The 222,548-nt window shown below is 70.7% G+C and carries 215 protein-coding genes, 1 tRNA gene and 2 riboswitches (2 of these 218 only partly in view); of the genes, 132 read left to right on the plus strand and 84 right to left on the minus strand.

The genetic code is table 11. The features are described from left to right. A protein-coding gene (locus ASG73_RS02430) for a UvrD-helicase domain-containing protein (protein WP_055990214.1) crosses the window boundary here: on the minus strand, positions 1-121 show its 5' end (the start). It extends 3,365 nt beyond the left edge of the window; 121 of the gene's 3,486 nt are visible here — the first part of the coding sequence; it begins with the start codon at positions 119-121; its stop codon lies off the left edge, out of view. Positions 122-195: 74 nt separating this feature from the next. Continuing rightward, positions 196-3,681, minus strand: coding sequence for an exodeoxyribonuclease V subunit gamma (recC, locus tag ASG73_RS02435; RefSeq protein WP_082566993.1), 3,486 nt, complete (start codon positions 3,679-3,681; stop codon positions 196-198). A 95-nt stretch (positions 3,682-3,776) separates the two neighbouring features. Here recC and ASG73_RS02440 point away from each other — a divergent pair, with 95 nt between their 5' ends. The 5 genes from ASG73_RS02440 (at position 3,777) to ASG73_RS02460 (ending at position 6,533) form a co-directional block, all read left to right on the plus strand. After that, positions 3,777-4,025, plus strand: a complete 249-nt coding sequence (locus ASG73_RS02440) for a type II toxin-antitoxin system Phd/YefM family antitoxin (RefSeq protein ID WP_055990222.1) — start codon at positions 3,777-3,779, stop codon at positions 4,023-4,025. Continuing rightward, positions 4,022-4,411 carry a type II toxin-antitoxin system VapC family toxin gene (locus ASG73_RS02445; RefSeq protein WP_055990224.1) on the plus strand — a complete coding sequence of 130 codons (390 nt, stop codon included), beginning with the start codon at positions 4,022-4,024 and terminating at the stop codon, positions 4,409-4,411. The genes ASG73_RS02440 and ASG73_RS02445 overlap by 4 nt, the downstream gene beginning before the upstream one ends. A gap of 1 nt (position 4,412) precedes the next feature. Beyond that, a complete protein-coding gene (locus ASG73_RS02450; protein WP_055990227.1) occupies positions 4,413-4,967 on the plus strand; it encodes a GNAT family N-acetyltransferase in 555 nt (184 codons plus the stop codon). Between the two features lie 86 nt (positions 4,968-5,053). Beyond that, positions 5,054-5,635 (plus strand): hypothetical protein, encoded by a 582-nt coding sequence (locus tag ASG73_RS02455; protein WP_055990230.1) that lies wholly within the window; start codon positions 5,054-5,056, stop codon positions 5,633-5,635. A gap of 196 nt (positions 5,636-5,831) precedes the next feature. Beyond that, positions 5,832-6,533, plus strand: a complete 702-nt coding sequence (locus ASG73_RS02460; RefSeq protein ID WP_055990233.1) for a transporter substrate-binding domain-containing protein — start codon at positions 5,832-5,834, stop codon at positions 6,531-6,533. Between the two features lie 39 nt (positions 6,534-6,572). Here ASG73_RS02460 and ASG73_RS02465 read toward each other — a convergent pair whose 3' ends face one another. From ASG73_RS02465 to ASG73_RS02475, 3 genes are read right to left on the minus strand one after another with little or no spacing between them, the layout of a single operon-like run. Next, positions 6,573-7,547, minus strand: a complete 975-nt coding sequence (locus ASG73_RS02465) for a threonine ammonia-lyase (protein ID WP_055990236.1) — start codon at positions 7,545-7,547, stop codon at positions 6,573-6,575. A 40-nt stretch (positions 7,548-7,587) separates the two neighbouring features. After that, a complete protein-coding gene (locus ASG73_RS02470; RefSeq protein ID WP_055990239.1) occupies positions 7,588-8,226 on the minus strand; it encodes a DUF305 domain-containing protein in 639 nt (212 codons plus the stop codon). After that, entirely contained in the window at positions 8,223-8,858 is a 636-nt protein-coding gene (locus ASG73_RS02475) for a DUF3105 domain-containing protein (RefSeq protein ID WP_055990242.1), read from the minus strand. The genes ASG73_RS02470 and ASG73_RS02475 overlap by 4 nt, the downstream gene beginning before the upstream one ends. A 93-nt stretch (positions 8,859-8,951) precedes the next feature. Between ASG73_RS02475 and ASG73_RS02480 the strand changes: the two genes are divergently transcribed. From ASG73_RS02480 to ASG73_RS02490, 3 genes are read left to right on the plus strand one after another with little or no spacing between them, the layout of a single operon-like run. Next, positions 8,952-9,887, plus strand: coding sequence for an alpha/beta hydrolase (locus ASG73_RS02480; protein ID WP_055990245.1), 936 nt, complete (start codon positions 8,952-8,954; stop codon positions 9,885-9,887). A 5-nt stretch (positions 9,888-9,892) separates the two neighbouring features. Continuing rightward, positions 9,893-10,225 (plus strand): hypothetical protein, encoded by a 333-nt coding sequence (locus ASG73_RS02485; RefSeq protein ID WP_055990248.1) that lies wholly within the window; start codon positions 9,893-9,895, stop codon positions 10,223-10,225. Then, positions 10,225-10,866 (plus strand): DUF998 domain-containing protein, encoded by a 642-nt coding sequence (locus ASG73_RS02490; RefSeq protein WP_055990251.1) that lies wholly within the window; start codon positions 10,225-10,227, stop codon positions 10,864-10,866. Before ASG73_RS02485 ends, ASG73_RS02490 begins: the two co-directional genes overlap by 1 nt. On the opposite strand, the gene ASG73_RS02495 is transcribed toward ASG73_RS02490, so the two are convergent. Continuing rightward, positions 10,863-11,795 carry a LysR family transcriptional regulator gene (locus ASG73_RS02495; protein ID WP_055990254.1) on the minus strand — a complete coding sequence of 311 codons (933 nt, stop codon included), beginning with the start codon at positions 11,793-11,795 and terminating at the stop codon, positions 10,863-10,865. The genes ASG73_RS02490 and ASG73_RS02495 overlap by 4 nt on opposite strands. Before the next feature lie 131 nt (positions 11,796-11,926). On the opposite strand from ASG73_RS02495, the gene ASG73_RS02500 reads away from it, so the two are divergent. After that, positions 11,927-13,129 (plus strand): Glu/Leu/Phe/Val dehydrogenase dimerization domain-containing protein, encoded by a 1,203-nt coding sequence (locus ASG73_RS02500; RefSeq protein ID WP_055990257.1) that lies wholly within the window; start codon positions 11,927-11,929, stop codon positions 13,127-13,129. A gap of 100 nt (positions 13,130-13,229) precedes the next feature. Here the strand turns inward: ASG73_RS02500 and ASG73_RS02505 are convergent, their stop codons facing one another. From ASG73_RS02505 to ASG73_RS02515, 3 genes are read right to left on the minus strand one after another with little or no spacing between them, the layout of a single operon-like run. Further along, complete coding sequence (locus ASG73_RS02505) at positions 13,230-13,946, minus strand: GntR family transcriptional regulator (protein ID WP_055990260.1); 717 nt, start codon at positions 13,944-13,946, stop codon at positions 13,230-13,232. Further along, complete coding sequence (locus ASG73_RS02510; RefSeq protein WP_055990262.1) at positions 13,933-14,673, minus strand: maleate cis-trans isomerase family protein; 741 nt, start codon at positions 14,671-14,673, stop codon at positions 13,933-13,935. The genes ASG73_RS02505 and ASG73_RS02510 overlap by 14 nt, the downstream gene beginning before the upstream one ends. After that, positions 14,670-15,416: a maleate cis-trans isomerase family protein gene (locus ASG73_RS02515; RefSeq protein ID WP_055990265.1), complete on the minus strand. Its 747-nt coding sequence runs from the start codon at positions 15,414-15,416 to the stop codon at positions 14,670-14,672. The genes ASG73_RS02510 and ASG73_RS02515 overlap by 4 nt, the downstream gene beginning before the upstream one ends. A 70-nt stretch (positions 15,417-15,486) precedes the next feature. Between ASG73_RS02515 and ASG73_RS02520 the strand changes: the two genes are divergently transcribed. Together ASG73_RS02520 and ASG73_RS02525 are read left to right on the plus strand one after the other, a co-directional pair. Next, positions 15,487-16,476 carry a D-2-hydroxyacid dehydrogenase gene (locus tag ASG73_RS02520; RefSeq protein ID WP_055990268.1) on the plus strand — a complete coding sequence of 330 codons (990 nt, stop codon included), beginning with the start codon at positions 15,487-15,489 and terminating at the stop codon, positions 16,474-16,476. Then, positions 16,473-17,843, plus strand: coding sequence for an amidase (locus ASG73_RS02525; RefSeq protein ID WP_055990271.1), 1,371 nt, complete (start codon positions 16,473-16,475; stop codon positions 17,841-17,843). Before ASG73_RS02520 ends, ASG73_RS02525 begins: the two co-directional genes overlap by 4 nt. A gap of 97 nt (positions 17,844-17,940) precedes the next feature. Here the strand turns inward: ASG73_RS02525 and ASG73_RS02530 are convergent, their stop codons facing one another. Continuing rightward, positions 17,941-20,199, minus strand: a complete 2,259-nt coding sequence (locus ASG73_RS02530) for an ATP-binding protein (protein ID WP_055990274.1) — start codon at positions 20,197-20,199, stop codon at positions 17,941-17,943. A 225-nt stretch (positions 20,200-20,424) separates the two neighbouring features. Here ASG73_RS02530 and ASG73_RS17395 point away from each other — a divergent pair, with 225 nt between their 5' ends. Both ASG73_RS17395 and ASG73_RS18090 read left to right on the plus strand, forming a co-directional pair. After that, positions 20,425-23,019 carry a flavin-containing monooxygenase gene (locus ASG73_RS17395; protein WP_082566934.1) on the plus strand — a complete coding sequence of 865 codons (2,595 nt, stop codon included), beginning with the start codon at positions 20,425-20,427 and terminating at the stop codon, positions 23,017-23,019. Between the two features lie 541 nt (positions 23,020-23,560). Then, positions 23,561-23,926 carry an alpha/beta hydrolase gene (locus tag ASG73_RS18090; RefSeq protein WP_200946649.1) on the plus strand — a complete coding sequence of 122 codons (366 nt, stop codon included), beginning with the start codon at positions 23,561-23,563 and terminating at the stop codon, positions 23,924-23,926. 7 nt (positions 23,927-23,933) lie between these two features. On the opposite strand, the gene ASG73_RS02545 is transcribed toward ASG73_RS18090, so the two are convergent. Together ASG73_RS02545 and ASG73_RS02550 are read right to left on the minus strand one after the other, a co-directional pair. Beyond that, positions 23,934-24,428: a DUF3830 family protein gene (locus ASG73_RS02545; protein ID WP_055991368.1), complete on the minus strand. Its 495-nt coding sequence runs from the start codon at positions 24,426-24,428 to the stop codon at positions 23,934-23,936. An 89-nt stretch (positions 24,429-24,517) separates the two neighbouring features. Continuing rightward, positions 24,518-25,759, minus strand: a complete 1,242-nt coding sequence (locus ASG73_RS02550) for an aspartate aminotransferase family protein (protein ID WP_055990280.1) — start codon at positions 25,757-25,759, stop codon at positions 24,518-24,520. An 84-nt stretch (positions 25,760-25,843) separates the two neighbouring features. Between ASG73_RS02550 and ASG73_RS02555 the strand changes: the two genes are divergently transcribed. Beyond that, entirely contained in the window at positions 25,844-27,325 is a 1,482-nt protein-coding gene (locus ASG73_RS02555; protein WP_055990282.1) for an NAD-dependent succinate-semialdehyde dehydrogenase, read from the plus strand. A 30-nt stretch (positions 27,326-27,355) separates the two neighbouring features. On the opposite strand, the gene ASG73_RS02560 is transcribed toward ASG73_RS02555, so the two are convergent. Both ASG73_RS02560 and ASG73_RS02565 read right to left on the minus strand, forming a co-directional pair. Further along, positions 27,356-27,802: a VOC family protein gene (locus tag ASG73_RS02560; RefSeq protein ID WP_055990285.1), complete on the minus strand. Its 447-nt coding sequence runs from the start codon at positions 27,800-27,802 to the stop codon at positions 27,356-27,358. Positions 27,803-27,811: 9 nt separating this feature from the next. Beyond that, positions 27,812-28,234 (minus strand): helix-turn-helix transcriptional regulator, encoded by a 423-nt coding sequence (locus ASG73_RS02565; RefSeq protein ID WP_055990288.1) that lies wholly within the window; start codon positions 28,232-28,234, stop codon positions 27,812-27,814. Positions 28,235-28,303: 69 nt separating this feature from the next. Here ASG73_RS02565 and ASG73_RS02570 point away from each other — a divergent pair, with 69 nt between their 5' ends. Then, a complete protein-coding gene (locus ASG73_RS02570; protein WP_055990291.1) occupies positions 28,304-28,639 on the plus strand; it encodes a DUF952 domain-containing protein in 336 nt (111 codons plus the stop codon). Between the two features lie 123 nt (positions 28,640-28,762). On the opposite strand, the gene ybaK is transcribed toward ASG73_RS02570, so the two are convergent. After that, on the minus strand, positions 28,763-29,269 hold the full coding sequence (gene ybaK / locus ASG73_RS02575; protein WP_055990294.1) for a Cys-tRNA(Pro) deacylase: 507 nt from the start codon (positions 29,267-29,269) through the stop codon (positions 28,763-28,765). A gap of 80 nt (positions 29,270-29,349) precedes the next feature. On the opposite strand from ybaK, the gene ppk2 reads away from it, so the two are divergent. The 3 genes from ppk2 (at position 29,350) to ASG73_RS02590 (ending at position 31,680) form a co-directional block, all read left to right on the plus strand. Further along, positions 29,350-30,243, plus strand: a complete 894-nt coding sequence (ppk2, locus tag ASG73_RS02580; RefSeq protein WP_055990298.1) for a polyphosphate kinase 2 — start codon at positions 29,350-29,352, stop codon at positions 30,241-30,243. 93 nt (positions 30,244-30,336) lie between these two features. Beyond that, positions 30,337-31,029, plus strand: coding sequence for a membrane protein YczE (gene yczE / locus ASG73_RS02585; protein WP_055990301.1), 693 nt, complete (start codon positions 30,337-30,339; stop codon positions 31,027-31,029). Between the two features lie 38 nt (positions 31,030-31,067). After that, a riboswitch (SAM riboswitch) is annotated at positions 31,068-31,182 on the plus strand. Between the two features lie 33 nt (positions 31,183-31,215). Continuing rightward, positions 31,216-31,680 carry an OsmC family protein gene (locus ASG73_RS02590; protein ID WP_055990304.1) on the plus strand — a complete coding sequence of 155 codons (465 nt, stop codon included), beginning with the start codon at positions 31,216-31,218 and terminating at the stop codon, positions 31,678-31,680. Positions 31,681-31,734: 54 nt separating this feature from the next. Here ASG73_RS02590 and selB read toward each other — a convergent pair whose 3' ends face one another. The 3 genes from selB to ASG73_RS02605 form a co-directional block, all read right to left on the minus strand. After that, positions 31,735-33,585, minus strand: coding sequence for a selenocysteine-specific translation elongation factor (selB, locus tag ASG73_RS02595; RefSeq protein ID WP_055990307.1), 1,851 nt, complete (start codon positions 33,583-33,585; stop codon positions 31,735-31,737). Beyond that, entirely contained in the window at positions 33,582-34,922 is a 1,341-nt protein-coding gene (selA, locus tag ASG73_RS02600; RefSeq protein ID WP_055990310.1) for an L-seryl-tRNA(Sec) selenium transferase, read from the minus strand. The genes selB and selA overlap by 4 nt, the downstream gene beginning before the upstream one ends. 32 nt (positions 34,923-34,954) lie before the next feature. Beyond that, positions 34,955-35,050 (minus strand) — tRNA-Sec (locus tag ASG73_RS02605). Positions 35,051-35,107: 57 nt separating this feature from the next. Between ASG73_RS02605 and selD the strand changes: the two genes are divergently transcribed. Next, on the plus strand, positions 35,108-36,109 hold the full coding sequence (gene selD / locus ASG73_RS02610; RefSeq protein ID WP_055991371.1) for a selenide, water dikinase SelD: 1,002 nt from the start codon (positions 35,108-35,110) through the stop codon (positions 36,107-36,109). Next, positions 36,106-36,498, plus strand: a complete 393-nt coding sequence (locus ASG73_RS02615) for a rhodanese-like domain-containing protein (RefSeq protein WP_055990313.1) — start codon at positions 36,106-36,108, stop codon at positions 36,496-36,498. The genes selD and ASG73_RS02615 overlap by 4 nt, the downstream gene beginning before the upstream one ends. Before the next feature lie 102 nt (positions 36,499-36,600). On the opposite strand, the gene ASG73_RS02620 is transcribed toward ASG73_RS02615, so the two are convergent. Genes ASG73_RS02620 through fdh form a run of 4 tightly spaced genes read right to left on the minus strand, consistent with a single transcriptional unit; the run spans position 36,601 to position 43,520 of the window. Continuing rightward, positions 36,601-37,890: an L-lactate MFS transporter gene (locus ASG73_RS02620; protein WP_055990316.1), complete on the minus strand. Its 1,290-nt coding sequence runs from the start codon at positions 37,888-37,890 to the stop codon at positions 36,601-36,603. A 37-nt stretch (positions 37,891-37,927) separates the two neighbouring features. Next, on the minus strand, positions 37,928-39,055 hold the full coding sequence (gene nrfD / locus ASG73_RS02625; protein WP_055990319.1) for an NrfD/PsrC family molybdoenzyme membrane anchor subunit: 1,128 nt from the start codon (positions 39,053-39,055) through the stop codon (positions 37,928-37,930). Next, positions 39,052-40,164: a 4Fe-4S dicluster domain-containing protein gene (locus ASG73_RS02630; RefSeq protein ID WP_055990322.1), complete on the minus strand. Its 1,113-nt coding sequence runs from the start codon at positions 40,162-40,164 to the stop codon at positions 39,052-39,054. The genes nrfD and ASG73_RS02630 overlap by 4 nt, the downstream gene beginning before the upstream one ends. Continuing rightward, on the minus strand, positions 40,164-43,520 hold the full coding sequence (fdh, locus tag ASG73_RS02635; RefSeq protein WP_156466105.1) for a formate dehydrogenase: 3,357 nt from the start codon (positions 43,518-43,520) through the stop codon (positions 40,164-40,166). Before fdh ends, ASG73_RS02630 begins: the two co-directional genes overlap by 1 nt. A gap of 217 nt (positions 43,521-43,737) precedes the next feature. Between fdh and ASG73_RS02645 the strand changes: the two genes are divergently transcribed. After that, positions 43,738-44,820, plus strand: a complete 1,083-nt coding sequence (locus ASG73_RS02645; RefSeq protein ID WP_055990335.1) for a Fic family protein — start codon at positions 43,738-43,740, stop codon at positions 44,818-44,820. Between the two features lie 31 nt (positions 44,821-44,851). Here ASG73_RS02645 and ASG73_RS02650 read toward each other — a convergent pair whose 3' ends face one another. Further along, a complete protein-coding gene (locus ASG73_RS02650) occupies positions 44,852-46,384 on the minus strand; it encodes an SDR family NAD(P)-dependent oxidoreductase (RefSeq protein WP_055990337.1) in 1,533 nt (510 codons plus the stop codon). A 20-nt stretch (positions 46,385-46,404) separates the two neighbouring features. Next, positions 46,405-47,181: an HpcH/HpaI aldolase family protein gene (locus tag ASG73_RS02655; RefSeq protein WP_055990339.1), complete on the minus strand. Its 777-nt coding sequence runs from the start codon at positions 47,179-47,181 to the stop codon at positions 46,405-46,407. Positions 47,182-47,245: 64 nt separating this feature from the next. On the opposite strand from ASG73_RS02655, the gene ASG73_RS02660 reads away from it, so the two are divergent. Further along, positions 47,246-47,917 (plus strand): HAD-IA family hydrolase, encoded by a 672-nt coding sequence (locus ASG73_RS02660; RefSeq protein WP_055990342.1) that lies wholly within the window; start codon positions 47,246-47,248, stop codon positions 47,915-47,917. Between the two features lie 21 nt (positions 47,918-47,938). Here ASG73_RS02660 and ASG73_RS02665 read toward each other — a convergent pair whose 3' ends face one another. From ASG73_RS02665 to ASG73_RS02675, 3 genes are all read right to left on the minus strand, one after another. After that, positions 47,939-48,469 carry a ferritin gene (locus ASG73_RS02665; protein ID WP_055990345.1) on the minus strand — a complete coding sequence of 177 codons (531 nt, stop codon included), beginning with the start codon at positions 48,467-48,469 and terminating at the stop codon, positions 47,939-47,941. A gap of 71 nt (positions 48,470-48,540) precedes the next feature. Beyond that, on the minus strand, positions 48,541-48,723 hold the full coding sequence (locus tag ASG73_RS02670; protein WP_055990348.1) for a hypothetical protein: 183 nt from the start codon (positions 48,721-48,723) through the stop codon (positions 48,541-48,543). A 49-nt stretch (positions 48,724-48,772) separates the two neighbouring features. After that, entirely contained in the window at positions 48,773-49,564 is a 792-nt protein-coding gene (locus tag ASG73_RS02675) for a PIG-L deacetylase family protein (protein WP_055990351.1), read from the minus strand. A 69-nt stretch (positions 49,565-49,633) separates the two neighbouring features. On the opposite strand from ASG73_RS02675, the gene ASG73_RS02680 reads away from it, so the two are divergent. From ASG73_RS02680 to ASG73_RS02705, 6 genes are all read left to right on the plus strand, one after another. After that, a complete protein-coding gene (locus ASG73_RS02680) occupies positions 49,634-50,467 on the plus strand; it encodes a maleylpyruvate isomerase family mycothiol-dependent enzyme (protein ID WP_055990354.1) in 834 nt (277 codons plus the stop codon). Positions 50,468-50,601: 134 nt separating this feature from the next. Beyond that, positions 50,602-51,576: a siderophore ABC transporter substrate-binding protein gene (locus ASG73_RS02685; protein ID WP_055990357.1), complete on the plus strand. Its 975-nt coding sequence runs from the start codon at positions 50,602-50,604 to the stop codon at positions 51,574-51,576. Continuing rightward, positions 51,573-52,556: an ABC transporter permease gene (locus ASG73_RS02690; protein WP_055990360.1), complete on the plus strand. Its 984-nt coding sequence runs from the start codon at positions 51,573-51,575 to the stop codon at positions 52,554-52,556. Before ASG73_RS02685 ends, ASG73_RS02690 begins: the two co-directional genes overlap by 4 nt. A 19-nt stretch (positions 52,557-52,575) precedes the next feature. Further along, entirely contained in the window at positions 52,576-53,616 is a 1,041-nt protein-coding gene (locus ASG73_RS02695; protein WP_235499335.1) for an iron chelate uptake ABC transporter family permease subunit, read from the plus strand. Continuing rightward, positions 53,613-54,368, plus strand: coding sequence for an iron ABC transporter ATP-binding protein (locus tag ASG73_RS02700; protein ID WP_055990363.1), 756 nt, complete (start codon positions 53,613-53,615; stop codon positions 54,366-54,368). Before ASG73_RS02695 ends, ASG73_RS02700 begins: the two co-directional genes overlap by 4 nt. A 46-nt stretch (positions 54,369-54,414) precedes the next feature. Further along, positions 54,415-55,845 (plus strand): hypothetical protein, encoded by a 1,431-nt coding sequence (locus ASG73_RS02705; RefSeq protein ID WP_055990365.1) that lies wholly within the window; start codon positions 54,415-54,417, stop codon positions 55,843-55,845. Positions 55,846-55,893: 48 nt separating this feature from the next. On the opposite strand, the gene ASG73_RS02710 is transcribed toward ASG73_RS02705, so the two are convergent. Beyond that, a complete protein-coding gene (locus ASG73_RS02710) occupies positions 55,894-57,060 on the minus strand; it encodes a sterol desaturase family protein (RefSeq protein WP_055990368.1) in 1,167 nt (388 codons plus the stop codon). Positions 57,061-57,153: 93 nt separating this feature from the next. Here ASG73_RS02710 and ASG73_RS02715 point away from each other — a divergent pair, with 93 nt between their 5' ends. Further along, positions 57,154-57,753: a TetR/AcrR family transcriptional regulator gene (locus ASG73_RS02715; protein ID WP_200946651.1), complete on the plus strand. Its 600-nt coding sequence runs from the start codon at positions 57,154-57,156 to the stop codon at positions 57,751-57,753. 28 nt (positions 57,754-57,781) lie between these two features. On the opposite strand, the gene ASG73_RS02720 is transcribed toward ASG73_RS02715, so the two are convergent. Beyond that, positions 57,782-58,657 carry an oxygenase MpaB family protein gene (locus ASG73_RS02720; RefSeq protein WP_235499336.1) on the minus strand — a complete coding sequence of 292 codons (876 nt, stop codon included), beginning with the start codon at positions 58,655-58,657 and terminating at the stop codon, positions 57,782-57,784. A 71-nt stretch (positions 58,658-58,728) separates the two neighbouring features. Between ASG73_RS02720 and ASG73_RS02725 the strand changes: the two genes are divergently transcribed. The 4 genes from ASG73_RS02725 to ASG73_RS02740 are packed head-to-tail and all read left to right on the plus strand — an operon-like array spanning position 58,729 to position 61,449. Next, the gene (locus ASG73_RS02725; protein ID WP_055990374.1) at positions 58,729-59,127 is read left to right on the plus strand and encodes an SRPBCC family protein; all 399 of its coding nucleotides are present in this window, start codon (positions 58,729-58,731) and stop codon (positions 59,125-59,127) included. 20 nt (positions 59,128-59,147) lie between these two features. After that, the gene (locus tag ASG73_RS02730) at positions 59,148-59,723 is read left to right on the plus strand and encodes a TIGR00730 family Rossman fold protein (protein ID WP_200946652.1); all 576 of its coding nucleotides are present in this window, start codon (positions 59,148-59,150) and stop codon (positions 59,721-59,723) included. Positions 59,724-59,746: 23 nt separating this feature from the next. Further along, the gene (gene fumC, locus ASG73_RS02735) at positions 59,747-61,150 is read left to right on the plus strand and encodes a class II fumarate hydratase (protein ID WP_055990377.1); all 1,404 of its coding nucleotides are present in this window, start codon (positions 59,747-59,749) and stop codon (positions 61,148-61,150) included. A gap of 2 nt (positions 61,151-61,152) precedes the next feature. Continuing rightward, the gene (locus tag ASG73_RS02740; protein WP_055990380.1) at positions 61,153-61,449 is read left to right on the plus strand and encodes a hypothetical protein; all 297 of its coding nucleotides are present in this window, start codon (positions 61,153-61,155) and stop codon (positions 61,447-61,449) included. A gap of 59 nt (positions 61,450-61,508) precedes the next feature. Here the strand turns inward: ASG73_RS02740 and ASG73_RS02745 are convergent, their stop codons facing one another. After that, complete coding sequence (locus ASG73_RS02745; protein WP_055990383.1) at positions 61,509-61,925, minus strand: tetratricopeptide repeat protein; 417 nt, start codon at positions 61,923-61,925, stop codon at positions 61,509-61,511. Between the two features lie 83 nt (positions 61,926-62,008). Then, positions 62,009-62,560: a nucleosidase gene (locus ASG73_RS02750; RefSeq protein WP_055991383.1), complete on the minus strand. Its 552-nt coding sequence runs from the start codon at positions 62,558-62,560 to the stop codon at positions 62,009-62,011. 34 nt (positions 62,561-62,594) lie between these two features. Here ASG73_RS02750 and ASG73_RS02755 point away from each other — a divergent pair, with 34 nt between their 5' ends. After that, positions 62,595-64,097, plus strand: coding sequence for an amidohydrolase (locus ASG73_RS02755; RefSeq protein WP_055990386.1), 1,503 nt, complete (start codon positions 62,595-62,597; stop codon positions 64,095-64,097). Positions 64,098-64,126: 29 nt separating this feature from the next. Here the strand turns inward: ASG73_RS02755 and ASG73_RS02760 are convergent, their stop codons facing one another. After that, the gene (locus tag ASG73_RS02760) at positions 64,127-65,371 is read right to left on the minus strand and encodes a hypothetical protein (RefSeq protein ID WP_055990389.1); all 1,245 of its coding nucleotides are present in this window, start codon (positions 65,369-65,371) and stop codon (positions 64,127-64,129) included. 136 nt (positions 65,372-65,507) lie between these two features. On the opposite strand from ASG73_RS02760, the gene ASG73_RS02765 reads away from it, so the two are divergent. Together ASG73_RS02765 and ASG73_RS02770 are read left to right on the plus strand one after the other, a co-directional pair. Next, on the plus strand, positions 65,508-67,382 hold the full coding sequence (locus ASG73_RS02765) for a DUF294 nucleotidyltransferase-like domain-containing protein (protein ID WP_055990391.1): 1,875 nt from the start codon (positions 65,508-65,510) through the stop codon (positions 67,380-67,382). Then, positions 67,382-68,083 (plus strand): exonuclease domain-containing protein, encoded by a 702-nt coding sequence (locus ASG73_RS02770; RefSeq protein ID WP_055990394.1) that lies wholly within the window; start codon positions 67,382-67,384, stop codon positions 68,081-68,083. The genes ASG73_RS02765 and ASG73_RS02770 overlap by 1 nt, the downstream gene beginning before the upstream one ends. Positions 68,084-68,176: 93 nt before the next feature. On the opposite strand, the gene ASG73_RS02775 is transcribed toward ASG73_RS02770, so the two are convergent. Beyond that, positions 68,177-69,343 (minus strand): S1 family peptidase, encoded by a 1,167-nt coding sequence (locus ASG73_RS02775; protein WP_055990397.1) that lies wholly within the window; start codon positions 69,341-69,343, stop codon positions 68,177-68,179. Between the two features lie 306 nt (positions 69,344-69,649). On the opposite strand from ASG73_RS02775, the gene ahpC reads away from it, so the two are divergent. The 4 genes from ahpC to ASG73_RS02795 all read left to right on the plus strand — a co-directional run bounded on the left by ahpC (position 69,650) and on the right by ASG73_RS02795 (position 73,450). After that, positions 69,650-70,216, plus strand: a complete 567-nt coding sequence (gene ahpC, locus ASG73_RS02780; protein WP_055990400.1) for an alkyl hydroperoxide reductase subunit C — start codon at positions 69,650-69,652, stop codon at positions 70,214-70,216. Between the two features lie 103 nt (positions 70,217-70,319). Next, a complete protein-coding gene (ahpF, locus tag ASG73_RS02785; RefSeq protein ID WP_055990403.1) occupies positions 70,320-71,999 on the plus strand; it encodes an alkyl hydroperoxide reductase subunit F in 1,680 nt (559 codons plus the stop codon). Positions 72,000-72,094: 95 nt separating this feature from the next. Beyond that, a complete protein-coding gene (locus ASG73_RS02790; protein WP_055990406.1) occupies positions 72,095-72,523 on the plus strand; it encodes a cupin domain-containing protein in 429 nt (142 codons plus the stop codon). Between the two features lie 117 nt (positions 72,524-72,640). Further along, positions 72,641-73,450, plus strand: coding sequence for an alpha/beta fold hydrolase (locus ASG73_RS02795; RefSeq protein ID WP_055990409.1), 810 nt, complete (start codon positions 72,641-72,643; stop codon positions 73,448-73,450). 51 nt (positions 73,451-73,501) lie between these two features. Here ASG73_RS02795 and ASG73_RS02800 read toward each other — a convergent pair whose 3' ends face one another. Genes ASG73_RS02800 through ASG73_RS02810 form a run of 3 tightly spaced genes read right to left on the minus strand, consistent with a single transcriptional unit; the run spans position 73,502 to position 76,884 of the window. Next, positions 73,502-76,096, minus strand: a complete 2,595-nt coding sequence (locus ASG73_RS02800) for a multicopper oxidase domain-containing protein (RefSeq protein WP_055990412.1) — start codon at positions 76,094-76,096, stop codon at positions 73,502-73,504. Positions 76,097-76,143: 47 nt separating this feature from the next. Further along, positions 76,144-76,623, minus strand: a complete 480-nt coding sequence (locus ASG73_RS02805) for a hemerythrin domain-containing protein (RefSeq protein WP_055990414.1) — start codon at positions 76,621-76,623, stop codon at positions 76,144-76,146. A 3-nt stretch (positions 76,624-76,626) separates the two neighbouring features. Next, positions 76,627-76,884, minus strand: a complete 258-nt coding sequence (locus tag ASG73_RS02810) for a DUF2249 domain-containing protein (protein ID WP_055990417.1) — start codon at positions 76,882-76,884, stop codon at positions 76,627-76,629. Between ASG73_RS02810 and ASG73_RS02815 the strand changes: the two genes are divergently transcribed. The 9 genes from ASG73_RS02815 to aztD all read left to right on the plus strand — a co-directional run bounded on the left by ASG73_RS02815 (position 76,883) and on the right by aztD (position 87,828). After that, positions 76,883-77,614, plus strand: a complete 732-nt coding sequence (locus tag ASG73_RS02815; RefSeq protein WP_162253956.1) for a helix-turn-helix transcriptional regulator — start codon at positions 76,883-76,885, stop codon at positions 77,612-77,614. The genes ASG73_RS02810 and ASG73_RS02815 overlap by 2 nt on opposite strands. A 10-nt stretch (positions 77,615-77,624) precedes the next feature. After that, positions 77,625-78,995, plus strand: coding sequence for a dihydrolipoyl dehydrogenase family protein (locus tag ASG73_RS02820; protein ID WP_055990423.1), 1,371 nt, complete (start codon positions 77,625-77,627; stop codon positions 78,993-78,995). 102 nt (positions 78,996-79,097) lie between these two features. Beyond that, the gene (locus ASG73_RS02825) at positions 79,098-80,702 is read left to right on the plus strand and encodes a flavin-containing monooxygenase (RefSeq protein ID WP_055990426.1); all 1,605 of its coding nucleotides are present in this window, start codon (positions 79,098-79,100) and stop codon (positions 80,700-80,702) included. Beyond that, positions 80,699-81,550 carry an SDR family NAD(P)-dependent oxidoreductase gene (locus ASG73_RS02830; protein ID WP_055990429.1) on the plus strand — a complete coding sequence of 284 codons (852 nt, stop codon included), beginning with the start codon at positions 80,699-80,701 and terminating at the stop codon, positions 81,548-81,550. Before ASG73_RS02825 ends, ASG73_RS02830 begins: the two co-directional genes overlap by 4 nt. 20 nt (positions 81,551-81,570) lie before the next feature. Continuing rightward, positions 81,571-82,572, plus strand: a complete 1,002-nt coding sequence (locus tag ASG73_RS02835) for an NAD(P)H-dependent flavin oxidoreductase (RefSeq protein ID WP_055990432.1) — start codon at positions 81,571-81,573, stop codon at positions 82,570-82,572. A 116-nt stretch (positions 82,573-82,688) separates the two neighbouring features. Next, on the plus strand, positions 82,689-83,519 hold the full coding sequence (locus ASG73_RS02840) for an aldo/keto reductase (protein WP_055990435.1): 831 nt from the start codon (positions 82,689-82,691) through the stop codon (positions 83,517-83,519). Next, on the plus strand, positions 83,519-84,871 hold the full coding sequence (locus ASG73_RS02845; RefSeq protein WP_055990438.1) for an aspartate aminotransferase family protein: 1,353 nt from the start codon (positions 83,519-83,521) through the stop codon (positions 84,869-84,871). Before ASG73_RS02840 ends, ASG73_RS02845 begins: the two co-directional genes overlap by 1 nt. Positions 84,872-84,882: 11 nt before the next feature. Next, on the plus strand, positions 84,883-86,484 hold the full coding sequence (locus ASG73_RS02850) for a class I adenylate-forming enzyme family protein (protein WP_235499337.1): 1,602 nt from the start codon (positions 84,883-84,885) through the stop codon (positions 86,482-86,484). A 66-nt stretch (positions 86,485-86,550) separates the two neighbouring features. After that, complete coding sequence (gene aztD / locus ASG73_RS02855) at positions 86,551-87,828, plus strand: zinc metallochaperone AztD (protein WP_235499338.1); 1,278 nt, start codon at positions 86,551-86,553, stop codon at positions 87,826-87,828. A gap of 31 nt (positions 87,829-87,859) precedes the next feature. On the opposite strand, the gene ASG73_RS02860 is transcribed toward aztD, so the two are convergent. After that, complete coding sequence (locus ASG73_RS02860; RefSeq protein ID WP_082566940.1) at positions 87,860-89,386, minus strand: cytochrome P450; 1,527 nt, start codon at positions 89,384-89,386, stop codon at positions 87,860-87,862. 114 nt (positions 89,387-89,500) lie between these two features. On the opposite strand from ASG73_RS02860, the gene ASG73_RS02865 reads away from it, so the two are divergent. After that, complete coding sequence (locus tag ASG73_RS02865) at positions 89,501-89,797, plus strand: hypothetical protein (RefSeq protein WP_055990441.1); 297 nt, start codon at positions 89,501-89,503, stop codon at positions 89,795-89,797. On the opposite strand, the gene ASG73_RS02870 is transcribed toward ASG73_RS02865, so the two are convergent. Beyond that, positions 89,790-91,196 carry an aminotransferase-like domain-containing protein gene (locus ASG73_RS02870; protein ID WP_055990444.1) on the minus strand — a complete coding sequence of 469 codons (1,407 nt, stop codon included), beginning with the start codon at positions 91,194-91,196 and terminating at the stop codon, positions 89,790-89,792. The genes ASG73_RS02865 and ASG73_RS02870 overlap by 8 nt on opposite strands. Here ASG73_RS02870 and ASG73_RS02875 point away from each other — a divergent pair. Next, positions 91,195-92,223 (plus strand): DMT family transporter, encoded by a 1,029-nt coding sequence (locus ASG73_RS02875; RefSeq protein WP_082566941.1) that lies wholly within the window; start codon positions 91,195-91,197, stop codon positions 92,221-92,223. The two genes, ASG73_RS02870 and ASG73_RS02875, sit on opposite strands and share 2 nt — an antisense overlap. Here ASG73_RS02875 and ASG73_RS02880 read toward each other — a convergent pair. Together ASG73_RS02880 and ASG73_RS02885 are read right to left on the minus strand one after the other, a co-directional pair. After that, positions 92,137-94,248: an NAD(+) synthase gene (locus tag ASG73_RS02880; protein ID WP_055990447.1), complete on the minus strand. Its 2,112-nt coding sequence runs from the start codon at positions 94,246-94,248 to the stop codon at positions 92,137-92,139. The two genes, ASG73_RS02875 and ASG73_RS02880, sit on opposite strands and share 87 nt — an antisense overlap. 219 nt (positions 94,249-94,467) lie before the next feature. Next, positions 94,468-94,938 carry a hypothetical protein gene (locus ASG73_RS02885; protein WP_055990450.1) on the minus strand — a complete coding sequence of 157 codons (471 nt, stop codon included), beginning with the start codon at positions 94,936-94,938 and terminating at the stop codon, positions 94,468-94,470. Between the two features lie 148 nt (positions 94,939-95,086). On the opposite strand from ASG73_RS02885, the gene ASG73_RS02890 reads away from it, so the two are divergent. The 4 genes from ASG73_RS02890 (at position 95,087) to ASG73_RS02905 (ending at position 98,601) form a co-directional block, all read left to right on the plus strand. Further along, a complete protein-coding gene (locus ASG73_RS02890) occupies positions 95,087-95,830 on the plus strand; it encodes an N-acetyltransferase (RefSeq protein ID WP_200946653.1) in 744 nt (247 codons plus the stop codon). A 95-nt stretch (positions 95,831-95,925) separates the two neighbouring features. Continuing rightward, entirely contained in the window at positions 95,926-97,599 is a 1,674-nt protein-coding gene (locus tag ASG73_RS02895) for an HNH endonuclease signature motif containing protein (protein WP_055990452.1), read from the plus strand. A gap of 32 nt (positions 97,600-97,631) precedes the next feature. After that, positions 97,632-98,048, plus strand: a complete 417-nt coding sequence (locus ASG73_RS02900) for a DUF1801 domain-containing protein (protein ID WP_055990454.1) — start codon at positions 97,632-97,634, stop codon at positions 98,046-98,048. Next, a complete protein-coding gene (locus ASG73_RS02905; protein ID WP_055990457.1) occupies positions 98,041-98,601 on the plus strand; it encodes a GNAT family N-acetyltransferase in 561 nt (186 codons plus the stop codon). Before ASG73_RS02900 ends, ASG73_RS02905 begins: the two co-directional genes overlap by 8 nt. Positions 98,602-98,621: 20 nt before the next feature. Here ASG73_RS02905 and ASG73_RS02910 read toward each other — a convergent pair whose 3' ends face one another. Both ASG73_RS02910 and ASG73_RS02915 read right to left on the minus strand, forming a co-directional pair. After that, on the minus strand, positions 98,622-99,890 hold the full coding sequence (locus tag ASG73_RS02910; protein WP_055990460.1) for a DUF2786 domain-containing protein: 1,269 nt from the start codon (positions 99,888-99,890) through the stop codon (positions 98,622-98,624). A 151-nt stretch (positions 99,891-100,041) separates the two neighbouring features. Then, positions 100,042-100,944, minus strand: coding sequence for a LysR family transcriptional regulator (locus ASG73_RS02915; RefSeq protein ID WP_055990463.1), 903 nt, complete (start codon positions 100,942-100,944; stop codon positions 100,042-100,044). Between the two features lie 105 nt (positions 100,945-101,049). Between ASG73_RS02915 and ASG73_RS02920 the strand changes: the two genes are divergently transcribed. Continuing rightward, positions 101,050-101,271 (plus strand): hypothetical protein, encoded by a 222-nt coding sequence (locus tag ASG73_RS02920; protein ID WP_162253957.1) that lies wholly within the window; start codon positions 101,050-101,052, stop codon positions 101,269-101,271. A 156-nt stretch (positions 101,272-101,427) separates the two neighbouring features. Here ASG73_RS02920 and ppdK read toward each other — a convergent pair whose 3' ends face one another. The 4 genes from ppdK to ASG73_RS02940 all read right to left on the minus strand — a co-directional run bounded on the left by ppdK (position 101,428) and on the right by ASG73_RS02940 (position 106,561). Further along, positions 101,428-104,145, minus strand: coding sequence for a pyruvate, phosphate dikinase (ppdK, locus tag ASG73_RS02925; protein WP_055990469.1), 2,718 nt, complete (start codon positions 104,143-104,145; stop codon positions 101,428-101,430). 122 nt (positions 104,146-104,267) lie between these two features. Next, a complete protein-coding gene (locus ASG73_RS02930; RefSeq protein ID WP_055990472.1) occupies positions 104,268-104,774 on the minus strand; it encodes an SRPBCC family protein in 507 nt (168 codons plus the stop codon). A 12-nt stretch (positions 104,775-104,786) separates the two neighbouring features. Beyond that, the gene (locus ASG73_RS02935) at positions 104,787-105,275 is read right to left on the minus strand and encodes a GNAT family N-acetyltransferase (RefSeq protein ID WP_055990475.1); all 489 of its coding nucleotides are present in this window, start codon (positions 105,273-105,275) and stop codon (positions 104,787-104,789) included. An 83-nt stretch (positions 105,276-105,358) separates the two neighbouring features. After that, a complete protein-coding gene (locus ASG73_RS02940; RefSeq protein ID WP_055990478.1) occupies positions 105,359-106,561 on the minus strand; it encodes an MFS transporter in 1,203 nt (400 codons plus the stop codon). Between the two features lie 146 nt (positions 106,562-106,707). Between ASG73_RS02940 and ASG73_RS02945 the strand changes: the two genes are divergently transcribed. From ASG73_RS02945 to ASG73_RS02960, 4 genes are all read left to right on the plus strand, one after another. Beyond that, a complete protein-coding gene (locus ASG73_RS02945) occupies positions 106,708-107,181 on the plus strand; it encodes an SRPBCC family protein (RefSeq protein WP_055990481.1) in 474 nt (157 codons plus the stop codon). Positions 107,182-107,449: 268 nt separating this feature from the next. Beyond that, positions 107,450-108,268: a hypothetical protein gene (locus ASG73_RS18095; protein WP_156466106.1), complete on the plus strand. Its 819-nt coding sequence runs from the start codon at positions 107,450-107,452 to the stop codon at positions 108,266-108,268. Positions 108,269-108,348: 80 nt separating this feature from the next. Beyond that, positions 108,349-109,158, plus strand: a complete 810-nt coding sequence (locus tag ASG73_RS02955; protein WP_055990489.1) for a crotonase/enoyl-CoA hydratase family protein — start codon at positions 108,349-108,351, stop codon at positions 109,156-109,158. After that, positions 109,155-110,252 (plus strand): GNAT family N-acetyltransferase, encoded by a 1,098-nt coding sequence (locus ASG73_RS02960; RefSeq protein ID WP_082566943.1) that lies wholly within the window; start codon positions 109,155-109,157, stop codon positions 110,250-110,252. Before ASG73_RS02955 ends, ASG73_RS02960 begins: the two co-directional genes overlap by 4 nt. A gap of 3 nt (positions 110,253-110,255) precedes the next feature. On the opposite strand, the gene ASG73_RS02965 is transcribed toward ASG73_RS02960, so the two are convergent. After that, positions 110,256-111,560 carry a saccharopine dehydrogenase family protein gene (locus tag ASG73_RS02965; protein ID WP_055990494.1) on the minus strand — a complete coding sequence of 435 codons (1,305 nt, stop codon included), beginning with the start codon at positions 111,558-111,560 and terminating at the stop codon, positions 110,256-110,258. 147 nt (positions 111,561-111,707) lie between these two features. Between ASG73_RS02965 and ASG73_RS02970 the strand changes: the two genes are divergently transcribed. From ASG73_RS02970 to ASG73_RS02985, 4 genes are all read left to right on the plus strand, one after another. Next, the gene (locus ASG73_RS02970) at positions 111,708-112,013 is read left to right on the plus strand and encodes a hypothetical protein (RefSeq protein WP_200946655.1); all 306 of its coding nucleotides are present in this window, start codon (positions 111,708-111,710) and stop codon (positions 112,011-112,013) included. Further along, a complete protein-coding gene (locus tag ASG73_RS02975) occupies positions 112,014-113,249 on the plus strand; it encodes a cupin domain-containing protein (protein WP_055990496.1) in 1,236 nt (411 codons plus the stop codon). It abuts the gene before it with no gap. Positions 113,250-113,259: 10 nt separating this feature from the next. Beyond that, complete coding sequence (locus ASG73_RS02980; RefSeq protein WP_055990498.1) at positions 113,260-114,162, plus strand: sucrase ferredoxin; 903 nt, start codon at positions 113,260-113,262, stop codon at positions 114,160-114,162. Between the two features lie 76 nt (positions 114,163-114,238). Then, on the plus strand, positions 114,239-115,696 hold the full coding sequence (locus tag ASG73_RS02985) for a glyceraldehyde-3-phosphate dehydrogenase (protein ID WP_055990500.1): 1,458 nt from the start codon (positions 114,239-114,241) through the stop codon (positions 115,694-115,696). 274 nt (positions 115,697-115,970) lie between these two features. On the opposite strand, the gene ASG73_RS02990 is transcribed toward ASG73_RS02985, so the two are convergent. Continuing rightward, positions 115,971-117,485, minus strand: a complete 1,515-nt coding sequence (locus ASG73_RS02990) for a metallophosphoesterase family protein (protein WP_055990503.1) — start codon at positions 117,483-117,485, stop codon at positions 115,971-115,973. A gap of 71 nt (positions 117,486-117,556) precedes the next feature. On the opposite strand from ASG73_RS02990, the gene ASG73_RS02995 reads away from it, so the two are divergent. Then, positions 117,557-119,221 carry an FAD-binding dehydrogenase gene (locus tag ASG73_RS02995; RefSeq protein ID WP_055990506.1) on the plus strand — a complete coding sequence of 555 codons (1,665 nt, stop codon included), beginning with the start codon at positions 117,557-117,559 and terminating at the stop codon, positions 119,219-119,221. 45 nt (positions 119,222-119,266) lie between these two features. Here ASG73_RS02995 and ASG73_RS03000 read toward each other — a convergent pair whose 3' ends face one another. Genes ASG73_RS03000 through ASG73_RS03010 form a run of 3 tightly spaced genes read right to left on the minus strand, consistent with a single transcriptional unit; the run spans position 119,267 to position 123,431 of the window. Beyond that, on the minus strand, positions 119,267-122,116 hold the full coding sequence (locus ASG73_RS03000) for an FtsX-like permease family protein (protein WP_082566944.1): 2,850 nt from the start codon (positions 122,114-122,116) through the stop codon (positions 119,267-119,269). Further along, a complete protein-coding gene (locus ASG73_RS03005) occupies positions 122,113-122,841 on the minus strand; it encodes an ABC transporter ATP-binding protein (RefSeq protein WP_055990512.1) in 729 nt (242 codons plus the stop codon). Before ASG73_RS03005 ends, ASG73_RS03000 begins: the two co-directional genes overlap by 4 nt. Next, entirely contained in the window at positions 122,838-123,431 is a 594-nt protein-coding gene (locus ASG73_RS03010) for a PadR family transcriptional regulator (RefSeq protein ID WP_055990515.1), read from the minus strand. The genes ASG73_RS03005 and ASG73_RS03010 overlap by 4 nt, the downstream gene beginning before the upstream one ends. Positions 123,432-123,558: 127 nt before the next feature. Between ASG73_RS03010 and ASG73_RS18255 the strand changes: the two genes are divergently transcribed. From ASG73_RS18255 to ASG73_RS03025, 3 genes are read left to right on the plus strand one after another with little or no spacing between them, the layout of a single operon-like run. After that, positions 123,559-126,585: an FtsX-like permease family protein gene (locus ASG73_RS18255; RefSeq protein WP_055990518.1), complete on the plus strand. Its 3,027-nt coding sequence runs from the start codon at positions 123,559-123,561 to the stop codon at positions 126,583-126,585. Further along, positions 126,582-127,418, plus strand: coding sequence for an ABC transporter ATP-binding protein (locus tag ASG73_RS03020; RefSeq protein WP_055990520.1), 837 nt, complete (start codon positions 126,582-126,584; stop codon positions 127,416-127,418). Before ASG73_RS18255 ends, ASG73_RS03020 begins: the two co-directional genes overlap by 4 nt. Beyond that, the gene (locus tag ASG73_RS03025; RefSeq protein WP_156466107.1) at positions 127,415-128,101 is read left to right on the plus strand and encodes an ABC transporter ATP-binding protein; all 687 of its coding nucleotides are present in this window, start codon (positions 127,415-127,417) and stop codon (positions 128,099-128,101) included. The genes ASG73_RS03020 and ASG73_RS03025 overlap by 4 nt, the downstream gene beginning before the upstream one ends. 75 nt (positions 128,102-128,176) lie before the next feature. On the opposite strand, the gene ASG73_RS03030 is transcribed toward ASG73_RS03025, so the two are convergent. Both ASG73_RS03030 and ASG73_RS03035 read right to left on the minus strand, forming a co-directional pair. Continuing rightward, the gene (locus tag ASG73_RS03030) at positions 128,177-129,154 is read right to left on the minus strand and encodes an NAD(P)H-quinone oxidoreductase (RefSeq protein WP_055990522.1); all 978 of its coding nucleotides are present in this window, start codon (positions 129,152-129,154) and stop codon (positions 128,177-128,179) included. Beyond that, positions 129,154-129,516: a DUF4235 domain-containing protein gene (locus ASG73_RS03035; protein WP_235499339.1), complete on the minus strand. Its 363-nt coding sequence runs from the start codon at positions 129,514-129,516 to the stop codon at positions 129,154-129,156. The genes ASG73_RS03030 and ASG73_RS03035 overlap by 1 nt, the downstream gene beginning before the upstream one ends. Positions 129,517-129,568: 52 nt before the next feature. Next, positions 129,569-129,671, plus strand: a riboswitch (TPP riboswitch). Positions 129,672-129,750: 79 nt separating this feature from the next. Between ASG73_RS03035 and ASG73_RS03040 the strand changes: the two genes are divergently transcribed. From ASG73_RS03040 to ASG73_RS03050, 3 genes are read left to right on the plus strand one after another with little or no spacing between them, the layout of a single operon-like run. Continuing rightward, a complete protein-coding gene (locus ASG73_RS03040; RefSeq protein ID WP_055990527.1) occupies positions 129,751-130,395 on the plus strand; it encodes an ECF transporter S component in 645 nt (214 codons plus the stop codon). A gap of 35 nt (positions 130,396-130,430) precedes the next feature. Beyond that, positions 130,431-132,683 (plus strand): ATP-binding cassette domain-containing protein, encoded by a 2,253-nt coding sequence (locus ASG73_RS03045; RefSeq protein WP_082566945.1) that lies wholly within the window; start codon positions 130,431-130,433, stop codon positions 132,681-132,683. Between the two features lie 16 nt (positions 132,684-132,699). Next, positions 132,700-133,194, plus strand: coding sequence for a flavodoxin family protein (locus ASG73_RS03050; protein WP_055990528.1), 495 nt, complete (start codon positions 132,700-132,702; stop codon positions 133,192-133,194). A gap of 78 nt (positions 133,195-133,272) precedes the next feature. On the opposite strand, the gene ASG73_RS03055 is transcribed toward ASG73_RS03050, so the two are convergent. From ASG73_RS03055 to ASG73_RS03065, 3 genes are read right to left on the minus strand one after another with little or no spacing between them, the layout of a single operon-like run. Beyond that, positions 133,273-133,752 carry a hypothetical protein gene (locus tag ASG73_RS03055; protein ID WP_055990531.1) on the minus strand — a complete coding sequence of 160 codons (480 nt, stop codon included), beginning with the start codon at positions 133,750-133,752 and terminating at the stop codon, positions 133,273-133,275. Positions 133,753-133,793: 41 nt separating this feature from the next. Further along, positions 133,794-134,576 carry a hypothetical protein gene (locus ASG73_RS03060; RefSeq protein WP_055990534.1) on the minus strand — a complete coding sequence of 261 codons (783 nt, stop codon included), beginning with the start codon at positions 134,574-134,576 and terminating at the stop codon, positions 133,794-133,796. A gap of 14 nt (positions 134,577-134,590) precedes the next feature. Continuing rightward, the gene (locus ASG73_RS03065) at positions 134,591-135,175 is read right to left on the minus strand and encodes a DinB family protein (protein ID WP_055990537.1); all 585 of its coding nucleotides are present in this window, start codon (positions 135,173-135,175) and stop codon (positions 134,591-134,593) included. A gap of 289 nt (positions 135,176-135,464) precedes the next feature. On the opposite strand from ASG73_RS03065, the gene ASG73_RS03070 reads away from it, so the two are divergent. The 5 genes from ASG73_RS03070 to ASG73_RS03090 all read left to right on the plus strand — a co-directional run bounded on the left by ASG73_RS03070 (position 135,465) and on the right by ASG73_RS03090 (position 139,190). After that, positions 135,465-136,169 carry a DUF1361 domain-containing protein gene (locus ASG73_RS03070; protein WP_055990540.1) on the plus strand — a complete coding sequence of 235 codons (705 nt, stop codon included), beginning with the start codon at positions 135,465-135,467 and terminating at the stop codon, positions 136,167-136,169. Positions 136,170-136,231: 62 nt separating this feature from the next. Further along, complete coding sequence (locus tag ASG73_RS03075) at positions 136,232-136,669, plus strand: universal stress protein (protein WP_055990543.1); 438 nt, start codon at positions 136,232-136,234, stop codon at positions 136,667-136,669. Between the two features lie 81 nt (positions 136,670-136,750). Next, on the plus strand, positions 136,751-137,956 hold the full coding sequence (locus ASG73_RS03080) for an MFS transporter (protein ID WP_082566946.1): 1,206 nt from the start codon (positions 136,751-136,753) through the stop codon (positions 137,954-137,956). A 29-nt stretch (positions 137,957-137,985) separates the two neighbouring features. Next, the gene (locus ASG73_RS03085) at positions 137,986-138,690 is read left to right on the plus strand and encodes a DsbA family oxidoreductase (protein ID WP_055990549.1); all 705 of its coding nucleotides are present in this window, start codon (positions 137,986-137,988) and stop codon (positions 138,688-138,690) included. Next, the gene (locus ASG73_RS03090) at positions 138,690-139,190 is read left to right on the plus strand and encodes a mycothiol transferase (RefSeq protein ID WP_055990552.1); all 501 of its coding nucleotides are present in this window, start codon (positions 138,690-138,692) and stop codon (positions 139,188-139,190) included. The genes ASG73_RS03085 and ASG73_RS03090 overlap by 1 nt, the downstream gene beginning before the upstream one ends. 37 nt (positions 139,191-139,227) lie before the next feature. Here ASG73_RS03090 and ASG73_RS03095 read toward each other — a convergent pair whose 3' ends face one another. Then, on the minus strand, positions 139,228-139,896 hold the full coding sequence (locus ASG73_RS03095) for an NUDIX hydrolase (RefSeq protein WP_055990555.1): 669 nt from the start codon (positions 139,894-139,896) through the stop codon (positions 139,228-139,230). A gap of 96 nt (positions 139,897-139,992) precedes the next feature. On the opposite strand from ASG73_RS03095, the gene ASG73_RS03100 reads away from it, so the two are divergent. Genes ASG73_RS03100 through ASG73_RS03115 form a run of 4 tightly spaced genes read left to right on the plus strand, consistent with a single transcriptional unit; the run spans position 139,993 to position 142,773 of the window. Continuing rightward, a complete protein-coding gene (locus ASG73_RS03100) occupies positions 139,993-141,015 on the plus strand; it encodes an SPFH domain-containing protein (protein ID WP_055990558.1) in 1,023 nt (340 codons plus the stop codon). Positions 141,016-141,018: 3 nt separating this feature from the next. After that, positions 141,019-141,945: a hypothetical protein gene (locus tag ASG73_RS03105; protein WP_055990561.1), complete on the plus strand. Its 927-nt coding sequence runs from the start codon at positions 141,019-141,021 to the stop codon at positions 141,943-141,945. After that, a complete protein-coding gene (locus tag ASG73_RS03110; protein WP_055990564.1) occupies positions 141,942-142,385 on the plus strand; it encodes a hypothetical protein in 444 nt (147 codons plus the stop codon). The genes ASG73_RS03105 and ASG73_RS03110 overlap by 4 nt, the downstream gene beginning before the upstream one ends. A 28-nt stretch (positions 142,386-142,413) precedes the next feature. Further along, a complete protein-coding gene (locus tag ASG73_RS03115; RefSeq protein WP_055990567.1) occupies positions 142,414-142,773 on the plus strand; it encodes a VOC family protein in 360 nt (119 codons plus the stop codon). 3 nt (positions 142,774-142,776) lie between these two features. On the opposite strand, the gene hrpB is transcribed toward ASG73_RS03115, so the two are convergent. The 5 genes from hrpB to ASG73_RS03140 are packed head-to-tail and all read right to left on the minus strand — an operon-like array spanning position 142,777 to position 148,579. Further along, positions 142,777-145,287: an ATP-dependent helicase HrpB gene (hrpB, locus tag ASG73_RS03120; RefSeq protein ID WP_055990570.1), complete on the minus strand. Its 2,511-nt coding sequence runs from the start codon at positions 145,285-145,287 to the stop codon at positions 142,777-142,779. Next, complete coding sequence (locus ASG73_RS03125) at positions 145,287-145,835, minus strand: GNAT family N-acetyltransferase (protein ID WP_082566947.1); 549 nt, start codon at positions 145,833-145,835, stop codon at positions 145,287-145,289. Before ASG73_RS03125 ends, hrpB begins: the two co-directional genes overlap by 1 nt. 35 nt (positions 145,836-145,870) lie before the next feature. Continuing rightward, positions 145,871-147,205, minus strand: a complete 1,335-nt coding sequence (locus ASG73_RS03130; RefSeq protein ID WP_055990573.1) for a threonine/serine ThrE exporter family protein — start codon at positions 147,203-147,205, stop codon at positions 145,871-145,873. 46 nt (positions 147,206-147,251) lie between these two features. Further along, the gene (locus ASG73_RS03135) at positions 147,252-147,800 is read right to left on the minus strand and encodes a DUF1697 domain-containing protein (protein ID WP_055990577.1); all 549 of its coding nucleotides are present in this window, start codon (positions 147,798-147,800) and stop codon (positions 147,252-147,254) included. Continuing rightward, complete coding sequence (locus ASG73_RS03140) at positions 147,797-148,579, minus strand: SDR family NAD(P)-dependent oxidoreductase (RefSeq protein WP_055991416.1); 783 nt, start codon at positions 148,577-148,579, stop codon at positions 147,797-147,799. Before ASG73_RS03140 ends, ASG73_RS03135 begins: the two co-directional genes overlap by 4 nt. A 76-nt stretch (positions 148,580-148,655) precedes the next feature. On the opposite strand from ASG73_RS03140, the gene ASG73_RS03145 reads away from it, so the two are divergent. The 4 genes from ASG73_RS03145 to ASG73_RS03160 are packed head-to-tail and all read left to right on the plus strand — an operon-like array spanning position 148,656 to position 150,716. After that, complete coding sequence (locus ASG73_RS03145; RefSeq protein ID WP_055990580.1) at positions 148,656-148,877, plus strand: hypothetical protein; 222 nt, start codon at positions 148,656-148,658, stop codon at positions 148,875-148,877. Beyond that, entirely contained in the window at positions 148,874-149,866 is a 993-nt protein-coding gene (locus ASG73_RS03150; RefSeq protein WP_055990582.1) for an iron-containing redox enzyme family protein, read from the plus strand. Before ASG73_RS03145 ends, ASG73_RS03150 begins: the two co-directional genes overlap by 4 nt. Continuing rightward, the gene (locus ASG73_RS03155) at positions 149,863-150,072 is read left to right on the plus strand and encodes a CDGSH iron-sulfur domain-containing protein (protein ID WP_055990585.1); all 210 of its coding nucleotides are present in this window, start codon (positions 149,863-149,865) and stop codon (positions 150,070-150,072) included. The genes ASG73_RS03150 and ASG73_RS03155 overlap by 4 nt, the downstream gene beginning before the upstream one ends. Beyond that, positions 150,072-150,716, plus strand: a complete 645-nt coding sequence (locus ASG73_RS03160; RefSeq protein ID WP_055990588.1) for an RsmD family RNA methyltransferase — start codon at positions 150,072-150,074, stop codon at positions 150,714-150,716. The genes ASG73_RS03155 and ASG73_RS03160 overlap by 1 nt, the downstream gene beginning before the upstream one ends. Here ASG73_RS03160 and ASG73_RS03165 read toward each other — a convergent pair. The 7 genes from ASG73_RS03165 to ASG73_RS03190 all read right to left on the minus strand — a co-directional run bounded on the left by ASG73_RS03165 (position 150,688) and on the right by ASG73_RS03190 (position 156,467). Beyond that, positions 150,688-151,218 (minus strand): GNAT family N-acetyltransferase, encoded by a 531-nt coding sequence (locus ASG73_RS03165; RefSeq protein WP_055990590.1) that lies wholly within the window; start codon positions 151,216-151,218, stop codon positions 150,688-150,690. The two genes, ASG73_RS03160 and ASG73_RS03165, sit on opposite strands and share 29 nt — an antisense overlap. 86 nt (positions 151,219-151,304) lie before the next feature. Next, positions 151,305-151,712: a potassium channel family protein gene (locus ASG73_RS03170; protein WP_055990593.1), complete on the minus strand. Its 408-nt coding sequence runs from the start codon at positions 151,710-151,712 to the stop codon at positions 151,305-151,307. Next, positions 151,705-153,054 (minus strand): TrkH family potassium uptake protein, encoded by a 1,350-nt coding sequence (locus ASG73_RS03175; protein ID WP_235499340.1) that lies wholly within the window; start codon positions 153,052-153,054, stop codon positions 151,705-151,707. The genes ASG73_RS03170 and ASG73_RS03175 overlap by 8 nt, the downstream gene beginning before the upstream one ends. A gap of 97 nt (positions 153,055-153,151) precedes the next feature. Beyond that, positions 153,152-153,742 (minus strand): mismatch-specific DNA-glycosylase, encoded by a 591-nt coding sequence (locus ASG73_RS03180; protein WP_055990599.1) that lies wholly within the window; start codon positions 153,740-153,742, stop codon positions 153,152-153,154. 39 nt (positions 153,743-153,781) lie between these two features. After that, positions 153,782-154,723 carry a cation diffusion facilitator family transporter gene (locus tag ASG73_RS03185; protein ID WP_055990602.1) on the minus strand — a complete coding sequence of 314 codons (942 nt, stop codon included), beginning with the start codon at positions 154,721-154,723 and terminating at the stop codon, positions 153,782-153,784. A 47-nt stretch (positions 154,724-154,770) separates the two neighbouring features. Continuing rightward, entirely contained in the window at positions 154,771-154,917 is a 147-nt protein-coding gene (locus tag ASG73_RS17755) for a heavy-metal-associated domain-containing protein (RefSeq protein ID WP_156466108.1), read from the minus strand. A gap of 14 nt (positions 154,918-154,931) precedes the next feature. After that, positions 154,932-156,467, minus strand: coding sequence for a glycerol-3-phosphate dehydrogenase/oxidase (locus ASG73_RS03190; protein WP_156466109.1), 1,536 nt, complete (start codon positions 156,465-156,467; stop codon positions 154,932-154,934). A gap of 79 nt (positions 156,468-156,546) precedes the next feature. On the opposite strand from ASG73_RS03190, the gene ASG73_RS03195 reads away from it, so the two are divergent. Both ASG73_RS03195 and ASG73_RS03200 read left to right on the plus strand, forming a co-directional pair. After that, positions 156,547-158,214, plus strand: coding sequence for an FAD-binding oxidoreductase (locus ASG73_RS03195; RefSeq protein WP_235499341.1), 1,668 nt, complete (start codon positions 156,547-156,549; stop codon positions 158,212-158,214). Then, a complete protein-coding gene (locus ASG73_RS03200; protein ID WP_055990607.1) occupies positions 158,211-159,086 on the plus strand; it encodes a diacylglycerol/lipid kinase family protein in 876 nt (291 codons plus the stop codon). Before ASG73_RS03195 ends, ASG73_RS03200 begins: the two co-directional genes overlap by 4 nt. 106 nt (positions 159,087-159,192) lie before the next feature. Here the strand turns inward: ASG73_RS03200 and ASG73_RS03205 are convergent, their stop codons facing one another. Both ASG73_RS03205 and ASG73_RS03210 read right to left on the minus strand, forming a co-directional pair. Continuing rightward, the gene (locus ASG73_RS03205) at positions 159,193-159,474 is read right to left on the minus strand and encodes a type II toxin-antitoxin system RelE family toxin (protein WP_055990609.1); all 282 of its coding nucleotides are present in this window, start codon (positions 159,472-159,474) and stop codon (positions 159,193-159,195) included. Beyond that, positions 159,471-159,737, minus strand: coding sequence for a type II toxin-antitoxin system Phd/YefM family antitoxin (locus ASG73_RS03210; protein WP_055990611.1), 267 nt, complete (start codon positions 159,735-159,737; stop codon positions 159,471-159,473). The genes ASG73_RS03205 and ASG73_RS03210 overlap by 4 nt, the downstream gene beginning before the upstream one ends. A gap of 250 nt (positions 159,738-159,987) precedes the next feature. Here ASG73_RS03210 and ASG73_RS03215 point away from each other — a divergent pair, with 250 nt between their 5' ends. The 7 genes from ASG73_RS03215 to ASG73_RS03245 all read left to right on the plus strand — a co-directional run bounded on the left by ASG73_RS03215 (position 159,988) and on the right by ASG73_RS03245 (position 165,927). After that, the gene (locus ASG73_RS03215) at positions 159,988-160,695 is read left to right on the plus strand and encodes a spermidine synthase (RefSeq protein ID WP_055991421.1); all 708 of its coding nucleotides are present in this window, start codon (positions 159,988-159,990) and stop codon (positions 160,693-160,695) included. A 425-nt stretch (positions 160,696-161,120) separates the two neighbouring features. Beyond that, positions 161,121-163,013 carry a molecular chaperone DnaK gene (gene dnaK, locus ASG73_RS03220; protein WP_055990614.1) on the plus strand — a complete coding sequence of 631 codons (1,893 nt, stop codon included), beginning with the start codon at positions 161,121-161,123 and terminating at the stop codon, positions 163,011-163,013. Then, complete coding sequence (locus ASG73_RS03225; protein WP_055990617.1) at positions 163,010-163,675, plus strand: nucleotide exchange factor GrpE; 666 nt, start codon at positions 163,010-163,012, stop codon at positions 163,673-163,675. Before dnaK ends, ASG73_RS03225 begins: the two co-directional genes overlap by 4 nt. Before the next feature lie 27 nt (positions 163,676-163,702). Beyond that, positions 163,703-164,728: a DnaJ C-terminal domain-containing protein gene (locus ASG73_RS03230; protein WP_055990620.1), complete on the plus strand. Its 1,026-nt coding sequence runs from the start codon at positions 163,703-163,705 to the stop codon at positions 164,726-164,728. Positions 164,729-164,775: 47 nt separating this feature from the next. Next, positions 164,776-165,231: a heat shock protein transcriptional repressor HspR gene (locus tag ASG73_RS03235; protein ID WP_055990623.1), complete on the plus strand. Its 456-nt coding sequence runs from the start codon at positions 164,776-164,778 to the stop codon at positions 165,229-165,231. Positions 165,232-165,298: 67 nt separating this feature from the next. Further along, the gene (locus ASG73_RS03240; protein WP_055990625.1) at positions 165,299-165,727 is read left to right on the plus strand and encodes a hypothetical protein; all 429 of its coding nucleotides are present in this window, start codon (positions 165,299-165,301) and stop codon (positions 165,725-165,727) included. Continuing rightward, positions 165,727-165,927, plus strand: coding sequence for a helix-turn-helix transcriptional regulator (locus ASG73_RS03245; protein WP_055990629.1), 201 nt, complete (start codon positions 165,727-165,729; stop codon positions 165,925-165,927). Before ASG73_RS03240 ends, ASG73_RS03245 begins: the two co-directional genes overlap by 1 nt. Positions 165,928-166,095: 168 nt before the next feature. Here the strand turns inward: ASG73_RS03245 and ASG73_RS03250 are convergent, their stop codons facing one another. Then, positions 166,096-166,935, minus strand: a complete 840-nt coding sequence (locus ASG73_RS03250; RefSeq protein WP_055991424.1) for an SGNH/GDSL hydrolase family protein — start codon at positions 166,933-166,935, stop codon at positions 166,096-166,098. Positions 166,936-167,076: 141 nt separating this feature from the next. Between ASG73_RS03250 and ASG73_RS03255 the strand changes: the two genes are divergently transcribed. Next, entirely contained in the window at positions 167,077-167,643 is a 567-nt protein-coding gene (locus tag ASG73_RS03255; RefSeq protein ID WP_055990632.1) for a maleylpyruvate isomerase family mycothiol-dependent enzyme, read from the plus strand. Between the two features lie 125 nt (positions 167,644-167,768). On the opposite strand, the gene ASG73_RS03260 is transcribed toward ASG73_RS03255, so the two are convergent. Continuing rightward, a complete protein-coding gene (locus ASG73_RS03260; RefSeq protein ID WP_055990635.1) occupies positions 167,769-168,974 on the minus strand; it encodes a cysteine desulfurase-like protein in 1,206 nt (401 codons plus the stop codon). A 50-nt stretch (positions 168,975-169,024) separates the two neighbouring features. Beyond that, entirely contained in the window at positions 169,025-169,489 is a 465-nt protein-coding gene (locus ASG73_RS03265; RefSeq protein ID WP_055990638.1) for an SRPBCC family protein, read from the minus strand. A gap of 63 nt (positions 169,490-169,552) precedes the next feature. Between ASG73_RS03265 and ASG73_RS03270 the strand changes: the two genes are divergently transcribed. The 3 genes from ASG73_RS03270 (at position 169,553) to ASG73_RS03280 (ending at position 172,408) form a co-directional block, all read left to right on the plus strand. After that, entirely contained in the window at positions 169,553-169,825 is a 273-nt protein-coding gene (locus ASG73_RS03270) for a ribonuclease E inhibitor RraB (RefSeq protein ID WP_055990640.1), read from the plus strand. 132 nt (positions 169,826-169,957) lie between these two features. Further along, positions 169,958-171,457, plus strand: coding sequence for an LCP family protein (locus tag ASG73_RS03275; RefSeq protein WP_055990643.1), 1,500 nt, complete (start codon positions 169,958-169,960; stop codon positions 171,455-171,457). Positions 171,458-171,496: 39 nt separating this feature from the next. Then, the gene (locus ASG73_RS03280) at positions 171,497-172,408 is read left to right on the plus strand and encodes a LysR family transcriptional regulator (RefSeq protein WP_055990646.1); all 912 of its coding nucleotides are present in this window, start codon (positions 171,497-171,499) and stop codon (positions 172,406-172,408) included. Here the strand turns inward: ASG73_RS03280 and ASG73_RS03285 are convergent. Genes ASG73_RS03285 through ASG73_RS18260 form a run of 5 tightly spaced genes read right to left on the minus strand, consistent with a single transcriptional unit; the run spans position 172,356 to position 178,641 of the window. Then, positions 172,356-173,774: an MFS transporter gene (locus ASG73_RS03285; protein ID WP_055990649.1), complete on the minus strand. Its 1,419-nt coding sequence runs from the start codon at positions 173,772-173,774 to the stop codon at positions 172,356-172,358. The genes ASG73_RS03280 and ASG73_RS03285 overlap by 53 nt on opposite strands. Then, on the minus strand, positions 173,771-174,568 hold the full coding sequence (locus ASG73_RS03290) for a CoA-transferase subunit beta (protein WP_200946656.1): 798 nt from the start codon (positions 174,566-174,568) through the stop codon (positions 173,771-173,773). The genes ASG73_RS03285 and ASG73_RS03290 overlap by 4 nt, the downstream gene beginning before the upstream one ends. Beyond that, positions 174,565-175,494: a CoA transferase subunit A gene (locus ASG73_RS03295; protein ID WP_055990652.1), complete on the minus strand. Its 930-nt coding sequence runs from the start codon at positions 175,492-175,494 to the stop codon at positions 174,565-174,567. Before ASG73_RS03295 ends, ASG73_RS03290 begins: the two co-directional genes overlap by 4 nt. Beyond that, the gene (locus tag ASG73_RS03300; protein ID WP_055990655.1) at positions 175,491-177,524 is read right to left on the minus strand and encodes a TRAP transporter permease; all 2,034 of its coding nucleotides are present in this window, start codon (positions 177,522-177,524) and stop codon (positions 175,491-175,493) included. The genes ASG73_RS03295 and ASG73_RS03300 overlap by 4 nt, the downstream gene beginning before the upstream one ends. Then, positions 177,517-178,641, minus strand: a complete 1,125-nt coding sequence (locus ASG73_RS18260; RefSeq protein ID WP_055990660.1) for a TAXI family TRAP transporter solute-binding subunit — start codon at positions 178,639-178,641, stop codon at positions 177,517-177,519. The genes ASG73_RS03300 and ASG73_RS18260 overlap by 8 nt, the downstream gene beginning before the upstream one ends. 204 nt (positions 178,642-178,845) lie before the next feature. Between ASG73_RS18260 and ASG73_RS03310 the strand changes: the two genes are divergently transcribed. The 24 genes from ASG73_RS03310 (at position 178,846) to ASG73_RS03425 (ending at position 206,038) form a co-directional block, all read left to right on the plus strand. Next, a complete protein-coding gene (locus tag ASG73_RS03310; RefSeq protein WP_055990663.1) occupies positions 178,846-179,715 on the plus strand; it encodes an acyl-CoA thioesterase in 870 nt (289 codons plus the stop codon). Between the two features lie 79 nt (positions 179,716-179,794). After that, positions 179,795-181,000 (plus strand): CaiB/BaiF CoA transferase family protein, encoded by a 1,206-nt coding sequence (locus ASG73_RS03315; RefSeq protein WP_055990666.1) that lies wholly within the window; start codon positions 179,795-179,797, stop codon positions 180,998-181,000. A gap of 55 nt (positions 181,001-181,055) precedes the next feature. Beyond that, positions 181,056-182,204 (plus strand): acyl-CoA dehydrogenase family protein, encoded by a 1,149-nt coding sequence (locus tag ASG73_RS03320; protein ID WP_055990669.1) that lies wholly within the window; start codon positions 181,056-181,058, stop codon positions 182,202-182,204. After that, entirely contained in the window at positions 182,201-183,430 is a 1,230-nt protein-coding gene (locus ASG73_RS03325; RefSeq protein ID WP_082566953.1) for a CoA transferase, read from the plus strand. Before ASG73_RS03320 ends, ASG73_RS03325 begins: the two co-directional genes overlap by 4 nt. Beyond that, positions 183,427-184,161 carry a 3-oxoacyl-ACP reductase FabG gene (fabG, locus tag ASG73_RS03330; protein ID WP_055990672.1) on the plus strand — a complete coding sequence of 245 codons (735 nt, stop codon included), beginning with the start codon at positions 183,427-183,429 and terminating at the stop codon, positions 184,159-184,161. Before ASG73_RS03325 ends, fabG begins: the two co-directional genes overlap by 4 nt. Positions 184,162-184,227: 66 nt before the next feature. Further along, positions 184,228-185,451, plus strand: a complete 1,224-nt coding sequence (locus ASG73_RS03335; protein WP_055990675.1) for an acetyl-CoA C-acetyltransferase — start codon at positions 184,228-184,230, stop codon at positions 185,449-185,451. Then, positions 185,448-185,909, plus strand: coding sequence for a MaoC family dehydratase (locus ASG73_RS03340; protein ID WP_055990677.1), 462 nt, complete (start codon positions 185,448-185,450; stop codon positions 185,907-185,909). Before ASG73_RS03335 ends, ASG73_RS03340 begins: the two co-directional genes overlap by 4 nt. 14 nt (positions 185,910-185,923) lie before the next feature. Next, a complete protein-coding gene (locus tag ASG73_RS03345; RefSeq protein WP_055990680.1) occupies positions 185,924-187,120 on the plus strand; it encodes an acyl-CoA dehydrogenase family protein in 1,197 nt (398 codons plus the stop codon). After that, a complete protein-coding gene (locus tag ASG73_RS03350) occupies positions 187,117-188,007 on the plus strand; it encodes a hypothetical protein (RefSeq protein ID WP_055990683.1) in 891 nt (296 codons plus the stop codon). Before ASG73_RS03345 ends, ASG73_RS03350 begins: the two co-directional genes overlap by 4 nt. After that, entirely contained in the window at positions 188,007-188,855 is an 849-nt protein-coding gene (locus tag ASG73_RS03355; RefSeq protein WP_055990686.1) for an HpcH/HpaI aldolase/citrate lyase family protein, read from the plus strand. The genes ASG73_RS03350 and ASG73_RS03355 overlap by 1 nt, the downstream gene beginning before the upstream one ends. Continuing rightward, positions 188,852-189,394, plus strand: a complete 543-nt coding sequence (locus tag ASG73_RS03360) for an acyl-CoA thioesterase (RefSeq protein WP_055990689.1) — start codon at positions 188,852-188,854, stop codon at positions 189,392-189,394. The genes ASG73_RS03355 and ASG73_RS03360 overlap by 4 nt, the downstream gene beginning before the upstream one ends. 137 nt (positions 189,395-189,531) lie before the next feature. After that, positions 189,532-192,114 carry an ATP-dependent chaperone ClpB gene (gene clpB / locus ASG73_RS03365; RefSeq protein ID WP_055990692.1) on the plus strand — a complete coding sequence of 861 codons (2,583 nt, stop codon included), beginning with the start codon at positions 189,532-189,534 and terminating at the stop codon, positions 192,112-192,114. Positions 192,115-192,339: 225 nt separating this feature from the next. Next, on the plus strand, positions 192,340-193,146 hold the full coding sequence (locus ASG73_RS03370; RefSeq protein ID WP_055990696.1) for an enoyl-CoA hydratase/isomerase family protein: 807 nt from the start codon (positions 192,340-192,342) through the stop codon (positions 193,144-193,146). A 20-nt stretch (positions 193,147-193,166) separates the two neighbouring features. Further along, on the plus strand, positions 193,167-194,147 hold the full coding sequence (locus ASG73_RS03375; RefSeq protein WP_235499342.1) for an NAD(P)H-dependent flavin oxidoreductase: 981 nt from the start codon (positions 193,167-193,169) through the stop codon (positions 194,145-194,147). 30 nt (positions 194,148-194,177) lie between these two features. After that, positions 194,178-195,335 (plus strand): acyl-CoA dehydrogenase family protein, encoded by a 1,158-nt coding sequence (locus tag ASG73_RS03380; protein ID WP_055990699.1) that lies wholly within the window; start codon positions 194,178-194,180, stop codon positions 195,333-195,335. A gap of 24 nt (positions 195,336-195,359) precedes the next feature. Beyond that, a complete protein-coding gene (locus ASG73_RS03385) occupies positions 195,360-196,163 on the plus strand; it encodes a crotonase/enoyl-CoA hydratase family protein (RefSeq protein WP_055990702.1) in 804 nt (267 codons plus the stop codon). Then, positions 196,160-197,314 (plus strand): CaiB/BaiF CoA transferase family protein, encoded by a 1,155-nt coding sequence (locus ASG73_RS03390; protein WP_055990705.1) that lies wholly within the window; start codon positions 196,160-196,162, stop codon positions 197,312-197,314. The genes ASG73_RS03385 and ASG73_RS03390 overlap by 4 nt, the downstream gene beginning before the upstream one ends. Beyond that, positions 197,311-199,002 carry a class I adenylate-forming enzyme family protein gene (locus ASG73_RS03395; RefSeq protein ID WP_055990708.1) on the plus strand — a complete coding sequence of 564 codons (1,692 nt, stop codon included), beginning with the start codon at positions 197,311-197,313 and terminating at the stop codon, positions 199,000-199,002. Before ASG73_RS03390 ends, ASG73_RS03395 begins: the two co-directional genes overlap by 4 nt. Further along, positions 198,999-199,787, plus strand: a complete 789-nt coding sequence (locus tag ASG73_RS03400; RefSeq protein ID WP_200946658.1) for an SDR family oxidoreductase — start codon at positions 198,999-199,001, stop codon at positions 199,785-199,787. Before ASG73_RS03395 ends, ASG73_RS03400 begins: the two co-directional genes overlap by 4 nt. Before the next feature lie 32 nt (positions 199,788-199,819). Next, complete coding sequence (locus ASG73_RS03405; protein ID WP_200946659.1) at positions 199,820-201,361, plus strand: AMP-binding protein; 1,542 nt, start codon at positions 199,820-199,822, stop codon at positions 201,359-201,361. Beyond that, complete coding sequence (locus tag ASG73_RS03410; RefSeq protein ID WP_055990711.1) at positions 201,358-202,971, plus strand: thiamine pyrophosphate-binding protein; 1,614 nt, start codon at positions 201,358-201,360, stop codon at positions 202,969-202,971. The genes ASG73_RS03405 and ASG73_RS03410 overlap by 4 nt, the downstream gene beginning before the upstream one ends. Before the next feature lie 146 nt (positions 202,972-203,117). Further along, positions 203,118-204,251, plus strand: coding sequence for a thiolase family protein (locus ASG73_RS03415; RefSeq protein WP_055990714.1), 1,134 nt, complete (start codon positions 203,118-203,120; stop codon positions 204,249-204,251). Between the two features lie 43 nt (positions 204,252-204,294). After that, a complete protein-coding gene (locus ASG73_RS03420; RefSeq protein ID WP_055990717.1) occupies positions 204,295-205,059 on the plus strand; it encodes an SDR family NAD(P)-dependent oxidoreductase in 765 nt (254 codons plus the stop codon). Between the two features lie 25 nt (positions 205,060-205,084). Next, a complete protein-coding gene (locus tag ASG73_RS03425) occupies positions 205,085-206,038 on the plus strand; it encodes a LysR family transcriptional regulator (RefSeq protein WP_055990720.1) in 954 nt (317 codons plus the stop codon). On the opposite strand, the gene ASG73_RS03430 is transcribed toward ASG73_RS03425, so the two are convergent. Further along, complete coding sequence (locus tag ASG73_RS03430; protein ID WP_055990723.1) at positions 205,983-206,876, minus strand: LysR family transcriptional regulator; 894 nt, start codon at positions 206,874-206,876, stop codon at positions 205,983-205,985. The genes ASG73_RS03425 and ASG73_RS03430 overlap by 56 nt on opposite strands. 142 nt (positions 206,877-207,018) lie before the next feature. On the opposite strand from ASG73_RS03430, the gene ASG73_RS03435 reads away from it, so the two are divergent. From ASG73_RS03435 to ASG73_RS03480, 10 genes are all read left to right on the plus strand, one after another. Continuing rightward, the gene (locus ASG73_RS03435) at positions 207,019-208,107 is read left to right on the plus strand and encodes an MBL fold metallo-hydrolase (protein WP_200946660.1); all 1,089 of its coding nucleotides are present in this window, start codon (positions 207,019-207,021) and stop codon (positions 208,105-208,107) included. Next, entirely contained in the window at positions 208,104-209,018 is a 915-nt protein-coding gene (locus ASG73_RS03440; protein WP_055990729.1) for an enoyl-CoA hydratase-related protein, read from the plus strand. The genes ASG73_RS03435 and ASG73_RS03440 overlap by 4 nt, the downstream gene beginning before the upstream one ends. A gap of 265 nt (positions 209,019-209,283) precedes the next feature. Beyond that, entirely contained in the window at positions 209,284-210,243 is a 960-nt protein-coding gene (locus ASG73_RS03445; protein WP_055990732.1) for an ABC transporter substrate-binding protein, read from the plus strand. Positions 210,244-210,345: 102 nt separating this feature from the next. Beyond that, entirely contained in the window at positions 210,346-211,125 is a 780-nt protein-coding gene (locus ASG73_RS03450) for an ABC transporter ATP-binding protein (protein ID WP_200946662.1), read from the plus strand. A 3-nt stretch (positions 211,126-211,128) separates the two neighbouring features. After that, complete coding sequence (locus ASG73_RS03455) at positions 211,129-211,890, plus strand: ABC transporter permease (RefSeq protein WP_055990734.1); 762 nt, start codon at positions 211,129-211,131, stop codon at positions 211,888-211,890. Next, complete coding sequence (locus tag ASG73_RS03460; RefSeq protein ID WP_055990737.1) at positions 211,887-212,714, plus strand: ABC transporter permease; 828 nt, start codon at positions 211,887-211,889, stop codon at positions 212,712-212,714. Before ASG73_RS03455 ends, ASG73_RS03460 begins: the two co-directional genes overlap by 4 nt. Continuing rightward, positions 212,711-213,514, plus strand: a complete 804-nt coding sequence (locus ASG73_RS03465; protein WP_055990740.1) for a crotonase/enoyl-CoA hydratase family protein — start codon at positions 212,711-212,713, stop codon at positions 213,512-213,514. The genes ASG73_RS03460 and ASG73_RS03465 overlap by 4 nt, the downstream gene beginning before the upstream one ends. A 37-nt stretch (positions 213,515-213,551) precedes the next feature. Beyond that, entirely contained in the window at positions 213,552-214,694 is a 1,143-nt protein-coding gene (locus ASG73_RS03470) for an acyl-CoA dehydrogenase family protein (protein WP_055990743.1), read from the plus strand. After that, positions 214,691-215,758 (plus strand): acyl-CoA dehydrogenase, encoded by a 1,068-nt coding sequence (locus tag ASG73_RS03475; RefSeq protein WP_055990746.1) that lies wholly within the window; start codon positions 214,691-214,693, stop codon positions 215,756-215,758. Before ASG73_RS03470 ends, ASG73_RS03475 begins: the two co-directional genes overlap by 4 nt. Before the next feature lie 42 nt (positions 215,759-215,800). Beyond that, entirely contained in the window at positions 215,801-217,378 is a 1,578-nt protein-coding gene (locus tag ASG73_RS03480) for an AMP-binding protein (RefSeq protein ID WP_055990749.1), read from the plus strand. Between the two features lie 84 nt (positions 217,379-217,462). On the opposite strand, the gene ASG73_RS03485 is transcribed toward ASG73_RS03480, so the two are convergent. From ASG73_RS03485 to ASG73_RS03500, 4 genes are all read right to left on the minus strand, one after another. Beyond that, the gene (locus ASG73_RS03485) at positions 217,463-218,608 is read right to left on the minus strand and encodes a thiolase family protein (protein ID WP_055991435.1); all 1,146 of its coding nucleotides are present in this window, start codon (positions 218,606-218,608) and stop codon (positions 217,463-217,465) included. Between the two features lie 72 nt (positions 218,609-218,680). After that, on the minus strand, positions 218,681-219,454 hold the full coding sequence (locus tag ASG73_RS03490; RefSeq protein WP_055990752.1) for an SDR family NAD(P)-dependent oxidoreductase: 774 nt from the start codon (positions 219,452-219,454) through the stop codon (positions 218,681-218,683). Next, positions 219,451-220,539, minus strand: a complete 1,089-nt coding sequence (locus tag ASG73_RS03495; RefSeq protein WP_055990754.1) for an acyl-CoA dehydrogenase family protein — start codon at positions 220,537-220,539, stop codon at positions 219,451-219,453. The genes ASG73_RS03490 and ASG73_RS03495 overlap by 4 nt, the downstream gene beginning before the upstream one ends. A gap of 2 nt (positions 220,540-220,541) precedes the next feature. Continuing rightward, positions 220,542-221,717: an acyl-CoA dehydrogenase family protein gene (locus tag ASG73_RS03500; protein ID WP_055990757.1), complete on the minus strand. Its 1,176-nt coding sequence runs from the start codon at positions 221,715-221,717 to the stop codon at positions 220,542-220,544. Between the two features lie 132 nt (positions 221,718-221,849). Here ASG73_RS03500 and ASG73_RS03505 point away from each other — a divergent pair, with 132 nt between their 5' ends. Beyond that, positions 221,850-222,548 carry the 5' portion of an FAD-dependent oxidoreductase gene (locus tag ASG73_RS03505; RefSeq protein WP_055990760.1) on the plus strand. It continues 333 nt past the right edge of the window, so only the first 699 of its 1,032 coding nucleotides appear in the window; it begins with the start codon at positions 221,850-221,852; the stop codon falls past the right edge of the window.

A 222,548-nucleotide genomic window follows, 5' to 3' on the forward strand; every position in this document is an offset into this window, starting at 1 on the left:
CGATGTGCCGGGCCACGAGGGCCCCGATGGTCCACGTCTTGCCCGTCCCCGCGCTCGCCTCGAGCAGGACCGTCCCGGTGGGCAGGTCCGCCGTGATGTCGAAGGGGGTCAGCTCGCTCATGCTTGTGCTTCGCGCCGCTTCGGGTCCTCCGCGCCTCGCTCGTTCCTCGCTCGTGTGCTCGAACCCGGCGTCGCTCATGACATGCTCCCGACGTTGTCGAGGGCCGGGGCCCAGATCTTCGGGGCCAGGGTGGCCAGGTCGGTCCCCGGGCCGGCCGGCGCCTCGAGCAGGACCTCGAAGGGGGCCGCGCTCCCGTGGACGAGACGCCACCACGCGTCGTCACGCTCGCCGGGGATGCTCCCGCCGTTCTTGAGCATGGTCAGCTCCCACTCGCCGACTGCCTTCTGCGCCGCGGCTCGTCGGTGGGTGGGGTTGCGGTGGACGACCTGCATCCAGGCGTGGGCGGTCTTGACCGGCAGGGGTAGGGGCGCGGTCTGCCCGAGGGAGTACACGTCGATGAGGGCAGCCAGATGAGACCGTGCGGCGGCGCGGGGGAGGGCGCCGAAGCTGGTGCGGGCGACCTTGCCGCGCGATCCCTTGCCGAGGGCGGATGCCTCCCAGCCCTCGTCGTCGGCTCCTGCGGCGGTGAGTGCGAGCAGCCGGATCCACGAGGCCATGAGCTGCTTGGGGCCCAGGCGCGAGTAGGTCGCGTCGACGACGTGCAGGCCGCGCACCCCGTCGACCGTGCCGGTCAGGCGCACGTCGCCGGGCAGGGTCACCTCGACGTCGACCGAGCGCGGGTCCTCCGAGGGTCCGAGGGCGAGCTGACCCATGAGCAGCTCGACGGCGCGGCCGATCTCCTCGAGCGTCGCCTCGCCGAGGCCTGCGGGGGGCAGCTCGCCGCGGAGCAGCTCGGCCCGGTAGATCGAGCGGGGGTCATGGCCGGCCATGCGGGCGCGCAGGGCGCGATCGCCGACGGTCCACTTCTGCAAGCCGTCGAGGTCGATGGGCAGCCGGTCACTGACCTCCTCGGCCTCCCGGGAGACCCCGACCTGCAGCCGGTCACGCAGGAACCCGCGAGCCGGGTTGTCGAAGAAGGAGATGAGGTCCGCGAGCGAGATGTCCTTGATCGTCCGTGAGGGCAGGGCCGTGGTGAGCAGCCGACCGGGTGCGGTGCGTGGGCCTGCGCTGGCTCGGGCGGCGAGCAGGGCCGACCGGTCGAAGCTGAAAGGACGCGACCCGCTCACCCCGTCAGTGGTGAGGTTGCGCGCGTCGAAGGGCTGCAGCGGGTGGTGCACGACCTCGATGGGAGCGGCGGTGGTCTCGCGTGCGGCATCGATGAGCTCTCCCAGAGGAACGGCGGGCGGGCAGGGCCCACCGCTGTGCTCGTCGGCGCCGGTGTAGGCGATGACGAGCTGCTCGCGGGCGGCCAGGACGGCGTCGAGCAGGAGCTGACGGTCCTCGCTGCGGGCATCGCGCTCGCCGGTCAGCGGGCGGCGGGCGAGCACGTCGTCGCCGTCGATGCTCTGCTGCCGGGGGAAGGTGTCGTCGTCCATGCCGAGCAGGCAGACCACGCGGTGGGGGACGGAGCGCATCGGTGTCATCGTGCACACCGTCAGCCCTCCGGTGCGGAAGCTGGCCCGACTCGGCCGCCCCGCGAGCTGGTCGGCGAGCAGGACGCGCACGTCGGCCAGACGCAGAGGCACCTCCTCGCTGGCGTGGCGGGCGGCGGAGGAGAGGGTGCGCTGCAGGTCGCCGACCTGCCAGCGCTCGCGGGTGGGGACGTCGGTCAGCGCGAGGACGGTCTCGGTGAGGCCGTCCATCCACTCGCTCGCGGTGCCGGCTCGCTCGAGCTGGTCGAGGCCGTCACCGATGCGGGCCAGCAGCTCGCTGATCCGACCCACGAGGTCCACGGACCCGCTGCCGACGTCGTCCAGCGGCATGACCCCGCCGACCTGCAGCGGTCCGTCGGCGGAGACGGTGACGCCGAGCAGCAGTCGGTCGAGGCCGAAGCGCCAGGTCCCCTGCGGCTCCACGTCGAGGGCGAAGGGGGCTCGCCCCGCCTGGTCGTAGCCCCACCGGATGCCGGAGTCGCCGACCCATCGGCTCATCGTCGCGAGATCGTCGTCGTCGAGGCGGAAGCGTCGCCGCACCGGCTCGGTGGCCGCGAGGTCGAGCACCTCGCTCGCGGTGAGGCGTCCCCCGGCCAGCCCGACGAAGCGGTCGGCGACGGCGAGCAGCGGGTTGGTCGCCCGCAGCGACCGGTCGGCCAGTCGAACCCGCAGTCGGTGGGCCGGGTGGGTGTCGACGCCCTCGGCGTCGGTGCCGTGGTCGCCGAGGCCGAAGGCCGCCCCGATGAGCGGTGCGTAGGTCTCGACATCGGGGCACATGATCAGGACATCTCGCGGCTCGAGCGTCGGGTCGTCCTCGAGGAGCCCGACGAGCACCTCGCGCAGGACCTCGACCTGGCGGGCGGGGCCGTGGCAGGCGTGGATCTGGATCGACCGGTCGTCCTGCGGCACGGATCGGGCCAGACGCTCGGCCTCGTCGGGGACGTGGTCATCGCGCAGGTCCGCCTGCAGCCACCCGAGCACGGACGTCGGTGCGCCGTGACCGACGGTCCCTGAGGAGGTCGCCCCGCGACCGTCATCATCGGTCCCTGAGGAGGTCGCCCCGCGACCGTCATCATTGGTCCCTGAGGAGGTCGCCCCGCGACCGTCTCGAAGGGCCGCCCCCAGCACCCGCGCCAGCTCGCGCGAGTCCCGACCGAGCGAGGCGAGCAGGGGGTGGCGCACGAGGTCGCTCGTCGAGTCCTCGACCCTGGCCACGACACCCTCGCAGGCGCTGGGTGTCAGTCGCTCCCACAGGTCGGTCGACGGTTGCGGCAGCCACAGGTGGACGTCGCGGGAGAGGGCGAGTGCCTCGAGCAGCTCGACCTCGGTGACGGCCAGCCGGGTGTGGCCGAAGAGCGACAGGCGCTCGGGCAGGTCGAGGCCGTCGATCCCGTCGCCCCTCATGTCCTCTCTCGTTCCCTGAGGAGGCGCGCCAGCGCCGTCTCGAAGGGCGGCAACGGTCTCGGCGTGCCGCACGTCCGGTGGGGGAACGTCGACGGCCGTGACGAGCAGGCGCCACAGCTCTGCCTGCCACGCGAGGTCGGCATCGAGCGCGCAGCCGGCCCCGTCGGTGTCGCGACCTTCGCGCCAGTCGGTGAGCATCGTGGGTCGGCTCTGCCCGTAGCGGTGGAATAGCCGCGCCAGCCGCAGCGCGACGGAGTAGCGCCGCCCGGCACGCACGTCGAAGAGGTCGCCGGGCGCGGTGTCGTGACCGAGGTGCCGGCTCAGCGCGACGCACCACGGCTGCCCGAGCGAGGCGTCGATGACCTCCAGGAGCGGCCAGACGAGGTGCTGCGGCAGCCACGGGTCGTCGTCGTCGCGACCGGTGAGCATCGTGACGAGCGAGCGGGGCCGCAGGAAGGTGACGCCTGCGCACACCCCGTCCTGGCCCCCTTCGCCCGTCCCGAGGCGGTGGGAGAGCCGCTGGGCCAGCCAGCGCTCGATGCCCTGCTCGGGCACCACGACGACCTCCTGCGCGAAGGGGTCCGGCAGCGGGCTCGCCAGCAGCTCGCCGAGCTCGTCGGCGAGGGTGTCGGTGCGCTGCGCGCGGTGGAGGTGAAGTGCCACGGTCAGACCGTATCCGCGCAGACCGACAACGCGCGCCGGACTGTCCACACACTCGACCACCACCCGCTTGTGCTACAGCGCGCTACAGTTGATGCATGAGCACCATCAGCCAGCGAGAGCTGCGCAACGACAACGCGGAGATCATGCGCGGCGTCGAGCGGGGTGAGAGCTACACAGTGACCCGTCACGGGGTCCCCGTGGCGACGTTGTCGCCCTTCACCGAGCAGACGGACCTGCAGTGTCTGCGGCCGGCGACCAAGCGATCGCCCTTCGCCGAGATCCGCCGGGTCCGGGCCACCGAGCCCACTCAAGAGATCCTCGACGACTTGCGCGGCGATCGGTGAGCTGCTGGTACCTCGACACATCGGCGGCCTTGAAGCTCGTGATCGAGGAGCGGGAGTCGAGCGTCCTGGTCGATCACCTGGACACCGAGACCCCTGACCTCGTGGCCTGCCTGCTGCTCGAGACGGAGCTGCGTCGGGCAGCACAGCGAAGGGGTGACCTCACCCAGGAGGTGGTGTCCCAGCTGGTCGAGCGAGTGAGCCTCTTCGAGATGCCGGCTTCTCTCTTCCGCGAGGCGGGGCTGCTCGGCGGCCCTCACCTGAGGTCGCTCGACGCGCTGCATCTCGCAGCAGCCGTACGCATCGGGGCCGACGCCATCGTGACCTACGACCACCGCATGGCGCAGGCATCACGCGACCTCGGCTTTGCCGTCATCGCTCCCGACTGACATGAGCGACCTGCGGCACGTGCGCACCGAGCGCCTCCGGCTCGACATCCCGACCATCGATGACCTGTCGGACCTGCACGCCGTCTACTCGGACCCGCGGACCTGGGCGCACTCCCCGGAGGATCTGCAGACCGATGAGCGCACGACCTTCGTCATGCTCGCCGGCTGGATGGACGGGTGGGAGAGCGACGGGCTGGGACCGTGGATCGTGCGCTCGCTCGAGGACGGCGCCTTCCTCGGCAACGCGGGGTGCTGGCTGCGGCCGGGTGGTTGGTGGAACCTCGGCTACGGCATCGCCCCGGACGCCCGCCGTGCGGGTGTGGCCACCGAGGCCTCGCGCCGCGCGCTGGAGGTGGCCCGCGAGGTCCACCCCGACGCCCCGGTCATCGCGTGGCTCCTCGAGCACAACATCGCGTCCGAGCGGGTCGCCACCAAGCTGGGTATGACCCGGCAGTACCGCGCCCCGGACGAGGGCAACCCCAACCCGGACGCCGTGCGCCTGATCTACGCGGACCGTGACCTGACGGCAGAAGAGCTGGCCACCCGCCTCGGCTAGTCGCAGTGTTGTCGGGGGCCACCTGACGTTGTGTTCGGTATTGATGGTCTCAGAGGGCCGTCGGCGGGCGCTGGCACACTTCTCGCGTGACTGCCGACTTCTGCGCCTGGGGCGACGAGAGCATGCGCCGCAGTGCACGCGGGGAGGGCGCCGTCTACTTCCTCGGCGCCGCGATCATCGACATGGACGACTACGACACTTGCCGAAGCGCCCTACTCGCTCTGCCACGAAGCGGTCCGAAATTGCATTGGCACGGTGCCGACTCGCAGCGTCGCCGAAGGGTCATGGCCGCAGTCGAGACCCTGCCTGCGCAGCATGTCGTTGTCATCGCCGCGCCGACGGACCCAGCCCGCCAACAACGCGCCAGGGCGAAGTGCGTCGAGCGGATGCTGCACGAGCTGGAGCTGTACGGGGCGACTCGCCTCGTCATGGAGACCCGCACTCCGAGTCTCAACGACCGAGACATGAAGCTGATAGATCGACTTCGAGGGGCCAGGCGTATCCCCTCGGGGATTCGGCTTGAGTTCGGCTTGCCATCTCAGGAGCCCCTGTTGTGGCTGCCGGACCAAGTGCTGGGAGCGATCGGGCTTTCTGAGGCTGGAGAGCAACGGTGGCTCACCGAGGCGATGGCCGCGCGGGTGCACCGCGTCGATATCACCTTGGAATAGCGCAAGAGCCGAGTCCCGTCATACGGCGGGGGTCTCGGCTCTCACTTCCGACCGTCCCAGCAGGACGGTGGCTTCCATTGCATGCTACCGGATACCCCGCCCCTGCGGAACAAGTTCGGCGCGAGCACCTATGACCAGGTCCGCGTCATTGAGGACCATCTAAGCGTCGATCCAGCCGCTGTGATCGGATGCCCGTATGACCTCTGCCTCCGACTCCCTGCGCCGGCTCTGCCCGACCGGCTCCCTCCGCGCCGTCATCAACCTCGGCAACCCGGTGCTGGCGCAGGGCACCTCCGAGGCGCCCACCGGCGTCACCGTCGACATCGCTCGCGAGCTGGCGGCGCGTCTCGGGGTCGAGCTCGAGCTCACGACCGTCACGGCGGCGCGCCACTCGTACGCGGCGCTCGTCGAAGGTCGAGCGGACCTCGGTTTCCTCGCGATCGAGCCGGCCCGCGAGGAGGGAGTGCGCTTCACGGCCCCCTATGTCGAGATCGAAGGAGTCTTCGCCACGGGCGACACCGACCTCACCATGACGGATGTCGACCGCGAGAGCATCGAGATCGCGGTCCGGAGCGGCTCGGCCTACGACCTCTACCTCACCCGCACGATCCAGCACGCGACGATCCTGCGCGGGGACGAGGCCGAGGAGGTCTACGAGGGCGGCGCCGACGTCCTCGCCGGGGTCCGCCAGCCGGTGACCACCTATGCGCAGGACAACGGACTGACCGTGCTCGAGCCCGCCTTCCAGACGATCCGCCAGGCGGTCGCGATCCCCCGCGACCGTCCGGAGTCGCTCGCGAGCGAGCTGACCGTCGTCGTCGAGGAGCTCAAGAGCAGCGGTTTCGTCGCGGCCGGCCTGGAGCGGGCCGGTCAGGTCGCCACGCTCCCCCAGGACTGAGTCGGGTCGGCCCTTCGAGACGGTTGCTGCGCAACCTCCTCAGGCAGCGGTGGCGAGCACCTCGGCCAGGACCGACGCGTCGACATTGCCACCGCTGGCCACGACGACGACGGTCTGCCCGGCGAAGCGCTCCGGGTGTGCCAGGACGGCGGCCAGCGCGGCAGACCCGCCCGGCTCGACGACGAGCTTCAGCGTGCGCACGGCCTCGCGCATCGCGACCCGCGCCTGGTCGTCGGTGACCTCCAGTGCCTCGACCGGGTGTCGGGAGAGGGCGGCGAGCGTGTGCTGACCGACCGTCGGTGAGCCGATCGCATCGAGGAAGACCGGCACCGCCGGCACCTTCGCCACCTGCCCGGAGGCGAGGGAGCGCGCCATCTTGGGGTAGCCGGCCCGCTCCACGACGAAGGGGGTGACCCCCGGCAGCGAGTGCCGCACCGCCTCGATGGTCCCTGAGGAGAGCCCACCACCACTGCACGGGAGGACGATCGCGTCGGGGGAGTGCCCCCCTTCGCCCAGCTGGTCGACGATCTCCAGACCCACCGTCCCCTGACCGGACATGACGCGGACGTCGTCGTAGGGGTGCACGAGGGTCAGGCCGCGCTCGGCGACGAGCTCGCGGCCGACCTCCTCGCGGTCCTGGGTCGCCGGGTCGTAGAAGACGACCTCCGCTCCCCACCACCGGCAGCCGTCGACCTTGATCCGCGGGGCATCCTGCGGCATGACGATCGTCGCGGTGGACCCGGTCATCCGAGCCGACGCCGCGACGGCCTGCCCGTGGTTGCCGGTCGAAAACGCGAGCACCCCCGCGACCCGCTCCTCGTCGCTCAGGGAGAGCAGGGTGTTGAGCGCACCACGGATCTTGAAGGAACCGGTCAGCTGCAGTGCCTCCGCCTTGACGAGGACCGTTGCGCCCGTGAGCTCGTCGAGCATCGGCGAGGAGAGAAGGGGGGTCCGCCGCACCTTGCCCTCGAGCCGCTGCGCCGCCGCCCTGATCGTGTCGATGCTGAAGTCCATGTGGCCACACTCCCTTCGAGACGCTTGCTGCGCAAGCTCCTCAGGGAGCGTCGTCGGGCAGGGGCGTGGCGCCGCGCTCCTCGAGCATCGTCGTCATCGTCTCGACCTCGGTGGTCTGGCTGTTGATGATCGACTGGGCGAGGGTCTCGACCGCGTCGTTCTTCGAGTAGTCGCGAGCTGCCTCGGCCATGGGCACGCCGGCCTTGTGGTGGCGGATCATCAGCTGCAGGTAGTAGATCTCGGCCTTCTTGCCCCGCAGGCCCTCGAGCTCGGTGATCTCGGCAGAGGAGGCCATGCCGGGCATCAGGCCGTCATCGCCGAGGGTCATGGCGGCGCCGTGCTCGTGGCCCAGCCCCTTCATCCAGTCCATCTGCTCACCCGGACCGGTCGGGGAGAGGCCCCATACCTGTAGCCACCCGGCCATCTGCCCGGACTGGGACTCCTGAGTGCGGGCGATGTCATAGGCGAGCGAGCGCACGAGCTTGTCGTCGGTGCGGTCGTGGATGATCCACGACATCTCGACGGCCTGGTCGTGGTGCGTCTGCATGTCGCGGGCGAAGCCCGCAGCGACGCTGTCGTCGCCCGGGGGGTCGTCCCCGCCGACGCGGGCCAGCGCCAGACCGGCGACGAGGCCGATCGCGAGCGCGACGACCGCGGCGAGGACGACCCGCGGGGTCACTTGACCAGGCTCGTCTCGGGGGTCACCCCACCGGTGCAGGCAGCGCCCGGCTCGGGGGTCTGCTTGCCCTCGCGGTACTCCTTGATGAAGCCCTTGATCCGCGGGTCATCAGCGGAGTCGACCGTGAGCTGGTGCCCCCAGGCCGACAGGACGATCGGGCTCGGCATCTTGCCCTCGTAGGGGGAGAGGACCGTGTAGGTGTCGGGCAGCGCGTCGTCGAGCTTCTTGACGTCGGCCTCGGGCAGGCCGGGCTCGTAGGTGATCCACACGGCGCCGTGCTCGAGGGAGTGGACGGCGTGCTCGTCGGGCACCGGGGTGTCATAGGTGCCGCAGTTGAGCCACACCGCGTTGTGCTCCCCACCGACCGGCGGCGACTCCTTGTAGTCGACCTTGCCGTCGACGTGGTTGCCGCCCTTGTAGTCGAAGGTCTTGACCCCCGACAGGTCTCCCGCGGCCTGGCGCTCGTCGCGCTCGCTGATGATGGCGTACCCCACGGCACCTCCGATGAGCGCGATCACCACGGCTGCGGCACCTGCCAGCAGGAGGGAGCGCCGGCGCTCGGCGGACTGGGCCTTCTTGCGAGCCTCGGCGAGCTTGGCATCGCGGGCGGACATCGACTTCTTGCTGCTCATGGGTCCCTCGGGGTAGGCGGGGGGCGGGAATGCCGGGATTATTGCACCGTCAACTGAAGGTCTCCTGAGGGTGCTCGCCACTAGTCTGACTGCATGCGTTCAGAGACGACGACCATCACCTCCCCGCAGGACGGGTTGCCACTCTTCGTGCGCACCTGGCAGCCAGAGGGCGAGGCCAAGGGCGTCGTGCAGATGGCCCACGGCATGGCCGAGCACTCCGCGCGCTACGAGCGCTTCGCCCAGGCACTGACCGACGCCGGCTACATCGCCTGGATGCACGACCACCGGGGCCATGGCGAGACCTCGAGCGAGCAGGAGGACCGCGGCTACTACGCCGATGACCACGGCTGGGACACCGTCGTCGAGGACATGCACACCGTGGGCCTGGCCATCGCCGCGGCGCACCCGGGACTGCCGCTGTTCTTCTTCGGCCACTCGATGGGTTCCCTCCTCGGCCGCGACTACATCACCCGCTACGGGCAGGACCTCGTCGGCGCCGTCCTGAGCGGGACCGCGGCACACCCGGGCCTGCTGGGCAAGGTCGGCCAGGGACTGGCGAGCGTCGAGGCGCGCCTTCGCGGTCGCCGCCACACGTCCAAGCTCATGGATGCGATGACCTTCGGCGCGTACAACAAGCCCTTCACGGCCGAGGGGGAGTTCGGCTGGCTCTCTCGTGACCGGGCCGAGGTCCAGGCGTACATCGACGACCCCCGCTGCGGTGAGGTCTTCACCTCCGGCTTCTTCGCCGACCTCCTCGGTGGCGTCAACCGGCTGCAGGGGCTGGCAGCGCGTGTCCCCCACGATCTACCGCTCCTCGTGATCTCGGGCGAGAAGGACCCGGTCGGCGGCAAGGACGGCGCCGGCGTGCGTGCGGCCGCCGAGGCCTTCCGCGCCGGTGGGGTCGAGGACGTCACCCTCAGGCTCTTCCCGGGCGCTCGCCACGAGCTGCTCAACGAGACCAACCGAGACGAGGTCACCGACCTCGTCATCGGCTGGCTGGACGACCACCTGCCGACGAAGGGGGAGTGACTCCCGTGACCGACGACAAGCGAGACGCCCGCAAGGCGATCGACGACCTCGAGCTCGACAAGCACCTCGCGGCCGCCGGGGCGGCCGCGGCGAAGTTCGCCCAGCAGGCGGTGGGCGCTGCCGGCGCCTTCGCCGCCGAGCACCGCGACCAGGCCCACGGCCTCCTCGACAAGGCGGAGGGTGAGGTCGACCGGATCACGGGAGGCAAGGCCACCGGCTTCCTGGGCAAGGTCCGCTCGGGCCTGGCCACGGGGGTCGACGTCGTCGCCGACCAGGCGCCCGATGACGGCGTCGCCGACGAGGACCCGCCGGCATCACCCCCTTCGTCCGGGGTGTGATGCGCCGCCGCCTCGGTGGGCTGCTGCTCCTGCTCGCGATCGCCTACCTGCTCGGTGAGGCGTGGGCGGTCGGCGGCTGGCAGGGACGTCCGTACAGCTGGACCCAGGACGCGATCAGCTCGCTCGGCGTGCCCGAGACCATGTGGACCGATGTCGGCCACGCGGAGTCGACCCGGCACGTGGCGATGAACGCGACCTTCATCGCCTCAGGGGCGCGGGTGCTGCTCGCGACGCTGGTGCTCGCTCCCTTCGTCCCGCGGGTCCGGTGGCTGGTGCTGCCGCTCGCCGTCGTGCACGCGCTGGGGACGATCATCGTCGGGCTCTACCCGACCGGCCTGACCGCGGAGCGGGCCAACATGCACGGGCTCGGGGCCGTCATGGCGATCGTCGGCGGGGCGGTGCTGCTCGCGGCGATCACCGCCGCGGTGGCCGGGCGCCACCGGATGCTCGCCGTGTGGACGGGGGTGTGCGCGCTGGTCTCCCTGCTCGGCTGCGTGCTGGCGCTGACGGGTGTCGGCGGCTTCGGTCTCGTGGAACGCCTCGCTGTCGATGCCGTGATCGTCTGGCAGATCGGCACCGGCGCCGCCCTCCTGCTCTCGCCGGCGGCGCGTTCGCAACGCCCAGATCCTGCATTGCCCTAGGGCAATGCGCGTTCAGGTGCGCCCGGAGCCAGTCCTTGCTCCCCGGCGGCGGTGCGCACCGCCTCGACGAAGAGGTCGATGGAGGGACGAGGCGTCGAGGTCGCCCGGTGGGCGACCGACAGGGTGCGCAGGATCGGCTCCTCGAGGGGGACCACGTCGACGCCGGGCGGCAGCAGGGTCAGGCCCAGGTCGGTGACGAGGCTGACGCCGAGACCGCTGGCGATCATCGCCAGCGCGGTGAACTGCTCCTCCACGGTGTGGGCGATCCGCGGCTCGAAGCCCCGCGCGTGGCACTCGGCGCGCACCGCCCGACCGAAGTGCGACCGCGCCCCCGCGAGGATCCAGGGGAACTCGGCCAGCGCACTCAACGACACCGTGTCGTCCGGGATGGCGCCCTCGGGAACCGCGGCGTGCAGCCTCTCCACCGCGACCACCGAGCGGTGCAGTGTCGGCTCCCAGTCGGTGGTGCGACTCGAGTAGTCGATGACGAAGGAGACGTCCATGCGCCCGTCGCGCACGGCGCTCGCGGTCTCCTCCGGGAGCAGCTCGGTGGTGCTCACCTCGATGCCGGGGTGGTCGACGGCGAGCACCGACAGAGCCCGGGGGATCAGGCCCGACGCGACGGAGGCCCACACCCCCACGCTCAGCCTAGCGGTGATGCCCGACTGGGCCTGCTCGATGGCCGCCGTGGCCCGCTCGACCGACGCGAGGATCTCCTCGGCGTGCTCGGACAGCAGCAGCCCCAGGGCGGTGAGCTGCACCCGCCGGCCCGTCTTCTCGATGAGCTGCACGCCCACCTCGCGCTCGAGCTGGGCGAGCTGCTGGGAGACGCCGGACGGGCTGTAGTGCAGGGCCTGCGCGGCAGCGGTGACCGTGCCGCGGCGGTGCAGCTCGCGCAGCATCTGCAGTCGTCGCAGAGACAGCTCCATGGCGCCACCCTAGGCCCGAGCCATCGTGCAGCGGAGGTGCACGATCGAGCCCATCTTCTGTAACTGGACGTGAGCGGTGTCACAGCCCGACGCTGGAGTCATCGGTCCCCACGGAGAGAGGTGGTTCAGCCATGACCCTCACGCACCCCACCAACGCTGCACAGGATTTCGTCGACCGCGCCCCGGCGCACGAGGAGCACTGGGTTGACCCCGTAACCGGAGCCCACGGCTACCTGGTCGTGCACACCCTCGTCTGCGACATCGCGACCGGCGGCACCCGCATGCGCGCCGGGTGCACCCGTGACGAGGTGGCCGACCTGGCCCGCGGCATGGCGACCAAGACCGCGGCCTTCGGTCTGCCCGTCGGCGGGGCCAAGGGTGGCATCGACTTCGACCCCAAGGACCCGCGCGCGTTCGGGGTGCTCACCCGGTTCTTCGAGCGGATGCGTCCGTGGCTCGACGGGCACTGGGTGACGGCCGAGGACCTGGGCGTGACCCAGCAGCTCATCGACGGAGCCTTCGAGGAGATCGGCCTGTCCCAGTCCTTCCACGCCGCGATCACCCGCTCGCCCGACCCCGCCGCGACGCTCGAGCGTGTCCACGCCGGGCTCGGCGTCATGACCGACGGGTTGCCACTCGGCGACATCATCGGCGGCTACGGGGTGGCGCAGGCCTGCCTCGGCGTGGCCGAGGGCTTCGGCTGGTCGGTCGAGGAGACCGAGGTGACGATCCAGGGCATCGGGACGATGGGCGGTGGCGCTGCCTGGTACCTCCAGGAAGCCGGCGCCAAGGTCACGGCCGTCGCGGACGCCCGCGGGACGCTCTTCGACCCCGCCGGTCTCGACGTCCACGCGCTCCTCGAGCTGCGCGATGGCTACGGCGAGATCGACCGCTCGCAGGTCCCGGCACGCGTGCAGCAGCTCGACCGCGACGCGATCCTCGGCATCACGGCCGACATCTTCGTTCCGGCGGCGGTCTCGTACGCGATCCGTGAGGACAATGTCGAAGGGGTGGCAGCTCGCGTCGTCGTCGAGGCGGCGAACGCCGCGTCCACGTGGGCCGCGGAGGACACGCTCGTGGCCAAGGGGATCCCCGTGGTCCCGGACTTCATCGCCAACACCGGTGCGGCAGCGTGGGCCTGGTGGCTGCTGCAGGGGCAGGTGGGGACCGACCCCGAGGACTCCTTCCGCCGGCTGTCGACCGAGATGCGATCCAAGGTCGCGGTGCTCGCCGAGCACTGGCTCGCCGAGCGGATCCCCATGCGGCAGACCGCCTTCAACCTCGCCTCGACCAACCTGCGACTGCTCGACGGCGCGCAGATCGTCATCCCCTGAGTCGAGCATTCCCCTATGGCAATGCAGGTGGAACCCTGCATTGCCATAGGGGAATGCGCGAAGACTCTGCATTGCCATAGGGGAATGCACGGTCGGGTGGTCAGGCGGAGGGCTTGATCCGCTTGCCGTCGCGTTCGCCTTCAACCGCGCCGTCGACCCGCTTGGCCACCAGCCGCTCGACGGCGTCGTCGAGGTGGGCCTGCAGGGCCGCCTTGGCCTTGGCGGGGGTGGCCTCGAGGATCGTGCGCCGCAGGGCCTCGTGCTCGTCGACCTGGGCCTCGAGGTCGGTATAGGTCGTGCGCAGCTCGCCCAGGCACATCCGGGTCTCGACGAGCAGGGTGCGCATCGCCCGGATGAGTCGCGGGCTGCCCGAGGCCTCGACGAGCACCTCGTGGAAGTGCTGGTCCGCGTCGGAGACGGCGGGACCGTCCCCCTTCGCCGCTGCCCGTCGCATCCGGCGCACCACCTCGTCGAGCTCGTCGGTCGTCGCCTCGCGATGCCCCTCGTCGAGGACGACCTCAAGGGCGCCGCGCTCGATGATCGAGCGGGTGCGGTAGACATCGCGCACGTCCTCCAGGGTCAGCTCGCTGACGAAGACCCCACGGTTGGTGATGGCGTGCAGGATGCCCTCGGAGACCAGGCGCTGCATGGCCTCGCGCAGCGGACCCCGCGAGACCTCGAAGTGCGCGGCCAGGTCGGCCTCGCCGAGCTGCTCGCCCGGCTCGAGGCGACCGGTCATGACGGCGCTGCGCAGCTCGTCGGCGATGTGCTCGACCGTCGAGCGGCGCGGGTGGGGGGTCAGGTCACTGACGGGCATGGTCCTGCCTTTGCGCGAAGAGGGATCCCAGCACGGACGACGCCGGCTGCGACCCGGCGAGCCGCAGCGCCTGCCAGATCGTCACCTGGTTGGCGGTGAGCACCGGCTTGCCCAGACGTGCCTCCAGGTCGGGGATGACGCTGAGGGTACGCATGGCGGTGTCCGGGACGAGAAGCGTCTGCGCCTCGGGATGGTCGTGAGCCGCAGCCAGGTCGACGACCTGCCCTGGGGTGAGGGCGCCGACCTCGGCGGCGGTGTCGATGCCCGCGCTCGACATGGCGACCACCTCTACCCCGGCCGCGGCCAGGTATTCGACGAAGAGCCGCGCGACGTCTTCGGGATAGCTCGCCGCCACTGCCACGCGCGTCAGGCCGAGGTGGGCCAGCGCGTCGACGAAGGCGGCGCTCGTGCTCGACGCGGGCACGCCTGCAGCGGAGGCGAGCTGGTCGATCTGCTGCTGCGCGCCCACGGGACCGTAGACGAAGCTGCCCGATGTGCACGCCCATATGACCGACCGCGGTGCGTGCTCTGCGAGTGCCGCAGCCCCCTCGGCCAGCCGGTCGGGCCGACCGAGGTCGAGCAGCTCGGGCACCGCGTGCAGGTCCGTGCCGTAGACGTGCGTCACCGGTAGGTGCACGCCGAGCAGGTCTGCGGCCCAGTGGTACTCGTCCTCGGCGGCGTGGTCCGGATAGATGATCCCGGCGGTGACTCCCTTCGCCCCGCTCATCGCCCGACCACCTCTCCCGGCCAGCTGCCCGGTCCCATCATCGGCAGTCCCATGCGTGCCAGGCAGGCCCAGACGGTGAGCTGGTTGGCGGTGAGCACCGGCTTGCCGAGGTCACGCTCGAGCGGGTCGATGATGTCGTAGGTCGGCAGGTTGGTGCAGGAGACGAAGAGCGCCTCGCTCGCGGGATCGTCTGCGGCGCAGACGAGCTCGGCCACGGTGCGGTAGTTGACCCGCCAGATGCCGCCGCCGAGACCGAGGTGCTGCGCGGTGACGACCTCGACGCCGAGCTCGCCGAGGAACTCCACGAGCCGGTCCGTGAGCGGCTGGTCGTAGGGGGTGATGACCGAGATGCGCCGCAGGCCGAGCGAGGTGACGGCCTCGGCCAGTGCACCCGAGGACGTGACCGCATCCGGTGCGCCGGCCGCCCGCATCGCATCGCCGAGCGCGACCTCGCCGTCTCGTCCGTGGATGAAGCTGCCCGAGCTGCACAGGTAGGCCACGACCTCGGGGTCGACCGCGAGGAGCTCACGGGTGGCGGCCTGCAGCGCACCGACGTCCGAGACCCGCTCCGCCATCTCGAGGCTGACCGGCACCGGCTCGAAGGGGGTGCGCGCCAGGTGGAAGGTGACCTCCAGCGGCGCCCATCGCCACAGCTCTCGCTCCAGCGCCAGGTCGAAGGGGGCGATGACCCCGATGCCGCGTTGGGCCAGAGGTCCGTCGAACTCGACGCCGGTGAGCTCCACGTGAGAACCACCCTTCGCCTCGGATTGCCAGATTGTTGACAATCTAGGAACCCGCTTCTACGTTGTCAACATGCCCAGGCAGTCCGTGGTCGTGGTGCTCCACGACGGAGATCTTCCGAGCGAGCAGGCGATGGCGCCGGTCCTCGAGCGGGCGCACGAGGTGCGCTTCGCGACGGCAGCAGAGCTGCCTGAGGCGATCGTCGGCGCCGATGTGCTCTTCGCCTACGACTTCTTCTCCACCGCGATCCCCGACGCGTGGTCTGCGGCCGACTCCCTCGAGTGGCTCCACGTGGCCTCCACGGGTGTCGACGCGATCCTCTCCCCGCAGCTGCGCGAGAGCGATGTCGTCCTCACCAACTCGCGCGGGGTCTTCGACGAGGCGATCGCTGAGTACGTCCTGGGGCAGGTCGTGAGCATCGCCAAGGGTCTGCCGCGCTCGTGGGAGCTGCAGCAGGCCCACCGCTGGGTGCACCGCGAGTCCGAGCGGGTCGCCGGCTCCCGCGTGCTCGTCGTCGGCACCGGACAGATCGGGCGCGCGATCGCCCGACTCCTGCGCGCCGTCGGCATGGAGGTCTCCGCCTCCGGCCGCCGCGCCCGCACCGGCGACCCGGACTTCGGGACGGTGACCGCGCAGGAGGACCTCCACCACGCACTCGCCGGAGCCGACTGGGTCGTCTGCATCGCCCCGCTGACGGACGCCACACGCGGGATGTTCGACGCCGCAGCATTCCGCGCGATGCCCGACCACGCCCGCTTCATCAACGTCGGCCGGGGCGAGTCGGTCGTCACCGACGACCTGGTGACGGCGCTGCAGGAGGGCGCGATCGCCGGCGCTGCCCTCGACGTGCTCGACACCGAGCCGCTGCCGGCCGACCACCCCCTGTGGGACCTGCCCGATGTCGTCATCACCCCGCACAGCTCGGGGGACTTCGTGGGGTGGCGCGATGAGCTCGTCCGGCTCTTCGCCGACAACTTCACCCGGTGGGTCGACGAGGAGCCGCTGCGGCACGTCGTCGACACCTCACTGGGATATGTACCGACCGACGGGAGCCCTGCATGAACCCCACCGAGATGACCGCTGTCGAGCTCGTCGCCGCCTACGGGTCCGGCGAGCTCTCCCCGGTGGAGGCGACCGATGCGGTCGTCGATCGCATCGAGGCGGCCGACGGTGACCTCAACGCCTTCTGCCTCGTCGACCGTGAGTCGGCGCTCGTGCAGGCGCGGGCCTCGCAGGAGCGGTGGCGTGCGGGTCACCCGCAGGGTCTGCTCGACGGAGTGCCCATCTCGATCAAGGACATCTTCCTCACCAAGGGCTGGCCCACCCTTCGCGGCTCCAAGGCGATCGACCCCGACCAGGCGTGGGATGTCGACTCGCCCGTCGCAGCCCGGCTGCGCGCCGACGGCATGGTCTTCGTCGGCAAGACGACGACACCCGAGCTGGCGTGGAAGGGCGTCACCGACTCGCCGCTGACCGGGATCACCCGCAACCCCGCTGACCCCTCGACGACTGCAGGAGGGTCGTCGGGGGGCGCAGCGGCTGCGGTCGCTGCGGGCATGGCGCCGGTCGCGGTGGGCACCGATGGCGGTGGCAGCGTGCGCATCCCTGCGTCCTTCTGCGGGGTCGTCGGCTTCAAGCCGACGCATGGCCGCATCTCGATGTTCCCCGCGAGCCCCTTCGGCCCGCTGGCGCACGCCGGGCCCGTGACCCGCACCGTCGAGGACACGGCGCTGCTCATGGACATCCTCTCGATGCCAGACCCGCGCGACCCGACCTCGCTCGCCCCGCCGACGCGCACCTTCCGCGGTGAGCTGGCCCGCGACCTCACCGGTCTGCACGTCGCGTACTCGCGCGACCTGGCCTTCGTCGATCTCGACGACGAGGTGGGCCGGGTCGTCGACACGGCCGTCGCGCGCATCGCTGCCGCCGGCCTGGCCGTCGATGCGGCCGACCCCGGCTTCGAGAACCCGCTCGCGGCCTTCGAGCTGCTGTGGGCGACCGGCGCCGCGACGCTGCTGCGGGGGATGCCCGGCGCTCGCGAGAGCATCGACCCGGGTCTGGGGCGGGTCTGGGACGAAGGGGAGAGCAGCTCCGGTGTCGACTACCTCCAGGCCCGGGGCGTGGCGGCCCAGCTCGGCATCACGATGGGCGCCTTCCACGAGCAGCACAACCTGCTGCTCACCCCGACCATGCCGATCGCGGCCTTCGAGGCCGGGCACGACGTGCCCCCCGGCAGCGGGATGCGCGGCTGGCCCGACTGGACCCCTTACACCTATCCCTTCAACATGACCCAGCAGCCGGCGATCAGCATCCCCTGCGGGACCACGGCCGCCGGCCTGCCCGTCGGCCTGCAGATCGTCGGGCCGCGGCACTCCGACGACCTCGTCCTCGCCGCTGCCCGGTGGATCGAGGGCGTGCTGGCGGGCTGAGGCTCCCCCTCGCCCAGACCGTCGCCGGGTGGAGGTGTGAGCGCGGATGATTCGTCCGCGCGTCGACCTCCAACCCAGGAGGACGAAGGGGGTGGGCTCAGTGGTCGCGCGCGGCGACCCAGGCGGCGATCTGGCTTCGTGAGGTGACCTCGAGCTTGCCGAAGATCCGCTCGACGTGGCCGTCGACGGTGCGCGGGGAGATGACGAGCCGGTCGGCGATGGTCCGGTTGGTCAGGCCCTGCGCGATGAGGCCGGCCACCTCGAGCTCTCGTGGGGTGAGTGGGCAGTCCTCGCGGCCGGGGCGCTCGACGGAGGGATCCTCGAGCGCGAGCTCGACGGCACCCAGTCGGGTCACTGCGGACGCGGAGGCCCGGCGGCGCCGGGCGACGCTCGCGCCGAGGCGACGCTCCACCTCGGCGGCGACCGCGACGCTCTCGGCGTGGATCTTGGGCCCGAAGGCCTCGATCGAGGTGCCGATCTGGGCCCATACCGACGAGGCGGCCCCGGCCAGCTCGGCGGAGCGCTCGTCGTGCGCCGAGTCGTGCGCCAGCCAGGCGAGCAGCTCGACGGTCAGGGCGATGCAGATCCCGTCCCGGAAGGCGCGCTGCAACTCGAGGGCGGCCTTCCCGGCACGGGCAGCGGCGTCGCGGTCGCCGAGGTGCCACTGGCTGACCGAGGTCACCCACAGCGCATAGGCGCGGCACCACTGCTCGCCGTGGCGCTCGCTGAGGTCGAGCACCCGGGTGCACGTCTCCAGGGCGTCGGCGTGCTGGTCCTCGTAGGTCTGGGCCATCCCCATCTGGAAGAGGGCGGTGCCGGCCGGTGCATCGAGCCCGTGCCGCTCGAAGACCACGATCGCCGTCCGGTAGTGGTCGATCGCCTCGCCGGTACGACCGCTGAAGGCATGGCGCAGGCCGGTCCAGTGCGCGGCGTGCGCGGCCAGGATCTCGTCCTCGAGCACGCTGGCGATGCGGCGGCACTCCTCGAGCAGCTCGGCAGCTCGATCGCGGTCGCCCTGGATGAGGCAGACCCACGCGGCCACCCACAGCGCCGCCCCGCGCTCGGGGGACTGGTCGACCACGAGATCGAGGATGCGCTCGAGCCACCGGCGCCCATCACTCAGTCGTCCGCCCGCGATCCAGTGGTATCGCAGCAGGGAGGCCAGCCGCGCCGCCTGACGTTCCTCGCCGGCGGTGGCGACCGACCACTCGAGGGCGGCGATGAGGTTGGGGTGGTCCTCACGGAGAGCGGCCAGGGCTCGCGGCTGGTCGGGCCCGCACCAGTCGCGGACCATGCGGTCGGTCTGGGCGAGGTAGTGGTCGCGGTGACGGCGCTTGGTCGCGGTGCGGTCCTCCCCTTCGCCCAGCTGTTGCGTGCCGTACTCGCGCATCGTGACGAGCAGCCGGTAGCGCATCGTCGCACCGTGGGGCTCGGCGGTGACGATCGACTTGGCGACGAGGCGGTCGAGGACGTCGAGAACCTCGTTCGCCGACAGCTCCGCATCGGCACAGACGGCCTCCGCCGCGTCGAGGTCGAAGCTGCCGGGGAAGACCGACAGCCGGGCCCACAGCAGCTGCTCGGCGGAGGTGCACAGGTCGTGGCTCCACCCGACGAGTGCCCAGAGGGTGCGGTGGTGCGCCAGGTCGCCGCGCGCGCCCCCGGTCAGCAGGGTGAAGCGAGCGTCCAACCGCTCGAGGACCTGCTCCACGGACAGGCTGCGAAACCGTGCCGTGGCGAGCTCGATGGCCAGCGGCATACCGTCCAATCGCGCGCACAGCTGCACGACGGCCGCCCGGTTGTCGTCGGTGACGGCGAAGCCGGGCACGAGGGCGCGGGCCCGGTCGACGACCAGACGAACTGCTTCTGAGCGGTCGATCTGCGCAGCGTCGTGGACCGGGTCGGGCAGGTCGAGCGGGCCGAGGTCATGGATCTGCTCACCGGGCAGGCCGAGCGGCTCGCGGGAGGTCGCGATGACCGACAGCCCGTCGACGGCGTCGAGGAGGGTGGCGAGCAGGTCGGCGGCTGCATCCAGGACGTGCTCGCAGTTGTCGACGAGGAGCAGGGTGCGACGGCCGGTGAGGTGGCGCACGATCTGGTCGACCGGCGCGCGGGTGGACTGGTCGGGTACGGCCAGGGCGGACGCGACGGCCGGCGCCACCTCGCTGCCCACCTCCAGGTCGGCGAGCTCGACGACGGCCACCCCGTCGGGGAAGGCCGACGCGGCGCGGGCCAGAGCCTCCCGCGCCAGGCGGGTCTTGCCGATCCCACCCGGGCCGGTCACCGTCACCAGACGCGCATCACCCAGCAGCGCCCGCGTCTCGCGCAGGGACTGCTCTCTCCCGATGAAGGAGGTCATCGGCCGGGACCTCGCCATGGGTGTGCACGCTAGGGCCACCACCCCCGGCTGTCACCCGGCGACGCGCGGCGCGGAACCGGCATGGCCATCGGTCGAGGGCGTCGGGGCGTGCCCGGGTGGGGCAAGTGGGGTGACGAAGGGGGTGATTACACCCCTGTGCGGGGTGTGTGGCCACTGACACCTTCGAGTCACGGCGGATCGGCCGCCCCGGACAAAGGAGTCCTCATGAACGACATGACCACCTCGCCCGACCATGACGTCATCATCGTCGGAGCCGGTTTCGCTGGGATCTATGGCATCCACAAGTTCCGTGACCAGATGGGCCTGGACGTGCACGGCTTCGACGCCGCGACCGACGTCGGCGGTACCTGGTACTGGAACCGATACCCGGGCGCCCGGGTCGACATCGAGAGCGTCCACTACTCCTACTCCTTCTCCGAGGAGCTGCAGCAGGAGTGGAGCTGGACCGAACGCTTCCCCGCGCAGCCGGAGATCCTGCGGTACCTGAACCACGTCGCCGATCGCTTCGACGTGAGCAAGAACTTCACCTTCGGCACCCGCGTGACCGGCGTGACGTGGAACGACACCGCCAGCCACTGGGAGGTCACCACCGACGACGGCGAGGTGACCACCGCGCGCTACTTCGTCTCCGGAGGCGGCACCCTGTCCGTGCCCAAGACACCGGAGTTCCCGGGCGTCGAGACCTTCGCCGGGCGGGTCCTGCAGACCGGCAGCTGGCTCGAGGACGTCGACTTCACCGGGCAGCGCGTCGGGATCATCGGCACCGGATCGACGGGCATCCAGGTGATCAGCGAGGTCTCCAAGCAGGCCCGGTCACTCACCGTCTTCCAGCGGACCCCCAACTACGCGACCCCGATCGGCAACTACCTGACGGACCCGGAGGAGGAGGCCGCCGAGAAGGCCCGCTACGGCGAGATCCGCGATGCCTCGCGCAACCACTTCCTCGGTGTGCCCTACGAGGACGTACAGCCTTCCGCGATCGCCGTGGGTGCGCAGGAGAGGCGCGAGGTCTTCGACGACCGCTGGGAGCGCGGTGGCTTCCGACTCTTCATCGACAGCTTCGGTGACATCCTCTCCGACCAGGACGCCAACGACACGGCGGCGGAGTACATCCGCGGTCGCATCCGCGAGCGGGTGCAGGACCCGGCCACGGCCGACCTGCTCTGCCCGACGGGTTACCCCTACGGCACCAAGCGTCCTCCGCTGGAGACCGACTACTACGAGGCCTTCAACCGCGACAGCGTGCACGTCGTCGACGTGCGGACCAACACCATCGCGGCCGTCGTGCCCGAGGGCGTCCGCCTCGCCGACGGCACCGTCCACGAGATCGACGTCCTCATCATGGCGACCGGGTACGACGCGTGCACCGGTCCGCTGCTGGCGATGAACGTCACCGGGCGTGACGGTGCGCGTCTGGCCGACGCGTGGGAGCAGGGCCCCCAGACCTACCTCGGTCTGACGGTCGCGAAGTTCCCCAACCTCTTCATGGTGACCGGTCCGCAGAGCCCCTCGGTCCTCTACAACATGCCGCTGGCCATCGAGGACCACATCGACTTCGTCGGCGACACGATCACCTACATGACCGAGCACGGCCACGCGGTCGTCGACGCGAGCGCCCAGGCCCAGGACCAGTGGGTCCACGAGGTCAACGCCGTCGCCGAGATGACGCTCCTGCCGAAGTCGGCGACCTCCTGGTACATGGGCGCCAACATCCCGGGCAAGCCGCGTCGTCCCCTCGTCTACCTCGGCGGTGCCCCGCGCTACCGAGCGATCTGCGACAACGTCCAGCGCAACGACTACCGCGGCTTTGCCTTCGCTGCCGACAGCGCGGGCCTCGCCTCGGCCGAGACCTCTGCGGCACTCGACCCGTGCGTCATGTTCATCGTCGAGGCCCTGCGCCAGCAGGAGTTCCCGGGATTCCGGGCTGCTGGCGTCGAGGGCGCTCGCGCGGTCGTCGAGTCCTTCGTCGACATGCAGGCCCCCAAGCAGCAGGTCGCCTCGGTCACCGAGCACTCCTACGGGCCGGACACCGACCAGCGTCTGCGGGTCTACGTACCCGAGGCCGACGGTCTGCTGCCCGTCACCGTCTACGTGCACGGCGGTGGCTTCGTCACCGGCAGCCTCGACATGATCGACGAGCCGGTCCGTGACCTCGCCAACCGCACCGGATCGATCGTCGTCTCGGCCACCTACCGTCGTGCTCCGGAGCACCGATTCCCGGCCGCCCACGACGACGTGGGCGCCGCCCTTCGCTGGGCGGTGGAGCACGCTGCCGAGCACGGCGGTGACCCCTCGCGGATCGCTCTCGCCGGGGACTCGGCCGGTGGGACCCTCGTGACGGCCGCGGCACTGCAGGCGCCCGGCGAAGGCATCGACCTGTCAGCCCTGCTGCTCATCAATCCGCTGGTCAGTGCCGCCGTCGAGACGCCCTCTCGTACGCAGTTCGCGGAGGGCTACGTCATCGAGCTCGACGACCTGGCGTGGTTCGGTGAGGAGTACGTCTCGTCCCCCGAGGACGTCACCGATGTCCGCCTGGACCTGGGGCAGGGTGACCTGTCGGCGCTGCCGCCGACCCTGGTCATCACCAACGAGTGCGACACCCTGCGCGACGAGGCGGAGGACTTCGCCGAGCAGATCCGCGCTGCGGGCGGGCAGGCCACGGTGCGTCGCTCCGCCGGACTGGCGCACGACGTCTACCTGCTCTCGGGCGCGGTCTTCCGCGCGGAGGAGCAGCGGGCGGCTGCGGGTGAGTTCCTCGTGAAGCAGTTCGCGCAGGTGCCTGCACTCGCGCCTGCCTGACCGAGGCGGCGAGCACACGAGGTCGTCCTGGTGCATCTCATGGCGAAATCCGCCACCAGATGCACCGGGACGACCCTTGGTGCGCAGGACGTCTCCTCTACCTTGAAGGTGTCGTAGTACGGCCCTGCTCGGGGAAGGTGACCTTGCTGTCCGCGTCGGTCTGCATCCAGCGGACGAAGCAGGCCGTCTCTTCGTGGACAACTCATCGGCCTCGGGTCCCCGACGACCTCGTGCTGGTCGTTGCTCGGCCTCAGGCTCGGGTGGAGGATGAAGCGTGAGCTCTCCACCCCATGAGCATGTCCTGGTCCCCGGTACCAACAAGGGGAGCGCTCCTCTGGTGCTCCTTCATGGATCGGATGGTGAAGAGTTCGACCTGCTGGAGCTTGCCCATCGACTCTCACCCACCGCCACGAAACTCGGGGTGCGCGGCCGAGTCGTCATGCCGGGCGGTCACGCATTCTTCCGACGCCACGCAGACCGACGGATCGACGAGGAAGACCTCGCGGCGAGGACTCCCGTCCTTCGCGATTTCATCCGGGGTATGGAGCGCGACATCGGTGCCCGACCCGTGGTGGTCGGCTTCTCCAACGGAGCAATCATGGCGGCTGCGATGCTGATGTCGCACCCGGACTTGCTCGCCGGCGCTGTGCTCTTGCGGCCGCTCTCTCCCTTCGCCGCACCGCCGCCAGTGGACTTGGGCGGCGTGCCGGTCCTCGTCCTCGACGGCGCCCAGGACGAGCGTCGAGCTGCGGGGGACGGGGCTCTGCTGGCTGGGGACCTGCGCGGCATGCGTGCTGCCGTCACCCACGAGGTGCTGCCCGTCGGCCATGCGATCACCGCGCAGGACACGTCGATGGCCAAGGTCTGGCTGCAGGAGACCTTCCCTGACCGGGACGTGACTTTCTGAGGACTACTCAGGCCCGGGCGAAGACCAGCCGCTCGCCGGCGAAGCCGTTGCGCCAGAGGTCGTTGCACGCGGCGGCCATCTCGGGCAGCCCCTCCTCGATCGCGCCGAAGACCGAGCCGGGCACCCAGCCCAGGTCGCCGTTGATGAGCAGGTTGTTGCGCCCGTAGAAGATCGCCAGGTCGGTGGCGCCCTGCTCGGCGTGCGCCGTCGACCCCGGGTCGTAGCCGTAGGCGGGGTTGCCGATCTCCCAGGGCTCGAAGTCGAAGAGGCACACGTCGCCGGGGATCGGGGTGATCGTCGGGTTCTCCCGGTGGGGTGCGGCGGTGATCCGCGGGAGCAGCGTGTAGACCTCGTTGCGCGCGTACTTCGCGTGGAAGGCGTCACCCCCCACCGGCAGCGCCTCCCACACGGCGTCGCAGGTGAGCGGCGCCTCGTCGTCGAGGAGCCGCGCGCGGCACACCACGCCGCGCGACTCGAGCGTGATCGACATGTACCGACTCATGTGCGCCTCCAGCACCAACTCATCGTTCCGATTGGAAGTAAACGCGCCGACGATTCATCAGCGGGTTTACCTCCAATCGGCGAACGGACTCAGACCTCCGCGAGGACTTTGCCCCAGATCTCCAGGGCCTCGTCCACCTGCTCGGCCGTGACGACGAGCGGCGGGATCATCCGGACGGTGTTCATGTGGGCGCCGCAGGTGAGGAGCAGCAGGCCCTTGGTCGCGGCGAGCTGCTGGGCCTTCGCGGCCCGTGCGCTGTCCGGGGTCCCGTCGGCTGCGGTGAACTCGCTGCCCACGAGCAGGCCGAGTCCGCGCACGTCACCGATGCCGTCGATGGCCGCGGCACGCGCGCCCTCGAGCAGCTGGGTGCCGCGCTCGGCGGAGTTGGCGACCAGCCCCTCCTCCTCGATGACGTCGAGGGTGGCGACGGCCGCGGCGCAGGCCACCGCGTTGGCGCCATAGGTCCCGCCCTGCGAGCCGGGCCACGCCTTGCTCATCAGCTCCTGCGACGCAGCGATGCCGGAGATCGGGAAGCCGGAGGCGATCCCCTTGGCCAGCGTGATGATGTCGGGCTGCACGTCGAAGTGCTGGTGACCGAACATCTTGCCGGTGCGGCCGAAGCCGGTCTGGACCTCGTCCATGACGAGCAGGATGCCGTGCTTGTCCGCGCGCTCGCGCAGACCCTGGAAGAAGGCGGTGTTGCCCGGGACGTACCCCCCTTCGCCCAGCACGGGCTCGACGATGAAGGCGGCGGTCTCCTGCGGCGAGGTGAGCGTCGCGAGGATGAAGTCGAGCTCCTTCAGGGCGAAGGCGGTGGCCTCCTCCTCGCTCCAGCCGTAGCGGTAGGCGTTGGGGAAGGGAGCGACGTGCACGCCGCCCATGAGGGGTGAGAAGCCCGCCGAGAAGCGGGTGCCGGACGTCGTCATGGTCGCGGTCGCGACCGTGCGGCCGTGGAAGCCGCCGTGGAAGACGATGACATTGGGTCGGCCGGTCGCCTGGCGGGAGAGGCGAAGGGAGGCCTCGAGCGCCTCGCTGCCGGAGTTGGCGAAGAAGAGGGAGTCGAGGTGCTCCGGCAGGACGCCGTCGAGCCGCTCGACGAGCTCGAGGAGGGGCTTGTGCATGACGGTCGTGTACTGACCGTGGATGAGCTTGCCGATCTGCTCCTGCGCGGCGGCGACCACCTTGGGGTGGCAGTGGCCCGTGCTCACGACGCCGATGCCGGCAGTGAAGTCGAGGTGGCGGTTGCCATCGACATCGAAGATCTCACTGCCGAGGGCATGGTCGATCGTGACGGGGGTGGCCTGCTTGAGCAGGGGGGACAACGCTGTCATCAGAACCTCCGAGTTGTTCGTCTGATTGTTGACAATACGTCTACGGTGAGGGGGACGGCAAGGACGCTGACGAAGGAGTCACCCATGACCACGACGGACACGACTGGGGTCACCCGCGAGCAGGAACGCGAGGCCATCGCCTCGGTGCCGACGGGACTCTTCATCGGAGGGGAGTGGCGCACCACTGCGGCGACGATGCCGGTCGTCGACCCCTCGACCGGCCAGCCCCTGTGCGAGATCGCCGACGCGACCCCCGACGAGGCCGCGGCCGCGCTCGACGCCGCCGCTGCGGCCCAGGCCGACTGGGCCAGGACGCCGCCGCGGGAGCGCAGCGAGATCCTCACCCGGGCCCGCGACCTCATGCTCGCCGACGTCGATCGGCTCGCGCTGATCATGACGCTCGAGATGGGCAAGCCGCTGGCCGAGGCGAAGGGGGAGATCGCCTACGCCGCCGAGTTCTTCCGGTGGTTCGCCGAGGAGGCCGTGCGCATCGACGGCGGCTTCATGACCGCGCCGGCCGGGGGCTCACGCTTCCTCGTCGCCAAGCAGCCGGTCGGCCCGTGCGTCTTCATCACCCCGTGGAACTTCCCGATGGCCATGGGGACCCGCAAGATCGGTCCGGCCATCGCTGCCGGCTGCACCTCGGTGATCAAGCCCGCCGCAGAGACCCCGCTGTCGACACTCGCGCTCGCCGACATCCTCGTGCAGGCGGGCCTGCCCGCCGGCGTGGTCAATGTCGTGACGACGAGCCGGAGCGACGACGTCATGGCGCCGATGATCCTCGACCCGCGCTCGCGCAAGCTCTCCTTCACCGGCTCGACCCCGGTCGGCAAGCACCTGCTCGAGCTCGCGGCCAAGACGGTCATGCGCACCTCGATGGAGCTCGGGGGCAATGCCCCCTTCCTCGTCTTCGACGACGCGGACATGGACGTGGCGATCGAGGGTGCGATGGCGGCCAAGATGCGCAACATCGGCCAGGCCTGCACGGCGGCCAACCGGATCCTCGTGCAGCGCGGTGTGGCGCAGGAGTTCTCCCGCCGGCTCGCCGAGCGGATGGGCGCGCTGCCGATGGGTCGCGGCGTCGAGGAGGGTGTCGTCGTCGGGCCGCTGGTCAACCAGAAGGCTGTCGACAAGGTCGACGAGCTCGTCCGTGACGCGGTCGGTCGAGGGGCCACGGCAACCCTCGGGGGGCAGCCGGCCGAGCGCGAGGGCTACTTCTACCCCGCGACCGTCCTCACGGGCGTGCCGGCGGACGCGCAGATGGGCGAGGCCGAGATCTTCGGGCCGGTCGCGGCGATCACCGAGTTCGACACCGAGGAGGAGGCCATCGCGCTGGCCAACGACACCCCCTTCGGCCTGATCTCGTACGTCTTCACCCAGGGACTCGACCGCGGCCTGCGGGTCAGCGAGGCCCTCGAGGCGGGGATGGTCGGCCTCAACCAGGGCGTCGTTTCCAACCCGGCAGCGCCCTTCGGCGGGATCAAGGAGTCCGGCCTCGGTCGCGAAGGGGGCCTGGCGGGCATCGAGGAATTCCTCGAGACGAAGTACATCGGCGTGAGGATGTAGCTCGCCGACCCGGCTCAGTCGCGCGCCGGCTCACCCTTCTTGGGCGAAGTCCTCGGCCGTCACCGGACCGCCGGCCGGCTGGGTGATGCGCACCGGGTTGCCGAAGGGGTCCCGCAGCGCGCAGTCGATGCCGTAGGGGCGCTCGGTCGGCTCCTCGGTGAACTCGACCCCCTTCGCCCGCAGCTCCTCGTAGGTGGCGCGGCAGTCCTTGGTCGTGAGGATCGCGGCCGCGCCGAGCGCGCCCTTGGTGAGCAGGTCGCGGAGCTGCTCCGCGGTTGCATCGTCGACGAAGGGGGAACCCGGCACCTCGAGCATGAGGTGGCGGTCGGGCTGGGAGGGCAGGGCGATGGTGAGCCACCGCATGAAGCCGAGGTCGACGTCGGCGCTCACCTCGAAGCCGAGCTTGCCGCAGTAGAAGGCGAGGGCCTCGTCCTGGTCGAGGACGTAGACGCTGTGATGGCTGATTCCTGTGAACATGGCTCAAATCTAGAGACGTGGGGGCGGGGGTGCTTCTCCGAAACTGCTCGGTCTCGTCCACCGCCGCACGACGCAGCCCGGGACATCGATCGGGTCGTCCTCGCGGAAGGCGCTCGGAGTCCTCCCCGTGATCTCGCGGAAGGTCCGGCTGAAGGTGCCGAGGCTGTCGTAGCCCACCGCGATCGAGACATCGGTGACGCTGCGGTCGTGGTCGCGCAGCATCGTCATGGCGCGCTCGATCCGGCGGCGCTGCAGGTAGCGGTGCGGCGTCTCGCCGAAGGTCGTGGTGAAGGTCCTCGAGAAGTGCGCCGGTGACATGAGCGCGACCCGGGCGAGCGAAGGGATGTCCAGCGGGCTCGCGTAGTCGTGGTCCATGGTGTCGCGGGCCCGCAGCAGGCGCCGGTTCTGGTCCTCCCGCGCGGTCATCGCCATGCATCGAGTATCCCGATCCCTGAGGAGGTTGCGAAGCAACCGTCTCGAAGGGAGGGGCAGGATGTCGTCATGACCCTCCAGCACATCGCCCTCGAGTCCGACTGGCAGGCGGCCCAGGCCACCGGCACCTACCCGATCTCCACGCGGGGTCGGCTCATCGCGGAGGAGGGCTTCATGCACTGCAGCGGGTCGCCGGAGCAGCGCGGGGGCGTCGTGAGTCGCTTCTACGCCGACGTCACCGAGCCCTTGCTCGTCCTCACCCTCGACGAGCAGGCCCTCGCCGCCCACGGCCTCGACGTGCGGTACGAGCCGGCGGTCCTCGGCGGCGACGAGCTCTTCCCCCATGTCTACGGCGGCGACCTGCCCGTCGGCTGCGTCAGTCAGGTCGACCCGCTCGAGCGCTGACCCGGCGTCCTTTTGCAGGGTTGGCGTCGTTGTGCAGGCTTGGCTGACGGTATGTCGTCGGCCAACCCCGCACAACGACGCCGGGCACGGGGACTGAACTGGAGTACGACTCGCGGTCGCGCCTCAGTCCTTGGCGATGGCGGCCACCGTCGCAGAGGTGACCGCCACCAGGTCCGAAGGGAGCAGCTCCAGATCGAGTCCGCGTCGCCCCCCGCTGACGTAGACCGTCTCGTGCTCCAGCGCCGAGGCGTCAAGGACCGTTGTCAGCGAACGCTTCTGCCCGATGGGGCTGATCCCGCCCACGACAAAGCCGGTCGTCCTCTCCGCCAGCGCGGGGTCGGCCATGCTCGCCCTCTTGGCCCCCACCGCCGCGGCGAGGGCCTTGAGGTCGAGCTGCCCGGTGACGGGCACGATGCCGACCACGAGGCCGTGGTCACGGGGCAGATCGGTGTGCGCGAGGAGGGTCTTGAGGACCCGCTCCGGCGGGGCCCCGATGGCCGCCGCTGCCTCGAGCCCGTAGGACGCCGCCGCCGGGTCGTGCTCGTAGGGGTGCTCGGTGAAGTCCACCCCGGCCGCTGCGAGGGCCCGCGTCGCAGGGGTGGCTCCGCCCCCCTTCGTCCTCTTGGTCATGGAGCCAGTGTCTCGCGGGGCGCGGCTGCTCGTTGCCTGGTGGACGCATGCCGTACACCCGGGGGTGGTAAGTATCCGGCATGCCGAAGCCGAACCTCCGCGAGTACATCGACCAGCTGATGGTCGAGGGCTACACCGTCCGCGACGACCAGGGCGATGACCCCATGCTCATCGCGCCCGACGGCAAGGCGGTCGAGACGTGGCGGGACAACTATCCCTACGACGCGCTGATGACCCGCAACGACTACGACGTCGAGAAGTACCTGCTCCAGATCGAGCTGCTGAAGTTCCAGTACTGGGCGCAGGACACCGGGCGGAAATTCGTCATCCTCTTCGAGGGGCGCGACGCCGCAGGCAAGGGCGGGACCATCAAGCGCTTCACGGAGCACCTCAATCCGCGTGGTGCGCGCGTGGTCGCCCTGACGAAGCCGAGCGAGCGCGAGGAGGGGCAGTGGTACTTCCAGCGCTACCTCCGATACCTCCCCACGAGCGGCGAGATCGTCCTCTTCGACCGGTCCTGGTACAACCGGGCCGGGGTCGAGCGGGTGATGGGCTTCTGCTCCGACGAGCAGTACGAGGGCTTCATCGACCAGGCGCCCAAGGTCGAGAGGATGCTCTCCGACGCCGGTGTCCACGTGACGAAGCTGTGGTTCTCGGTGACCCAGCAGGAGCAGCGCACCCGCTTCGCGATCCGTCAGATCGACCCGGTGCGCCGATGGAAGCTCTCGCCGATGGACCTCGAGAGCCTCGACAAGTGGGACGAGTACACGGCGGCCAAGGAGGCGATGTTCGAGCGGACGGACACCCGGCACGCGCCCTGGATCGTCATCAAGTCCAATGACAAGAAGCGGGGGCGGATCAACGCGATCCGATACTTCCTCAACCAGTTCGACTACGAGGGCAAGGACACGGCCGTCGTCTACGCCCCGGACAGGAAGGTCGTCGCTCGCGGGAAGAAGCTCATCGGGGACTGAACCTGCCACTGGTGGCGCCGGCGGACCGACTCCTCGCCGCGATCCTGGAGCGCCAGGTCGACACCCTCGGCCTTGCAGGTGCAAGGTGACCTCGTGACGAAGAATGCTGCACGACCCACCCAGCCACGCAACCGGGCACTGGCCGACATCGGCCCCATCGATCAGCTGAGGGCCGGCAGGCTGACGATCCGCCTCCCGCTCCTGCTCGTCGGGCTCTTCGTCTACGGCGGGTCGATGGCCATGGTCATCCGCGGGACACTCGGGCAGATCCCGTGGGACGTCCTGCACGTCGGCGTCTCGCACCACATCCCGCTGAGCTTCGGCACGATCGTCGTCGGCGTCTCGCTGCTCGTGCTGCTGGGATGGATCCCGTTGCGGCAGAAGCCAGGCGTCGGCACGATCGGCAATGCGCTGCTCATCGGCCCGTCGGCCGACATCGTCCTGTCGCTGATCGACCCGCCGGAGCACCTCGCCTGGCGGCTCGTGCTCACCCTCGGCGGGATCGTGCTCAACGGCGTCGCGACCGGCATGTACATCGGCTCGCAGTTCGGCCCCGGGCCCCGCGACGGGCTGATGACCGGGCTGGCCCGGGTGAGTGGACGATCCATCCGGTTGGTGCGCACCGGCCTCGAGGTCTCCGTCGTCGTCGTGGGCTGGTTGCTCGGTGGCGTCGCCGGGCTCGGCACGGTGGTCTACGCGCTGGCCATCGGTCCGCTCGCACAGCTCTTCCTGCCGGTCTTCACCGTGGACCTCCGGCAGGATGCCGTCCCACCCACTGATACATAACTTCACGTTATGCATTGCATCGTGTCTACTTATGCATAGGTCATGAGTCCCAGCGCGTAGCCCCGGCTTGCTGGGCGGCAACCCTCCACCCTCGGTGGGGTGCCCCGGGTGACGACCTGGGCGTCGGTCGACCGGCCGCGCCAAGCGCGGGTTCACCAGAGCCCCTTGATCCATCAGGAGCCATCCATGACTGCAACTGCCGCCCCCACCACCCTGCTCGAGGTCACGACCCAGGGCTCACTCGTCACCGGGACCGAGGTGGCCCTCACGAGCCGCCAGTTCAGCTACACGATCGACGAGCCGCCGGCCCTCGGTGGCACCGACAAGGGCGCCAACCCGGTCGAGCACCTGCTCGCCGCGCTCGCCTCCTGCACCGTCATCAGCTACCAGGTCTGGGCCGACAAGCTCGGGCTCAAGGTCGACACGATCGACGTCGACCTGCGCGGGGACCTCGACCTCGCCGGCTTCCTCGGCACGGACGACTCGGTGCGCCCGGGCTTCCAAGGCATCGAGCTGGGCATCACGGTCTCCGGTCCCGAGAGCGAGGCCGAGTACCGCCGCCTCGAGCAGGCCGTCGCGGCGCACTGCCCGGTGCTGGACAACCTGACCAACGGCGTGCCGGTGACCACGACCCTCGAGGTCGCTGCCTGAGCTTTGACCGCCTGACGAGGAACCCCCGCCGGCGCTGCCTGCGGGGGTTCCTCGTCAGCGGACGACCTCGCGCAGGTTGCCGTCGACTCTCCGGGTCCACCCGCGCGCGTCGAGATGCTCGAGCAGGGGCACCGCGACGCGTCGGGTGGTCCCGAGCGCCTGCCGCGCCTGACTGAGGGTGAAGGGCTGCTCCAGTCCCGCGAGCACGCGCATCGCCCGCGCCGGACCGTCGGGCAGCAGGACCACGTCGTCGGGCAGCCGAAGGATGCGGCCGAGTCGCTCGGCGGCAGCCAGCTCCGCAGCGCCCAGGCCGAGCGAGTCCAGCTCGCCCCGCTCCGGTGCGACGAAGGGGGTCCCCCGCAGCGTGTCCTCCACGGCCGAGATGGCCGCCTCTGCGGGCCCGAGACCGCCGACGTCGGGGTCGTGCACCCGGCCATTGGTGATGGCCAGGCCAACGCCCGCCGCCAGGGAGTGCACCAGCTCGTGACCGAGCGCGGCCGGTAGGTGGTCAGGGAGATCGAGCGAGCGCGCCGCCTCCGCGATCGGTACCCCGGCGCTGAGGGTGTTGGCCGTGTGATGGGCCCGGACGGTCTCGCCGAGCCGTTGACGCCAAGCGCTCACGGCATCCTTGTCGACCCACCAGTCGCCCTGCCGCACAGCGGTGCTCGGTGCGTCGAGCCCGAGCCGCTCGAGGACGTCCGCTCGATCGGCCGAACGTGAGGTGATCCGGGCTTCCGCCAGGTCCGAGGGGGACCGGCCGGCAGAGGTGAGGGCCTGCCCCCTTCGCCCTGCGGCGCCGCGACGGGCCAGCGGGAGGGGGCCGACATCGAGGACCCGCACCGCCCACAGCCGGCGACTGCCCGCATCGCGCAGGATCGCCCGATCCCCGACGCGCCACGGCAGGTCGACGTCGGCCGAGAGGCGGGCCAGCCCGCCCTCGAGTGGACGCACGTGGACCTGCACGTCGATCGATCCGACGTGCAGCGTCGCACTGTCCCCCACCGGCATTGCCCTAGGGGAATGCGCATTTCCCCGCATTGCCATAGGGGAATGCAGGTCATCGGACCCCACCTCGGTCAGCGCGACATCGATCGTGGCGGCCAGTTCGAAGGCTCCCGGAGTCAGCAGCACCAGCGAGCGGCCGACCTCGTCGGACTCGACCCGGCGCAGGTTGACCGCGACGCGCGAGACCGGGCCGACCTCCTCGTGAGCGGAGTCCTGGCTGTGCAGACCGCGCACGGTGACCTCACGCGCGCGTCCGTGGTCGAGGAGCGTCAGGCGGTCACCGACCCGAACCGTCCCGGCACCGAGGGTGCCGGTCACGACCGTCCCCGCACCGGCGACGGAGAACGAGCGATCGCCCCACAACCTCACGGGCGCACCAGGATCGGGCTCCGGCAGGCGTGCCGCCAGACCGTCGAGGGCGCCTCTCAGCGAGTCCATCCCGAGCCCGGTCGTCGCGGCCACCTCGACCGCGGGCACCTCCAGCCTCGCCGCGGTCAGCCGCCGGGTCGCGTCGTCGCGCACGCTCGCAATGCGCTCGTCATCCGCCAGGTCGCACCGGGTCAGGACGAGCAGCCCGTCCGTGATGCCGAGCGCCCGCACCGCGGCGAGGTGCTCGCTGCTCTGCGCCTGCCAGCCCTGGTCGGCAGCGACGACGAAGACCACGGCGGGAGCCGGGCCCAACCCCGAGAGCATCGTCCCGACGAACCTCTGATGGCCCGGCACGTCGACGAAGGCGACCTCGGCGCCGCTCGGCAGGGTCGTCCAGGCATAGCCGAGCTGGATCGTCAGACCCCGTTCGCGCTCCTCACGCAGCCGGTCCGGGTCGCGCCCTGTGAGGGCACGCACGAGCGTGGACTTGCCGTGGTCGACGTGCCCGGCGGTGGCGAGCACCCTCCTCATGGCGAAGGGAGTGGATGGAGAGCGTCGTCGTGCCCCAGCACTGCCCGCAGTGCCGCCTCGACATCACCATCGCGGTCGGCCGGGATGCAGCGGAGGTCGACCAGGCCGCGACCCCTGTCCACCCGGGCGAGGACCACCGGCAGGTCACCCGCGGGCTGACGCAGTCGTTCCACCGCGTCGATCGGGATCTCGACGGCCCAGCCGGGCAGTGGCACGCCGGGGGCGCCGCCGCCACCGACCCGACCCTCGACGGGCACGACCTCGCGACCGACGGCGGTGCCCAGTGCGTCGACCCGGAGCCGCAGGTCGTCCGCGCTCGCATGCAGCGACGCCGTGACCGGTGAGGCCGGACCACGCAGGGTGGCCTCGAGCGCCGCGAGGGTGAGCTTGTCCACGCGGACCGCACGCTGGAGGGGGTGTCGTCGCAGCTGGTCGACGACCTCTGCGTCGCCGAGGACGAGGCCGGCCTGGGGCCCGCCGAGCAGCTTGTCGCCGCTGGCGGTGATGATCGTCGCGCCTGCGCGCAGCCACGTCCGGGCATCCGGCTCGTCCGGCAGGAGCGGGTCGGGGGCGAGCAGCCCGGAGCCGATGTCGGCGACCACGGGCACGCTCGAGCCGTCGGGTCGGGTGAGCCCGCGCAGCTCCTCCAGCCCGACCGAGGTCACGAACCCGTCGACGCGGAAGTTGCTCGGGTGCACCTTCAGCACGCAGCCCGTCTCCGGGCCGATCGCGTCGGCGTAGTCGCGCAGGTGGGTCCGGTTGGTCGTGCCGACCTCGCGCAACCGTGCGCCGGTCGAGGCGATGAGGTCCGGCAGGCGAAATCCGTCACCGATCTCGACCATCTCGCCTCGGGAGACGACGACCTCGCGACCGGCGGCGAGGGCGGTGGTCGCGAGGACCAGCGCTGCGGCGCCGTTGTTGACCGCCAGTGCACCCGAGGCATCAGGGACCGCCTCGAGCAGGGCAGCCAGCGCACCGGCACCGCGCCGGCTGCGCGCGCCGGTGGCCAGATCCATCTCGACATCGACATAGCCGGCGGCATCGACGACGGCCTCGATCGCGCTGGGGGACAACGGCGCTCGACCGATGTTGGTGTGTACGACGACCCCGGTGGCGTTGAGCACCGGGGTGAGTGAGCTGGTCCGGGTGGGCAGGGCTGCGAGGGCGGCTTCGACCACTCGGTCGGGGGCGATCTCCTCGTCTCGGGCTCGCTGCTGTGCCGCGACGACGGCAGTCCGCACGACCGACCGACCCAACCGTGCGGCCGCGGTGACGAAGGGAGCCTGGCCCAGCACGTCATCGGTGCGGGGGATGGCCCGGCGCGGGTCCTCGCTCACGGGTGTCACTCCCTTCGTCCCGGGGTCAAGACTGGCGGAGGCGGACGGGAATCGAACCCGCCAGACCGAGATGCTCGGCCTCACCGGTGTTGAAGACCGGGGGGACCACCAGGAACCCAGACGCCTCCGTGAACCACCATATGGCAGGTGGTCCGAGTCACACGGGCGGGTCCTATGGTGAGGTCATGGAGCCGATCCGACTGACCCAGTTCGCCCGCGGCGGAGGCTGCGCCTGCAAGATCCCCGCCGGTGAGCTCGAGCAGATCGTCGCCGGGCTGCACGTGGCGGCGCCGCCCGGCTCCGACGTGCTCGTCGGGCTGGATGACGGTGACGACGCCGCGGCGGTGCGCATCGAAGGTGGTCTGGCGGTCCTGTCGACCTCGGACTTCTTCACCCCCGTCGTCGACGACCCCTACGACTGGGGGCGGATCGCTGCGGCCAACGCGGTCTCCGACATCTACGCCATGGGCGGCAACCCGATCATGGCGATCAACCTCGTCGCCTGGCCCAGGGAGCTCCTCCCGACAGAGCTGCTGACCGAGGTGCTCCGCGGTGGCCTCGATGTCGCCACCGAGGCCGGCTTCCCGGTGCTCGGCGGTCACAGCATCGACGCTCCCGAGCCGATCTACGGCATGGCCGTCACGGGGACCGCTGACCCCGACCGCCTCATGCGCAATGACGCTGCCGAGGCCGGCCTGCCGATCAGCCTGACCAAGCCGCTCGGCGTCGGCGTGCTCAACAACCGGCACAAGGCGACGGGGGAGCGCAGCGAAGAAGCGATCGCGTCGATGGTCGCCCTCAACCGCGACGCCGCGCAGGCGGCCCTGGCTGCGGGCATCCGGGCGGCGACGGATGTCACCGGCTTCGGTCTGCTCGGTCACCTCTACAAGATGTGCCGGGCGTCTGGTGTCGCCGCTCGGATCGACGCTTCCGCAGTGCCGTACGTGGCGGGCGCCCGCGAGGCGCTCGCCGCCGGGCACGTCCCGGGCGGGTCCAAGCGCAACCTCGACTGGGTGCGGCCCCACCTGTCCGCCGACGGCATCACCGAGGACGAGCTGATCCTCCTCGCGGACGCGCAGACCTCCGGCGGGCTGCTCGTCGTCGGCGAGGTCCCCGGTGCCCCGGTCGTCGGCGAGACCGTCGCTGCCGGATCGCTCGGTGACGGAGTCCTCGTGCAGGTGTCGTGAGCGAGGTCGACCGGCTGCTGACGTCGGCCCGCACCGGTCTGAGGCGCCTCACCCCGCAACAAGCACATGCCGCGACGAAGGGGGGAGCCCTCCTGGTCGACACCCGCACCGCTGCGCAGCGGGCCCGGCAGGGCGAGGTGCCCGGAGCGCTGGTCGTCGACCGGACCGTCCTCGAGTGGCGACTCGACCCGACGAGCCCGCACCGCATCCCCGAGGCCGTCCCCGGTGTGCGGGTCATCGTCCTGTGCCGGCAGGGCTACAGCTCGAGCCTGGCGGCTGCCTCCCTTCGCTCCCTGGGAGTGGACGCGACGGATGTCGTCGGTGGCGTCGAAGCGTGGATCGCCGCAGGCCTGCCGGTGTCACAGGGCCCCGCCGACGTCCGCGAGTGAGCGCACGCGGCCACCGTTCGTCTGCATTGCCCTAGGGCAATGCAGACGAACGGCGGCTGGCAGTCTCTTGGTGAACCTGCATTGCCCTAGGGCAATGCAGGTTCAGGCGTGGTGCTTGGGGGGCTTGGCGAGGAAGGGGATCACGAGACCGACGAGCGCGATGATGCCCATGACGGTGAAGGCCATCGTGTAGGCCTGGTCCTCGCCGATGAGCCACGAGATGAGCAGCGGGCCGATGATCCCGCCGATCGACCATCCGATGAGCATCAGACCGTAGATGCCGCCGGAGTGCTTCACGCCGAAGAAGTCGCCTGCAGTCGCGGGCAGGGTGCCGAAGGCGCCGCCGTAGCAGGTGTAGACGATGGCGCACAGGACGTAGAAGACGGCTGCGTTGCCGATGTGCGGGATGGCGAGGAGCGCCAGGCCTTGGAAGCCGAGGATGCCCATGAAGGCAGGCATGCGGCCGATCTTGTCCGAGATCGCCGCCCAGAGGATCCGGCCACCGCCGTTGAAGAGGCCCATGACGCCGACGAGGGTGGCGGCCGCGGCGGCGCTCATGCCCGCCACGTCCGTGGCGGTCCCGGCGGCGACGGAGATCAGCGAGATGCCGGCGGTCACGGAGATCGTCAGGATGAGCGTCAGCATGTACCACTGGGGGGTGCTCAGCGCCTCCTGCTGGGTGAAGTCACGAGCAGCCTTCTTGGCCTGCTCCTCCTTCTTGGTGTCGTGCTGTGCGTGGGCCTTGGCGACGCCGGGCGCGATGTAGTCAGCCGGGGGGTTCTTGAAGACCGAGGCGCCGATGAGTCCGAAGATCAGGTAGGCGATGCCGAGCCAGAGGAAGGCCTTGGTCGGGTGGACGTCGTAGCCGGCAATCCCGTCGATCATCCGCTGAGCCAGTGGCGAGGTGATGACGGCACCGAAGCCGAAGCCACCGACCGCGATGCCGGTGATCAGGCCACGCTTGTCGGGGAACCACTTCTGCAGCATGGCGATCGGCACGATGTAGGCCAGACCGAGGCCGAACCCGCCGAGGATGCCGTAGCCGAGGATGAGCAGCCACAGGTCCGAGGCGTCTCGGGTGAAGCTGGCCAGGATGATGCCGACCGAGTAGATGACGACACCGGCCAGGGCGACGAGCCGTGGCCCACGCTTGTCCTGAATGCGACCTCCGAGGAAGGTGCCCAGGAAGAGCATGCCGATGGCCACCTCGAAGGGGATGGTGGCCTGGACCTTGGACAGCTCGATCGCCGAGGCATCGCCCTGGATCGCCTTGCTGAAGGTGCTCCACGCGTAGACGGCGCCGATCGTCAGCTGGACGAGGACACCGCCCGCGAGGATCAGCCACCGGTTGCCGATCGCTGCTGGGGCCGGGCTCGTGGTTGCCGTGCTCATGGAGACCTCCTGGTGTGAAGGGGGTACGGCCCGCTGGTCAGCGGACCGTGACGACGCTGTCCTCGGTGTTGCCCTGCTGCCGCCGCTTCTCGAGGCGGTCCTTCTGGACGCGGACGGTGTACTTGGGGTCCTTGGCGGACTCGATACCTGCCTCGACGATGCCCATGCGGGTCAGGGCCGAGGCGGTGGCCAGCGCGACGCCCGAGGCGATCGCGACGAGACGGCTGCGGCCCGACAGCAGCGTCCCGACGCCGCCGGCGATGGCCAACCCCTTGGCCAGACGCAGCTTGCCGGCGCCCTGACCGGTGGTGACCGGCTCGTCGATGCCCAGGTCGCTCAGGTGCTCCTCGAGCTGGTGCATCGCGGCCAGCTCGGTGGCGACACCGGCCAGGGCCAGTCGTCGCACCGGACCGGCGAGGGCGGTGGGGGTCAGCACCATCTGCACCCCGGCGGAGGCCAGCGCCGCAGACCCGACGAAGACGAAGGGGAGCTCACGTCGGCTCTCGTGCCACACCGGGTGAGCGGTGTCGGCGAGCAGGACTGCCGTGTACGCCGCGAGCGGCGCGCCAAAGGCGGCCTGCCCGATGGTCGAGGGAGTACCGAGCGCGTCGGTCACGCGGGTGAGGGCAGTGACCGGGCCCCGCGCGGGGAGGAGTCGCAGCACCTCGGCGCCCGTGGTGACCGACGCGAAGCCCGCATACGCGGTGAGGATCCAGGTGCCGACCGACATGGGGGAGGTGAGCTTGACGGTGCGCATCATGTTGAGGAAGCGCTCGGGCCGGCCGAGGTCGGCCACCAGCGCCGCACCGCTCAGCGCGACGGTGGTCATCGCCGTCAGTCGTGCATTGCGTTGCAGGACAGCATTGCCCGTCGCTGCAGCTCCCGCCTGGATGATGCCGGAGGTGCCCGCGATGCCCCCGACGAAGAGGTAGGCGGAGATCTTGTGGTCCCACGGCACCGGCTTGACGATGGCCTGGCCGTAATAGCTGGAGAACTCGGCGTCCGGTACGGCGGGCGCTTCGCGGCGGCCGCCGCCGTCGCGGCTGAGCCAGCTGCGCTGGGCCCCCTTGGCCAGATCGCCGGCGCGGCGGATCCCGGAGTCGCGGCGCCGCTTGCGGCGGCCCTCCTCGGGTGGGCGGTAGCTGTCGAAGGGGGAGGTCGTCACGACCTGCTCCCGACGAAGGAGATGGCAACGGCCCCGAGCAGCCCGAGTCCGGCGACGCCCGCGGCCCGGAACATCTCGGGCAGCTTGGCGGTGGGGACGACCGGGTCCGGGGGGAGGCCGTAGACCTCGGGCTCGTCGAGCAGGAGGAAGACCGAGCCGGTGCCGCCGACGCCATCGTGCTCGTTGGCGCCGTAGAGACGAGCCTCGGTGAAGCCCTGCTCGTGCAGCTGGGTGACGCGATCGCGCGCGGTGGCCACCATGTCGTCGTGCGCCCCGAACTTGATCGAGGTGGTCGGGCAGGTCTGGGCGCACGCGGGGGTCTGGTCGTGGCTCAGCCGGTCGTAGCAGAGCGTGCACTTCTGGGCGACGCCGACATTGGGGACGTGGCTGTCGGCGGTGACCGAGACGCTCGAGTCGGTGCGACGCTCGATGACGCCGAAGGGACAGGCGCCGACGCAGTAGCCGCAGCCGTTGCAGATGTCGTCCTGCACAACGACCGTGCCGAACTCGCTGCGGAAGAGTGAGCCGGTGGGGCAGACGTCCAGGCAGCCGGCGTGCGTGCAGTGCTTGCACACGTCGGAGGACATCAGCCAGCGAAACTCCGGGACCGGTCCGACGATCGGCACGCCGTCGACGGTGAGGCCGTAGTCGCCCGTGCCGCCGGCCTCGACATTGGCCTTCTCGCTGAGCATGTCCGTGAGTGCTGGACCGTGCCCCTCGATCGGCGCGGGGAGCGTGCCGTACCCGGCAGGGGAGGCGATGGACGGCTCGGGTGCCGGTGCGGGTGCACCCATGCTCGGCATCCCGAGGTCCACGAGCGCGCGACCCGACTCACGGGCGGCCTCGATCCGGTCCTGGCTCTGCTCGACGAAGGCGACGTGCCGCCAGGTGCTCGCCCCGAGGTCACCGGTGTTGTCGTAGGAGTTGCCCGTGATCGCCAGCCCGTCGAGCGGGATGCCGTTCCACTCCTTGCAGGCGACCTCGCAGGCCTTGCAGCCGATGCAGATCGAGGTGTCGGTGAAGAAGCCCTGGCGTCTCGGTGCCTCCTGCCACCCGGCGTCGGTGGCTGGTTCGGTCTGACCCGAGAGCTGTCGGGAGAGATATCCCATCAGCGGTCTCCTTCCGTCTCGAGAGTGGCTGCGCGGCGCTCGCGGATCTGCGAGGAGACGTCGTCAACACGCTGGCTGCCGGTCTCGACCGTGGTGCCGGAGCGCGACTGGTACTCCTCGACGAGCCGCAGCAGCTCCTCGCCCCGGGGCCGTCGCCCGGGTCGGATGTCGCAGGACCCGACCTTGGACTCCTGGATCTGGACATTGGGGTCGAGGGCAATGCCGAGCAGGTCGTTGGCGCCGTCGCCCTCGACGACCGCATCGCGGCCGACACCCCAGTGGTAGGGCAGACCGATCTGGTGGACCGTGTTGCCCATGATCGTCAGCGGTGTCATCCGCTCGGTGACCAGGACGCGTGCCTCGATGGCGCTGCGCGCCGAGACGATCGTCGCCCACTCGCCGTTGACCAGGCCCTGCTGCTCGGCGAGCTCGGGAGAGACCTCGCAGAACATCTCCGGCTGCAGCTCCGACAGGTACGGCAGCCAGCGGCTCATCCCTCCGGCGGTGTGGTGCTCGGTGAGGCGATAGGTCGTGAAGACGAAGGGGTAGACACCCGCCCCCGGCTCGTCACCGGACGGACTCCACAGGTTGTCCTTGCGCGGGTAGACCAGCCGGCCCGGGTTGCGCTGCTGCGAGTACAGCGGGTTGTCGACGGGGGACTCCTGCGCCTCGTAGTGACTGGGCATGGGGCCATCGACCATGCCCTTGGGTGCGAAGAGCCAGCCCTTGCCGTCGGCCTGCATGATGAAGGGGTCGTCACCGGCGATCGCAGCCGGTCCACCGATGTCGGCGTCGGGTCGGAAGGCCGGGTCGCGATCGACGGGGAAGTCCGGCACGTCCTTGCCGACCCACTTCTTGGCATCGGCGTCCCACCAGACGTACTTCTTGCGCTCGCTCCACGGCCGGCCCTCGGGGTCGGCGGAGGCGCGGTTGTAGAGGACTCGCCGGTTCATCGGCCAGGCCCAGCCCCAGTCGAGCGCGGTCTCGTCCTGCTCATGACCGGGCATGCGGTTCTTGGACTTGTTGACCCCGCCGGCGAAGACTCCCGTGTAGATCCAGCAGCCGCCCGTGGTCGAGCCGTCGGGCTTCATGTCGGCGAACTTGTCGAGCAGCTGGCCCGCCTTGTCGCCGGTGAGGTGGTAGCCGTTGATCTCCGCCAGGACCGCCTCGGCGTCGGTCTCGCCGTGCTCGTCCTTGGGGTAGTCCCAGGTCATGTCGAGCAGTGGCCGGTCGCGCTCGTCCGTCGAGTCCTTCAGACGCTCACGGATGCGCACCCCGAGCTCGTGGAAGAACTCGAGCTCGCTCTGCGCATCACCCGGGGGCTGGACCGCCTGGTGGTGCCACTGGAGCATCCGCTGGGTCTGGGTGAAGGTGCCGGACTTCTCCACGTGGTTGGCCGCGGGGAAGAAGAAGACCTCGGTGTCGATGTCCTCGGTCTTCAGCTCGCCGCTGGCGATCTCCGGGGAGTCCTTCCAGAAGGTCGCCGACTCGATGAGCTGGAAGTCGCGCACGACGACCCACTTCAGGTGGGTCATCGCCAGGCGCTGCATCTTGCCGTGCGCCGACCCGACCGCCGGGTTCTGCCCGATGACGAAGTAGCCCTCGACCTCGTCGTCGAGCATCGCCATGACGCTCTGGTAGGTCCCGTGGGCTCCGGTCAGGCGCGGCAGGTAGTCGTAGCAGAAGTTGTTGTCAGGGGTTGCGGCATCACCGAACCAGGCCTTGAGCAGGCTGGCGGTGTAGGACGGTGCCTCGGTCCAGAAGCCCTTCTGCAGGGGCGAGCTGATGCTTGCCAGGTACTCCTCGTAGGTGTCGTGCTTGCCCACCATCGGCATCGGCAGGTACCCGGGGAGGATGTTGAAGAGCGTCGGGATGTCGGTCGAGCCCTGGATGCTCGCGTGCCCGCGCAGCGCCATGATCCCGCCACCGGGGCGGCCCATGTTGCCCATGAGGAGCTGGAGGATCGCTGCCGTGCGGATGAACTGCGCACCCAGGCTGTGCTGGGTCCAGCCCAAGGCATAGGCGAAGCAGGTGGTGCGATCACGACCAGAGTTCTGCGTCAACGCGTCGGCGATCTGGTGGAACTGCCACTGCGGGATGCCGCAGAGGTCCTCGACCATCTGGGGCGTGTAGCGCGCGTAGTGCCGCTTGAGCACCTGGAAGACCGAGCGCGGGTGCTGCAGGGTCTCGTCGCGGATGACCCGGGCGTGCTCGAGAGGGGGCCCGGCGGCGCCGTGCTGGTCGCCCGCGGCGCGGGCGCTCTTGCTGGCGCCGTGCTCGTGCCCACCGGAGGGTCCGCCGACGTCGTCGCCGGAGGTGCCCCCCTCGCCGTCCTTGCGCTCGTCGTAGGCCCACGAGGACATGTCATAGGTGCCGGTCTCCGGGTCGTAGCCGGAGAAGACACCGTCCAGGTCCTCGGTGTCGACGAAGTCCTCGCTGACGAGCGTGGCCGCATTGGTGTAGGCGACCACGTAGTCGTGGAAGTAGAGGTCCTTGGCGAGGACGTGGTTGATCAGCGCACCCAGCAGGACGACATCGGTCCCGGCCCGGATCGCGGCGTGCGTGTCAGCGATCGCCGACGTGCGGGTGAAGCGGGGGTCGATGTGGATCACCCGGGCGCCGCGGGCCTTGGCCTCGGCCACCCACTGGAAGCCCACGGGGTGGCACTCGGCCATGTTGGAGCCCTGGATGATGATGCAGTCTGCGTTGGCCATGTCCTGCAGGGACTGGGTGGCGCCGCCGCGCCCGAAGGAGGATCCCAGACTGGGAACCGTGGCGGAGTGTCAAATACGCGCCTGGTTCTCGATCTGTATCGCGCCGGAAGCCGTGTACAGCTTCTTCATCAGGTAGTTCTCTTCGTTGTCGAGGGTCGCGCCCCCGAGCGAGGCGATGCCCATCGTGCGGCGCAGCCGGCGACCCTTGTCGTCGACCTCCTGCCACTTGTTGGCTCGAGCCTCCAGGTAGCGGTCGGCGACCATGTCGATCGCCTCGTCGAGCTCGATCCGCTGGAACTGCGTGGCGCCCGGCGCGCGATAGAGCACGTGCGTCTGGCGCGACGGGGAGTTGACCAGCTGCTCGCTCGCGGCGCCCTTGGGGCACAACCGCCCTCGGCTCACCGGGGAGTCCGGGTCACCCTCGATCTGGACGACCTTGTCGTCCTTGACGAAGACCTTCTGCCCGCAGCCGACGGCGCAGTAGGGGCACACGCTCTGCACGACGCGGTCGGCCGTCGTGGTGCGCGCCTCGACCTCGCGGGTCTTGCGTGATGTGACCGACGTGCCGCGGCCGAGGAAGTCTCCGGAGGCCAGCTGTCGCAAGACGGGCCAGCCCAAGAAGGTCGAGTCCTTCGGTGCCATCACCACTGCTCCTTCGTCAAAGGGATCGTGACCTCTGTCACCGTAGCCCCTTTGTACCCGGCGCGGGAGTCTTCACACCCTGTCGTCGTCGAGACTCATTGCTGCACGTCCAGAGCCCGCAAGATGACGTGTCAGACGCCCGGACACAACGATGCGACGTGTTAAGTTTCTGGCAATTCCTTAACACGTAGTGCGGATGCGTCGAAAGAGTGGACACATGCCTTGGAACCCCGAAGCTCCCTTCAACGATCTGCCGGCGCTGCCCCCAGTGGGCCTCGACCTCGAGCCCAAGTCCGTGCTCAAGGCGACCGTCGAAGCCCGGACGGCACTGGCGACGCTCGCTCAGGCCGGACTGATGCTGCCGAACCCGAACATCCTGATCCACGCAGTGCCGCTGCTCGAGGCGCAGGCCAGCTCCGAGATCGAGAACGTCGTGACCACGGCCGATGAGCTTTTCAAGCATGTCGACTCGGGTGGAGGAGACCACGCGACCAAGGAGGCGCTGCGATACCGCAGCGCCCTGTTCGCGGGGGTCGAGTCCATCAGAAGCCGGCCCCTGACTGCTGCCACGGCCACTCTCATCTGTACCGAGCTGCAGGGGCGAGACATGGCTGTTCGCGCAGTGCCGGGCACCAGGATCGCGAACCCGACCACGCGTCAGATCGTGTATGCGCCACCCGAGGGTGCGGACCTCATCCGGGAGAAGCTCTCGGACTGGGAGCGCTTCGTCCATTCCGAAGACGATCTTGACCCGCTGGTGCGCATGGCTGTGGCTCACTACCAGTTCGAGGCGATCCACCCATTCCATGACGGAAACGGACGGACCGGTCGCGTCATCAACATCCTCATGTTGATCGAGTCGGGCCTCCTCCACGACCCGATCCTCTATCTTTCCCGCGCGATCATCGCGCGGAAGAACGACTACTACCGTCTGCTGCGAGCGGTGACGGCCGACGGTGCCTGGATCGAATGGATCCTCTACATGCTCGACGTCGTCCGGGAGTCGGCGACGTCAACGACGCACAAGATCGTGGCCATCCGCACGTGCCAGGAGAACATCGCTGAGCGTGCTCGGGCTGCCACTCCGGGCGGGCGAGACGCGCACTTCCTGGCCGTCCTCTTCGAGCAGCCCTACTGCCGCATCAGCACTGTGGCCGAGCGATGCGACATCTCGCGTCAGACCGCCTCGTCCTGGCTGCACGCACTGGTTGACGCCGGGCTCCTCAGTGACGTCAAGGTCGGCAGGGAGCGCCTCTTCGTCAACCACGAGTTTCTCGACGTGTTGACGCGGCCTGAATGAGCGTGAGAGCGAACTCGCCTCGGGGAGTGACCTACCAGGCGTAGGGCTCGAAGTTCTTCAGGAAGACCCCGTGCAGGTCCTCGCCACGTTCGCCACGCACGACCGGGTCGTACACGCGGGCGGCGCCGTCGACGAGGTCGAGAGGGGCGTGCCAGCCCTGCGCCGCGATCTCCAGCTTTTCGTGGTGGGGCCGCTCGTCGGTGATCCAGCCGGTGTCGACGGCGGTCATCAGGATCCGGTCGGTCTCGAACATCTCGCCGGCCGAGGTGCGGGTCAGCATGTTGAGCGCGGCCTTGGCCATGTTGGTGTGCGGGTGGCCGGCGCCCTTGTACCGCCGGGAGAACTGTCCCTCCATCGCCGACACGTTGACGACGTAGGCGCGGGCGGCGTGACCGACCTCTTCGCTGCGTCGCTCCACCGCGGCCCGCATCGCCGGCCGCAGCCGGGAGACGAGGAGGAAGGGGGCGACGGAGTTGCACATCTGCACCTCGAGGAGCTCGAGGGGGTCGACCTCGTCGACGGTCTGCTTCCACGAGTTGCTCGCGACGACATCGGGCAGCAGGCCGCCGGCGTCGACCGCCGTGCCGGCGAGGTGCGCCTCGAGCGAGGCACTGCCGGCAGAGAGGGCGAGCTTGGTCAGGTCGGCGGCGCTACGGGCGGCGACATCCGCGTGCGGCACCGGGTGCTCACCCAGGGTGCCGATGAGCGCGGCCGGGTGTGCCTCGCTCACCCGGTCGAAGGTCAGCATCTGGGGCGTCGGGCCGCCGGTCTCCAGCGGCTGGGACTCGCCGTCGACGAGGCTCGAGTAGGCGCCGGGGGAGCGGCGCACCGTCTGGCAGGCGTTGTTGATGAGGATGTCGAGCGGGCCTGCGGCAGCGACCTCGTCGGTGAGTGCGACGACCTGGGTCGGGTCGCGCAGGTCGATGCCGATGATCGTCAGCCGGTCGATCCACTCGGGGGAGTCGGCGAGCTCGGCGAAGCGTCGCGCGGCATCCCTCGGGAAGCGGGTCGTGATCGTCAGGTCGGCACCGTCGCGCAGCAGGCGCAGGGCGATGTACATCCCGATCTTGGCGCGCCCACCGGTCAGCAGCGCCCGCCGGCCGCGCAGGTCGGTGCCCTGGTCACGTCGTTCGTGGCTCATGGCGGCGCAGTCCGGGCAGAGCCAGTGGTAGAAGGCGTCGACGAGCGTGTAGTCGGCGTGGCACATGTAGCAGCCACGGGGGATCTGCAGCTCGCCCGCGTAGCGGGCCCCCGTCGAGGAGGTGAGGGGGATCCCCTTCGTCTCGTCGTCGATGCGAAGCGGGGAGCCGGTCGCGGTCTGGTCGAGGATCGCCTGGTCGTGGACGACCTTGGGGCCGCGCTCGGCCTGTCGTGCCTCACGGCGACGGGTCTTCTTCACCCGGTTGTACATCGAGCTGGTGGCCCGCTTGACCGTGGAGATGTCGTCGTGGCCGGATGGCAGCTCGTGGAGCATCCCGAGGACGCGAAGGGTGGTGGCCAGGTCGTCGGGATCGACGCCGTCCACGGTGGTCGCGCTCGCGGGGTCCTCGGATGTGGTGCTCACGGACCCCGAGGATACGTGGCTCAGGTGAGGTCGAGGACCTGCTGGGCGCCGAGAGCCACCAGGGCGATGTCGGTGGAGACCGCGATGCGGCCGATGCCCAGGGCCCGCAGCGCGGGGACCCTCGCCGGATCGCCGGCGAAGGCGGCGACCCCGACGCCGTGGCTGCGAGCTGCGGCCAGGATCCGACCGACGGGTCCGGAGTCGGAGGTGTCGGCGAGCAGGTCGTCCAGGCTCATCCCGAGGGAGAGCGAGAGGTCGACCGGTCCGAGGAAGAGCAGGTTGACCCCGTCGAGCGCCGCGATCTCCTCGACCGCCTCGAGCGCCCCGGACGTCTCGATCATCACCGCGCACTGGACGTGGGCGTTGGCGCGCTCGGCGTCAGGCGCGTAGCCGTCCCACATCGGGGTCAGCGGGCCCCAGCTGCGCTCGCCGAGCGGTGGGTAGTAGGTCGCTCGCACGGCCTCGCGGGCGTCCTCGACGGAGGCGATCGACGCGACGACCACCCCGGCGGCACCCGCATCGAGCGAGGCGCCGATCCACGCGTGGTCGACACCGGCGACGCGGACGACGAAGTTGGCCCTGACGTCACCGAGGGCGCGGCCGAGGTCGACGAGGGCCGAGCGGTCGATGGCGCCGTGCTGGGCATCGAGGGCGATCCAGTCGAATCCCGTACCGGCGAGGCGCCGGGCGAGGTCCACGTCATTGCCCATGAGCCACAGGCCGCGCGAGTCCGGACCGATCGCGGCGCGGTCGGGCGGGGGTTCGCGGTCAGGTCCGGCCGACGTCGTGCTGTACATGGCACCTCCAGAGGCTCTGCGCCCAGACTAGGGCGAGACCGCTGGCCTGCCTAAGGTCGTGGTCATGGACTCCACCCCGGCGGGCCCCGCCCCCTTCGTCGACCGCACCTTCGCTGCCGTGATCTTCGACAACGACGGCACCCTCGTCGACTCGACGGGATCGATTGAGCGCTCCTGGCTGAGGTGGGCGCTCGAGCACGACATCGACCCGCGCGCGCTCGTCGGCCACCACGGGATGCCGGCGGCGGCGATCATCGCCTCGGTCGGCCCTCACGTGGACCCGGTGGCAGCCTTCGCGCGGATCGAGCAGCTCGAGGTCGCCGACGTCGAGGGGGTGATCGCACTCGATGGTGTGCTCGAGGCGATCGCGGCACTCGACGGGGCGCCGGTCGCGGTGGCCACGTCGGCGACGCGTGAGCTGGCGCGAGTTCGACTGGCAGCAGCGGGGATCGGCATCGACGAGGTCGTGACCTTCGACGACGTCGAGCGCGGCAAGCCGCACCCCGATCCCTTCCTCGTGGCGGCACAGCGCCTGGGTGTGGACCCGGCCGACTGTCTGGTCTGCGAGGACGCCCCGAGCGGCATCGCTGCGGCCAGGGCTGCCGGGTGCGCGGTGCTCGCGGTGACGACGACGAGCGAGGCCGACGCCCTGATGGGCGCCGACCTCGTCGTGGAGTCGCTGGCCGACGTGCGCTTCGCGGTCGTCGACGGGCGGGTGCGGGTCAGCCTGCGCTGACCCGTGGAGTGACCGAAGTGATCATTGGGTCTGGCCGGCCTGGCGAGGCGCGGCCGGGTCGCTCGACCCGGCGCCCATGTCCCGCTCGACATAGGTCTCGATGTCGTTGAGGTCGTCCTCGCTGCGGCGGGCGACGGTGAGCAGGTCCTGCATCTTGGAGACCTCTTCGACCTGCTCCTTGAGGAACCACTGCATGAACTGCTCGGCGGCGAAGTCGTTCTCGTCCCGGGCGATGCGGGTCAGCCCGTTGATCTGGCTGGTGACCGTCTTCTCCTGCTCCACTGCGAGCTCGATCGGCTCGACGGCGCCGTTGAGGTCGCACCGGGGTGCGGCGGTCGCCGGGATGTTGACCGGCTGGTCGGTGTCCAGGAGGTACTGCACCATCATCAGCGCGTGCCCGCGCTCCTCGGCGGCCTGGCGGTAGAAGCAGCCAGCCAGCTGCGGCAGGGTCATCCCCTCGTAGTGCGCGGCGATCGCCAGGTACTGCTGGTGCGCGGCGAACTCCTCACCGATCTGGACGGTGAGCTGGGCGGCGAACTTCGACGTCGTCATGGCGCCACCCTACGGTCGCCCGCGGACCCCGCTCCAGCAAGGACAGGCGACCCTGCGTGCGGGCAGGAGGGTCAGGCGGCAGCGCGCAGCTTGGCCTTCTGCTTGGTGGTGACGAGCTTGCGCTTGTGGACGGCGTAGCCGGCGGGCAGGCGACCCTCCTTGAGCAGGCGAATGGGGCAGGAGCTGCAGCGACTCTTGCTGACGCAGCACTTCTCCTTGACCTTGATCTTGCCGATCTTCACCTTCTTGCTCATACGCCCACGATAGACCCATGAGGTTAGGCCTGCCTACCCTGTGTTCCGCTCATGAGACGAAGGGGTTTCGCGTCGACATCTGCTGTGGTAGTCCCGGCTCGGCGTAGTGCTCGACGCCGAAGGCCACCGCGAAGATCTCCGGGGGCATCTGCAGCATCCCCTGGACGTCGACCTGCGAGCCGTGGCTGGCCAGGGCCGCGCGCTTGCGGTCGATGACCGAGGTGACGTCGAGCGCGTGGTGGATCTCGCTCTCCGGCAAGCCCATCGGGTTGCCATCGTCCATCGGGCCGTCGACGTCCAGGTCGAGCTCGAGCCCCATCTCCTTGGCCTGGGCGAGCTGGGCGCGCATCCGGTCACGGTTCATCGTGTTCTCGAGGAGGCGGGGTCGTCGGGCGGCGAGCTCGGCGGCCCGATGAGCGACGTGGTGAACCTTGACGTGGTCGGGGTGGCCGTAGCCACCGTGCCAGTCGTAACCGACGAGGATGTCCGCGTCCTCCTCGTCGAGGATGCGTGCCAGCCGCCCGGCGGCCTCGTCGAGGTCGGCGGCGTGGAAGGAGGTCTCGTGGCCGTTCTGATCCCAGCCGGTCATCCCGGAGTCGGCGTACCCGAGCCACTCGACGCGAGCCGTGCCAGTGATGGAGGCGGAGACCTCGGCCTCGTCGCGACGGTGCTCGGCGACGGTCCTCCCTTCGCCCAGGTCTGCCGGGATGCTCCCGTGCTCACCGTGGGTCGCGTAGACCACGACCACCCGGTGGCCCGCATCGGAGGTGAGGATCATCGAGCCGGCGGTGCCGCTGGCCTCGTCGTCGGGATGGGCGTGGAAGAACACGGTCGTCGTCACCGGACCATCCTGCACCCGCGCGCCGACATTCCCGTTGCGCGGCCGGACGAAGGGGGGAAGTCTCACCTCATGACCGCTGACGCCCGATCCCACTGGCTCCCCTTCGACACCTACCTCACCGCCCTGGAGCGGGAGACCGCGCGCTTCCGTGAGTGTGTCGACATGGCTGACCCGGGGGCGCGGGTGCCGAGCTGCCCCGACTGGAGTGTCGATGACCTGCTGTGGCACGTCGGCGGCGAGGTGCAGGACTTCTGGGCCTGGGTCATCGCCAACCGGCCGCAGTCGCCGGCCGCCTATGAGGAGCCGGAGCGACCCGCAGACCGCGTCGGCCTGCTGCACGTCCTCGACCACGCCCACGACGAGCTCATGCTGCGACTGCGCAACGCCGACCCGGCAGACGCGGCCTGGTCCTGGTCCGGCGATCCGGCGCTGCACACGGTGGGCTTCACGATCCGCCGGCAGGCGCACGAGGTGCTCATCCACCGGGTCGACGCCGAGCTGACGGTCGGGGATCCCACGCCGCTCGACACCGACCTGGCTGCCGACGGCGTGCTCGAGGCCCTCGACTGGATGTACGGCGGGCTCCCGCGCTGGGCGAGCTTTGCTCCCGATGGTGACACCGTGATGGTGCACATGACCGACACGGGCCACCGCGTGCTCGTGGGGCTGGGCCGTGTCACCGGCCACGACCCCGGTGAAGGCGTCGACATCGACCAAGCGCACCTGCGGGTCGTCGACCGGGCGGCGCACGGTCCCGGCAACGCCGACGCGGTGATCTCGGGGACCGCGCAGGAGCTCGACCTGTGGCTCTGGCACCGGGGCCCCGCGCACCCGGTCGAGATGACGGGTGACGAGGGCGTCATCGACCGGCTGACGGCGGTGCTGGGCGAGCCCGTGGACTGAGGCTCGACCACTCAGCGTTCCGCAGAGCGGGACCCGCGTGACCGAGTGAGGTTTGGTGAGGCTAGCCTCACGTCAACCTCATCAGCAGGCGTCAGGCATCGATCGGTGGCGCCCCTTCGGAAGGACCACCCCTCGTGCTCTCCCGCACTCGCTCGATCGCCCTCGTCGGCGGCCTCGCCCTCGCCCTGTCCGCCTGCGGCGGAGCCTCTGACGCCGAGACCGCCGCGGGCCCCACCATCGAGGTGCAGGACAACACCGGCGCCGTGCAGGTGCCGCAGGCGCCGACCTCCGTGGTCGCAACCGACAACCGCACCTTCGAGACGCTCTCCGACTGGGACGTGAAGCTCTCCGCGGCAGCCGTGACCCTGATGCCGGACACGATCGCGTACACCAAGGACGACAGCATCGTCGACCTCGGCAGCCACCGTGAGCCCGACCTCGAGGCGATCGTCGCCGCCAGGCCCGACCTGGTCGTCAACGGCAACCGCTACGCCGATCACGAGTCCAAGCTCAAGGAGCTGGCGCCCGATGCGGCCTTCCTCAACCTCGACCCGCGCGAGGGTGAGCCGCTCGACGACGAGCTCAAGCGCGCGACCACCGTCCTGGGTGAGGTCTTCGACAAGGAGGACGAGGCCGCCAAGCTCGGCAAGGACCTCGACGCCCAGGTGGCCCGCGTCAAGGCGGCCTACCAGCCCGGCGACACCGTGATGGCCATCAACACCTCCGGTGGCGAGCTCGGCTACATCGCGCCGACGGTCGGGCAGACGCTCGGCCCGGTCTTCGACCTGCTCGACCTCGAGCCGGCTCTCGAGGTCGAGGGTGCGAGTGACGACCACCAGGGCGACGAGGTCTCCGTCGAGGCCATCGCCAAGGCGGACCCGGACTGGATCCTCGTCATGGACCGCGACGCCGCCGTGGCTGCCGACGAGGAGGGCTACACCCCCGCCAAGCAGCTCCTCGAGGACTCCGACGCGCTCAAGGACGTCACCGCGGTCAAGGAGGGCAATGTCGTCTTCATGCCCGCCGACACCTACACCAACGAGGGCATCCAGACCTTCACCGAGTTCTTCACGACCTTCGCCGACGCGCTGGAGGGGAAGAAGAGCTGAGCGCCACGACCGCTGAGCGCGTCGCCTCCAAGGGGCGCCTCCTCGACGCGAAGCTCGCCCTCGGCATCCTGGCCGTGGGCGGGCTCCTCGTCGTCTCCCTCTTCACCGGCGTCTACGACATCTTCGGCGGCGATCGGGGCGGCGAGATGTTCGCCATCACCCGCATCCCGCGGACCGTCGCGCTCGTCCTCGCCGGCGCCGCGATGGCGATGTCCGGGCTGGTGATGCAGCTGCTGACGCAGAACCGCTTCGTCGAGCCGACGACGACCGGCACCACGGAGTGGGCCGGTCTCGGCCTGCTCGCCGTGATGATCCTCTTCCCGGGGGCCAGCCTCATGGAGCGGATGATCGGCGCGATCATCGCTGCCTTCATCGGCACCATGGTCTTCTTCCTCTTCCTGCGCAGGGTGACCCTGCGGTCCTCGCTCATCGTCCCGATCGTGGGGATCATGCTGGGCGCCGTCGTGGGGTCGGTCTCCACCTTCATCGCGCTGCAGACCGACATGCTGCAGAACCTGGGGATCTGGTTCGCCGGCAGCTTCACCTCGGTCCTGCGGGGGCAGTACGAGGTGCTGTGGATCGTCGCCCTCGTGGCCATCGCCATCTTCGTGGTGGCGGACCGCTTCACCGTCGCCGGCCTCGGCGAGGAGATCTCGACCAATGTCGGGCTCAACTACAACCAGGTCATCCTCATCGGCACCTGCCTGATCGCCGTGGCGACGGGGGTCGTGACGGTCGTCGTCGGCAACCTGCCCTTCCTCGGGCTGATCGTCCCCAACATCGTCTCGATGTTCCGCGGCGACGACCTGCGCAGCAACCTGCCGTGGGTCTGCCTGCTCGGCATCGCGATCGTCACCGTCTGCGACCTCATCGGACGCACGGTCATCGCGCCCTTCGAGGTGCCGGTCTCGCTCATCCTCGGGGTGGTCGGGGCAGTCGTCTTCATCGTCCTCCTGCTCAGGCAGCGCCGTCGTGGCTGAGGCGCCCTCGCGTCCACGCGTGACCCCGCCGATCACGGACTCCGTGGTGACCACGGGAGAGCGCGCGTCCGGCCCCCTTCCCACCGCCCGCTCCCGCCGGCGCTACCGGATCGTCCTGACCGTGCTCGTCGTGCTGGCGGTCGGCTTCGGCTTCGGGCACCTTGCCTGGGACAACCCGATGCCGCTCGGCTCCGAGGGCTTCTGGATCGTCGCCGAGCTGCGGGCGAGCACGCTCGTGGCGATGGCGGTCGTCGCGGTCTGCCAGGCGATCGCCACCGTGAGCTTCCAGACGGTGACCAACAACCGGATCATCACGCCCTCGATCATGGGCTTCGAGTCGCTCTACGTCGCGGTGCAGACGGCCGCCGTGTACTTCCTCGGCGTCGCCGGCCTGGGGATGCTCACCGGGCTGCCCCAGTTCGTCCTGCAGATCGCGATCATGGTTGGCCTCTCCCTCGCGCTCTACGGGTGGCTGCTGTCGGGGCGCTACGGCAATGTCGAGATCATGCTGCTGATCGGCATCGTCATCGGCGGCGGGCTCGCCTCGGTCTCCTCCTTCATGCGGCGGATGCTCACGCCCAGCGAGTTCGACGTGCTCACCGCGCGGATGTTCGGGTCGATGGCCAACGCCGACCCGATGTACTTCCCCATCGCGATCCCGCTGTGCATCGTCGCCGCTGCACTGCTGTGGCGGCGCTCGAACCGGTTGAATGTCGTGGCGCTCGGCCGCGACACCGCCACCAACCTCGGGCTCAACCACCGCCGCGAGCTCATGGTGACCCTCTTCCTCGTCTCGATCCTCATGGCCGTCTCGACGGCGCTCGTCGGGCCGATGACCTTCCTCGGGTTCCTCGTCGCCACCCTCGCCTACCAGTTCGCCGACAGCTATGACCACCGGCGGATCTTCCCCGTGGCCGTGCTGGTCGGCTTCGTCGTCCTGTCGGGGGCGTACTTCGTGATGAAGCACGTCTTCTACGCGCAGGGCGTCGTCTCGATCATCATCGAGCTCGTCGGGGGCTCGGTCTTCCTCATCGTCATCCTCCGCAAGGGGCGCCTGTGATCACCCTGACCGATGTCCGCAAGACCTATGGCAGCGAGGTGACGATCGGACCGGTGGACCTCGAGATCCCGGCCGGGGGTGTCACCGCGCTCGTCGGCCCCAACGGCGCCGGCAAGTCGACGCTGCTGACGATGATCGGACGGCTGCTCGACCTCGACGAAGGCACCATCGAGGTCGCCGGTTACGACGTGACGAGCACCAAGTCCAAGGACCTGGCCAAGATCGTCTCGATCCTGCGGCAGGAAAACCACTTCATCACCCGGTTGACCGTGCGCCAGCTCGTGGGCTTCGGGCGCTTCCCCCACTCGCAGGGGCGGCTGACCGTCGAGGACGAGGAGGTCATCTCCCGCTCGATCGACTTCCTCGACCTCGGTGGGCTCGAGGGCCGCTACCTCGACCAGCTCTCCGGCGGCCAGCGGCAGCGCGCCTATGTCGCGATGGTCCTGTCCCAGGACACCGACTACGTGCTGCTCGACGAGCCACTCAACAACCTGGACATGCAGCACTCGGTGCACATGATGCGGATGTTGCGCCGGGCCGCCGACGAGCTGGGGCGCACGATCATCGTGGTCCTGCACGACATCAACTTCGCCGGTCATTACTCCGACCGGATCTGCGCGGTCAAGCACGGCAAGGTCGTGGAGTTCGGCACGCCTGCCGAGATCATGACCGACGAGGTGCTCACGCGGGTCTTCGACACCCCCGTGCAGGTGATCGAGGGTCCCAACGGGCCGCTTGCCGTCTACTACTGACTCGTCCCACCTCAGCGGTGGTTCCCGGGTGCGGCAGGATGCAGGCGTGGACCACGTGATCGACTCCCGCTGGAGAGTGCTGCCCATCGGTCGCCCGGAGACGCTGCGCAGAGCAGCCACGGAGGCGGCCCTCTTCGGCCTCGCCGGCCTGGCAGGACTCTTCGCGGTCGCCGTCGTCATCGGCGTGGTCATCGAGGAGGCCTTCGCGGAGACCGAGACGGGGATCACCGCAGACCTGGTCCTGCGGGCCTCGCTGGGCGGAGTCCTGCTGTTCGGGATGATCGGCCTGCTGACGCTCGGGGCGCTGGGTGCCCTGCAGGGCCCGCTGACCGCACGTGAGCTCGCGGCGGCTGCCCGGCGAGACACCCCGGCGACGCAGGTGCCGATCCCCGACCAGTGGGAGGGAGCGACGGAGAGCAGCGCGGGCGCCTACAAGCTGTTGGCCTTGTGGGTCCTCGCCATCCTGGGGCTCGTCTATCTCGTGCTCGTGTTCGTGACGCTCGGTGATCCTGACCCCACGGGTCTGGCTCTGCTCGTAGGGGGTGGACTGCTGCTCGCGGCGATCTGGTGCGGGATCCCCCTGACGAAGCGGGTTCTGGAGCCTCGACAGATGGCGATCGCCGCGGAGCTGGAGCACCGGTGGACGCAGGCGCACCGGGAGGTCGCCGACGAGCGAGAGCTGAGCGAGCAGGACGTCAGCGAGGCCCGGACGCGCGCGGGCCTGACGGGTCGGCTGCCGGGTCGCGGGGTGCGCACGCTCAACGACCTGTTGATCCTCTTCGTCGTCGTGGGCGTCGCCACCTGGGGGATCGCGACCCACGTGACGGCCGCGATCGCCTATCCGGACCGTACGTACGGTCCGGGGCGTCAGCTGGACGACCGGGCGAGTCTGGACCCCGCTGACGAGCGGCTGGTGGACCTCATCGCCGTGGGGGGCGCGATCGGCGCTGCCGTCGGCATGCTCGCCTTCGTCTGCATGGTGGTCTGCGAGGTCATCATCTGGAGCGTGGAGCGCCGGGAGCTGCGCCGTGCGCTCGCGGACGGCGCAGCCGCGCCTCCGCCCTACCTGCTGCTCCGCCGCGCCATGGTCAGTGCGTGCCCGCCGGCTCTGCGGCTGGTCTTCGCTCTCGCCGGCGCGACGCTGGCGCTCGGCTTCGCCCTGTGGTTCGTGACCCTCGTGGCCGACCGGCCCGACTGGGACACCTACGCCGCGGCCGGCCAGCAGCTGCGCGACGCCGGCTCGCTCGGGCCCTGGATCATGCTGGGGGCCCTGGTCGTCATGGGACTCGGCGTCGCGCTGGGCAGCCAGCTCGACACTCGGGACCAGGCGTTGCGCGACCAGCTGGTCCAGCGCTGGCCGGTGCGATCCGCCGAGCAGGAGTTGGAGACGGATGGTGAGGAGGCGGCGACGGGCGACGCAGGTCCGGACGCCAGGGACGGCGCGACCCCGGACGCCGCGGGTGGCACGTCCGTCTGACCGGGGTCTCGGGCTCGCGGTCCGGGCGAGCGCAGGGGGTGCGTGGGCTCAGCCCGTGACCGGTTCGGAGACTCGCCCGATCGCCACCGGATCGCCGGTGATGGGCGCGAGCTGCTCCCTTCGCTCGTAGGCCCAGCCGGGTCCGCGCAGGAGGAAGCCGAACCGGTCCGACCAGGTGGGCGACGAGGTGATGTCGCGCCACTCGTGGGTGGCGATCGTGCCGAGGTTGTAGGTGCCGATGTTGCGGGTCAGGCCGTAGCGCACCCGTTCCACCTCCGGCTCGAAGGTGCCGAAGAGCTTGTCCCACAGGATGAGGATCGAGCCGTGGTTGATGTCGAGGTACTGGCGCTGGCTGCCGTGGTGGGCGCGGTGGTGGCTGGGGGTGTTGAGCACCTTCTCGAGCCAGCCGATCGACGTGACCGCCTCGGTGTGGATCCAGAACTGGTAGATCAGGTTGATCGCGCGGGCATCCTCGATGTACCGCGGCGGGATGCCCAGCAGCGCGAGCAGGCCGTAGGGGACGACCATCGTGAAGCCCTCGGCGACCGGCTGCCGCAGCGCGGTCGAGAGGTTGTAGCGCTCGCTGCTGTGGTGGACCACGTGGACCGCCCAGAGCCAGCGGGACTCGTGGGACAGGCGGTGGTTCCAGTAGTAGATGAAGTCCCAGCCGGCGATGGCGACCAGGTAGGCGGCAGTGCCGGACCGCATCGAGAGGGGGCTGCGCTCGGCCAGCTTGGACGCGGAGGTCTGCATTGCCCAGATGGAGGCGGCGGCGACCGACGCCGAACCGACGGCCGCGACGGCGGAGCCGGAGGTCATCAGGCCAAGGGCGTCGATGCGCGAGCGGACGGTGGTGGGCGGGGTCTGGTCCGAAGGCAGGGTCCCCGCCGCGGGCAGCCGGCCGCCGTGGTCCGCGCGCGAGCGCAGGACGTCACCGATGGTCGTCGCGATCCCGGCGGCGACACCGAGGCCGAGGAGCGCGGTCCCGGCCCTCGTGCTGCCGGGCGCCAGGCGGCGCATGGTCGGGCCGATGACGAAGGGTGCGACCAGGCTGCCGACGCCCATCGCCAGACTGGCGATCGTGTCGCCCAGCTCGTAGTCGCCCGCACGATCCTCCCCCGGGGCTGCCGGGTACCTGCGCTGCCACCAGAACTCGGCTCCCATCGCGCCGACGAAGGCGGGGATGGCGAGGACGGTGAGATCGGGACGGGGCATGCAGGGCTCCTCTGCAACAGTGAAGGGGACCAACTGACCATAGAGTCAGTTCGGAGCGATGACAAGATGTGCTGCACCACAGGAGGAGGAGACGTGAGCGACATCGGGACGAAGGGGGTCGCCCGCGCCGACCGCAGGCGGCAGCTCGTGGGGGAGGCCGTCGAGGCCCTGGGACGTGAGGGCTATGCCCGCTCATCGATGGCCGATGTCGCGCGCCGCGCCGGTGTCTCCAAGGCGATGGTGCACAACGTCTTCGGCTCCAAGGCCGACCTTGCGCTCGCCTGCCTCGAGGAGGTCGGGCCTGGCCTCATCGCCTCGATCGCCGCGGCGCAGACCGCGAGCGACCCCGGCCAGCGGGCGCAGGAGACCTTCACCGCGATCTTCAGCGCGATGGCCGACCACCGCCATGCGTGGGCGCTGATCAACGACGAGACCCTGCCGGAGGGGTCCGCGGCTGCGGCCCGCGCGATGGAGCTGCGGGTGCAGCTGCGCAGGATGGGGACCGTCGGTACCCGCGACGTGCTGTCCGGCGCCGGCCTGACGGACCCGCTCGACCACGACCTCCTCGATCGGCTGTGGGAGTCGATCGTCGCGACCGCGGTGACTTGGTGGGAGGACCACGAGGACCACTCGGCGCAGGACATGGCAGCCCGGCTTGCGCGACTGCTGGGCGTGGTCACGCTGGCGCGGTGACTTCGGCCAGGGAGGGGAGCCGCAGCGCTCAGCTCGCTGCCATCCCCCAGCGCACGAGGCGGGTCGAGGTGTGCCCCGCGGCGCGGGCGAGAGTGCGCCGGCCGCCCCGGGTCGCCGGTAAGTCAAGCATCTCGCCGGCCCAGGGCGGCAGAACCGAGAGGGCTCCGGCGGCGATGAGGCCGTACCCGGGGCGGGCGAGTGCCGGCAGCGGGGGCTCGCGCAGCAGGAAGGTCGCTGCGTCGCGGGCCGCCTCGGTGGTGGCGAGCTCGGGCCGGTAGTCGGCGAGCCGGGCCTCGAGGTCCGCGACCGACGTCGGCAGGTCCCGACCGCCGAGGCGGTGCGCCGGGACCGCGGCCTGGGCGACATAGGTGTCTGCCTCGTCGACGGTCAACGGCCTGGCCCCGAAGTGCTGGTGGGCGCGCAGGAAGCACCAGACCTCGGCGACGTGGACCCAGCGCAGCAGATGCGGGTCGTCCGCCGCGTAGGGCATGCCCAGGTCGTCGATGCCCCGGACCCGCGAGTGCACCGCCCGCACGACGTCGATCGCCTGCTCGGCGTGCTCGATCGTGCCGTAGGTGGTCGTGGCGATGTAGTGGCTCGTGCGCTGCAGCCGGCCCCACGGGTCGCCTCGGAACCCGCTGTGACCGGCGACGCCCGCCATGGCCGAGGGGTGCAGGGACTGCAGCAGCAGGGCTGCCACCCCGCCGCTGAACATCGAGGCGTCGGCGTGGACTCGCCAGATCGGGTCGTCGCTGGTGAACCACCGAGGGCCCGGCGTGTCCCAGATGCGCGCTGCGGCCTCGCGGGCGTCGGGTCCCGCGACCCGGCTGCGCAGTGCCTCGGCCAGACGTCGCTGGGCGGCGTCGATGGTCCGTGAGGGGAGGACGCGAGAGGCTGTGGCCACTCGTCCAGCCTAGGACGCGCTGGCGTCCAGCCATAGTGTCGAGGCATGACGACGAGCGCAGGGCACCGACGATGAGGTGGCGCCGCAACCCCCTTCGCCTCGAGGAGGCCGGCCCCGCGAGCGTCGACGAGGTGTGGCGCAGGTACACGACCCCCGAGCTGTGGGCCGGTTGGGCGCCGCAGATCCGGGGCGTCGAGCACCCGCTCGGCCGGATCGCTCCCGACGGGATGGGCGTCGTGCTGGGCCCGCTCGGGCTCCGGGTCCCCTTCGTCGTCGAGGCCGTCGACGACGATGCCATGCGCTGGGGGTGGACCCCCGCGGTGGGACCGGTGCGGGTCCGGATGCGGCACGGCGTCGACCGGTTGGGGAGAGGCAGCCGGGCGTGGGTGGAGATCGACGCGCCCCGACCGCTCGCACTGCCCTATGCGCCGATCGCACGCCTCGCCCTGCGCCGACTCGTCGCAGCCTGACACTCGCATAGGGTCGACGGGTGATCGAGCGACTGACGTGCTTCACCGGATCGACCCCCGGCAACGACCCCAAGTGGGTCGATCTGGCCCGTGCGGTCGGGTCCGACCTCGCCGACCGTGGGATCGGGGTGGTCTACGGCGCGGGCGGCGGCGGCCTCATGGGTGCTCTGGCCCAGGGCGCGCTCGACGCCGGGGGAGAGGTCATCGGCGTCATCCCCGAGTTCATGATCGAGCGTGAGTGGGGCCGCGACGACCTCACCGAGGTGCACGTGGTGACGACGATGCACGAGCGCAAGGCCCTCATGGCCGACCTGACGAGTGCCTTCCTCGCGCTGCCGGGCGGGATGGGCACGCTCGAGGAGGTCTTCGAGGTGTGGACCTGGCGGCAGATCGGGCTGCTCGACAAGCCGGTGGGCTTCCTCGACGTGGACGGCTTCTGGACCCCGCTGCTGGACTCCCTCCGCGGCATCTCGCAGGCCGGCTTCATGTCGCAGGCGAGCCTCGACGACATCGTCGTGGCGCCGGACCTGGACTCCGCGTTGGCCGGGCTGGAGTCCCGCGGCGTCGGCACGCGGATGCTGCGTCCCGTCACCTGAGGGCGCCGAGTAGCGTTGGGCCCATGACTCAGATGCGCGCGGAGAAGGACAGCATGGGCACCATCGAGGTGCCCGGTGACAAGTACTGGGGAGCGCAGACCCAGCGCTCGCTGGGCAACTTCGACATCGGCCGGGACACCTTCGTCTGGGGCCGCTCGATGATCCGTGCGCTCGGCACACTGAAGAAGTCGACCGCTCTGGCCAACGCCGAGCTCGGCGAGCTCCCCCAGGACGTCGCGGACCTGATCACCCAGGCCGCCGACGAGGTCATCAGGGGTGACCTCGACGCGCACTTCCCGCTCGTGGTCTTCCAGACCGGCTCGGGCACGCAGTCCAACATGAACTCCAACGAGGTCATCTCCAACCGCGGCATCGAGATCGCCGGTGGCGAGATGGGCACCAAGGCGCCGGTCCACCCCAACGACCACGTCAACCGGGGCCAGTCGAGCAATGACACCTTCCCGACCGCGATGCACATCGCGATCGTGCTCGACCTGGCCGAGCGGCTCTACCCGAGCGTCAAGCAGCTGCGCGACACCTTCGACGCCAAGGCCAAGCAGTACGCCGACGTCGTCATGGTCGGCCGCACCCACCTGCAGGACGCCACCCCGGTCACCCTCGGTCAGGTCATCGGCGGCTGGGTCGCCCAGATGGACTTCGCCCTCGAGGCCGTGAGGTACGCCGACGAGCGCTCCCGCGAGCTGGCGATCGGTGGCACCGCGGTCGGTACGGGCCTGAACGCGCACCCGAAGTTCGGTGCGCTCACGGCAGCCAAGATCAGCGAGGAGACCGGCCTGACCTTCACCCAGGCCGACAACCTCTTCGCCGCCCTCTCGGCGCACGATGCTCTCGTCGAGGTGAGTGCCTCCCTTCGCACCCTCGCCGGCGCGCTGATGAAGATCGCCAACGATGTCCGCTGGTACGCCTCCGGCCCGCGCAACGGCATCGGCGAGCTGGCCATCCCCGAGAATGAGCCGGGCTCCTCGATCATGCCGGGCAAGGTCAACCCGACCCAGGCCGAGGCGATGACGATGGTCGCCACACGGGTCTTCGGCAACGACGCGACGGTCGGCTTCGCGGGCAGCCAGGGCAACTTCCAGCTCAACGTCTACAAGCCGGTCATGGCGCACGCGGTCCTCGAGTCGATCCGCCTGATCGCCGACTCCTGCGTCTCCTTCGACACCAACTGCGCCGTCGGCATCGAGCCGGTCACCGAGGTCATCGAGGCCAACCTCGCGCGCAACCTCATGGTCGTCACGGCGCTCAACCGCCACATCGGCTACGACAAGGCCGCGGCCATGGCCAAGAAGGCCCACAAGGAGGGCACGAGCCTGCGTGAGGCGGCCATCGCCTCCGGCGACATCTCGGGCGAGGACTTCGACGCCTGGGTGGTCCCGGCGGACATGACGCACCCGAGCGCCGGCTGACCATGAGCGAGCCGGGGGAGCGCAGGGAACCGGTCGTCACCGGTCTGGCCGACATCGACCCGGTGATGCCGCTGAGCTCGGGCATGGTGGTGCTGGTCGTGGTGTTCTTCGGCTCACTGGTCACCAACGGCACGCCGCCGTGGACGGTCCCACCGACGAGCGACGGCGCCAGCACCCTCACGACGGTCCTCTTCGTCGGGTCGGCCATCGCGGTGCTCCTGCTGGCCTACGGACTGCTCATCGTCGCGGCCAAGGTCGACGCGATCTACGACATGCTGCGTGGTCGCGACAGCGACTGATCCCAGCACAGCGCGAAGGGGAGGAGAGAGCGTCGTCTCTCCTCCCCTTCGTCGTCGGGTCAGGAGATCGAGTCGGCCACCTCGGCGTCGGCGTCGACGGAGGATGCGTAGCCTCCGAGCAGCTCCGCGAGGCGAAGGGGGCCGCGCGCCTCGTCGTGGCGTCCGGCGCGCTGGAGGGATCGGCCCAGCAGCAGGTGGGCGTAGGCGTCGTCCGGCGCCTCGGTGAGGACCTGCCGGCAGGCGGACTCGGCGCGCCCGAGCTGGGCGGAGTGGAAGTAGGCGCGCGCCAGCAGCAGGTGCATCTCGGCCGTGCCGTGGCCGATCGGGTCCGCACCGTCACCTGCACGGGCGGCGGCGAGGTCGGTGAAGAAGTCCTCGAGCTCGCGAATGGCATCGGTGTAGCGGGCGTCGTCGAAGGCGTGCTTCGCGCGCTCGTACCGCTCGAAGCCGTAGAGGGAGTCAGTGCGCGTCATCATGTCGCTCTCAACCGCGGCGGGTCGAGAACCATTCCCAGCTCAGGCGCCACTCCCTTCTGCATTGCCATAGGGCAATGCAGACTTCAGGTCGGGTCGAAGTCCGCCAGCCAGCGCCCCAGCTCACGCGCGCAGCCGTCGACGGCAGCCGACCAGTCGTGGGCGGTCTCGTCGGCGTTGTCGCTGACCATTTTGACCAGGTGCACGGGAACGCCGAGCTCGGTGCAGGCCAACGCGATCGCGTAGCCCTCCATGTCGACGAGGTCGGCCTGCCGGGCCAGCTCGTCGCGGACGCTCGGGTCCGTGACGAAGAGGTCCCCGCTCGCGAGGGTCGTCGCGTGGGCAGGGTTGATCGCGATCCGCTCGCGAGGGTCGATGCCGAGCTGGCGGATGGCTTCGGCGGACAGGTCGTGGTTGAGGACCGTCCCGATCTCGTGGAGTCCGGTGACCTCCTCCCGTAGTGCGCCGGCCGTCCCGATGTTGACGACGACGAGCTCCTCACGCTGCGGGTGCTCGCAGATCGCGCGGGTCACGGCTACGGCCGCGAGGGTCTTGCCGACCCCGGTGAGGAGCACCTCCATCCCCTCGGGGACGTACGCGGCCTCGGCCGCGATGGCGGCGACGACAAGTGGGTGCATGCGCACCAAGGTATCCGCACGTAGGGTGCCGAGCATGGCCCCCTTCGCCCCTCACGCGCTGCTCGCCGGCGCTCGGCTGCGACCCGGCGCGTCCCCCGTCGACATCAGGCTGCGCGAAGGGAGGATCGCCGAGATCGGCGTCGGCCTGGCCCGCTCGGGAGCGGCCGTCCATGACGCCGGGGGAGCGCTCGCGATCCCCGGTCTGTGGGACGGGCACGTGCACTTCGGCCAGTGGGCGGCGATGGCCCGGCGGGTCGATGTCGCCGACACCGCGAGCCCCGAGGAGGTGACGGCTCGGGTGGCGCACCACCTGGCGGTCGAGCGGCCAGCACCGGGGACCGTCGTCCAGGGGTTCGGCTGGAGGGTCGCCGGCTGGGACCGGCTGCCCAGCACTGCCGAGCTCGACGAGGTCGCCGGCGATCGCCCGATCATCCTCATCAGCGGTGACTGCCACGCGGGCTGGCTGAGCAGCGCGGCCTTCCGCGCGCTCGGGCTGCCGGTCCACGACGGGCACCTCGACGAGGACGAGTGGTTCCCGATCTACACCCGCCTCGCGGACCTGCCCGAGGACCAGGCCGTCGTGCGCGCCAGCCTCGACGGTGCGATGCGCGCTGCCGCTGCGCACGGTGTCGTCGGCGTCGGTGACATGGAGTTCGAGACCGGCCGACTGGAGTGGCCCGCCCGGACGGCTGCCGGTCTGGACCTGCTGCGGGTGCGCACCTGCACCTACCCCGAGGGGCTCGAGGACGCGATCGCTGCCGGCATGCGCACCGGCGACGTCCTCGACGCGACCGGCCTGGTGACGATGGGCCCGCTCAAGGTGATCACCGACGGCTCGCTCAACACCCGCACGGCCTGGTGCTGCGAGCCCTTCGTCACCGACGACGACCTCGGCGACCCGCACGGCAAGCGCAGCGTCGACCCCGAGGAGCTGACCCAGCTGCTCCGCCGGGCTCACGCGCACGGCCTCGACGGGGCGGTGCACGCCATCGGCGACGCCGCCCTGCTCGACGCGCTCGATGCCTACGCCGCCAGTGGCGCGCGCGGCTCCATCGAGCACGCGCAGCTGGTGCGCATGGAGGCGCTGGGCCGCTTCGCCGAGCTGGGGCTGGTCGCCAGCGTGCAACCCGCCCACCTGCTCGACGACCGCGACTCGACGGAGGCGCTGTGGCCCGACCGGCTGGAGCGCTGCTTCGCCCTGAGGTCGATGTCGGACGCGGGGATCCCCCTTCGCCTGGGGTCCGATGCTCCCGTCGCCCCGCTCGACCCCTGGCTGGCCATGTCGGCCGCAGTCCACCGCAGCGCCGACGAGCGCCAGCCGTGGGCCCCCGAGCAGGCGATCACCCCGCGTGAGGCGCTGCTCGCCTCGACGGACGGGGTGAGCGAGCTGGCGGTCGGAGGGGTGGGCGACATCGTGCTCATCGACGAGGACCCCTGTCCTGCAGGTCTGTCCGGCACCGCGGAGCAGGCCGCGAGGTTGCGTGAGACGCGGGTCCTCGCGACCTTCGTGGGCGGGCGACTGACCCACTCCGCCTGATCTGCAAGGCGTGGACGACCGTAACTCGGTCAGCTCTCGCTCTTGTCCTTGCGCCGCTGGATGGAGATGGACACCTCCGGGAGACGGCTGGCCAACTTGTCCTTGGCCGACCGGGCCCGGCCGAGCTGGTCCGAGCCGAACCGACGAGCGGACTCCACACCGTCTGCGCCATGCTCGAAGGTGCGATCCTTCACGTCGACGGCGGCTTCGGCCCAACGGCGCTGCTCGATCTGCTGCATCTCCCGGGAGATCCCGAGGACGTCGTTGAACCCGACGACGCGGGTCGCGACGTGGTTGCGGCCGCGTACCACGGTGGCCGCGGACCGCGGGCTGGTGAGCACTTTGGAGTTGGCCCTGGAGGCAGCCTCATCCAGTCGCTCGATCAACGTTGCCGTGTGGCTGATGATGCTGTCGATGCGCGCCTCACGGGCGGTCTCGAGCCCGGAGCGGTGGTCCTCCACCTCGTCCGGACTCGCGTCGAAGACCCGGTCGATCTCGAGCACGGCGCACGCTTCCTGGAGCTGGAAGCACCGCGCGAGGACCGCGAGCCACTCGGTGGTGGTCTCCTCTGCCGTGCGAGTGGCGGCAGCCAGATCGCCCATGTCGAGCTTGCCTCCGAGCTTGGTGGCCAGGGCGTCGAGCTGCCTCAGCGCGTACGCCTGCGTGGCCGCGATCGTCATGGACGTCGACTGCACCTTGGACCAGGTCACCTCCGACACGCGACCCACGCGGTCGCGGATCGCCATCGCCTCGTCCAGGACGATGCCAACGGCGATCATCTCGGCCAGGACGGCGTCCTTCTGGGCACGCAGGATGTCATCGACCTTCTCGTCGATGGCGGCGAGGTAGTCCGTTATCTCATCCATCGTCTGCTGCATGGCGAGCTGGGCCATGATGCCGGCAGCACCTGCGAGGACCGCCGGGTTCGTGAGCATGGCACCGTGCTTGCTCGAGAACTCGAGGATCCCGCTGATCTTTCCGTTCTGGGTGACGACGGCGCGGCTCACGCCAGCTGACGACCCCTTCATCGGGGCGGAGCTCGCCAACTTCTCGGCCGATTCCTTCGTGAGCTTGATCCACCGGCCGTGGTTGGCCGTGATCGTTCCGATTGCCTGCCCCGTGGCGCTCCCCGAGGCCAGGACCTTCCGGAGGCGTGGAAGCCCGAGGTCCCTGGACGGCACGCCCTCGGCCGCGATGAACCGCTCGACGGCCTGCTCGCTCCCGATGATCGCGAGACCTTTCCCGTCGTTGATCAGCTGGACCTCGTCATCCATGGGTTCTCCTCGCTCATGGCCAAGCAGTCCCGGGGTGCGGTGCGGCTGGCCTGTAGTGAGGCAATGTTAGGGGTGAGGGGCGACAGCCGGGCCGTGGCGGGGGGTGAGCCACTGCACGTGCTGCCACGATGGGGGCATGGCCGACACCGAGCTGGCCGAGGTCGCCGACTTCCTCGCCGGGCACGCCCCCTTCGCCGCCCTGCCCGCCCGGGTCCTGCGTGCCCTCCCGGCCCGGCTGACGATCCGCTACCACCGCCGGGGCAGCTCACTGATGGCCGTGGGCGTCGACAGCCATGACCTGATCATCGTGCGCTCGGGCGCCATCGAGATCCGTGACGCCGACGGGGGGCTGGTCGACCGGTGCGCGGAGGGCTCCACGGCCGGGTCGACGACCCTCATCGGGCCCAACCCCTCCCGCTTCGACGTCGTGGCCATCGAGGACACCCTCGCGCTGCACCTCCCCGGCGAGGTCTTCCACGAGCTGTCGCAGGCGCATCCCGACTTCGCTGACCACTTCGACGCCGAGCGGGCGGACCGCCTGCGGACGGCGGCATCGTTGATCGCGACGAACCCTGCGGGCGAGGCGATCCTGCGCACCTCCGCGCGCGACCTGATCCACCGGGCACCGGTCTCGGTCCGCGACGACGTCACCATCGCCGAGGCCGCGCGCGTGATGACCGACGAAGGGGTGTCCTCTCTCCTGGTCATCGACGGGCAGCGAGTGGCCGGCATCCTCACCGACCGTGACCTGCGTCGGCGGGTGCTCGCTGCAGGTGTCGATCCGGCGGGGCCGGTGACCTCGGTGATGACGCTCGACCCCGTGGTCGCCGACGCGGACGCCTCCGCGCTGGAGCTGCTGGTGACGATGACGGAGCGCACCATCCACCACCTGCCGGTCGTCGAGGCCGGCCGGCCGCTCGGGGTCGTCACGACGACGGACCTCATGCGCCTGGAGCGGGTCAACATGGTCCACATCGTCGGCGACGTCTCGAAGCAGCCAGATGTCGCCGGGGTCGTGGCGATGGCGCACCGCCTGCCCCGGCTCGTCGAGCAGCTCGTGGGACAGGACGTGGCTGCCGACGACATCACCCGTGTGGTCACGACCGTCGGCGACGCCATCGAGCGCCGGTTGATCACTCTCGCCGAGGACGAGCTCACCGCGGCGGGCCACGGTCCGCCGCCGCGCTACTGCTGGATGACCCTGGGCTCCAGGGCCCGCCACGAGCAGGCTCTGGGTGGCGACCAGGACCATGCCGTGATCCTCGCCGACGATGCACCGGAGGGTGCCGAGGACTACGTGGGGTCACTGGCCGAGATCGTCGTGGCCGGCCTCGAGAGCTGCGGGTACCCGCGCTGCGAGGGCGATGTCATGGCGAGCAACCCGCGCTGGCGCCAACGGCTGACCGGCTGGCGACATGAGTTCCGGCAGTGGATCCACGAGCCGACCTCCGACGCGGTGCTCACGGCGAGCATCTTCTTCGACTCCCGCCCGCTCCTCGGGGACGAGTCCCTGCACGCCCGCCTCGCGGAGGACATCGCGAGCTGGGCGCCGCAGGGCCACAACTTCCTCGGCCACCTCGTGGCGGCAGCCGTGGCCAACGAGCCACCGCTCGGCTTCTTCCGGGGGTTCGTGCTCGCCCGCGCGGGGGACCACAAGGACACCCTCGACCTCAAGCGTGGCGGCGTCGGCGCGATCGTCGACCTCGCTCGCGCGCACGCGCTCGGCACGGGGCTCGTCTCGGTCAACACGCGCTCGCGGCTGCTCGCCGCCGGCCGTGCCGGTGCGCTCGACCCGGCCATCGCCGCCAGCCTCGTCGACGCGCTCGAGTTCATCTCCCACGTTCGCCTCGCGCACCAGTCCCGCCAGGCCGCTGCTGGCGCCACCCCTGACTCGCGGCTGCGACCGAGCGAGCTGACCCCCTTCGAGCAACGCACCCTGCGCGAGGCCTTCCACGTCGTGCGCGATGCTCAGCAGGCACTGGCGCAGCGCAGCCCCGGCCACCTCACCTGATGTTCGGCATCCGACGCTCAGCCGAGCGGCGCCGCGAGGACGCCGCCACGGCAGCCCCACCGGGCCCGCTGCGGGACTACCTGTCCGCTCCCTTCCCCCATGCCGCCACTCCCGTCACCGAGCTGCCGCTGCTGGCGCTCGACGTCGAGAGCACCGGGCTGGACGTCGAGGAGGACCGCGTCCTCGCGGTCGGCTGGGTGCCCGTCGACGGGCTGTCCATCGACCTGTCCGGTGCGCAGCGCCGCGTCCTGGCGACCCGCCGTGACGTCGGGCAGTCGGCCACCGTGCACGGGCTGACCGACGACGCGATCGCGGCAGGCGACCTGCCCATCGCGGTCCTGACCGAGCTGCTCGGCGCCCTGTCCGGGAGGGTCCTGCTCGCGCACCACGCGAGCATCGAGGTCGGCTTCCTCGATGCGGCGTGCCGGCGGGTCCACGGGGTGCCCTTCGTCGCCACCAGCGTCGACACGCTGCACCTGCAGCGGCGGGTGCTGACCGAGGGGTTGGGGGCCCGCGCCGACCCGCTCCCCGGGACCTTGCGCCTGTGGGCTGCCCGCGAGCGCTACGGCCTGCCGCGGTACCGGGCGCACGAACCCCTGACGGACGCCCTGGCCTGCGCCGAGCTCTACCTCGCGCAGGTGGCCGAGCTGTCGCAGCGCTCCAGCCGGCCGTTGACGCTCAAGGCGATCCGGGCGTCCTGACCCCCGCCACTCCCCGTTCGTCTGCATTCCCCTAGGGCAATGCAGGCGGACGGCCCGGGCCCCCGAAGGAGACCCGGGCCACCGGTGACGGGGTCAGTTGGCGGTGGCCACCCGCACGCCGTAGTAGTTCGCCGCGTCGACGACCGGCTGGTAGAAGCTGTACGAGCCGGCGTTGTAGCCCTGGTTGTAGCCGCACTCGACACCCACCGGACCGCCGGAGGTCATGCCCTGGGCGAGGTTGCCGACGCCGATGTACGCGCCGCCGGAGTCGCCGCCCTCGGTGCACACGCTCGCCTCGGCGAGCCCGGAGACCCGGGTGCCGCCGTAGTTGACGGTGCGGTTGTAGGCCTTGATCGTCCCGCAGGTCCAGCCCGTCGTGTTGCCCGCCTTGCAGATCTCCGAGCCGACAGCGTTCTTGCTGGTGCCCTGGACGGCGTAGTAGCCGGAGTGCCCGCGGCTGTCGACGTACGGCTGGCCGACGTCCTCGGAGTCGATGTCCATCAGGCCCATGTCGACGCTGCTGTAGCCCTCGTGGAAGCGGGTGTGGGTGCCCCTGCCGATGTGCGTGCCGTTGGCGTCGAGGATGTCGGGCAGGCCCTCCACGCAGTGGCCCGCGGTGAGCATGACGTTGTTACCGCTGGACGTCGTCCCCGGGAACCCGAGGCTGCAGTTGCTGCCGGGGGAGAGGTCCATGATGCGGCCCGGGACGACATCGGCCTGGGTGGTCAGCTCGTCGGCGGTGGTGACGCTGACCTTGTCCATCTTCGCGATCTTGGTGCGCAGGCCACTGGGAGCGTCCGCGGCCAGACGGACCTCGACGACACCCTTGATCAGGTTGGGCCCGACGGTCACGACGTGACCCGACTGCTTGCCGGCCTTGGCGAGGACCCGGTCGGCGACCGCGTCCAGGCTGCTCTGGCTCACGGTGGTGCTCGGCCGCAGTCCGGCCGAGCGGACCCTGTCGGCGTCGGACGAGGAGGTGACCCCCACGACGAGCTGGGTGCCGTCGAACCACGCACCGTCGGCATCCACCCCCTTCGCCTCCAGGGACCGGAGGGAGGACTGCTTCTGCTCCTTCTTGGCCAGATAGCTCTTGGCCTGGGTCGACGTCTTGCCATCGCGCTGCATGACATAGGACGTCATCGGGTCGGCCCGTTGGATCTGGCTGTCGGGGACGTCCGCCGCGGAGGCCAGTGGGGCCATCACGACGCTCGCGCCGAGGAGTGCTCCGGTGAGAGTCAGGGTGCTGCGCAGGGTCATTGCCTTCTCCTTGTCGCGCCGGGGTTTCCGGCTGCTCAGTCGAAGGTGGCGCGTCGCTGCCCGCCGCGCCATGGGTCCTGACCGTTTTGGGGAGCGCTCTGACCAAGTCCGGGACTGACCCCGGCGGCTCCTGACGAGGCCTTGGGGGGTTCTCGCCGATCGCACTCACCGTTCACGGCAACTTCACCCGACCGGGTTTGCACTCGCTCGTGGCCTGCGCTAATCTGGAATCGTTCCAATCGACGCGGCGCTCAAGTCGCCACCGGTTGAACCACCTGAAACCCAGAGATGCACAGGAGATCACGCATGTCCCTCATCAACACCCAGATCAAGCCCTTCCAGGCCACCGGCTACATCAACGGTGAGTTCAAGGACTACTCCGAGGCCGACATCGCCGGCAAGTGGGCGATCTTCTTCTTCTACCCGGCGGACTTCACCTTCGTCTGCCCGACCGAGCTCGAGGACCTGGCCGGCCAGTACGACGCCGAGCTCAAGGGCCTGGGCGTCGAGGTCTTCTCCGTCTCGACCGACACGCACTTCACGCACAAGGCGTGGCACGAGACCTCCGACGCGGTCGGCAAGGTCACCTACCCGATGCTCGGCGACCCGACCGCCACCATCTCGCGCAACTTCGACATCCTGCGTGAGGACGAGGGCCTGGCCAACCGTGGCACCTTCCTCGTCGACCCCGACGGCGTGATCCAGTTCCTCGAGATCACCGCCGAGGGCATCGGCCGCAACGCCACCGAGCTCGTCCGCAAGGTCAAGGCTGCGCAGTACGTGCGCAACAACCCGGGCGAGGTCTGCCCGGCCAAGTGGGAAGAGGGCGCCGAGACCCTCGCCCCGAGCCTGGACCTCGTCGGCAAGATCTGATTGCACTGACGCATCTCGGGTGAGGGGCGGCGCTCGCCGTCGCCCCTCACCCACCCCCCCCCCCGAACTTTCCCCCCTTCGCTCGTCAGGAGTCGCTCGCACCATGGCACTCGATCCGAACCTCGCCACCCAGCTCAAGGCCTACCTCGACAACCTGCGCGAGCCGATCGAGCTCGTCGCCTCCCTCGATGGCAGCCCCAAGTCCGCTGAGCTCGACGAGCTGCTCGTCGAGATCGAGGGCATGAGCGGGCAGATCACCCGCCGCGTGGCCGAAGGGAGTGACCTGGACGAGCGCGTCCCCTCCTTCGCGATCACCCGGGTGTCCGACCCCGCCATCTCCGTGCGCTTCGCCGGCATCCCGATGGGTCACGAGTTCACCTCCCTCGTGCTGGCGCTGCTGCAGGTCGGCGGCCACCCGAGCAAGGCCTCGCAGGACCTCATCGACCAGGTGAAGGGCCTGCAGGGTGAGCACCACTTCGAGACCTACTTCTCCCTGAGCTGCCAGAACTGCCCGGACGTCGTCCAGGCGCTCAACCTGATGAGCGTGCTCAACCCCGGCATCACGCACACCGCCATCGACGGCGCGGTCTTCCCGACCGAGGCCGAGCAGCGCGGTGTGCTCGCCGTGCCCACCGTCTTCCACAACGGCGAGACCTTCGGCTCCGGCCGCATGGAGCTGGCCGAGATCGTCGGCAAGGTCGACGAGCTGTCCGGTGGCGACTCCGCGGCCCGTGCCGCCGAGGAGCTCACCGCGCGTGAGCCCTACGACGTCCTCGTCGTCGGTGGTGGCCCCGCCGGCGCGTCCGCCGCGATCTACGCCGCACGCAAGGGCATCCGCACCGGGCTCGTCGCCGAGCGCTTCGGCGGGCAGGTCCTCGACACGATGTCGATCGAGAACCTCATCTCGGTCCCGCACACCGAGGGCCCCAAGCTCGCCGCCGACCTCGAGCGCCACGTCAACGAGTACGACGTCGAGATGGTCCGTAGCCAGGCTGCTGCCGGCCTGTCCGCCGGCGACGACGGCCTGACGGTGGTCGACCTGGCCAACGGCGCGAGCCTGACCGGCAGGACGGTCATCCTCGCGACCGGTGCCCGCTGGCGCACCATGGGCGTCCCCGGCGAGGAGGACTACCGCAACAAGGGCGTCACCTTCTGCCCGCACTGCGACGGCCCGCTCTTCAAGGGCAAGCGCATCGCCGTCATCGGCGGCGGCAACTCCGGCGTCGAGGCCGCGATCGACCTGGCCGGCATCGTCGGTCACGTCACGCTCATCGAGTTCATGGACGACATGCGCGCCGACGAGGTCCTGCAGCGCAAGCTGCGCTCGCTGCCCAATGTCGAGGTGCGCCTGGGTACCAAGACGACCGAGGTCATCGGTGACGGTGGCAAGGTCACCGGCCTGGCCATCGAGCCCCGCGACGGTGGCGAGGGAGAGCAGCTCGAGCTCGAGGGCGTCTTCGTCCAGATCGGCCTGCTGCCCAACACCGAGTGGCTCGGTGACGCGCTGGAGCTGTCCGAGCGCGGCGAGATCGTCATCGACGGTGTCGGCCGCACCAGCCGCCCGGGCGTCTTCGCTGCAGGCGACTGCACGGTCGAGCCCTACAAGCAGATCGTCACGGCGCTGGGCGCCGGGTCGACCGCCTCGCTGAGCGCCTTCGACCACCTCATCCGCACGAGCGCACCCGACGAGGAGTCCGCGATCGCCGCCACCAAGGCAGCCGACGGACCCCTCGAGGCCGGCGACCAGATCGACGTTCCCGACTCGGTCGGCGCCTCGGTCTGACCCGGACTTCTCATTACCTTGAGGTCGTGCGCAAGGACCGCGCACGACCTCGAGGAGATGCGCACCCACCACGCACGACGAGACCAGGAGCGAGCATGAGCGAGCAGATCGACCTCACCGACCACGGACCGGCCCCCTACGTCGTCGACATCGAGTCGGCCACCTTGCAGAACACCAACTACCGCTCCACGTTGTGGACCGGCACCAACCTGCAGCTGACCGTGATGGCGATCGCCCCCGGCGACGACATCGGGCTGGAGGTCCACGAGGACCACGACCAGTTCCTGCGCGTCGAGGAGGGTCGCGGCCGTGCCCAGATGGGACCGGCGCAGGACGACCTGTCCTTCGACCGCGAGGTCGGCGACGACGACATCATCATGGTGCCGGCCGGGCAGTGGCACAACGTCACCAACATCGGTGACGAGCCGCTCAAGGTCTACTCCCTCTACGCCCCGCCGGAGCACGTCCACGGCACGGTCCACGTCACCAAGGCCGACCAGGACGCTGACCCCAACGAGCACTGATCCCACGCGTCGGGGGACTGCCCCCGCAGACGGTCGAAGGGTGGGAGGCACGCAGGTGCGTCCCACCCTTCGACGTCGTGGTGGTCACCGCGGTGACCGGCGGGTAACGTCGCGCTCATGACGAGCACCATCGAGTACACGCACCTGGCGGGCGACGGCGAGCCGGTCGTCCTCATCCATGGCATCGGCCACCGGCGCCAGGCATGGGGCGAGGTTCCCGCGCTGCTCCACGCTCGTGGTCACGACGTCTACGTCGTCGACCTGCCGGGCCACGGGTCCTCCCCGGTGCCGACCAGGCCGGACGGGTACTCGATGGGCAGCCACGCCGAGCAGTTCGAGCGGCTCTTCGGCGAGCTCGGCATCGAGCGGCCCCACGTCGTCGGCAACTCGTTGGGTGGCGCGATGGTCCTCGAGATGGCCCACCGCGGCATCGTGCGCACCGCGACGGCGCTCTCCCCGGCCGGTTTCTTCCCCCTGCTCCACCTGCCCAATGTCACGGTCAACCTGCTCCTCATGAAGGGCGGTAGCCACCTGCCCGAGAGCCTGCACCGCAAGCTCAACGGCTACGGCTGGTTCCGCAAGATCGCCTTCCGCTCCCTCTACTCGCACCCGGAGAAGGTCTCGGCGGAGGACGCCATGGGCGACACGCTCAACCTGCGCCGGTCCAAGGGCTACTGGCCGCACTTCGTCCGCGCGCCGCGTCTGCGCGTGACCAATCTGGTCGTCGTGCCGACGACGATCGGTTGGGGCGACACCGACCGGTTGCTCCTGCCCTCCGAGGCCAAGGTGGCCCGAGAGCGCCTGCCGGAGGCGACCCACGTGAGCCTCCCGGACTGCGGGCACTGCCCGCAGATCGATCACCCGGAGCTCGTCGTCGACCTGATCGTCGCGACCATGGAGCGGGCCGAGGACGCGTCGGCGGTCTGAGGCTGACGGAACCGTGCATTGCCCTATGGCAATGCACGGTTCCTGCGCTCGTCAGTGCACCCGCACGATGCCGCGCGCGCCCCGCTCCGCGTCGGTCATCACGTGGTTGACGAAGGGGTAGTGACCGGCCTGCGGGAAGGTCAGCTCCACGAAGCCTCCCTGGGCGGGGAGCAGACCGAGCGCCTGTGACCCGGCGGCCGGCCCACCGACCTCGTCCGGTCCGCCGATCCGGTACGCACCCTCCTGCCAGACGGTGTCGAACTGCCCTCCGACGACGTGGAAGGACAGCGGCCCGTCCGGCCCGGCGTCCAGGACCCAGAAGCGCACTCGCTCGCCGACGCGAGCGGTGAGCGGGTCGGCGTCGTACTGGAAGGCGCGGCCGTTGAAGGCCGTCGCGACCGGCTCGCCGCTGGCCGCCTCCTCGGGGTAGAGCTCGGAGCCGGTGAGGACGTAGGAGCGGTCGACCTGCGGCAGGTCCGGTGGCTCGATGACGACTGCGCCGAACATGCCCTGGGCGATGTGGGTCGACATCGGCATCGTCGAGCAGTGGTACATCCAGATGCCCGAGCGTTCGGCGGTGAAGGTGTAGGTCAGCCGCTTGCCGGGCGCGATGGTGCGCATCGGCTTGTCGGGGGCCAGCGCTCCGGCGTGGAAGTCGATCGAGTGCCCGATGCTGCCGTCGTTGACGAGCGTGATGACGAAGCGGTCGCCGACCCGACCGTGCAGCGTCGGCCCGGGAGCGCTGCCGCCGAAGGTCCAGCGGGTCCGCGTCACCCCGGGCGCGACCTCCACCTCGATCTCCTGCACCCGGAGCGTCACACGGTGGGTCCGCTCATCGGACAGCGGTGGGAGAGCGGCGTTGTCGGCCTCGAAGTCCTCCGGCCAGGTGGCCCCACGCTGCAGGGCGAAGGGGGGTGCCCCCGCCGTGTCGTGCCCTTGCGTCGGCGCGTGCTCGGGCCCGTGTGCCGGTGCGGCTGCGGGTGCGCCGGTGACCACGATGTCGAAGGTCATCCCCATCGCCCGGTGGCCGGCCACGGAGCACCACCCCTGGCGGTCGGCGCCGACGATGCCGACGTCGAGGGTGGCGGACTCTCCCTTCGTCAGGCGGGGGGTCTGCGTGTCGTCGTCGAGATGGAGGTCGTGCACGGTGCTGCCGTCGGTGTTGGTGAGCGTGATGACCAGCCGGTCGCCGGCGGGGACCTCGACCCGGGAGGGGCTGAAGGCCATCTCGGCCTTCGCCTCCACGGCGACCGTGGTCGTGTGCCCGGTCGGGGCCACCGGGGTGACGGAGGTGCCGCTGCCGCCGTCGAGGACTGGCCGGAGCGCCGGGCCTGCCGCGAGGGCGAGCGCCACGAGCGTCACGCCCGCCATGAGCTGCGTGCGGGGGAAGGGCGGCTCGAGCACCCGGGCGGCCTCGGCCCGCCCCTGCTCCAGGCCCGCCCGACGCTCCTCGGGGGTGGCCAGCGCGGCCTCCTTGCGGACGGCGACCACCCGCTTGATCGTGCTCAGCAGGATCGGGATGAAGGCGGCCAGACCCACGAGCACGAGCGCGGCGAGGACGACGCGCGTGCCGGAGGGGACGGGCAGGAGGGCCAGGGCGAAGGGCACGTTGATGATGACGATGCGGGCCATGCCGAGCCGGTCGAAGCCCTCGATGCCCGCCCGGACCACCCGCGGACCGCCACCGATGACGGCGGGGACGAGGTGGCTCAGCGCGCCGGTCAGCACCTGCAGACCGAAGCCGACGACGAGCACGGCCGCGACCCGCCCGTAGCCGGTGGCCATGGCCGCGAAGTCGTCCGCGGTGGCCACCCGCCAGGCGACCATGCCGATGCCGACGAGGAACCAGGTGGCGCCAGCCATGACCGACCACGACGCGAAGTGGCGCGGCGGCTTCTGCCGGGCCGGCGCGACGAGCGAGCGGGCGGTCCACAGCAGGGAGAGCAGATAGCCGGCCACACCGGCGAGGAGCAGCCAGCGCCACCCGAGGAGGGCGCCGGTGCAGGCGATGGCCAGCCCGCCGACCAGGCCGGGGAGCGACTGGCGGGCGCGGCGCTCAGCGGCGTCGTCCATCCGGGCGCGCAGGATCGTCGGCCACAGCGTGATGAGCGTGCCCGTGACGGTGATGCCGACCCAGCCGAGCACGTTGACGAGGGAGTGGGCGAGCAGCAGGCGGGCGTGCATCTCCTCGCCGAGGCCGCGGGCCAGCAGCACGCCGAGTGTGGCGCCGACGGGGAGGAAGGCGGCGGAGGCGAGGTAGTGGTGGACGACGATGCGAAATCGCCCGGGCAGGGCGCCGCGCAGTCGTCGCCCGAGCTGCCAGGCATGCCAGACCACTGCGACGACGACGGCGATCGCGCCGACGAGGGTCACCCACCACCAGGTCATCGGGACGCCGACGAGGACCGCGAGGATGCCGACGTGGAGCAGGACGAGGCGGCGGTTCTGCATCGCGCGCACGTCGATGTCGGGGTTGTCCTTCAGCAGCGTCGTCGCGAAGTGTGTGCTCCACACCATGATCGAGTGGGTGAGGCCACCGAGGGCGACCACGTGCACCATCAGCCAGGTCGCGTCAGGGACGAAGGGGTGGACCAGCGCTGTGAGCGCGGCGGCCATCAGCCACAGCACGCCGGGGCGGTCGCGCATCGCCCAGACCCCGCCCGGTCCGCGGGGCGGGGTGGTCGGTCGGCCGGTCACGGTGCGGTGGGTGGAGCGGAGCGTGGTGCGGGAGCCGCCGGGACGGCCGCGGCGGTCAGGGCGTCGACCTCGTCCCAGTCGTCGCCGCGCAGGGTCGTGAGCGAGGCGGGGAAGAGGCCGTCCTCCTCGCGCTCGATGTGCGAGCGCAGCTGCTTGTAGAAGCGGTCGGCGAGGTCGCGCTCACCTGCGCGGACCCGGGCCAGCAGCTCGTCGAGGGTGACGTGCTCGCCGCACAGGGAGTCGATGTAGGGGGTGAAGTCCTCGTCCCGGCGCAGGACCGCGAAGAGACCCGCCTCCTCCGCGCCGGTGTGCGGCGCGAGCAGTGCGGCCACCTCGTCGACGAGCTCGACGACCTCGTCGGTGGCGCCCGCTGCTGCCGCGCGCCGCAGCAGGCCGGTCGCGTTGATCAGCTCCTCGTGCTCAGCGGTGAATCGGCCGATCATGTCGATCGACTGGCAGCCGCAGTAGGAGCACATCGGTCAGGCTGCGCGGGTCAGGCGCAGGGTCCAGGCCTCGGGGCCCTCGACGAGGTACTCGACCGACCAGACACCCGGCTCGAGGCCCTCGACCTGGCGCAGCAGGGGCTGCGGGTCGTGCGGCGCGACGAGGTCGAGCGAGCGGCCCGGGCGGATGGCCGAGAGGGCCCCGATGACGGTCGCGTGCCGGATGGCCCGCGGGATGGGGCGCACGTCGAGGGCAGGGATGTCCTCGGCCATCTGGAGGTTGGTCTCGGTCATGGTGTGTCCCTTCGCAGGTGGCTGGCGGGTCCTGTTGCCCGATGTCCATCAATTTACTACATTGGGAGCCGTGAAAAATAATCCTCTCGGCCCCCGCCCTGCACCCGAGGCGGATCCCGGTGGTCTCGGTGCGGCGGGACTGGTCCTGGCCGCGATCCGTGAGGCCGCGGGACCCGTGCGCGTCGGTGAGATCGCTCAGGCCGTGGGCTCGCACGACAACACCGTGCGTGGGCACCTGGCCGCCCTCCTCGAGCTCGGCCTGGTCGAGTCCGAGGCGGCCCCGGCGCAGGGGCGGGGGCGCCCCGCGGTGCTCTACTCGGCCGATCCCCGGCCGGGTGTGCGCACCGACGAGTTCCGCTCCCTCGCAGGTGCCTTCGCTGCCGATCTGGTCACGCAGGGGAGCGGCCGGCAGGTGCGTGAGCGGGCCCGTCGGATCGGTCGGACCTGGGGCGAGAGCCTGACCCCACCGCCGGCGAAGGGAGCCGCCCCGCAGGATCTCGACAGCGTCCTGGCCGACCTCGGTTTCGGGCCGCAACGCGATGCGGACGTGGTCCGCCTGACCACCTGCCCCTTGCTCGACCTGGCCGTCGCCAACCCCGACGTCATCTGCCAGGTCCACCTGGGTCTCGTCGACGGGATCATCGACAGGGGTGAGGGTGACGCGGAGGCCGAGCTCACCCCCTTCGCCGAGCCCGGCGCGTGCCTGCTGCGGGTGCCACCTCCGGCGTAGCCTCGAGGCCATGACCACGACCCTCCGGACCGACGTCCTCGTCATCGGCTGGGGCAAAGCGGGCAAGACCCTCGCCGGCGCCCTCGGCAGGGCGGGGCGCAGCGTGACCCTCGTCGAGCAGTCGGCCGACATGGTCGGCGGCACCTGCATCAACATCGGGTGCGTCCCGACCAAGGCGCTGGTCCACCAGGCCGAGACACGGCGTGAGCAGGACGACCCCGCAACGTGGTTCACCCACGCGGTCGAGGCACGCGACAGCCTCATCGACAAGCTCAACGCGGCCAACCGGGCGATGCTCGAGGACGTCGACGCGGTCCGTCTCGTCGTCGGCGGCCGCGCGAGCTTCACCGGCCCGCGCCGGGTCACGGTGACCGCGGGGGGCGAGACGCTCGACATCACCGCCGAGACGGTCGTCGTGGGCACCGGCGCGATCCCGCGACCGCTCGAGGTCCGCGGCGCCGACGGTCCCCGGGTGCACGACTCCACCTCGATCCAGCACGTGCGGCCCTTCCCCGGTCGCCTCGTCATCGTCGGCGGCGGTCCGGTGGCGCTGGAGTTCGCGAGCATGTTCGCCGGGTTCGGCGCGCAGGTCACCGTGCTCGAGCGAGGCGAGCGGATCCTCGCCCGTGAGGACGCCGATGTCGCCGAGTCCGTCCAGCAGGCCCTCGCCGACGCCGGCGTGAGCATCCGGACCGGGACGGAGGCGAGCGGCTTCGAGGACGACGGCCTCGCCGTCACCGTGCTCACCCGGGGTGGCGAGCGCATCGAGGCCCACGCCGTGCTCGTCGCGGTCGGTCGGGTGCCCGCCACCGAGGGGCTCGGTCTCGACGCCGCCGGGATCGACACCGACGACGCGGGCGCGATAGTCGTCGACGACCACCTGCGCACCAGCGCCCAGGGCGTCTTCGCGGTCGGTGACGTCAACGGCGGCCCGCAGCAGACCTACATCTCCTACGACGACCACCGGATCGTCCTCGATCAGCTGACCGGTGACGGCGCGCGCTCGCGCGCCGACCGCGTGGCCGTCCCCACGACGACCTTCGTGTCACCTCCCTTCGCCCGGGTGGGGGAGAGCGAGGAGGCGCTGCGGGCGAAGGGGGTGCCCGTCGCCGTCTACTCGAAGCCGGTCGCGAAGATCGCGGCGATGCCGCGACCGAAGACCCTCGGCGAGACGCACGGGCTGATCAAGCTGTGCGTCGACCCCGAGACCGACCTCGTCCTCGGTGCCGCGCTGCACACCGTCGACGCGCAGGAGCTGGTCAACCTCGTCGCGCTCGCGATGCGTGCCGGTGTGACGGCGACCCAGCTCAAGGACGGCATCTGGACGCACCCGTCGACGACCGAGGCGCTCAACGAGGTGCTGGCCGCACCCGCCGGCTGACGCGCCCGCACGCTGCGTGCGCAGTTGTCGAGGATGCCGACCGGCGGGCAGGTCGCGTAGGTTACCCATCAGGAAACTACATCCGTCGAGAGAGGCCCTGCCATGACCGTCGAGACCCCGGGCACTGCCGTCCGCCGGGCGCTGCCGGAGCGCGTCGACGTGCTCGTCGTCGGCGCCGGTCTGTCGGGCATCGGTGCCGCCCACCGCATCCGCGAGGCCAACCCCGGCATCGAGCTGGCGATCCTCGAGGCACGTGAGGTGACCGGCGGCACCTGGGACCTCTTCCGCTACCCGGGCGTGCGCTCCGACTCGGACATGTTCACCCTGTCCTTCCCCTTCCGCCCGTGGGAGGGCCGCACGTCGATCGCCGAGGGTGGCGACATCCTCGACTACATCCGCGAGACCGCTCAGGAGTCGGGCCTCGAGGAGCTGATCCACACCGGGCACCGGGCCGTTGCCGCGAGCTGGTCGAGCGACGAGCAGGAGTGGACCGTCGAGGTCGAGACGTCGGCCGGACGCCGGCAGGTGCGCGCCGGGTTCGTCCACCTCGGCAGCGGCTACTACAGCTACGAGCGGGCGCACGACGCGGGGTTCGACGGGGTCGAGGACTTCCGCGGGAGGGTGATCCACCCGCAGTTCTGGCCGCAGGACCTCGACCACACGGGCCAGCGGGTCGTCGTCATCGGCTCGGGCGCGACCGCGGTCACCGTCGTGCCCGCGATGGCCGACACCGCCGCGCACGTGACGATGCTGCAGCGCACCCCGAGCTATGTCTTCAGCCAGCCGGGCGTCGACCCCTTCGTCCAGAGGTTGCGTCGTCGGCTCAGCCCGGCTGCCGTGCAGAAGGCAGCACGGGTGAAGAACCTCGGCCTGCAGTACTTCCTCTACGAGCTCTCCCGGCGGCGGCCACAGGCGGCCAACAAGATCGCCCTGACCCAGCTGCGCCGCAACCTGCCCAAGGACATCGTCGACGAGCACTTCACCCCGCCCTACGACGTGTGGGACCAGCGCCTGTGTGCCGTGCCCGACGGTGACCTCTTCAGCGCGATCCGCCGCGGACGCGCCGACGTCGTCACCGGGCACATCGACCGCTTCGTGCCCGAGGGCGTGCGCCTGACCGACGGCCGGGTCGTCGAGGCCGACATCATCGTCACCGCGACCGGCCTGCTGCTGCAGCTGCTCGGCGGCATGGAGTTCACCGTCGACGGCGAGACGGTGCCGATGGAGCGGGCCTTCGCCTATCGCGGCCTCATGCTCGCCGGCGTGCCCAATGTGTCGATGACCGTCGGCTACGTCAACGCGTCCTGGACCCTGCGCGCCGACCTCGTCAGCAGGTACGTCGCCTCGCTCATCACCCACATGCGCGACCGCGGGCTGGGTATCGCGGTCCCCGTCGCACCCGACGGGATGACCGCCGGCCCGATCCTCGACCTCACGGCCGGCTACGTCCAGCGCGTGGTCGCCGCCTTCCCCAAGGTGGGCGACCGCGCGCCGTGGACGATGCCGCAGAACTACGTCAAGGACAAGATTGCGTTCGCCCGGGCCGACCTGACGGCGGACATGCACTTCGTGCCGGTCGGGGCGAAGGGGGAGAGCCTCCCGCAGGGTGCCGCGGCGCCGGCGGAGCTCGCGCTGCCGGGGACGTCGAGCAATGTCGACGGCTCACCAGGCGATGTCCGCGACGAGACCCTCGAGGTGGTCCGATGAAGCGCCCCGACCTGGTCGTCGCGGGCGGGACCGCCGTCGTCACCGGTGCTGCTGGGGGCATGGGTGAGCACATCGCCAAGGGCCTGGCGCGGCGCGGGGCCGACCTCGTCATCCTCGACCGTGATGCCGATGGGCTGGCGCGCGTCGCCGCCGACCTCGGCCGTGAGACGCCCGGCGCGCGGGTGGCGACCCACGTCGTCGACCTCGCCGACCGCGCTGCCGCGGACGCGGTCATCGCGCGCATCCGTGACGCGCACCCGGGCGTGACGATGCTCTTCAACAACGCCGGCGTGGCCGTCGGCGGGCGCTTCACCCAGGTCGACGCCACGGACTTCGACTGGCTGCTCGAGATCAACCTGCTCGTGCCGATCCGCCTCACCCGCGCGCTGCTGCCGATGATGCTGGAGAACGGTGAAGGGCAGGTCATCAACACCTCCAGCCTCTTCGGGCTCGTCGGCCCGCCCGGCCAGAGCGCCTACTCCACGAGCAAGTTCGGCCTTCGCGGGTTCAGCGAGTCGCTGCGCAGCGAGCTCGAGGAGGAGGGCCAGCCGGTCGGCGTCACCGTCGTGCACCCCGGGGGGATCAGGACCAACATCGCGGTCAACGCGAGGGTGGCCGGCGGTGTCGATCCCGCGGAGGCGGAGCGCAACCGCAAGGCCTTCGCCAAGATGCTCAGCCACCCCGCTGACAAGGCGGCCGAGGAGATCATCGAGGCCGCCATCGCGAGGCGACCGCGCCTGCTCATCGGCAACGACGCCAAGGCACTCGACAAGCTGGCGCGGATCACCCCTTCGCGGTACTGGTCGTTGATGGGCCGCGCGATGGCCCTGGCGGCGAGGAAGAAGTAGCGGCTGCAACCATGGGGGGCATGACCATGCCTCAGCAGCTCCAGGGCCGCCTGCGCCTGCCCATCATCGCCGCGCCGATGTTCCTCGGCTCCGGTCTCGACCTCGTCATCGGCACCTGCCGTGCGGGCGTCGTCGGGACCTTCCCCGCGCTCAACCTGCGCACCACCGAGGAGTTCGACGGTTGGCTGACGCAGATCGACGAGGCGCTCGCGGAGCCGGACGCGTCCGGCCGCGAGGCCGCGCCGTACGGGGTCAACTTCGTCGTGCACCGGACCAACAAGCGCATCGAGGCCGACCTCGAGAAGATCGTCGAGCACCAGGTGCCGATCGTCATCACGAGCCTCGGTGCGGCCAAGGACGTCGTCGAGGCGGTCCACTCCTACGGCGGTCTGGTCTTCCACGACGTCGTCAACGCCACCTTCGCCGTCAAGGCCGCGCAGGCCGGTGTCGACGGACTGATCCTCGTCTCCGCGGGCTCCGGTGGGCACTCCGGCGGGCTCAACCCCTTCGCCCTCATCGCCGAGGTGCGCAAGGTGTGGGACGGGCCGCTCATCCTCGGTGGCGCCCTCAGCACGGGGCGCGATGTCCTCGCGGCGCAGGCCGCCGGCGCGGACCTGGCGTACATGGGCACGCGCTTCCTCGCGACGGAGGAGTCGGTGATCTCCGAGGAGTACCGCGCGATGCTCGTCGACTCCGGCGCGGACGAGATCGTCTACACGCCCTCGATCAGCACGATCCCCGCCAACTTCCTGCGGGGCAGCATCCTCGGCGCCGGCCTCGACCCCGACAACCTGCCCGTCCCGGAGCGGATCGACGTCTCCCACGTGACCAACCCGCACACCGAGGAGGAACCGCGCAGCACCTCCTCGACGATCGCGCCCAAGGCGTGGCGCGACGTTTGGAGCGCGGGCCACTCCGTCGCCGGCATCGACGAGGTGCTGCCGGTGGCCCGACTCGTCGACCAGCTCGAGGCCGAGTACACCCAGGCGAAGGGAGAGCTGCTCGCCGTCATCGGTGAGTGAGCTGGGTGGAGGTACCAGCTGGGTGGAGGTATACGCGCTGACGATTCGTCGGCGAGCCGGCATCCACCCGCGGAACGCTCCGGCGACGGGGTTGCTCGCGTCGTTAGCGTGGGGACATGACTGAACTCCCCACCCGCCCCCTCGGCGACGGCGTCTCCGTCCCGGTCCTCGGCTTCGGCACCTACCCGCTGCGCGGGGACGACGGCGTGCGCGCCATGGTGTCCGCGCTCGAGGTCCGCTACCGCTTCATCGACACGGCGGTGAACTACCGCAACGAGCGAGAGGTCGTCGAGGCGGTACGCGCGAGTGGTCTCGACCGTGGTGACGTCTTCATCCAGAGCAAGGTGCCCGGGCGCGACCACCGCAGCGCCAAGCACTCGATCCGGACGTCGCTGCAGGTGATGGACCTCGAGTACCTCGACAGCGTGCTCATCCACTGGCCCAATCCGTCGCAGGGCGGTTATGTGCGCGCGTGGGAGGGGCTCGTCGAGGCCAAGGAGGCCGGGCTGGTCCGCTCGATCGGGGTCAGCAACTTCACGCCCGAGTACCTCGACGAGATCATCGCGGCGACCGGCGTGACGCCGGCGTCCAACCAGATCGAGATGCACCCTGCCTTCCCGCAGGTGGAGCAGCGCGCTGCCGACGCTGAGCGCGGCATCGTCACCCAGGCGTGGAGCCCGATCGGTCGGGGCGAGTCGCTGGAGGCGGCGCCGGTCGTCGCGGCGGCGCAGGCCCACGGCGTCACCCCCGCGCAGGCGGTCCTGCGCTGGCACCTGCACGTCGGCTCCCTTCCCCTGCCCAAGTCGGCCGACCCCGTGCGTCAACGCGGTAACTTCGAGGTGCTCGGCTTCGACCTGTCGGTCGCCGAGATCGACGCGATCACTGCGCTCGGGCGCCCCGACGGGCGACTCTTCGGCGCTGACCCGGACATTCACGAGGAGATGTGATGGAGCTGCTGCCCCGCCTTGACGCCGACGAGGTGCGCCGCCTGGACCGGGCGCACGTCTTCCACTCGTGGAGCGCGCAGGACCTCATCGATCCGCCGGGGATCGTGTCCGCGCGGGGCAGCCGCTTCACCGACCACACCGGTCGGGAGTACCTCGACTTCGCCAGCCAGCTGGTCAACGTCAACCTCGGCCACCAGCACCCCGAGCTGGTCGAGGCGATCGCCGAGGCAGCCGCGCGGATGACGACGATGGCGCCCGGCTTCGCCGTCGAGACCCGCTCGCAGGCGGCCGCGATGATCGCCGACAAGGCGCCCGGCGACCTCGACTCGGTCTTCTTCACCAACGGTGGCGCCGACGCCAACGAGCACGCGATCCGGATGGCCCGCATCCACACCGGGCGGCACAAGGTCCTCGCCGCCTACCGCAGCTATCACGGTGGCACCGCGGCCGCGATGGCGCTGACCGGTGAGCCGCGGCGCTGGGGGAGCGAGCCCTCCTTCACCGGCGTCGTCCACTACTGGGGTCCTTACCCCTACCGCTCGTCCTTCCACTCCGACAGCGAGGAGCAGGAGTGCGAGCGGGCGCTGGCCCACCTGCGCCAGACCGTCGAGGTCGAAGGGCCGAGCCAGGTCGCCGCGATCGTCCTCGAGACCATCGTCGGGACCAACGGCGTGCTCGTCCCGCCCGACGGCTACCTCGCCGGTGTCCGCGAGCTCTGCGACGAGTACGGCATCGTGATGGTCGCCGACGAGGTCATGGCCGGTTTCGGCCGGGCCGGCGAGTGGTTCGCGGTGGACCACTGGGATGTCACACCCGACCTCATCACTTTTGCGAAGGGGGTCAACTCGGGCTACGTACCTCTCGGCGGCGTCATCGTCAGCGGAGCGATCCGCGAGACCTTCGGCCAGCGGCCGTACCCGGGCGGGCTGACGTACCAAGGACATCCACTCGCCTGCGCCTCCGCCGTCGCGTCGATGCGCATCTTCGAGCGGGACGACATCATCGGTCGGGCCCGGTCGCTCGGTGAGGACGTCATCGGTCCCGGCCTGCGCGAGATCGCGCAGCGGCACCCGAGCGTCGGCGACGTGCGTGGCCTCGGGGTCATGTGGGCGGTCGAGCTCGTGCGTGATCGCGAGACGCGCGAGCCGCTGGTGCCCTTCAACGCCACCGGTTCCGACGCTGCTCCCATGGGTGAGGTCGCTGCAGCCTGCAAGAAGTCCGGCCTCTGGCCGATGGTCGCGGGCAACCGCGTGCACGTGGTCCCGCCCCTGACGACGAGTCCTGATGACGTCCGCGAGGGTCTGGCGATCCTCGACGAGGCGCTGTCCGTCGCGGACGCCCACACCCGGTGACCCTGTCTGACGTGTCCTCGCCCGACGTGACCGTGCCGCGGTGGCCGGTCCGGCCCGAGCCCGGCGAGGCTGTGCCTGCCGAGTTCGGCATGTCGGCGTACTGCGTGGCCGACCCGGCGGCGCACGCTCCGGACCGGGACGCGCTGGTGGTCGTCCACGGTGATGGCGACTCCCGCTGGACCTTCGCCCAGGTCGACGACACCGTGCGGGCCGTGGCCGCCGGGCTGCTCGGGCTGGGACTGCACCCGGGTGACCGGGTGCTGCTGCGCATGGGCAACCGGGCGGAGTTCCCCTTCGTCTTCTTCGGGGCGATCGCGGCCGGACTCGTGGCCGTGCCCACGAGCTCGCAGCTCACTCCGGACGAAGCCGCTCGGTTGCTGGCCGACTCCGGTGCACGCGCGGTCGCGCTCGACTCGGACCTCGATCTCGTTGTCCCGCAAGGGGTGCCGGTCGTGACCGCTGACGACATCGCTGGCTGGGTCGCGGGCGGGGAGCGGGCCGGCCACGACGTGGGTGACCCCGAGCGCCCGGCCTTCATCACCTACACCTCGGGCACGACCGGCAGGCCGAAGGGGGTCGTCCACGCCCACCGCAGCGCCTGGGGGCGACGTCCGATGTACCGCGGCTGGTACGGGCTCGGTGAGGGTGACGTCATGCTCCACGCCGGAGCGCTCAACTGGACGTACACGCTGGGCGTCGGGCTCACCGACCCGTGGGCCAATGCGGCGACCGCGATCGTCCACGACGGGCCTCGTGACGGACAGGTCTGGCCGCGGATCGTCCACTCGCACAAGGCGACCCACTTCGCTGCCGTGCCCGGGGTGTTCCGCCACCTGCTGCGGCACGGCGATCCGAGCACGTGGGAGCTGGGCTCGCTGCGGGCCGCCCTCGTGGCGGGAGAGGCACTCCCTTCGCCCCTGTGGCAGGAGTGGACCGAGACGACCGGTGTGCCTCTGTACGAGTCGCTGGGGATGAGCGAGATCTCGACCTTCGTCTCGAGCGGGCCGGACGTCCCCACGCGACGGGGGAGTCCGGGGCGGGTGCAGCCCGGCCGACGGATCGCGGTGCTCGACCCGGAGCGGCTCGATGACCCGACGCCGTTGCCGCCCAACGAAGTCGGGCGTCTGGCGGTCCACCGCTCCGACCCCGGGCTGATGCTCGGCTACTGGCAGCGTCCGGAGGAGATGGCCGAGGTGATGGGGGGCGAGTGGTTCGTCACCAGCGACCTGGCCGAGCTCGACGAGGACGGCTACCTGACCTACCACGGGCGGTCCGACGACGTGATGAATGCGATGGGCTACCGCGTCTCCCCGGCCGAGGTCGAGGACGCGCTGGCCGGGACTCACGGTGTCGCCGAGGTCGCCGTCACGACGCTCGAGGTCGGCGATGGGGTGAGCGTCATCTGCGCCTGGGTGGTGCCGACGGATGCCACCGCGGATCCAGAGGTGCTGGGCGACAAGGTGATCGAGCACGCTGCCGAGCGACTGGCCCCCTACAAGCGACCGCGGGAGGTGCGTCTTGTCAACGCACTGCCGCGCACGGCCAACGGCAAGGTCGTGCGCCGCGACCTCCCCCCGCCCTCCCCGCGTGGAGGTGAACTCGCCGACGAATGACCGGCGCGCCCACGTCCACCCGAGTTGACGCCGTCAATAGAAACGATAATCATTCTCACTATGAGAATGACGCTCCGTCCCACCCGAACCCTGTCCGTCGCCACCCTGCTCGCGCTCACGCTCACCGCCTGCGGCACCGAGGAGGCGCCCAGCGGCTCGGCCTCGCCCACGCCGATCCCGCGCGCCGATGACGTCTCGACCGCCGTCGGCACCCCCTCCGGCACGACGGTCGAGGAGGGCAGCCGCACCCCGCGCCTGGCCGTCACCCACGACGGCGGGGTCATCGTCCTCGACGCCGTGACCCTCACCCAGCTCGGGGAGTTCCCGCTCGAGGGCTTCACCCGGATCAACCCGGTCGGGGACGAGCGGCACCTCATGGTGACCGAGGGCGAGACCTTCCGCCTCCTCGACCTCGGGGGCTACTCCCTTCCGCACGGCGACCACGACCACCACCACTCGACCCCGCCCACGCTCACCGACCTCACCTTCCCCACGCGCCACCCGGGTCACGTCGTCGTCCACGACGGCCGCACCGTCCTCTACGGGGACGGCGACGGCAGGATCCGCTCCTTCGACTCCGACGCCCTTCGCGACGGGGCGACGAAGCGCCCGCCGACCGACACCCGGCGCGAGCGCACGCCCCACCACGGCGTCGCGGTCGAGCGCGCCGACGGGTCGATGGTCACGACGGTCGGCACCGAGGACGCGCGCTCGGGGATCGTCATCCGTGACGCGAAGGGGGAGCGGCTCGCCTCCTCCAAGGAGTGCCCTGGCGTCCACGGCGAGGCAGCGGCGAAGGGTGGTGCCCTCGTCTTCGGCTGCGAGGACGGACTGCTCCTCGTCAAGGGCGACACGATCACCAAGATCGACGCACCGGACGACTACGGCCGGATCGGCAACCAGGCAGGCAGTGAGGCGTCCCCCTTCGTGCTCGGCGACTACAAGACCGACAAGGACGCCGAGCTCGAGCGGCCGACCCGGGTGAGCATCACCGACACGCGTGACGGGTCGCTGCGCCTGCTCGACCTACCGGCGAGCTACTCCTTCCGCTCGCTGGCACGCGGCGCCGACGGCGAGGGTGTCGTCCTCGGCACCGACGGCAGGCTGCACGTCATCGACATGGCCAAGGGAGCGGTCACCGAATCGATCGACGTCGTCGACCCGTGGGAGGAGCCGCTCGAGTGGCAGGACCCGCGGCCGACCGTCCACGTCCAGGGCGGGACCGCCTACGTCACCGAGCCGGCGAGCAAGGAGCTGCACATGGTCGACCTGCACTCCGGCGAGGTCGTCAACAGCGGTGTGCTGCCCGTCGTGCCCAACGAGATCGACGGCACGCTCGGGTGAGGACCAGCCGCCATCGTGCACAGGGTCGTCGTCAGCTGCGCCGCGTCAGGCCCACCCGGAAGCCGACCGGCATGAGCGTCAACCGCTCGGTGATCGTCAGCTCGTAGCCGGGCTCGGGCGTGAGGTCGAAGCGGTGCAGCAGCTTGGCCAGGACGATCACCGACTCGTGCAGCGCGAACTGGCGTCCGATGCAGGCCCGCTCGCCGGTGCCGAAGGGCTTGTAGGCGTGCGCGGGCCGCGCCCGGTTGTGCTCGGGAAGGAAGCGGTCGGGGTCGAAGCGCTCGGGGTCCGGCCACACGTCGGGGTCGCGGTGGAGCAGGGGGATGAAGACGAGCACCTTGTCCTGCGGCGTCATCCGCAGGCCTCCGGGGACGCCGGCCGACCCGTCGGCACCGATGGTCGTCGTCTCCCGGGGTGAGCGCGCGAAGCCCGGTGCGGTCGGCCACAGCCGCAGCGTCTCGTCGACGACCCGGCGCAGGTAGCGCAGCTTGGGCACCTGCTCGAAGGTCGGGTCGACCGCAGGGTCGCTGCCGAGCACCTCGTCGAGCTCGGCACGCACCCGGGCGAGGATCTCGGGCTCGCGGGTGAGGTGGTACAGCGCGAAGGAGACTGCCCCGGACGTGGTCTCGTGCCCGGCGACCAGCATCGTGAGGATCTGGTGGCGCACGTTCTGCGCCTCGAGGAGTGCCCCGGAGTCGTCGACCGGCTCGTGCATCATCCGGCCGAGCAGGTCCTCGTGCCGCTGCCCGCTCGCCTCGCGGTCCGCGACGATCTGCCTGAGCAGGCCGTCGATGTAGCCGTGCCGTGCCAGCGCCACCTGGTCCTTGCGGCGCACCCGCCGCCTGCCGACGAGCGGCAGCGCCGCGACATTGGACCGGGCGGCGGCATGCGACATGTCGCCGACGAAGGTCGTGACGAAGGGGTCGACCTCCTCGGTCGCGAAGCTGCCGAAGGTGTGACTGAAGGCCGCTCGGGCGATCGTCTCGAGGGTGAGCTTGGTGAGCCACGGGGAGACGTCGACGGTCCTCCCTTCGCCAGCTGCCTTGTCCCACACCCCGATGAGCTCGTTCGCCGCGTCGACCATGACGTCGTGGTAGCCGCGCATCGCCGACTTGGAGAAGGCGGGCATGAGCAGGTCGTGCGCCAGGCGCCAGTTGGGCTCGTCGGTCTCGGCGGTGAAGAGCCCGTCGCCGACGAACATCCGCAGGTCCTGCACGCCCGGTGCCAAGGTCTTGGTGAATCGCTTGTCGTCGCACAGCTCACCGACGAGGTCGACGCCTGACGCGAAGACGAACTTGCGACCCAGCGCGAGCATCTCGAAGATCGGCCCGAGCCCGACGCCCAGGCGCAGCATGTTCTGCACCGGCTGCGTCGGGTCCATCCCCTTGCGGAAGGCGTCCCCGAGCACCCGACGACGCCCGGGCGGGTGGGGGAGGTCGTGGTCGGCCCAGCCCATCCCGGCGTTCGGCGGGAACTGCTCGAGGGTGTCGCCCGCGCGTGCGTGCGCCGGTGCGTGCGCCGCGTCAGGAGCAGGTCGGAGCCGGGTGGCCACGTCCATCGGGGCCGTCCTTTCGTCAGGTGTAGAGACTCGGCTCACGGTAGTCCTCGAGACGGCATGGATGGAGGCGAGAGACCTTGTCTTCTTCCCAGCGGCTCATGGGATGATTGCGTCATGAGCAAGCACACCTACCAGCGCCTCTCGCACCCCCCGACCGGGCCGCACGCCGTCGAGGACCTGGGCCACGCGCAGAACGCCGCCTGGTGGACCGTCATGGTCCTCGGGATCATCGCCGGAGCCGTCGGTACCTGGGCGGTCGTCATCCTCAGCCCGGCCTGGGGCATCGCCGCGGTCATCCTCACTGTCGTGACGATCGTCGCCGGAGTCGTCATGTCCAAGATGGGCATGGGCAGCTACACCTACTCCGAAGGCGACACCGCCACCAACAGCGAGTCGCTCGGTATCAAGTGAGCTCGTCGAGGGTCGCGCCGATGATGCGCGTCCCCTCGCCGAAGGCTCCCGGGTTCGGCCCGGAGTAGTTCAACCGCAGATGCTTGCCGACCGGCTCGGCGGGGAACCAGTCGTCGCCACCCGCGACGAGCACTCCCTTCGCCTCGCAGCCGGCGACCAGTCGCGGCAGATCCGTCGCGTCGGGCAGGCGTACCCACAGGTTGAGCCCACCGGCCGGCAGGGTGACCTCGCCCATAGGTAGATGCTCGCGCACCGCGTCCACGAGCAGGTCGCGACGCTCCCCGAGCTGGCGCCGCATCGCCCGCAGGTGGGTGCGCCACCCGGGTTGGGTCACGACGTCCAGCGCGACCGCCTGCAGCGCCGAGCTGACGTACATGTTGGCCGCGCGCACCTCGGTCAGGATGCGGTCGCGCGCCGGCCCGCGGGCCGTGACCGCCGCGACTCGGACGGACGGCGCGACGCTCTTGGTCAGGGAGCGCAGGTGGACGACGTGGCCGCTGTCGTCACGGGCGGCCAGCGGGCTTGCCTCCCCCGTGATCGTGAAGTCCCTCGCCCAGTCGTCCTCGATGAGGAAGGCGCCCGCCTCTCGCACCGTCTGGAGGATCCGGTCCGCGAGCTCGACCGACCACCGCGCTCCGGTCGGGTTGGCGTAGGTGGGCTGGGCGTAGAAGGCCCGGGCGCCGGAGCGGGCGAGCGTCTCGGCCAGGATGTCGGGGTCCGGGCCCTCGGGGCCGGTCGGGATCGGGACCAGATCGACGCCGGCCTGAGCCGCGGCGTGGATGGCGCCCCAGTAGGTGGGTGACTCGATGACGAGGGGTCGCCCTGTGCCGACGAGCGCGTGGAAGCAGGCCGTCAGCCCGCCCTGGTTGCCCGGCACGACGATGACGTCCTGGGGGCCGGGGGCAGAGATTGCCGAAGGCGTGAGGTCGGCGAGCTCGGAGGCGAACCACGAGCGCAGCTCGGGCATCCCCTCGGACGGAGGGCGGCTCATCGCAGCGTCCGATCTGGCCACGCGGGCGAAGGCGGCCCGCACGAGGCGCTCCGGGAGCAGCTCTGCCGCGGGGTAGCCGGAGTGCAGCGAGATCATGTCGTGGCGCACGGGGCGCAGCGATGCGGAGGCGGTCGGGATGTGGCGACGCGGCGCACCCAGCGAGGTGGTCTGCCAACCGAAGTCATGGGTGCGGCTGACCCGTGGCGCTCGCACGAAGGTCCCCACCCCCGGCCGGGTCTCGACGAGCCCGAGGGCGACGAGGGTCCGCAGCGCCTGCTGGACGGTGGCCGGGCCGACGTGGTGCTCGGCGACGAGCGCGCGGGTCGAAGGGAGCTTGGCCCCGGGAGCGGAGGTGGCGATCCACTCGCGAAGCGATGCGACGATGACACCACTGCTATCGTTGTTCATGACAGACCACAGTAGCGCTACTGGCCGTACCGCCTTCCCGATATCCGTCAGCTCTGGCCTCTTCTGGGGCTTCCTCGGGGTGCTGACCTTTTCCTTCACGGTCCCCTTCACCCGCATGGCCGTGGGCGACGGAGCGATGTCGCCGACCCTGGTCGGGGCGGGTCGCGCGGTGGTCGCCGCTGCGGCATCTGGGCTGCTGCTGGCGTGCACGCGACAGTCCCTCCCGCATGGTGCGCAGTGGTGGCGGCTCGCGGTCGTTGCCGCCGGGGTCGTGGCGGGTTTCCCCCTCCTCACCTCCTTCGCCCTGACCCGCACCGACGCGAGCCACGGCGCCGTGGTGATCGCATTCCTGCCGGCCGCGACTGCCGTGGCTGCGGTCCTGCGGGCGCGAGAGCGTCCGCCGCGCACCTTCTGGATCGCATCGACCGTGGGGGCCGTCGCCGCCGTCGGGTTCGCGGTGCTCCAGGGCGGAGGGCTGGGGCAGATCGGGTCGGCAGACCTGCTCCTCTTCGGCGCGGTCGTGGCCGCCGCCGTGGGATATGCCGAAGGGGGCCTGCTGGCTCGTGAGCTCGGCGCCTGGCAGACGGTGTCCTGGGCCCTCGTCGTCAGCGCTCCGGTCATGCTCGTGCTCACGATCGGCACCGTCGTCCGGCACCCACCGCAGGCCGGCGCGACCGAGTGGGCGGCCTTCGCCTATCTCGGCCTGATGAGCATGTGGTTGGGCTTCTTCGCCTGGTACCGGGGGCTGGCGATCGGCCCGATGGCGCAGGTGAGCCAGGTGCAGCTCACCCAGCCGGTCATGACGATCGCCTGGGCGGCATTGTTGCTGGGCGAGGAGATCACGCCCCTCACGGTGGTCGGCGGCGGCGCCGTCATCCTGTGTGCGGCACTCGCCGTGCGCTCGCGACGGGCGCCCGCCCCGGCCCCTTCGTGCCCCGGCTCAGGAGGTCGGGACGTGCTCCTCGATGTCAGCGAGCCAGCGGGTGGCAGCGACATCGCTGGGCATGCGCAGGTCGCCTCGCGGTGAGACGGCGCCACCCGGCAGTACCTTGGGCCCGTTGGGCAGGGCCGACCGCTTGAACTGGTTGGCGAAGAAGCGCTGGACGAAGACGAGCAGCCACTTCCTGATCTCGGCGAGGTCGTAGGCACCGCGGTCCTCCTCGGAGACCGAGGCGGGCCAGGCCCCCTTCGTCGCGTCGGACCAGGTCTGCTCCGCGAGGAAGGCGATCTTGCTCGGTCGGTCCCCCCGGCGCAGCACGTGGAAGAGGGTGAAGTCCTGCAGCGCGTAGGGCCCGATCTTGTCCTGCGTCGACTGTGGCCGGTCGGCGTCCTTGCTCGGGACGAGCTCGGGGGAGATCTCGGTGTCGAGGACCGACAGCAGCGTCTGCGAGACCTCGGGCAGCTGCTCGGTGTCGGCGACCCAGTGCACGAGGTGCTGCATGAGGGTCTTGGGCACGCCCGCGTTGACCCCGTAGTGGCTCATCTGGTCGCCGACGCCGTAGGTGCACCAGCCGAGCGCGAGCTCGGACAGGTCGCCGGTGCCGAGCACGATCCCGCCGCGCTGGTTGGCGATGCGGAAGAGGTAGTCGGTGCGCAGCCCGGCCTGCACGTTCTCGAAGGTGACGTCGTAGACCTCGTCGGGGTGGTCCGCCTCGGGGTCGAGGCCGTAGGCGTGCCCCATGTCGCGCAGCATCTGGGTCGCGGCGGGACGGATGTCGAGCTCCTCCCAGGTGAGGCCGAGCGACTCCATGAGCGCGACCGCGTTGGTCTTGGTGCGGTCGCTCGTGGCGAAGCCGGGCATCGTGATCCCGATGATGTCGGTGCGCGGGCGCTCCAGCCGGTCCATCGCCTTGGCCGCGACGAGCAGGGCGTGCGTCGAGTCGAGCCCGCCGCTGACCCCGATGATGATCTTGGGCTGCCAGTCGGGTCCGCCGATGGCGCGCAGCCGCTGGGTCAGGGCGGTGACCTGGATGTTGTAGGCCTCGTAGCAGTCCTGGGCCAGACGGGCCTCGTCGTCCGGGACGAAGGGGAAGCGGTCGAGTGGCCGCAGCAGCCCCAGGTCGCCGGTCGGCGGGTCGAGCTCGAGGTGGACCTCGCGGTACGGCGCCGTGTCGGTGCCCATGCCCAGTGCCACCCCGTTGTCGTCGAAGCTGCCCTGCCGCATCCGCTCCTGCCGCAGCCGGTCGACGTCGACGTCGACGAGGGTCTCGCGGGGACCGGAGGGGAAGCGCTCGGACTCACCGAGGAGGTCGCCCCCTTCGTAGACCATGGTCTGCCCGTCCCACGACAGGTCGGTGCTGGACTCCCCTTCGCTCGCGGCGGCGTAGAGGTAGGCGGCGTTGCAGCGCATCGAGGCCGAGCGGGCCAGCAGGTGCCGGTCGTCGGCGCGGGCGACGGTGATGGGGGAGGCGGAGAGGTTGAGCAGGACGGTGGCGCCAGCGAGGGCCGCCTCGTGGCTCGGCGGGACCGGGACCCACATGTCCTCGCAGACCTCGGCGTGGACGACCAGGCCCGGCACGTCGTCGACGTGGACGAGCACGTCGGTGCCGAAGGGGACGCCGTCGAGCACCTCGGCCGCCTCGCCGCCGGCGAAGGTCGGACGGAACCACTCGTCGACGATCCCCGCGCCGGCCGCGAAGTGCCGCTTCTCGTAGAACTCGCGGTAGTTGGGCAGGTAGGACTTGGGCGCGATGCCGAGGACCTCGCCGCGGTGGATGAGCACCGCGCAGTTGTAGAGACGGTTGCGGTGGCGAAGGGGGGCGCCCACGACCACGAGCGGCAGCAGGTCGGCGGTCTGCTCGGCCAGATCGATGAGGGCCGCCTCGACATCACGGAGCAGCACGTCCTGCAGGAGCAGGTCATCGATGGCGTATCCGGTCAGGCTCAGCTCGGGGAAGAGCGCGATCGCCGCGCCCTGGTCGGCCACGTGGCGCACGCGCTCGAGGATCGCCGCGGCATTGGCGAAGGGGTCGGCCATCGTCACCGGCAGGGTGCACGCAGCGACCCGGGCGAAGCCGTGGCGGTAGAGGTTGCGGAAGTCGCGGTCCGTCATGCTCCGAGAGTACGTGGGTCGAGGTGTGACGAGCGTCAGCGAGGAGCCTCGAGACCGCTCCCGGCGAGGAGGGCCGACGCGCTGCCGAAGTCCTTCGTCACCTTGTGGTCGCCTTGTCGTTCTCGACATCGGCTTGATGCTGCGTCGACCCTCCTCGTCGTCCGCTCCCCACCGCTCCCTGAGGAGGCCGCCCGCGGCCGTCTCAGAGGGAGCGAGCGCTCAGTTGGTGACGAGGCGGGTGCGGGTGCCGACGACGCCGAGCCGGGTGACGGGTTCGTCCTGCAGGTCGGCGACCGCGCCGAGGTCCTGCCAGGCGCCGCCGTTGACGCGGTACTGGCCGACGAGGCGTGCGTCGACCTTGACCGAGCGGGTGCCTGTCGTCTCGTACGTGTGCGTGATGTCCCCATCCGGGTAGACGCCGCCTCGGCTCGTCGTCCACTCGGACCTCGTGCCGTCGCCGTAGGTGTAGCGGTAGTCCTTGGCGATGATCTTGAACTGGATGGTCCACGACAGCAGCTGTTGTGCGTCGCTCACATCACCTGGCTCGAGCCCGGCCCTGTGTGGCCACGCGGCCTCGTAGTAGGTCGGTAGGCCCACCAAGGTCTTGTTGCCGTGGGGCTCCATCGACACCGACGCCTTGGCGAAGGGGAGCTCGAGGAAAGCCGAGCGGATCTGCGCGATTGTCGGCACCGGTGGTGGCGGGGGTGTCCGGGGGACGGCGGGGTCATTCACGTCGGGAGCCGCCGGGTAGCCGGGCAGGCACATCTGCTGCGTGCAGACCTCCGCACCACGTGGGAACTCGCTGGCGTCCGCTCCCGGCACCGGATTGGATGGAGGAGTGCAGACCTTCTCCCTCGCCGAACGCCCGGACCTGCTCGACGCCTTCTGGTCGATACCGGGTGACTGGCCGACCTTCATGCTCCAGGATCCGACGTCGGATCGTGCCTACGAGGCGGCGGTCGAGGGCTTCCCGCAGCTGCACCTCGTCGTCATGGATGGTGACGCGGCGGTCGCCCGTCTCCATGCCGTCCCGTTCGCGGCGAGCATCGACTCCCTTCCTCCCCGGGGCTGGGACTGGGCGCTGCAGCGGGCGGAGTGGCTGGTGGCGAAGGGGGGTCCCCCCGACCTGTCCACCGTCAGCCTCATCGAGGCGCGGGTGGCGCCGGAGCGACGCGGCGAAGGGCTCAGTGGTCCCCTGCTGGTCGAGGCGCGACGACGCTATGCGGAGCTGGGTTGCAAGGACCTCTTCGGCCCGGTCCGCCCGACGCGCAAGGCGCTCGAGCCACGCTCTGGCGCAGACGAGTACGCGCGCCGGGTGCGCGAGGACGGGTTGCCGCAGGACCCGTGGTTGCGGGTGCACGCACGGCTGGGTGGCCGGATCGTCGAGGTCGCGCCGCTGTCGATGACGATCCCCGGGACGCTGGCGCAGTGGCGTGAGTGGACCGGTCTGCCCTTCGACGCGGACGGCCTCGTCGATGTCGAAGGGGGCCTCGCCCCTGTCCACGTCGACCTCGCCAACGACCACGCGGTCTACGTCGAGCCGAATGTGTGGGTGCACCACGACCTCACCCACGCTCCCTGAGGAAGGTGAGTGTGGAGGGATCGCGCATGGCGATGCGGTTCGTCCAGGAGCGATGTGACAGGAGCGTTGTCACACCTCACTGAAACTATGGACACATGTTCGACGATGAGCTGACCGTGGTGGAGGCGTCCTTCCGGGGACTGGGCAGGGCGCGGACGGGGGTGCGCGAGCGGGGGAGCCGAGCCGATGAGCAGGCGTTGACCGATGCGTTGCGCGCGACGGAGCGCCTGAGACGTGCGGCGGACGCGCTCGAGCTGACGGTGCTGGGTCAGGCGGTGCGCTTCGAGGACCAGTGGGGTGCGGACGGGGTCTATCGCCAGGTCCAGCTGCCGGCAGGGCAGGTGGGGGAGTTCGCCGCCGAGGCGGTCGCGGTCGCCACCAAGGCAGGGATCTTCGAGGCGGGCGAGCGGTGCGACCTCGCGGCGCGGGCGGTCACCGACCTGTCATGCCTGACCGATCTGCTGGCGGAGGGACGCATCCGGGCCAGGGCGATGGGCCTGGTGGCCAAGGAGACCCGCGAGGCCAGCGAGCAGGCGGTGGCTGCGGTGCTCGAGCATCTGCTGGCCCCCCTTCGTGGCAAGCCGGGCAGCACCCGCATCGAGGACCTGGAGGAGCGGGAGCTGCGCAAGGCGACCCGCAGGATCCTCGAGCGGGTCGAGCCGGAGCTGTTGCAGGAGAGAGCGGCTCGCAACCGGCGCGAGGCGGTGGATGTGCGCTTCAGCGAAGGTGCCGTGGGCACGGCCGACATGCGTGCGACGCTGCCGACGGAGGACGCGCTCGTGCTCAAGGAGGCGATCGAGCAGGCAGCGGCCGAGCGCCGCGCGCTCGACCCGTCCCTGACCGCGGCCGCCTCCCGGGCGCACGGCCTGCTCGACCTGGCGCTGCGGGGCGTGGAGGTCCGGGCCCTGGTGCGGCTGGGGATCCCGGTGGTGACGTCGGCGGCCTCCCGGTTGACCTTCGCCCCCTTCGAAGGGGGCGAACGCGGCGGGAGCAGCGAGCTGGCCGAGGCCCTGCACGGCCCGACCGTGCGGGAGGGGCGCTTCGTCACTGGCGATGGGGCCGACCAGGTCGAGGTCATGGCTGAGGAGTGGGCCGGCGGGGCGGTGGCCTCGCAGGTGCCGACGACCCTGGGGCCGGGCGGGCAGCAAGCGTGGGTCGGTGGCTGTGACATCCCGGGGGTCGGCTTCATCCCGCCCGACGCGGTCGCGGCGATCACGGCCAACCTCGAGACCAGGGTCTCGCGGGCGCTCATCGATGCTCGTACAGGGACGCTCGTGGAGACGAGCAACCCGCGTTACGTCGTCACCGACTCGATGCGCGAGTTCGTCGCGGCCCGCGACGAGACCTGTCGCATGTGGGGCTGCAACCGTCGACTGATGACCGGCTGTACCGAGGACAATGCCGACCTCGACCACGCGAGCGAGTGGCCGCAGGGCTCCTCGTGCCCGGAGAACCTGTCGGGCCTGTGCCGCCACCACCACCGGCTGAAGCACTCGCCGCGCTGGACACACACCCTGCGCGAGGACGGCCGCACCGAATGGACCAGCCCGACCGGGGAAGTCGTCGAGACCTTCCCGTCGCTGTGGGTGCACGTCGGGGACGAGTGTTCGCCCCCCGGACAGGGGGCGAACGCCGACCACGAGTCGTGGGAGGTGAGCGACGACGAGCAGCTCGCCGCCTTCCACGCCGCCGGCCTCTCTCCTGAGGCCGCGTCGATCTTGCCCCCCACGCAGGGGGCGAAGGTCGACTCCGGGGAGGCGCCCTTCTGAGCAGCTCGCGGGGTCATCGCTAGGTTGGGCCCATGCCGACCGACGACCGCAAGACCAGGCCGACCGACACCTCCGCCGTCGCGCTCCTCGACGCCGTGACCGACGAGCGGCGCCGGGCCGATGCCGAGACCGTGCTGGCCCTCATGCGGCGGGTCACCGGGGTCGAGCCAGTGGTCTGGGGGCCGTCGATGATCGGTTTCGGCATCCAGCCGTACACGACGGCGGACGGCAAGGCGCACGAGTGGTTTCGCGTCGGCCTCGCCCCGCGCAAGGCTGCCCTCACGCTCTACGGCCTGACCTTCTACGGCTCCAACGCGGACCTGCTCGAGCGCCTCGGCAAGCACACCATCGGCAAGGGATGCGTCTACGTCAAGCGACTGTCCGACGTCGACGAAGGGGTCCTCACCGAGCTCATCGAGCGGGCTTGGGCCGAGGGCGCCGATGTCTGAGCTGACCTGGCCGCGTCAGGCCGGACCTCTGTCTCTGCGTCGGCCGACCCCCGAGGCGCTCGACCAGGTGCTCACATGGCGCAATAGCCCCGAGGTGACGCAGTGGCTCCTGAGCACCACGGTCGACCCGGACGCGTGGCGGGTGGAATGGCTGACCGTGCAGGACGATGACGTCGCCGTGCTCGCCTTCGTGGACGACGACGTGGTCGGTACCGGCTCGCTCTGGGTGCAGGACGCCATGGGTCAGCGGCACACCGGACATGACATCTGGGGTCGGGCACAGGGCGGCATGGCCTACACGATCGACCCGGCTCACCGAGGGCACGGCTACGCGACGCACCTCGCCCGGGCGCTGCTGTCGATCGCCTTCGACGACCTGGGGCTGCACCGGGTGACGGCGGGATGCTTCGCCGACAACACCCCCTCGTGGCGGGCCATGGAGCGCCTCGGCATGCGACGCGAGCAGCACGGGATCAAGGACTCGTGGCACGCGGAGCTCGGGTGGCTCGACGGATACACCTACGGGATCTTGCGCGAGGAGTGGGCCGGCTGACCCGTGGCGGGCCATCGCCTCTATCGCCCCTCCACCGCGCCCGAGCCACCCAGCGACGCCCGGTCGGCTGCCGCTTGGCCGGAGAACCACCCTTCGCCATCAGTGACCGCCGTCGGACGTGAGGCGCGCAGGTGAGGGAAGTGCTCGTCCACCGTGTCGTCGACGGCATCGCGCCGCTCCTCGAGCAGGGGCACGAGCTCGGCGCCCGCGGACCCGCCGCGCTGCTCGGCCACGGCTGCCACCTCCGCATCCGCGACCTGGTGCAGCCTCTCGCGGATGCGCAGGGCGAAGGCCATGAGGAAGGACCGACGGAAGGCTGCCGTCCGGGAGCGACCGGAGGCATCGGTCTGCTTGCCGTGCTGGGCCATCGCCGTGGTCGCCTGCACGAGCAGCGAGGTGAAGAGCGTCTCGACGGCGTCGAGGTCCTCGGAGTGACCGATGATCGTGACGTGGCCCAGGTCCTTGGACCAGACCACCCGGGAGTAGTTGGCGGCGGCGATCCCGCTGAGCAGCGAGACCTTGGGCGACTCGTAAGGGTTGTCGACCCCCAGCCTGCGCATGGTCGGCCCGTCGCTGGTGCGCTCCGTCGCGGCGAGCAGCGCGGCGTCGATGCTGTGCCTGGCCATGAGCGACTGCGCGCCTGCGGTGAAGGTCTCCGCCTCGGCCTCGAAGGTCGTCGACTCCGCCTTGGCCAGCAGTGCCCGCACGCGCTCGAGGACGCGCGGGTCGACCCGCGAGGACGAACGGCGAGCGGAGGGTCGAGCCTCCCCGGGGCGTGGCCCGAGCGACTCGATCGCGGGCACGGCCCAGACGGCGCTGATGAGCTCGACTGCGGCCTGCACGACGTCCGCCCAGGAGTCACGGTCGCCGCGCGCCTGCGGGAAGCTCCGGTCCGCGGGCCACCACGCACTCGCCTCGATCGCCTCCATCTGCGCCCACCACTCGGGGTCGACCGTGGCCCTCGCGTAGCGCTCGAGCACGTACGCCATCGCATCGCCGAGGAGCGCGTCCGCGGGAGGCTTGGTCAGCCGGGTGACCAGTCGGTGCAGGTCGATCGGCTGCCAGTCACGGTCGAAGGCCTGGCCGACCCGGTCGGTGAGGATGCTCAGGATCGCCCACCCGGCGCAGTCCCGGTCGTAGCCGGTCTGGGTGTCGGCGACCAGATGGCGGGTCAGCCCCTGGGCGCGGGCGCGATGCCGGTTGGACCACGCGCTGGCAGCCTCCATGACCCGGTCGGCAAACCTCCCGACGTCTGCGTCGCGGTCCCGTCCGATCCCGAATGCCGTCACGTCATCCCCCTTCGTCTGGTGTTGGGTCAACGGTGGCATGTCCCGCCGACCGTACGCAGCAGGCCTGTGGACGACGGGGATTGGAGGTAAACGCGCGGATGATTCGTCGGCGCGTTTACCTCCACCCGGCCTCACCTCCACCCGGCCTGCCTCACCGTCGCCGGGCGCTCGCCGCGGCGATCTGCTGCAGCAGATCGACGGCCAGCTTGGCAGCGCCGTTGGACCTCGCCACCGGGGCGGTCAGCGCCACGATGTCGCGCACCGGGTTGGGGTTGGTCAGGCGCAGCCGGCGGACCGTCTTGGGGATCGTGCGGGCCGCCAGATCGGGGATCACCGTGATCCCCACGCCGGCCGCGACGAAGGCCGTTGCGGTGTAGTGGTCCTGCGCCTCGACCGTGTAGCGGGGCCTGAACCCGGCTGCCCGACAGGCGCGGGCGACCATCTCCTGGGTGATGCCGGCAGAGATGTCGTTGCTCACCCACGGCTCGTCGGCGAGCTCTGCCATCTCGACCCGGCGCCGCCCGGCGAGCCGGTGGTCGGCCGGCACGAGCGCGACGAAGTGGTCGGTCATGAGCGGCGTGACGATGTACCCGGGCCGGATCGAGGTCGTCGGGTCGGCCGGCACGACGTCGATGTCGACGGGCGGGGCCTGCCCCGGTGGGTAGCCCTCGGTGAGGACCATCTCCAGGTGCAGCTCTGGCATCTTGGACTGCAGCCGCTTGGCCAGCTGCGGCATCCACCGGTACCCGGCCGAGGCGAAGTACCCGATCGACAGCGAGCCGGTGCTCCCTGCGCGCAGGTCGTCGACGACGGCGTCGATCCGCTTGAGCTCGGCCATGAGCTGCTCGCTCTCGGCAGCGAGGGTGTGGGCGGCCGGCGTGGGTTCGATGCCGCGCCCATGACGGGTGAAGAGTGTGAGGCCGGTCTCCTTCTGCAGCGAGGAGACCTGCTGACTGACTGCGGAGGGGGAGATGCCCAGGTGGCCCGCAGCCGCGTTGACCGAGCCCGAAGCCATGACAGACAAGAAGATCCGCAATCGGTGGGCATCGACCATGGCGAGCAGCGTATCCCACTGTTAAGCAAACCTGCATGAACATACGGAAAAGTGAATTGGATATATATAGTTGATGCGGGCACTGTTGAAGACATGAAGAACTGGATGACTTACCTCAACGCCGTTCGTCCCGCCGCCAACCGCCACTGGGGCGCCGGACCGGACTCGGACCACACCCGCATGGCCGCGGAGCTCGCCGCCATGTCGCAGGACGACACCCGCACCAAGCACGAGATCGTCTCCGCGGCCACGACCACGCCGCAGTACCGCGCTCCCTATGACCACCGGATGAGCGACCGCTTCCACCCCACCCTCTCCACGCGCTGAGCGCACCGCGTCCGGGGGTGATCCAGCCCGGACGCGCACCACGAAGGCCCCGCACCGTCATGGTGCGGGGCCTTCGTCGTGCGCGGGTGGACGTGGACACGCTGACGATTCGTCCGCGCGTTTACCTCCACCCGGCGAAGGGAGCGGGTCAGGCCCTCAGCGGGTGCCGACCTCGTCCTTGAGCACGACGGCCCGCCCGGCCTCCAGGCGCGCCACCGGGACGCGGAAGGGGGAGCAGCTCACGTAGTCCAGGCCAGCGTTGTGGAAGAAGTGGATCGACTCGGGGTCACCACCGTGCTCGCCGCAGACGCCGGTCTTCAGGCCCGGCTGGGTCGCGCGGCCCTTGTCGACGCCGATCTGCACGAGCTCGCCGACACCGAGCGCGTCGAGGGTCTCGAAGGGGGAGATCGTCAGGACGCCGTTCTCCAGGTACTTCGGGAAGAAGGCCGTCTCCACGTCGTCGCGGGAGAAGCCCCACGTCGTCTGGGTCAGGTCGTTGGTACCGAAGGAGAAGAAGTCGGCCGTCTGTGCGATCCGGTTGGCCGTCAACGCTGCGCGCGGCAGCTCGATCATGCAGCCGATCGGGATCTCGATGGCCTGGTTGTGGGCCTCGGCCACCTCGGCGATGATCTTCTCCGCCTGGGCGCGGACGATGACGAGCTCACGGTTGGAGCCGATCAGCGGGACCATGATCTCCGGCTGCGGGTCCTTGCCCTCTTCGCGCAGGCGCACGAGAGCCTCGGCGATCGCCCGGATCTGCAGGCCGAAGAGGCCGGGGATCTTCAGCCCCAGGCGCACGCCGCGCAGGCCGAGCATCGGGTTGGACTCGTGGATCGAGCGCACCGCATCGCGCAGCGCGCGGGTCCGCTCGACCTCGGGGCCACTCTCGCCGCGCTCGTCGGCCAGCGCCACCTCGACCGTCAGGTCGGTCAGGTCGGGCAGGAACTCGTGCAGTGGCGGGTCGATGAGACGGATCGTCGTCGGCAGCCCGTCCATCGCGGTCAGCAGATCGACGAAGTCCTCGATCTGCGCCGGGAGCAGCTCCGCCAGCGCGGCCTCGCGGTCCTCGTCGCTCTCGGCGAGGACGACCCGCTCGATCTGCTGGCGCCGCTCACCGAGGAACTGGTGCTCGGTGCGGCACAGGCCGATGCCCTCGGCTCCGCGGTCGCGGGCGCGCTGGGCATCCTTGCCGTTGTCGGCGTTGGCGCGGACCTTGAGCCGGCGCCGCTCGTCGGCGTGGCGCAGGACGCGGTCGACGGCCTCGATGAGCTCGGTCGTCTCGCTGTCGTCCGCGATCGCCGTCGCGGCCTCCATACCCTCGGAGATGTAGGTCATGACTGGGGAGTCGACGACGTGGACGTCGCCGAGGAAGACCTCGCCGGTCTTGCCGTCGATCGCCAGCGTGTCACCCTCGCGGATGACGTGCTCGCCGACCCGGATCTCCTTCTTGGCCCCGTCGACGACGAGGTCCTCGGCGCCGACGACGGCGCACTTGCCCATGCCGCGGGCCACGACGGCCGCGTGCGAGGTCTTGCCGCCGCGCGCGGTGAGGACACCGGCCGCGGCGATCATGCCGGGCAGGTCCTCGGGGGAGGTCTCGCGCCGCACGAGGATGACGGAGCTGCCCTCGGCCTGTCGGGCAACGGCGCTCGCGTTGTCGAATGCCACGGCGCCGACGGCGGCACCCGGGGAGGCGCCCATACCGGTCGCGATGAGGGTGCGCTCGGCCTCGCGGTCGAACTGCGGGAAGAGCAGTTGACCGAGCTGCTCGCCGGTCACCCGCTCGAGGGCCTCGTCCATCGTGATGAGCGCCTCGTCGACGAGCTGGGTGGCGATGCGGAAGGCCGCACCCGCGGTCCGCTTGCCGACGCGCGTCTGCAGCATCCACAGGGTGCCGCGCTCGATGGTGAACTCGATGTCGCACAGGTCGCGGTAGTGGGTCTCGAGGCGGCGCATCGCGGCGCGCAGCTCCTTGTACGCCTCCGGGTCGCTGTCCTCGAGGTCGGTCAGCGCGAGGGTGTTGCGGATACCAGCGACGACGTCCTCACCCTGGGCGTTGGCCAGGTAGTCGCCGTAGACGCCGGAGTGGCCGGAGGAGGGGTCGCGCGTGAAGCAGACGCCGGTGCCGGAGGTCTCGCCGAGGTTGCCGAAGACCATCGCCTGCACGTTGACGGCGGTGCCGAGGTCGTCGGCGATGCGCTCGCGGCGACGGTAGAGCTGGGCGCGCTCGGTGTTCCAGCTGCGGAAGACGGCCTCGATGGCCAGGTCGACCTGGCGGCGGGGCGTCTGGGGGAAGGGGTTGCCGGTCTCGTCGAGGACGATCTGCTTGTACTCGGCGACGATCTGCTTGAGGTGATCGGCGGTCAGGTCGACATCGGCGGCGACGCCGGCCTCTTCCTTGTGCCGGTCCAGGACCTCGGAGAACTTGTCCGAGTCGACGTCGAGCACGGTCTTGCCGAACATCTGGATCAGACGACGGTAGGAGTCCCACGCGAAGCGCTCGTCGCCGGCGAAGGCGGCCAGCGAGTGCACCGTGTCGTCGTTGAGGCCGACGTTGAGCACGGTGTCCATCATCCCGGGCATGGAGAACTTCGCCCCGGAGCGCACCGAGAGCAGCAGCGGCTCCTCGGAGTCGCCGAGGGTGCGGCCGATGAGGTCCTCGATGTCCCGCAGACGTTGGGTCACCTCGACGCGCACCTCGGGCGGCACACGCCCCTCCGAGAGGTAGGCGCGGCAGGCCTCCGTCGTGATCGTGAAACCGGGCGGGACCGGCAGACCGAGCTTGACCATCTCGGCGAGGTTTGCACCCTTGCCACCGAGCAGGTCCTTCTGGTCGCGGTCACCTTCGCTGAACATGTGGACGTACTGAATCACCGGGGGGCCTCCCATACGCGAGCGCGGAACCCGCCCACTATGACAGGAGACACGCACATCGTCGTGGTCGGTTCCGCCAGGCAGGGCGAAGGGGGAGCCTCTCCCCTCGTCGTGGGGGCCGATCAGGCAAGACCGGCGTCGCTCTCCAGCTCGCTCTTGAGCCGGTCCAGGGTGCGCCGGATGTTCTTCGGCTGGTACTCCGCGAAGGTGCGCCCGCCGGTCGCGGCCTTGTCGAAGACCTTGACCATGGCGTCGGGCCAGCGCCGGTCGTCGGTCCACGTCTCGGTGACGAGGGTCCCCCCTTCGGCCTCCTCGAAGCGGTACTCCCAGGTGGCGATCCGAGCGGGGATGATCGGCTTCGTGGCGCCGATGCGGTGCACGCGGAAGGCGAAGCGTTCGCCGGGGTCGGCGGCGGTGACCGTGCACTGGGTCGACCACCGCCCCTTGCCCCGACGGTTCTGCCCGACGAACGAGGTGCCGACCTCGATGGCGGAGGCGCCAGTGGTCTGGCCCCCCGTGTTCTCAGGGCTCCACCGGCCCATCTGGGTGATGTCGCTGACCGCCTGCCATGCGGTCAGCGGGCTGACGTCGATGGTGACGGACTCGGAGACTGTGCGGGTTCGGCTCATCCCGTCACGGTGTCACAGGTCGAGGGCGTCTCCGTCGAGCCGATAGGTCTCCCACTCGGTCTGGGGCGTGGCGCCGAGCGACTCGTAGAAGGCGATCGACGGCGCATTCCACCGCAGGACGGACCACTCGAGACGGCGAAACCCACGCTCGCGGCACTCCCCGGCGAGCTCGGTGAGCAGCGCCTTGCCCAAGCCGGACCCGCGGTGGCGCGGCTCGACGAAGAGGTCCTCGAGGTGCATGCCGTTCCTGCCGGTCCACGTCGAGAAGGTGAGGAACCACAGCGCGATCCCCACGACCTGCCGCTCCCTGCCCTCGCCGGCCTCGGCGACATGGCAGAAGGCGGTGGGTACTCCCTTCGCCGGGAAGAGCGCGGCCGCGAAGTCCTCCTCGGTGGCCTCGACGGCGTCGGGTTCCTTCTCGTAGACCGCGAGGTCGTGGACGAGACGCAGGATGTCGGAGATGTCCGCAGCGGTCGCCGGACGGATGTCGGGGTGGCTCATGGGCACGATTGTGCCCCGCTCCCTGCCTTCGAGACGGTTGCCCCGCTCCCTGAGGAGCTTGCGCAGCAAGCGTCTCGAAGGGATCAGTCCAGCGTCGTGCGTCCCCGGTGGATGCGAAGGGAGAGGAAGAGCACGATCAGCCCGGCCAGGGACAGGCCCGCGCCGACCAGCGAGGGTGCGCGCCAGCCCCAGCCGGCGGCCAGGACGAGCCCACCGAGCCAGGCGCCGAGGGCGTTGGCGACATTGAGCGCGGCGTGGTTGCCGGCGGCGCCGAGGGTGCGCGCCTTGCCGGCGACCTCCATCAGGCGCAGCTGGAGGGCCAGGACGAAGGCCGAGACGGAGATGCAGATGAGCAGCAGGACGATGGCGGCCGGGATGGCCCAGTCCGCTGCCCAGGCGAAGGCGGCGAGTGAGAGGCCGGTCGCGATGGTCGACCCGACGAGGGTCCACAGCACCGAGCGGTCGACGAGGCGTCCGGCGATGACGGTGCCGACGAGTCCGCCGACCCCGTAGACGAAGAGGTAGATCGGGACCGCGTCCGCGGGCAGGCCGGTCTGGTTGCGCAGGATCGGGCTGATGTAGGAGTACATCGCGAAGACGCCGCCGAAGCCGATCGCACCGATGAGCAGGGTCAGCCACACCTGCGCGTCCTTGAAGGCGGACAGCTCGCTGTGCACGTCGGCCTCGGTGTCGGCGGCCTGGTGTGGGACGACGGTGCTGACGAGGACCGCGGTGAGGACGCCCAGGGCCGCGACGAGCCAGTACGCCGAGCGCCATCCCGCCTGCTGCCCGAGCCAGGTCGCCAGCGGGACTCCGGCGACATTGGCGATCGGGATGCCGAGCATGATCCGACTGACCGCCCACCCGCCGCGACCGACCGCGACGATGTCGTACGCGACGATCGAGGCGATGCCGAAGAAGGCGCCGTGCGGGATGCCGGAGACGAAGCGCGCCATCATGAGCAGCTCGTAGCCGCCGGCCATTGCGCTGAGCGCGTTGCCGATGGCGAAGAGCACCATGAGCGCGACGAGCAGCTCCCGTCGGGGCAGCCGGTTGCCGAAGATCGCGATGGTGGGTGCGCCGACGACGACGCCGAGGGCGTAGGCGGAGATCGTGTGCCCGGCCTGCGGGATGGTCGTGCCGACGCCGTGGGCGATCTCGGGGAGCAGGCCCATCGTGACGAACTCCGTGACCCCGATCCCGACCCCGCCGAGCACGAGGGCCGACAGGGCGATCCCGACGTGGCTGCTGGTCCGGGCGGTGGCATGGGACGAAGGGGGACTCACTGCGCCATCCTCTCCCACACGTGACACATGCAGGTCGCCTCCCTACATGTGTAGACGCCAGCCTTGGAGCAGGCGGAGACGAAGGGGGAGACCTCGGCCACAATGCCCGCGTCCATCTCGGTTACCGCCCCGTAGGGTCGGATCCCATGACGACGACCCAGAACGCACCTCTCCTCGAGGCCACGACCGAGATCTCCGCCGATCCCGAGGCGGTGTGGGCGGTCATCACCGACCCGCGCGCCCTCGGCGGTCTGTCCGACCAGGTCCTGCGCACCCATGTCGTGGGGACCGCGCCCGTCGGGCTCGGCACCAGGACGGTCAACATCAACCGTCGGGGTCTGCTGCTGTGGCCCACGAGGGCCAAGGTCGTGCGCTTCGAGCCGCACCGTGACTTCGCCTTCCGCGTCAAGGACAACGGCAGCACGTGGTCCTTCGAGCTCGCTCCCACGGCGACGGGCACCACGGTGACGCACCGCCGCGAGGCGCCTCACGGGATGACCAAGATCTCGGTGACCTTGCAGGAGAAGGTCCTCGGCGGCGTGGCGGACTTCGACAAGGAGATGGAGTCCGGCATGGCCGTGACCCTGGAGCGGCTCAAGGCGCTCCTCGAGCGCGGTTGACCCGCTGCCGCGCTCACGGGGGATGGCCCCCGTGAGCAAGGGCGGAGGACCCGAGTCGAGATGGGTACTTCTCCCCATCGACCCCCTCTTGGCAAACTCGTAGATTCATCGGTGTCAGCAAGACACGGGGACGTCGACTGACACTGGCTCGGGACGCGCAGGGGGTTCCCGCAGCCGACGAGAGGGCGGGGCTCCGCAGGGGGAGTCCCGCCCTCTCGTCACATTTTTTGGCCTGTCGCGCGGGTCGTGGCTGTGTGACGATTGGCCCATGACCACACCTGCAGGGGGGCCGAGCGGCCCGAACATCCCACCGCCTCCGGGCCAGCCCGGTCCGTACGGCCAGTCGGGCCCGGGCTACGGCGGTCCGCCTCCCGGTAGTTTTGGCGGCCCCGGCGGCCCGCCTCCCGGCAATTTCGGTGGTCCCGGTGGTGGCCCCGGTGGCCCCGGTGGCCAGGGCAATTTCGGTGGCCCGGGTGGCCCGGGCAACTTCGGCGGGCCCGGTCAGCCGCCGAAGAAGGGCCCGGGCAAGGGCCTGATCATCGGTATCGCCGGTGGCGTGGCGCTCATCCTGCTCCTGTGCTGCATCGGTGGCTTCTTCGTCCTGCGGGGCGCTGACGACGAGAGTCCGCCGCCGACGACCACCTCGCAGCCGGCGACGGAGACCTCGACGAGCGAGCCGACCAGCGAGACCTCGACGAGCGAGCCGACGACGGAGACCTCGACGAGCGAGCCCACCAGCGAGACGTCGAGCTCGACCTCGGCCGCCGGTACAGGCGACTTCCCGGACGAGTTCGACGGCTGGAAGAAGTCCAGCAAGGTCGGCAATCTCAAGTCCGTGGCCACCTACACCAAGGGGACGGAGGCCGTGAGCGTCCTTGCCAACGAGGGCATCTCGGCCAGCACCTTCGAAAACGTCTGGGACGACAGTCAGAAGGTCGGCGACATCTCCTGCGGCACGGTGTCCGGCTCCACCTCCACGCAGTGCGCGGTGGACAAGGACGGAACCACCTACCTCATGTCCTCGAGCGGCAAGAAGTCCGCCAAGGACCTCGCCGCCACCCTCACGAAGTTCACCGACGCGCTCTGAGCACGCACCGAGCGACACGGAAGGGTCTCGTCCTGCGACGGGGCCCTTCCGTCGTCCTCGGGCGGAATTAGGGTGGGCTCATGCCCCGGTACATCACGACGACCATCCAGGACGGCATCGCCCACGTGCGCCTCGCCCGCCCGGACAAGCTCAACGCACTCACGCTCGAGATGCTCGATGACCTTGCAGCAGCAGCCCACGGGCTCGCCGCTGACCGTCGGCTTCGCGCGGTCGTGATCTCCGGTGAGGGGGACTCCTTCTGCGCCGGCCTCGACTTCGGCTCCGCGATGAAGAAGCCGTCTGCGATCGCCCGGCGCTTCGTGCCCCGCCCCTGGCGCGGTACCAACACCTTCCAGGAGGCGGCGTGGGGCTTCCGCCGCCTGCCCGTGCCGGTCATCGCCGCGGTCTCCGGGCACTGCCTCGGCGGCGGTCTGCAGATCGCGCTCGCCGCGGACTTCCGGATCACGCACCCCGCGGCGACGTGGTCGGTCCTCGAGGGGCGCTGGGGGATCATCCCGGACATGTCCGGTGTGCAGGCGCTCTCCGAGCTCGTCGGGATCGATGTCGCCAAGCGGCTGACGATGACCGCGGACAAGATCTCCGGTGAGCGCGCCCAGCAGATCGGTCTGGCGACCGAGGTCGCCGATGACCCCGTGGCGGCTGCCTTCGACCTCGCGGATCAGCTGTCGATGCGCTCGCCCGATGCCCTGGCCGCCACCAAGCGACTCTTCGACGGCACGTGGAACCGCAGCGCCCGACACACCTTCGCCCGTGAGCGGTGGGAACAGCTCCCGCTGCTCTTCGGGCCCAACGCGGCTCGTGCCCGGGCCGCCAATGCCCGCAAGCAGCAGCCCGAGTTCCTGCCCCGCCAGCGTCGCCTCGTCCCGTGAGCGACGGCCAGCCGACGCTGACCGGCTTCCTGCCGATCGTCCCCGAGGACCTGCCGCAGGGATGGTCCAGCCGGGCCCCCGTCGACGGCGATGTCGATGAGCTGATCGCCTTGGTCTCGACGGCGAAGAAGGCCGTTGACGGCTCGGGCTCCATCGAGGAGGAGCTCGTCACCAGCGAGGCGGTGGGCGAGGCGTCGTGGACCCGGCGCCAGGTCGTCGTCATGGATCCGCAGGGTGCGATCCGGGTCTGGGCCCGCGTGCACGACCGTGCTGCCGGTCGCAGCAATGTCGACCTGACGACGGACCCTGCGCTCGGCGCCGAGGTGGAGGACCGGCTGGCCCCGTCGGTGCTGGCCTGGGCGGAGTCGATCGCGCTGCGGGTCTCGCGCGGTCGGGGACTCGGGGGGACGCGCCTGGACATGTCCGTTCACGAGGACGACGAGCGGCTGCGAGGTTTGTTGCGGGACAACGGATTCACCCTCGCCCGCACCTGGTTGCAGATGAGACGCCCCGTGGAGCCGGGCGACGTGGACCTTCCGACCACGCACGCCCGAGAGGGTGTCGTCGTGCGTCAGGTGAATCGACGGGAGGACGGCACCCCCTTCGCCGCGGACCTGCAGGCGGTCTACCGGATGATCGAGGAGTCCTTCGCGGACCACTTCAACTCCTACCGGGAGTCCTTCCCCGAGTTCCTCCTGCGGTTGCGTGAGGCGCCCGGCCACCGTTGGGACCACTGGTGGATCGCCGACATCGAGGTCGAGGGACACTGGGTCCCCGGTGGAGCGGTGGCTGCGGCCGTGCTCCCGGAGGACGCCTCAGGGGTGCCCGGCACCTACATCGACTACATCGGCGTGCACCGCCTGGCCCGAGGGCGGGGCGTCGCCAAGTCGCTGCTCCACGCCGTCATCGCTGACACGGCCCGGCGCGGCCGCAACCGGGTCGCCCTCGAGGTCGACGACGACAGCCCGACGGGCGCCGACGGCATCTATGCCTCGATGGGGTGGGTCACCCGCTACCGCACCGAGTCCTGGCACCGTGACGTGCGGGTCGAGGGGACCGACGACCCCGTGCCCCTGGCGCGGCTCGACGAGTAGCGGTCAGGCGGGGCAGCGGCGGGTCGAGATCGTGAAGCCCTGCGTCCGCAGACGCTCGATGAGCGGGGCGGCCATCGCGACGGCGGGGGTGAGGACGCCCCCTTCGCTGTCGAGGTCGTCCTGCGCGAGGCACAGTGCGGCCTGGCCGAGCATGATCGCGGTCCCGTTGTAGCCGGGGTCGGCGTCGGCGGCGACCTTGGTCGCGTACTTGGCCCCGCTCGTCGTCCCCGCGACGACCTCGAGCGCGAAGCGCCCGTTGACCCGGGTGTCCTCGTCCGGTCCCTCACCGGGGGCCGGCAGGAACCGGTCGACGACCTTGCGGGTCGGCGCGTAGGACAGGCCGGTGACCAGGCCGAGCAGTCCAGCGGTCATACCGGTGGCGCGAAGGGGGGCGGTGATGCGCGAGCCGAAGTCCGTCACCTCGTGGTAGCGGAAGGCACGGCCGTACCGCCACCCGAGGAGCGCATTGCTGCGGCGCACGATGCGGGTGTTGTACGTGGCCATGACGAAGGGGCCGGTCCAGTGACCGTCCTCGGTACGACGCACCGGCAGGCGTGAGCCGAGACGCTTGGTGACGGAGCGGACTCGACCGGCGCGACGTGCCTCCGGGGAGGGCTGTGTGGAGTCCTCGCGGTCGGCCTTGGTCGGCTCCGCGGCCCTGTCGGGGCTCAGCCCGTAGGGGTCGGACATGGCCCGACGGTCCTCGAGGGACTCGCGAACGGCGATCGCCTGCCTGCGCATCGAGTCGATGGTGCCGCCGGACAGGCCGCCCTTGAGGCTGCGGACGAAGAGCACGGTGTCGGTGAGGGTCCCCGCGCCTTCGTCGGCAGCGATCCGGGCCGTCTCCCAGACACCCAGGTCGGAGGGGATGGAGTCGAAGCCGCAGGAGTGGACGATCCGGGCTCCGGAGCGCTTGGCCACCTCGTGGAAGGCCTCGGCGCTGTCGCGTACGAAGAGGACCTCGCCGGTCAGGTCGGCGTAGTGGGTCCCGGCCAGGGCGCAGGCCTTGACGAGCTCGCCACCGTGGATGGCGTACGGACCGACCGTGGTCACCAGGACACGCGTGCGCGCCGCGAGGTCGGCGCACGAGGCCGGGTCGGAGACGTCGATGACGATGCGTGGCCACGACGCGGCGGCGCCGCCGAGCTCGGCAGCCAGTGCGTCGAGCCGGACGCGGGAGCGGCCCGCGAGAGCGATGCGCGTGCCCTCGGGCGCGTGGTCACCCAGGTGCCCGGCGGTGAGCCGTCCGACGAAGCCGGTGGCTCCGACGAGGACGATGTCGAAGTCGCGGGCCTGCTTGTTGATCATGAAATGACAGTAACGCGTTGCCACACAGGGGGATTCATCGTGAGATGACAATGCGCGCGCCGCGGCCTTCCCAGAGGGCGCATGGTCCGATAGGAAGGGGGGTACAGGCACGATGCACGCTCGTACCCACGACGAAGGAGAAGCACCATGACGCAGCCTCCGAACGAGACCCCTGACCTGCCCGAGGAGGCCATCGGCGGTGTGCCGACCCAGGCCCCGCAGTCCGACGGTTCCGCCGGTGACGGTGGCGCTGATGGCGCGGCCGGCGATGGTTCCGCCGGCGATGGTGGTGCTGATGGCGCGGCCGGCGATGGTTCTGCTGGTGACGGTGGCGCTGATGGCGCGGCCGGCGACGGTTCCGCCGGAGACGGTGCTGCCGGAGACGGCGGCGCCGACGGTGCTGCCGGTGACGGTGGCGCTGACGGCGGCGCATCGGCCGACCGCGGCCTCTGAGTGACTGACCCGGACGAGGCCGGCGCACCCCAGCGGTGCGCCGGCCTTCGTCGCATCACGGACCTGGATCCCCAGGACTTCGCCACGTCCTGGGGCCGGGAGCCCCGGCACGTCCCCGCGGCGGCGCTACCTGCCCCCTTCGCCGACCTGCTCGACACCCGCGCGGTCGACGAGCTGCTCTCGCTCCACGGTCTGCGGGCCCCCTTCCTGCGGGTCGCACGGGAGGGCCGCACCCTCGCCGACGGTGAGTTCACCCGTGGCGGCGGGGTCGGTGCCGGAGTGGGGGACCAGCTCGACGACACCGCGCTCCTGCGGCTCTTCGCCGAGGGCCACACCCTCGTCCTGCAGGGGCTGCACCGCACCCACCCACCGGTGCTCGCCTTCGCCCAGGACCTCGCCGCCGACCTCGGGCACCCCGTGCAGGTCAATGCCTATGTCACGCCGCCGCAGAGCCGTGGGTTCGCCGCGCACTACGACGTGCACGACGTCTTCGTCCTGCAGACCGGCGGCGACAAGCACTGGCGCCTGCACCGCCCGGTCCAGCCGCACCCCCTTCGCGATCAGCCCTGGCAGGACCACCGGCAGGCCGTCGACGAGGGAGCGAAGGGGGAGCCTCACCTCGACGTGACCCTGCAGCCGGGCGACGTGCTCTACATCCCCCGTGGCTGGTTGCACTCGGCGACCGCGCTCGGCGGGGTCAGCACGCACCTGACGGTCGGCGTCCACGTCTGGCACCGAGGGCACGTTGCCGACGCCGTCCTCGACACGGCGCGAAGGGCGCTCGCCGACCTCCCGGCGCAGCGGACCTCCCTTCGCCCCGGGGTGGACGTGGCCGACCCCACGGACCTCGCGGACGACCTCGCCGCCGTGCGCGCGGCACTCCTCGACGCGATCGCGATGGTCGACGAGTCCGCCGTCGCCGCCCACCTGGCCGCCCGAGCCCGTCCGGCCCAGCGACCCGCACCGATCTCGCCGGTCGCCAGCACGCAGGCGCTGCACGACGGGCCGGAGGGGCTGCCCGTCGTGCCCCGCGGGCACCTCCGGGCGACGCTGGAGCCTGCTGCCGACGGGTCCGTCCTCGTCAGCAGGGCGGGGCGGCTACCCCTCGACCCCACCGAGGCCGCCGAGGTCGGGGCGTGGCTCGCGTCCGGGGAGGTCGCGGTGCTCGCCCCGGACCTGACCCGCCGGCTCGTCGTCGCCGGGGTCGCGGTCCCCGTGCAACCGCCGTCCGCGTAGGGTCGCCGGTGTGAGCGCGACCCCTTCGACCCATCGGTTCCGGTGCTCGCTCGCCGCCCTCGAGCGCGGCGACGTGCCGGTCGGCACGGCGGTGCCCGCACGCTACTGGTTGCTCGTCTCCGACCCCGGACCCTGGCCGGCGAAGCCGATCGAGGCGCCCTTCCTCAGCGACGTCGCTGATGACCTGTCAGCGGCGCTGGGCCGCTTCGGGGCCCGGCTGCAGCTCATCCGCCGACACGGTCGCCAGGAGGGCGAGCTGGTCGAGGCGGACACCGGCACCGACGGGGACAACCCGGTCTTCCTCGTCGACGTGCGTCGCGGGCTCGTCGGGCGCGCGACCTGGCAGCACCCCGAGGACCTCGTGGCGCTCGCCGCCCGCTTCGACGACCTGCCCGACCCGAGCCCCGAGCCGCTTCTGCTCGTGTGCACCCACGGCCGCAAGGACGTCTGCTGCGCCATCGACGGCCGCGTCGTCGCCGCCGTCCTCGACGACGCCCTGCCCGGCGCGGTGTGGGAGACCACTCACCTCGGTGGGGACCGCTTCGCCGGCAATGTCGCCATCCTGCCGGAGGGGTCCCAGTACGGCCGGCTCGACGGTGATGTCGCACCGCAGGTGATCCTCGACCACCTCGACGGGCGCGTCGACCTCGAGCGGTGGCGGGGGCGCTGCTCCTGGCACCCGGCCGCCCAGGTGGCCGTCCACGACGTGCTCGCCACCGTCGCCGACGTGCGGCTGCAGGACATCTCGCCACCCGTCGTCGAGGCGACCGGAGAGGACTCCTGGCGGGTGCAGATCGAGGCCGGCGGGCGCACCTCCCACCGCTTCGTCACGCGCACGATGAGCGCCCCGCACCAGCTCACCTGCTCCGGGGGGTCCAAGGTGCAGGCGCTCTACACGGTCCGTCCTTCCTGACCAGTGCGACAGGGTCGGTGGACAGCACCCGGACCGCCGCCACCCGGGTTGACGAGAGCGACTAATCTGGGCGCCCATGACGACCACGCCGCAGAGCACCGCAGCAGACGAGCACCTGGCCGAGTGGGCCGACCGACAGGCCAAGGCCGAGGCGATGATCCCCGTTGTGGGCCGCCTCTACCGTGAATACGGGGTCGTGACGTCGATTCACGGGCGCACCCTCCTCGGCCAGTCGCCGACCGATGTGCTCAAGGCGCACCGCTTCGCCCGACGCGTCGACATCGAGCTCACCCTCGACGACACCCTCCCCATGCTCGAGGCGCTCACCGCCCTCCAGCCGGGCCCGGCGTCGGTCGACATCGCCCGCCTGCACCGCCGTCGCCTGGAGGCCGGCGAGGGCGTCTCCCTCGAGGACTTCCTGCGCTCCGAGCTCGGTGACGTCATCGGCAAGCACGGCGACTCGGAGCTCCCGAGCACCGACGTCATCCTCTACGGCTTCGGCCGCATCGGCCGCCTGCTGGCCCGCATCCTCGTCGAGCACGCGGGCACCGGCCAGGGCCTGCGCCTGCGCGCCATCGTCGTGCGCAAGGGCGCCGACAACGACCTGTCCAAGCGCGCGAGCCTGCTGCGGCGCGACTCGGTCCACGGTTCCTTCGCCGGCACGATCACCGTCGACGAGGAGGCCAACACCATCCTCGCCAACGGCACGCTGATCCAGGTCATCTACTCCGACAGCCCCTCGAGCGTCGACTACACGCAGTACGGGATCAAGGACGCGGTCGTCGTCGACAACACCGGCCGGTGGCGCGACGAGGAGGGCCTGTCCCAGCACCTCCAGTGCCCCGGTGTCTCGCGCGTCCTGCTCACGGCTCCCGGCAAGGGCGACCTGCCCAACATCGTCAGCGGCATCAACGACGCGATGATCGGCACCGACGACAAGGTCGTCACCGCAGCCTCCTGCACGACCAACGCGATCGTCCCGGCGCTCAAGGTCATCAACGACGAGTACGGCGTCATCGGTGGGCACATCGAGACGGTGCACTCCTTCACCAACGACCAGAACCTCATCGACAACTTCCACAAGGGTGAGCGTCGCGGTCGTTCGGCGGCACTCAACATGGTGCTCACCGAGACCGGAGCGGCCAAGGCCGTCGCCAAGGCGCTGCCCGAGCTCGAGGGCAAGCTCACCGGCAACTCGGTGCGGGTCCCCACACCCAATGTCTCTATGGCGATCCTCAACCTCACGCTGGAGAAGCCGGTCGAGCGCGACACGCTCAACGACTTCCTGCGCGAGGCCTCGCTCTACGGGGACCTGCACAAGCAGCTCGACTACATCGACAGCCCCGAGGTCGTCTCCACCGACTTCGTCGGCAACCGCCACGCCGGCATCGTCGACGGCCGCGCGACGATCACCGCGGGTGACCGGCTCGTCCTCTACGTCTGGTACGACAACGAGTTCGGCTACTCCTGCCAGGTCGTGCGCGTCCTCGAGGAGATGTCCAAGGTCCACCCGCCGGCCTTCCCGGCGGTCTGATCCAGCGCTGAGAGCCCCCCGGTCCACGCGGCCGGAGGGCTCTCGCGTGCCCGGCCCCCAACGCCATCGCCGCCATCGCCGCCATCGGGATGCCCAGTGGCGCCCTCGAGATGCCCAGTGGAGGTAAACGCGCGGACGATTCCTGCGCGAGTCGACATCCACTGCCGGCAGGGTCCGTCGGGGTGGACTCGGACCCGCCGGCGATTCGTCCGCGCGTTTACCTCCACCCGGCGAGGGGGGAGGGCGAAGGGGGAGGCCGGGCGAAGGGGGAGGCTCAGTCCCCGAGCGGGCGCACCACGAGCTCGCCGCCGCCGCAGGTGCGTCCCTCTTCGGGCTCGTCGATGATCCGTGAGGCGTTGAGGACCGACAGCGAGTCGAAGGACGGTCGGCCCTCGATGATCGCGCGGTACTGGTAGCGCACGAGGCGCTGGGCGCGGCACTGGTCGTCGAAGGTCAGGACGTCGAAGGAGCTGGGCTGGCCCACGAGCTCGGCGTCCGGTCCGCTGATGAAGTGGGAGAGCGTCCCGCCGCCGGTGAAGGTCCCTGCCTGCACCCGGTTGCCGTCGATCTGCGGCACGTGACCGTGGCCGTTGAGCCGCATCCGCCCGGGTGCGTCCTCCAGGGCCGGGGCCTCGTGAGAGACGGTGATGTCGGGCCTGGCCCCGTCGCCGAGAGCCTCCACCCACAGGTCACGTGCCGCCGTCTGCTGGTCGGTGCCGCCGTCGTCCGCGTCGCCGTAGTACCGCGGGTCGTTGAAGCCCGCGATCCGCAACCCGCCGATCGTCACCTCGCGGTACTGGCCGGGGCCGGGTTGGAGCAGCTCGACACCGTCGGTGCGACCCAGTGCGTCGAGCAGCGAGGTGTCGACGGCCGAGCTGCGGTCGTGGTTGCCGGAGACGAAGACATAGGGCACCCCGAGCGAGGCGATCGACCGGTAGAGGTCGCTCAGCCGGGCCTCCTCGACGTGACCGAGGTTGATCAGGTCGCCGGAGTCGATGACGACGTCGATGCCCTGCTCCTGCACGACCGTGCGCATCAGCGCGTACTGGTTGGACGAGTGGATGTCGGAGACGAGCAGCACCTTGAGCGCCTCGGCGTCGCGGGCGGCCTCGGGGGCGTACTCGTCCTGGACCGCGGCAGAGAGGGCGAGCAGGTTGCGCAGGTAGGGCGTGGCCTGGTCGGCTCGCTGCTCGACGTCGTCGAGCAGGCCCCGGTTGGCGATGGCCAGCTGGAGCAGGCCGGTCGACTGCAGCTCGACGAGCCGGTCGGGGTCGTAGGTGCGCCCGGCGGACAGGCCCAGACCGGTGCAGGTCAGGGCCGTGACGGTGAGGGCGCCGAGACTCGTGCGTGCCGTGGGCAGGGACCGGCGACGCAGCCCCAGGACGAGCAGGACGAGCCCGACCCCACCCAGGGCGCCGACACCGAAGTGCAGGGCGACCCCCTTCGCCGCCTCACCGATCACCCGGGAGCGTTCTTCGGGGCTCACGTCGAGGGCTGCAGGGCCGAGGTTGCCGGAGGCGACCAACTCGGTGATCTCGGGCTTGACCCGTGGCGAGACCCGCACGCCCGGGGCGAGGCCGGAGAACTGCGCGGAGACGCTGCCCACGACGGTGTCCGTCCCGATGCGGGAGCGCTCGCCCCAGCTCGGCGAGAGCCGCACGTCGGCGGCGTAGTAGTCGGTCTCGACGGTGACCGGCCACAGCGCGGCGGTCACGAGGCCGCCGGCGAGCACGGCCGCGGCCACGAGCAGGGCCAACGCGACCGGGCGCAGGTGAGCGATCCGTCCCATGTGCTCACTGTAGGGAGGCGGGCCTGAACCCCATGTGCTACCCGTGAGTAATGAGGTCTAGAGTCGCCCCCATGGATGCAGACGCCATTGTCGTGGGCCACGGACTTGCCGGGCTCGTCGCCGCAGCGGAGCTCGCTGATGCGGGCCGCAAGGTGCTCGTCGTCGACCAGGAGAGCGAGGCCAATCTCGGGGGCCAGGCGCACTGGTCCTTCGGCGGGCTCTTCTTCGTCGACAGTCCCGAGCAGCGACGTCTGGGGATCAAGGACTCGGCCGAGCTCGCCCACGCCGACTGGATGAACACCGCCGGCTTCGACCGCGACGAGGACAACTGGCCACGGCAGTGGGCGCAGGCCTACCTCGACTTCGCCGGCGGGGAGAAGCGCTCGTGGCTGCACCAGCAGGGCATGCGTTGGTTCCCGATCGTCGGCTGGGCCGAGCGCGGCGACGGCTCCGCGCACGGCCACGGCAACTCCGTGCCCCGTTTCCACATCACGTGGGGGACCGGACCCGGTGTGGCCGCTCCCTTCGTCCGGCGGGTCGAGGAGGCCAAGGAGCGCGGCCTGATCACCTATGCCCACCGCCACCGGGTGGACGAGCTCATCGTCGAAGGGGGTGCCGTCACCGGTGTCCGCGGGGCCCGGCTCGCGGACGACCCCGCCGAGCGGGGAGTGGCGACCAACCGCGACGCGGTGGGCGGCTTCGAGCTGCGCGCACCCGTCGTCCTCGTCGCCTCCGGTGGCATCGGCGGCAATCACGACCTCGTGCGGGAGAACTGGCCCGAGCGTCTCGGCACCCCGCCCAAGCACATGATCACCGGCGTCCCGGCGCACGTCGACGGCCGGATGATCGCCATCACCGAGGCCGCGGGCGGCAACCTGATCAACCGCGACCGCATGTGGCACTACGTCGAGGGCATCAGGAACCACTCACCGATCTGGGACCAGCACGGCATCCGGATCCTGCCCGGGCCGAGCTCGATGTGGCTCGACGCCGAGGGCAGCCGCCTGCCCGCGCCCCTCCTGCCCGGGTACGACACGCTCGGCACCCTCGCCCACCTGCGTGCGACCGGCCACGACCACTCGTGGTTCATCACCAACCGGTCGATCGCGGGCAAGGAGTTCGCCCTGTCGGGCTCGGAGCAGAACCAGGACCTGACCGGCAAGGAGGTCGCCGGGGTCATCCGCAAGCGCTCGCTGGCCGATGTCACGCCGTCGATGCAGGCCTTCCTCGACAAGGGGGCCGACTTCGTCCAGGCCGACACGGTCGAGCAGCTCGTCGCGAAGATGAACGAGCTCGTCGAGGACGGCGAGCCCCGGCTCGACGTCGCACACGTCAAGAAGCAGGTCGACGAGCGCGACATGCAGCTGGACAACGCCTACTCCAAGGACGCCCAGATCGCTGCGATGCGGGTGGCGCGCTCCTACATCGGCGACAAGATCTCCAAGCGGGCCTACCCGCCGCACAAGCTGACCGACCCCAAGAAGGGGCCGCTCGTCGGCGTCAAGCTGCACATCCTCTCCCGCAAGACGCTCGGCGGTTTCGAGACCGACCTGTCGGCCCGCGTGCTCGGGCACGACGGTGAGCCGATCCGCGGGCTCTACGCGGCGGGCGAGGCAGCCGGCTTCGGCGGTGGTGGCCTGCACGGCTATCGGGCGCTCGAGGGCACCTTCCTCGGCGGCTGCATCTTCAGCGGCCGGACCGCCGGCCGGGCGATGGGCGCCGAGATCGGGGACTGACCCCCGACCCCGGCGCCGATCGCGGCGCCCATCCCAGCGCCCAGGTCACTCCGTGCGACGGGTCAGGTCCGGCGTGCGTCGGATCCCGAGCCCGGCGAGCAGTGCGGCCAGTGCCGGCACGGCGACCAGGACGATCGCGAGCGGCAGCCACGGGATGTCGATGATCGCCTCACGGTCGAGCTGCAGGCCGGTGAAGGGGTCCCAGCCCTCGGAGGTCAGGGCCCGCGCGATCGTGATGCCGGGGAAGCTCCCGACGAGCGCACCCAGGACGATCCCGATCGTGGCGAGCAACCAGGTCTGCGAGGCGACCATGAGTCGTCGGGTCCGTCTGCTGCCGCCGACCGCCGCGATCGTCGCCTGGTCGCGCTCCTGCTCGGCCATGCTCAGCGCCGTGGCGGTGAGGGTGACGACGAGCAGCACGAGGGTGAAGATCGCGATGAGCACCGCGATGACGATGGCCAGCGGGTTGCTGAACCCGCGCTCGACGTCGACATAGGTCTCGTCGCCGAGGACCTGCTGCAGCCGCTCCTGCGTTGCCGTGTCGATCGGGCCGTCGGGGTCGTGCAGGAGGTAGCCGGTGACGGTCAGTGGCCAACCAGCGTCCACGGCGGCCTCGGTGGGCAGGACCAGACCCGACTGCCAGGCCCGAGCGAGGGTGTCCTTGGTCTGGGGACGGATGACCACCGGGACCCGGCTCGTGGACGGGGTCCCCCCGAGCTTTGCCTCTCCGGTCTCGTCGGCGACCGTCAGCGTCCCCCGGCCGAGCGCGACCCGCCCCTCGGACACGATCCCGTCGGGCTCGCCGGCAACGAGCACGCCGCCGCCGTCGGTGACGGTGCGGGCCTCGTCCCCCGTGAGGTCGAAGCGACGGACGATGTCCGCGGCGGGCATGAAGGAGATCGTCGACATGGACATCGTGGACCCGGACCCGGTGCTGAGGTCGAGGCACGGGTTGCCGGTGCCGTCCTCGGGCGCCAGCTCGACGTCGCCCTGCGGCGTCCTGTCGGGGCTCACGACGTCCTTGACGGTGCAGCCCCTGGGCAGCGTGGTGACGAAGGGCTCGGCGGGCACGTCCGACGCGGCTGGGGCGTCCTCGTAGGACGATCCGTAGGAGTGCACCGGGGTGATGACGAGCTCGGGCAGCTCGCGGGCCGCCCGGTCGATGGCGTCCTGTCCCTGTGTGCTCCCGCCCCCGTACATGTAGCCCTCCCCGGAGATCGTCTGCGGGAGGTAGTCCAGCCGTTGCTGGGTGTTGTCGCTGGTGGCCCCGATGAGACCCATGGTCAGGGCGGCGGACCCGGCGAGCACGGCGGCCACGGTCGGTGCGCTGCGGGTGCGGTGGCGCGCCAGGTCCCGTACCGCGAGGCGAAGGGGGAGTGGCAGCGGTCCTGCGAGACCGCCGAGCGCATGCAGGATCCGGGGGACGAGGAGGAGCGTGCCGAGCACCAGGAGGATGGCCGCGAGGGCGATGACGTACTCGGTGCGGTCGAGGCCGATGATGACCCCGGCGCCACCGACGCCCGCGAGCACCAGGCCGAGGACGAAGAGCCAGCGGGAGGGCGGCGCGGAGACGACCCGCCCTCGCATCGCGCCGACGATGTCGAGCTTGGTGAGCCGCTGTGCCGGGACGAGCGCGGCGAGGATCGCGGCCACCAGGGCGATCGCGCAGATCGCGCCGAGCTGCCACCACGGCACCTCGAAGGGCCCCAGCGGTGAGCCACGGTCGGTGATCACCCGGATGACGACCCAGCCGACCGGGACCGCGACGAGGGCCCCGACGAGCGCGCTCAGCCCGCCGAGGACGATCGCCTGCGCCAGCACCGTGCGCCGCAGCTGACCGGCGGTCGCGCCGTTGCTCGCAGCGAGGGCGAGCGTGCGTCGCTGCCGGGTGGCGCCGACGGCGAAGGCCGGCCCGACGAGGAGGGCGATGACGATGAGCAGGAGGGTGGCTCCCAGGGCGACGAGCTGGGCCGTGTCGCTGGTGCTCGAGCCCATCTCGCGCAGCTCGGGGTCGATCTGGTCCTGGGTCGGTGGGTGGGTCACCACGTGGGCGCTGTGCACGGCGAGGCCGTACTCGTTGAGCCGGGTGACGTCCGCCCAGGTGACGGGCCGGTCGCCCATGAGGAACCAGCCGCTGCTGCGCGACTCGTCGACCATCGCGTCGGGCGTCGTCGTGAGGAGCTCGTGGCTGGCTCCCCAGCTCTGGAGGGACAGGGCCGTGCCGACGACCTGGACGGTGCGCTCGTCACCGTCGACCAGAAGCTGCAGCGACCCGCTGTCGGGGACGCCTCGTCGCACGGCGGCGGGGGAGACGAGCACCTCGTCCGCGCCGGTGGGCCAGCGGCCCGAGCGCAGGGTGATCTTGCCCGTGAGGCGGCTGGGCTCGGCGACGGCGAGGGTGTCGAGCCCGAGGTCACGGTCGCCGATGCGGGCCCGGGTCTGGCCCATGGTCCACGGGAGGGCCTGCCCGCCGGCGAGCTCGCCGACCGCGGCGGCATTCATCTCGACCGTGCCCCCGGGGCGGGCGCCGGGGATCTCTCGCGCCGCGGCGTCCTTGACGCTGAACCCGTACTCGGGGTTGGCCGTCTGCGCGACCCGGTGGCCCTCGCTCGTCGTGATCGAGGCCTGCGCCGGCCCCATGGTCAGCGGGACCGACTCCTCCGGCGAGATCGAGCCGGTCGCGCCGACGACGAGCCCGAGGCAGATGAGCATCGTCGGCACGCCGACCATGAGCAGCACGGCGAGCGAGCGGCCCCGGTGGCGGCGCACGTCCCGCCGCGCCAGTCGCAGGGCCACCCGCCACGAGGCGAGCCAGGCCGATCCTCGCGACGGCGAAGGGGGTGACGCCGGCGGTGTCCCCCCTGCGGACACCGCCGGCGCGGTCTGGGTGGTCATCGCACCGGCTCGGTCTCGAGCAGGTCCTCGGCGTCCGACGGGTCACCGGTGGTGTCGACGACGACGCCGTCGCGCAGGAAGACGACCCGGTCGGCCCACGCCGCGTGCCGGGCCTCGTGGGTGACGAGCAGGCCACCGGTCCCGGCGTCGCAGCGCTCGCGCAGCACGCGCAGCACCTCTTCACCCGTGTGGGTGTCGAGGGCGCCGGTGGGCTCGTCGGCGAGCACCAGCCGGCGGCTGCCGACGAGCGCGCGGGCGAAGGCGACGCGCTGCTGCTGTCCTCCCGACATCTGGTCCGGGTACCGGTCGACGAGGTCGGCCAGGCCCATCCGCTCGAGGGACTCGATCGCCGCCCCACGTGCGGCGCGCACGCGCTGGCCGTCGAGCTCGAGCGGCAGCGCGACATTTTCGGCAGCAGTGAGCGCCGGGATGAGGTTGTAGTCCTGGAAGACGAAGCCGACGTGGCGACGCCGCAGGGCCGCCAGCCCCTTGGGTGAGAGGGAGTTGATCTCCTGCCCCTCGATCACCACGCGTCCGGAGGTGGCCCGATCGAGCCCCCCGGCGAGGTTGAGGAGCGTCGACTTGCCGGAGCCGCTGGGGCCCATGACGGCCACCAGCTCGCCCGGCCGCACGGTCAGGCTGACGCCGGCCAGCGCCGGGACGGACGTCGCGCCCTCACCGTGGACCCGGGTGACGTCGTCGAGGACGAGGCAGGGGGCGCTCATCGTTGCACCTGCGTCGCGGTCGACGTGTCCGCGTCGGCGCTGACGGCCGTGGCGCGGCGAGGGAGCGAGGAGTAGCGCGCGAGCGTGGACTCCACGTGGTCGAGCCACCGGATCTCGGCCTCCGAGGTGAAGACGAGGTTGTCCAGCACGAGCAGCCAGGCCAGGTCGGTCTCGGTCTCGGTCGCGGCCGATCGCTTGAGCTTCGTCAGGTCCCGCAGGTGGCGCAGGGTGGCGGTCCGCTGGGTCTGGACGACCCGGGTGACGTCCACGCCGACGGCGGTGACGGACAGCGCCAGCTTGATGACCAGCTCGTCGCGGGGGGTGTTGCTGCGGTCCACCGGGGTGAGCCACCAGCCGTCGACCTCGGCGCGGCCACTGTCGGTGAGCGAGTAGCGGATCCGGCCCTCGTCGTCCGGCCCGCCGGACTGGCCGACGAGGCCGTCGCGCTCGAGCCTGGTCAGCGTCGTGTAGACCTGCCCGATGTTGAGCGGCCACGTGCCGCCCGTGCGTGCCTCGAACTCCGCGCGCAGCTGCGCGCCGTACATGTCTTCCTCCGCCAGCAGCGCAAGAATCCCCAGTCGTACGGACATTTCCCCTCCTGGATACTCGGTATGGAGGAAGGTATACCGAGTATTCACCCGATGCAAGGACCGCCTGGGAGTGCAGGCACGCGTCGGAGGGGGCTAACGTGTCGCTCGGCAATCAGGGGGAGATCAGATGTGGGCAGCGCTGCGCCACCGCCGAGGGCAGGTCATCGCACTCGCCCTGGTGTCGGCACTCGTGGCCACGTGCGCGGTCTTCGCGCCCGTCTTCGCCCGGAGCCTCGACCAGGGCCTGCTCCGGGTCCACGTCACCGAGGCCGACCCCGTGACGACCGCCACCGCGATCTCCCGCAATCGCACGGCGCAGGAGCGCACGCTCATGCCACAGGCGGTAGCCGATCTCGTCCCTCCTGACCTCGCCGCGGTCTCGGGGGAGCCGGTCCTCGCGATGCGCCAGGCGAGCCTCCTGAGCCCCCGGGCGGGCAAGAAGCCCTCACCCGTCGTCATCCGCTCTCGGTCTGCGGTCTGCGACCACCTCGAGATCACGGGTCGGTGCCCGCAAGCCGCCAGTCAGGTCATCGTCTCTGCCGCCGACGCGGAGGCGTGGGACTGGCGCCCCGGGACCCGTCTGAGCATCCCGCAGAAGAAGTTCAACCGCCTCGAGCCCGACCTGCAGGACCTGCACCTCGAGGTCGTCGGGACGTACCGGGTGCTCGACGATCCCGCGTACTGGCTCAGTGATCGTCCCGACGGCAAGTCCGGCGTCGTGCAGCCGGGCCTGGACAACGTGCCGGGTATCGACGACCTCTTCACCGCCGAGGCGACCTTCGCTGATGCCGTCCCGACGGCCTCGGTCGTCGTGGTCCTTCCGCTCGCACCCGACAGGGCGACCCTCGACTCCCTTCCCCTCGCTGCCGCCGCGGCGGACCGGCTGCAGGAGGATCACGCCGAGCTGACGGTCGACGAGTCCGCCCGCAAGGTCGTCGACGGCATCGCGACCGGTCGCAGCCAGACCGCGGTGATCGTCCCCTTCGTGATGATGCAGCTCGCCCTGCTGTCGGTCCTCGTGCTCTTCCTCGTCGCCCAGGCGGCCGTCGACCAACGACGGCACGACGTCGCCCTGGCCCGCCTGCGCGGGCGCTCCCGCTCCGGTGCCCGGCGGCTGCTGCTCACAGAGCTCGTCGTGCCGGTGCTGCTCGGACTGCCCATCGGCTGCGCGGCCGCACTCGGGCTGGCGGTGCTCGTGCGCGGGGCGATGCTACCGGCGGACATCCCCTTCGAGATCCCGCTCGCGGTCCTGCCCTGGCTCGTCGGGGCACTCGTCGCCTCGGTCCTGACGGTGCATCTTGCCGCGCGCCCGGTGCTGCGTGAGCCGGTCAACGACCTGCTGCGCTCCGTCCGGCCCGGCGCAGCAGCCGGGCCGCCCGTCGTCGAGGCCGTGATCGTCGTCCTCGCCGTGATCGGGGTCGCCGGCCTGGCCACCGGCGCACTCAGCGGCCCCGCCGCGCTCGCCACGCCCACCCTCCTGGCGATCGCAGTCGGTGTCCTCGCGGCCCACCTCGTCCCTCGGCTCGCGGCCGCGCGGGCGCGCTCGGCCATGCGACGCGGACGCGTCGCGACGGCCGTGGCCGGGCACTCGATCGCTCGGCGGCCGGCCGCTCGCCGCATCCTCGTCGTGACGACCGTGGCGACGGCCATCGCGGTCTTCGGTGCCAACGCCGTCGTCGTCGCCGACCGCAACCGGCTCGCCCGCGCCGAGCTCGAGACGGGCGCGCCGACCGTCGTGTCCGTGGACTCGGCCTCCGCTCCCGCTCTGATCGCCGCAGCCGACGCGCTCGAGGAGCAGGGCATCCCCGCCGCACCGGTCGCCGTGATCAGGCCGCACTCGCAGGAGGCCGCCGCGACGATGGCGACAGACCCGCGGCGGCTCCTCCGGGTGGCCCACCCCGATGCGGTGCGCGGCCTCGACGTCGCCAGGCTCGCCCTGCCCAGCCAGAAGCCGATCGTCCTGCCCGCCGGCTCGGCGACCGCCACCGTCTCGTGGAACCTCACCTCGACCGAGGACACCCCACCCACCCTGATCATGGACATGACGACCCCTGACGGCGACAAGCGGTCGGCCGACATCGCCACGCTCGGTCCGGGGTCGTCGGGCACCCGGCGGGTCGACGCCCCGCTCTTCTGCTCCGCTGGTTGTCGCCTCGCCGGACTGCGCGTGAGCACGTCGGGATCGACGGGTAGCCAGGCCAAGGGGACGGTCACGATCTCCGGCCTGGGTGTCGACGGGGCAGCGCTGCCGGTCACCGGTGACGGGGTGTGGGCGGCGACTGACTCCACCGACGGCACCGGCCTGTCGGTCACGACGCGCGGCAAGGACCTGCAACTCGACGTGGCCGCAGCCGACGGAGAGGACGTCTCCGCCCACGTGGGTGATGTGCCGCGACCGATGCCGGCCATCGTCTCTGGTGACGTGGGGCAGCCGGGCACTGTGCTCCAGGTGCTCGACATCGCCGGTGGCCAGACCGAGGTCCGGGTCGACCAGCAGGTCAGTGCCCTCCCCGGAACCACCGACCGGGGCGTGCTCCTCTCCCTTCCCGCTCTCGCGCGGGTGACCGGCGATCTGGACGCGGCCCGAGTCGACCGCCAGCTGTGGCTCGGGGACGACTCGCCGCAGGTCATCACCAAGACCGAGCGGGTCCTCGAGGACGCGGGGGTTGCCGTCCGGGCGGTGCACACGACCGCCGAGGCCGACCGGGCATATGACGACTCCGCGTCCGGGTGGGGTCTGCAGCTCGCGCTGCTCGGCGGAGCGCTCGCGGTCATCCTCGCCGGACTGGTCCTGCTCATCCTCGCGATCACCGGGTGGCGAGCAGCAGCCCGTGACCTGGCCGCCTTGCGGATCAGTGGCGTGAGCCACCGGGCGGCCGGTCGCGCGCTGCGCACGGAGCACCTGACGAGCGTGGCGGTCGGTGTCGTCCTCGGCGCCCTGTGCGCCCTCGCCGGGTCATGGATCGCGTTGCCGGCGCTACCGCTCTTCGTCTCTCCTGCTGCGGTGCCCGTGCCCGACTTCGCGCCCGCGTGGCTCGCGGTGGCCGCGGCGACCGTGGCCGTCGCGCTCGTCCTGATCGGCATCGCCTGGTTGCTCGCTGCCGCCGTCCTGCGCCGGGTCCGCCTCTCCGCAGCGAAGGGAGAGCCGACGTGAGCGGGCTGCCCGTGCGCACCCACGGACTGGTGCACATCTATCGCGCCGAGGGCCACGACGTCGCGGCGCTCTCGGGTGTCGACCTGACCGTCGCGGCCGGCGAACGCATCGCCCTCCTCGGGCCCAGCGGCGCGGGCAAGTCGACGCTGCTCGCGCTCTTCGGCGGGCTGCTGCGACCCAGCGCCGGGCGGATCCACGTCGGCGAGCACGAGCTGTCCGCGATGTCGGAGGCGCAGGTCGACGCCTTCCGCGCCGGTGAGGTCGGCATCGTGCTGCAGGGCGCCGCACGCAACCACCTGCCGTGGCTCACGGCCCGGGGCAACATCGAGTTCGCCCAGCGCCCGGCCCGCCGCAGCGGTAGGACCGTCCCGCCCGTCGTGGAGCTGCTCGACCTGCTGCGGCTGGGCGAGGTGGCCGACGCGCCGCTCGAGTCGCTCACCCCCGGGCAGCTCCAGCTCGCCGCGCTCGCGGTCGCGCTGGCCAGCGGGCCGGGCCTGCTGCTCGGGGACGAGCCGACGAGCCAGCTGGACCAGGAGTCGCGCGATGTCGTCCTCGACGCCCTGGCGGAGGTCGGCCGCACGCTCGGGACCACGGTCGTCGTCGTCACCCACGACCCGGACGTGGCGCGGGCCTTCCCCCGGACCGTCACGATCCGCGACGGTCGCGTGGGGGGTGAAGGCCGTAGCGGTGAGGAGTACTCCGTCGTCGCCGCCGACGGCTCGCTGCCCCTGCCGGCGCCGGCTGTTGCAGCCTTCCCGCCCGGGACTCTTCTGCGGGTGCACCGCACCGATGACGGCACGTGGCAGCTCATTGCCGAGGAGGGGGACGCATGACGGACTCGATGACCGACCGGCTCGTGCTGGACGACGTAAGCGTCCGCTACGGCGACGTGGTGGCTGTGGATGGTGCAGCGGCAACCGCGGTGCCCGGGGAGCTCACCGCCGTCACGGGGCACTCTGGAGCGGGCAAGACGTCGCTGCTGTGGGCCATCGGAGGGCTGCTCGACGACGGTCGGTTCAGCGGGTCGATCACGTTGGGGGACAAGGCGATCGGTGACGAGGTCTCGTCGCGGGATGCCGGTGCGGTGCTCATCCCGCAGGGGAGCGCGCTCGCGGAGGTGCTCACGGCGCGGGACAACATCGCGATCTCGCTCGTGGCTGCGGGCATGTCGGGGGCCGAGGCGACCGCCCTCGCGGATCGCACGCTCGCATCGGTGGGACTGGCCGAGCACGGTGGGCACCTCGCCGAGGAGCTCTCCGGAGGTCAGCGGCAGCGCGTGGCCGTGGCCCGCGGACTGGCGCTGTCCTCCCTTCGCCTCGAGTCGGGGAGTGCGGTGCTGCTCGCTGACGAGCCGACCTCGGAGCTCGACCACGACACCCGTGAGCTGGTCGTCGCGCTGCTGCAGGACATCGCCGGTCGCGGCGGGATCGTGCTGCTCGCGACGCACGACCCGGAGGTCGCCGAGGTCGCTGCTGCCACGTGGCACCTCGAGGACGGCCGCCTCGTGACCACCTGACCCCGGGTGGAGGTATACGCGCGGACGACTCGTCCGCGCGTCCACCTCCACCCGATGATCGGGAGGTGGCGGGCGTCAGGCCGTGAGCAGGATCTTGCCGATGTGAGCGCTGGCCTCGAGCTCACGGTGGGCATCGGCGGCTCGGTCCAGCGGGTGGGTGCCCTGGATGATCGGCTTGACGGCGCCGTCCTCGATGAGCGGCCACACGTGCTCGCGCACGGCGGCGACGATCGCTGCCTTCTCCGCGGCGGGACGGGCCCGCAGCGAGGTGGCGATGACCGCGGCGCGCTTGCTGAGCATCTTGCCCAGGTCGAGCTCGCCCTTGCGGCCACCCATGAGACCGATGACGACGAGCCGGCCGGCGATGGCCAGCGCGTCGACATTGCGGGGCAGGTACTTGGCCCCCATGAGGTCGAGGATGACGTCGGCGCCACGACCATCTGTCGCCGTCTTGATCTCCTCGACGAAGTCCGCGTCCTTGTAGTTGATGAGCACCTGGGCGCCGAGGTCACGGCAGACGTCGAGCTTGGCCTGCGAGCCTGCCGTCACGGCGACCCGGGCGCCCGCCGCGCTGGCGAGCTGGGTGGCCATGGTGCCGATGCCCGACGACCCGCCGTGGACGAGGAAGGTCTCGCCCGGTTGCAGGTTGGCGGTCATGAAGACGTTGGACCACACCGTGCACGCCACCTCGGGCAACCCGGCGGCGTCGGTGAGGGAGACCCCCTTCGGCACGGGCAGCAGCTGGGCGGCCGGCACCAGGACCTGCTCCGCGTAGCCGCCGCCGTCGACGAGGGCACACACCTCGTCACCGACGGACCAGCCCTCGACGTCGGGCCCGACCTCGCGGATCGTGCCCGAGACCTCGAGACCGGGAAGGGGGGAGGCCCCCTTCGGCGGTGGGTAGTGCCCCAGGCGCTGCATGACGTCGGCGCGGTTGACCCCGGCGGCCACCATGTCGACGACGACCTGTCCGGGACCGGCGGTCGGCGCGTCGACGTCCGCGATCTGCAGGACGTCGGCGTCACCCGGCTCGGTGATGGCGATGCCGCGCATCAGGAGACCTTGTCGATCTCATCCTTGAGGCCGAGCATGGCGTCGGGGAGGTGGCCGGAGGACTTCTTGTAGAAGGAGGCCGCCTGACGGGTGGCCATCGTGCGTGCCAGACCCATCGCCAGACCGGCGAGCGCGGCGAAGGCGATGGCCTCACCGATGGGGTTCTCAGGGTTGTTGGGGTCGATGTCCTGGCCACTGCCGAAGCGTGACCACACGATCGCCACGACCTTGTTGGCGACGATGCCGGCGACGATCGCGGAACCGGTGCCGAGGATCTTCCAGACCATGTTGCCCACAGCGGACCTGCCCTTCGCGTAGATGCGGTGGACGAGGAGCTCGCCCACCCGGTGCGTGGACAACATTGCCACAGGAGCGCCGGGCCCGAGGCTCCGCTGCCGACGGCGCTATGCTGGACGGGCACGACAGGGGAGCGCAGCAGCGCTGAGAGTGCGGGTGACCGCAGACCCTCGTACCTGATCCGGCTCGCACCGGCGTAGGGAGTCGAGTCTCAGGACCTGATCGTCGATGGCCAGACGTCAGCGTCCGGTCGCGACGGCAGGCCCTCCCTGTGGGTACCGACACAGGAGAAGCACCACATGTCCACCACCACGACACCGGCCGCCGAGCGCGCCCGGACCGTCCTCGCCACCGGCCAGCTCATGGGCTGGCGCACCGTCGACCTGCTGACCATCGCCTTCCTCGGCGTGGCCTTCGGCGTCGCCTACTGGGGCTACGGCCTCCTCTACAACGGCCCGATCTCCGCGCTCGGCCTGGCCTTCCAGCCGCTCTTCGGACTCTTCGTCGGCTTCTGGTTCATCGCCGGTGTCGTCGGTGGGCTCGTCGTCCGCCGTCCCGGTGCCGCGCTGGCCTGCGAGCTGATCGCGGCGATCGTCTCGGCACTCTTCGGCAACCAGTGGGGCGTCACGACGGTCGTCTCCGGGCTCGCGCAGGGCCTCGGCGCCGAGCTGGCCTTCGCGATCTTCGCCTACAAGGCCTTCGGTCCGGCCGTCGCGGTCCTCGCCGGCGCGCTCTCGGCACCGCTCGAGTGGGTCTACGAGGCGTACGCCTACTTCGCCGACTGGACCTGGGCGTGGAAGCTCGCCTACCTGCCCCTCATGGTCGTCTCCGGCATCGTCATCGCCGGCGTCGGCGGGTGGCTGCTCACCCGGGCGCTGGCGCAGGCGGGCGCGCTCAACCCCTTCCCCCCGGGCCAGGAGGTCCTCGAGCGGAAGGCTGTCTGATCCCCATCGAGCACCCCACCCCGTCGGGTGGAGGTGTGCGCGCCGACGACTTGTCCGCGCGGACACCTCCACCCGCGGGAGCGGCTGCCGTCGCCGTCCGCGGTCTCACCTGGCGACCGGCCGGGCGAAGGGAGCCGGTCCTGCGCGAGATCGACCTCACCCTCGTCGAGGGCGAGCGGGCGCTGCTCGTCGGCCCGAGCGGGTCCGGCAAGTCCACGCTCCTGCGGGCCCTCGCGGGCCTGCTGCTGACCGTCGACTCGGGCGACCTGTCCGGGAGCGTGACGGTCGACGGACGCGAGCCGGGTCGGCGTCCCGGCGCCGTCGGGCTCGTCCTGCAGGAGCCCGGCTCCGGGACGGTCGCCGCGACCGTGGGCCGAGATGTTGCCTTCGGCCTGGAAAATGTCGGGCTGCCCGCAGACGCCATGCCAGCCCGTGTCGATGCGGCGCTCACCGCGGTCGGGCTCGACCATCTCGAGCGGGACACCCCGACCGGGGCCCTCTCCGGTGGCCAGACCCAGCGACTCGCGCTCGCCGGCGCGCTCGCCCTGCGCCCGAGCCTGCTCCTGCTCGACGAGCCGACGGCGATGCTCGACGAGGCGAGCGCGGCCACCGTGCGAGATGCCGTCGTCCACGGCGCAGCCGGCCTCACGACGGTCATCGTCGAGCACCGCATCGAGCCGTGGCTCGACCACGCCGAACGCCTCGTCGTCCTCGGACGCGATGGTCGGATCCAGCACGACGGTCCGCCCGCGCAGGTGCTCGCGCAGCACGGGGACGAGCTCGCCGCTGACGGCATCTGGGTGCCGGGCGTCCCCACGCCCCAGCCCCTCGACATCGACCTCGGGCCGCTCGCTCGACCAGTCGAGGCCGGCGTCGAGCTGCTCACCTGCGAGCCCCTGCGCGTCGAGCGCCGTCGCAACCACCTCGACGGCAGCAGCGAGGTCGCCACCGTGCTCGTCACGGACGTGCCGCTCGCCGTGACATCCGGCCGGTCCACCGCGCTCGTGGGCCCGAGCGGTGGGGGCAAGAGCACGTGGCTCGCCGCGATCGCTGGACTCATCCCCCCTTCGTCGGGGCGGGTGGTGGGCGCCGACGGTCGTGAGGTCGGCGAGCTGCCGGCCACCGACGTGGCCCCGCTCCTGGGCTGGGTGCCGCAGTGGAGCTCCAGCGCACTGCTCTCCCGCACGGTCCTGGACGAGGTGCTCCTCACCGGTCGCACCCTCGGTGCCGCCGACGAAGGGAGGGCCCGCCACCTCCTCGAGGTCCTCGGCCTGGCGCACCTGGAGCGCGCCGACCCGCAGACCCTCTCGGGTGGGGAGCAGCGTCGGCTGGCCGTGGCTGCCGCCCTCGCCCACGGCCCCAGCGCCGTTCTGGCGGACGAGCCGACGGTCGGGCAGGACCGGGGGACGTGGGCGGCCGTGACCGGGCTCCTGCTCTCGCACCGCGCCCGGGGCGGGGCCGTCGTGACGGCCACCCACGACCCCGACCTGGTCCCGCTCGTCGACGAGGTGCGGCACGTGCGCACCCCACCGTCGGAGCCTCAGCGCAGCACCCCGCGCGCCGTGCTGTCCGCGTGCGGGCCGCTCTCCCTCTTCGCCGCGGCAGCGGTCCCGATGCTCGCGGCGGTGCTCTCGCCCGGCTGGCGGGTCTCGCTCGTCGTCCTCGCGGTGATCGCGCTCGGGGCCCTCGTCGGCCTGTCCAACCGTCCCGGCTCCGGTGCCGGGTGGACCGTGGCCGGACGGTGGCGCGGGCTGGCCATCCGCCTGCTGCCGGGTCTGGTCGGAGGTCTGAGCGTCGGCTGGTCGACCTGGCTGCTCGGCTCGCACGACGTCGAGACGGCCCTGTCGGCCGCGCTGCGGCTGCTCGTCATCGTCGCTCCGTCAGCGATCACCCTCGCCTTCATCGACCCCGACGATCTCGCCGACCACCTCGGTCAGCGGCTGCGGCTGCCGGCGCGACCGGTGGTCGCGCTCGGTGCTGCGCTGCAGCGGGTGCAGTCCTTCGGGGCCGCCTGGACCGAGGTCGGCTGGGCCCGTCACCTGCGCGGCCAAGGCGTCACGTGGCGAGAGCCACGCTCCGTGATCGGCTACCTCTGGGCCTCGACCTTCGGCATGCTGCTGCGCTCCCTCGGGTCGGCCGCGACGCTCGCCGTGGCGATGGACGCGCGTGGCTTCGCCTCCGGAGGTCGTCGGACCTGGGCCGAGCCGGCCCCGTGGCGTCTGGCCGACACGCTCGTCGTGCTCGCCTCGCTGGTCACCGTGCTCGTCGTGGCCATCGCCCGGCTCTGAGGGCAGGATGGGGGGCATGGCACGTCTGCTCGTCGTCCACCACAGCCCGACCCGATCGACCCGCGCCCTGCTCGACGCGGCGCTCGAGGGCGCCCGCCACCCCGACATCGAGGGGGTGGAGGTGCAGGTCGTCCCGGCGCTCGAGGCCACCGCTGACGATGTCCTCGCTGCTGACGGGTACCTGCTGGGGACCCCGGCCAACTTCGGCTACATGTCGGGGGCGCTCAAGCACTTCTTCGACTCGACCTTCCTCCAGATCGGCGGCGCGCTCGACGACTCCGGCGGCGCCGGCGACGGCTCGGGGGGAGGGGGCACCGCCAAGCGACCGTACGGACTGTGGGTGCACGGGCGCTACGACGTCACGGGCGCCGTGCGGGCCGTCACCGGGATCGTCCAGGCACTCGACTGGAAGCAGTCCGCGGACATCCTCGAGGTCGTCGGTGACGTCGACGAGGCCGCACTCGAGTCGGCCACCGAGCTCGGCGGGACCTTGGCCGCGCTGCTGGCCTAGGGATCCACCCCGACGACGAAGGGGGGATCCCACCGACTCGGTGGGATCCCCCCTTGGTCCTGCCGGGGAAACGGGGCGTCAGGCGTGACGCGGGGCGTAGCGGCTGTGGCGCGCGGTGTAGCGGGCGTTGGTGCGGCGAAGGGCGACCGTGGCGCTGACGACCACGAGGGCGTAGATGCCCAGGGCGATCCACCCGGCGAGCCAGGTGGCGGCCGCACCGACGAGGACGACCGAGACGAGGACCGTGGCGATCGCGACGAGGTTGCGGCGGATCGCGGCGACCGACTCGGGGGTCGCGTGGCGGCTGCGCAGGTTGTGGCCGACGGGGGTGACGACGTGCTCGACGGTGTCATCGGGCGACTCGACGACGGTGACCATGCTGTGCCCGGGGGCGGCGGCCTCCTCGACGGCGTCGCGGTAGGCCAGACGGGGGATGACAGCGGTGTCCACCGTGTCGTCGTCGGTCGCGAGCATCGCCTCGAGATCTGCGGTCTGGATGGCCCAGGTCGGCAGGTCGGTCGGGGCGGTGCGGGAAGAGGTCGTGCTCGCCGTGCTCATGAGGCCATGATCCCGCGCCCCCGTAGGGATCGGGGGGAGGTCTAGGCCTTCGGGCGTGTCTCGAGCCGGGTGATGAGGCTCGTCACATCCGCAACACGTGCCTCATGGGTGTTGACGAGGTCGCGGGCGGAGACGAGGGCGGCACGCGCTCGTGACTCGGCCAACCGTGCGGCGCCCAGCTCCCGCTCGGCCTCGCGCAGCTCGTCGCGAGCCTGCTCGAGCTCCTGCTGACGGGCCCGCTCGGCCTCCTGCGCCTCCTTGGTGTCGTCCTCGGTCTCGTCCGCGTCGTCCGTCTCGTCGTCGGGCAGGGGCGGCACCAGGCGAAGGGGGGTCGCCACGGCGTCGTCGAGCTCGACCTCGCCGAAGCCGGCGTAGGACAGCGGTCGCAGCAGGCTGCCCGACGCGAGGGCGCGTCCGCTCTGCTCGTCAGCGAGGGCCGCTACAGCGGTCGCGTCGACCTCGTCCTGGGTCGAGGGGCCGAAGGTCGCGCCGCTCGCCTCGGCGCAGCGCCCGGCCGCGGCGATGAGGGCGTCGATGGCGGCCCGACGCTCGGGCCGCGCCTGCGCCAAGGCGGGCATGTCGCCCTGCGACTGGGCCGAGCGCATCCGGGCGCCGAGCTCCTCGAGGTCGGTGATGACCTGCGGCTCGTCGCGGGCGACGCGGTTGAGCAGCCACGCGGCCACGGTCGGCTTGCGCAGGGCCTTGATCTCGGCCGCGAGGGCGGGGTCATCCCCCTTCGCCGTCGTGGTCAGTCGGGTGCGGGTCGCGACGAAGTCCCCGAGCGGGACCCCGTAGAGCTCGTCGACGGCAGCGCGCAGGTCCATGGGACGATCCTGCCTCAGCCGTGCCGATCGGCGATCCGGGTGAGGCGCCCGACGTACTCGGCCCAACGCTGCTCGTCCCACTCCGGCAGGTTGTTGCCCTCGGACCGCAGGCCGACCCGGCCGTCGAGCTGCTCGCGCAGGATGTCGGCGTGGCCGGCGTGACGGGCCTCGTCGAGGGCCATGTGGATGATGATCTGGTCCAGCGTGACGTGGTTGCGCTCCGGCGGCCACCACGCGACCGTCCCCGGTGCGTCGAGCGCCAGCGCCTCGATCGTCGAATCGGCGTGGTCGAAGCAGGCCCGGCTCCAGGCGAGCACGTCGGCCATCGACTCGGTCTCGGTGGCGAACATGTCCTCGTTGTCGTCGGGGTCCACGCCCTCGACCTCCCACGGCAGGACGAGCTCGCTCGGCCGGTCGAAGGTCTCGCCGAAGTACCCCAGCTCGCACGCCGCCGCATGCTTGACCAGACCCAGCAGGTTGGTGCCCGTCGGGGTGCGCGGCAGCCGGGCCTCCCGCTCGTCCAGTCCGTCGAGCTTGAGCAGCAGCGCCGCCCGCTGCGCCTTGAGGAAGCCGTGCAGGTGGTCCTTGAGGTCCGTCATGGGTCCACCCTGCCACCGGGGTGCGACAGCCGCTGGGCTCTGGCATGCCCCACCGTTCCCTGAGGTGCCGCCCGCCCGCTCCCGACGAGCACGGCCGGCGCGCTGCCGAAGTCCTTCGTCATCGGGTGGGCACGTTGTCGTGCCCGACTTCGGCTTGATGCTGCGCCAACCCTGCGCGTCGTCCGCTCACTGACGTCGTCGCCTCCGAGACGGTCGCTGGCGCGCCTCCTCAGGGAGCGTGGGGGAGACGTCCAGCAGGCCCCAAGATGGGGGGCCTACGGTTTGTCGGATGGCACAGATCTCGCACCCCGGGCGTTGGCTGACGGGGCTCACCCTGCTCCTCGTGGCGGGCACGCTGATCGCTGCGGGGCTGCAGGACGTACGGGCCGAGCGGGCGGGCGCGCCGGTCTTCGCCTTCCTCTTCTGGAACCTCTTCCTCGCGTGGGTCCCCTACGTGCTGGCGCTGGTCATGGCCGGGTTGCACCGGGCCCGGGCGTCGGGCTGGCTGCTCGGGGCGATCGGCATCGTGTGGTTGGCCTTCCTGCCCAACGCGCCGTACATCCTCACCGACTTCATCCACCTGGGTGCGATCCCGGGGGCGCCGCGGTGGTTCGACGCGTTGCTCATCGGGTCCTTCGCGGGCACCGGGCTGCTGCTCGGGCTGGCCTCCCTCCTCCTCGTGCACCACGTCGTCGAGGTGCGCGTGGGCCGGGTTGCCGGGTGGGCGCTCGCGATCGGCTCGCTGGCGCTGTCCTCGATCGGGATCTACCTGGGACGCTTCCCGCGCTTCAACTCCTGGGACATCCTCACCAACCCGCACGGGCTGCTGGAGGTCATCGCCTACCGGCTCGCGGACCCGCTGGGCAACCCCTTCCTGCTGCAGTTCGGGGCGCTCATGACGGGCGGGCTGGTCCTGTCCTACCTCGCCACGTGGGCTGCCGGTCGGGTCATCGTGCGGGCCCGCACAGGGCATCGCTCGGTTACGGTGGAGTGACGCACAGCACAGGCGTGGGACCTCTCGCGCCGGGCCAAGCCTCACAGGACAGGTGCACTGACATGGACGGCAAACCAGTCATCGTCGGAGTCGACGGGTCCCCGGACTCCCTCCGGGCGCTCAGATGGGCTGCCGACTACGCCCAGCTGGTCGGGGCGCCTCTCGAGGCCGTGATCACCTGGGAGGTCGAGACGCTCTACGCCACCACCTTCGCCGGCGCGTGGGACACGACCGCCGTCGAGCAGCGACACCGCGAGTTCCTCGACGAGGCGGTCACCACGGCTCTCGGCGATGGGGCGCAGGTCCGCACGCGCGTCGAGAAGGGCAACGCGTCGGAGGTGCTCGTGCGAGCGTCCGAGGATGCGCAGATGGTGGTCGTCGGCAGCCGCGGCCACGGCGGTTTCGCCGGGATGATGCTGGGCTCGGTGAGCCAGCACCTCGTCACGCACGCGCGGTGCCCCGTGCTCGTCCTGCCGCACAAGGACCGCACGAAGCAGTAGTAGCGGGGCTGCCCCCGAGCGGCGGGCGGATCGGCCCGGGGCGCTGCGAGGATGTCCTGGACGGGTGGCACAGTACGCAGGGTGACAACCCCGGCCACCCCTGCGCAGGAGCAGCCACCCGTCCCGACCGAGATCAAGGTCCTGGTCGCTGCGGCCTTCGTCATCGCGATCGGCTTCGGGCTGATCTCCCCGGTCCTGCCGCAGTTCGCACAGAGCTTCGACGTCGGCGTGACCGCGGCGTCCGTCATCGTCTCGGCCTTCGCCTTCTTCCGCCTGCTCTTCGCGCCCGCGGGAGGTGCTCTCGTCACCCGACTGGGTGAGCGGCCCGTCTATCTCTACGGCCTGGTCATCGTCGCGCTGTCGACCGGTGCCTCGGCCTTCGCCCAGAGCTACTGGCAGCTGCTGATCTTCCGCTCCCTCGGCGGCATCGGATCGACGATGTTCACCGTCTCGGCCATGGCCCTCCTGGTCCGGCTGGCCCCACCGCTGATCCGCGGCCGCGTCTCCTCCATGTACGGCAGCGCCTTCCTCATCGGTGGCGTCATCGGCCCCGTCATCGGTGGCGCGCTCGGCGAGCTCGGGATGCGCGTCCCCTTCGTCGTCTACGGCGTCGCCCTGCTCATCGCGGCCGGCTTCGTCGGGCTCATGCTGCGCGGGACCCCCCTTCGCCACATCCCGGTCGACGGTGCGCTGCCACCGATGACCGTCAAGGAGGCGTTGCAGGACAGTGCCTATCGCTCGGCGATGGCCTCGGCCTTTGCCAACGGGTGGACCAACTTCGGGGTGCGGGTGGCGATCCTGCCGCTCTTCGCCGTCGCGATCGTGGGGGAGACCTGGGCCGCGGGTGTCGCGCTCGCCGTGGGTGCCGCGACGACTGCCCTGACCCTGCAGTACTCCGGGCGACTGGCCGACAGCATCGGACGACGCCGCCCGATCATCATCGGCCTGGCCCTCAGCGCGGTCTCCATGGGGACCATGGGTCTGGCCGGCGGACTGGTGATGATCCTCGTGCTGACGGCAGTCCTCGGGGTGGGCTCCGGCCTGCTCAACCCCGCCCAGCAGGCGACCGTCGCCGATGTCATCGGCAATGGCCGCTCCGGCGGCAAGGTCCTCGCGGCCTTCCAGATGTGCCAGGACGCCGGAGGCATCGGCGGCCCCGTCCTCGTCGGGCTCGTCGCGGACAATGCCGGCTGGGAGTGGGCCTTCGCCCTCAGTGGGCTCATCTCCGCGCTCGCGATCATCCCGTGGCTGCGCTCCCGGGAGACCTTGCTCGTCCACGCGGGATGATCCCGGCGGCATCGCGTGTTGCCCCCGGTATGAAGATCGACATCTGGTCCGACATCGCCTGCCCCTGGTGCTACATCGGCAAGCGCCGCCTCGAGACCGCCCTGGCCGACCACCCGCGCCGCGACGAGGTCGAGGTGACCTGGCACAGCTACCAGCTCGACCCGACGCTGCCGGAGCACTACGACGGCACCGAGATCGAGTACCTCGCGACCCGCAAGGGGATGCCGCAGGAGCAGGTGCGCCAGATGTTCGGGCACGTCACCGAGCAGGCTGCCGGCGAAGGGCTGGCCTACGACTTCGACAAGCTCGTCGTCGCCAACTCCGCGCGGGCGCACGAGCTGCTCCACCTCGCCAAGGAGCGCGGCCTGGGCGACGCGGTCAAGGAGGCGCTGCTGTCCGGGCACTTCGAGCACGGCATGGACATCGGTGACGTCGACCAGCTGGCGCGGGTGGGCGTCGACGCCGGCCTGGACGAAGGGGAGATCCGCTCGGCCCTCGAGGACGGCCGGTACAAGGCTGCTGTGGCGTCCGACATCGACATGGCCCGCCAGATCGGGGTGACGGGCGTCCCCTTCGTCGTCGTGGACATGAAGTACGCCGTCTCCGGGGCCCAGCCGCCGGAGGTCTTCCGCGAGGTCCTCGACAAGGCGCTGGCCGAGCAGGCTCCCGCGCTCCAGGTCGTCGACGGGGCCAAGGACGCCGACGCCTGCGGTCCCGACGGCTGCGCGATCTGATGACACCGTCCCAGCTGCTCATCGACTCCTTCGAGCGCGTCCGCGAGGGCGCCCTCGCCGCCGTCGACGGGCTGAGCGAGGAGCAGCTGGCCCACCGGGTCGCCCCGGACGCCAACTCCATCGCCTGGCTGGTGTGGCACGCCTACCGTGTCCAGGACGAGCACCTCGCCGATGCCGCCGGGCTCCAGCAGGTCTGGGCCGCACGGGGGTTCATCGAGCACTTCGACCTCGACATCGACGAGGACGACACCGGTTACGGGCACACCCCCGAGCAGGTGGGCAAGGTCCGGGCTCCGGCCGAGCTGCTCGCCCGGTACGTCGAGGCGGTGCACCAGCAGACCCTCGCGTGGGTCGGAGGGCTGTCGGCCGGGGACCTCGACCGTGTCGTCGACACCTCGTGGGACCCGCCGGTCACGCTCGGCGTGCGGATCGTCAGCGTGATCAACGACGACACCCAGCACATCGGCCAGGCCGCCTACGTGCGCGGACTGCTCGACTGACGGTCTGCCCCTCTCGGTCGCGGCAGCACGGGCCTGCTCAGCGCGTGAGCGGCGGGTTGAGCTGCTCGACCGGTCCGCGCCGGTAGAGCTTGGCCGGTCGTCCCGGCTCCGCGCTCGAGGCGCCCCCGGTCTCCTCGAGAAAACCGGGCGTCTTGGTCACCTTGCGGTGGAAGTTGCGGGGGTCCAGCCGTTCGCCCCACACCGCCTCGTAGACCTCCCGCAGCTGGCTGACGGTGAACTCCGGCGGGCAGAAGGCTGCGCCCAGCGAGCTGTACTCGAGCTTGGCCCGCGCGCGCTCGACCCCGTCGCGCAGGATCTCGTCGTGGTCGAAGGCCAGGCCCAGGTCGAGTGCGCCCGCCACGGGCCACCACTGCGCCTCGGCAGCGTCGGTGCCTGCGGCCGGTGTCGGAGCATCCGGCGTCAGCGCGAGGTGCGCCACCGTCACCGTCCGGCCCCGCGGGTCGCGGTCGGGCGCGCCATAGGTCGCCAGCTGCTCGAGGTGGATGTCGGTCAGCCCGGTCTCCTCCCGCAGCTCCCGGTCGGCCGCCGCGCGCAGGTCCTCGTCCGGGAGCACGTAACCACCCGGCAGCGCCCAGTCGCCGACGAAGGGGGGAACCCCCCTTCGCACGAGCAGGACGCACAGCTCGCCGGAGCGGACCGTGAGGATCGCCAGGTCCACGGTGACGGCCATGAGTGGTGCGGTCATGGGAGCAGCCTAACCGCCTTTATCGTCAAGTTGACGTTTAGGTCTCGTCGGAGTTATCGTCAACATGACGCAAACAACCCAAGGAGGCGCGTCACCATGGCAACCATCACCAGCTACCCCTTCGTCACCCACCTGCGGACCCCGGCCACGAGCTATGTCCAGCACCTCGCGCACGGCACCCTCAAGCACGAGGGGGTCGGCAGCTCCTTCTGGTTCCGCCGGCTGCCCGCGGTGCTCAGCGAGGTGCCGGTCGACGACCGCGAGCAGGCCGTCCTCGTCAAGGTCCGCGCGAGCGACCTGCAGGAGGTCAACGTGCCGGGTGTCGTCACCTACCGCATCGCCCAGCCGGCGACGGCCGCGGCCCGAGTGGACTTCGGGATCGACGCGAAGGGGGGAGCCTGGCTCGGCCGTCCCCTCGAGGTCGTGGGCGCCACGGTCCACGGGGCAGCGGCCGACGCGATCACCGCAGGACTGACCGGCCGGCCCCTGGCGCAGATCCTCATGAGCGACCCGGCAGACCTGGCCGGGCGGGTCATCCGGCGCCTCACCGCCGACCCTCGCCTGGCCGACCTCGGCATCGCCGTCGTCGCCGTCCGCTTCGACGTGCTGCGGGCCGACCCGGACGTCGAGCGCGCGCTGCAGCTCCCCTCGCGGGAGCAGATCCAGCAGGAGGCCGACAAGGCGACCTTCGAGCGCCGGGCCGTCGCCGTCGAGCGCGAGGCCGCGATCGGGGAGAACGAGCTGACCAACCAGATCGACCTGGCCCGCCGCGAGGAGGAGCTCATCGCGCAGCGGGGTGCCAACCGGGTGCGCGAGGCGCAGGACGCGGCAGCCGCCGACCGGGTCAAGGTCACGGCGGAGGGCGAGCGCACCGTCTCGCTCGCGAGGGCGAGCGCCGAGGCGACCGAGGCCATCGGTGTCGCTGAGGCGCAGGCCGAGCGGGCCCGTCTGGCCGCCCAGTCGGAGGTGTCGCCGGAGGTGCTCATGGCGCTGGCACTCCGCGAGCTCGCGGGCAACCTGCCCGACATCGACCAGCTCGTCCTGACGCCCGACGTCGTGAGCAGCGTGCTGGGTCGCCTGGCCGTCGGTCAGGCTCCGGCCGCGACCCAGGAGGTCTGAGCGATGGCCGCCCCACGGGTCGTCGTCGCCCACCGGGCGAGCGAGTACGACGAGCTGCTCGCCCGGCACGGCACCCGCGGTCAGGTCGGCTTCGTCCTCGGCACCCGGGGGCGCGCGATCGAGGAGGTCGACGCCGGCCACGAGGCGCTGGTCGCGGCGCTGGCGACCGTGGCGGCGGCGATCCCCGCCGACTGGCGCCGGGCGGCGGTGGAGCGGGCCGAGCTGGCGCGCTTCGTCTTCGAGCCGGGCGACATCGTCGTCGCCGTGGGATCCGATGGCCTGGTCGCCAACCTCGCGAAGTACCTGCGCGGTCAGCCGGTCATCGGGGTCGACCCGCGCGAAGGGGTGAACGCCGGAGTTCTCGTGACCCACTCCGCGGCGGCCGTGGCGGGACTCCTGCCGGCCGTGGCGAAGGCGTCGTCCAGAGGTGCGACGGAGGAGCCTCGAAGGGGAGTGGCCCGCACCCTCGAGCGCACCATGGTCGAGGCGATGGCCGACGACGGGCAGCGGCTGCTCGCACTCAACGAGGTCTTCGTCGGGCAGGCCGGGCACCAGTCGGCGCGCTACTCGCTGCAGGTCGGTGGTCGGGGAGAGCGGCAGTCCTCGTCGGGCGTGATCGTCGGGACCGGTACGGGGTCGACAGGTTGGTGCGCCTCGCTGCAACGCGTCCAGGCGCCGGACCTCCCGCTGCCCGAGCCGACCTCGGCCCGGTTGTCGTGGTTCGTCCGTGAGCCCTGGCCCTCGCCGAGCACAGGCGCCGACCTCGTCGCCGGAACGCTGGCCGAGGGGGAGGAGCTCGTCGTCGACGTCGAGTCGGAGGGCCTGGTCGTCTTCGGTGACGGCATGGAGGCGGACCGGCTGACCTTGGGCTGGGGACAACGGGTCGTCGTGCGCCGGGCACCCGAGGTGCTGCGTACCGTGGTCGCGTGAGCGAATTCGTGGTGCAGATGGAAACCGAGCTGGAGCCCCAGGTCGCGTGGGCGCGGTTGTGGGATCTCGACCAGCACACGGCCGTCATCCCGCTGACGACCGTCACGCTCGACGCGCCTGCTCTCGCCCTCGCTGCGGGCGCCGGGTTCACCGGCCGCACGGCACTCGGCCCCGTCGGCTTCGACGACACGATGCGGGTCGTGGTCTGGGAGCCGCCCACCACGGGCGAGGGCCGGGCCGTCGTGGCCAAGTCGGGGGCCCTCATCGGCGGTCGGATCGAGGTGATCGTGGTCCCCTTCATCGGAGGTGGTGCTCAGATCACCTGGCGCCAGGACGTGCAGCTGCCGTGGCTCCCTTCGCGCCTGTCGCGGCTGGAGGGCGCCGCCGCCCGGCTTGCCGCGCCTGGATATCGCCGGGTGCTGCGGACCTTGCTGGACTGACCCATGGCGCGGTGGGAGGGTCGTGGGCATGGGAGCGACACTGCGGATCGAGATCTTCCCGGCTGACATCGAGGCCTCGCTGGAGTTCTACGCGGCGCTGGGCTTCGAGGTGGTCGGACGCAAGGAGGACCCGCCGTATGCCTCGATCGCCAGGGACGACGTGCGCATCGGCATGGTGCAGTCACCGGTCCAGCAGCCTGCTCAGCGGGCGGTGCCGATCGGGACCGAGATCGTCCTCGCGGTCGACGACGTGCGGGCGGAGCGTGACCGGGTCGTGGCAGCCGGGGCCACGCTCGCCGAGGACCTGCGGGACCGCGAGTGGGGTCTGACCGACTTCCGCGTGCACGACCCCGACGGGTACTACCTGCGGATCACCGACCGGCGCTGAGCATCAGGACCGCCGCTTGGTCCGCGCCGTCGCCGGAGCGGTCCAGGGGTCCTCGGGCCACGGGTGCCGCGGATAGCGACCACGCATCTCGGCGCGGACCTGCGTGTAGGGGCCTGACCAGAAGGAGGCGAGGTCGTCGGTCACCGCCAACGGCCGTCGCGCAGGGGAGAGCAGGTGAAACAGGACGGGGACCCGGCCGTCGACGAGCCGAGGTGTCGCGGCCAGCCCGAAGCACTCCTGCAGCTTGACCGCGAGCACCGGTGCGGCAGAAGGCTCGTCGTGCGGTGGCCAGGTGATCGTGATGCGTGACCCGCTGGGGACGGGCAGCCGCTCGGGGGCCAGCTCGTCGAGCCGGGTCGCCGCGGGCCACGGCAGCAGGCGGCGAAGGGGGTCGGCCAGGTCGATCCGCCCGATCTGCGTCCCGGTGGCGATGCGCTGCAGCTCCGGGCCGAGCCACTCGTCGAGGCGTGGGGCCAGTGCGTCGTCGGAGACATCGGGCCACGGGGCGCCGAGGTGGTGGTGCAGGACGGCCAGGCGGCGACGCAGGGCATCAGCAGCGGGGGACCAGCTGAGCAGCCCCAGACCCTGGGTCTGCAGCGCTCGGCGCACGGCTTCGGCCCCGCTCGCCGCGGTGGCGCGCACCGGTGTCGAGCTCAGCTCGATGGCACCGATCGCATCGACCTCACGGGCGGTGACCCTCCCTTCGCCAAGGTCCGCGCGGACCTCACGCACCCGCAGCCCGGCACCGGCGGTCTCTGCCTCGTCGCGGGTGAGGCCCGCCGCCAGCCGGATGACCGCGCCGGTCCCGGCCGCCACTCGTCCGTCAGCGCGGGCGACGTCGGCGACGACGATCCACTCGTGGCGGCGCACGGGGCTGCCCGCGGGCAGTGCGGCGCGGGTGCCGGACGCGAGGAGATAGGTGGGTCCGTCGCCGACGCGGTGGGCGATGCGTCCGGGGTGGGCGAGGGCAGCGACCAGCCCGGTGCCATCGCCTCGTCCCTGCATTGCCCTAGGGGAATGCAGACCAGCGGTCACCAAGCGCGTCAGCCGGTCGACCTCTCGTCGCCAGCGGCCGGACTCGCGGGCCCGGCCGGAGCGCAGGTCGGCGACGAGCCGGGTGAGGTCCCCGTCCTCGCTGCGGACGTCGTCGGCGAGAGTCGCGACGACCTCCGCGGCGGAGCGGACCCCGACGAGGTGGGCGCCGTCGAGCAGCGCCCGGGCGAGACGGGGGTCGGCCGGGACGCGGGCCGCGGCCTCTCCGGCAGGGGTGATCCGACCGGTGTCGTCGACCAGCCCGAGCCCGCGCAGCCCGGCCTCGGCCGCGGCGATCGCGGCCGTCGGTGGAGGGGTGAGCAGCGGCAGACCGTCGCCGCGGGGTGAGCCCCACGCCGCGAGGGTCAGCGCGGTCTCGGTGAGGTCCGCGGTGGTGATCTGGGGTGTGACGTGCTCGGGAGCCCGCGACCAGGCGGACTCCTCGATGAGCCGCACCGCGCGCCCGGGCCCCAGTCGGGCAGCGCGCCCGGCGCGCTGGGTCATCGAGGCGCGGGAGGCCTGGACGGTGACCAGGCCCGACATGTCGCGGGCGGCGTCTCGACGCGGCTCGCGCGAGAGCGCCGCGTCGATGACGAGCCGCACCCCGGGCACGGTGAGCGAGGACTCGGCGAGGTCGGTCGAGACGATGATTCGTGACGAATCACGCTCGCGCGCCCCGGTGGCGCGGTCCTGGTCTCGCGGGGCCAGTCGCCCGTGGAGGGGGAGGACCTCGGCGCGCGGCACCAGCCCGCGCAGCTGGTCGGCCACCCGGTCGACCTCCCTGGCCCCGGGGACGAAGACGAGGGTGTCGCCCCCTTCGTCATGGTGGTGGGCGGTGGTCCTGGCGACGTGGTCGAGGAACTCGCGCGTGACACCCCTCGCGTCGGTCCGGGGCGTCGCGGCTGGCTGCCAGGTGATCGCGAGCGGGTGCAGCGCGCCTTCGCTGTCGACGACGGGGGCATCGTCGAGCACGCGGGCGATGCCGGGGGCGTCGAGGGTCGCGGACATGGCGACGAGTGGCAGGTCGCGCAGCTGACGGACCTCGGCCAGCATGCCGAGCAGCAGGTCGGTGTCGAGGGCGCGCTCGTGGACCTCGTCGAGGACGACTGCGGCAGTCCCGCTCAGCCCGGGGTCGGAGAGGAGGCGCCGCACGAGCACTCCGGGGGTGACGAACTCGATCCGTGTGCCGCGCTGCACGTGCCGCTCCCCGCGGACGGTGTAGCCGACCAGCTCCCCGAGCGGCGTGCCGGTCAGGTGGGCCAGACGGCGGGCGGCCGAGCGCACGGCGACCCGTCGTGGTCCGGTGACGACGACCCGGCCCGTGACCTGGGTCGCGACGAGCGGTGGCGCGAGGGTGGTCTTGCCCGACCCGGGCGGTGCTTGGACGACCGCGACACCACGCGCGGCGATCGCCTCGCGCAGCTCGGGCAAGGCTTCGGCGAAGGGGAGGCCCTCACCGATCGCGGTCAGGTCGAAGTCCATCACCGCTCCAGCACGAAGAGCCGTGTCGTCGTGTCGTAGTAGCGGTCGGTGCTCCCGTGGTCCGCCATGCCCAGCCGGGTGGCCACCCGTTGCGAAGGGAGGTTGTCCGGGTGGGTCACGGCGACGATGCGTGGCAGATCGGCGGCGTGCTCCAGGACCCGCCGTGCTGCCTCCGTGGCGACCCCACGACCCCAGACGTCGGGGTGGAGGTGCCAACCGATCTCGATGTCCGGGCTCTGGAGTGCCAGCGCGAGATCCGTCGAGCGGGCATCGGCGGCCAGCGGGGACCCACTGATCGGGATGGGTTTGAGGAGCAGCGTGCCGACGAGACGCTCCTCGAGGTCGATGGCCCAGATGCCCATCGGCTCGGGGAAGGGGAGGCGGCGACGCGGGATGGAGTTGGCGGCCTCGGCCGGGTCGGTCATCGGCCGTCCGTCCCCGATCCAGCGCTGCACCTCCTTGCGGGAGTGCAGGTCGAAGAGGGCTGCGGCGTCGTCGTCGCGATAGGTCCGCAGGGTCAGGCGACCGGTGGTCAACGTGGTGGGCACGGGGCTCCCTTCGTTGTGGGTGTGTGCAGGCCGGGTCACTCGGTGGGTGGCTCGGGGGGCTCGTGACTTCGGGCTGCGCGCATCGGCCGGCGGGCGAGCTGTCTGACGAAGGCGCGTCGAGCGGGGCTCAGGCGCGTGACGACGGACCGCAACGGGTGGGCCAGCCCCGCACCGACGAGCACACCGAGCGCGATGGACGCGACGATGACGAGCACCTCCGCGACGGCGATCACTCCGGCGGTGGGCGACGACTCGATCTGGGCGACCGAGACCAGGCCGAGCGCTCCGGGCACGAGCAGCCAGAAGCTCGGCAGGAAGGCGACGACTCGCGGCACCTGGGGCCGCACGAACTCCACGAGGGTCGCGGTGAGGCTGGCGGCGCACGCACCGAGGAAGGCGCCGACCCAGGCCCCCTGACCCGTGAGGTTGCCGAGCGACTGCGCGATGAAGGTTGCGACCACCGTGATGAGGAGCGCCGGCACGAGCGAGGGCGGGACCGACTCCAGCAGGGAGATGCCGACCGCGATGATGACGAGCCCGATCAGGGGAGCCCACCAGCCGAGAGCATCGGGTCGTTCTCCGTCGATGAGCGACAGCGGGACGCCGAGGACGGCCACTGCGGCGCCCACCCCGAGCGTGGCGAGCAGCATCTGGGTGCCGCCGAAGGCCAGCCGGCCGGTGCCCGCCATCATCGCCCCCGCCGACAGCTCGGTGAGCCCGGTGACGATGAGCGAGCCGGGCAGCAGGACCGCGATGGGTGGGACGAGGGTCCACAGCGGGGCGTCGATGAGCCCCTGATCCGCGAGCGCGAAGGCGGCGACGGACGAGGCAAAGGCGGCGAGGAAGGGCAGCAGCGGCCCGACGAGCAGGGTGCGGCCGCTGAGCGCCATCAGCCCGGCGACGACCTGGCTGATGACGGCGGCGAAGGCGATCGACGACCAGGTGGGGGCGAGGACGAGCGCGATGCCGGTCGCGACGAGGAAGGTGCCGAGAGGCAGTCCGTAGGCGGGGTAGCGGTGCGGGTGCTGGCGCAGGACCGAGAGCCGCTGGAGGGCCTCGGCGGCAGGGAGGGTGCCTGCGGTCAGGGCAGCGTGCACGGCGGTGACCTCGGCGAGCTGGTCGAGGCGCACCCCACCGTCGACGGACTCGAAGGTGCTCGCCTCACCGCTGGAGAGAGTGACCCACATGCCGGTCGGGGAGGCGGCGACCTCGATGCTGTCGTGGCCGAGAGCGGCAGCGGCCTCGCGCACGTCCTCCTCGACCTCGTGCACCGGCATCCCGCCGGCGAGCAGCCCGGACCCGAGCCAGGCGAGCAGGCGGCGGGTCTGCTGGGGTTCGGTCAGCTGGGGTGGGGGCGGGGACGTCGGCACGCCGATGATCCTCCCACCCGGGGTCCGACCGTTCGTCCGCATTGCCCTAGGGCAATGCGAGTTTGGTGGCGATCCGCTGGACCGTCAGCCAGGTGCGGGTGGTGATGTCCTTGCCGTGGGTGCGCTCGAGCCAGCGCATGAAGTCCGGGGTCTTGCCCGGTTCGCTGTTGTCGATGACCGCGAGGAAGGCTCGGGCCGGCTCGTCGAAGCGCACCAGGCGCATCCGCGGGTCGGGGTCGGTGGGCAGGTCGGCCGGTGGCCCGGCGCCGTCCTTGAGGAAGGTCGCGACGAGGTAGCTGCCGCGGCCGTGCGTCAGCCCGGGGAAGGGGTCGCTGTCGATGAGTGCCTGCAGCTCGCCGAGCTCACGGATGATCGTGCCGCCACCGATGCCGAGGCCGGCGACCAGAGCCTCCTGGATGGTCCGCTCGAGATGCGGCACATCGGTCTGCTCGCTGCGGAAGAGGATGTTGCCGCTCGCGAGGACCGACTCCACCCGCTCGTGCCCGAGACCCTCGATCACCCCGCGCAGCTGGACATTGCTGTTGTTGGGCAGCGCCGGAGCGATCCCACGCAGGAGCGCGACGTAGCGGTTCACGGCCGCAGGTGGGACGCGCCGTTGAGGTCGAGCGTCGCCCCGGACGCCCAGACCGCCTCGGGGGAGGCGAGCCACAGCACCGCCGAGGCCACCTCCTCGGGACGACCGACCCGGCCGAAGGGGGAGCCCCCCCGGATCTCGTCGCCGGCAGGGGAGCTGAGGCGATCGGCAACCCGCTCGGTCTCGATGAAGCCGGGAGCGACGGTCGCCACCGCTATGTCGTGCGGCGCCAGCGCCACCGCGAGCGAGGCGTCCATCGCGTGCAGCGCGGCCTTGGACGCCGCGTAGGCGGGGAACTCCGGCTCGCCCTTGTGCACCCCACGGGTGCCGATGCTGATCACCCGGCCGGGTAGCCCGAGCTCCACGAGTCGGGTCGTCATCGCGTGCGTGACGATCGCCGTGCCGAGGGTGTTGATCCGCAGGTAGGTCTCCCAGTGGCGTCGCCACGTCGCGGGGTCCGTGCTCGCCGGGGGGTGGGCGAGGTCGGCGGCGGTGGCCACGCCCGCGTTGTTGACGAGCACGGTCACGGGCTCGCCGAGCGCCTCCTCTGCGTCCGACGGCAACCGCGCTGCCTGGTCCGCGTCGCCGAGGTCGGCGACGACGAGGACGTGACCGGTCCCCGGGAGGGAGGCGAGGGTCTCCCTCCCTTCGTCCACGCCGGAGTGCACGTGGAGCGCGACGCGGTCGCCCTGCTCGGCGAAGGCGTGCGCCACGGCCCGGCCGATGCCGCGGGCAGCGCCGGTGACGAGGACGGATCGGGGAGCGGGTGGAGAGGTCATCGCCACAGTCTGCTCGCTCGGGATTGCCAGCGGGCCGTGCGGGTAGTAGGACGACCCCGAGCGATAGGAGTTGGTCATGCGCGACCGGACAGAGGAACCCGACGAGGGCGGGCAGGTCTCGGAGACGAACAACCTGCGTGACAGTGACGTGGACGCCGACCTCCAGCAGGGCGAGGGCACCCCACCGGGCGAGGACGCACAGCAGGAGGACCAGAGCGTGGCCGAGGCCAGGATCTCGCCCGAGGAGGGCGACGTCGAGGAGTCCGTCGAGCACAGCCTCGGCGAGGACACGCAGTGAGCGCACCCCTGCCCGCCGCTCGCGGGCCGGTCAGCGAGCTCGCGCTGGGACTCCTCCTCGGCGACGAGCCGAGACCCTTGCCGCTCCTGCCGGCCGGCATCGACGTGCTGCGGGATGACGACGTCCAGCTGGCGCTCTGGCTGCTGCTCGAGCTGCACCACCGCGGTCTTCAGGGGGTCGACCCCGACCTCGAGTGGGACCCGGAGGTCATCCGGCTGCGCCGGGACCTCGAGGAGGTGCACCTGGCAGCCGTCCACGAGCTGGTCCGGGACCGGCTCGCGCTCGTGGACCCCGACGACGACCTGTCCGCACAGATCGCCACCCTGCTCGCGCAGGACGATGGTCCGTCGGTTGCCGACTTCCTGGCGCGTCGGGCCGACGCGGAGCAGTTCCGGGACTTCCTGCGACAGCGCAGCATCTACCACCTCAAGGAGTCCGATCCTCACGCCTTCGTCGTGCCGCGTCTCGACGGGCCGGCGAAGGTCGCCCTCGCCGAGCTGCAGTACGACGAGTTCGGTGCCGGACGTCCGGCCGGGCTGCACTCGCTGCTCTTCGCGCAGGCCCTTCAGGCCTGCGGTCTCGACCCGGCCTACGGCGCCCACCTCGACGAGGCCCGGGCAAGCACCCTCGCGGTCAACACGACGATGTCGATCTTCGGACTGCACCGTCGCTGGCGCGGTGCGGCCATGGGGCATCTCGCCGCCTTCGAGTCGACGAGCTCGCTGCCGTGCCGCCGCATCGCGACGGGCTCGCGTCGCCTCGGCCTTCCTGACGCGCTCGCCGCCTACTACGAGGAGCACGTCGAGGCCGACGCGGTCCACGAGCAGCTGGCCGTCCGCAACATCTGCATGCCCATGGTGGCCGCCGAGCCCGAGCTGCGTGAGGACGTCCTGCTGGGCGTGGCCGCATGCCTCGCGCTCGACGCGCTCGCCGGCCGCGAGCAGCTGGAGCTGTGGCACGCCGGCGTGACCCAGGAGGTCCCGGCATGAGTCGCGCGACCCCCGCCCAGGTGTCCGTGGAGCGGTGCCCTGGCGGCCCGATCCTCGTCCGTGGCGCCGACGTGGTCCGCGACGCCGGCGGGACCGAGCACGAGGTCACCCGCCCCGTCGTGGCCGTCTGCGCCTGCGGCATGAGCGGGCGGGCCCCGTGGTGCGACGGCACCCACAAGGTCGTCGCGGCGAAGGGAGCGGGCTGATGGCGCGTTCCGACTTCACCTTCGCGGACCTGCACCTCGTCACCGACGACCGTCTCCTGGCGCCCCGGGCATGGACGCAGCTGCAGTCCGCGTGGGCCGCCGACCTGCTCTCTCAGGTGCCGGAGGGCCCCGTGCTCGAGCTGTGCGCGGGGGCGGGGCACATCGGGCTGGCTGCCCTGCGCCAGAGCGAGCGTCGGCTGGTCGCCGTCGACCGCGAGCCGGTGGCCGCGGACACGATCTGCGAGAACGCCGAGCGGGTCGGCATGGCGTCTCGCGTCGAGGTCCGGTGCGGGGAGCTCTCGCAGGTGGTGGAGCCGGGCGAGTGCTTCGCCCTGGTCATCGCCGACCCGCCGTGGGTGCCGACGTCACGCATCGGTCGGTTCCCCGAGGACCCGCGCGGCGCGATCGACGGCGGGGACGACGGGCTCGCCGTCGCCCAGCAGTGCGTCGCCGTCATCGCCGAGCACCTCCTGCCGTGGGGTGCCGCGCTGCTGCAGCTCGGCACGCGCGACCAGGTGGGCGCCCTGGACCTGCCGGCCGGCCTCGTCGTGGTCGAGGTGCGGGAGTACCCGCGTGGCGTGCTGGCGCGACTGGTGCCTGCCGGTGGTGACCAGGTCAGCTGCGCGGCAGGACCATCGCGATGACATCGGGGGAGTCGGCGTGCAGCCAGCTGGGGCGGGTCGCCCCCACCTCGAGCCAGCCGGTGCGCCGGTAGAGGCCGACCGCCCCGCCGGTCGGGATGACGTCGAGGCACGGTGCGAGATCGCGGACCGCGAGGTCGTCGAGGGCGGCGCGCATGAGGGCGCCGCCGACCCCCCGGCCGCGCACGTGCGTCGCGGTGAAGTACACCCCGATCTCCCCGAGCCGCTCCGCCGGCAGGTCGTGACCGGCCGCCCACAGTCGAGCCAGCTCCGGCTCGCCACTCACCGCGGGGTCGAGCACCGGCAGGGTCGCGATGTGCCCGACCGGCTCGCCGTCGAGCTCGGCCGTCCACGTGGCGAGGGCCCCGGCGCGCGCGACGAAGTCCTCCGGCGCCATGGGGAGCGGGTCGCGGTGCGGGTACCCGGACGCGGGCTGCTGCTCGACGAGGGCCCGGCCCAGGGCCGGCAGGTCGGCGTCGAGACGGGGGCGGATGGTCAGGCTCACCGGTGCATCATCGCCGACGGCGGGTTCGCTCGGCGGAGGTGACTGCCAGAGGTTTGCCTCGCGACCTCGTCAGGGACCGGGCGGGGTCAGCGGCGCAGCACCTCGGCGGCCATCGACAGACCGGCCTCGCGCTCGGGCTGGATGATCCGGGCGACGCCCAGCCGGGTGAGCGCCTCGACGTGCTGGCGGGAGCCCGCCTTGGCCCACACCTCGCGCACCTCCAGCTCGGCGAGGGCGGTCGCGATCATCAGGGAGGGGGCGACGCTCGTCATGCCGAGCACGACCAGCGTGTCGGTGCGGATGTCGAGCTGGCGCAGGGTCTCCTCGTCGTGGGCCTCGGCGATCACGAGGTGCTCGATGTCCGCGGCGAGCGAGTTCACCACGGCCTCGTCGACGTCGACGCCGAGGACGCGTTGCCCCTCCTCGACCAGACGCAGGGCGAGGGTCGAGCCGAACCGGCCCAGCCCGATGACGGCGACGTCGTACCTAGCCAACGAGGATCCTCTCTTCTGGGACCTCGTAACGTCGAGGCCGGTGGCGCAACGCCAGGGCGGCGCCCAGCGTGATCGGCCCGATGCGGCCGAGGAACATCATGACGATGAGGATGAGCTGCCCCGGCGCGGGGATGTCCGCGGTGATGCCCGTGGACATGCCGACGGTGGCGAAGGCCGAGATCACCTCGAAGAGGACGACGTCGAGGCGGAAGGGGGTGAGCACCATGAGTGCGCCCGTGGCGGTGACGACCATCCCCGTCGCCAGCAGCGCCACGGTGAGTGCCTGGCGCATGTTGCTGGGGGAGAGGCGGCGGTTGAGGACCCTGACGGTGGGCTCGCCGCGCAGCTCGGCCCAGATGACGAACCCGAGGATGGCGAAGGTCGCGACCTTGACGCCACCGGCCGTGCCCGCGCTGCCGCCACCGATGAACATCAGTCCGTCGAGGAGCAGCAGGCTCTCCTGGTGGACCGCGCCGAGGTCGACGCTGTTGAAGCCGGCAGTGCGGGCGACGACCGACTGGAAGGCGGCCGCCAAGACCTTGCCTCCGGTGCCCATCGGCCCGAGGGTGGCCTCGTTGTCCCACTCGGCGGCGGCGAAGAGCACCGTGCCGAAGACCCACAGGACGATCGAGCCCCAGATGGTGATCGTCGCGTGGACCGTCCACCGGCCGTAAGGGCGGCGCCAGTGCCGCAGCATCTCCCACCAGACGGGGAACCCGAGGCCGCCGACCATCACCGACAGCATGAGCGGCACGCACATCCACGGGTCCTGCGCCCACTGGACGGCACTGTCGGGGAGCAGTCCGAAGCCGGCGTTGTTGAAGGCTGAGATCGCGTGGAAGATGCCGGAGTACACGGCCGTGCCCCAGTCTGCGTGGTAGGCGATGCGCAGGCGCAGGATGAGGACGAGGGCCATGGCGACCTCGACGGCGAGGGTGAAGCGCACGACACCGAGGAGCACCTGGCCCGGGGTGCGGTCGGCGATGGAGCGTGCCTCCGCGCCCGTCAGCACGTCGGCCGAGGCGGTGAGCCGGCGCCCGACGAGCATGACGAGGAGCGTCGCGACCGACATGATCCCCAGCCCACCGACCTGGATCAGCCCGAGGATGACCAGCTCGCCGAAGGTCGACCAGTGGCCACCCGTGTCGACGGTGACCAGTCCGGTGACGCAGGTGGCCGAGGTGGCGGTGAAGAGCGCGGTGAGCAGCCCGGTGGCTTCGCGCGACTGCGCGGCGAAGGGGGTCATCAGCAGGAGGGTTCCGACCATGATCGTCGCCGCGAAACCCAGCATGACCGTCCGGGACGGGTTCGCCACGAGACGGTTGAGGAGATGCGTGCTCACGCGTTCCTGACCCACGAGGGAGGACGGTACTCCGGTCCGGGCCCCGCAGGCGTGCCTCCGCCACGGGGGCCACACGCACACCCTGGCGCTCGGGTGGTCAGTTGATGAGGCCAGCTGCTCGGGCGGGCTCGGCATAGGACCGGGCGAGGGTCTCCACGGTCTCGTGGGCGTTGAGCCCGCTTGGGTTGGGCACCACCCACAGCCGCGCGCCCTCGAAGCCTTCGTCCTGCTCGCCGACCCGGGCGCCGCGCACGCCGAAGGCGCTGCGGTAGGCGGTGATCCCGGCGACGGCCACCACCACCGGTCGGGCTGCCCGCACAGTGGCTCGCAGGCGCTCGCCGCCCTCGCGCAGCTCGGCAGCCGTCAGCTCGTCGGCCCGGGCCGACGCTCGTCGCACGATGTTGGTGATGCCGATGCCGCGGGCACGCAGGTGGGTTCGGTCCTCGTCGGTCATGCCCGCGGACGGGCTGATCGGGCGCTCCAGGATCCCGGCGAGGGCGAGCGCGGGGTAGAAGCGGTTGCCCGGGTGCGCGAAGTGCGTGCCGGTGGCGGCGGTCCACAGGCCGGGGTTGATCCCGACGAAGAGCAGTCGCAGGGCCTGCTCGGGGGCGGGGAGCAGGTCCGGCACCTCGGCGTCCCTGAAGCTCTCGAGCTCCGCGCGGGTGAAGCTGCGTCCGGTGTTGGCCATGCCCTCAGGGTAGGACTGGGCCGACCCTCGCCATCGGGCTCAGTCGTGCGTCGTGCCGGCGGGCTCGGTGCGGCTGACCGACGGCGGCTCGATCTGGAAGGTCGAGTGGTGGATCGCGATGTCGAAGTGCTCGGCGACACACGTGCGCACCTGGTGCAGGACCTCGGCGGCGTGCCCGTCGACGAAGCACTCCTCGTCGACGACGACGTGCGCGGTGATGGTGGGCAGGCCGGTCGCCACGGTAGAGGCGTGCAGGTCGTGGACCGCGCGCACGTGCTCGAGCGCGAGGATGTGGTCGCGCACCTCGTCGAGGTCCAGCCCCGCCGGCGCGAACTCCATGAGCACGCTGGAGGTCTCGCGCAGCAGTCTGATCGCGCGCGGCACGATGAGCGCCGCGATGAAGAGACCAGCGATGGCGTCGGCCTGCAGGAAGCCCGTGGTCGAGATGACGATCGCCGCGATGATCACGCCGAGCGAGCCGAGGGCGTCGTTGACGACCTCGAGGAAGGCCGCGCGCATGTTGAAGTTGGCCGACCGTCCCGATGCCAGGACCGCGATGGCGATGACATTGGCGACGAGGCCGATGACGCCGAAGACGAGCAGCTCACCGGCCGGCACCGCCGGGGGTGCGACGAGCCGCCGGATCCCTTCGATGGCCGCGTAGGCGCCGACGACCAGCAGGAGGGTGGCCTGGGCGAGGGCGGCGATGACCTCGATCCGCCGATATCCCCAGGTCCGCGTGGACGAAGGGGGGCGCAGCATCAGCGTTCCGGCGACCAGGGCCACCAGGAGGCCGGACGCATCGGTCAGTGCGTGGGCGGTGTCGGTGAGCAGCGCGAGGCTGCCGGTCTGCCAGGCGCCGACCGCCTGGGCGACGACGATGATCGCCGTGATCGCGAAGGCGATCGCGAGCCTGCGTCTGAAGTCACCGGGACGGCCCTCGTCGCCCGAGGGTGGTCCGTGCTGGTGGCCTGAACCCATGGGGCCATCCTCCCCCTTCGTCGATGGGGCGGTCAGTCGGTCGTGGCTCAGGCCCTCGACGCCTGGTACCCGGCGTCGGTGACGGCGGTGAGGACCGCTGCGTCGTCGATGCCGTCGCCGGTGACGATCAGGGTGCCCGCCTCGCAGTGCCCGCAGGTCATGCCGCTCACCCGGTACTCGTTCGTCGTGCTCACGGTGGATCCTCCCGTCAGGGGGCGACGAGCGCCAGCGCCCGCTCGGCGGCCGGCGTCGCCGCGGCGACGTCCGCCTCGACGAAGCTCGTCCGGGTACGGCGCTCGAGCAGGTCCTCGACGGTGAGGGCGCCCTCGTGGGCGACCGCGTACGCGAGCTCGACACCGAGGGTCGCGCAGCCCGGCGCGACCGGCTCGGCCAGCGTCGGGTCCTGGTCGGCGAGGGCCATGACCTGGGGGGCGAAGGTGCCGTACCGGCGCACGAGGCGCGGCGGTGCGTCGACCTTGCGCAGGATCTTGGCCGGGGCAGCACCGAGGAGGGGAAGGGTGGTGGTCCGGCACGCGGCGACGTCACCGTCGACTCGCCGGGCGATCGCGTCGATGGCGTCCTCCGCCATCCGGCGGTACTCGGTGAGCTTGCCGCCCGTGATCGTGATCGGTGCGCCGGGCTCGTCGATGAGGAGGTGGTCGCGCGATGCGTCGGCGCTGGACCCCCCTTCGCCCTTGCCTGCCATCGTCACGAGGGGACGCAGCCCGGCGAAGCGGCCGACCACGTCAGCCGACGTGAGCGGCTGTGCCAGGACACCGCTCATCGTCTCGAGGAGGAAGGTCTCGTCCTCGAGGGGCACCGACGGCGCCGTGCCGTCGACGCCCGGGGCCGGCTCGTCGGTCAGACCCAGCAGGACGAGGTCCCCACTGATCGGGATGGTGAAGATGAAGCGGCCGAAGTGGCCCGGCACGGGCGCGCTCAGCTGGGCCTTGGGGAACCCGAGGCGCTCGGCGCGCAGGACGAGGTGCGACCCGCGCGAAGGGGTGACCGTGATCTTGGGCTCGTGCTCGCCGCCCCAGACGCCGGTGGCGAGCAGGACGTTGCCGCGAGCCTCGAGGCTCTGGCCGGTCAGCGTGTCGGTGAGCCGCACCCGATCGCCGCTGAGCGGGTCGGCCTCGCAGTAGGTGACGATGTCGGCGCCGTAGGCCGCCGCGGTGCGGGCGAGGGTCGCGACGAGTCGGGCGTCGTCCTCGACCTGCCCGTCGGAGTACATGATCCCCCGCACGCCCTGGCGGGCGCCGGGGACGAGCTCGTGGACCGCGCGGGCGGAGACACGGCGGGGCGTGGGCAGGATGCTGCTCGGTGTGCCAGCGGCCCGACGCAGCCCGTCGGCCATGAAGATCCCGGTGTTGCCAGCGACCGACTCGATCACGCTGGTGTCCGGGACGATGTTGCGCAGCGGCCGCACGAGGTGCGGGGCGATCCGGGTGATCAGGTGGTGGCGCTCGACCGCGGAGCGGTAGGCGATGGGGAAGTCGGCCTTGGCGAGGTAGCGCAGTCCGCCGTGGATGAGCTTGCTGCTCCAGCGGCTGGTGCCCGAGGCGAGGTCGTGACGCTCGACGAGCGCCGTGCGCAGACCCCGGGACGCGGCATCGAGGGCGGCCCCCGCGCCGGTGACGCCACCACCCACGACGATGACGTCGTACTCCTCGGTGGCGAGGCGCTCGAGGGCCGCCTGGCGCTGGGTGCGGTTGAGGCTGGCGGAGGGCGCGCTGATGCTCATGGGTGGGGTCCTCGACATGGTGGGAATCACTGGTACTCGGGGGTCACAAAGAGGCTACCCCGCAGGCATGATGTCCCTCATGGCTGATCTCACCGAACTCCCTCGCCGTTCCGTCTGGCACGGCTGGGGCGACCCCACTCACGTCAAGCCGCTGCCGACGGGCGGGTGGCCGCTGCTGAAGTTCCTCGGCGGCATCGAGCCGGCCGCCCAGGACACCCCGCCCGTGGCCCTCGAGGACGTGCGTCTGCCCGATGTCCGCCTGTCCGAGGCGGCTCGGGAGGCCCTCGTCGCCGTCGTGGGAGAGTCCCACTACTCGACCGAGCGGCTCGACCGTGTCGAGCATGCGGGTGGCAAGAGCTACCCCGACCTGTACCGCCTGCGCAGCGGTGACGGATCTCACGCCCCTGACGCCGTCGTCTTCCCCGGGACGTCGAAGGAGATCTCCGACCTGCTCGCCGCCTGCGTCGAGCACGAGATCGCCGTCGTCCCCTTCGGTGGTGGCACGAGCGTCGTCGGTGGCGTCGACCCGGTCCGCGGCCGCTTCGCCGCAGTGATCAGCCTCGACCTGCGGCGGCTCAACGCCGTCACGAGCGTCGACCCGGTCGCCCAGACCGCCGTCGTCCAGGCCGGTGCCCGCGGGCCCGAGGCCGAGGCGGTCTTCCAGCGTCACGGCCTGACCCTGGGTCACTTCCCGCAGAGCTATCAGCAGGCCACGATCGGTGGCTACCTGGTGACGCGCAGCGCCGGCCAGGCCTCGTCGGGCTACGGGCGGTTCGAGGAGAACGTCGTCTCGGTGACCATGGCCACCCCGACCGGTGAGCTCGTCCTCGGCGGCCGTGCCCCGGCCAACGAGACGGCCGCCGGCCCCAAGCTCCTCGACGTCGTCATCGGCAGCGAGGGCCTGCTCGGTGTCGTCACCGAGGCCACGGTCCAGCTCTTCCGTCGCCCGGAGGTCGAGCACCAGGAGACCTGGGCGCTGCGCGACACCGTCACCGGCTTCGCCGCCTTCCGCGACCTGGCCCAGGAGCTCGGCCACGGGATCATGCCGGACGTCTCCCGCCTGTCCGACGACCACGAGACGACCACCGTCATGGCCCAGGCCGGGCTGCTCGGAGTCACCGGCATGGGTGTCCTGCGGGCCCGCGGGTGGAAGGCCCCGGCGCTGGCCGTCTTCCAGTTCGAGGACGGTGACAAGGAGACGCTGAGGTTCCGCCGCAAGAGGCTGGCCAAGGTGCTCAAGCGTCACGGTGCGGCGAAGATGACCGACTCGATCGCCCGGCACTGGATGAGCCACCGCTTCCGCGGGCCCTACCAGCGCGACCACCTCATGGACCACGGCGTCTTCGTCGAGACCGTCGAGACCGCGACGACCTGGGACAACCTCGAGCACCTCTACACCTCGGTGCAGTCGGCGATCAGAGAAGCGATCGGCAAGGGCTGGGTGCAGTGCCACGTCTCGCACCTCGAGGACGGTGGCGCCTCGCTCTACTACACCTTCATGGCGACGGGCGAGAGTGATCCCCTCGCCCAGTGGGCGCGGGTCAAGACCGCGGCCAGCCAAGCGATGATCGATGCCGGCGGCACGATCACCCACCACCACGCGGTCGGCACCGACCACCGCCCGTGGATCGACGAGGAGATCGGCGACGGCGGGATCCGCATCCTGCGCGCGATCAAGGCCGAGCTCGACCCGACCGGTGTCCTCAACCCAGGCAAGCTCATCCCAGAAGAAGGTGGCGCGCAATGACTGCACGTGAAGCCCTGATCGTCGCGAACCCGGCCGCACGCAACGGCGAGGCCAAGGCCATGGTCCCGGTCGCCGCGGACATCCTGCGCTCGCACGGCTGGTCCGTCGAGATCGTGATCACGACGTCCGCCGAGCACGCCGCCGAGGTCGCGGCCGCCGGCCGGCCCGACGGCCCGCTCCTCGTCGCGCTGGGTGGCGACGGCCTCGTGGCCCGCGTCGCCGAGGGCGCCATCCGCTCCGGTGCGCTCGTCGCGCCACTGCCGGGGGGCCGCGGCTGCGACTTCATCCGGGCCATCGGCGGCTCCCTCGACCTGCAGGAGGCGGCGTCCAACCTCCCCTTCGCCACGGAGCGGTTGGTGGACGTCGGGTTCGCGGGGGAGACCCCCTTCCTCGGTGTGGCGACGGTCGGCTACGACTCGCGGGCGAATGACCACGCCAACGAGGCGCCTGCCTGGCTGCCTGCCTCGCTCGTGTACGCCTACGGAGGCATGCGGGCCCTCGCGGAGACCCGCTCGACGGCCATCACGATGACGACCGACGGCGTGGCGCGGACCTTCGACGGCTGGAGCGTCGCGATCGGCAACTCCGGTCGTTACGGCGCCGGCATGATCGTCAACCCCGACGCCGAGCTCGACGACGGCGAGCTCGACATCACGACCGTCGAGGGCCTGCCCCGCTGGAAGTACCCGATGCTGCTGCCGCGCTACTTCAAGGGCACGCACATCGACGGCGAGGACATCCGCGCCGCCCGGGGCAAGGAGATCGAGATCTCCGCGCCCACCGGCTACCGCGTCTACGCCGACGGCGACATCGTCGGTGAGACGCCGATGACCTTCACGGTCAAGCCCGGGGCGCTGCGCATCCTCGTGTAGTCCGCTGCTGGGCGAAGGGGGTGACCGGGCAGATCTGCCGGGTCACCCCCTTCGCTCTGCGCGTGATCTCGGTGGCCGGTGACGACACGGTCCAGTCTCCTGCGGATCAGCGTTGCCGGTAGGCGTCGCGACGGTGGTCGACGCGAAGGACGACGACCTCGCGACGGCTCTCATTGATGCGGTAGAGCACGCGATAGGTGCCGCGCCGGGCGGAGTGGATGCCAGACAGGTCGCCTCGTAGTTGTTTGCCGACCCGGTGAGGATTGTCGATCAGCGCGCCGGTGACGAACTCGATGACGGCCGCGGCGACGTTCTCCGACAGCTCGGCCTGGATGCTGCGGACCGCGGGAGGGGTGAGGACCAGCTCGTAGCCGGGGGCCGAGCTCACGAGCGCAGCGCACGCACGGCGTCAACGCCACGGATCACGTCGTCTGCGGCGTAGGCCGCGTCCGCCTCGCGGATGTCGGCCAGAGCTCGCGGGTCACCGAGGACAGCCACGGTTTCTTCGAGGCTCGCCAGGTCGTCCGGACTGATGATGACGGCAGCTGCGTGACCGTTGCGGGTGACCGTCACGCGTGCGTGCTCACGCTCCACGCGATCGATCACCTCGCTGAAGTGGTTGCGGACGTCTCGGAGCGGCTCGATGCTCATGTACACAATTGTGGCGCGAACAAGGGGTGTTGGCAACCCCTGGTGGAACTGACCTGTGGATACCGCACCCTGCATGGGTGACCGGCAGGTCCTCCTGCCGGCAGACACGCCGGACCTGTTGTGCCACAACGACCTTGCTCCGCGGAATCTGATCGTCGACGGCCACGGCGCTCGTACGAGAGTGAGGGTCGCTGCCCTGGGTGCCCAAGCGCGTCGTGTCCGGCCGCCCGACGGCAGGCAGACTGTGGCGATGCGACGATTCGAAGAGCTCGCCTGGAGCGAGACCCCGCGGGGTGAGATCAGCCTGCGCCGCCGGATCGAGCCGACGCTCAAGGTGGACGTCTACGAGGTCAAGCTCGGCGACGAGTTCCTCATGTCGAGCCTGTTCACCGTGGCCGAGATCGAGCTGGCCCGGCTCGGCCTGGCGCAGGCGAAGGGGGAGTCCCTCGACGTCGTCGTCGGCGGCCTCGGGCTCGGGTGCACTGCCCGGGCAGCGCTCGAGGACCCGCGGGTCAGCTCCCTGGTCGTCGTCGATGCGATGCCCGAGGTCATCGACTGGCACGAGCGCGAGCTGCTGCCGGACGCCGCTGCGCTCGTCCGGGATCCGCGCACCCGGCTGCTCCTGGCCAACTTCTTCGAGCTCGCCGCGTCCGACGCCGGCTTCGACGTGGAGGAGCCGGGGCGGACCTTCGACGCGGTGCTGCTCGACATCGACCACACGCCGCACCACCTGCTGCACCCGGACCACGCCCCCTTCTACACGGCCGAGGGGCTGCGCCGGCTGAAGGGGCACCTGCGCACCGACGGGGTCTTCGCCCTGTGGTCCGACGACCCGCCGGACGCTCCCTTCGTGCAGCTGCTCGAGGAGGTCTTCGGCCGGGTGGACGCCCACGTGGTGACCTTTGCGAACTTCCTCACCGGCGGGGAGTCGAGCAACACCGTCTACGTCGCGCGCTGAGGGTGGTCTGCGGTCCTGCCCGACGACCTTCGGCGAAGGGGATGAGTCTGGTCGCGGCCGAGCCCAGAGTCGGCGGTGTGCCGTCGTACTGCAGTTCACGGGAGCGAGGAGAGGCCACCCCCGAAGATCCGGGGGTCGCCTCCGGGTGTGCGTCCGAACTGCAGTACGACACGCGGTCAGTCGTGGCGAGCGAGCGCGCGGGGTGGCTCGTCGGGCCCCGGCCACGGGTTCGTGAGTCCCATCCGGCCACCGTCTCACTGGGGTGCACGCTGCGGGGAATGAACCCCCTTCGCCCGTAGTTGAGCCCTGTGTACTCAACTTTTGAGACGTGGATTTGCGCAACTGCAGATCGCCTCCTAAGTTGAGCAACAACAACTCAACTCCGTCGGGGTGACCACCTCGACACCCGATCAAAGGAGCGCCCCATGGCTCGTGCCGTTGGCATCGACCTCGGAACCACCAACTCTGCCGTCGCCGTCCTCGAGGGTGGCGAGCCCACGATCATCGCGAACGCCGAGGGCGGTCGCACGACCCCGTCCGTCGTCGCCTTCACCAAGGGCGGCGAGGTCCTCGTCGGTGAGGTCGCCAAGCGGCAGGCCGTCACCAACGCCGACCGCACCCTCCGGTCCGTCAAGCGCCACATCGGCACCGACTGGACCACCGACGACATCGACGGCAAGAAGTACACCTCGCAGGAGATCAGCGCGCGCACGCTGCAGAAGCTCAAGCGCGACGCCGAGTCCTACCTCGGTGAGGACGTGACCGACGCGGTCATCACCGTCCCCGCCTACTTCGACGACGCCGAGCGCCAGGCCACCAAGGAGGCCGGCGAGATCGCGGGCCTCAACGTCCTGCGCATCGTCAACGAGCCCACCGCCGCCGCCCTGGCCTACGGACTGGACAAGGGCAAGGAGGACGAGCTCATCCTCGTCTTCGACCTCGGTGGCGGTACCTTCGACGTCTCCCTGCTCGAGGTCGGCAAGGACCCCGAGGACGGCTTCTCCACCATCCAGGTGCGCGCGACCTCCGGTGACAACGCCCTCGGTGGCGACGACTGGGACGAGCGCGTGGTCAACCACCTGCTGACCCAGGTCAAGAACAACACCGGCGTCGACCTGTCCAACGACAAGATCGCGATGCAGCGTCTGCGCGACGCGGCGGAGCAGGCGAAGAAGGAGCTGTCCTCCAGCTCGAACACGTCGATCAACCTGCAGTACCTGTCCATGGGCGAGAACGGCCCCATCCACCTCGACGAGTCGCTCTCCCGCGCCAACTTCGAGCAGATGACCAAGGACCTGCTCGACCGGACCAAGGCTCCCTTCGAGAATGTCATCAAGGACGCGGGCGTGGACCTCGCCGACATCGACCACGTGGTCCTCGTCGGTGGCTCCACCCGCATGCCGGCCGTCAGCGAGCTGGTCACCAAGCTCACCGGTGGCAAGGCTCCCAACAAGGGCGTCAACCCGGACGAGGTCGTCGCGCTCGGCGCGGCCCTGCAGGCCGGCGTCCTCAAGGGCGAGCGCAAGGACGTCCTGCTCATCGACGTCACGCCGCTCTCGCTCGGCATCGAGACCAAGGGTGGGCTCTTCACCAAGCTCATCGAGCGCAACACGGCCATCCCGACCAAGCGCTCCGAGGTCTTCTCCACCGCTGAGGACAACCAGCCGTCCGTGCTGATCCAGGTCTTCCAGGGTGAGCGCGAGATCGCGCAGCAGAACAAGAACCTCGGCACCTTCGAGCTGTCCGGCATCGCGCCGGCGCCGCGTGGCGTCCCGCAGGTCGAGGTCACCTTCGACATCGACGCCAACGGCATCGTCCACGTCACCGCCAAGGACCGTGGCACCGGCGTCGAGCAGAAGATCACCATCTCGGGCGGCTCCGCGCTGTCCAAGGAGGAGATCGAGCGGATGGTCAAGGAGGCCGAGGCGCACGCCGACGAGGACAAGGTCCGCCGTGAGGAGACCGAGGCCCGCAACAACGGCGAGAACCTCGTCTACTCCACCGAGAAGTTCCTCGGCGAGTCCGGTGACAAGCTGACCGACGAGCAGCGCAAGCCCGTCGACGACGCGCTCACCGACCTCAAGGAGTCGCTCAAGCCCGAGTCCGGCGCGAGCGTCGAGGACATCACCAAGAAGGTCGACACCCTCAACGAGGAGTCGCAGAAGATGGGCGCTGCCCTCTACGCGGCGACCGCTGAGCAGGGCGAAGGTGCTGGCGACACCGCCGGCGAGCAGCCCGCCGACCAGGGCACGACCGAGGGCGACGACGACATCGTCGACGCCGAGGTCGTGGACGACGCCGACGAGGAGAAGAAGTGACCGACCCCAACCAGCCGATCGACCCTGAGGTGGGCGCGGATGCCGCGCAGCCCGTGGGCGAGGAGCAGGTCGTCGACGCCGAGGTGGTCTCGGGCGAGCAGCCCGAGGCCACCCCGGCCGGGGACGAAGGCGCTGCCCTGAGGGGCGACGAAGGAGCCTCGAAGGGGGGCGACGCCCCCGTCGTCGAGGCCGCCGCTGACACGGAGGTCCACCCCGACACGGCCCGCGCCGACCAGCTCCACGACGACTACCTGCGCCTGCAGGCCGAGTACGTCAACTACAAGCGGCGCGTCGACCGGGACCTCCCGGTGCACAAGACGCGTGCCGCCCAAGAGGTGCTCGAGACCCTGCTGCCGGTGCTCGACGAGATCCAGCTCGCCGAGCAGCACGGTGACCTGCCTGAGGGCAGTCCCTTCCGCGCGATCGCCGACAAGCTCGAGCAGTCTCTCGGCAAGCACGGCCTGGAGCGGGTGGGCGTCAAGGGTGAGGTCTTCGACCCCAACGTCCACGAGGCGCTCATGCACGCACCGTGGGACGCGGAGGACGCTGAGCTCCCGAGCGACGCGACGGCCACCACGGTCGTCACGGTGCTGCAGCCCGGCTACCGCGCAGGCGAGCGCGTCCTGCGCGCCGCCCGCGTCGCAGTCGCCGACCCGCAGTAACCGCAAGAGAATCTGAGAGGAGGAGACATGGCCAGTCAGGACTGGTTGGACAAGGACTTCTACGCCGTGCTCGGCGTCAGCAAGGACGCCGACGAGGGTGAGATCAAGAAGGCCTACCGCAAGCTCGCCAAGCAGTACCACCCCGACCGCAACGAAGGGGATGACGCTGCCGAGCGGAAGTTCAAGGACGTCGGTGAGGCGCAGGCCGTGCTCTCCGACCCCGAGCAGCGTCGTGAGTACGACGCGATCCGCTCGATGGCCGGCGGCGGTGCACGCTTCACCGCCGGCGGTCAGGGCGGGGGCGCGGGCTTCGAGGACATCTTCTCTGCCTTCGGCGGGGGAGGAGGCGGCTCCCGGATGCGTTACAGCTCCGGCGGCGGCTCCCCCTTCGCCGGGGGTGGGGGCGGTGAACCCGACCTCGAGGACATCATGTCGATGTTCAGCGGGGGTGGCGGTGCTTCCGGCTTCGGCGGTCAGGGTGCGGGCTTCCGCGCGCCGCGTGGCCCGGTCAAGGGCCAGGACCTCACGGCTCGCACCGAGCTGTCCTTCCGCGACGCGGTCGAGGGGCGCACCATCTCGCTGAGCGTCAACGGCGAGAAGGTCAACGCCAAGATCCCCGCCGGGGTCAAGGACGGGCAGAAGATCCGTCTGCGCGGCAAGGGTGCTCACGGTGACCGTGGCGCCGACCGCGGCGACCTGATCCTCACCGTGTCCGTCGGCAAGCACCCTGTCTACGGGCGTGACGGGTCCAACCTGACGATCGACCTGCCGGTGACCTTCGCCGAGGCGGCGCTCGGCGCCACGGTGGCCGTGCCGACCCTCGACGGTTCGCAGGTCAAGGTGCGCATCGCCCCGGGCACCCCGAGTGGTCGCGTCCTGCGGCTCAAGGGTCGCGGCATCGCGACCAAGGCGGCCACCGGCGACCTGCTCGCCAAGGTGCAGATCATCGTGCCGACCGAGCTCAGCGAGGCCGAGCGTGAGGCCGTCGAGGTGCTGCGTGATGCGCGCCCCGACGACCCGCGGGCGGAGCTGGCCTCCGGCGCGACCGCCTGAGGCCGCGGCAGACTCGATGACACCGATGGCGAAGGGAGGCGGGCACGATGGCACGGATCTCTGGACTGAGCGGTGACGACCAGACGCCCGTCTTCGTCATCTCCGTCGCGGCCGACCTCGCCGGGATGCACGCGCAGACCCTGCGGCAGTACGACCGCATTGGACTGGTCATCCCATCGCGCACCCGAGGTGGCGGCCGACGCTACAGCGCCGCCGACGTCACCCGGTTGCGCGAGGTGCAGCGCCTCTCCCAGGAGGAGGGTGTCTCGCTCGGCGCGATCCAACGGATCTTCGACCTCGAGATGCAGGTCGAGGCACTGCGCGCCCGCGTGGCCGAGCTGGACGACGAGCTCGACACCGCGCGCGAGGCACTCGGTCAGGGACGGCGATTCTTCGCGGTCGGGTCCCAGGGCGACATCGTCGCGCTGCGCCACGGTCAGCGCCCCCGCCCCCGCACCGGCGGGCAGGCGCTCGTGGTGTGGGAGCCGCGCGCTCGCCGTTGACGCCCCTCGCTCTGTCAAGCGTGCTTTACTCATCCTTGTAAAGCGCGCTTGACCAAAGGGGATCCCGATGACCACGACCACTCGACCCACGGCACCGCCTGAGGCGTACGCCAAGGCGGCCCTCGTCGCGCTCGCTCTCTCCTTGACCGCCGGGGCGGTGGCCGGGTGGGTGCGCAGTGACGAGTTCTGGCTCGTCGCAGTCGTCTTCGCGGTCTGCACGCTCGGTCCGGCGATCGCTCTGGGCTGGCTGATCTTCGTCTCGGGCCACACCGTGCAGCCCGACCCGCACGTGGAGGACAGCGTCGAGGCGCGGTGGGTGGAGCGCGCATGCTCTGGCGCCTTCATCGATCTCGTCGTCGCTGCCGGGGTCGCGCTGACCCTGACCTCGGTCCTCGACCTCGAGGTCCCGGGAGGGCTGGTCCTACTGGCGGTCGTCGCGGGGGCCGGCATCGACGCGGTCCTGCGCTACGCCGTCATCTCGCGCCGCGAGTCCTGATGGACAACGATCTCGCGGACCGCCGCGCGGAGCGCGGGTGGTCGCAGGCGCGACTGGCCGAGGCGCTCGGGGTCTCCCGGCAGACGGTGATCTCCATCGAGCGCAGCCGCTTCGACCCGAGCCTGCCCCTCGCCTTCCGCATCGCGGCGACCTTCGGCTGCACGATCGAGGAGATCTTCCGGCCGGATCTCGCCGACTGAGGCCGTGGCGGCCGAGGGCCCAGGTGCTGCTCCAACCCCTCCGGTCGTGACTCATGTGGTGAATCGACACCTTGTGGCGAGACCTGGCACCCGCGGTGATTCACCGTGCGAGTCACGGCCGGAGCGCCCGCAGAGGGAGCTGCGCCGCCGGGCAGGCGCGCCTCGGCCTCACACCCGCTCGAGCACCTCGCCCCACTCGCGCAGGCGCCGCTCGACCGCTGCCTGCTCGGCTGCCAGGCGCTTCATCCCGTCGGAGGGGTGGACCGGCTCGGGCCACTTGGGGCGGGCGGTGTCCCCGTCGTAGACGCCACGCAGGCGCCGCCGCACCAGCGGGACCACCTCGTCGCGGACGAACGCCGCCTCGCCCCGCATCGCGTGCCGCCACCCGGGGCGGTCGGGCGGTACGAGATCGCTCAGCCTGAGCGTGTGCGGCACACCGAGCACCTGCGCGACCTCGGCGGCCATCCGCTTGTGACCGGGCCGGGACAGGTGGATCCGGTCGAGCGCCCACAGCCCCTTGTCGTCGAACTCGCGCATCGCATCATGGTCGACGAGCGTCGCGTCGTGCGTGGCCGCGAGATCGCGGATGGCGCTGTTGAAGGCATCCACCCTGCGGATCAACGGCTTGAGGAGTCCGCTGGCCCGCGGCACGAAGGTCGTGAAGACGACGATCTCGGCGCCGGACCCCACGAGTCGCAGCAGTGCCTGCTCGTAGCGGTCGGTGATGCCGTCGACGTCGGCTCTCAGGGAGAGCAGGTCATTGCCGCCGGCGCAGAAGGAGATGTGCGTCGGTGCCAGCGCGAGGGCGGGCTCGAACTGGTCGGTGACGACCTGGTCGAGGAACTTGCTGCGGATGGCGAAGTTGGCATAGCGCCACGTCGGGTCGGCGCGCCCGAGCTGGCGTGCCAGCCGGTCGCTCCACCCGCGAACCTGGTTGGGGTAGTGGAGGTTGGGGTCACCAACGCCCTCGGTGAAGGAGTCGCCGAGGGCGACGAAGAGCCTGCTCATGTCGTCGCCATGCTCGCCGGGCACCCGGGTCCGGATCAAGAGGCGGGGCGTTCCCTTCGCCGTCCCGCCGTCGAGTGTTCACCCGCTGGGCGAAGGGGGAAAGCCGTGGCGGTTGTCGGACCACGGTGGCAGGCTGGCGCCATGCCCCTCCCTCGTGATGCCGCTTCCGTCTTCGACCGCAAGAACACGCCGCTCATGCGGCTCATCGACGCCACCGATCCGCGCGCGCTCGAGCACGAGAGCCCGTGCGAGGGCTGGTCGGGTCTCGACGTGGTCCAGCACCTCATCGACACCCAGCGCGACTTCATGCTCAAGGCCGGCGCGGACCTGCCCGACCCGGCGCCGACGGTCGCTGCTCTCGGCCCGGCGACCGCGTGGCGCACCCACGCCGAGGGCGTAGCTCGCCAGCTGGCCGACGACACCCTGGCGGAGCGGGCCTACGAGACCCCGTTCGGTGTGTCGACGGTGGGGGCGGCCTTCGACCAGTTCTTCGGCTTCGACCTGATCGTGCACCGGTGGGACATCGGGCAGGCCGCGGGAGTCTCGGTGGACTTCTCCGAGGCGGAGATCGAGCAGCTGGAGACGGCGATCGCCGGCTTCGGTGAGCACATCCGTGGCGAGGGCGTCTGTGGGCCGGCCATCGACGTGGGCGCTGACGCCTCCCGCCAGGACCGGGCCCTCGCGCTCACCGGCCGCGACCCGTCCTGATCCCTGCGGAGGCCGCTCGCGCCGTCCTGATCCCTGAGGAGGCCGCTCGCGCCGTCCTGATCCCTGAGGAGGCCGCTCGCGCCGTCCTGACCCCTGAGGAGGCCGCTCGCGGCCGTCTCGAAGGGTCAGCGCCCGAAGAAGTCCGTGAGCCCCTCCAGCAGCCGGTCGACGTCCGAGTCGTCGGTGTAGGGCGCCGCGCCGACCCGCATCCCGAGGTCGACCCCCGGCGCGAGCGCGCGGAAGGGCTCATGCGCGTAGAAGGTCCCGGCCGGCGCGAGGACATCGCGTTCCGCGAGGAAGGCAGCGGCCTCGCGCGCGTCCCGGTCGGCGAAGGTGAAGAAGAGCGTCGGGGTGCGCTGCTGCGCTCGTGAGTGCAGCGTGACCCGGTCGCCCAGGTCGGCGAGGCCCCCTTCGATCCGCTGGCGCAGACCGAGCTCGTGCTCGTGGACGAGCGCGTTCGCCACCGCCAGACGCTCGCGGCGAGTGCCCTCGCCCGGGGCCAGCGACGCGAGGACGTCGACCGCAGCCGTCGCACCGGCCATGATCTCGTAGGGCAAGGTCCCGAGCTCGAACCGCTCGGGGACGGTGTCCGTCGACGGCAGCAGCTTGTCCGGGTGCAGCGTCTCCAGCAGCGCGGGGTCGGCAGCCAGCGCCGCGCAGTGCGGGCCGAAGAACTTGTACGGCGAGCACACGAAGAGGTCCGCGCCCATCGTCGTGACATCGATGTGGGAGTGCGCCGTGAGGTGGACCCCGTCGACGTGGACCAACGCGCCGACGGCGTGCGCCCGCGCGGCGATCCGGGCGACGGGCGGCACCGTCCCGAGCAGGTTGGACGCACCGGTCACCGCGACCAGGCGGGTCCGCTCGCCCACGACCTCGTCGAGGTCGCTCAGGTCCAGCTCTGCGCTGGTCGGGTCGAGTCGCAACCACCGCACTGTCGCGCCGACGGCCTGGGCAGCCTGCACCCACGGCCGCACATTGCAGTCGTGGTCGAGCTCGGTGACGACGACCTCGTCACCCGGCCCCCATCCCTTCGCCAGAGCGCGGGAGATGTCGTAGGTGAGCTGGGTGGCGCTGCGGCCGTAGACGATCCCGCCCGGCTGCGCGCCGAGCAGGTCGGCCATCGCGGACCGGAAGCCCGCGATCGCGCTCTCGGCGTTGCGCTCGCTGGCGACGGAGCCGCCGCGGTTGGACAACGGTCCCGTGAGAGTGGCGGCGATCGCCGACCCGACCTCGGCCGGGGTCTGGGTGCCACCCGGCCCGTCGAAGTGGGCGATGCCGGAGGTCAACGAGGGGAAGCGGGCGCGCAGCGCGGCGACGTCGAGGGACATGTGTCGATCATGCCCGGTGACGCCGCCGCGGGGGAGGAGGCTTTCCGTTGTCAGCCGCTCACTGCGGCCGCGAGACGACCCAGAGTCTCCTCGAGCTGGTCCTGCGTGACGAGCGGGAAGCTGATCTTGTCGAGCAGGGCCTTGTCGGTGACCTTGCTCCAGTCGTAGGTGTGGGTGACGAGGGTGCTGTCCGCGCCCTGCGGCTCCAGCTCCCACAGCCACTCCCATCCGGGCGGCTCGGTGCCGGCAGGCGCGGTCTTCCAGCCGACCATCTTGTTGGGGTCGAAGGCCGTGACGTGGTTGTCCGTCTGGTACTCACCGCCCATGTGGTCGCCGGTCATGTTCATCGTGAAGACATCGCCGACCGCCTGGATCCGGTCGCTCTTCTCGTCCGAGCGGACGAAGCCGGAGCCGTCGAGCTCGGCGTGCCGCTCGGGATTGGTGAGCACCTCGAAGATGTCCTTGGCGGACGCGTCGATGGTGCGCTGGACAGTGACTTTCTGTTCCTGAGCCATGCCTTCGACGACACCACGCCTCGTCCCTGTTGTCCACCCCCGTCGTCGTGGGAGGCTGACGTCATGACCGAGCACCTGATGGTCTTCCCCGACCGGGACGACGCCGACCGCATCGCCGAGGACCTGCGCGACGAGGGCTTCACCGAGGTGCGTGTCGTGCGCGAGGCGCTGGCCGGTGAGGACGACGGCGAGGACCACGAGTGGGCCGTCCACGTCCGCGAGGACATGGTTGCCGACCAGACCGGACCCGTGGAGCAGGGCCTGCGCGAGCGGTTCCAGGCCCTCGCCGAGAAGCACGAGGGCTGGTACGACCCGGACCCCGCCGCCCACGGCTGAGGCTCACGAAGGCTGGACCCCTCCCTTCGACGGTTTGCGGTCAGGGGTCTCTTTTGTGTCACGATGTCGTGAACACCAGCCCACGGATGTCAGCGCTTGTCCACGGGTACCCGATACCGGAGGTTCGCACCCGTGGCCCAGAGCGAGACCCCCGAGAGCCCGAGCGGCCTCGGCGAGCGAGGACTCAGTGCCCGCCGCAATGCGCGCCAGAGCCGGCGGTTCTACGCCCTGACCGCTGCCAGCACGATCCTGCCTGGCCTGGGCCTCATCCCGAGTCGGCGTCGGACCGGCATGGCCATCATCGCGGCCTTCGCCGTGACCGTCCTCGCGGTCCTGGGCTACGCCTTGGCGAAGGGGGTGACCTCCTCGGTCATCAGCGTCGGCGTGAGCCGGCGCGCGCTGATGATCCTCATCCCGGTCGTCGTCATCGGGGCGATCATCTGGATCTGGGGCATCATCACGACCGCACGGGACAACCTGCCCGAGTCGGCGACCGGGCGTCCCAAGATCGCGATGGTCGTCTTCGCCGCGCTGGCCGCACTGCTGATCTTCGCGCCCGCGGCCCAGTCGGTCCGATATGCCGTCATCCAGCGCTCGCTGATCGGCAATGTCTTCGAGCAGTTCCGCCCCGACGGGGCCACCGGCCCGGGTGAGGGCAGTGACCCCTGGGCCGGCACCGACCGGGTCAACATCATGCTCGTCGGCTCCGACGCCGGCGCGGATCGCGTCGGCGTCCGACCGGACTCGCTCATGGTCGCCAGCATCGACACCCAGACCGGCGAGACGGTCCTCTTCGGGATCCCTCGCAACCTGCAGAACATCCCCTTCTCCAAGGACAACCCGCTGTCCCAGAAGTACCCCGACGGCTACAACTGCGGGGACCAGTGCCTCATGGAGTACGTCTGGACCCTGGGTCGGGACAACGCAGACCTCTTCCCGCCCGACGTCAACCCGGGGCTCGCCGCCACGAAGGACGCTGCGTCGCAGATCCTCGGTCTGGACATCGACTACACGACCGTCATCAACCTAGAGGGCTTCACCCAGCTCGTCGACGCGATGGGCGGGGTGACGGTCGACGTCAAGGACCGGGTCTGCATCGGCTGCAAGATCGAAGGTGGAGTCGTCGTGGGCACGACCGGCTACATCGAGCCGGGTGTCCAGGAGCTCGACGGCTTCCACGCGCTCTGGTACTCGCGCTCTCGCGCCGAGTCGGCGGACGGTGACTTCTCCCGGATGCGTCGCCAGCGCTGCATGGTCGGGGCGCTGCTCAACCAGGTCAACCCCACCTCGATGCTCGTGCGCTACCCGGCGCTGGCCAAGACCCTCCAGGACAATGTCACCGTCGACATCCCGCAGCAGGACCTCAAGGCCTGGGCGGAGCTGGTCCAGCGCATCCAGAAGGGCGGCACCATCAAGTCGCTGCCGCTGACCAACAAGAACATCGACGTCAACCGGCCGGACTACGCCAAGATCCACGCGATGGTCTTCGACGCGATCAACCCGCCCGAGCCGAAGCCGAGCAACAGCTCCCCGACGTCGAAGAAGACCACCTCCAGCACGACGACGCCGCCCACCTCGAGCTCGACCACGACGAACGGCGACGAGCTGAGCGACATCACGTCCAGCTGCTGACCGCCGTCGCTTCCTGACCGGGCCGGGGGACAATGCAGCATGGAACTTCACCACGTCCGGGCATTCCTCGCTGTGGCCGAAGAACTGCACTTCGGTCGCGCAGCCCAACGTCTGCACATGGCGCAGCCGCCGCTCAGCCGGACGATCAAGCAGCTCGAGCGCAGTCTGGGCAGCTCGCTCTTCGAGCGCACGACCAGGTCGGTGCGGCTCACGGTCCAGGGCCAGGCGCTCCTGCCCCATGCTCGGATGATCATCGGCGCATTCGAGGAGGCCGAGCGTGCGGTGGTCCACGCTGGTGCGGGCGAGACCGGGCATGTGCGCGTCGGGTTCGCCGGTCCGTCGTCACACGGCCCCGTGAGCGATCTGGCTCGGGCGATGCGCAGCTCCTTCCCGGGGATCGAGCTCGGGCTGACCAGCTTCATCTACGGCAGCGACGTCGTCGGCCAGCTGATGAGCCACCACCTCGACATGGCCATCGTGCGCTTCGCGGACGGTCCGCCGCCGGGCATCGCGGCACGTGTCGTCCAGCGTGAGAGCCTGATCATCGCCCTGCCGGAGGACCACCCTCTCGCCGACCACGAGCAGCTGCGGATGGAGCAGCTCTCGGGTGAGTCGTGGGTGGTCCTGGACGCCGCCACGGGGTCCGTCGTGCGCGACGCCCTCTTCGGTCGGGCGCATGCCGCAGCCTTCATCCCGCGCATCGCCCAGCAGGCACCGGACAGCTGGACGATCATGGCGCTCGTCCGCGCGGGCGTCGGCATCACCCTGAGCATCGACAGCGCCTTCGAGGCGCTCGACCCACGCGGCCTGCGGATCGTGCCGCTCGACGGACCGGACCCTCATACCCACGCCAGCCTCGCGTGGCGCGCCGACGACCCGAGCCCGGCGCTGCGTCGGGTCATCGAGATGTCTGAGCAGGTCTTCCCGAGCGGGGAGCGAGACGCCCGCTGATGCTGGACAGGTGGGGGCGCGTGAGCACCATCGTCAGCAAGGTCACCAATGCGACTCCTGCCGACCCGGCGTGCACGAGCAGTGGCTCGTCGAGAGGGATGGTCAGGGCCAGCCAGGCGTACCCCGCGCAGAGCCCGGAGAATCGTCCGACATTGTGCACACCCATCGCGGAGCCGGAGCTGCCCGCGACCTCGAGCAGCGCCACCGCCGCCATGCTCTGCACCGTGGCGATACCGCAGCCAACCCCGTAGAGCAACGCGAGGATGACCGGCAGGCCGGACACCGTCGTGACCTGGCTCTCGGCCAGCGCCAGGCCGGTGGTCGTCATCGCGATGAGCAGCAGCCCGCAGGCGAGCGTGCGCCGGGTGCCCACCCGACCGGCGATCCGCCCGGCGAGAGGGGCGAAGCTCACCATGCCGATGGCCATGGTGAGCGTCGATGCCCCGATGACGCCGGGCCCGAGGTCGAGCACCGTGCCCATGTAGACCGGCACGCTGACGAGGGTGATGCCCATCGCGGCCATCGAGGCGGCGGCGGCCATGGTGGTGACGGCATAACCGGGATCCCGCCCGATGTCCCCGAGCACGGGAGGTCTGCGCCCGGGTCGCAGGACGAGGGCCAGCAGGACGACGGCAACGGCGGTGAGGATCGCAGCAGGGCCGGGCCGGCCCTGCCCCATGCCGGTGAGCCCGACGGCGAGCAGGCCCGAGCCCACCGTCAGGCCGATGAGGGCACGCACGTCCATGAGGGCGACGGCAGGTGATGCGCTCGCCTCGGGGAGACTGCGCAGGAGGACGGCGAGCACGACCACGACGACGAGCGCGGCGGCGCCGAAGACCCAGCGCCAGCCGAAGGCCTGCGCGATGGCGCCACCTGTCACGGGGCCGATGGCCTGGCCCATCCCGATCGCCGATGCCCACGCGGCCATGGACTGCCGGCGACGGTGGGGCCAGTGCATCGACAGGAGGTACTGGACGCAGGCGGGGATGCCGGAGCAGGCGATGCCTTGGACGGTCCGGGCGACGACGAGCGTCGTCAGGTCGTCCGCGACCCCGGCCATGCCCTGTCCGAGGACCATGAGCAGCAGCGAGACGAAGAGGTACCTGCGTGGTCCCATCCGGTCGGCGAGCCACCCGGCGACGGGGGAGGTCACGACCATGGCCACGGTGAAGGCGGACACCGCGAGCACGATGCCGCGGTCCGTGGTCCCGATCGTGGCCGCGATCTCGTTGATCGGGGCGGACATGACCGTGCTCGAGATGGTGCCGAGCGAGGTCACGGAGAGGAGCGCGAGGTAGGCGGTGCGGCCGGGGGGCCGGGGGGCAGCGACGTCGCCCGCCAAGGCCTGCGCACCCTCGTGGCTCACCGCAGGTACAGCCTGACCGTGTCGATCTCCTCGCGCAGCAGCCGGACGTCCTCGACTGTCGGGGCGGGCGTGGTCACGAGGTCGTCCCGGACCACCAGGTCCCAGCCGGTCCGTGCCCGGACCTCTTCCACGTTCACGCCCGCGTGGACCTGGGCCAGCTCGAGCTCCGGACCGTCCGGGTCGCGGCGCAGGACTCCGAGCGGGGTGATGACCGTCGTGACGCCACCGCCTGTCGGAGCGAGGTGTCCCGACGCGCGGTGTGCACGCACCGGGCTGGGGGAGGTGCAGAAGTCGACCTCCGCGGGGAGGGAGGACAGGTCGTGGCGACGGAGGACGACGAAGCACTCCCGGGCGCTGGCGATGATGTCGGCGGCGCCGCCGGAGCCCGGCAGGCGCACCTGCGGCTGGTCCCAGTCGCCGATGACCGAGGTGTTGAGGCTGCCCTCCCGGTCGACCTGGGCCGCACCGAGGAAGCCCACGTCGACATTGCCGCCTTGCAGGACATAGCCGAAGAGCGCCTGCATCGACAGCACGGCCTCCGCGCCCGAGACGAGGGTGAAGTCGGCGATCCCCTCGGCCATCGTCTCCGGGTGGGCGCCGCAGACGCCCGACTCGTAGACGAGCTCGAGGTCACCGTTGACGGTGCGCTTGGCGAGGTCCACCGCGAGGGTCGGCAGGCCGACGCCGGCGAAGATCCGGCGGGCGCCAGCGAGCTCTCGCGCTGCGACGACCGCCAGGTACTCGGTGCTGTCGGGGCGGACGTCGGAGAGTGGTGGAGAGGCCAGGGTGGTCACAGACGCTTCCTTCCGTAGTCGACGGGTTCGGACGGGCGTGGCCCCACCTGCAGCCCTTCGAGGCGCTCGCGCCCGAGCCGCTCCAGGTAGGCGGCGTGGTCGGGCTGCTCGATGATCTCCTCGCGCACCCAGCGGCGGATCGCGTCGCGGTCTCGCGAGATCGGGGTCCACTCGCGGTAGAAGGCGCTGTCCCGGTCGTAGTATCCCTGCGCGTACGAGGGGTGCGCGCCGTGCGGGACCTCGACGACTGCGTCGACCGCGTGGGCCGGGATGAGCGTGCGGTTGGGGTCGGAGCGGACGACCTCGGTCGGCACGATCTCCTCGACGGTGACGATGACGCGTGAGGCGGCGTAGGCCGCTTCCTGCTGGGCCCCGGTGATGCCCCAGACCTGTGCATTGCCGTACTCGTCCGCGCGCTGTGCGTGGATCACCGTGACATCGGGGTTGAGTGCGGGCACGACGTAGACGTCACCGTCCCCGTAGGGGCTCGTGACGCTGCGGATCCGGTCGTTGACCTGCGGGAGGTCACCGCCCACGTACGAGCGAAGGGGGAAGAAGGGCAGCTTGGACGCGCCCGCCTGGTACCTGCAGTACATGCCGTAGTGGCTGTACTCCTCCACCTCGAGCGGCTCCGGGTCGTGGTCCTCGAGACGTCGCCGGATCTCGTAGAGGGAGCCCGCAGAACCCGACGCGAAGAAGGAGGCCACCAGACGGGAGACGCACCCCGCGGCCAGCATCTGGTCGGTCAGGATGTCGGGCGTCATGCGGCAGATCGTCAGGTCGCGACGCCCCTGGCGGATGATCTCGTGCCCGGCGGCGAACGGGATGAGGTGGCCGAAGCCCTCCAGGGCCACCGTCATCCCGTCCGCGACGTGCGTCGCGATCGCGTCGTGGAGCGTTGTCACCTTCGACGAGCGCGCGGTCATGCCGGCACCGCCGAGGGCTCCCTGTCCTTGAGCTCCGTGGTCTCGGAGTGCTGGGCCGGCGGCCGCAGTCGCAGGAAGGCTGCCAGCAGGAGGGTGGTGACCAGGCCAGCCACGTGAGTGGTGGTGTCGGGCAGGAGCAGACACACACCCCCGACGACGGCGATCGTCCTGGTCACGAGGTTGAGGCGGCGGTCCACGATCGGCATCCAGCCTTCGAACCCGGAGGCCATGACGAAGACGCCGACGATCGCCAGCCCGAGCGCGAGGCCGACCTGGGTCAGCGAGCCCTGCGCCACGAGCGCTGGGTTGAGGGCGAAGCAGAACGGGATGATGTACTTCACCGCCCCCAGACGCATGGCCATGAAGCCCGTCTTCATGGGGTGTGACTTGGCGATGTTGGCCGCAGCGAAGGCAGCCAGCGCGACGGGCGGGGTGATGTACGACGCCGCGGCCCAGTAGATGACGAAGAGGTGCGCCGCAACGGGGTTCACGTCGAGGGCAACCAGAGCGGGAGTCATGACGATCGCGAGGAAGACGTAGACCGCGGAGATCGTCATGCCCATGCCGAGGATGAAGGACGTCAGCGCGCCGGCGATGAGGATGAGCAGGACGTTGTCGCCGACGACCGCGACGAGCTCGCGGGCGAGGGAGAGCGAGACGCCGGACATCGAGAGCCCGCCGACGATGAGGCCGACACCGGCGATGATGCCGGTGATCTCGGCGATCGCCCGACCTGAGGAGACGACGATGTCGCGCAGGCCACGCAGCCGCAGCCGGTCGGACGGCCGGACGAAGGCGATGACGAGCATCGCGGCGACGGTGATGAAGGGAGCCTGGGCCTCGTCCTTGCGTACGACGAGGAGGAAGGTCAGCAGGGCGATGGCGAAGATGTAGGGCCAGCCCGCCTTGACCGTCGGCCACATGCGCGGCAGCAGGTGCTTGGCCTCACCGCGCAGGTTGTGGCCCGCCGCGTGGGCGTCGACCTGGATGTAGATGCCGAGGTAGTACAAGAACGCGGGGATCGCGGCGGCGATCGCGACCTCGGAGTAGGGGATTCCGAGGAAGGAGACCATGAGGAAGGCTGCCGTTCCCATGATCGGTGGGGTGATCGAGCCGCCTGCTGCCGCCGTCGCCTCGATGCCGGCCGCGTACGTCTTGGTGTAGCCCGCCTTCTTCATCGCGGGGATGGTCATCGGACCGGTGGTCAGTACGTTGGAGACGGCGCTGCCGGACATCATGCCCATGCCTGCTGACGAGACGACGGCGACCTTGGCCGAACCTCCGCGTGAGCGACCGAAGACCGAGCGCGCCACGTCCACGAAGAAGTCGGCGCCGCCGATGCGCTGGAGGGTCACGCCGAAGATGAGGAAGCCGACGAGGATGACGGCCGCCGTCTGCAGGGGCAGCCCGAGGATCGAGTCGACGCCGAGCGAGTGCCGCTGCGCTGCCGAGGTGGAGTCGAACTGGACGCCCTGGAGGACGGGGAAGGGGATCGACGCGGAGACCATCGGGTACAGCGAGAAGGCCAGGGCGATGAGGGTGACGATCAGCCCGGCGGTCCGCCGCAGCGCCTCGAGGACGACCGCCCACAGGAGGTAGCTCAGGACGACGATCTGGCCCGGCGCGTTGACGTCCCACCCGAAGTTGACGATGTCCTCGGCCTTGACCGCGAGGTAGAGGCACATCGCGGCAGTGCCGGCGAAGAGCAGGGCGTCCCACCACGGCACCGCGAAGGTGCTGTCCTGGTCCAGGTGGTCGGGGTCGACGTGGTCGGGCGACTCCTCGGCCGCGAGCATCTCCACGCTCTTGGTCGGCTTGCGCCAGCGGTAGTAGATGAAGACCTGGGAGAGGAAGAGGGCCAGCACGACGTAGAGGAACTGGTTGGTCAGCATCGTGGGCCCGAAGGGGTTCCACAGGAAGATCTGGCTCATCACGACGGCGATGCCGGCGATGGTCATGAGGAGGGCCACGGCGCGCCAGATGCGCGACCGGGTGGACCTCCGGGTCGAGGTGGTGACGGACTCAGACATCGTTGTCGTCCTTCCAGCGCGACCATGCGGCCGCGATCTCCTGGTCATCGGTGAGGCCGGCCGTGACGGTCGCCCACCCCTTCGTGAGCTTGGGTTCCAGCGCGAGCAGCTCGTCCTGCTTCTTCTGCGCATCGGTGGTCCACAGGTCGCGCTCCTTCAGCACGGAGACGAGGCCGTCGTGGAAGGGGACTTGCTGGGGCTCGAGGACTGCAGCCTCGGGGGACCAGTCCTGCGTCGTCCTCGTGGCGTCCTTGTACTTCGGGTAGGCGTCGAGGATCGCGGTGACGAAGTCGCTCACGGTCACCGGGTCCGTCGTCGAGTAGGCCACCACGGGCACCGAGTACACGTACCCGATGTCGCTCTGCCCCTTCGCCTGGCCGGGGGCGCCGGTGAACGAGCCGAGCATGAGAGAGGGGCTGAGCTCGCGGATCGCCTTCTGGAGGGCGGCATCGTCCTCGCGGAAGGTGATCCATCGAACCTTGGTCGAGCTCTCGAGCTCGAAGAGCGAGGAGCCGTAGACCTGCTGGAAGAGGAAGTCGATCTTGCCGGCCTTGAGGCCTTCGGCCTGCTCGCCGTAGCTGATCGGGACCATCTCGACGTCGTCCTCGGTGAGGCCGGCGGCCTTGAGCGCCACGCCGATCTTGCTGTTGACCGAAGGGTTGGCCGTGATGAGCGGGACCTTCTTGCCCTTGATGTCGCTCAGCTCGCGGATCCCGGTGTTCTCCCGGGTGAGCAGTCCGTGCGGCGCGGTGGGGGCCCACACGACGCGGGTCGGCTGCGGACCCCAGTCCTTGCCGGCGAACTCGTACTCCGCGCGGAAGGCGAAGATGTACTCGTCGCCGGTGCGCGAGAAGGTGGCCTGGCCCTTGCGGACCGGCGCCAGGCGTCCGATCGCGGTGTCCGAGGTCATGATGCGCGTGCGCAGATCCTTGACGTCGGTCACCGCATTCGCGACCGCAGCCATGTCGGCATAGGTCGCCGTGCCGGTGCCGTAGGTCGTGATCACGGCCATCGACAGCCTGCCATTGACGTACGCCGCGCCCTTGTTGGTCCCGCACCCGGTCAGGGTGAGCAGTGACCCAGCCGCGGTGAGCTTGAGGAGGTCTCTTCTCCGCACGCTGTCTCCCTTCGTCGGTGGTCGTCCTTGACCACTCGCCGTCATCGGTGACGGCATTCTGGGACCAGCGTGCAACGAAGTGGTGGGTGAACTCCAATACTTCTTGGACCCACAACTGATGTCATATGGGCATCAATGTCCTTCGGATCCATACCTGAATCGGCCATACGCTCGGTGCCACACGTACTCGAGAGGTGGTCCCAGATGACCGACGACATCACGTTGGAGCGGCTGTGGGAGATGCTCACGCCGACGGCGGAGCGCGGCGAGGGCGAGGGGACGACCTGGACCGTCCCCGACCAGCCCGTACCCGACGACAGGGTCTTCGGCGGGTTGCTCCTGGCCCAGGCCGTCATGATCGCCGGGCAGGGGATGCCGCGGGGTGTCGTGCCGCTCAGCCTGCAGGCGGACTTCCTCGCCGGGGTGCCCGTGACCGGTCTCAACAGGTGGCATGCCGAGACGATCAGTGAGGCCCCCAGCCTGGTGAGTCGTCGGGTGCGGCTCGTCGCCGACGACGGGTCCGAGCTGTTCGCAGCGACGGTCCGCCTCGGGCTGGTGCGCGAGGACCTGCCCTCCTACGCGACGATCCAGCCGCGTGAGGTGGTCGGGCCGGACGAGGTCGTGGACCTGGCCACACGTCACGGCGGCGACGAGCGCATCCCTGTCTGGTGGCGGATCGAGCGGCCGGTCGACCTGCGGCACGTCGAGGAGCCGGCCTTCCTCGAGCCGGCGCCGGTGCGCAGTCCTGACCAGAGCCTGTGGTGGCGGTTGCGGGGCGAGCTCGTGGGGGACCCGCTGCGAGTGGCGGCCGTCATCGCCTATGTCTCCGACATGAGCCTCCTCGAGCCTGCCTTCCGCAACACGGGGACGAGTCGGCACGTGGTCGGCAGTCGCATCCTCAGCCTGACCCACACGATCGTCTTCCACGAGCTGCCGGACCTCACCGACTGGGTGCAGATGGACGTCACGGTCGCCAGGGTGTCCCACGGGCGGGCGCTCGGTGCCGGCGAGCTCTTCGTGGCCGGGCGCCACGTGGCATCCCTCGGGCAGCTCGGGCTCGTCAAGCTCGCCTGACTGATTGTTTCTTTCACGGTATTAGTTCGATATCCAGATAGCGCTTGAAGATCTCAATGCGGCTAGAGAGGATCAAGGCATGACACAGTCGTCCACCCTTCGCTCCGACCTCCCGCTCGAGGGAGTCCGCGTCGTCGCCCTCGAGCAGGCCGTCGCCGCACCCCTCGCGACCCGCCACCTGGCCGACCTGGGTGCCGAGGTCGTCAAGGTCGAACGGCTCGGTGAAGGGGACTTCGCACGGGCCTACGACGCCTCGGTGCGTGGCCTCGCCTCCCACTTCGTCTGGCTCAACCGGGGCAAGGAGTCGATCGCCCTCGACCTGAAGTCGCAGGAGGGGCGCGCACTCGTGCTGCGTCTCATCGACGAGGCCGATGTCTTCGTGCAGAACCTGGCGCCGGGCGCGGCCGACCGGCTCGGGCTCGACATCGAGACGCTCACGGCGCGCAACCCCCGTCTCGTCGCCGTCGGGCTCACGGGCTACGGCACGAGCGGTCCGCGTCGGGACCGCAAGGCCTACGACATGCTCGTCCAGGCAGAGTCCGGTCTGGTGTCGATCACCGGCACGCCCCTCGAGGCGACGAAGACCGGTATCCCCACCTCGGACATCGCTGCGGGCATGTACGTCTTCTCCTCCGTGCTCGCGGCGCTCTACCGACGTGAGCGGACCGGTCAGGGTGCTGTCATCGACATCTCGATGTTCGACTCCACCGTCGAGTGGCTCGGTCACCCGATGTACGTGCAGCTCTACGAGGACCGTCAGATCCCGCGGATGGGCCTGAGTCACGCGGCCATCGCCCCCTATGACGCCTTCCCGACGACCGACGGCCAAGTTCTCATCGGCATCCAGAACGATCGCGGCTGGCAGCTGCTGTGCCACGAGGTCTTCGGCGACCCGGAGCTCGCTCTCGACCCGCGCTTCATCACCAACGTCGACCGCGTGGGGCACCGGCACGAGCTCGACGGGGCCGTCGCCGAGCGCACTCGCCGGATGACGACGGCCGAGCTCGAGCAGGCGCTCGCCGGCGCGGGCGTCGCCGCCGCTCAGATCAACGACATGTCAGGTCTCGTCGGGCATCCCCAGCTGAGCGAACGGGACCGTTGGCGCGAGGTGGGCACCGAGGTCGGGCCCGTGCGCGCCGTGCTCCCGCCGATGAACTTCCGAGACGTCGAGCTCCCCATGGGCGACGTCCCGGCACTGGGTGAGCACACCTCGGGCGTGCTCACCCGCCTGGGCCTGTCCACCGACGAGATCACCGCACTCCGGGAGCACCAGACCGTCCAGTGACGGCAGACCCCGCACCCACACATCACCGCTCAACGAAGAGAGAGGGACCCAGCTGATGGAGTCCGCAGAATTCGCATCCATCCTCGACGCCGTGCGCGCCTTCGTCGACAAGGAGGTCGTCCCGGCAGAGGACGAGATCGAGGAGACCGACGAGATCCCCGAGCGCATCCGCACGGCAGCCGCCCGCATGGGCCTGTTCGGGTACGCGCTGCCAGAGCAGCACGGCGGCCTCGGACTGACGATGTCCGAGGAGGTCCAGCTCGCCATGGTCATCGGACGCACGACCCCGTCGTTCCGCTCGATGTTCGGCACCAACAACGGCATCGCCGGCCAGGTGCTCGTCAACTTCGGCACGCCGGAGCAGCAGGAGAAGTACCTTCCCGGCCTCGCAGCGGGCGAGCTCATCGCCTCCTTCGCTCTCACCGAGCCCGACGCGGGCTCGGACCCGTCCGGTCTGCGGACCAAGGCGGTCAAGGACGGTGACGACTACCTGATCAGCGGGCAGAAGCGCTTCATCACCAACGCGCCCGAGGCCGACGTCTTCATGGTCTTCGCCCGCACGGGTGACGTCTCCGAGGGGACCAAGGGCATCTCGGTCTTCGCCGTGGAGTCCGCCCTCGACGGCGTGAGCGTCGGACCCGCCGACGCCAAGATGGGCCAGAGGGGCGCGCACACCGCGGAGGTCTTCTTCGACCAGGTGCGGGTGCCGGCCAGTGCACTCATCGGTGGCGTGGAGGGGGAGGGCTTCTCCGCGGCGATGCGCTCGCTCGCCAAGGGTCGCCTGCACATCGCGGCCCTGTGCGTCGGCCTCGCCGAGCGCCTCATCGAGGAGTCCGTGGCCCACGCGACGACCCAGACCCAGGGTGGCTCCACGATCGCGAGCTTCCAGCTCGTCCAGGGCATGCTCGCCGACTGCCACACCGAGGCCTACGCCGGACGGGCGATGGTGGTCGAGGCCGCTCGTACCTACGACGACGGCAGCGACATGCGCATGGCGCCGTCGGCGGCCAAGCTCTTCTGCACCGAGATGGTCGACCGGGTGGCCGACCGGGCCGTGCAGATCCATGGTGGCCTCGGCTACATGCAGGAGGTCAAGGTCTCGCGCTTCTACCGCGATGCCCGGCTCTTCCGCCTCTACGAGGGCACGAGCGAGGTCCAGCGCACGATCATCGCCAAGCAGATGGTCCGCGGAGCGCGTCGATGACCAGCCCCACGCAGGGCGGGCCCCGCCTGCCGCTCGAGGGGGTGCGGATCCTCGAGCTGTCGAGCTATGTGGCGACGCCCCTGTGCGGCCTCACCCTCGCGCAGCTGGGCGCGGACGTCATCCGCATCGAGGCACCGGGCGGTGCACCGGACCGCACCCGCCTGCCGACCACCAACGGAGGGTCCAGCTACTACTGGACCGGGCTGAACAAGGGCAAGCGCGCCATCGCCGTCGACCTCTCCACGCCTGATGGGCAGGAAGTCGTCGCTGGCCTGGCGGAGGACGCCGATGTCGTCATCGCCAATGCCCCTTACAAAGGACTGGTGACGGCGCAGGCCCTGCGCGAGCGCAACCCTGCCCTGGTCCACGTGCGCCTCAGCGGGACCTGGTCCGGCGCATCGTCGGTGGACTACATCGCCCAGGCCAAGGTCGGCTTCCAGCAGGTGACCGGCCCGCGCGGGCAGTCGGTCCCGGTCAACCACGTCCTGCCGGCCTGGGACATCGCCGCCGGCCTCTACCTCGCGACGGGCGCGCTCGCGGCCCTGCGGCAGCGGGACGAGACCGGCGTCGGCGCGAGCATCACCCTCGCCCTCGAAGATGTCGCCCTCGCGACCGCCGGCAACCTGGGCCTCCTGACGCAGGCCCAGCTGGACCCCGTGACCCGTGGTGCCGACGGCAACCACGTGTACGGCACCTACGGGCGCGACTTCGCTCTCTCCGACGGCCATCGGATCATGCTCGTGGTCCTGACGGCTCGGCACTGGCACACCCTCCTGGAGATCACCGGGCTGCGAGCAGCCGTCGTCGGCCTCGAAGAGGCACTGCAGATCGACCTCGACGACGAGCAGGTGCGCTACGCCTACCGAGAGGTGATCAGCTCGCTCCTCGAGCCATGGTTCGCACGGCACGACCTGGACGGTCTGACCGAGACCTTCGCCGGGCACCGCGTGCTCTGGTCGGCCTACCAGACCTTCGAGGAGGCCGCCGAGGACCTGGGTGGCAACCCCCTCTTCGCCGAGCTCGACCAGCCCGGTATCGGGAAGCACCTCGCCCCGGGATCCCCGCTCGTCTTCGACGCGCGCAGACCTGCTCCACAGCCCGCACCTGCCGTGGGCGAGCACACGCACGAGGTCCTTGCCGACCGACTCGGCCAGGCCCGCTTCACCACCTTGCTGACGTCGCGCGTCGTCGACTCGGCCGACACTCATCTCAGGGAGATCGCATGACACTGCTCAAGGACAAGATCGCCGTCATCACCGGTGGGGCCCAGGGCCTCGGTCTGGCCATGGCGGAGCAGTTCGTCGCGGCGGGCGCAAAGGTCGTCATCGGCGACCTCGACGGGGCCCGCGCGCAGGAGGCTGCCGCCGGCCTCGACGGCGAGGCCATCGGGCTCGCCTGCGACGTGGTCGACGCCGAGCAGGTCCAGGCGCTCATCGACGCCGCATGCACGCGGTGGGGCCGTCTCGACGTCTTCATCAACAATGCCGGCATCACCCGAGACGCCACCATGCGCAAGATGTCAGAGGACGACTTCGACGCGGTCATCTCCGTGCACCTCAAGGGCTGCTGGAACGGCACCCGGCTGGCGGCCGCGGTGATGCGGGAGCAGAAGTCCGGCGCGATCGTCAACATCTCCTCGCTCTCGGGCAAGGTCGGCATGGTCGGCCAGACCAACTACTCCGCGGCCAAGGCCGGCATCGTGGGCATGTCCAAGGCTGCGGCCAAGGAGATGGCCCACCACGGCGTCCGGGTCAACGCGATCCAGCCGGGCCTGATCCGCTCGGCGATGACCGAGGCCATGCCGCAGAAGGCCTGGGACCAGAAGATGGTCGAGATCCCCATGCAGCGAGCCGGAGAGCCGGACGAGGTCGCCAAGGTCGCCCTCTTCCTCGCCTCCGACCTGTCCTCCTACATGACCGGAACGGTGCTCGAGGTCACCGGCGGCCGCTTCATGTGAGCCCGCTCCACCTCATTCCATCCAGCCCAGCCCCCCACCACTTCACGAACGTGCAGGAGAACCCCCATGCGTGACCCCCAAGACGTCGTCGTCTGCGCCCCCTACCGCACCGCCGTCGCTGCCTTCGGCGGATCGATGCGGCCACTGCTTCCGGCCGACATCGGCACCCAGCTCATGACCGGCTTGGTCGACAAGACCGGCATCGACCCGTCGGTCATCGAGGACGTCATCCTCGGCCACTGCTACGCCAACGGTGAGGCGCCGGCCATCGGCCGCGTCATCGCCCTCAACGCCGGCCTGCCGATCACGACGACCGGCATGCAGCTCGACCGACGCTGCGGCTCCGGCCTCCAGTCGATCATCCAGGGCGTCATGCAGGTCATGACGGGCGCCAACAGCTGCGTCGTCGCCGGTGGCGTCGAGTCGATGAGCAACGCGGCCTTCTACTCCCTCGACATGCGCTGGGGAGCCAAGGGTGGCGTCAAGATGCACGACATGATGGGCCGCGGTCGGGAGACCGCAGGCGGGTTCAACTACCCGGTGGCCGGCGGCATGATCGAGACCGCCGAGAACCTGCGCAAGCAGTACTCCATCTCGCGCGAGGAGCAGGACGCCCTGGCCGTGCAGTCCCACCAGCGCGCCTCCGCCGCCCAGCGCGACGGCATCCTCGCCGAGGAGATCATCCCGGTGCGGGTGCCCCGTCGCAAGGGTGACGACCTCGTCGTCGACCAGGACGAGCACATCCGTCACGACGCGTCGATCGAGACGATGTCCGGGCTGCGCCCCATCCTCGGCAAGGTCGACCCGGAGGCCACCGTCACCGCGGGCAATGCCTCGGGGCAGAACGACGCTGCTGCCTTCGTCATCGTCACCGACCGCGCCACCGCCGAGGCCCAGGGCCTGCAACCCCTCATGCGCCTGAAGTCCTGGGCCGTCGCGGGCGTCGAGCCCAAGGTCATGGGCATCGGGCCCGTCCCGGCGACGGCCAAGGCGCTCGACTCCGCCGGCCTGACGCTGGCCGACCTCGATGTCATCGAGCTCAACGAGGCCTTCGCCGCTCAGGCACTGGCCGTCATGCGCGAGTGGAAGTTCACCGACGCCGACCACGAGCGCACCAACGTGCACGGGTCCGGCATCTCGCTCGGCCACCCCGTCGGCGCGACCGGCGGTCGCATGACCGGTGCGCTCGCCCGTGAGCTGCACCGCCGTGACGGCAAGTACGGTCTCGCGACGATGTGCATCGGTGGCGGCCAGGGCCTCGCGGCGATCTTCGAGCGGGTCGACGCATGAGCGCCCCCAGGTCCATCGCCGACCTCGAGGAGCTGAAGTCGCTCGTCGGGCAGGAGATCGGGACGACGGAGTGGGTCGAGGTGACCCAGGAGCAGGTGAACCAGTTCGCCGACGCCACAGGGGACCACCAGTGGATCCACGTCGACGTCGACCGCGCGAAGCAGGGCCCCTTCGGCGGCACCATCGCTCACGGGTTCCTCACGCTCTCCATGGTGCCGTCCTTCGGTGCGCGGCTCTTCGCGCTCGAGTTCGGCGGGGCACGGCTCAACTACGGGCTGGACAGCGTGCGCTTCACCAACCCCGTCCCCGTCGGCTCGCGGGTGCGCGCGACCGCAACCTTCGAGCAGGTCAACGACCTGCCCAAGGGGACCCAGGTCATCACGCGCTATGTCATCGAGATCGAGGGCGTGGAGCGACCGGCGGTCATCGCCCAGCAGATCACCCTCGTCACCGGCTGAGAGAGAAGGAACCCATGGAGGACCTCAACGCGGAGGAGCGGGAGCTCGTCAAGATCGTCCGCAACTTCGTCGACAAGAAGGTGCGACCCACCGTCCGCGAGATCGAGCACGCCAACGAGTACCCCGAGTCCTACATCGAGATGATGAAGGAGATCGGGATCTTCGGGCTGGCCATCGACGAGCCCTGGGGCCCGGGCAAGGTGAGCACTCCCTGCTATGTCCTCGTCACCGAGGAGCTGGCTCGCGGGTGGATGAGTCTCGCGGGAGCGATGGGCGGCCACACCGTCGTCGCCAAGCTCATCCAGGACTACGGGACCCAGGAGCAGAAGGACCGCTACCTGCCCCGCATGGCCACCGGCGAGGTGCGCGCGACGATGGCGCTCACCGAGCCCGGCGGCGGCTCGGACCTGCAGGCGATGCGCACCGCGGCCCGTGGCGCCGACGGTGGCTACCTCGTCAACGGCAGCAAGACGTGGATCACCAACGCGCGCAGGTCCACGCTCATCGCGCTGCTGTGCAAGACCGACCCCAAGGCCTCGCCGGCCCACCAGGGCATCTCGATCCTGCTCGTCGACAAGGAGCAGCTCGACGGCCACGACATGGGCGGCTCGGACACCGGCGGTGGGCTCACCGTCAGCCGTGACCTGCCCAAGCTCGGCTACAAGGGCGTCGAGTCCTGCGAGCTCGTCTTCGAGGACCTGCAGATGGATGCGGCGCAGGTCCTGGGTGGTGTCGAGGGGCAGGGCTTCGCACAGATGATGCGCGGTCTCGAGGTCGGGCGCCTCCAGGTGGCCTCGCGAGCGCTGGGCGTCGGCCGGGCAGCCCTCGAGGACGCCCTGCAGTACTCGCAGGACCGCGAGTCCTTCGGCAAGCCGATCTGGAAGCACCAGCAGATCGGCGCCTACCTCGCGGGCATGGTCACCAAGCTCACTGCCGCCCGACAGCTCACCCTGCACGCCGCCCGCGTCTACGACAGTGGCGCTCGGGCCGACATGGAGGCGGGGATGGCCAAGCTCTTCGCCTCGGAGGTCGGCATGGAGATCGCCCTCGACGCGGTGCGCATCCACGGCGGCTACGGGTACTCGACGGAGTTCGACGCCGAGCGCTACTTCCGCGACGCCCCACTGATGATCGTCGGTGAAGGAACCAACGAGATCCAGCGCAATGTCATCGCGGCCCAGCTGGTGAAGCGCAACTCGGTCGCGCCATGACCTCGACGCAGGTACCCCCCTTCGAGGAGGTGGCGGACACCGATCGCTCGGAGGTCACGGCCACGCTCGACCCCGGGCCGGCGATCGGTCTCGCCGGGCTCCTCGATCTCGACCACGAGGTCATCGGTCTCGGCGAGCTGCCTCCGCTGTGGCACTGGGTCTACCTCCTCGAGCGGCCCGCTGCCGCGCACATCGGTCCGGACGGGCACCCCCTCACCGGGGTGCCCGCCCCTCCGGGGGAGGGGATGAAGCGGATGTTCGCCGGAGGGCGGGTCCACTCCCTTCGTCCCCTGCGGCTGGGTGCGGAGGCGACGCGGCGAACCTGGGTGACCGGCTCGCGCATCGTCGAAGGGCGTTCGGGAACCTTGCGGTTCGCCACCGTGCGGACCGAGGTGTCGCAGGGTGGCGAGGTTGCCGTCCGCGAGGACAACGACATCGTCTACCGCCAGGCGGGATCACCGACCAGCGTCCCCCTCGGGTCGCTCGACGCGGCGCCACCGACCGTCGACGGCCCCACGGTGCGGCTGCGGGCCGACGAGGTGGCGCTCATGCGCTTCTCCGCACTGACCTACAACGGGCACCGCATCCACTACGACCTCGGCTGGTGCGCGGTGGAGGGCTACGGCGGTCTCGTGGTCCACGGTCCGTTGCAGGCGCTGCTCATGGGCGAGCTCGTGCGGCGTGACGGTGGGGGCCTCATCGGCAAGGTTCTGGACTACCGACTCAAGGCGCCGATGGTCGGCACCCAGGTCGTGACCGCTTCGGTGGCTCCGACCGGAGATGGTCAGCTGGACGGCCCCGACCCGAGCGTCCAGGTGCTCGACGTGCACGACCGCACGACCGCGACCGCCACCGTGCGGGACCCCGACGACGAGACGAGCCACTGATGACCACCACCCCGACGACCGCCGCTGATGTGGCGGCCGCGCAGACGATGCTCTTCGTGCCCGGAGACCGGCCCGAGCGGTACGGCAAGGCCGCGGCCTCGGGTGCCGATGCCATCATCATCGACCTCGAGGACGCCGTCGCGCCCGAGGCGAAGGGGGCGGCCCGCGACGCGGCTGTGAGCTGGTTCGCCGGGGCCGGCACCGGGGTCGTGCGGGTCAACGCGCCGGACACCGAGTACTTCGACGATGACGTCGCCGCCCTGGCGCCCCACGTCGATGTCGTGGTGCTGCCCAAGGCGCAGGACCCGCAGGTCGTCACAACGCTCGTGGCCCGCCTGCGCGAGGCCCGTCCGGACGCGGCGGTCTTCGCCCTCATCGAGACTGCCCAGGGCATCCTGTCGGCACCGCAGACCGCCAAGGTGCCGGGAGTCGTCCGCCTGGCCTTCGGCAACTTCGACCTGTCGTCCGAGCTCGGGCTCCACCCCGACGACCACGACGCCCTGTGGCCCCTGCGCACCCAGCTCGTCGTCGCCTCGGCCGCGGCCGGGCTGCCGGCGCCCGTCGACGGCGTGAGCGGCTCGATCGACGACACGGAGGTCATCGAGGCCGACACCCGCCACGCGGTGCGTGTCGGGTTTCGCGCCAAGCTGTGCATCCACCCACGGCAGGTCCCGGTCGTCGCGGCGGCACTCGCCCCCTCCGCCGACGAGGTCGCCTGGGCCACCCGGGTCCTCGCGGCGTGGGACGAGGCCGACTCCGGTGCGGTCGCCGTCGACGGCACGATGATCGACAAGCCGGTGATCGACCGCGCGCGCCGCGTGCTCGCCGCCGCAGGGGTGACGGCGTGACCGTCGAGACCACCCGTGCCCCCGACACCTCACGAGAGCGACCCCCGGTGACCTCCTCCTCCGCAGCGCCCGAGGGCGCCTACTCCTTCGACATCCCGATCCGGATCGCCGATCTCTCGCCGGCGGCGCACATCTCCAATGTCGCCTTCCTGCGCTACGTCGACGAGGCCCGGATGGCCTTCTTCGGGGCGGCGCTGCGCGGTTCCTCCCGGTATGTCGGTGGCCTCCTCGAGACCATCGGCGAGGTGGCCATGGCGGTCGTCGCCCGCAACGAGCTGGAGTACCGGCGCGAGGTCTTCACCGACGACGGGCCCGTCACCATGCGCCTGTGGATCCCCTACATCGGCGGTAGCAGCTTCGTCCTCGCGGGCGAGGCGGTGACGGCCGGCCACGAGGCCCCCGCCATGGTCTTCGAGTCGACGACGGTCTTCGTCGAGCGGACCACCGGGAAGACCTGGAGCATCGACGACTCGGCGCGCGAGGTGCTCTCAGCGTGGGGCGGCCCGCGACCGCACCTGCGCGGTCGCGCCGGCCTCTGAGGCGGTGGCCCAAGGCCGTGGGTGGGCTCGTCCGTCCGGAGGCACGACGTCCTGACGCACCTCAGGGTTGAGCGGAATAGACTCAACTCTGGACAGGTTGATCACAGCAGACGATCACCCCCGTGCGAAGGAGACCCATGGACTTCAAGCCCACCACCAAGGTGGCCGAGGCGCTTGCCCTGGCCCAGCGTCACGCCCAGACCCAGGGACACCCCGAGGTCACCCCGGCGCACCTCGTGAGCGCCCTCGTGCAGCTCGACACCCCGCAGTGCGACACCCTCCTGCAGGCTGCCGGGACCGGTGCGCCCCACGTGCTCGGCCAAGCCGATGCCGCGCTGCGTGCCCTGCCCACCACGAGCGGTGCGGCAGCGCCCCCGACGCTTGGCCGTGAGCTGCTCGCCGTCCTGCAGCAGGCCGACACGTTGATGCGGGCGAAGGGGGACGACTTCCTCGCCCTCGACCTGCTGCTGCTCGCGCTCGCCGAGACGGGCCACCTGGCTGCTGTGGAGAAGCGCGGCGCCACGGACATGGAGACCAAGGTCGAGCAGCTGCGAGCAGGCCGCAAGGTCAGCTCGGAGACTCCGGCCGAAGGGGGCGAGGCCCTCGAGCAGTACGGCACCGACCTGACGGCGATGGCTCGCGACGGCAAGCTCGACCCGGTCATCGGCCGCGATGCCGAGATCCGTCGCGTCGTGCAGGTGCTCTCGCGCCGGACCAAGAACAACCCCGTCCTCATCGGCGAGCCCGGCGTCGGCAAGACCGCGGTCGTCGAGGGCCTGGCCCAGCGGATCGTCTCCGGCGACGTGCCGGAGTCGCTGCGCGGCAAGCGGCTCGTGAGCCTGGACCTCGGTGCGATGGTCGCGGGGGCGAAGTACCGCGGCGAGTTCGAGGAGCGGCTCAAGGCCGTGCTCGAGGAGATCAAGGGTTATGAAGAACAGGGCAGGGGAGTCATAACTTTTGTCGACGAGCTCCACACGGTCGTCGGCGCCGGCGCATCGGGTGAGGGTGCGATGGACGCCGGCAACATGCTCAAGCCGATGCTCGCCCGCGGTGAGCTGCGGCTGGTCGGTGCGACGACGCTCGACGAGTTCCGGGAGCACATCGAGAAGGACCCGGCGCTGGAGCGCCGTTTCCAGCAGGTCTTCGTCGGTGAGCCGAGCGTCGAGGACACGATCGCGATCCTGCGCGGGCTCAAGGAGCGCTACGAGGCCCACCACAAGGTGGCCATCGAGGACTCCGCTCTCGTCGCGGCCGCCGCGCTGTCCGACCGCTACATCACCGGCCGCCAGCTGCCCGACAAGGCGATCGACCTCGTCGACGAGGCCGCCTCGCGCCTGCGCATGGAGATCGACTCCAGCCCGGTCGAGATCGACGAGCTGCAGCGTGCCGTCGACCGGCTGAAGATGGAGGAGCTGCACCTGGCCAAGGAGACCGACGAGGCCTCCAAGGAGCGGCTGGAGCGGCTGCGCAAGGACCTCGCCGACAAGTCCGAGGAGCTGGCTGGTCTCACCGCTCGCTGGGAGTCGGAGAAGACCGGCCTCAACGCGGTCGGTGACCTCAAGGCCCGGCTGGACGACCTGCGCACGCAGGCCGACCGGTTGCAGCGCGACGGTGACTACGAGGGTGCCTCGCGCCTGCTCTACGGCGAGATCCCCACGCTCGAGGATCAGCTCGCGCAGGCCAGCGAGGCCGAAGCCGTGCGCGACGACACGGACCTGATGGTCAAGGAGCGCGTCGGCGCCGACGACATCGCCGAGGTCATCTCGGCCTGGACCGGCATCCCCGCCGGGCGTCTGCTGCAGGGCGAGTCGGAGAAGCTGCTGAGCATGGAGTCGATCATCGGCTCGCGCCTCATCGGTCAGACCGATGCCGTGCGTGCGGTCTCCGACGCGGTGCGCCGCTCGCGGGCCGGCATCTCCGACCCGAACCGGCCGACGGGCTCCTTCCTCTTCCTCGGGCCGACGGGTGTCGGCAAGACGGAGCTGGCCAAGTCCCTGGCCGACTTCCTCTTCGACGACGAGAAGGCGATGGTGCGCATCGACATGTCGGAGTACGCCGAGCGGCATGCGGTCGCGCGCCTCATCGGCGCGCCTCCGGGCTATGTCGGCTACGAGGAGGGCGGCCAGCTCACCGAGGCCGTGCGCCGTCGCCCGTACTCGGTCGTGCTGCTCGACGAGGTGGAGAAGGCTCACCCCGAGACCTTCGACATCCTGCTGCAGGTCCTCGACGACGGTCGCCTGACCGATGGCCAGGGCCGCACGGTCGACTTCCGCAATGTCATCCTCGTGATGACCTCCAACCTCGGCAGCCAGTTCCTCACCGACCCGCTGATCGAGGAGGAGGCCCGACGGGAGTCGGTCCTGGGGGTCGTGCGCAGGGCCTTCAAGCCGGAGTTCCTCAACCGGCTCGACGAGGTCGTCATCTTCGACGCGCTCAGCCGTGACGAGCTCAGCCACATCGTCGAGCTGCAGGTGCGCGAGCTGGGTGGCCGCCTGGCCGACCGGCGCATCGACCTCGAGGTCACCCCGGCCGCTCGCGAGTGGCTGGCCGACACCGGCTACGACCCGGCCTACGGTGCGCGACCGTTGCGCCGTCTGGTGCAGAAGGAGATCGGTGACCGGCTGGCCACCGGCCTGCTGTCCGGTGACATACGGGACGGGTCCACCGTGGTGGTCGATGCGGCTCCCGAGGGCGAAGGGGGAGGACTCTCCCTTCGCTGACCCGAGGTGCCCGACGGGCTCGTGGACGATCGCCGTCCACGAGCCCGTCGTCGCTTCGTCGTGCTGCCGAGCAGCCGCATAGGTACCGCCTATCGGCCGGTTCGTGGGTGGGTCTTTGCCCTCACCTGCGAGGCTGACGTTTGATGAGTGCACCCCCCGATGACGTGGAGGCGCGCTCCGGTCGCGAGACCGAGCGTGGCCCCTGGAAGGTTAGGCCGAGCGACGATGACAGATGCGACGAGCATCCCCTCGGGAGCCGAGGGCGAGGTCCTTCTCGACACCGTGAACGGGGTCGCGACGATCACCCTGAACCGTCCGACGCGCAAGAACGCGATGACCACGGCCTCCTGGATGCGCCTCGGTGAGATCGTGCGTGCGGTCCGCGAGGACGAGGCCGTCCGGGCGATCGTGCTCACCGGAGCCGGCAAGGACTTCTGCAGCGGCGCGGACCTCGCAGGACCCCCGGATCCGCGACACCCGCTGACGCGCATGAATGGCTTCTCGGACATCGCCGTCACGCTCTACGAGATGCCCAAGCCCGTGATCGCGCGCATCGACGGGATCGCTGCTGGCGCCGGGTGCAACCTCGCCCTGGGCTGCGACTTCGTCGTCGCCACGCCGCGCTCCCGATTCTCCGAGATCTTCGTCCGCCGCGGCCTCTCGCTGGACTTCGGTGGAGCCTGGCTGCTGCCGCGCATCGTGGGTCTGCAGCAGGCCAAGCGGCTGGCCCTGCTCGGCGAGATCATCGACGCCGCAGAGGCCGAACGGATCGGCATGGTCACGTGGGTGCGCGACGAGGACGAGATCGACGCCTGTGTCGCAGACCTGGCGTCGCGGCTGGCCGCCGGGCCACCGACCGCCATGGCGCTGAACAAGCTGATGCTCCACGAGGGCACCAACCAGAACCTGCGCGAGGCGCTCGACTCCGAGGCCCGCTCGCAGCTCATCAACTTCGCCACCGACGCCCCCGCAGCCAAACAAGCCTTCCTCGACAAGACGGACCCCGTCTTCGAAGGCCGCTGGCGGCTGTGACGACCACCCAGGAGAGACACGTGTCCAGGATCAGCACTCGCTTCACCGAGACCTTCGGCGTCGAGCACCCCATCGTCCAGGGCGGCATGCAGTGGGTCGGCCGCGCCGAGCTCGTCGCCGCCGTCGCCAACGCCGGTGCGCTCGGCATGATCACCGCCCTCACCCAGCCGACCCCGGAGGACCTGGCCAAGGAGATCGCCCGCACGCGGGAGATGACCGACAAGCGCTTCGGCGTCAACCTCACGATTCTTCCGGCGATCACTCCGCCGCCCTACGCCGAGTACCGCCAAGCGATCATCGAGGGCGGCGTCACCATCGTCGAGACCGCGGGCAACCTGCCCGCAGAGCACGTCGAGGCGCTCAAGCCGGCCGGGGTGAAGATCATCCACAAGTGCACGAGCGTCCGACACGCACTCAAGGCACAGTCGCTCGGTGTCGACGCGGTGAGCATCGACGGCTTCGAGTGCGCGGGCCACCCCGGTGAGGACGACATCACCGGACTGGTCCTCATCCCGCGGACCGCGGACCAGCTGAGCATCCCCTTCGTCGCCTCCGGTGGCTTCGGGGATGCCCGTGGCCTGGCAGCGGCACTCGCCCTGGGTGCCGATGGCATCAACATGGGCAGCCGGTTCATGGCGACCGTCGAGGCGCCGATCCACGATGACGTCAAGCAGGGCATCGTCAATGCCTCGGAGCTGGACACCGAGCTGATCTTCCGTCCGTTGCGCAACACCACGCGGGTCGCCAGCAACACCGTGAGTCGTGAGGTCGTCGAGCGTCTCGCCGAGGGCGCCGCCTTCGAGGACGTCCGTCATCTGGTCGCCGGTCAGCGTGGCAAGGGGGTCTACGAGTCGGGCGACCTCGATGCCGGTATCTGGAGCGTCGGCCAGGTCCAGGGCCTCATCAACGACATCCCGACGGTGCACGACCTCGTCGAGCGCATCGTCGACGGCGCTGCCGACATCATCGAGTCCCGGCTCGCGGGCCTCGTCTCACGCTGATCCACAGTCCGCCCTTCTTCGAGGAGACCCATGCGCCGCACCGTCTACACCGAGGACCACGAGTCCTTCCGCTCCGCAGTCCGCACCTTCGTCGAGCGGGAGGTCACCCCGCACTACGCCCAGTGGGAAGAGGACGGCCTGCCTGACAAGGCCATCTACCGCAAGGCAGCCGAGATGGGCTTCATCGGCGTGCAGATCCCGCAGGAGTACGGCGGTGCCGGTGAGGACTCGTACAAGTACAACGCCGCCTTCATCGAGGAGACGGTCGGCAACGACGTCAACCTCGGCTCGATGCGCGTGCACTCCGAGGTCTGCCTGCCGTACCTGCTGCACCTGGCCGACGACGAGCAGAAGTCCCGCTGGCTGCCCGCGGTTGCTGCCGGCGAGATCGTCCTCGCCATCGCCATGACGGAGCCGGGCACCGGGTCCGACCTCGCCGGCATCGCGACGACGGCCGTCCGTGACGGTGACTCCTACGTGCTCAACGGTGGCAAGACCTTCATCACCGGTGGCCGCAACGCCGACCGGGTCCTCGTCATCTGCCGGACCTCCCCGGCGGACGAGTCGGACCGGCGTGGCGGGCTGTCGATCCTCGTCGTGGACACGCGCTCCGAGGGCTTCGCTGTCGGTCGCACGCTGGACAAGCTCGGGCTGCACGCGCAGGACACCGTGGAGCTGTCCTTCACCGACGTGCGCGTCCCCGTCGAGGACCTGCTCGGGGAGGAGGGCAGGGCCTTCGGGTACCTGTCCCACAACCTTCCCCAGGAGCGGCTGACGATCGGGGTCTCGTCAACGGCGGCGGCCACCCGGGCCGTCGAGCTGGCCACCGAGTACGCCAACAACCGCAAGATCTTCGGCAAGCCGCTGTCGACCTTCCAGAACACGAAGTTCGTGCTCGCGGAGTGCGCCGCTGACGTCGCCGCGGCCCAGGCCATGGTCGACCAGGCGCTCGAGGCCCACGACCGTGGCGAGCTCGACGCGGTCGACGCGGCGAAGCTCAAGCTCTTCACCACGGAGGTCCAGGCACGAGTCGTGGACAAGTGCCTGCAGATCCACGGTGGCTACGGCTACATCACCGAGTACCCCATCGCCCGTCTCTACGCAGATGCCCGCATCAGCCGCATCTACGGCGGCACGAGCGAGGTCATGAAGACGATCATCGCCAAATCCCTCGGCCTCGTCCGCTGATCCCGAGCACCAAGAAGGTTTGCCATGAGCACTGACACGCAGTCCGTCGTCCCAGACGTCTCCGATGCCGCCGAGGTCCTCGTCGAGGAGCGGCCCGGCGTCCTGATCATCACGATCAACCGCCCGCGGGCCAAGAACGCCGTGACCCTGGCGGTCTCGGAGGGGATCGCCGCGGCGCTCGACACCCTCGACGAGCGCGCCGACCTCTCGGTGGCAGTCATCACCGGCGCGGGCGGTTCCTTCTGCGCGGGGATGGACCTCAAGGCCTTCCTGCGGGGCGAGCGGCCATCGATCCCGGGCCGGGGTTTCGCCGGCATCACGGAATGTCCCCCGCGCAAGCCGGTCATCGCAGCCGTCGAGGGTTATGCCCTCGCCGGTGGGTGCGAGATCGTCCTGGCCTGCGACCTGGTCGTCGCCGCACGCAGCGCGAAGTTCGGGATCCCCGAGGTCAAGCGCGGCCTCATCGCCGCCGCGGGCGGCCTGCAGCGGCTGCCCGAGCGAGTGCCGCGCAACATCGCCATGGAGCTCGCGCTCACCGGTGACTTCGCCTCTGCCGAGCGCTTCCACGACCTCGGTCTGGTCAACACGCTCACCGAGACCGGTGGCGCCCTCGAGGCAGCGGTCGAGCTCGCCGACCGCATCGCGGCGAACGGCCCGCTGGCCGTGGCCGCGAGCAAGCAGATCATGGTCGAGTACGTCACCTGGCCGCACGAGGACCGCTGGACGCCGCAGCGAGCGATCTCCGACGCCGTCAACTCCTCGGAGGACGCGAAGGAGGGCGCCCGCGCCTTCGCCGAGAAGCGCTCTCCCGTGTGGCAGGGACGATGAGCGACACCGCGGCCAGCGGGCCCTCGGGCCCGCTGGCCGGGGTCCGGGTCCTCGAGCTGAGTGGCATCGGTCCGGGGCCCTTCTGCGCGATGATGCTCGCCGACCTCGGCGCCGACGTCGTGCGGGTGCACCGGGCCGGCGACCAGGCCGCGATCAACCCGGTGCTCGACCGGGGACGGCGCTCGATCGCGGTCGACCTCAAGAGCCCCCGCGGAGTCCAGCTCGTGCGTGATCTCACCGCTGGCAGCGACATCCTCCTCGAGGGCTTCCGCCCGGGTGTCCTCGAGCGCCTCGGGCTCGACCCGGCATCGCTCCTCGAGATCAACCCGGCCCTCGTCATCGGCCGGATGACCGGCTTCGGCCAGGACGGCCCCTTCGCCCCTCGCGCGGGCCATGACATCAACTACATCTCGATGTCCGGAGCCCTCGCCGCGATCGGTCGCAAGGGCGCCGCCCCGACGCCGCCGCTCAACCTCGTCGGTGACTTCGGCGGCGGTGGGATGCTGCTGGCGCTCGGCGTCGTCTCGGCCGTGCTGTCGGCCCGCACCACCGGCCGTGGCCAAGTGGTCGACGCCTCGATGGTCGAGGGGTCGGCGGCGCTCATGGCGATGATCTACGGCTACCGCTCCACGGGCCGGTGGGACCTGGCGCGAGGCGAGCAGATCTTCGACTCCGGCGCCCCCTTCTACGACAGCTACGTGTGCTCCGACGGTGGGTACATGGCCGTGGGTGCCGTCGAGCCGCAGTTCTTCGCCACCCTCGTCGAGCAGCTCGGTCTCACCGGGCAGGTCGATCTCGAGCGGCAGCGTCAGCGCGAGACCTGGGACCACCAGCGCGAGCTCTTCTCGGAGGCCTTCGCAGGCCAGCCGCGAGCCCACTGGGAGGCGGTCTTTGCCGACGTCGACGCCTGTGTCACACCGGTGCTCGACATGGACGAGGCGCCTTGCCATCCGCACAACGTCGCCCGTTCCGCCTTCGTCGAGATCGACGGAGCTGCTCAGCCGGCGCCGGTGCCCCGCTTCTCCGGGACGGCGACCGCCGTGCCGACGAGTGCCCCCTCCGTGGGCCGGGACACCGACGCGATCCTCGCCGAGCTGGGGCTCGACGCATCCACCACCACCGCACTGCGAGAGGACGGAATCGTCACATGAACGCCTACTGGCCCGAGGGCATGCCGCGACACCTGGACCACACCCACGCGACGATCGCCGACCTCGTCGAGGGCATGGCAGCTCGCTACGGCGAGCGCGCGGCCGTCGTCGACGGCGAGCTGACCCTCTCCTACACCGAGCTCTACGACGAGGCCTGCGCTGTCGCGCGTGGCCTGCAGCGGGAGGGGATCGGACCGGGCGATGTCGTGCTCCTGCACCTGCCCAACACGGCGCGCTTCCTCACCGCCTACTACGGCGTGCTGCTCTCCGGTGCGACCGTCTCGCCGGTCAACCCGCTGACCCCGGTCCCAGGACTCGTCTCGCAGATCAAGGACACGTCGGCCCGCATGGCCGTCAGCCACCCGGCCAATGTCGCCAACCTCCTCGCCGCAGCGGAGGAACTCGCCGCGGGCGGTCACTCGATGGGCATCGTCCTCGTCGAGTGCACCCCGGGCGCACCCCACCCCGAGGATGATCCCGTCGTCTCCTCGCAGTCGGTCCGGGCCTGGTCGACGCTCCTCGACCGGGACGGCGAAGGGCGCCCCGACGCGACCTTCGATCGTGACGACGTCGCGCACATCGTCTACACCGGAGGCACGACCGGCACCCCCAAGGGGGTGCGGGTGCTCCACCGCAATGTGGTGGCCAATGTCAGCCAGATGGTCGCCTGGCGCGCCGGTCGTGGTCTGCGGGTCGCGGACCGTCGGCTAGAGCTGGATCCCTTCCCCGTCACCGGCGAGCCCGGTGTCGTGGTGGGCGAGGGGGCGACTGTCGTCGTCTCCCCGCTCTTCCACGCCCACGCCCTCATCAACTCCTCCTTCCTCCTCGGTGCGGGCCTGACCCTCGTCATCGCGGGGCGCTTCAACCCGGCGGCCATGCTCGACCTCGTCGAGCGGCACGCGGTCAGCTACATCACCGGGTCCCCGACGATGTGGCACGCACTCGTCCGGGAACCGACGGCGGGAGAGCGCGACCTCTCCAGCGTCCGCGTGGTCTCGTCCGGGGCGGCCCCGATCGACCCGGTGACGCTCGACCAGCTCGCGGCCGTCTTCCCCAATGCCGTGGTCACCGAGGGCTACGGCCTCACCGAGGGAACGTGCCTCGTGACCGCACTCCCTCCCTTCAGCACGGCTCCTCGTGTCATCGGCAGCGTCGGTGTCCCCGTGCCCGACACCGAGATCGAGATCCGCGACGGCGAAGGGAGGGTCCTGCCCGTCGGCGAGCGCGGCGAGATCTGGGTCCGGGGACCGCAGGTCACCGACGGCTACCTCAACCTGCCGGGTGAGACCGCGGGCCAGTTCGTCGATGGCTGGCTGGCCACCGGAGACATCGCCTATGTCGATGACGAGGGCATGGTGCGCATCGCCGACCGGGCCAAGGACATGTTGATCTACAAGGGGTACAACGTCTATCCACGAGAGCTCGAGGACCTGCTCGCAGGCCACCCCCAGGTCGATCGGGCGGCCGTTGTCGGTCGTGACCACGAGGCCTTCGGCCAGGAGCCCGTCGCCTTCGTCGTCCCGACCGCGGGCGAGCAGCCGACGGCTGACGAGATCAAGGACTGGGTCGCCGAGCGCGTGCTGCCCTACAAGAAGCTGCGCGCGGTCCAGATCGTCGGGTCCCTGCCGACCTCCACGGCCGGCAAGCTGCTGAAGAACGAGCTGCGTCCCCTGGTGATGCCGCGATGAGCGCGCCGTCGATGCTCTCCGCGGGGTCCTTCGCCGACCGTGTCGCCGTCGTCACCGGTGGTGGCTCCGGGATCGGTGAGGCCATCGCCGTCGAGCTGGCTCGGCTGGGCGCGCACGTCGTGCTCGTCGGCCGGACCCAGGAGCGCCTGGACGCAGCGGCCGCGCGGATCGCCGACGAGGGTGGGGATGTGTCGACCCGCGCTCTCGACGTGCGGGACCGCTCCGCCGTCGAGAGCATGGTGGCCGACGTCGTCGCCGAGCTCGGCCGCATCGACCACCTCGTCAACAGCGCCGCGGGCCAGTTCCGCGTCGCTCCTGCCGAGCTCAGCCCGGGTGGCTGGCAGGCGGTCGTGGACATCGTCCTCAACGGCACCTGGCACTGCACGCAGGTCATCGGTCAGCACATGATCGAGCGGGGAGGCGGAGGGTCCGTCATCTCCATCGGCTCCAACATGGCCAACCAGGGCGGGCCGGACACGGTCCACTCGGCCAGTGCCAAGGCCGGCGTCGTCGCCATGACGAAGTCGCTCGCGGGGGCCTGGGGCCCACACGGCATCCGCCTCAACGTTCTCGTCCCCGGCATGACCGAGGGCACTGCGGGTGTCGACATCCTCTTCCGCGACGAGGAGGCCCTGCGCAACGGCCTCGACGGGGTCCCGCTGGGGCGGCTGGTCAGCCGGCAGGAGATCGCGGACGCAGCCTGCTACCTGCTGAGCGACCACGGCTCGTACATCACGGGGACCCAGCTGGTCATCGACGGTGGTCGCGCACTGGGACGCAACTGATGCGTACTCATGGGCCAGTCACCGCCCCCGGCGTGGTCGCGGTCGCTGAGCACGAACCCCACCGGGTCGCCCTCGTCGAGCCGGGACGTCCCGACCTGACCTTCGCCGGGCTGCTCGACCGTGCGGACCGTCTCGCCCACGCGCTCGATGCCTGGGAATCGCCGCGCGGCGGCGTCGTCACGTCCATCCTGCCCAACCGCAGGGAGTACTACGAGATCCGGCTCGCCACCGGGCGGACGGGGCGGTACTTCACCCCGATCAGCCACCATCTGCGACCACCGGAGATCGCCTACCTCCTCGCCGACTCCGGGACCCGGCTCTGCTTCGTCGACGCGAGCACCCGCGACGTCGTCGACGAGGCCCTGCGGCTGCCCGAAGGGCCGGTCGGGGTGCGGGTGGTCGAGGTCGGTCCCGAGTACGAGGTCGAGCTCGCGGCGCAGCCGTCGGGCCCTCCGCAGGACCTCACCGCGGGCGACTTCATGGGTTACACCTCCGGGACCACCGGACGGCCGAAGGGGGTGCGCAAGCCTCTCAGCGGACGCCCGCCCGGTCCATCGGCGGGCTTCACCGAGTTCATGGCACGTCTCGGGATGACCCCCGGTGAGCCCGGCACCTACCTGGTCGCCGGCCCGCTCTACCACGCAGCGCCGGGCACGATCTCGCACTTCGCCCTCGAGCTGGGGCACACCGTGGTCCTCGCCGAGCGGCCGAGCGCCGAGGACGTGCTGGCACTCATCGAAGAGCACGGCGTCACGCACCTCTTCACGGTCCCGACCGTCATGGGACGGTGGCTGCGGCTGCCGGAGGCAAGCCGACGACGTGACCTGAGCTCGCTGCGCAGCGTCATCCACTCGGGAGCGCCCTGCCCTCCGGACGTCAAGCGCGGCGTCATCGACTGGCTCGGTCCTGTCATCCACGAGTTCTACGGCGCCACCGAGGGCTCGGTGACGACCGTGACCTCCGAGCAGTGGCTGGAGCGTCCCGGCACCGTGGGACGTCCGGTCCCCGGCACGGACGTCGTCGTCCGGCGGGAGGGTGGCACGGCCGCTCCTCCCGGCGAGGTCGGGCAGATCTGGTACCGACCGCTGATCCCGGTGGAGTACCTCGGGGACCCCGTCAAGACCGCGGCGGCCTTCCAGGACGGGTGGGTCACCACGGGTGACCTCGGGCACCTCGACGATGACGGTTGGTTGTTCATGGCCGACCGCCGGACCGACCTCATCCTCACCGGGGGCGTCAACGTCTACCCGGCGGAGGTCGAGGCCGCGCTGCTCGGCCACCCCGACGTCGCCGACGCCGCGGTCATCGGCGCGCCCGACGAGGACTGGGGCCAGCGAGTCGTCGCGCTGCTCCGGCTCGAGGACGGGGTCGACCCGACAGGGGTGACGGACCGCGTCAGCGCTCGCCTGCGTGATGTCCTCGCCGGTCCCAAGCGACCCCGCGAGCTGCACATCGTCGACGATCTTCCCCGGTCGACAGCCGGCAAGCTGCGCCGCGCCGAGGTGCGCGCCGAGTACGACGCCCGATTCATCGCAGGAACCGCCACCAGTGCTCGACCAGAGGACAACGCATGAAGTTGCACGAAGCCTTCGCCCAGACGCTGCAGGGCATGGGGGTGGACACCGTCTTCGGACTCATGGGTGACGCCAACATGCTCTACCTGGCCTCCTTCAAGGAGGCCGGCGGCCGATTCGTCGGTGTCGCCCACGAGGGCTCGGCCGTCGGTGCTGCGGACGCGTGGTCACGCGCCACCGGGCGGGTGGGGCTGGCATCGGTCACGCACGGTCCGGCACTGACCAACACCCTGACCTCTCTCGTCGAGGCCTCCCGGGCGCGCACCCCGCTCGTCCTCATGACCGGGGCGACGCCGATCGACCCCACCCACTTCCAACGCATCGACATCGCCGCCGTCGCCGCGGCTGGGGAGTGCGGCTTCGAGCGGGTGCACACCCCCGCCTCGGCCGCGCGGGACCTGCGTCGTGCCCTGCGCCGAGCGCAGGCCGAGCGCAGGCCGATCGTCCTCGACCTGCCGATCCACATGCTGCGAGCCGACATCGAGGTCACCGGGGCCTCGGCTCCCTTCGCCCTGCCGGCTCCCGTGGCGCCGCGTCGCAGCGAGTTGGAGGCGGCCATCGAGATGGTCGCCGCGGCTCGTCGCCCGCTGGTCCTCGCGGGGCGCGGCGTCATCGAGGCCGAGGGCGAGGACGCCGTCCTGGCCCTGGCCGACGCGCTCGGCGCGCCGGTCGCGACGACTCTCCTCGGACGCGGGCTCTTCCGTGGGCACCAGGACAACATCGGCATCTGCGGCAACCTGTCGCACGCGGTGGCCGTGAACACCATCGCGGAAGCCGACCTGGTCCTCGCCATCGGCGCCGGTCTCGGCGTGTACACGACGGCCCGGGGGACGCTCTTCGAGGGCAAGACCCTCGTCCAGGTCGACGCCGACGCGGCCGCACTCGGGTGGTACCTCGAACCTCAGCTCGGGCTCAGCGGCGACGCTCGTCTGACGGCGGAAGCGATGAGCGAGCTGCTCGCCGAGATGGAGCACCGCCCGACATCGGGCTGGCGTGACGGAGTCCGCCGCGCGCTCGCCGGGCACGACCCTCGCACGGACGTCCGTGAGCACCGCTCGAGCGGATGCGTCGACCCGCGGCTGGTCTCGGCTGCGCTCCATGACCTACTGCCGGTGCAGCGCAATGTCGTGAGCGACATCGGTCGCTTCACGCTGAGCGCGTGGCCCTGGTTGCACGTTCCCGACGGTCGAGCCTTCACCACGATGGGCGCCTTCGGCGCGATCGGTCTGGGGGTTGCCGGCGCGCTCGGCACGTCCGTCGCGCGGGGTGGGGACGGGGTCTCGGTCCTCACCATCGGTGACGGGGGACTGGCAATGTCGCTCGCGGAGCTGCCCACCCTTGCGCGAGAAGGCGGTCCGGTCGTCGTGGTGCTCTACAACGACGGCGCGTACGGGGCTGAGCACGTCAAGCTGGTGCACTTCGGGGTCGACCCTCAGCACTCGATGACGAACTGGCCGGACTTCGTCCCGCTTGCCCGGGCCGCCGGCGGCGACGGGGCTGTCATCGCCTCGCTGGACGACCTGGAGGCTGTCGCCGACCGCCTGCGCAACCCGCAGGGCCTCTTCCTCCTCGACGTTCGCGTCGACCCGGAGTTCAACGTCGGTCTCTGACTGCGGGCGCATGCATAGGGACGCGCTATGGGCCGGATCGTCGGCAGGTCTTTGTGCGGCTCTCGAGCCCCGTGGTCTGCTGAAACACAGGAGCGGATGGCCCGATCGGGCGTCCGTCGCAGTACTCACCCACAGGAGCAGCACCCATGAGAGACGCCGTCATCGTCGATGCCGTCAGGACCCCCGTCGGCAAGCGCAACGGATCCCTGGCCGGGATCCACCCGGCCGACCTCACTGCCCGAGTCCTCGGTGCAGTGACCGACTGGGTCGGGCTGGACCCGGTCGATGTCGACGACGTGATCTGGGGATGCGTCAGCCAGGTCGGAGACCAGTCCGGCAATGTCGCCCGCATCGGCGCGCTCGCTGCCGGCTGGCCCGAGTCCGTCCCCGGCACGACGATCGATCGCAAGTGTGGTTCGAGCCAGCAGGCGGTCGCCTTCGCTGCGGCCGGTGTCATCTCCGGCCAGTACGACATCGCGGTCGCCGGTGGTGTGGAGTCGATGTCCCGGGTGCCGATGGGCGCCAACCGTCTCGACGGCGACCCCTACTCGCCGTCGGTGTACGAGCGCTACAACGTCGAGCAGTTCAACCAGGGTGTCGGCGCAGAGATGGTCGCGGAACGCTGGCGCCTCAGCCGCGCCCAGCTCGACGAGTACTCGGCGCGCTCGCACGAGCGGGCAGCGGCCGCCATCGACAGCGGCGCTCTGGACGCGCAGCTGGCGGCGCTTCCCGGCATCCTCGAGGTCGACGAGGGCCTGCGACGGGGCTCGACCCCGGAGACCCTCGGAGGCCTGCGCACCGCCTTCGCCGATGACGGTGTGATCACCGCCGGCAACTCCTCGCAGATCTCCGACGGGGCAGGCGCTCTGCTCGTCACGACGAGCGAGGTGGCCGCTGCCCGCGGATGGACGCCCCTCGCCCGGATCCACACGACTGTCGTGACCGGCGACGACCCGGTCATCATGCTGACCGGCCCGATCCCCGCGACCCGCAAGGCGCTCGAGCGCTCCGGGCTGTCCATCGGGGACATCGGCGCCTTCGAGGTCAACGAGGCCTTCGCCCCCGTGCCCATGGCGTGGCAGGCGGAGTTCGGCGTCCCAGACGAGGCGCTCAACCCCTTGGGTGGAGCCATCGCCGTCGGTCACCCCCTGGGTGGCTCCGGCGCCGTCCTCATGACGCGTCTCGTGCACCACATGCGGGACAACGGCCACCGTTTTGGGCTCCAGACGATGTGTGAGGCCGGCGGTATGGCCAATGCCACCATCCTCGAGCTCCTCTGATCTCCAGCCTCCCCCAGCACCTCACTCCTGAAAGGCATCACCCGTGATCATCACCGGACAGTCCATCGCCGTGACCGGAGGCGCTTCGGGCCTCGGCCTCGGCACCGTGAAGAAGCTCGTCGAGGAGGGCGCCCGGGTCACGATCATCGACCTGCCCACCTCGGCTGGCGAGACCGTCGCCGCGGAGCTCGGTGACGCGGTCACATTCGCCGCGGCGGACGTCACCGACGCCGACCAGTTCGCTGCCGCCCTCGACGTCGCGGACGCGAAGGGGGGACTGCGCGGCCTCGTGCACTGCGCTGGTGCCGGTCGGCGCATGCGCATCCTCGAGAAGGACGGCTCCGCCGGTTCGCTCGAGGACTTCGAGTTCGTCATCCGTCTCAACATCATCGGCTCCTTCAACGCGATCCGTCTCGGTGCGGAGCGGATGGCCCGTCACGAGACCGAGGACAGCGACCGCGGTGCGGTGGTGCTCACCGCGTCGGTCGCTGCCTACGAGGGGCAGATCGGCCAGATCAACTACACGGCCTCCAAGGCAGGCATCGTCGGCATGACCCTCACTGCGGCTCGCGACCTCGCGAGCAAGGGGATCCGGGTCTGCACGATCGCGCCCGGCATCATGGACACGCCCCTCCTGGCACGCCTGCGGGACGACGTGCGGGCTTCGCTCGAGTCGACCGTGCCGAACCCGGCACGCCTGGGATCCACCGCCGAGTTCGGCTCGCTCGCCACGGAGATCCTGCGCAACGGCTACCTCAACGGCGAGACGATCCGTCTGGACGGCGCCATCCGGATGGCGCCGCGCTGATCCAACCCGTCGGCGCGGTGGTTGCGTGAGCGACTACCGTGCCGTCATGGACCTGCCCAAGCTCGAGTACTTCCTCGCCGTGCGGGACCACGGGAGCATCAACGCTGCGGCAGCCCAGCTCGGAGTCGCCCAGCCGACGATCTCCCAAGCGCTGCGAGCCCTCGAGCGCGAGTTCGGCATCGAGCTCTTCCACCGCATCGGACGCGGCATGGTCCTCACCTCGGCCGGGCACGCCCTGGCTGGTCCCGCACGCAGGCTGATGCGCGATGCGGCCACGACGGTCTCGTCGGTGAGCAACCACGAGGGCAACCTCGCGGGCGTCATCCAGATCGCGTCGGCGCCCTCTCTCGCGATGGGCCCGGTCGTGGAGCTGATCGCGCAGTTCCACAAACGACTGCCCCGCACCCAGGTGCACCTGGAGTGGCTGCGCGAGGACACGGCCGGGAGCGAGCTGCTGCGCAGCGGGGATGTCGAGGTCGTCCTGACCCACCTCCCCGTCGAGACCTTCACGCGCGGTCGGCCCGGTGACCGACCGCTCGACGTGCTCCCCCTGGGGATCCAGGAGTACTGGTACGCGGTCCCGCCCTCGCAGGCACACCTGCTGCCCCCCGGAGACGGGCCGATCGACATCGCCGACCTCCCGGACCTTCCCCTGGTGGTCGTGCCCGGAGGATCCTTGTCCGGCGAGATCGAGGCGGCGCTCACCGAGGTCGGGCGGGCCGTGCCACCAGCAGCGGTCCTCGAGCACCGTGAGGCGCGGCTGGCCTTCGTGGCGGCCGGGGTCGGTGGGACCTTTCTCGAGCGTGCCATGGCCGAGTCCGCGGCTGCGCGAGGCATCGTCTGCCGTCCGGTGGCGCCGGCCATGCGACGGTCCTTCGGCTTCGTCTACGACGCGAGCGAGCTCTCACCCGTGGGTGCCGCGCTCATCGATCTCGCAACGGAGTGGGTTGGGTCAAGGGCTGATGTAGCACTCGCATGAAGACCTGAGCCGCGGGGGAGAGGACTGCCTTGCGATGCACTGCCCCGATGGGACGCACGAGAGGTGGATCGGTCGGGATCGTGACGACGCGGCGGATGCGGGTTCGCGCGAAGTCGATCGGCAGGATCGCCGCCCCGACCCCTTGTTGGACGAGCTCCCACGCCGCGTGCCGGAAGGCGGTTCGGACGACGACGGTCGCGCCGGACGACCGGATGACCTCGTCGACCACATTGTTTCCGGTGCCCTCCCGACTCTCGAGGACGAGCGGCACCTCGTGGAGACGGTCGAGCGGGAAGGGGGATGGCAGATCGGCAGCGAGGTCCTGGGCGATGGCCAGCCCGAGCTCCTGATCACCGAAGGGCACGCTGACGAGCGGTCCCGTCGCGACGTCGAGATAGGTCAGGCCGATCTCCGCGCGACCGAGACGGACATCGGTGACCACCTCGGACGGCGACCCCGGCTCGGTGATGAAGAACTGGATGTTGGGGTGCAGCTCCCTCATCCGGGCGACGGCAGCCGGGAGCGGGTCGAGCGCCATGGCCGGGCTCGCCGCGATCCTGAGACGGCCCGACTGGAGGGCCCGGACCGAGGCCACCCGGGCGCGGGCGCGCTCGGCGTCACGCAACGTGACCCGTGCGCCGGTCTCGAAGACCTTGCCTGCGTCGGTGAGCGTCATCGTTCGTCCGCCCCGGTCGAAGAGCTCTGCGCCGACCTCGCGCTCGAGGCTGCGGATCGCCTGGGAGAGGGACGGCTGAGCGATGTAGAGCGCATTCGCAGCCTTGGTCACACCACCGTTGTCGATGACCGCCACGAAGTACTCCATCAAGCGCAGGTCCACCTGTGAACCATATCCCGCGCACCTCGCCGGGCGAGAGGCGTCGTCGGATAGGGCCGGGCTCATGACCGCATCGCTTCTCGGTCTTTGTCGGGGGCCGTGGCGGGCTGCTTGGGTGAGGTTTCGACAGCCTGAGGAGGCCATGGTGGAGATCACCGGAACGGCACAGCGAGAAGCGTGGCGTGAGGGAGTTCTCCCGCCGGTCGAAGAGGTCCGTCCCGGGCTGTGGTCGATCCCGGTGCCCATACCCGACAGCCCCCTGCGGTATGTCCTCATCCACCTGCTCGCGCACGAGCACGGTCTGCTCGTCCTCGACGCGGGCTGGGACCACGAGGACGCGTGGACGGCACTCACGCAGGGCATCATCGGGACGGGCCACGCCCTGACCGATGTCAGCGGCATCGTCGTCACCCACATGCATCCCGACCACTTCGGGCTCGCGCCACGGCTGCGTGAGGAGTCCGACGCATGGATCGGTATGCACCCAGCGGACGCCGCCCTCGTCCTGGAGCAGAACCCGGAGCAGGTGGCTGCTGCTCGCGCTGACGCCGTCGCCCAGCTGGTGGCTGCCGGGGCGCCGGATGCGCTCCTGGTCGGCGCCGGCACGATTGCGATGGAACGCCTGCCGCTCGACCACGGCGTCGATCGCGAGCTCCTCGACGGCGACACCCTTCGCATCGTCGGGTCCGAGCTCACGGTCGTCCACACGCCCGGGCACACGCCCGGTCACATCTGCCTCTTCGATGATCGGCGGCGGTTGTTCTTCTCCGGCGATCACGTACTGCCCCGGATCAGCCCGCACATCGCGGTCATCCCGGGCCAGCAGATCGACCCGCTCGGCGAGTACCTCGCCTCGCTGCGCAAGGTCGCCGCCTTCGACCCCGACGAGGTGCTCCCGGCCCACGAGTACCGCTTCCGGGGACTCGGCAGCCGGGCCCGCGAGCTCGTCGGTCACCACGAGGAGCGCCTCGACGAGCTGCTGGCCGCCATCCGATCGCTGCCCGCCCCGACGGCCAACGAGGTGTGCGACCAGCTGACCTGGTCCCGGCCCATCCTGACGATGGCCCCTCACCTGCGACGAATGGCGCTGCGCGAGACCATTGCCCACCTCGTCGTCCTCGAGCGGCGGGACCTCGTGCGTGCCCGGCCGGGGGTACCCGAGCGGTGGTTCCCCACGAGTGCCGGCGAGTCCACCCCTGAGCCCATCCACCTCGAAGCAGGAGCCCCACGATGACCACTGCAGAGACCCCTGAGCACGCCGTCGACCTCACCATCGAGGACGGCATCGCCACGGTGACGCTCGATCGACCCGATCGCCTCAACGCCTACAACCCGACGATGCGCACCCAGCTCATCGAGGCCTTCGACCGTACCGATGCCGACGACAGCGTGCGGGTCGTCGTGGTCACCGGCCGCGGGCGGGCCTTCTGCGCCGGCGCGGACCTCTCCCAGGGAGCCTCCACGTTCAACAGCGACACGGCCGACGAGCGGGGACCGCGGTGGCAGCACGGAGTCATCGAGGGCGTCCCCCGTGATGGCGGCGGCACGGTCAGCCTGCGCATCGCCCGCAGCCTCAAGCCGGTCATCGCAGCGGTCAACGGCCCTGCCGTCGGCATCGGTGCCACGCTCCAGCTGCCGATGGACATCCGCATCGCCGCCGCATCGGCTCGCTTCGGCTTCGTCTTCGCTCGTCGTGGGTTGGTCCCGGAGGCCGCTTCGAGCTGGTTCCTCCCGCGGGTCGTCGGCATATCGACCGCCATGGAGTGGGTCGCGACCGGGCGGTTGATCGACGCGCAGGAGGCCCTGGCGGGCGGGCTCGTCTCCCGGGTCGTCCCGGACGAGGACCTGCTGCCGACGGCGTACGCGATCGCCCGCGAGATCGCCGACAACACCTCGCCCGTCGCGGTCGCTGCGTCGCGCCAGATGCTCTGGCAGATGCTGGGCGAGAGCAGCCCCTGGGAGGCGCACCGCGTCGACTCGCAGGCCATCCACCACCTCGGCGCCGGTGCCGACGTGGCAGAGGGCGTGCGCGCCTTCCTCGACAAGCGCAGCCCGAGCTTCCCCATGACGGTGTCCCGCGACTACCCCGACTTCGTCCCGGCCTGGCCGGCGACCCCGAAGGACGTCGTCGAGCAGGCGCCCTGAGCCAGCGCCACGGGTGAGCGAAGGGGGGAGCAGTTCACGAGGCTCCCCCCTTCGCCATGTGGGCACGTCCACGACCTCACTGCATAGGCCATGGCTATACATCACTTCGCACTCATGTCTTTGCCCCCGTCACCCTGCCGGTGATCCGATGGGACCACACCAAAGCGATGTCACACCGTGGGATCCACCGCGGTCGAACCGCTCCCAGTCGAGATCAACGAGGATCAAGATGAACGCCTTTCGCCCACGTACTTCCCTTGCCGCGGTGCTTGCCGTCAGCGCCCTGACGCTCTCCGGGTGCGGCGGTAGCGACGCCCCCAGCAAGAACGCGGACGGTACCCAGCCCCTGCGCGTGACGATGGTCCCCGGCGTCTCGAGCCTGCCGATCAAGGTCGCGATGGAGAAGGGCTACTTCAAGGACGAGGGCCTGGAGATCGATCTCACCGAGGGCCTCGAGGTCTCGGCCTGGCAGTCCGCCGCCGGCAAGCAGTTCGACATCGTCTTCACCAACAGCGCGGTCTACGCGCCCTCGCTCGCCAAGGGCCTGGACAACACCCTGATCAACAACACGACGAACGCGTCCGATGACTACGTGAGCATCACGCTGGCCACCAAGGACAAGATCAAGAGCCTCAAGGACCTCAAGGGCAAGAGGATCGGAGCGCCGACGCTCACCGGTCTCACCGCGGAGTCGCTCAAGTACCTCATGGCCGAGGCCGGTGTGAAGCCGACCGAGTACGAGATCGTCCAGATGCCCTACAGCAGCCACCCGGACAACCTGAAGTCCGGCAACATCGACGCCGCGCTCACGGCCAACCCGTACTACGGATCCCTCGAGCGAGCCGGGATGAACCTGTGGGGCAAGGACCTCGCGGTGGAGGCCCACAAGGAGGTCAGCGCCGGCAAGGTCACGACGGCCTCTTCGTCGATGTACGCCGCGAACACGAAGTGGGTCCAGGACAACCCCGACCTCGTCAATGCCTGGCTCGACGGCCTGCAGAAGGGCGTCGACGACGTGAACAAGGACGAGGCCGGCGCGCGCGCTGTCCTGCAGAAGTGGCTGAAGATGCCCGACCAGCTGGCCAAGGACGCGATCATCCCCGAGTACACGCTCGAGAACACGCCCGCGCAGCACGAGGCCACCTGGAATGTCCTCAAGGCCAACGGGACGATCAAGGGCGACTACCCGGAGGACAAGATCAAGGTCTACGAGCCGAAGGACTGACGCCGGTAGCGGGGGCGACGCCTCCCGGCGGCGCCCCTGCCGGCCGCCATCTCGCACCATCTGCCGAACCCTGCAGCGAAAGGCACCACCATGACCGAACCGATGTATGAACTCGACTCAGTGTCCGTCGACCTGTCGAACACCGCAGGTACGCGACGCATCCTCGAAGACGTCACGATGCGGGTGAACCCCGCAGAGGTGGTGGGCATCGTCGGCCGCTCCGGGACGGGCAAGACCACGCTGATGCGGGCACTCGGCGGGCTGACCCCCATCACCGAGGGGACGTTGACGCTGCAGGGCAACCAGGTGAACGGGCCGCCCGACGGCGTCGTGACGATCTTCCAGGACTACGGCAACGCGCTCCTCCCGTGGCGCACCGTCGCGAAGAATGTCGCGCTGCCGCTCGAGGGCCGGATGGCCAAGAGCGAGATCGCCGGACGAGTCGAGAGCGCCATCGACGCCGTTCAGCTGCGGGGCCGGGAGGGCGACTACCTGTCCAGCCTCTCCGGTGGCATGCAGCAGCGCGTCCAGATCGCTCGTGCCCTGGCTCTGGACCCGCGCGTGCTCCTCATGGACGAGCCCTTCGGTGCGCTCGACGCGTTGACCAAGGCCTCGCTGCAGGATGTCCTCCTGCAGCTCCACGAGACCAATGCGGCGACGATCATCTTCATCACGCACGACCTGGAAGAGGCGATCTATCTCTCCGACCGGACGTACGTCATCGCCGGCAATGTCTCCAAGGGTGAGCCCGGCCACCTGTCGATGGATGTCGACGTCGATCTCGAGCGGCCGCGCAACCAGATCACGACTCGTGAGCACCCGCGTTTCCTCGAGCTGCGTCACCGGTTGAGCGGCGCCATCGAACTGGTCAAGGGGGCCTGAGTCATGGCGCTGCTTCGCCGTACCAACCCGCTGGGGATCGGGGTGATCCTCCTCGTCGTCGCCCTGTGGCAGCTGCTCGCGGTCGTCGGTCCCTTCGCGGACTTCTCGTCATTGCCGTCGCCGACCGAGGTGGTCACCGGGTTCCGCGAGCTCGTCGAGACCGACTCCCTCGTCCAGCCGGTGCTCCACACCATCGGTGTCGCCCTCACCGCCACGGCGATCGGGGTCGTCTCGGGTGGCGTCTTCGGGCTGCTCCTCGGGCTGTGGACCGGCTTCCGGTTCTTCACCGGGTCCAGCTTTGACGTCCTGCGCACGATCCCGGTCGTCTCGATCATGCCGGTGCTGCTCCTGGTCCTCGGGGCCGAGATGCGCACCGAGGTCATCGTCGGCGCGATCGCGTCGACCTGGCCGATGCTGGTCAACACCACCGACGGCGTCCGGGCCGTCCACCCCCGACTGGGTGAGGTGGGACGGATGTTCCGCTTCAGCCGGATGAAGTCGGTGCTGCGTCTGACCCTGCCGGCCATCGTCCCGAGTCTGCTCGTCGGAGTACGTCTGGCCGCGGTCACTGCGCTCATCGCGACGATCATCGCCGAGATGATCATCGTCCCGAGCGGGATCGGGTGGTCGCTCATCACGGCGCAGAACTCACTGCAGATTGGTCAGGAATGGGCTCTCGTGGTCGTGTGCGGTTGGTTGGGTTGGATCTTCAACATCGGTCTGACCACTGTGGTCAACCGCCTGCAGCCGGGACAGGCCCGATGAGCGCCGCGATCGCCGAGGCGGCCGTGGGCAAGCGGACCGGCCGGCAGGCAGGGCCCAAGCGCACTCGTCGGATCGGGTCCTCGCGTCCGCTCGGGTTCGTCCTCGGGCTGAGCCCTCTCGTCCTCGGACTCATCCTCTGGGAGGTCTTCGGGGACCCGACCTCCTTCACCTTCCCTCCTCCCAGCCAGTGGTGGACGGCCGCCCAGGGCATGCACCAGGAGGGCCTGCTCGTCGTCGCCGTCTGGCGCACGATGCTCACCTTCCTCCTGGGGCTGGCGATCAGTGTCTTCGTGGGCGTCGTCCTCGGCTGGGCCATCGGTGCGTCTCGCCGGGTCGAGCTCGCTCTCAGCCCGCTCCTCGACTTCTTCCGGTCGATGCCCTCGCCGGCCCTCGTCCCGATCGCCACGGTGATCTTCGGCGTCAGCATCGGGATGAGCGCGATCGTCATGCTCATCGCGATCGTCTGGCCCGTGCTGCTGGCGACCGTGACCGCACGCCAGACGATCCCGCCCGTGAGACTCGAGATGGGTCGGGTGCTCGGTCTGTCCACGATCGACCAGCTGCGCAAGGTCGTCTTCCCATCGCTCCTCCCGGCGATCATGACCGGGACCCGCGTGGCGGTGTCCCAGGGCTTCGTCATCGCCCTCCTCATCGACATCATCGGCTCGGGTGCCGGTGTCGGACGACTGCTCGTCGTGCGACAGCAGACCTTCGACGCGGCGTCCGTCTGGGCACTTCTGGTGGTCATCGGGCTCTTCGGCCTCGTGGCCAACGGCGTCGTCGCCATCCTCGACCACCGCGTGCAGAAAGGCTGGCGCTCATGACCTCCGAAGCAGTGCTCATCGACCGGGACGGGTTCACCGAGACCTGGACCGTCAACCGTCCGGAGCAGCGCAACCCGGTCTCCGACAGCGACGTCGTCGACGCCCTCGTGGCGCACGTCGACCGGGTCAACCGGGACCACGACGTGCGCGCGATCGTGCTGACAGGTGCCGGTTCCGCGTTCTCCGCCGGTGGCAATGTCAAGGACATGGCGAAGGGGGTGCCCCCCTTCGGCGGGCCACCCCACCTCTCCCGCGAGGGCTATCGCCATGGGATCCAGCGCATCCCGCGGGCCTTCGCTGCGCTGGACGTGCCTGTCGTCGCCGCGGTCAACGGCCCGGCGATCGGCGCCGGGTGCGACCTCGCGCTGATGTGCGACCTGCGGATCGCATCGAGTGATGCCTTCTTCGCGGAGAGCTTCGTCAAGCTCGGGATCATCCCGGGCGATGGTGGTGCCTGGCTCCTGCCGCGGGCCGTGGGCGCGGCCCGGGCCGCGGAGATGGCCCTCACCGGTGACCGGGTCGATGCGGCGACGGCGCTCGAGTGGGGTCTGGTGAGCCGGGTCGTCGCACCCGAGGAGCTGTTGCCCACGGCCCGTGCCCTGGCCGCACGGATCGCCGTGAATCCTCCGCACGCGGTGCGAGGCGCCAAGCGGTTGCTCCGGGAGGCGCAGCACCAGGGCCTCGACAGCAACCTCGAGCTCGCGGCTGCGATGCAGCCGCTGATGCACGCCACCCGGGACCATGCCGAGGCAGTGTCAGCGATGCTTGAGCGGCGCGCCCCCGAGTTCACCGGGACATGATGGCGACGGCAGCACGACCGTCCAAGAGAGGCATGACATGACAGCTTCGCTCACTCCTGCGGTGAACTCCGAGGACGAGACCCTCCGCTCCCTTCGGCGTGAGGTGCGCGAGTTCCTCGCGGACGAGGTGGCCCGCGGCGACATCACGCCCGGGGTCGACACCTGGTTGACCCAGTGGGACACCGCCTTCACCCGTCGGCTGGCTGAGCGCGGTTGGCTCGGCATGACGATCCCCACGGAGTACGGCGGCCGTGGGCGCAGCTTCATGGAGCGCTTCGTCGTCACCGAGGAGCTGCTCGCCGCTGGCGCGCCCGTCGCCGCCCAGTGGGTGGCCGACCGACAGATCGCGCCGACCTTGTTGCGCTTCGGGACCCCGGTGCAAAGAGAGCGATACCTGCCCGGCATCGCCGCCGGTGAGCTGTGCTTCGCCATCGGGATGTCCGAGCCCGACTCCGGTTCAGACCTCGCCTCCGTGCGGACGAAGGGGGAGCGGGTCGACGGCGGCTGGAAGGTCACCGGGACGAAGGTGTGGACGAGTGGCGCGCACGAGGCCGATGCCTTCTTCGCGTTGGTGCGCACCTCCCCGGTCGACCCGCAGGACCGGCATGCAGGACTGAGCCAGCTCATCGTCGAGCTGCGACAGCCCGGGGTCGAGATCCGCCCGATCATCTCCATGGGGGGCCAGCACCACTTCAACGAGGTGCACCTCGACGGGGTCTTCGTGCCCGACGAGCTCGTCCTGGGCGAGATCGGCGCCGGATGGCGGCAGGTGACGAGTGAGCTCGGTTTCGAGCGGTCGGGTCCGGAGCGCTTCATGTCGACCATCCGACTGCAGGCCGAGGTCGTGCGTGCGGCGGCTCATGACTCGGTGGCCGACCCCGAGATCGGGGCGACCCTCGCTCGGATCTGGGGACTGCACCAGATGTCCATGGCGGTGTCCGGGGCGCTGCAGCGCAGCGAGGACGCCGATGTTGCTGCTGCACTGGTCAAGATCATCGGGACCGACCTCGAGGGCAGCATTGCCGAGACGGCCAACCTGACGCTGGGTGCCGGGGGCTCTGACGATCGGCTGGCCCGTCTGATGACGACGTCGCTCCTGCAACGTCCGGGGTTCACACTGCGCGGCGGGACGACGGAGATCCTCCGTGGTGTCGTCGCCCGAGGATTGGGGATGCGATGAGCACGACGACGAGGACCACCGATCCGAGCGCCCCTGATCCTGAGATCGCCGCCGTGATCCACCAGATCATCTCCGAGCACGCCGCGTCCGGTCACCCGCAGGAGGGTCGCCTCGATCGCGAGCTCTGGGGCACGTTGGCGGCAGCCGGCCTCACCCGCATCACCGGTTCAGAGGACCGAGGCGGGAGCGGGGCGGGGTGGCCCGAGGCGGCCGCCCTGATCCAGGAGTGCGCTCGACATGGTGCCCTCGTGCCCGTCGTCGAGAACGACCTGCTGGCGGGATGGCTCCTCGACCAGATCTCGGCGCCGGATGACGACGCGACCCGAACTGTCGCGATCGTGGATGCTGCGGGCGCAGCCGATGACGTCGCCTGGGCGGGGGGTACCGACCGCGTGGTGCTCCTCTGGCAGCACGATGGGACCTGGCAGCTCGCGGATGTCGCGACGCACGACCTCACGGTCACGGCGGCGGCAGAGCTGAGCGACGCACCCTGCGGACACGTGCGCGTCGACCTCGCCACGCTCGCCGGGCAGCCGGTCCCGGGTCACCTCCTCGAGGAGCTGTGCCTGCGCTGGACCTGGGCCCGCAGCCTGCAGGTCAGCGCGGCTCTCGAGGCCGCGCTCGACTCCGCCGTGCGACACACGACCGAGCGGGTCCAGTTCGGCCGTCCCCTTGCCCGGTTCCAGGCAGTGCAGCACCTCGTCGCCGACATGGCCGTCGAGGCAGGACTGGCCCGCGTGGCTGCCACGGCGGCCCTCGTGGAGGTGGTGCGCTCGGGCTTCACCGCCGACGCGAGTCGCTTCGCCATCGCTGCGGCTGCCTCGTGCGTCGGTCACGCCTCGAGCACGGTCGTGCGTCAGGCACACCAGGTCCACGGTGCGATGGGCACCACCCGCGAGCACGACCTGCACCTCGTGACCAGGCCGGTCCTCCGGTGGCGCAACGACCCCTTCCCCGTCCGGCACTGGGACCGGGTTCTCGCGGAGCTGGCGGTGGCCCAAGGGCCCGACGGGCTGTGGCCCCTGGTGACTGACGGGCTGGCACCCCGGCTGCCCATCACCTGAGCTCGGCCCCTCATGCCCAGTACCAGTCGAAGGAGACTGTCGATGTCGACCATCTTTGAGCGGAGCGTGGCTCCCGACGTGGGAGCTGCCGAGCTGGAGCTCTCACGGACCAACACCCCGATCTCCTGGCTGCTGCGCCACGCGCACGAGCTGCCCGACCACGTGGCCCTGCGGTTCGAGGGGGAGACGACGACCTATGCCGAGCTGCTCGAGCGGGTTCGGGCGACGGCGGGAGTCCTGGCGGAGCTGGGCGTGAAGCGGGGAGATCGGGTGATCCTGCTGTCCCCCAACCGGTCCGAGTTCGTCGACACCACGCTCGCGGTCCTCTACCTCGGCGCGATCGTCGTCCCGGTGAACTTCAGGTTGGCCGCCGGCGAGGTGTCCTACCTGATCGACAACGCAGAGCCCACGGTGATCGTCGTCGACGGCGAGCTGCTGAGGCTCGGTCTGGACGCGCTCCGCTCGCACGGGAGCGACATCCCGGTCGTCAGCCTCGACGCGAGGACTGACGGCGGGCTCTCCCTGCGGGAGCTCGCCTCGGCCAGCACGCCCGCGCCCGTCGCCATGGGGCATACGGACGACGCCGCGATCATGTACACGTCGGGGACGACCGGCCGCCCCAAGGGAGCGGTCCTCACCCACGGCAACTTCAGCTCCAGCGCCCTCCGGACGGCGAAGGCCTGGGGGATCGACGACAGCGACACCCTCATGGTCGCTTCCCCGCTCTTCCACATCGCTGCCTTCTGCTCGTACCTGGGGCACCTGGTGGTGGGCGCGGGCGCGCTCATCATGCCGAGCCGTGCCTTCGACGCCACCGAGATCCTCGACGCGATGGAGTGCGAAGGTGTCACGACGACCTTCCTCGTCCCGGCGCAGTGGCAGCTGCTGTGCGACGAGCCACGCGTCGGTGAGCGAGACCTGAGGCTGCGCTACATGAGCTGGGGGGCTGCGCCGGCCACCGAGGCCCTGCTTCGCCGGATGATGCAGACCTTCGAGGGGGCAGGTGTCACGGCAGCGTTTGGCCAGACGGAGACCACCGCGTCCGGGGTGTCGCTGCCTGCAGCGGATGCCCTGCAGCGGGTGGGTTCGGTCGGCCGACCGATCTACGGCTTCTCGATCCGGGTCGTCGACGCGCAGATGGATGACGTCGCGGTGGGTGAGGTGGGCGAGATCGTCTATCGAGGCACCGGTGTCATGTCGCGGTACTGGCGCAACGAGGAGGCGACGGCGGAGGCCTTCTACGGAGGCTGGTTCCACTCGGGTGACCTCGTGCGCCAGGACGAGGAGGGATTCCTCTACGTCGTCGACCGGATCAAGGACATGATCATCTCCGGCGGGGAGAACATCTACTGCGCCGAGCTGGAAAATGTCATTGCCGATCACCCGAAGGTGGCTCAGGTCGCCGTCGTCGGCCGCGCCGACGAGCGGTGGGGCGAGATCCCGGTGGCTGTCGTCATCCCGGCAGAGCCCAGCGACCCGCCGACCCTGGACGAGGTCCGTGAGTTCTGCGACGGGCGCCTGGCCCGGTACAAGCTGCCCAAGGAGCTCATCGTCCGTCAGGACTACCCGCGCTCGGGCACCGGCAAGATCCTCAAGTCAGCTCTGCGCGAGGAGATCTGAGCGCCGATCGACCCATCCCTCCCCGCGATGACCTGTGCCCGGCCCCCACGTGGGAGCCGGGCACAGGTCGTTGGAGGGTCGAGGTCAGAGGGCCTCGATGATGGTCGCGTTGGCCTGACCGCCGCCCTCGCACATCGTCTGGAGTCCGTAGCGCAGACCCTCCCGGCGCATCCGGTGGATCATGGTGGTCATCAGCCGGGCGCCGGAGCCACCGAGCGGGTGGCCCAGGGCGATGGCACCGCCGTCGGGGTTGACCTTGTCGGGGTCGGCTCCGAACTCCTTCGTCCAGGCCAGGGCTACCGGGGCGAAGGCCTCGTTGACCTCGAAGGTGTCGATGTCGCCGAGAGACAGGCCGGAACGATCGAGGGCCTTCCGGGTCGCCGGGATCGGGCCGGTGAGCATGAGGACCGGCTCGGAGCCGACCACGGCAACCGTGTGCACGCGGGCGATCGGGGTGAGTCCGTGCTCGTCCGCGAGCTCCCTGGACATCACGAGGATCGCGGCAGCACCGTCGGACATCTGCGAGGAGTTGGCTGCAGTGATGAGACCGTCGTCCGCGAAGGCGGGCTTGAGCCCGGCGAGCCGGTCCATCGTGCCGCCGCGTCGCACCCCTTCGTCCTGCGTGACGACTGTGCCGTCCGGGGTGGTGATGGCGACGATCTGCTCGTCGAAGGCGCCTGAGTCCTGAGCCCGGGCGGCCCGGGAGTGGCTCTCCAGAGCCAGGGCGTCGCAGTCCTCCCGGCTGATGTCCCACTGCTCGGCGATCATCTCGGCACCGATGCCCTGGTTGGGGCGGGTCCCGCCGACGCGCTCGAGGAAGCTCGGCCCGTAGTTGTCGGCCTCACCTCTCGACGAGCCCATGGGTACTCGGGTCATCGACTCGACACCACCTGCGACGACGGCGTCGTAGTGCCCGGCGACAACTCCTGCGACCGCGAAGTGGAGGGCCTGCTGGGAGGACCCGCACTGCCGGTCGATGGTGACCCCGGGGACCTCGAGCGGCCACCCCGCAGCGAGCACCGTGGTGCGGGCGATGTCACCACTCTGCTCGCCGCCCTGACCGACGCACCCCCAGATGACGTCGTCGACGAGGTCGGCGGAGATCCCTGCCCGGCCGACGAGCCCCTGGAGCACCTGGGCGCCGAGCTCGACGGGGTGCAGGTCAGCGAAGACCCCGCCCCGCTTGCCGACAGGGCTGCGGACGGCGCTGACGATGACTGCTTCCCTCATGGGGTGCTCCTGCTTCATGTGTGGGCAGCCGTCATCGACGACGGCCGCGTGGGTTGATGGTGGTGGTCTGGATCAGAAGATCGTGTAGCCGCCGTCGACGACGACGGTCGTGCCCGTCTGGTACCCGGAGGCATCCGAGGCGAGGAGCACGGCGACGCCGGCGAAGTCCTGCGGCTGTCCCCAGCGGCGGATCGGCACACGGGAGATCACGGTGTCCGTGAACTTGTCGGACGACTGGCTGGCCCGGGTCATGTCCGTGGCGATCCAGCCGGGCAGCACGGAGTTGACCCGGATGCCGTGGCGGCCCATCTCGACGGCGGTCGCCCGGGTCATCGAGGTGACGGCGGCCTTCGTCGCGCCGTAGGCCTGGTTGCGGGCTGCGCCGTCGATGGCCGCGACGCTGGCGATCGTGATGATCGAGCCGCCGCGCTCGGCGGCGACCATCGCGCGGCAGACCTCACGCATCGTGAGGTAGGCGCCGTCGAGGTTGGTGGCGAGGACCTGCCTGTAGTCGTCGGTCGTCGACTCGAGGAAGGGGGTTCGCCCGCCTCCCACGCCCGCGCTGACGATCGCGACGTCGACCCCGCCGGCGGCGACGAGTGCGTCGACACCCGCGATGACTGCCGCTTCGTCAGAGACGTCGACGACGCTCGTGGTCACCTCGGTGCCGAAGGCGGCCAGTCGCTCACGCGCCTCGTCGAGGCGGCTGGCGGTGCGGCCCCACAGGTGCACGGAGGCACCGTGACGGACGAGCCCCTCTGCCATGCCGAGGCCGATGCCGGACCCGCCACCGGTGACGAGTGCCCGCTTGCCCGTCAGGTCGAAGAGCCCGCCCGGGGTGGTCACCCGAGAACCTCGACACTGCGGTGGTCGGCAAGTCGGGTGGCGAGCTCGGCCTGCTGGGAGCGGCGGTCGCCCCATGTGCGAGTGATGGCGGTGAGCCGCGCGGTCAGGTGGCTCACGGGGTGCTCTGCCGTGACGCCGATGCCCCCGTGCATCTGGATGGCCTCCTGGCCGACGAGTCGGGCCGCGCGGTCCACGACGAGCCGGGCGCGGAGGACGTGGTCGGCGTCGACGGGACGCTCGTCCGCGACCATCGCGGCGTAGAGGGTTGCGCTGCGAGCGATCTCGAGCTGCGCGTACATGTCGGCCGCGCGATGCGTGAGCGTCTGGAAGCTGGCCAGCTTGCGACCGAACTGGGTCCGCGTGTCGAGGTAGTCGGTGGTGAGGCGCAGGGCCTCGTCCATCGCGCCGACCGCCTCGGCGCACAGGACGACGCCACCGAGTGCGAGAGCCTCGCTGATGGCGCTGTCCGCAGCCTCACCCTGCGCGAGCAGGGTCGCTGACGTGCCGTCGAGGACGACCTCGGCGTTCGCCGCCTCCGGGGCCGTCACGAGGAAGACGCCGGTGCCGCCGTCCGTCGCAGCGGTCACGACCAGGTGGGTCGCGTCCGGGCCGTAGGGCACAGGGGCCTTGGTCCCGGTGAGGGTCCAGGCATCGCCCGACCCGCTGGCGACGACGTCCGTCGGCTGCGGTGACCAGGCGCGTAGCGGCTCGGCGAGTGCCGGGATGGGCAGCGCGGTGCCCTCGGACAGGCCGCCGAGGAGCTCACGACGTACGGCGTCGGACGCGAGGGAGGCGATGAGCGAGCCGGCGACGATCGTCTCGGCGAGAGGCACCTGCAGGCGGGCCCGGCCGAGCTCGGTCGCGGCAGCCGAGACATCGGTGAAGCCGGCGCCGATGCCGCCGTCCTCCTCGGCCCACACGAGGGCCGGGACACCGGCCTGGACAAGGCTCTGCCAGAGCGCGTCATCATGGCCGGAGGGGGCGCCGGACTCGCCGCGCTCGGCGGCGGGGGAACCGTGCCGGCGGAGCGTGCCGCGGACAGCCTCGGCGAGAGCCTGCTGCTCGTCGGTGGGGGAGAAGTCCATGGTCAGCCCTTCAGTCCAAGAATGGTGGCCGCGACGATGCCGCGCTGGACCTCACTGGATCCGCCGTAGATGGTCGCCTTGCGGTAGTTCAGGTAGGTCGGGACACTGCGCGCGGCCCAGCCGGGCACGGACTCGAGCTCGTCCCAGATCAGGGCCATCGGACCGCTGATGTCGACAGCCAGCTCCAGGACCTCTTGCTGCAGCTGCGAGCCGCAGAGCTTGAGGATCGACGAGGCCGGGTTGGGACGACCGTTCTCGGAGCCGCCGGAGACCCGGACGACGGTCAGCTCCAGGCCCATGAGCTGCGACTCGAGGTCGACGAAGCGGGCAGCGATGGCCGGGTCGTCCAGGAGACTCCCGTCACCGAGGCGCACCTGCTGCGCGTGCTCCTTGAGCTCGGCGAGCCAGCGCTTGATCAGGCCGGTGTTGGCCACGCCGACCCGCTCGTTGCCGAGGAGGAACTTGGCGTAGTCCCACCCACGGTTCTCCTCGCCGACGAGCTGGTCGGCAGGGACGCGGACATTGTCGAAGAAGACCTCGTTGACCTCCGTATCGCCGTCGATCGTGCGGATCGGGCGGACGGTGATCCCTTCGCTCTTCATGTCGAGCAGGATGAAGGAGATGCCGGCCTGCTTCTTGGGGGCATCGGGGTCGGTGCGGACGAGGGCAAACATCCAGTCCGCGTGCTGGCCGAGGGTGGTCCAGGTCTTCTGACCGTTGACGACGTACTCGTCGCCCTCACGGACGGCGGTCGTGCGCAGCGCCGCGAGGTCGGAGCCGGCACCCGGCTCGGAGAAGCCTTGGCACCACCAGATCTCGGCGGTCGCTGTCCTGGGGAGGAAGCGCTGCTTGAGCTCCTCGGACCCGAAGGTGGCGATCACCGGGCCGACCATCGAGGCATTGAAGGGCAGCGGCGGCGGCACGCCGGCCGACTGCAGCTCGCTGTTCCAGATGTGCTTCTGCAGCGGCGTCCAGTCCTGGCCTCCCCACTCGGTCGGCCATCCGGGCGTCGCCAGACCCGCTGCGGCGAGCGTCGACTGGCTGAGTCGGATGTCCTCTGGCGTGAGCTTCCGTCCAGAGGTGACCTTCTCACGGAGATGGGCAGGGAACTCCTGGGTGAAGTAGTCCCGCATACGCTGCTGGAAGGCGGACTCGTCCGCAGAGAGGCGTCGTTGCATGACGCCAAACTAGCGACCGGGTGACGAGGTGAACATGGGTTCGCGAGATTCTTTGCCTATGCACGTATCTACTCCGGCCTATGGGAGGGGCTCGCCCGGGCAGCTGGACGCCCGGGCTGGCACGCTGGGACCGTGCGGACTCGCGAACACGTCCTGATCGTCGGTGGTGGCGTCGCCGGGCTGGCGCTCGCCGCGGCCCTCGACCCCCGTCGCATCCACGTCACCCTCGTGGAGGAGCGGCCCGAGCGGGCCGGGGCAGGAACGGTGCTCGCCATGTGGCGCGGCGGTCGCGATGCGCTCGACGACCTCGGCGTGGGGGAGCGGGTGCGCGCCACGTCCCGTCCCGTCGAACGCGTCGTCCTGCGCGACGCCTCAGGGCGAGCGCTGCACGACATCGCTCCCTCCCTCTGGTTCACCCCACGAGCCGACCTGGTCGCGGCGCTCGAGGCGGCGCTCCCTTCGTCCGTCACGCGACTGACCCGGCTGGTCACGGACTCGCGGGCGCTCGCCACGCAGCTCGGTGCCGACATCGTCGTCGGTGCCGACGGGGTGCGCTCGGCAGTGCGTCAGCACGCGTGGGCCGGTTCGGCGCCGGTGACCACTGACTGGATCGCCTTGCGCGGCCACCTGCCCGGACCACCTGAGCGCGTGGCCACGGAGTGGTGGGGGCCGGGCGGCCTCTTCGGCACGACTCCCGGGCCGCAGGGCGCGGCGTGGTTCTGCGCGCTGCGCGGCGGCCGTGGCGCCACCGTCGACCCGGCCGAAGCGCTCGCGCTCGCACGCGGCCACTTCGCCGACTGGGACCCGCGGGCCCGTGCGGTCCTCGCAACC

It is taken from the genome of Janibacter sp. Soil728, from assembly GCF_001428305.1.
Classification (GTDB): Bacteria; Actinomycetota; Actinomycetes; order Actinomycetales; family Dermatophilaceae; genus Janibacter.

What these genes read in the sequence shown, in the direction of transcription:
- ASG73_RS03295 (WP_055990652.1), bottom strand. Translation starts at nt 175,494, where the DNA reads ATGACCGCGCGCTCGTCGAAGGTGACAACGCTCCACGACGCGATCGCG.
- ASG73_RS02760 (WP_055990389.1), bottom strand. Translation starts at nt 65,371, where the DNA reads ATGGATGACGAGGTCCAGCTGATCAACGACGGGAAAGGTCTCGCGATC.
- ASG73_RS03485 (WP_055991435.1), bottom strand. Translation starts at nt 218,608, where the DNA reads ATGAGGGAAGCAGTCATCGTCAGCGCCGTCCGCAGCCCTGTCGGCAAG.
- ASG73_RS03075 (WP_055990543.1), top strand. Translation starts at nt 136,232, where the DNA reads ATGGACGGCAAACCAGTCATCGTCGGAGTCGACGGGTCCCCGGACTCC.
- ASG73_RS02645 (WP_055990335.1), top strand. Translation starts at nt 43,738, where the DNA reads ATGCCTTGGAACCCCGAAGCTCCCTTCAACGATCTGCCGGCGCTGCCC.
- ASG73_RS18095 (WP_156466106.1), top strand. Translation starts at nt 107,450, where the DNA reads ATGACCACACCTGCAGGGGGGCCGAGCGGCCCGAACATCCCACCGCCT.
- ASG73_RS02565 (WP_055990288.1), bottom strand. Translation starts at nt 28,234, where the DNA reads ATGGCGATGACCGCGCGGGAGGACCAGAACCGGCGCCTGCTGCGGGCC.
- ASG73_RS03040 (WP_055990527.1), top strand. Translation starts at nt 129,751, where the DNA reads ATGTCCACCACCACGACACCGGCCGCCGAGCGCGCCCGGACCGTCCTC.
- ASG73_RS03265 (WP_055990638.1), bottom strand. Translation starts at nt 169,489, where the DNA reads ATGGCTCAGGAACAGAAAGTCACTGTCCAGCGCACCATCGACGCGTCC.
- ASG73_RS03475 (WP_055990746.1), top strand. Translation starts at nt 214,691, where the DNA reads ATGAGCACGACGACGAGGACCACCGATCCGAGCGCCCCTGATCCTGAG.
- ASG73_RS03495 (WP_055990754.1), bottom strand. Translation starts at nt 220,539, where the DNA reads ATGGACTTCTCCCCCACCGACGAGCAGCAGGCTCTCGCCGAGGCTGTC.
- ASG73_RS03440 (WP_055990729.1), top strand. Translation starts at nt 208,104, where the DNA reads ATGACCACTGCAGAGACCCCTGAGCACGCCGTCGACCTCACCATCGAG.
- ASG73_RS02560 (WP_055990285.1), bottom strand. Translation starts at nt 27,802, where the DNA reads ATGTTCACAGGAATCAGCCATCACAGCGTCTACGTCCTCGACCAGGAC.
- ahpF (WP_055990403.1), top strand. Translation starts at nt 70,320, where the DNA reads ATGGCACTCGATCCGAACCTCGCCACCCAGCTCAAGGCCTACCTCGAC.
- ASG73_RS02660 (WP_055990342.1), top strand. Translation starts at nt 47,246, where the DNA reads ATGGACTCCACCCCGGCGGGCCCCGCCCCCTTCGTCGACCGCACCTTC.
- clpB (WP_055990692.1), top strand. Translation starts at nt 189,532, where the DNA reads ATGGACTTCAAGCCCACCACCAAGGTGGCCGAGGCGCTTGCCCTGGCC.
- ASG73_RS03340 (WP_055990677.1), top strand. Translation starts at nt 185,448, where the DNA reads ATGAGCGCCCCCAGGTCCATCGCCGACCTCGAGGAGCTGAAGTCGCTC.
- ASG73_RS02905 (WP_055990457.1), top strand. Translation starts at nt 98,041, where the DNA reads ATGTCTGAGCTGACCTGGCCGCGTCAGGCCGGACCTCTGTCTCTGCGT.
- ASG73_RS18255 (WP_055990518.1), top strand. Translation starts at nt 123,559, where the DNA reads ATGTGGGCAGCGCTGCGCCACCGCCGAGGGCAGGTCATCGCACTCGCC.
- ASG73_RS02590 (WP_055990304.1), top strand. Translation starts at nt 31,216, where the DNA reads ATGACTGCAACTGCCGCCCCCACCACCCTGCTCGAGGTCACGACCCAG.
- ASG73_RS02490 (WP_055990251.1), top strand. Translation starts at nt 10,225, where the DNA reads ATGCGCCGCCGCCTCGGTGGGCTGCTGCTCCTGCTCGCGATCGCCTAC.
- ASG73_RS03060 (WP_055990534.1), bottom strand. Translation starts at nt 134,576, where the DNA reads ATGGACCTGCGCGCTGCCGTCGACGAGCTCTACGGGGTCCCGCTCGGG.
- ASG73_RS03480 (WP_055990749.1), top strand. Translation starts at nt 215,801, where the DNA reads ATGTCGACCATCTTTGAGCGGAGCGTGGCTCCCGACGTGGGAGCTGCC.
- ASG73_RS02845 (WP_055990438.1), top strand. Translation starts at nt 83,519, where the DNA reads ATGGAGCTGCTGCCCCGCCTTGACGCCGACGAGGTGCGCCGCCTGGAC.
- ASG73_RS02665 (WP_055990345.1), bottom strand. Translation starts at nt 48,469, where the DNA reads ATGACGACGTCGAAGTTCGCCGCCCAGCTCACCGTCCAGATCGGTGAG.
- ASG73_RS02530 (WP_055990274.1), bottom strand. Translation starts at nt 20,199, where the DNA reads ATGACCTCCTTCATCGGGAGAGAGCAGTCCCTGCGCGAGACGCGGGCG.
- ASG73_RS02630 (WP_055990322.1), bottom strand. Translation starts at nt 40,164, where the DNA reads ATGGGATATCTCTCCCGACAGCTCTCGGGTCAGACCGAACCAGCCACC.
- ASG73_RS03450 (WP_200946662.1), top strand. Translation starts at nt 210,346, where the DNA reads ATGTATGAACTCGACTCAGTGTCCGTCGACCTGTCGAACACCGCAGGT.
- ASG73_RS02465 (WP_055990236.1), bottom strand. Translation starts at nt 7,547, where the DNA reads ATGGACTTCAGCATCGACACGATCAGGGCGGCGGCGCAGCGGCTCGAG.
- ASG73_RS02710 (WP_055990368.1), bottom strand. Translation starts at nt 57,060, where the DNA reads ATGCCCCGTCCCGATCTCACCGTCCTCGCCATCCCCGCCTTCGTCGGC.
- ASG73_RS02555 (WP_055990282.1), top strand. Translation starts at nt 25,844, where the DNA reads ATGACCACGACGGACACGACTGGGGTCACCCGCGAGCAGGAACGCGAG.
- ASG73_RS02810 (WP_055990417.1), bottom strand. Translation starts at nt 76,884, where the DNA reads ATGACCGAGACCAACCTCCAGATGGCCGAGGACATCCCTGCCCTCGAC.
- ASG73_RS03230 (WP_055990620.1), top strand. Translation starts at nt 163,703, where the DNA reads ATGGCCAGTCAGGACTGGTTGGACAAGGACTTCTACGCCGTGCTCGGC.
- ASG73_RS02545 (WP_055991368.1), bottom strand. Translation starts at nt 24,428, where the DNA reads ATGAGTCGGTACATGTCGATCACGCTCGAGTCGCGCGGCGTGGTGTGC.
- ASG73_RS02965 (WP_055990494.1), bottom strand. Translation starts at nt 111,560, where the DNA reads ATGATCAACAAGCAGGCCCGCGACTTCGACATCGTCCTCGTCGGAGCC.
- fumC (WP_055990377.1), top strand. Translation starts at nt 59,747, where the DNA reads ATGACTCAGATGCGCGCGGAGAAGGACAGCATGGGCACCATCGAGGTG.
- ASG73_RS02875 (WP_082566941.1), top strand. Translation starts at nt 91,195, where the DNA reads ATGACAGACCACAGTAGCGCTACTGGCCGTACCGCCTTCCCGATATCC.
- ASG73_RS02620 (WP_055990316.1), bottom strand. Translation starts at nt 37,890, where the DNA reads ATGAGCACGGCAACCACGAGCCCGGCCCCAGCAGCGATCGGCAACCGG.
- ASG73_RS02880 (WP_055990447.1), bottom strand. Translation starts at nt 94,248, where the DNA reads ATGACGGACCGCGACTTCCGCAACCTCTACCGCCACGGCTTCGCCCGG.
- ASG73_RS03350 (WP_055990683.1), top strand. Translation starts at nt 187,117, where the DNA reads ATGACCTCGACGCAGGTACCCCCCTTCGAGGAGGTGGCGGACACCGAT.
- dnaK (WP_055990614.1), top strand. Translation starts at nt 161,121, where the DNA reads ATGGCTCGTGCCGTTGGCATCGACCTCGGAACCACCAACTCTGCCGTC.
- ASG73_RS03310 (WP_055990663.1), top strand. Translation starts at nt 178,846, where the DNA reads ATGACCGACGACATCACGTTGGAGCGGCTGTGGGAGATGCTCACGCCG.
- ASG73_RS03105 (WP_055990561.1), top strand. Translation starts at nt 141,019, where the DNA reads ATGGCCGCCCCACGGGTCGTCGTCGCCCACCGGGCGAGCGAGTACGAC.
- ASG73_RS02750 (WP_055991383.1), bottom strand. Translation starts at nt 62,560, where the DNA reads ATGCACCCACTTGTCGTCGCCGCCATCGCGGCCGAGGCCGCGTACGTC.
- ASG73_RS02725 (WP_055990374.1), top strand. Translation starts at nt 58,729, where the DNA reads ATGAGGTGGCGCCGCAACCCCCTTCGCCTCGAGGAGGCCGGCCCCGCG.
- ASG73_RS02935 (WP_055990475.1), bottom strand. Translation starts at nt 105,275, where the DNA reads ATGAGCCACCCCGACATCCGTCCGGCGACCGCTGCGGACATCTCCGAC.
- fabG (WP_055990672.1), top strand. Translation starts at nt 183,427, where the DNA reads ATGACACTGCTCAAGGACAAGATCGCCGTCATCACCGGTGGGGCCCAG.
- ASG73_RS02740 (WP_055990380.1), top strand. Translation starts at nt 61,153, where the DNA reads ATGAGCGAGCCGGGGGAGCGCAGGGAACCGGTCGTCACCGGTCTGGCC.
- ASG73_RS02860 (WP_082566940.1), bottom strand. Translation starts at nt 89,386, where the DNA reads ATGGACGTGGCCACCCGGCTCCGACCTGCTCCTGACGCGGCGCACGCA.
- ASG73_RS02550 (WP_055990280.1), bottom strand. Translation starts at nt 25,759, where the DNA reads ATGACAGCGTTGTCCCCCCTGCTCAAGCAGGCCACCCCCGTCACGATC.
- ASG73_RS02820 (WP_055990423.1), top strand. Translation starts at nt 77,625, where the DNA reads ATGACCACGACCCTCCGGACCGACGTCCTCGTCATCGGCTGGGGCAAA.
- ASG73_RS02870 (WP_055990444.1), bottom strand. Translation starts at nt 91,196, where the DNA reads ATGAACAACGATAGCAGTGGTGTCATCGTCGCATCGCTTCGCGAGTGG.
- ASG73_RS03140 (WP_055991416.1), bottom strand. Translation starts at nt 148,579, where the DNA reads ATGACCTCTCCACCCGCTCCCCGATCCGTCCTCGTCACCGGCGCTGCC.
- ASG73_RS03315 (WP_055990666.1), top strand. Translation starts at nt 179,795, where the DNA reads ATGACACAGTCGTCCACCCTTCGCTCCGACCTCCCGCTCGAGGGAGTC.
- ASG73_RS02775 (WP_055990397.1), bottom strand. Translation starts at nt 69,343, where the DNA reads ATGACCCTGCGCAGCACCCTGACTCTCACCGGAGCACTCCTCGGCGCG.
- ASG73_RS02500 (WP_055990257.1), top strand. Translation starts at nt 11,927, where the DNA reads ATGACCCTCACGCACCCCACCAACGCTGCACAGGATTTCGTCGACCGC.
- ASG73_RS03370 (WP_055990696.1), top strand. Translation starts at nt 192,340, where the DNA reads ATGACAGATGCGACGAGCATCCCCTCGGGAGCCGAGGGCGAGGTCCTT.
- ASG73_RS02790 (WP_055990406.1), top strand. Translation starts at nt 72,095, where the DNA reads ATGAGCGAGCAGATCGACCTCACCGACCACGGACCGGCCCCCTACGTC.
- ASG73_RS03025 (WP_156466107.1), top strand. Translation starts at nt 127,415, where the DNA reads ATGACGGACTCGATGACCGACCGGCTCGTGCTGGACGACGTAAGCGTC.
- ASG73_RS18090 (WP_200946649.1), top strand. Translation starts at nt 23,561, where the DNA reads ATGGAGCGCGACATCGGTGCCCGACCCGTGGTGGTCGGCTTCTCCAAC.
- ASG73_RS03250 (WP_055991424.1), bottom strand. Translation starts at nt 166,935, where the DNA reads ATGAGCAGGCTCTTCGTCGCCCTCGGCGACTCCTTCACCGAGGGCGTT.
- ASG73_RS03280 (WP_055990646.1), top strand. Translation starts at nt 171,497, where the DNA reads ATGGAACTTCACCACGTCCGGGCATTCCTCGCTGTGGCCGAAGAACTG.
- ASG73_RS03050 (WP_055990528.1), top strand. Translation starts at nt 132,700, where the DNA reads ATGGCACGTCTGCTCGTCGTCCACCACAGCCCGACCCGATCGACCCGC.
- ASG73_RS03070 (WP_055990540.1), top strand. Translation starts at nt 135,465, where the DNA reads ATGGCACAGATCTCGCACCCCGGGCGTTGGCTGACGGGGCTCACCCTG.
- selD (WP_055991371.1), top strand. Translation starts at nt 35,108, where the DNA reads ATGGAGCCGATCCGACTGACCCAGTTCGCCCGCGGCGGAGGCTGCGCC.
- ASG73_RS03085 (WP_055990549.1), top strand. Translation starts at nt 137,986, where the DNA reads ATGAAGATCGACATCTGGTCCGACATCGCCTGCCCCTGGTGCTACATC.
- ASG73_RS02525 (WP_055990271.1), top strand. Translation starts at nt 16,473, where the DNA reads ATGAACCCCACCGAGATGACCGCTGTCGAGCTCGTCGCCGCCTACGGG.
- ASG73_RS02795 (WP_055990409.1), top strand. Translation starts at nt 72,641, where the DNA reads ATGACGAGCACCATCGAGTACACGCACCTGGCGGGCGACGGCGAGCCG.
- ASG73_RS02450 (WP_055990227.1), top strand. Translation starts at nt 4,413, where the DNA reads ATGAGCGACCTGCGGCACGTGCGCACCGAGCGCCTCCGGCTCGACATC.
- ASG73_RS03380 (WP_055990699.1), top strand. Translation starts at nt 194,178, where the DNA reads ATGCGCCGCACCGTCTACACCGAGGACCACGAGTCCTTCCGCTCCGCA.
- ASG73_RS02865 (WP_055990441.1), top strand. Translation starts at nt 89,501, where the DNA reads ATGAGCAAGCACACCTACCAGCGCCTCTCGCACCCCCCGACCGGGCCG.
- ASG73_RS03235 (WP_055990623.1), top strand. Translation starts at nt 164,776, where the DNA reads ATGGCACGGATCTCTGGACTGAGCGGTGACGACCAGACGCCCGTCTTC.
- ASG73_RS03240 (WP_055990625.1), top strand. Translation starts at nt 165,299, where the DNA reads ATGACCACGACCACTCGACCCACGGCACCGCCTGAGGCGTACGCCAAG.
- ASG73_RS03005 (WP_055990512.1), bottom strand. Translation starts at nt 122,841, where the DNA reads ATGAGCGCCCCCTGCCTCGTCCTCGACGACGTCACCCGGGTCCACGGT.
- ASG73_RS03115 (WP_055990567.1), top strand. Translation starts at nt 142,414, where the DNA reads ATGGGAGCGACACTGCGGATCGAGATCTTCCCGGCTGACATCGAGGCC.
- ASG73_RS02680 (WP_055990354.1), top strand. Translation starts at nt 49,634, where the DNA reads ATGACCGCTGACGCCCGATCCCACTGGCTCCCCTTCGACACCTACCTC.
- ASG73_RS03180 (WP_055990599.1), bottom strand. Translation starts at nt 153,742, where the DNA reads ATGGCCAACACCGGACGCAGCTTCACCCGCGCGGAGCTCGAGAGCTTC.
- ASG73_RS02970 (WP_200946655.1), top strand. Translation starts at nt 111,708, where the DNA reads ATGACGCAGCCTCCGAACGAGACCCCTGACCTGCCCGAGGAGGCCATC.
- ASG73_RS02840 (WP_055990435.1), top strand. Translation starts at nt 82,689, where the DNA reads ATGACTGAACTCCCCACCCGCCCCCTCGGCGACGGCGTCTCCGTCCCG.
- ASG73_RS03160 (WP_055990588.1), top strand. Translation starts at nt 150,072, where the DNA reads ATGGCGCGTTCCGACTTCACCTTCGCGGACCTGCACCTCGTCACCGAC.
- ASG73_RS02570 (WP_055990291.1), top strand. Translation starts at nt 28,304, where the DNA reads ATGACCCTCCAGCACATCGCCCTCGAGTCCGACTGGCAGGCGGCCCAG.
- ASG73_RS03335 (WP_055990675.1), top strand. Translation starts at nt 184,228, where the DNA reads ATGCGTGACCCCCAAGACGTCGTCGTCTGCGCCCCCTACCGCACCGCC.
- ASG73_RS03100 (WP_055990558.1), top strand. Translation starts at nt 139,993, where the DNA reads ATGGCAACCATCACCAGCTACCCCTTCGTCACCCACCTGCGGACCCCG.
- ASG73_RS02765 (WP_055990391.1), top strand. Translation starts at nt 65,508, where the DNA reads ATGGCCGACACCGAGCTGGCCGAGGTCGCCGACTTCCTCGCCGGGCAC.
- ASG73_RS02895 (WP_055990452.1), top strand. Translation starts at nt 95,926, where the DNA reads ATGTTCGACGATGAGCTGACCGTGGTGGAGGCGTCCTTCCGGGGACTG.
- ASG73_RS02985 (WP_055990500.1), top strand. Translation starts at nt 114,239, where the DNA reads ATGACGACCACGCCGCAGAGCACCGCAGCAGACGAGCACCTGGCCGAG.
- ASG73_RS02815 (WP_162253956.1), top strand. Translation starts at nt 76,883, where the DNA reads ATGGTGTGTCCCTTCGCAGGTGGCTGGCGGGTCCTGTTGCCCGATGTC.
- ASG73_RS02930 (WP_055990472.1), bottom strand. Translation starts at nt 104,774, where the DNA reads ATGAGCCGAACCCGCACAGTCTCCGAGTCCGTCACCATCGACGTCAGC.
- ASG73_RS03470 (WP_055990743.1), top strand. Translation starts at nt 213,552, where the DNA reads ATGACAGCTTCGCTCACTCCTGCGGTGAACTCCGAGGACGAGACCCTC.
- ASG73_RS03190 (WP_156466109.1), bottom strand. Translation starts at nt 156,467, where the DNA reads ATGAGCATCAGCGCGCCCTCCGCCAGCCTCAACCGCACCCAGCGCCAG.
- ASG73_RS02955 (WP_055990489.1), top strand. Translation starts at nt 108,349, where the DNA reads ATGCCCCGGTACATCACGACGACCATCCAGGACGGCATCGCCCACGTG.
- ASG73_RS02800 (WP_055990412.1), bottom strand. Translation starts at nt 76,096, where the DNA reads ATGCGCGACCGCCCCGGCGTGCTGTGGCTGATGGCCGCCGCGCTCACA.
- ASG73_RS03200 (WP_055990607.1), top strand. Translation starts at nt 158,211, where the DNA reads ATGACTGCACGTGAAGCCCTGATCGTCGCGAACCCGGCCGCACGCAAC.
- ASG73_RS03320 (WP_055990669.1), top strand. Translation starts at nt 181,056, where the DNA reads ATGGAGTCCGCAGAATTCGCATCCATCCTCGACGCCGTGCGCGCCTTC.
- ASG73_RS02505 (WP_055990260.1), bottom strand. Translation starts at nt 13,946, where the DNA reads ATGCCCGTCAGTGACCTGACCCCCCACCCGCGCCGCTCGACGGTCGAG.
- ASG73_RS02510 (WP_055990262.1), bottom strand. Translation starts at nt 14,673, where the DNA reads ATGAGCGGGGCGAAGGGAGTCACCGCCGGGATCATCTATCCGGACCAC.
- ybaK (WP_055990294.1), bottom strand. Translation starts at nt 29,269, where the DNA reads ATGACCAAGAGGACGAAGGGGGGCGGAGCCACCCCTGCGACGCGGGCC.
- ASG73_RS02440 (WP_055990222.1), top strand. Translation starts at nt 3,777, where the DNA reads ATGAGCACCATCAGCCAGCGAGAGCTGCGCAACGACAACGCGGAGATC.
- ASG73_RS03065 (WP_055990537.1), bottom strand. Translation starts at nt 135,175, where the DNA reads ATGACGGACCTCAAGGACCACCTGCACGGCTTCCTCAAGGCGCAGCGG.
- ASG73_RS02495 (WP_055990254.1), bottom strand. Translation starts at nt 11,795, where the DNA reads ATGGAGCTGTCTCTGCGACGACTGCAGATGCTGCGCGAGCTGCACCGC.
- ASG73_RS03465 (WP_055990740.1), top strand. Translation starts at nt 212,711, where the DNA reads ATGACCTCCGAAGCAGTGCTCATCGACCGGGACGGGTTCACCGAGACC.
- ASG73_RS03215 (WP_055991421.1), top strand. Translation starts at nt 159,988, where the DNA reads ATGCGACGATTCGAAGAGCTCGCCTGGAGCGAGACCCCGCGGGGTGAG.
- ASG73_RS03255 (WP_055990632.1), top strand. Translation starts at nt 167,077, where the DNA reads ATGCCCCTCCCTCGTGATGCCGCTTCCGTCTTCGACCGCAAGAACACG.
- ASG73_RS02830 (WP_055990429.1), top strand. Translation starts at nt 80,699, where the DNA reads ATGAAGCGCCCCGACCTGGTCGTCGCGGGCGGGACCGCCGTCGTCACC.
- ASG73_RS03345 (WP_055990680.1), top strand. Translation starts at nt 185,924, where the DNA reads ATGGAGGACCTCAACGCGGAGGAGCGGGAGCTCGTCAAGATCGTCCGC.
- ASG73_RS02755 (WP_055990386.1), top strand. Translation starts at nt 62,595, where the DNA reads ATGGCCCCCTTCGCCCCTCACGCGCTGCTCGCCGGCGCTCGGCTGCGA.
- ASG73_RS03395 (WP_055990708.1), top strand. Translation starts at nt 197,311, where the DNA reads ATGAACGCCTACTGGCCCGAGGGCATGCCGCGACACCTGGACCACACC.
- ASG73_RS02995 (WP_055990506.1), top strand. Translation starts at nt 117,557, where the DNA reads ATGGATGCAGACGCCATTGTCGTGGGCCACGGACTTGCCGGGCTCGTC.
- hrpB (WP_055990570.1), bottom strand. Translation starts at nt 145,287, where the DNA reads ATGGACTTCGACCTGACCGCGATCGGTGAGGGCCTCCCCTTCGCCGAA.
- ASG73_RS03500 (WP_055990757.1), bottom strand. Translation starts at nt 221,717, where the DNA reads ATGCAACGACGCCTCTCTGCGGACGAGTCCGCCTTCCAGCAGCGTATG.
- ASG73_RS03210 (WP_055990611.1), bottom strand. Translation starts at nt 159,737, where the DNA reads ATGAGCATCGAGCCGCTCCGAGACGTCCGCAACCACTTCAGCGAGGTG.
- ASG73_RS03090 (WP_055990552.1), top strand. Translation starts at nt 138,690, where the DNA reads ATGACACCGTCCCAGCTGCTCATCGACTCCTTCGAGCGCGTCCGCGAG.
- ppk2 (WP_055990298.1), top strand. Translation starts at nt 29,350, where the DNA reads ATGCCGAAGCCGAACCTCCGCGAGTACATCGACCAGCTGATGGTCGAG.
- ASG73_RS02770 (WP_055990394.1), top strand. Translation starts at nt 67,382, where the DNA reads ATGTTCGGCATCCGACGCTCAGCCGAGCGGCGCCGCGAGGACGCCGCC.
- ASG73_RS03270 (WP_055990640.1), top strand. Translation starts at nt 169,553, where the DNA reads ATGACCGAGCACCTGATGGTCTTCCCCGACCGGGACGACGCCGACCGC.
- ASG73_RS02900 (WP_055990454.1), top strand. Translation starts at nt 97,632, where the DNA reads ATGCCGACCGACGACCGCAAGACCAGGCCGACCGACACCTCCGCCGTC.
- ASG73_RS02915 (WP_055990463.1), bottom strand. Translation starts at nt 100,944, where the DNA reads ATGGTCGATGCCCACCGATTGCGGATCTTCTTGTCTGTCATGGCTTCG.
- ASG73_RS02460 (WP_055990233.1), top strand. Translation starts at nt 5,832, where the DNA reads ATGACCTCTGCCTCCGACTCCCTGCGCCGGCTCTGCCCGACCGGCTCC.
- ASG73_RS02745 (WP_055990383.1), bottom strand. Translation starts at nt 61,925, where the DNA reads ATGATGACGCGCACTGACTCCCTCTACGGCTTCGAGCGGTACGAGCGC.
- ASG73_RS03030 (WP_055990522.1), bottom strand. Translation starts at nt 129,154, where the DNA reads ATGCGCGGCATCGCCATCACCGAGCCGGGTGACGCCGACGTCCTGCAG.
- selB (WP_055990307.1), bottom strand. Translation starts at nt 33,585, where the DNA reads ATGAGGAGGGTGCTCGCCACCGCCGGGCACGTCGACCACGGCAAGTCC.
- ASG73_RS03300 (WP_055990655.1), bottom strand. Translation starts at nt 177,524, where the DNA reads ATGTCTGAGTCCGTCACCACCTCGACCCGGAGGTCCACCCGGTCGCGC.
- ASG73_RS02835 (WP_055990432.1), top strand. Translation starts at nt 81,571, where the DNA reads ATGACCATGCCTCAGCAGCTCCAGGGCCGCCTGCGCCTGCCCATCATC.
- ASG73_RS02825 (WP_055990426.1), top strand. Translation starts at nt 79,098, where the DNA reads ATGACCGTCGAGACCCCGGGCACTGCCGTCCGCCGGGCGCTGCCGGAG.
- ASG73_RS03355 (WP_055990686.1), top strand. Translation starts at nt 188,007, where the DNA reads ATGACCACCACCCCGACGACCGCCGCTGATGTGGCGGCCGCGCAGACG.
- ASG73_RS02945 (WP_055990481.1), top strand. Translation starts at nt 106,708, where the DNA reads ATGACGACGACCCAGAACGCACCTCTCCTCGAGGCCACGACCGAGATC.
- ASG73_RS03035 (WP_235499339.1), bottom strand. Translation starts at nt 129,516, where the DNA reads ATGTTGTCCACGCACCGGGTGGGCGAGCTCCTCGTCCACCGCATCTAC.
- ASG73_RS02520 (WP_055990268.1), top strand. Translation starts at nt 15,487, where the DNA reads ATGCCCAGGCAGTCCGTGGTCGTGGTGCTCCACGACGGAGATCTTCCG.
- ASG73_RS03260 (WP_055990635.1), bottom strand. Translation starts at nt 168,974, where the DNA reads ATGTCCCTCGACGTCGCCGCGCTGCGCGCCCGCTTCCCCTCGTTGACC.
- ASG73_RS03385 (WP_055990702.1), top strand. Translation starts at nt 195,360, where the DNA reads ATGAGCACTGACACGCAGTCCGTCGTCCCAGACGTCTCCGATGCCGCC.
- ASG73_RS03455 (WP_055990734.1), top strand. Translation starts at nt 211,129, where the DNA reads ATGGCGCTGCTTCGCCGTACCAACCCGCTGGGGATCGGGGTGATCCTC.
- ASG73_RS03410 (WP_055990711.1), top strand. Translation starts at nt 201,358, where the DNA reads ATGAAGTTGCACGAAGCCTTCGCCCAGACGCTGCAGGGCATGGGGGTG.
- ASG73_RS03400 (WP_200946658.1), top strand. Translation starts at nt 198,999, where the DNA reads ATGAGCGCGCCGTCGATGCTCTCCGCGGGGTCCTTCGCCGACCGTGTC.
- ASG73_RS02670 (WP_055990348.1), bottom strand. Translation starts at nt 48,723, where the DNA reads ATGAGCAAGAAGGTGAAGATCGGCAAGATCAAGGTCAAGGAGAAGTGC.
- ASG73_RS03460 (WP_055990737.1), top strand. Translation starts at nt 211,887, where the DNA reads ATGAGCGCCGCGATCGCCGAGGCGGCCGTGGGCAAGCGGACCGGCCGG.
- ASG73_RS03195 (WP_235499341.1), top strand. Translation starts at nt 156,547, where the DNA reads ATGGCTGATCTCACCGAACTCCCTCGCCGTTCCGTCTGGCACGGCTGG.
- ASG73_RS02475 (WP_055990242.1), bottom strand. Translation starts at nt 8,858, where the DNA reads ATGAGCAGCAAGAAGTCGATGTCCGCCCGCGATGCCAAGCTCGCCGAG.
- ASG73_RS03010 (WP_055990515.1), bottom strand. Translation starts at nt 123,431, where the DNA reads ATGTCCGTACGACTGGGGATTCTTGCGCTGCTGGCGGAGGAAGACATG.
- ASG73_RS17395 (WP_082566934.1), top strand. Translation starts at nt 20,425, where the DNA reads ATGAACGACATGACCACCTCGCCCGACCATGACGTCATCATCGTCGGA.
- ahpC (WP_055990400.1), top strand. Translation starts at nt 69,650, where the DNA reads ATGTCCCTCATCAACACCCAGATCAAGCCCTTCCAGGCCACCGGCTAC.
- aztD (WP_235499338.1), top strand. Translation starts at nt 86,551, where the DNA reads ATGACGCTCCGTCCCACCCGAACCCTGTCCGTCGCCACCCTGCTCGCG.
- ASG73_RS03390 (WP_055990705.1), top strand. Translation starts at nt 196,160, where the DNA reads ATGAGCGACACCGCGGCCAGCGGGCCCTCGGGCCCGCTGGCCGGGGTC.
- ASG73_RS03000 (WP_082566944.1), bottom strand. Translation starts at nt 122,116, where the DNA reads ATGACCACCCAGACCGCGCCGGCGGTGTCCGCAGGGGGGACACCGCCG.
- ASG73_RS02805 (WP_055990414.1), bottom strand. Translation starts at nt 76,623, where the DNA reads ATGTGCTCCTACTGCGGCTGCCAGTCGATCGACATGATCGGCCGATTC.
- ASG73_RS03415 (WP_055990714.1), top strand. Translation starts at nt 203,118, where the DNA reads ATGAGAGACGCCGTCATCGTCGATGCCGTCAGGACCCCCGTCGGCAAG.
- ASG73_RS03155 (WP_055990585.1), top strand. Translation starts at nt 149,863, where the DNA reads ATGAGTCGCGCGACCCCCGCCCAGGTGTCCGTGGAGCGGTGCCCTGGC.
- ASG73_RS02480 (WP_055990245.1), top strand. Translation starts at nt 8,952, where the DNA reads ATGCGTTCAGAGACGACGACCATCACCTCCCCGCAGGACGGGTTGCCA.
- ASG73_RS02990 (WP_055990503.1), bottom strand. Translation starts at nt 117,485, where the DNA reads ATGGGACGGATCGCTCACCTGCGCCCGGTCGCGTTGGCCCTGCTCGTG.
- ASG73_RS03095 (WP_055990555.1), bottom strand. Translation starts at nt 139,896, where the DNA reads ATGACCGCACCACTCATGGCCGTCACCGTGGACCTGGCGATCCTCACG.
- ASG73_RS02920 (WP_162253957.1), top strand. Translation starts at nt 101,050, where the DNA reads ATGACTTACCTCAACGCCGTTCGTCCCGCCGCCAACCGCCACTGGGGC.
- ASG73_RS03055 (WP_055990531.1), bottom strand. Translation starts at nt 133,752, where the DNA reads ATGAGCACGGCGAGCACGACCTCTTCCCGCACCGCCCCGACCGACCTG.
- ASG73_RS03245 (WP_055990629.1), top strand. Translation starts at nt 165,727, where the DNA reads ATGGACAACGATCTCGCGGACCGCCGCGCGGAGCGCGGGTGGTCGCAG.
- ASG73_RS03145 (WP_055990580.1), top strand. Translation starts at nt 148,656, where the DNA reads ATGCGCGACCGGACAGAGGAACCCGACGAGGGCGGGCAGGTCTCGGAG.
- ASG73_RS03325 (WP_082566953.1), top strand. Translation starts at nt 182,201, where the DNA reads ATGACCAGCCCCACGCAGGGCGGGCCCCGCCTGCCGCTCGAGGGGGTG.
- ASG73_RS02655 (WP_055990339.1), bottom strand. Translation starts at nt 47,181, where the DNA reads ATGTACAGCACGACGTCGGCCGGACCTGACCGCGAACCCCCGCCCGAC.
- ASG73_RS03185 (WP_055990602.1), bottom strand. Translation starts at nt 154,723, where the DNA reads ATGGGTTCAGGCCACCAGCACGGACCACCCTCGGGCGACGAGGGCCGT.